This window comes from Peribacillus sp. YIM B13477 (genome assembly GCF_042787955.1).
GTDB classification, from domain to species: Bacteria; Bacillota; Bacilli; order Bacillales; family DSM-1321; genus Peribacillus; species Peribacillus frigoritolerans.
The window spans coordinates 122573-353258 of sequence record NZ_JBHZPD010000003.1; the positions used below are offsets into that span (position 1 = coordinate 122573).

A 230686-nucleotide genomic window follows, 5' to 3' on the forward strand; every position below is an offset into this window, starting at 1 on the left:
GCTATTTACTCGTGAGTTTGAACAGTTTACTCGTGAATTTACGCTATTTACTCGTGAATTTGCGCTATTTACTCGTGAGTTTGAGCAATTTACTCGTGAATTTTGCTGTTTTTCTCGTAAATTTGCATTTACTCGTGAATTTGCGCTATTTACTCGTGAGTTTGAGCAATTTACTCGTGAATTTTGCTGTTTTACTCGTGAATTTGTATTTACTCCTGAGTTTGAGCAGTTTACTCGTGAATTTTGCTGTTTTTCTCGTAAATTTGCATTTACTCCTGAGTTTGGGCAGTTTACTCGTGAATTCCGCGGCTTTACTCGTGAGTTTTGATAATAAAAAAATCTTCCGATTGTATATAATCGGAAGATTGGTTAGCTGCCAGCATCATTACACATATAAGCCTTCGACGTAGACTGAGGTGATGGTTTGAGATATTTCTTCTACTGAACTTTGATGTTCGTTTCGCACGATTTCCCATAGATACATTTCGTTTGTGAAAAACCATCCTCTTGCGACAAGCTCATGGTTTAGTTCAGTTCTTGCCAGTCCATTTTGCTGTGCATAGGCGACGTCCTGCGAGATTCGCTGAATGAACTTCATGCGGATCGCTTTCCATTTATCTGAAATAATGGTTGATATCCCAATGGCCTGTTCGAAGACCTGCATCATGTTGCGTTCAGCTTCTGCCATTTTCAAAAATGCATTAGCTTGTCTGTTGATGATATGTTTTGCTTCGTCTTTTGATTTTGGAAAGAAAGAGGTCTCGGCAATTTCATAGAATTGCTCCATTACATTTTCCATTAATACAATTAACAGATCCTCTTTCCCTTTAAAATGAACATAGGCCGTCCCGTATCCGATGTTTGCTCTTTTGATCATTTGGGAAATAAGCGCAGCTTGATAACCTTCTTCAAGAAATATTTCCTTTGCAGCTTCCAATAGCTTTTGTCGTGTCATGATCGAGCGTAAATGCCGTTTATCCCCTGTTTTGCCATTCTCCATGCTTATTCCTCCCCTTATCTTCTAGGATAAAGGATTTCCATAAAATAAAAAACATTTGTTGGAAAGTTTGTTTTAATGTTTATAATTTTCTGAATTAACTTATTGACACCGTGTCATATTCTTTGGTACGATTCTCCTAGAATTTAAAAAAACTAATATAGGAGGATGATTATGGTTTCTGAATATACATTGGATCACGCAAAACAAATGGATGAGAATGATACGCTTAAAGGTTTTCGGGAAGAGTTTTATTTAAAGCCGGGTTCCATCTATATGGATGGAAACTCATTGGGGCTTCTTTCGAAAAGGGCTGAACGCACACTTCTGGAGTCTTTGGAAGATTGGAAAGAGCATGGGATTGATGGATGGACGCAAGGGAATCACCCATGGTTTTTCATGGCTGAGAAATTGGGCGCGAAGATGTCCCAATTGGTCGGAGCTTCTCCCGAGGAAGTTATTGTAACCGGCTCCACAACTGTAAATCTGCATCAGCTTGTAGCTACTTTTTATAAGCCTCAAGGAATGCGCAGAAAGATTTTGGCTGATGAATTAACCTTCCCGACTGATATTTATGCTCTTCAAAGTCAGCTGCGTACACATGGATACGATCCGGAAACCGATCTCATCCGCGTGAAAAGCCGTGATGGCCGATTTCTTGAAGAAGATGACATCATCGAAGCAATGACCGATGACATCGCTTTGATCATCTTGCCGACGGTCCTGTATCGCAGCGGTCAAATACTGGATATGAAACGATTGACTGATGAAGCTCATAAAAGAGGCATTGTAATCGGATTTGACGGATGTCATTCCATCGGTGCCATCCCGCATTCATTCAGCGAATGGGATGTGGATTTTGCGTATTGGTGCAATTATAAACATTTAAATGGCGGCCCTGGCGGTGTTGGCGGTTTATATGTAAATCGAAAACATTTTGGGACGATGCCTGGATTGGCTGGATGGTTCGGCTCCAAAAAAGATAAACAATTCGATATGGAACATACCTTAACTCCAGCTGAATCAGCAGGAGCGTATCAAATTGGCACGCCGCATGTGTTAAGTTGTGCACCTTTGATTGGGTCTTTGGACATTTTTATAGAAGCTGGAATTGAAAATATTCGTGAAAAATCCCTGAAAATCAATCAATATTTAATGGATTTAGTCGAATTCGAATTGGAAGACATGGGATTTTTCATTGGAACCCCCAGAGAAGACATCCGCCGCGGAGGTCATGTAAGCCTCGAGCATAAAGAAGCTGCACGGATATGCAAGGCATTGAAAGAGAACGGTGTCATTCCCGATTTCCGTGCACCTAACATCATTCGCCTCGCCCCGGTTGCACTCTATACTTCTTATGCGGAAGTTTGGGAAGTTGTACAAATACTCAAGAAAATCATGTCAGAAAAACAATATGAAAAATACAAGAATGAGCGTGAAGTGGTCGCATAACCCGGAGTTCCTCCAGATGGGGCTCATCCCTCAAATGGTTAATTAATTGGGCAGGATAAAATCTTTTTGATAAAAAGGAGATGAACTATGGAGAAAAACAATACTCAATTGAACTTTAAAGATGAGCCAGAAAAAGGATTAAAGCGAGAGCTGAAAACAAGTCAGCTTTCCATGATCGCGATGGGCTGTGCCATCGGGACGGGGCTATTTCTTGGCAGCGGACTTGCGATTCAAGCGGCAGGGCCAAGTGTATTGCTCAGCTATGCTCTTGGGGCGTTCATTGTCTTACTATTGATGGGCTGTTTAGCTGAAATGACGGTTGCCCACCCTACTTCCGGATCTTTTGGGGCCATTGCGGAAAAGTACATGAGTCCAATGGCAGGCTATCTTGTCCGCTATTCCTATTGGATTGGCAATGTTTTGGCTGTTGGGGTTGAAGTAAGTGCAGTCAGCGTATATATGAATTATTGGTTTCCGAACGTGCCGGGAATCGTATGGATATTGTTGTTTGCAGGTGTCTTGATTTATGTAAATGGTACCAGCGTGAATACATTCGCGACATTTGAGTATTGGTTCTCCTTTATTAAAATAAGTGCCATTGTTGGTTTTATCCTACTTGGAGCCTATGTACTGTTCGGTTCATCCGAACAGCCGCATATAGGACCGGAAAACTTCGTGAATGAAGGCGGTTTTTTCCCATTTGGTTTGAAGGGGATGTGGATAGCCGTATTTATTTCTTTATTCAGCTTTCTTGGAACTGAATTGATAGCGGTTACATCAGGGGAGGCAAAAGATCCGGATGCCGCCGTCCCAAAAGCATTAAAAGCGACTGTGTTCCGTTTATCCACTTTCTATGTGCTGACAATCGGCATCATGCTGATGATCGTTCCTTGGAAAACGGCCGGGATCGAGGTAAGCCCATTCGTAAAAGTGATGGAAATCCTGAACATTCCAGGTGCATCCGGGATCATGAACTTTATTATTCTAACGGCTGCCATATCTGCCATGAACGCTCAGCTCTATGCTTCAACACGGATGATGTTTTCATTGGCACGCGGAAAACATGCACCTACTTTTTTAGGAAAGTTAAACAAAAGCGGTGTTCCTACGAAAGCCCTTGCTGTCTCTTCAACGGGGATATTCATCGCTGCAGGCGTTCATGCGTTACTTCCTGGTTCATCCTATGCTTTCATGATGGGGATTTCCATGTTCGGTGCCATGTTCACATGGCTCATGATCTTCATTTCCCATTTGTTTTTCAGGGTGAAATGGGAGAAAACCGGCGGACGCAAATTACCTGTTAGGATGATCGGTTTCCCCTATTTAACGATACTAGGAGCCGTTCTTCTATTCAGTTTGATGATTACATCATGGTTTACGGATTTCAAAATCATGCTTCAATTCGGGATTCCTTGGTTACTTTTTTTAGCTGTTGCTTATTTTATTTCAAAAGGAAGAAATATTAACCATAATGTAATGGAAGAATCTCTGGAAAAGAAGATAGAATAGAATGGCGGAATAAATAGTTTTTTGCGAAAAGTGAGGAGATTGCGGAATGAAAAATGTTGAAAACAATGAACAAACAATAACGGGTCTAGAGAAAGAAATTCAAACCGACTTTCAAAAATCGATGTCTTACGGAGATTACCTCCACCTTGATAAAATTTTAACCAGTCAGCATAGATGCTCCGATCATCATGATGAAATGCTTTTTATCATTATCCATCAAGCGAGTGAGCTATGGATGAAGCTCATTTTACATGAGTTGACAGCAGCAACAGAGTCCATCCGCCAAAACAAGTTGGAACCTTCGTTTAAAATGCTGTCGCGGGTTTCGAGGATTCAGCAGCAATTGATCCAGTCATGGAATGTCCTTTCAACTTTAACACCGGCTGAATACATGGAGTTCAGGGATAAACTGGGACAATCTTCCGGATTTCAATCTTACCAGAATCGTTTGATTGAATTTGCATTAGGAAACAAGAATGTCCATACGCTATCCGTCTATCAGCACCAAACGGATTTATACGAGCAAATGCAGCAGGCCCTTCATGAGCCAAGTATATATGACGCGGCGATCAATGCTCTTGTGGCACGCGGATTACCTATTGATCAAGAAGCCCTCAGCAGGGATTGGTCCCAAAGATATGAACCAAATGCCAGTGTAGAAGAGGCATGGCTGACAGTTTACCGCGATGTTGAGCAATATTGGGACTTATACGAGCTGGGCGAAAAGTTAGTGGACATCGGCCACCAACAGCAATTATGGCGCTTTAATCATATGACCACAGTGGAAAGGATTATTGGTAATAAACAAGGAACGGGCGGATCATCAGGTGTAACGTATTTAAAGAGAGCATTGGATCAACACTTTTTCCCAGAGCTATGGAGTCTAAGAACGAAGCTATAAGATATTCAAGAAACAGCCAGTAGGGACGGAGGTAAATGCATGGGGACATGGATTGATATTTCACAACGTCTGGATGATAACGTTGCAGTCTGGCCTAGAGATACACCTTTCTCTTATAAAGTCAATTGGAGTAAAGAACAGAGCGGATCTGTCAATGTAGGTCAAATCAATATGAGTATCCATACCGGTACCCATATTGATGCACCTTTTCATTTTGATGATGATGGAAAAAGAGTGATTGATTTGGATCTCGACTTATATATGGGAAATGCCCGAGTTATCCATTTACCAAACAAGACAAGCATCGGAGTCGATGAATTATCCCATATAGATCTACAAGCCGTTACCCGTCTGTTAATTCGCACGGATGCATGGAAGGATCGAAGTGTGTTTCCACAAACCATTCCACATATCCAGCCAGAATTAGCGGCATATCTTTCAGAACACGGCGTCCGTCTAATTGGACTTGATTTACCATCAGTAGATCCACTGGATAGTAAAGAGCTGTCTGCCCACCATGAACTTGCCGATCATGGCATTCACATTTTGGAAGGACTTGTATTAGACGGTATCGAACCGGGTAATTATGAGTTGGCAGCCCTCCCTCTTCCTTTGGTCGAAGCAGATGGAAGTCCGGTACGTGCTGTGTTGAAAAAGTCACCCTGACAATATGTTTTCAAAAAACGAGCCAGATCAAAACTGATTTGGCTTGTTTTTTTTGTAATCATTTACTATCAAATTTATCTCCCTAAACCACGTGCATCTATGTTATAATTTTCAGAATTCATCACTAAGAGTGGAGGTCCGAATATGGAAAACTTTTATTTATTCATCATCATGTGCATCCTTCTCATCATCTTACCTGGTCCAGATACAGCAATAGCCACAAGGAACACCGTTACCGTGGGGACTTCGGGAGGTTTTAAAACGATATTCGGCACATGCTGTGCCCTGCTCATTCATACATCTGCTGCCGTTTTCGGACTTTCAGCAATCATTGTGAAATCCGCTTTATTATTTTCCATCTTCAAATATGCCGGTGCCGTTTACTTGGTATATCTAGGCTTCAAGACACTATGGGGATTAAGGAATAAGCAAGTGGCCGCAGCGGCGGAAACGACGGTCAAAAGTAAGTACGAAAACCAGTCATGCTTTAAGCAAGGATTCCTTACCAATCTGCTGAACCCTAAAGTGGCCGTCTTCTTTTTAACGTTTCTGCCTCAGTTCGTGAATCCGGGGAATGATACGTTTTTACCATTCCTTATCATGGGCATGACGTATACCGTTTTAACTGCGTTGTGGTTTGTATTTTATATCTATCTGCTGAACCAAATCAGTGCTTTTATGAAAAAGCCTAGAACCCAAACGATATTCGAGGGGATAACCGGGACGGTCTTGATTGGTTTCGGGATAAAGCTTGCTCTAGAAAAAGCTCATAATTAATGTGAACTGCACCCTAATTGTTAGACAATTGGTGGTGCAGTTTTTAATATATTGGGGTTCTGGTACAGGAGTAGGGATTTAAGTACTTGCTGAGTTATGTTACAATGAAAACCATAATTTGGTTTTTAATACAAGGAGAAAAAAGAACATGACAACCATTGAAGTTAAGAAAACAAAAGATATCGGATTAGGTTCACTTTCTTTCGTGCTATGTTTATTCGGAATATTGTTTACGTTTGAATTTGGCGATAAATCTGGCATTGGAGATCATATTTTACATACTATCGGAATTAGCGCTTGGTCAAATGGAAATTCAGGTATTCATTATACAGTGTTCTATTCGGCTATATTTTTCATCCCCGCCTTTATTATTGGTCATATATATCCCGATAATAGAGGAGCAAAAGCCGGGAAAATCATATCAGGCATCCTATCAGTTCTTATCCTTTCAGCACTAATAACGTTTATTATCTCTTTTGTATAGGCCTGAGTATGAGCCCAATAATACCGAGCTCATACCCCACTTTAGAGTTCAGTCACTCAACATACCCATTCACGAAAAATCCAATCGTTTCGAGCTCGTCCACAGTTAAATCCCGCTTTAATCCTTTAGCCAATTCCTGCTCCATTAAAGCCCGGTTTCCCCGATGTTCGACCACCGCTCTGGCACATTCTTTCATTAGCTTAAGCTCCGCCTCCATCTCCAGTTTCGTACGAGGCTGATCATGATGGGAAAGTATATAGGTTTCGGCATCATAGGCTTCTATTTTCTTAAGAAGCAGCAAAGCCTGTTCAGCCGTATAATTCCATTTTTCCGCGTAAAGATTGGCATACAGGCAGTCTCCCAGAAATAAGGTCTTTTCCTCCTGTATATAAATGATGCAGGAATCATTGGCATGGTCGCCGCCGACATGTTCGATGACACAGGTTATATTGCCAAGATCGATCGTCATCGTTTTTTCAAAGATGATATCGGGCAGGGGAAGGGAAAGCTCTCTATTCGTCCCATGTTCCAATTTGATTGCATCGGCACAAAAGGCAATCTCCGTTCCTTCTTCGACACGTTGGTCAAGGGCCTGATCTTCCCATGAAAGCTGCTGCATATCTTTAATGTTCGTGTATGTTTTTTCCTGACAAATCACCGGAATCCCGATATTCTCCAGTCCGAATACATGGTCCCAATGTGAATGGGTAAGCACGAGGAAATTCCCGCTTATATCATTCCGAAGCAATTCGTCCTCAAAGAGCTGCGCATGCCTGACAGAGTTACCGGCATCGATGATGAGCGTTTTCTTGTTTCCCGTAACGGCGGCAAGGACCGGGCGATCCGTTTCCTGAACTGGCGGCAGGTAGGCAATATGTTTCGATAGGTGCTGTAATGTTTGCATGTTTCTGTTCTCCTTACGATTGTTGTGATTAGCTTGCTCAAGTATAGCAAATTACATATGTATTCATAAGATAATCTCCGCAAAAGGTTAAAAAGACAACAATCACTAAGATTGCTGTCTTTTTAGTCATGTTTCAAATGAACCTATTGAAATATACCGTAATTTTCGAGAGGGCATTTAAAAAGGTGGCCTTAAAAAAGGACTCTTCCCTTTTCCGATCCTCTGGCAGTTGTCTATATTTTTTATTGTCAGCAATGAGTGTACTATTTTTGATTTTTGAATCCATCGCTCCTATCAACTGCGCTGCAAATCTTTCACTATCGATGACCACCATCGATTCTGTATTTAAAAAGGCAGATCGAGAATCCAAATTGTAGGAACCCACTGCACTTAATCGTTGATCATAGACAACCGATTTACCATGCAAAGAATAAGGCTTTGAATATTCATATACCCTTGCCCCCGTCTCAACGACGCTATCCCTAAAAGCCAAGTAACCGGAAAAAGCGATCATGTTCGGGGTTGATGCAGCCGAGTTGGTAAGTATGGTCCAATCAGCATTTGAATCCAATTGCTTCGGTACATATTCCTTCAAGGCATCCGCAGGGACAATATAGGGACTTTGGATGTATACCGATTGATTGGCGTTTGCAGCAATATCCAATAAAGATCTCCACACAATGGGGTATTTGTTGAACCGTTCGATCGGATTATGAATGAAGGACACTTTTTTAGTAGGTGTAGTAGCCTTACCCCAATCGACGACTGGGTTCACGAAATCGGTTTCAGTGCGCAAAGCTTTACTGTATTTTTTCGCTAATGCATCTCTTTCGCGTTTTCCTTTTTCCGTTTGCCTTTTCGACAGGTCCGAAAAAACATCGCTCGTATACGGATGGGTCCATAATTCATCCAAATAGCCCTTCATTTCAACGATTACACTATCTTTCTCCTCTTTAGCATTGAAAATGAGTACATCCCTGTCATAGACAAAATTCCTCGGCGGTTTGCTTGCTAAGTACTTATCGGCAATATTCCTCCCTCCGATGATGCCTAACTTTCCATCTACCGTGATGATCTTGTCATGAAGGCGATTATGCCAGGTCCACGGCTTAAATGGCTTAAAGGTTTCGTAATATCTTAGTTCAATGTTTTCATGTGAAGCCAATGCATAACGGGCACTGCTTAATTGACCTCTGAGTCCATGAGCTATTCCATCCAGAAGGATTCGGACTTTGACACCACGGTCAGCCGCATCGATCAAGGCTCCAAGAAAAAGCTCGGTTGTTTCGCCTTTTCCAAAAGCATAGTAGGCGATATCGATTGAATGCTGGGCTTCCTGGATCATTCGCATTCTGGCGAGTCCCGACTCATAACCGTCTTCGAAAAGCAGGACACGATCCACGGTGGCTTCCTTCTCTCCCATATATTCACTTACCTGTTTAATCGGCCTGTCTTCTTCTTTTTCTGCTTTGGGGAAAAGAACAACAGCCGTCACAACTACATAAAGGAAATATAATAGAAGAACAAGTAAAAATCCTTTGATTGCCGTTTTTACAGTCATTGAGCACTCCCCTCTTAAGCGATATTTATTACTATTCGTAATATGCAAAGACTCTATTCAACATCTGCAGGCTTGATACATTTGACGGGGCAGCGAGCGGTGCTGAGTGGAACCGGGAGGATTTTTTTTCTTTTAAATGTGACAAAGTGGTGAACATGAAAGCAGTTGCATAATATGATATAGAAGGAGGGATTTCATGCTTAAACAACCTGATAGAATAAGTATCTTCAATTATTGTTTTGCATTAGGGGTATCGGAGGTTTTCTTTTTATCCAGCTTTTATCTTTCCATTCTGGACGTTTCATTATTTGCGATCGCTTTGCCATTTTCCGCTTTATTTCTAATGTTCTCCTTGTACCTATTCCTTCGAACGCACAAAGCAGTTAAGACCTTACCCAACCAGGATGAACGAAGAAGGGAAATACATGCATTCTATCATCAATCTTTCGGGATTTTCACGATCATTTTTTTCACTTTACTTTTTGTTGCATTAGCCTTCATTCCCTTGCTCGATAACGGAGGGCATCTCTATCTTCTTTATTGTTTACCGATGGCCTTGCTTTGTATGATTCCTGCGATTGTTTCTTATAAAGGGATGAAATTATTCAAACAGGAAAACGGCAGGAATTTAACGAAAATCTAATTGATTTTACTTTTATTCAAGATTACATCCAGGTTTTTTAGTTGAATGTATAGGGAAAATGAGGATATAATAATAAATATAAAAAAAGACACTGGTTAAACCAGCGTCTCAATGAACAGCAAACTGCATAAAGAGCAGCGGCTTTCTGTGGTAAGTCAGTTGCTACTCGATCATGAAAGTAACCCTTTTCCTACATACATCTGGCCGGATGGTATGGAGGGGGTTACTTTTTTAATGTAACCGCGATTACTGCGACGATTAAAGAGGCAAATGAAATCATTAGCATCAGTCCGTCCATAATAGAAATCACCAGCGACACCCCCTTTCTGAAAAGGAGTGACCGCTGCCCACTATACCAAATTGCTGTCCATTTACTATTATATCTGTATTTACTTGTTATTTATAGCCAAAAATAGATGTATTTAGTCTTCTTGATGCTTTACATAAAAAAAATCCCACTTAAAGTGAGAACCATTTTTAGCATGTATATCCTTTATTGTTCCACTACACGGCCATCTTTATAAATGTGGAACCACCCAATCGTTCCTGTGCCGCCTTGATCGATCCAATCTTTATTAGCTGCTTTAAAGTTGTAATATGATTTTCCGTTGCCATCTTTCAACAATCTGCCATCACCGCTGAATACGATGTTGCTGCCCAGCTTCTTCTTCCCTAACGCGATCGCGTCTTTCTCCGTGAACTGTCTTCTTTCCACCTTATTTTCATCTAAAGCAGCCCATGTCTTCGGTCCGACGATACCATCTGAAGCTAAGTTATGATCCACTTGAAACTCCCTTACCACATTTTGTGTTTGGGTACCGAAAATCCCATCAACACCTACATGATATTTAACATCTTTAAGGCTTTGCTGTAAGTCTCTTACATAACTTGAACGTGAGCCTTTCTTGAGGGTCGGGCGTGTTTCCGCCTTCGTTTCGATTTTCTGGATTTGACTTCCCTTTGATGCCGCTTCGGTATTTGAAGTCCCCGTTCCTAAAGGAGCCAACATCAAAGCAACTGTTGGAATCATGACCAATAATTTTTTCTTCAACACATATAACCTCCATTCAAATGATCACTCCTGCAGGTTTCTGACACTTCCCTTAGAGCCCATTCATTATAACGCAAGGAGTTATTTTATTGGTGTTTTATTACTTTAATTATAAAAAATGGTAAATATGATTCATCGTGTCATTTCCAAAAGCCAGCATATGATGGAAGTCCCGTTTCATGAATAAAAACAAGAGGGGGTTTACCTAGGTGTGCGAGACTCCTGCGGGAAAAGCGCGTGCCTGGAGCGGAAATCACGTTCATATTTTACACTCCCTCAAAAAAACTAGGCAATCTTAATTAATATCGAGTTTGTCTACAGTCTGAAGAATATCACCCCATTCAGTTTGTATACACAAAAGGGGTTCGGAAAACATATCTTTCAACACATGATGATGTTCCCAAACCAACACCTTCAACTCCTCAGGTATAGTTTCTAACTAAACGTTATAACATAGTTGATTGGAGAGGAAGGTGCGAGACTCCTGCGGGCGCAAGCCGAGGAGGCTCCCTGACCGCCCGCGGAAAGCGAGCGCCTGGATCGGAAATCAACGTTCAAATTGTACCGCAAAAAAACTGTAGACAAACTCGATTTTCATCGAGTTTGTCTACAGTCTGAAATCATCCCCTATAGGAGATGTTTTTATTGATTTTCTGGCTGTTGTTGATTCTGCCCTGGCATCCCAGTCCCCATTCCCATCAAGTTGGTGGCAAGCGGCACCATATTTTTCATTTTCCCGCCATTTCCACTCAACATTTGATAAGTGGCTATACCTACTCCGACCGAAGCGACAACTGGTAAAATTTTATCCATGTTTGCTCTCATTTACATCACCTTATTTTTTATATTTTTGTTCATTGCCTGAACTCTTATATCTTGTTCAAAAGAACCCTAAAAATTCAATTAGTTCGTTACCAAAACAATTAGTAATAAAAACATGTTAAATAGGGAAAATTCTTTCAGGAGGGATATTATGCAAGTACTCTTCGAATGAGGTGAATATTCATGCCAATGTTAGATGTGGACGGCATCAGCTTGCATTATTCTGTTAGGGGAAAAGGGGTTCCTATTGTTTTTATCCATCCTCCTGTACTGACCAGTGTGAATTTCGAATACCAATTGGAGAAATTATCCGAAGAATTCAAAGTCATCACTTTTGATATTAGGGGTCATGGAAGAAGTCAGTATTCAAGACAGCCAGTAACTTATCCCCTGATTATAGAAGATATCAAACATCTGTTGGATCATTTGAAAATTAAAAAAGCAATGATATGCGGATACTCGACCGGCGGCTCCATCGTATTGGAATTCTTGCTGAGTTGTGCCGATAGGGCTCTAGGTGGCATTGTAATAGGCGGAATGTCTGAAGTGAAAGATACATCTTTAAAGCAAAAGATTTCTTTAGGCATATCACTTGCCAAGAAGGACGCAGTTCCCATTCTTGCGCTTTCCATCTCATGGAGCAATTCAAATACCATTAAGCTGTTCAACAAAATGTTTAATGAAGCCCTAAAAGGAGATGCCCGTAATATCGAGCAGTATTACCATTATAGTTTACATTATACCTGTACCCATCAGCTTGGGAAAATCAATCTTCCAACTTTACTGATCTATGGCAAACAAGATAAACCAATGTATCGCTATGCACATTTATTGCATGAAAAATTGCCCTATGCGGAATTAAGATTCATTGATCATGTAAAGCATCAAATCCCTACAAAAGCGGCCAATGAATTAAATGAAAGTATTAAGCATTTTATCCATTCACAATCCGATTGATTTTTCCGATTGCAAATTTCAATCTTTTGCGATCTACATATCATAAATTTATGGAGTGAAAAAATTGGGAAGAGATAAAGGTAGACTGATTCATTTATTATTTCTATTGCTAGTCACTGCAGTTTTTATTTGGTCAGTGATTAAGCCTGAAGGATACTTGATATGGACAATGGAAGTCCTTCCTGCCGTAGTGTTTTTGATTTATGTCATGGCCACATATAATAAATTCCGCCTCACTACATTATCCTATTTCGTCATTGCCGTTCTTTCAATTACCATGTTCATCGGTGCCCATTATACGTACACAAAAGTTCCTCTATTTAATTGGATAAAAGATCATTACGATCTAACCCGGAACCACTATGATCGGTTTGGTCATTTTCTAAAAGGTTTACTTGCGATTGTGATTAGGGAAATAGTAATCCGTAAAACTCCCCTAACAAAAGGACCGTGGTTATTTGCTGTCACAGTAAGTTTTGCGCTTGCCATTGGAGCACTCTATGAAATCATCGAATGGATAGCTGCCATCATTTCAAAAGGCAGAAAAGCTTCAAAGGACTTTTTAGGAACACAAGGTGATATTTGGGACGCACAATGGGATATGGCGTTAACCTTGATCGGCTCTATCATCGTATTGTTCACCTTGTCCAAACTTCATGACAAGCTGTTGCGAAAAGTGAACAATTGAAAAAAAAAAGAGTGACCTATATAGATCACTCTTTTTTAATTAGGATTTGATTGTTAATATGATGTTCCATATGTTCGAGATAGTCTTTTATTAGCCACTCCATTGATTTTAGTTGATTATTTCCTATATCACAAAGATTAGATAATCTATCATTTGGTGTATTCGTTATTATATGAATGATTTGCTTATTTAAAGTACAAAAAAGGTTAACGATCTCATCCAATGGTCGCTCTTGGTAATTCTGGACTAATACCCATTGGTCTTGATTATATGATTGTATAACATATGGGTGTTCTTCGTACTGAATCTTGATGAACCTATTCATATTGTTCAATGCAGAATCGCATAGATGTCCTAAAATCTCTTTTTTGGACCATTTGTGTGGCATTGGCCGATGATTTATTTCTTTTTCTGTCATCCGGTTGAACTCTTCAGGTATAAAACCAATCCAATGATTGATTCCATCTATTACATTTTTCAATTTGCACTCCCCCTAAGTTTTACCTAAAGGATTTTTATTCGGCAACCAACCGGATAATACCTCCTTCTTTTGTTGAATATAATCAACATCGTTCAATAACAGAACCAAAAGAAAAAACCGAAATCAACAAAAGGATTTCGGTTCAGACTATAGAGTTTTACGTGCAGATTTTTTCTAACAGACATGCCAGTTGATTTCAGAAATCCGCTCCCTTTCGACTGTCTGCCAAGCGTCTCCGGGGTCTCGGCTAGCCAGTTTTTCGGCAGGAGTGTCGCATATTTCTTCCATCCATTAAGGATGACAGAAAAAAATATGAAGGATCTTGTCTTAAACATGGGTGGAATGTGTCCAGCCTACAGTTTCTTCTTAACAAACGTTCCAGCTGATTTCAGAAATCCGCTCCCTTTCCGCCGACTGCCTGCCAAGCCTCCTCGACGCAAGCGTTTCCGGGGTCTCGGCTAGCCAGTTTTTCGGCAGGAGTGTCGCATATTTCTTCCATCCATTAAGGATGACAGGAAAAAAACATGAAGGATAAACTAGTCTTAAATAGGGTTTGGAATAAGACGAGCCAGCAGTTTTTTCTTTTAAAACTCAAAGTTGATTGGAGCGGGTGTTCGAGACTCCTGCGGGAAAAGCGTGGCAAGGGAGACCCCCCAGGCGCGCCGAGGAGGCTCCCTGACCGCCCGCGGAAAGCGAGTGCCTGAAGTGGAAATCTAAATTTTACACCGCCAAAAAAAACTGTGGACAAATTGATTTCTATCTTTTTAAACAAAGTTAATTGTAAAGGGTGTTCGAGATTTCAGCGGGGAAAGCGTATCCAAGCTGTGACCCCACAGGCGCAAAGAGCTCCGAGGGCGGATCACCCTTGGAAAGCTAGTGACTGGAGGCAACGTTCAAATTTTTTGACCAATCATGATTGTACTTGCTTACTGCCCTTTTTTTCATTGATGGCTTTCTGATCGATTTTTGTATAGATGCGTTCCACTTCGATTTTGTCATGCAACAGAAGCTCGCGGTTTTCTTTTAGCAGTTGAGTATAAGATTTCCTTCTTCTAGACATTTTTTAATTCACCTCTCAATTGATTGAATTCCTTCTGTAAAACTACGATCGGAAGCTCGTATAGTTGTTTATTATATTTTTTAAAAATCCCGAATTTCAGAAGTTCTTGTATAAGTTCTTCTTTTTTTGCTTCTCCCTTTGCACTTGATTGGGTAATCATCAAGGACCCTCCTTAACAAAAATACAGACTTTTGGTATTTGGGGCTGCCTAGCATCCGATCCCACATGGAGAATCTCCACTTTTTCCTATTGCTTCCCCATATAAGGGCATGGTCTGCAAAGTCTTCGCATTTCCTCCATTGTTCGTATGTACTGCTTTCTTGGTGTAGTTTCAATACTCGATCATATACGTCAAATCCAAATCGCTTCATTTTATCCGAAAGGATATCTATCGCGGCGCAGGGCTTCGAATAGGTCAGGTCGCCGGCACCAAAGAATGCAACTTTCACTCCAGCAAAGTCCACTTGGTCAATTTCTTCATAAAACTCGTTTGCTTCATACGGTACATCTTCAAGATTCCATGTATATAAACCTATAAAGGCCAAATCAAAGTCCTTTAAAGCATCAACTTCAACAGTATCCAATCTTTCCATATATACTTCACAGCCGACAGCCTTCATTCTATTCTTTATGTTTATAGCCATTTTCTCGGTATTACCGGATAAACTGACATAACCAATGAATACCTTCATCTATATCACTTCCTAATTGAGAATTAATTTCATTACACACTTCACTATAAATGAAAATGATTCTCATTGTCAATTATTTACCTCCGTAAATTATATTAAACAGTCCTTTTTCATCTTAAAAATAATATAAATGTCCTAAAAATTAAGTGAAAAAACCAAAACGTTTAGGTAAAAAAGCCTATATTTTCATAAAAAATCATGATACACTATGTAATAATTTAACTATATAGGTTTTAGTTATTTTGAGGTTAAATAAAAAGGCTGTTTTCGCATACTTTGTTGCTATTTACCAAGTAGTGCGGTGTGGTTGATTTCCCCTCCAGATGCTCGCTTTCCGCGGGGCGGGCGGTGAGCCTCCTCGGCGTAAACGCCTGTGGGGTCTCACCTGTCCCGCTGCTCCCGCAGGAGTCTCGCACTTCCGCTCCAATCAACCTTAAATAGTTTCGTTTTAAAAACAACAATCTTTATGAAAAGAGCCAATAAAAAACATACTAGGTGGGCTACTAATGGAATGGTTGAAACCTTCTGAAGCTAATAATCAGTTCGAAGACAATACAGACAGTTTTTCAGATTTCAAGATCAGGGAATTTACCCCTAATTCAAATTTCGAAAAAAAATATTCACTATTAACTCAATTCTTTTTACTGTTGGGTTGCCAAGATGAAAGTAGTGTTACTTCGTTATTTGTCGATAGAATTGATAATCAAGTCATCGAAGAAATTATTATGCATTTTGACAACACCAAGATTTTATTAGAAAACGAAGTACCATCAGAAATAATGTTAAATAAGCCGAATCAAGAATCTCTCTCCTTGATCAGGTCGAGTCACATAAATCCAATAATAAAAAATCTATATGGGACAATTAGCAAATCACAATATGAATGGAAACCACAAAAATCATACAAGATAATACCTGAATTTATAGAGAAATACGAAGATATGGAGTTCGATAAGGTGTTAGCTTATTTAAAAAACACATCAAAGGGGCCAATAATCTCGCTCTCCTTATACAATTGGACTTTAAAAGATTGTTTAAAAGATACTTTTGCCATTAGATATTTCACGCATAAGTGTAAAAATGCTTATATATGGGTTGATGATTCTAATATTGTTTCTACAATTCAACTAGAAGTACATTAAAATACCCCTTTTATATTAAACAGTAAAAGAAAAGGTTTTATTGTTTGATAAAAGGGGTTCTTCTGTAAGTATTCTAATCAAGCCCTAGCTTTTTCACAGCAGGCAGAATGTAAGAATCCCATGAAATCAACTTATCGGGCTCCTTCCATGGATCAATTTTCGTAGATTGACTCGGATGCAATTAAATGGCATCCATTCCACTTCTACATCCTTTCCTATCAGATTACGCTTTAATTTTCACTGTCATAATATATTCCCTCACTTTTAATATCAGCTATTCTTGTAACCAAACTAGTTACAAAAAAAGGAGCAACAGTCCTCCATGCCAAGAAAGTTATTTTCAATGACAATAGCAAAAATACGGCGACCATCCATGTTTAGGATAAGCGCCGTTGTTAAATTTCTTTTAAAATCTGAAATCATGATCTATTGACTCATTCCTTCTTCTGTAATTTCCGTAGTAACTTCTGTGGTATATTTCACTTTTGGAAATGTCTGCCTCCATTTTTCCCCCGACCATTGTCCTCTATGCGACCGACGAAATGATTCTCCCATCCCAATCGCATCGACTTTTTCTTTTTGGAGCTCGGCAATTAATTGGTTCACTTCTGTTTGAAAATATTGGCTAATCCGTTTTTCCGATGCATGAATTGGACCCAGATTGACGGATAAGCCATTCACTTGGATATCGAGCTTAACCGTTACCTTCGGATCACTTAAATCTCCATTACTGATGTACCTTACTTTACTTTTCATTGTTCGTGTATAGACCCGTCTACGTTCTGAATCTTTTAAATCCATTTCCACACTAAATAATTCCGCTCTTTTTTCCTTAAGTAATTGGAGGATGTTGCTTTTGTCAATTGTAAGGGTACTTTGCATATTATAGTCCCGAAATAACACATTCCCTTTAAAGGACAATTGTTCGTCCTCTTTAATGAGCAGTGGAAGTGTAGGGTCCGCTGTACCGCTGGATGTTTTATAATCCACCTCCTGAAGAGATATGAAGGTAGCAAATGATTTATTATACCTTGGTGTCATTAAACTCAGGATATATTCGTTAATTTTAGGTTCGTCCACATATTTTCCTGTAATGATATCCACTGCATCCTCTTCTGTAACCGCCATCATCATATTCATGGAAAAATGAGGATTGTACCTGAAGTATTCTGTTAATTCCTTCATACCTTTTTCTTTAGCATACTTCTGGCTGATTAGCCCTACTTGTAGCTGGGAAGGAACGATCGTCTTATCGATTTTCATCGAAAGTTTATTAATGGCACCCGCAATTGTTTCATCCGTGACTTCATACACTTTTATCGATTCTTTGTCTCTTGTAATGACCTGGGGAATCAGTACGGAGACTTTCGTTTCTTTTGTTGATTCCATATAATCAAAGGAGACAATTTGTACCAAGCCATAATCTTCTATAGCTGGCTGCTGAAAATGCGTGCAGCCGGATAATTGTACGAGGACTGTAATCAAGAAGGTGATCCTAAATAAATTTTTCAAGACTTCACCCTCCTTATTACAAGTAAAAGTATTGGGAAAACAACCAGTACAAAATTGAAGTATATTATCCCATCTGCGATTTTCCCTATTGCTTCACCCGAACTTCCAGGCAGAAAAAGAAGGATAAAAACCACCCCTAAAGCAGAAAGCACTTTAGTATTTTCATTTTTTTCATTCCTCGATATTTGATCTAACGCATTCTTCGCAATCCAGGTATAGGCGGCAGCAGTCCCTACAACCAGAAGAAGCCATAAATTGATAAAGACATTATCAATTCTGACGGCAAAGGAAAATTGCACCTCCTGCATGAAGTTAACGATTGGATATTGAATATGCTGTAACTCCCAATCCGTGTAATGTGTGACAGCCGCGATGGTAACAAAGCAATACAAAAATACCACCACCCATAAAGCTATACTGGAATGTTTAAATGCTCTTTCCTGATTGTTAATAAACGGATAAAAGAAAAGGATAAATTCAAAACCAATAAAAGAAAAGTACCCTTTAGGGAATGCAGCCATCAAATCTGAGGCAGTGAAGTTTAGGAGCGGCAGCAGATGTGTGATATCCCCTTTATTAAAACCGGTAATAAGAAAAAGAATGAACCAGATGGATAAAAAGAAAGACAGAATATGATATTGAGCCAGTGAAATAATATTTCCTTTACTGACAAGGGAAAAGGTGACAAAGAGCAGGGCCGTTATTATCCAAAATGTAGGGTTAAATTGAAAAGCCAGTAAGGTCACTATATGTACATACGATTTGATCACGTGAAATATGACAAGAATGGCATAGATAAATATCATGAAATTGATGAAGTTTCCGGCAACTTTTCCTAGTAATAAAGTATTAATTTCAAATAAGTTATGATCGGGATAGTATTTGAGCAACCGGAAAAACAACCATAAGAGGAGTTGTATCACGATCCCATAAACTAGCGGCATGACCCAGCCCCCATAACCCACTTGGCTGACATCGTGAGGAAATGTAAACATTCCAACTCCTGTGATGGTATTGATCATTAAGAAAATAACATGAACTGAATGTAGTTTTTTTAGCTTTTGCATTTCCATCTTTTCACCTATTTGTTCTAGAACTATTTTTTATTAATCCGCGCTCCGGCACTCTCAGTACACCCTTGTTTGAATATCCTCTACCCTTGTTAAAACCAGTGGAAAGTAGTGGCGATCCCAAAGATTTTAATTTAACTAGATGTGATAATAAATAAGCAAAAGCAATCATCTGTCCAAACAGACCGAGCATCCCAGCTAAAAGGATGAATACATATTTAATCACTTGAAAGCCATTTCTCAATAAGACATTGGTAGGCAAGAAAGAGAGAAGCGTTGAAACAGCGACAAGGATAATAATGATATTGCTAAATAAACCAGCTTCCACTGCAGCTGTTCCGATTACAATACCTCCCACTACCCCAATGGTTTGTCCTACTTTAATGGACATACGTGCGGCAGCCTCTCTTAAAATTTCAATAATGATTTCCAAAATCAGCACTTCTAGCATGGGTGAGAAAGGAACCTTTGCCCTGGAAGTAGCGATTAAGCTAAAAAGTTGCGGCGGAAGCATTTCCGGGTGGAACGTTAAAAATGAAACATATGAAGAGGTGATGAAAATCGTCATAAAAAGGCCAAAAAGAGATAAATGGCGAATTAATGTAGCGGTCAATGAACGATTGTATTCATCGTCAGCAGAGTTCACCAATTCCATGAAGGTGATGGGACCGATCAGGGCCTGGGGGGCGCCATCCAGCAATAATACAATCTTCCCTTCCAGTAATGAACTCATCGATGTGTCAACTCTTACCGTGTTAAGCAGTTGTGGAAATGGCGACCAAGGCATCTCTTCAATCATTTGTTGCAAAACGGAAGCTGAAGTTATTCCTTGGATGTTCACCTTATCCAAAGCACGCAGCAAAAAATCGAGATTGTCACGGGATACTTTATTGTCCATATATAAAACGGCATATTGTGTTTGGGTTTCTTCTCCGATATTGCCTATAATAGTTTTTAAGGAAATGTTTTTCACTTTTCTTTTAAGTAAAGATAAATTCGTCTGTAACGATTCATTAAAAGAATCCTGTGGCCCCATGATGGAGGATTCTATCGCAGAGGATTCAATACTGCGCTGGGAGACACTATACGTTTTAAGTTTAATCAGTTCTTCACCATCACTAATAAGTGTGAAGCCTTCCAAAACAGCTTGAACGGCATCACTGACAGAATCAATTGACTCTCCGGATATATAGACGTTCTGCAGTCCCTTCCATTCGTCACCATTATGTAAGTGAAGGGGCCGAATCACCAATTCTTCTAACGTTTTTTGTTCTGTCAGTGAATTCATATAAAATAGGCTTATTGGTTTTTTGTTTATAAGGATTTCTTTTCGTACAATGTCATCATTTCCTTGAAAAGCCTTCATTAAAAGATCCATTTTCACCACAATCGCCACCTCCATATCAGCATAACCATGCGCAAAGCGTTTGATACGGCTTAAACCAAGTGCAAAGAGTGAATCAGCAAACAATCTTTTTTGACCTAAAAAAAAGAGAGCCCGTTTTACTCCGTTAAAAGTAAAAAGGCCCTGATTTTCATCGTTTAATTAATAAAACTTCACAATATCTTCAAAAGGCAAGAACGTTTTTTCTCCTGGTTGTTCATTCGGCTCACCAAATGGCATTTGAGCTATCAACGACCATTTACCTGGAAGATCCCAAGTTTTCATCACTTCTTCATCAATGATCGGATTATAATGCTGTAAAGATGCCCCTATGCCTTCCGCTGTTAAAGTCATCCATATTGCATACTGCAGCATAGCACTTCCTTGATGGGACCAATATGGAAACTGTTCTTTATAGGAGGGGGCTTTTTCTTGCATTTGTTCTATCGTTTCTTGATTTTCAAAGAATAGAATGGTTCCCACTCCATCACGAAATCCTTGCAGTCGTTCCACAGTAGCCGCAAAGCTCTCTTCCGGGACACGGGAACGAAGTGTTTCTTTTACAATATCCCAGAACCTTTCATGCTGGTCATCCATCACCACCACCACTCGTCCGCTTTGCATATTAAATGAAGTCGGTGCATGTAAAGCGATTTTTAACAATTCATTGATTCTTTCCTTCGAAATATTATCGTTCTTTTTCACCTTACGGATGGAACGGCGATTGATGATTGCTTCTTTTACATTAGTTGTAGTTGCTGACATTTTGAGTCCTCCAATTTTATGTTTCATTTCATTTTATTTAATAAAAGGCTTTTAGCAGTTCACCTTGCCATCACATTGCAAGCCATCAAATTCATTCCGTTTATTTTTTGCTTCTTCCTTCTCAATGACTTGCGCTAACCTTTCTTTGCTGGCTAGTCCTTGAATGACTTCATCACCAATAATGAACGTCGGGACAGCCCTGATATCTGCTTCTTCATAAGCATGTTTGAGTGCTTGCTGGTGCACTTCCCGATACTTTCGGGACACTAACGCTTCTCTAAAGGCATCTATAGGAAGCTCAACTTCACCCGCTAATTTTGTCAATACTTCAATATCTTCAATATTTTGTTCCTCTTGAAAAAACGCGGTAAATACTCTGTTGTGGAATTCGTTCCCTTTTCCGTGCTCCTTTGCAAAATGGCAGCCTTCGAATGCCAAATGTGTATATGGATGCGGGGAGACACGGGGTAAACGCATATCAACCCCTAGCTTTTTCGCAACAGGAAGAATGTAAGAATCCCATGAATTCAACTTATCGGGTTCCTTCCAAGGATCAATTTTCGTATATGGACTCGGACGCAATTCAAATGGCATCCATTCCACTTCTACATCCTTTTCCTTCACGATTTCGTCCAAAGGCCCTTTACCTAAAAAACAAAATGGACAAATAAAATCAGAATATGCTTTAATTTTCACTGTCATCATATATTCCCTCACTTTTCAATATCAGCTAAACTTGTAACCAAACTAGTTACAATACAGAGCAAAAAAAATCAATATAATTACATGGCATTCAGTAACTGTACAGTCGATTGCTTCCTGCGATTGTTTACCACCTGCTGTAATCATTTTAGTTACAGGTCAGAGGAAAGTCAACCATTATTTTAAATAAAAAAAGTTTGTAAAGAAAATTTTGCTTTTCTCTACAAACTTTTTTATTAAAACTTCCTTACATCTCGATTTGTTCGTTAACGGGTTCTCTCTTTTTCCTTCTCTGTTTTTTCGATTTTTTATAGTACAGCAATTCGTATATACATGGAATAACGATCAGTGTGAGCAGTGTGGAAACAGCTAGCCCGCCAATGACAACGATAGCCAAGCTTTGTGAAACCAAGCTTCCTGTTTCCGCCTTTTTATATAAAAGCGGCAGCATGGCACAAATCGTTGCTACAGCCGTCATTATGATTGGACGGAATCTTGTGGCTGTCGCTTCGACGATCGCATCACGGATGATCATTTTTTCTTCGTTTTGTTTGACTCGATCCAGAAGCACAATCGCGTTTGTCACAACAATTCCTATTAACATGAGAGCACCCAGCAGTGCTGTAATATCAACTGGAATTCGACTGATAACCAATCCTAATACCGCTCCAATGGCAGCGAATGGCAAGGAAAATAGAATGGCAATCGGTGCTTTGATCGATTTAAAGGTTATAACCATGATTAAAAAGACAATGCCGATCGATATTAACATCGTAAGGAATAAATCGGAAAAATCATCTGTCTGCTGAGCACTGGCTCCGCCGACTAAAATCTCTACATCATCCGGAATACTAAGGCCTTTATTCTCTTTATCTCCAAATATCTCAAGATTTATTTTGCTTGCAATATCGGACAGCTTAGTTGGATCGACCGTTGCCGTTAATTGGAGATATGTTTCTCCATCTTTATGGAACTGCGTTGTTGCGCTCTCTTCGCTCTTTAAAGAAGCAACTTTTGACACTGGGGCTAGACCCCCGTCTGTCATGATCGGAATGCTTTTTAAATCCTCTGGTTTTTTAGGATCCATGATTGGTTCAAGGACGACAGGAGTTTGCTTATCCTGTAAAGTTATATGGCCGATAGGCGTTTTATTAAGCATGATACCCAATTGTTGGCCGATTTGTTCTGTATTGCCTTTAGCCGGATCTACCGTGAATGAATAAATGGTTTTCTTTTCATCCTGGTTCGTTGTAACCTCTTCGATTCCTTTAATATCCTGAATTCTTTCTTTGAGATTATTGGCCGTACGTTCCAAATCTTCTGCATTACTGCCGATCACATCTATCGTAATGTTCGTCTTTGATGCTCCCATCATAAAGGAAGAGGCTTGGGCCGTAAGCTTCGCATCAGGATAGTTTTCTTGTTCCTTTTCCATTTTTTTCAGGATTGCATCTACATTTGCTTTATCCTTTACCAGGATGCCGAAAATCGCTTCTGTAGGTGATGCGACCTCTCCATATTGTGCTGTCTCGGGAGAGTTCCCTAATTGCATGAAAATATTATCCACTTCATTCATACCCTGCATCGTTTCTTCGAGTTCAATCGCTTTTTCCTTTACTTTCTCATAGGGCTGATCATTTGGATAAGTTAATGTCACGGAGACATAGTCTGCTGAAGAATTATCAATCGCCCCTTTTGGCATGGCAAAATATGTACCAATGGAACCGACAAACAACAGCATCGCAACAATCAGGACAACCCATTTATGGTTTAGTGACCAAGTAACCAGCTTCGTAAAACGCTTGGCCGGTCGATGTTTTGGCAGCTCCGTCCTTTTCAGCAATCCTGCGCTCATTAACGGAACAACCGTCAATGCCACAATTAATGAAGCCAGCAAAGAATAAGTGACAGTCAAAGCAAAAGGAAGAAGAAACTCCTGAAGCCCTCCATTCAATAAAGCAACCGGCAAGAAAACGGCAACAGTCGTAAGGGTTGAAGCTGTGATTGCCACTCCCACCTCTTTCGTTGCATCCATCACCAATTCGACTGAAATCTTCTCCTGCTGCATTTTCCGGAAAATGTTTTCAATAACGACAATACTATCGTCCACCAAGCGCCCGATCGCTACAGCGACACCGCCCAGCGTCAAAATATTCAGCGTCACTCCCGACAATGACAGTAAAAATAACGTAAATCCAAGAGATAGCGGTATGGATACGATTGTAATGAATGTAGATCGTACATTCCGTAAAAAGACCATGATTACAATCGTAGCGAATAGCGCACCCAGCAGAACTTCTTTTACCATCGTCTGAACGGACGTCTCCACCATATCAGCTGTAGATAAATAAATGGTCGATTTCTGGTCACTATACTTTTCATTAATTTCTTTTGCTACTTTTTCAACCTCTTTACTGATTGTGACAGCATTTGATTGACTGTCCTTGATAATGCTTAAATCAATGCTTTCCTTTCCATTAAAACGACTGATGAGGTTGCCATCATTCGCTTCTTCAACTTTTGCAATCTCTCCAAGTGCGACATTCGGAGTGACCTTCAGCGCTTCTAATTTTTCAATACTTGTTAAATCACCGATCACCTTGATGTTACTTGCCTTCCCATCAATCACTTTTTCGCCTACGGCCAGAGCTGCATTCTGACCGTTAAGGACGCTCATGACATCTTGAATGGAGACTTTCTTTTTAGCCAATTCTTCATTATCCACTTTGACTGAAAGAATGGATTGCGAAACCCCGAATGTCTGGACATCCGAAACCCCTTTAATATCTTTATACAAAGGCTCCAATTCTTTCTTGGCAAAGTCTATATTTTCAGCTGTTAACCCATCCTTAAAAGTAACTGATACAAATGAAATGGGAATCATTGACGTATTTAACTGTGTAACAGTAGGCTTTGCCATGCTCTGTGGCAATGCTACACTGCCTAATGCTTCCTGAACATCAAGTTTCGCTTGTTTCATATCCGATCCGGCTTCAAAGAATAGATCTACTTTAGAAAAACCATCTCCAGTGGTGGAGTATATGGAACTCTTTCCTTTAACGCCCGTAACTGCCCTTTCAATCGGATCTGTAACTTGTGCTTCCATCGTTTTCGAATCGGTGCCCTGCCCCATTGTGATAATCGTAACTTGTGGATTATCGGCAGATGGTAAAAATTCCATCGGCAGTTTAAAATAACTGACAACTCCTATCATCAAAATAAATATGGTTACCAATGAAACGGCAGCCTTGTTCTTAAACGACCACTTAGTAAAAAACTCCACGCACTAATCACCCCTGAATAAAATTTATAAGAAAATAATTCCATTTCAAATCTTACCATATATTACTAATGTTGGAGTGTTAATTTTTTATTGATTTTTATATTTTTTTATGTCTATCGATGCGGAGAACTTTTTCCACATAAAAAAAGGCTGCACAGCAGCCTCCAGTTTTTAGACAAAAGGGGTTTCTAAATTTCAAAACAAAGTTGATTGGAACGTAAGGTACGAGACTCCTGCGGGAAAAACGTGTCCAGGGGAGACCCCGCAGGCGCAAAGGCGCCGAGGGCGGAACGCCCGCGGAAAGCGAGTGCCTTGAGTGGAAATCAACGTTCAAAATGCACAAACCTAAAAAATGAAGAAACGCGATTATTTATACCCTCTGATAAAAAGCATGACGATAGCCAAAACCATTATCCCGATAAGTAATAACGGGCCTATGCCCGAGCTATACACGAAGTATACCGTGATGTGGCGAAAAATGAGCACCACAAGAAATAGGAATAACAGGAAACACAAAATCATGATCAGAGCGGTGTTTTTATTCCGATACAAGTAACCAGCCCCATTTTAATAGCTTTATTTCCACTAAGGAAAAATTCATGCGAATCCAAGCCCTAACAACAACCTTCCGTTAAGAAACAATATGCAGCCCATGTTTTGTACTATTCTTTATATCAAATTAAAAAAGGCTGCCGCAGCAACCCGATTCTTCGAAAATCCTCTGGACCAAAAACTACATTTCCTGAAGTTCATTGACCGTCACAAACGTATACCCTTCGTTCGTTAACTCTCGTAAGATCCCTTCAATCGCTTGAAGCTCTTTACCCGTATCATCATACATCGGATGCATCAGGATGATCGAACCTGGTTTTATATTTTCCTTCACATACTTCACTTTGTCAGAAGCGGTAGTGTAATAGCTATCTGGTTCCAGATCCCAGGTAATGGTCTCTCTATCATTTTTATTTAAATAATAAGGCAAACCTATGATTTTTTTCCCGTTTGGAGGCCGGACATCAATTTCACCCTCATATCCGGCGTTCTGAATCAATTTATCCGTTTTCTCGATTTCCTCTTTGATATAAGAAGGCGATTTGAACACCATCCGCCTGTGCGAATACGTATGATTCCCAATCTGATGTCCCGCTTCCGCTATTTTCCCAGCTTCCTCCGGGTACTTTTCGATTTCGTTACCGATCAGGAAGAATGTAGCTTTCACATCGTATTTAGCCAACAACGGCAGAATCTCATTTACATTCTTCGATGGGCCATCATCAAAAGTCAAAGCGACCACTTTTTCATTCGTCTCGACATTATCCGTTAATCCACCGAACACCTGATAGGTTCTCGAATTCATTAATTTATACGTACCAAGCAACAGCAGGAAAACAACCAGGATTCCCAAACCAATGAATATCAGTTTCTTTTTCATGCAAATACCTATCTTTCTATAAGTTTTTTAATTCAATGACCTATTATAGCAAATCATTGAACAAAAACACTTATTGCTCTCTCCGACCGAGCCGTCCACACTCACTTTACATGTATCAACTCAAAACGCTCACACACCAGCAGCATATCCTCTTTAAAGGTGTGCCCGATTTTGTCCAGTTCTTCTTTAAAAAATTTCTCATGGGCATCCCACCAGTAAGTATAGGTACGATCTCCTTCCCCTTCTGCAATCGCAAACTCTTCACTCACTTCATTCATGGGCAATACTTCGACTTTCACTGTTTGTATGATGGCTAAGGGCAAATCCTCACTGCTTAAGATAATGCTGTAATCGCCCACGGATGGTAATGGTTCATTTTCCTCTCCGTAAAAAACATGCCCAGAGCATGTAGCCGTTTTTATCCCATCCATCACTAACTGAGCCAAATGATCGGGATCTGCCCCGAATTGCCATGCACTGACTGACTGGGGTTTTTCATCTTTCCCTTGCCAATATTCATTCCAATATAATTCCGCTTTGACATTCACTCTATGATTCTCCATTCTGTTCTGACATAAAGCATATTTGAATGATTATTATTCTTAAAATTTTCGTTCATCTGTCATTTACTATTTTCACTTCTGCATTCATTTAGCTGTTCCCATTCACTTAAATACATACGATTCTTGATTTTTTTTGGATTCACTAGTTTACTAATAAACTCCAAACTGTTTCCGTCAGGATCATTAAAGTGAATTTTAGCGTGGGCATATTCCCCGTGAGGCATCACGAAAGGTTCAACTGGTAAAAATCCAAAAGCCTCTCTTGGCGCATAGCCTCTATCTTCAAGCCATGCGACTGAGCTCTTTAGATCTGCCAATGATACTTGAAAAGCGATATGCCGTAGGGAGGGATGATACTCAACCTCTACTTTTTCCGTTTCCCAAAGCCCCAGCCAACTTTTATCCTTATCAATCCATAGAAAAGCCAGGTTGTCTTCAACCTTATGATCCAACTGCAAACCAAGCCCTTCATAGAATTCAATGGAACGATTCAAATTACTAACCGGTAAATGTGCTTCATATAAACCTCTTATCATTGAATAATCCCCTTTTAATCAGAACTATATCCACCATCCTGATTCAATCCCTTTATCTTATTATTCTGCGTGGCCATTCCATTTCACCCGTTAACAACAAAGTGATGATGATTACCCAAAATATAAAGAATGATGAGGAGAAAACCAATGAGATGATGGAAATCATGTTTTTCTCCGATTTCTTCAAAATTCCCATGACAGAGAGGACGATGCCGGAAACCGTAAGGAAAAATGTGATATAACCACCAGTCAAGTTTCCGATATTTCCTATTCTGATAGGTGTAATAAAAACAGTAAAAAAGCAAATGATTCCAATGATGAATGAAGTAAAACTAATTACACCGTACCTCTTCTGAATACAAGCTTCGTTTTCCATCGAGCTCACCCCTTTCATCAATTTTTAAAGCCTATATACATCTATTAATATCTCACGCATAATTTTAACATATAATGCCAGACGAATTGTTGTGCACAAAAAATCGGGACAAAAGACCGTGAATTAAAGCTTCATTTTCATACCTTCATGAGTGGCTTTGAATCCTAACCGTTCATAAAATCGCAGCGCTTCTTCCCGCTTTTTATCGGTCGTGAGCTGAATGATATGGCAGCCCCGCTTCTTTGCACGGTCAATTGCATATTGAATTAACTTGCTTCCAATCCCTTTCCCCCGTTCTGTGGATGCCGTCCGAACTCCTTCGATCGTAGCTCTCCAGCCGCCTTGATGGGTAATATAAGGTGTGAACGTGATTTGCTGCACCCCAATGATTTCCGCACCAAAGCATGCAACGATCAATTCATTATTTTCATCTGCATCAATGGATTCAAATGCTTTTAGATAGCTTTCAGGAAGCGGATTTTCATATCGCTCCCTCTCCCTCCCCAATGCATCATCCGCGAGCATCCGTACGATTTCACTTAAGTCTTTTGCCGTCGCATTCCTGAATGTGACCATGGTATCCCTCCTCATAATGTACTTCCGTATCACCCTGATGTAAATCATTCCTTCATTAATAACTTCTGCCAATAGTCCGGCGGTCCTCTTTTCTGGAGGAAAAATAATGCAACTGTAAAAATTGGACCATCAAAAAAAGGACCCCCTATAAAAGGAAGTCCTTCAATTCATTCACTATTAGGTAATTGGCGCAGGATTGAACAGTGCCAAATCATTATGCAGGCCCCAATGTTCTGCCCAGGTTTTCTTTTTACCGCTGGCCACTTCCAGAATAAGGTGAAATATTTCCCACCCGACTTCCTCTATGGTTGCTTCACCAGTAGCGATCGTTCCAGCATTTATATCGATCAGATCTTTCCATTGCTCTGTCAATGTATTTCGTGTAGATACTTTGATGACGGAAGCCATTGCGAGATTATAAGGTGTGCCTCTTCCAGTTGAAAAAACTTGAAGGTGCATGCCTGAAGCAAGCTGCAGTGTTCCGCAAACAAAGTCACTAGCTGGTGTAGCTGCAAAAATCAGCCCTTTTTCCGTTGCTTTTTCACCTGGAGCCAAAACGCCTGAAATGGGGCTGCCTCCGGATTTGGCAATGGAGCCTAATGATTTTTCCACTACATTGGCCAACCCGCCCTTTTTGTTTCCAGGCGACGGATTGGCACTTCGATCGGCATCACCCAATGCAAGGTAGTTATCATACCAATCCATTTCCTTTATTAAAGCTCTCCCCACTTCTTCATTCACTGCACGAGGCGTTAATAGATGAATCGCATCCCGTACTTCTGTGACTTCAGAAAATAGAACGGTTGCCCCTGCCCTGACTAACAGATCTGTGGCATATCCTACGGCAGGGTTAGCTGTGACACCAGAGAATGCATCACTTCCACCGCACTGGGTACCGATGACTAATTCGGAAACCGGAAATGTCTCCCGCTGCCGGCGGTTCAACTTGATTAAACGTTCCTCGGCCATTTCCATAATGGATTGGACCATCCCCGCAAATCCCTGCTGATCCTGAAGTGAAATGATATCTGAATCGTCCCCGCTTGGATTTATTCTCATTGGAGACAGTTTTTCACACCCCAATCCAACTACCAAGGCTTCCCCGCCGAAATTCGGGTGTTTCGCAAGGTTCTGTATCGTGCGAATGGGAATGACCGCTTCCGGTGCATTGATAGCGACTCCGCATCCATAGTTGTGATTTATGGCGAAAACATCATCAACATTGGGATACTTCGGAAGTAGCTCTTTTTTTATCCGGTTCACGACGAAATCCAGCACGCCCACTACACATTGAACGCTTGTTGTAATGCCCAATATATTCTTGGTTCCAACACTGCCATCTTCATTGCGGAACCCTTGGAATGTATACCCTTCAAGCGGGGGTAAAGTTTTCGGAATATCATTTGCTACCGGCAATTCCTTTAAATCCGGAGAAGACGGAAGTATCACCAGTGATTCGTCAATCCAACAGCCCTTACTGATTGATTTAGCCGCATAACCGATAACTTCCCCATAGCGTATGATGGCTTCATTCTCGACTATGTCCATTAAAGCCACCTTGTGGCCTTGTGGCACTCTTTCTTTCAATTCAAGCCCACAAGGGAATACGGTTCCTTGATCCAAGCCTCCCGTATTAACAACGATGGCGACATTGTCGATCCCATTCACCTTAATATAAAGCGGTACCTCCGTCAGTTGCGTTTTCGTATCCACTTTACCACTCCTTCATTCTAAAAAAGCAAACAGACATCACTAAACATACACGTGTCGGTAATTTTCAGAAATACTGTTTTTTTCCCTTATTTGACAAACACCGTTTTAATGGAAGTAAAAAACTCTTTTGCGGCTTCTCCTTGTTCCCTGGAGTGGGAGCTGGAGTTTTTCATGCCGCCAAATGGCGCCTGTAATTCAACGCCTGCGCTCTCGGCGTTGACCCTGATCAATCCCGCTTCCATATCATTAACAAATGAAAGCAGATGTTTGATATTGGCTGTGAAAATCGAAGCACTAAGGCCATATTCCACGCTGTTCGCAAGTTGCAGGGCTTCTTCAACTGAATCAGCTTTCAATAAGGCAATAACCGGACCAAAAATCTCTTCCTGTACAATTGTCATATCTGACGTACAATTATCAAAAATCGTCGGTTCTACATAAAAGCCATTTGCCTGAGGGCCTTCTTCAGCACGCTTCCCGCCAATTAGAAGTGCAGCACCTTCTTCCACTCCTTTTTCGATATAGGAAAGAACCGTATTCAATTGACTTTCGCTGGCACATGGTCCCATCCATGTCCCGCTGTCCAATCCATCCCCGATGGAAATGCCTTTCGTTTCTTTCACCAGCAGCTGCTTGAACTCTTCATAAACTTCAGCTGCAACGATGACACGGCTTGTCGCGGTACATTTTTGCCCCGTTGAACGGAACGCACCTGTAATGACTGCTTCTACAGCCAGGTTAAGATCCGCATCCGCTGCAACGATCACCGGGTTTTTCCCGCCCATTTCAAGCTGGTATTTCGCTCCGCGTGCTAACGCCGCTTGTCCAATCCTTTTTCCGACTCCGTTTGAGCCGGTAAAGGTAATCCCGTTTATATCTTCGTGATCGGCGATGCCCTGCCCGATGACACTGCCCGGCCCTGTAACCATATTGACAACACCCGCCGGGAAACCGGCTTCTTCAAAACACTCCATGATTTTCGCACAGGTGATCGCCGTCTCGGTGGCTGGCTTCACCACAATCGTATTCCCATATACGAGGGCAGGAGCCATCTTCCAGATTGGGATGGCGATCGGGAAATTCCAAGGTGTAATGACGCCGACTACACCAAGCGGAACGCGCGTCGTGAACATAAGTGCTGAACTGTCGGTGGATGGAATGACATCCCCCACCTTACGCATCCCTTCTCCTGCATAGTATTTCAGGATCGCAATACCGCGTGCCGTTTCCCCTTTTGTTTCAGCAAATGTCTTGCCCATTTCCCGTGTTGCACATTCTGCGATTTCATCAATCCGCTTTTCAAGAATCTGCGCTGCTTTATATAGATACTCCCCGCGCTCTGAACCAGCTAGTTTGCGCCATTTATCTTTCGCCTTTTTCGCTGCTTCCACTGCCAGGTCCAGGTCTTCCTTGGTGGATTTTTGTACATAACCGACAATTGCCTGTTTATCTGCCGGGTTTAAACTTTTTTCAACTTCATTTGAAATGGAAGCAACCCATTCACCATTAATATAGTTAAGATACGTTTTTGTTTGAACTGTAGTTATCATATATAATCCCCACCCTTATTAGATTGATTGAATTGGTGTTTCTTTTGGAAAACGATCTAAAGCATTCTCTAATATCGTTTGCATTTCTGCATAATGTTCTTTTTCCACCGGAAGAATCGGTAATCTGACTGTTTGCCCAACCGGCATTCCCATAATCTCCATACCTGCTTTAATGAGAGAAACGGCATACCCTTTTCGCTGACGGCGAATGTTGTTGATCGGCATGATGACCTGCTGGTAAATTTCATTGACCGTTTCTTGATCTCCGCTCAAAATGCCATTATAGAACTTTCGTGAGATATGCGGGATGTAATTGGATATCGCCGATGAATAGGAATCAAAGCCAAGTGGAACGTAGGCCGACATGGTAACTTCCGCAAGCGGCATTCCATTCAGCCAGCCGAAACGTTTTCCGAAGGTTTGTGTAAGGAGTCCATTCAACTCCATATTGCCCAGACCGTCTTTGACGCCGACTACCTGCGGGACCTCAGCAAGCGCTTCCAAAGTTGAAAGTGAAAATGCCACATTATCACGCTGATATACGATGGAATTCAAGTCTGTACTCTCTGCGATGGCTTTGAAATAAGCTGACAGACCTGCCTGTTCTCCAGTAACGAGATATGGAGGTAATATTAAATAACCATCTGCCCCTTTATCCGCAGATATTCTGGCAAGTTCGAGGGAAGTTTGAATATTCCCGCCTACCCCTGTGTATACAGGTACTTTTCCAGCGGTGACGGATACGGCTACCTCAACCATCGCTTCATATTCCTCTTTACTTAATGATGGATATTCCGCTGCTGCACATGCCACGAAAATAGCTTCTAGTCCCTCATCTAATAAAAATTGGATATTTTGGGCGAGTGCTTGTTCATCAAGCTTATTACTCGTTGTGAATGGTGCCACGGGAAATCCGAGAATTCCTTTAGGTGCCTTGCGGATCTTATTCATTTTTTATTCCCCCTTGTGTATTATTGTTTTATTGTAAGACAAATACACCATCTGGTCAATCGTATTTTTTTTATTTTCTGAAAAATGAAGCATTACTTTATCCCTCGATAATTCCGCTTCTACTATATACAAAAAAACACGATAATGAAGGAGCTAAAGTGAAAAAACTTTTAAGAAAAAAAGCCATTGACAAACAATTTTATTTGTCTTACCATTGGACAAAACTAAATATTAAGAATTTTCACGAAGGAGGAAACAGTTAACATTGTAAGCGGTATCAATTAGAAAATATAATTAAATACGATTAAGGAAGTGAGTATATGAACGCTGAAGAAAAAGTTTTTCAACCATCTCCTAAACTGCCAAGTGCCCAGAAAAAAACACGCACACGATGGTTCATTGTCTTTATGCTCTTTTTGGTTACAGCCCTGAATTATGCGGATCGTGCGACGCTATCCATTGCGGGTACGGACATGTCTGGTCAGCTTGGTCTCGATTCAGTCATGATGGGCTATGTTTTCTCCGCTTTCGCTTGGTCTTATGTAGCTGGACAAATTCCAGGCGGATGGCTTTTAGACCGTTTTGGCTCGAAAAAAGTTTATTTTTGGAGTATCACGTTATGGTCCACCTTTACGCTTTTACAAGGGTTTCTCGGTTTTTTCGGTTCTGCGGGAACGGCTGTCATGGTATTGTTCGGACTGCGCTTCTTAGTTGGATTGGCGGAAGCCCCTTCCTTTCCGGCCAACAGCCGCATCGTTGCCACCTGGTTCCCAAGCCATGAACGCGGAACCGCGGCTGCCACTTTCAATTCGGCACAGTATTTTGCAACCGTTCTCTTTGCACCGATCATGGGTTACATTACGTATAAATTCGGTTGGGAATACGTCTTCTTCTTTATGGGTGCTTTAGGAATCATCGTTGCTTTCATCTGGCTGAAAACGATTTATGGCCCAAAGGAACATCCTCGCATCAACCAAGCTGAGCTTGAATATATCGAAGCGGGCGGCGCCTTGATCAATATGGATCAAACCAATACAAATAAGGAGGAAAAGAAAGGCGTCAACTGGAATCATATTAAGCAGCTATTATCAAATCGCATGCTGTTAGGTGTTTATCTCGGACAATATTGCATTACGACGTTAACGTACTTTTTCCTGACATGGTTTCCTGTGTACCTAGTACAAGAAAGGGGCATGACCATTCTTGAAGTTGGATTCGTCGCTTCCCTTCCGGCCATTTGTGGATTTTTTGGCGGCATTCTCGGAGGGACATTCTCGGATTTCTTGTTACGGAAGGGATTCTCATTGACTGTCGCCCGAAAAGTGCCAATTGTTGTTGGGATGATTCTATCGATGAGCTTGGTTGCAGCAAACTATGTAGATACGGAATGGGTTGTCATTTTCGTTATGGCCCTTGCGTTTTTCGGTAAAGGATTCGGGGCACTCGGCTGGGCGGTAGTGGCCGATACCTCACCAAAGGAAATGTCAGGTGTCAGCGGCGGGCTTTTCAACACATTCGGAAACATTGCCGGCATTACAACACCGATTATCATCGGATATATCATTGCCACGACAGGGTCGTTTAATGGTGCGCTAGTCTTCGTATGTGCCAATGCTCTTGTCGCGATTTTAAGTTATTTATTCCTAGTTGGTGAAATTAAACGTGTTAAGTTAAAATCATAATCAACTAAATATTCTGATATATGGGGGAAAAAATCATGAACAATCAATTGCTAAAGGATAATGTAAAAATCGGCACACCGGTAATTTCAGAAATGAGCGTCATTCCAGTTGCGGGCCATGACGGCATGCTTTTGAACTTGAGTGGTGCCCATGCTCCTTATTTCACCCGGAACATCGTCATTCTAAAAGACAATGCGGGTAATACGGGTGTAGGTGAAGTTCCTGGAGGCGAAAAAATCCGCCAGACACTCGAAGATGCTAAAGAACTGGTTGTCGGCCAGTCCATCGGGACATACAACAACATTCTAAATGCCATCCGCAAGCAGTTTGCGGACCGGGATGCTGGTGGGCGCGGTCTTCAGACGTTCGATCTTCGTATTGCCATTCATGCCGTAACAGCATTGGAAGCGGCACTTCTTGATTTAGTTGGCCAACATTTAGGTGTTCCAGTCGCAGCCCTTCTCGGCGAAGGACAGCAGCGTGATAAAGTGGAAATGCTGGGCTACTTATTTTATGTAGGTGACCGCAATAAAACAGATCTTGGTTATTTAAGTGAACCGGAAGCTGAAGATGACTGGCTTCGACTCCGTCATGAGGAAGCGCTGACACCCGAATCGATTGTCCGCTTGGCAGAAGCCGCCCACTCTCGCTATGGATTCAATGATTTTAAATTGAAAGGCGGGGTTTTGCGCGGGGAAGAAGAAATCGAAGCGGTGACGGCACTTGCGGAACGCTTCCCTGAAGCCAGGATCACCCTTGACCCAAATGGCGGCTGGCTGCTTGAGGATGCGATTAAACTTTGCCGCGATCAACATCATGTTTTGGCTTATGCGGAAGATCCATGCGGAGCGGAAAATGGTTTTTCCGCCCGGGAAATCATGACGGAATTCAGGCGCGCAACGGGCCTTCCAACCGCTACGAATATGATTGCAACGGACTGGAGGCAAATGGGGCACTCCATTCAACTTCAATCCGTGGACATTCCTCTTGCCGATCCGCATTTTTGGACGATGCAAGGCTCTGTCCGTGTCGCTCAAATGTGTAACGACTGGGGCCTGACTTGGGGATCACACTCGAATAATCATTTTGACATTTCACTTGCCATGTTTACACACGTTGCTGCAGCCGCACCTGGAAAAATCACTGCGATCGATACCCACTGGATTTGGCAGGATGGGCAGCGTTTGACGAAAGAACCTTTTAAAATTGTCGGCGGAATGGTCGATGTCCCTTCCAAACCCGGACTTGGAATTGAAGTGGATATGGAACAAATCGAGAAGGCACATCAGCTTTATAAACAAAAAGGACTTGGTGCCCGTGATGATTCGATGGCTATGCAATACTTGGTTTCCGGATGGAAGTTCAATCCAAAATCACCTTGCCTTGTCAGATGATTTTTTTCCAACAATGCGTGCGTCTCTCTCTTTAGAGCGGCGCATTTTACTTTTTTTGGACATAGGTCTACATGCAAATAAGTGTATTATATTATATAATTAGTCTTACAGTAGGAATACATATAGGATTTAACAGAAAAGGGGTTACACAATGGAAGAATCGTCAAAGAAATTAGGCGTACAATCGGTACATCGCAACACTCTTTCACAACAAGTCGTGGATCAAATTGTGCATCTGCTCGTCACTGGACAAATGAAAGCGGGCGACAAACTGCCTCCTGAAATGGAACTTATGAAAGAACTTGAAGTAAGCCGGCCTGTTTTACGTGAGGCGCTCAGTGCCCTTGATACACTAGGGGTCATTACACGGAAAACGCGTGAAGGTACCTTTTTTAACGATAAAATCGGTACACATCCATTCTCTGTGATGCTTGCGCTGGCTACGGATAATTTACCTGCGATCATCGAAGCGCGAATGGCATTGGAGTTGGGATTAGTTACAATGGCTGCCGAGAAGATCACAGACGAGCAACTGGAGAAACTGCAGGTTACGATTGACACGATTGCCAATAGTGAAGACAACGATTATGGAGAGGCCGATAAAGAATTCCATAAGATCATCGCTTTAAGTGCGAACAATCCCATCATTGAAGGCATGATCGATTCCTTATTGATCACTCATAATAAAATAAATAGCTTGATTCAATTCAGGGAACGGGAACTGACTGTGAAGTATCATAAAGCCATCTATGCTGCACTTGCAGCACATGATCCACATGAAGCATTCAGCCAAATGTACAAGCACCTTGATTACGTCCGTCAGAAAGTCCTTCAATATTCTCACGAACATTAATATATTGTTTGCGAGGTACCGCAAAACAAACAATATATTAATGTTTCTATTTCATAAGGAAAGTGGATTTTTTCAGGGAACCTATTTTGCTTCCGAGATTTCAGAGTTCAACTTATCTTTTAAATCCATTGATAGCATAATTTTTTTTGAGAAAAACTGGATAGTAGCGGAACTATCCAGCCCCCACTCATCCACTTTCGATTGAAATCACCCGATGAAGTCAAAACCTTCCTCATGGAAATTGCTGGCTAACCACAATCCCCCTCCAAATACCCTGCCAAGGCTCCACTCAAAAAAACATGCATCCCCGCTTACTGGCAGGAATGCATGGATTCTTTTTAATTCATGGCTTAATATGCACTCCAACCGGCATCTGCCGTAATGACAGTACCATTAACAAAACTGGAATCGTCTGAAGCAAGGAATAATGCCACTTTAGCGATTTCCTCAGGTTTGCCGTTTCGTGGATTGATCGCCATACCCAGTTGTTGGCGAGAGAAGCCAAACTCATTGATATTCGTCATGCTGGAACCAATATTGGTTTCTACTCCGCCTGGTGCTATAGCATTGCAGCGAATCCCTTTATTGGCATACATGTAGCCCGTGTTTTTCGTGAAACCAACGACTGCATGTTTAGAAGCAGTGTAAGCAGCACCAGCCCGGGCACCGTACAAACCGCCAGCAGAAGCAATATTGATGATGACCCCTTTTTGTTTTTCTAAAAAGATCGGCATCACCTTTCTAGTCGAACGCATGACGCTTGTCGTGTTAATGGCAAAAATCCGATCCCATTTAGAATCTTCAATGTCCCCAGCAGGTTCCATGCCATCCATGATACCCGCGTTATTCACCAAAATATCCACCGTTCCATACGTACTGACCGTGGTATCGATTAAATGTTGAATATCTTCCTCCACCGCTACGTTCGTTTTAATGGCAAAGGCCACTCCGCCATTCGCTTTTATTTCTTCCACCGTATCGTTCGCACCATCAAGATTTAAATCCGATACGACGACTTTAGCTCCTTCTCGAGCATAATCTATGGCAATTTGTTTCCCCATGCCTGATGCTGCTCCTGTCACAACGGCAACTTTGTCTTGTAATTTCATTTGAACTCCCCCATTCATTCTAGTGAAGCGTTACTTATTGTACAGATGTTCATTATCTACCTTCCTTTATAGTATAATTAGTTTCAGTAGGCTTATACAATCAGCAAATGCTGTCCTCAATGTTGAATAATGAACAGAAAGTAGTAACTATGTTTATTAAAAGCACAATAACGAACAAAGGATGAAGAAAATGACTGATAATAATACTGGGATTGATAGAAGGATCAGGAAATCCAAAATGGCTTTGAAAGAATCCCTCATTTCTTTAATGCAAAGTAAGGATTTCAGGGAGATATCGATTACTGATATTGTAGAACTCGCCGACCTTAATCGGGGTACATTTTATAAACACTATCAGTACAAAGAGGAACTGCTTGAAGAGGTCATGGAGGAGGTGATTGCCGATTTGATCATATCTTACCGGGAACCTTATAAGAACGCCGAAACTTTCACCATCAATGAACTAACGGCTTCGGTCATCAAAATATTTGAACATGTTGCCAACCATGCGAACATTTATACCCTCATCCTAAAGTCGAATGCATGGCCTACATTACTGGAACGGATTTGTAATGAGTTGAAGAAACTTCCAGTGGAGGACCTGGAAGATTACCGGCCGAATCCTAAGATCAATAAAGAACTTGCCTCCAGTTACCAAGCATATGCGATATTGGGCATGATCATCGAATGGGTCAACACTGGCTTTAAATATAGCGCTGACTATATGGCTGAACAGCTGCTGGAGATCCTTAATAATAAATCGGTGAATGCCGTCTTTAAAATAAACCCTTTAAAGCAGAAATAAGAGGGCTGCGCAGGCAACCCTCTTATCGTATTAAAGCGCCTGCCCTTTGGAAAGAAACCTTTTTACGACAGACAAGAAAGCTGGTAAATCATCTTCATGGACAAAGTGTCCGGCATCCTCTATCGTCACCAATTCGCAATTCGGGATAAGCTCGGAAACCTCCTGCAATTTGTTTTGGGGAATATGGCTGGCCCCGCCCCCTATAACAAGCGTCGGCATCATAATATCGGTGAGGCGTGCCCACCATTCTGGATCGGGTTCATTAAGCTGCTGCAGAATCGAAGGCACTACCTGCCAATCAAACGGCAGTGGGATAGAAGGCCTGGAAGGAACCTCCATTGGTTTATCCGAGAAAGGAGGCGGCGTATCTTCGACAATCAACCTTTCTATCCTCGAAGGAAAAGTTTGCGAGAAAAGATAGGAAACCGTCCCCCCCATGGAATGCCCCATTAGCGAAAACCTTCCCAAATCAAGCGCATCTGCAAAAAGAAGCAAATCATCACGCATCGATTCAAAAGTATATGTATTCGTTCTCGCACTCCCACCGTGGCCCCGTTGATCTAAAGCTAAAACACGATAACTTTCTCCTAATGCGGCAGCCGCTTCATCCCATGATTCCGAACTTTTTCCCAGTGCATGAAGAACAACAAGCGGTGGTGCAGAAACATCCCCGCACTCCCGATATTGAAACGTGAGTCCATTCAACTCAATTTGATTAACCCTAATTTCCATCTCCGTTCACTCCCATGATCGGATTCACCATTTTGAACCCCGATTTATTAAAAAAACCTCTAAAATACTATGTTGACTATAAGTAAATTATACGTTTTATGCCTTCACCCATTTTTTCATCCTGCATCTGATCATTTCTGCCTTCACACCTCTTATTCCTGCCTTCATCCATTTATTCATCCTTTGGCTTCATTCCGCAGCAGCCTGCATTACATTCCGTTACGGGCCTTAACTTGAAAGGCAGAATAGAAAAAGCCCTATGCTGCCTGAACGATTCAGGTGGCATAGGGCTTTTATTGTTTCATTTAAGCGGTTTGATCTTTTTTCACAGCTGGTTTTTCTTCAGCCGGCCAAGCACGCTTAATGAATAATGCCAGAATCAGCGCCACACCTGCAATGAAGGTAGATACAAAGAAGGAGAAGTTAATTCCATCCAGCATTGCCTGCATCCCGATTTGGGCTTTCATTTGGCCCATCATCTCAGCGGTGGGCTGGCTCGTTAATTTGCTCATCGCTTTCGTCATTAAATCTTCGGCAGTAGAAGCTGCACGGTTAGACATGACCGTAACGAGCAATGCCGTACCGATCGCACCGGAAATTTGGTTCAGTGTGTTATTCATGGCTGTACCGTGCGGGTTCATGCGGGCTGGCAGCGAGTTCAAACCATTTGTCATGATCGGCATCATGGACATTGACATCCCGAAGGAACGAACGGAAAACAGGATTACAATTTCTGTATACGTGGTTTCCATTGATAATTTACTTAGCAGATACGTGGTTACCACGGTGATAAGCAAACCGATTGAAGCAAGGATGCGGGCACCGAACTTATCGAAAAGCTTACCGGTGACCGGTGACATGAGGGCCATTAATAACGCACCTGGAAGCATCAGTAATCCAGAATCGAATGGTGAAATGCCACGTACTGTTTGTGTGTACATCGGAATTAAGATCATCCCCGAGAACATCGCCATGTTCAGTACGATTGAGATCGTTGCGGATAAAGCGAACATCGGGTGCTTGAAGATCTTGAACTCAAGCATTGGTGTTTCCATTTTAAGCTGGCGTGTTATGAAAAGGATCAGGGAGATGGCACCGACAATCAGTGTTCCGTATACCTCAAGGCTATCCCAACCCTTGCCGCCTGCCGAACTGAATCCGTAAAGCAAACCGCCGAAGCCTAAGCTTGAAAGGATGACCGATATTTTATCAATTGAGATATCGACTTTTTCCTTGTGGTCTTTAAGTTTAAAGAAGCCGAAAATAAGCACTAGTAAAGCTAGCGGAGTAATGAAATGGAATAGCATTCTCCAATCATAATGTTCGATGATCCAGCCTGAAAGCGTCGGCCCGATTGCAGGGGCAAACATCATGACCAAACCGAATAGTCCCATTGCCGAGCCCCGTTTTTCAACAGGGAAAGAAGTTAAAAGTACGTTCATTAATAATGGCATCATGATTGCCGAACCTGCAGCCTGAACCATACGTGCGCTCAATAATAGCGGGAATACATGCGCGACACCTGCCACGATCGTCCCGATTGAGAATAGGAGCATGGCTGTCAGGAACAGATTACGCACCGAATATTTTCTTATTAAGAAGGCAGTTGTCGGAATCATGATTCCGTTCACGAGCATGTAGCCCGTTGTCAGCCATTGGACTGTGGATGTCTCGATTCCCAGGTCTATTTGGATTGATGGCAGTGCAATATTTAATAGGGTTGAATTCAGTATCGCTATGAACGCACCGACCATCAGTATGGCCAAAATGCCATACGAACCCTTTTTCTCATTTATTTGTGCAGTACTCACTTTTTATCTATTCCTCCATTCAAACTATTGGTTCATTTAATTAGACGAGCGGTATATTAAAAACTCACAAAATCAATAATATACCCCTAGTTCATTTTTTGCAATAAAAATTTACTGGTTTAAATAAGGGTTTGTGCTGTGATGAAAAATAGAGTACGATTAATTTTATACAAGCAGTATAATGAAAATAAGGTGATATGATGAACAACCGAAGGCAGAATGTCATTGATACGGCTCATAAGCTGTTTATTGACAAAGGCTACCAAGCGACGTCCATTCAGGACATTTTAGACGGCAGCGGTATATCAAAAGGTACATTTTATAATTATTTCCCTTCGAAGGGTGAATTATTTATAGCCATTTTCCGCTCCTTTTATACAAAGATCCGCCATGAACGGGAAAAACTGTTGATTGGTCAAGACTCCGCCGATATTGAAATTTTCATCCGGCAGCTCGAACTGCAATTGATGGTGAACAAGCAAAGCAAATTGCTTATCCTGATCGAAGAAGTCCGTGTTTCCAATGATGAAGAATTAAAGCAATTCATCAATAAGACGCTATTGTTGAGCTTACGCTGGATGTATAACCGTTTTATCGATATCTTCGGTGAAAGTAAAAAACCCTATCTTTTAGATAGCGTCATTATCTTTCATTCGATGATGACCCACATGAATCATTTTAGTTACCGTGCTAATCCCGCCGGTACACCGGACATACAAATTATCCGCTATTGCATGAATCGCATTGTCCACTTAGTCAATGAAGTGGCTGAAAGCGGGGAACAGATCATTGACCCGGAATTAATGGATACGTGGTTTCCAAAATTCACAAACCAGCTTGATGCTTGCCATAATGATTTGCTTCATTCCACCACGGAATTGAAAAAAGCGATAAACAAGGCTATTCCTTGCGATGAAGATCGAAGAAGAGCCATTGAATTGGTCGACTTCATCCAAGATGAGCTGATGCAGTCAGACAAACCGCGAGAATTTCTGATAGATAGTCTGCTGGCCACTCTGAAAACTGAATATGCTTCACAGATCCAAGCATTGGAGACTTTTGAAGAAAGCATCCATTCTTGCTTGAGCCGATGAAGATTGAAGATACGCACCTACCGAAAGCGGCAGGTGTTTTTTTTTATGGCTTCTTGAATTAGCCTGATTTAAAAAAGAGTTGGTTTTATAAAAGCGACCTAAGGAAACACTATCCTTATCATAATAAAGGGAGGTCTATCTACTTGAGTGTGAAAGAGAATGCTTTGTCCATATTGGCTCTGGGCGGAGTGAATGAAATCGGTAAAAACATGTATGTGATTCAATATTCTAACGATATCGTCATTATTGATTGTGGTGCAAAGTTTCCTGATGAAAGTTTATTAGGAGTCGATTTGATCATTCCTGATATTTCCTTTCTTCAGGAGAATAAGGAAAAGATCCGCGCTTTGATTGTGACTCATGGGCATGAAGATCATATCGGCGGTATCCCTTATTTCTTGAAAAAATTGAATGTGCCCATTTATGCCACACGTTTAACACTTGGTTTGATTGAATTGAAGTTAAAAGAACATAACCTTTTGGGTGATACGGAATTAATCCAGATCGATTCGGATTCAAAGCTGGAATTCGGGGAAATGGTTCTGGACTTTTTCAAAACGAATCATAGTATTCCCGATTGTCTCGGAGTCACCATGCATACGCCGGAAGGCACGGTCGTTCATACAGGGGACTTCAAGTTTGACTTGACTCCGATGAATGATCAGTATCCCGATATTCATAAAATGGCCAAAATCGGAAGTGAAGGTGTCCTCGTTCTACTATCGGAAAGCACGAACGCAGAGCGTCCCGGCTCCAGTCCCTCGGAGCATCTGGTTGGCAGCCATATTGAAGAGGCCTTCATGCAGGCAAAACAGAAAGTCATCCTTTCGACATTCGCTTCAAATGTCAATCGTGTTCAACAAGTTGTGAACGCTGCACAGAAGACAAACCGGAAACTGGCCCTGATTGGACGAAGCATGGTGAACATCGTAACCGTTGCCATTGAACGCGGCTATCTCGAGGTTCCTGATGGAATGCTTATCCAACCACAAGAAGTCGATAGTTATGCTCCGGAAAGGGTTGCGGTTTTATGTACAGGAAGTCAAGGAGAGCCGTTTGCCGCCCTTTCCCGCCTTTCCAGTTCGAATTATCGGGATATGAGCATATTGCCTGATGACACAGTGATTCTTGCCTCCACACCAATACCCGGAAATGAACGGGATGTTTCACGCATCATCGACAACCTGTTTCAACTTGGCGCCAAAGTCATTTACGGTTCCGGGACTGTAACGGGCATGCATGTATCCGGACATGCTTATCAGGAAGAGTTAAAGCTCATGCTAACCCTGATGAAACCTAAGTATTTCATCCCGATTCACGGTGAGTATCGGATGCTGCACCAGCATCGATTGTTAGCTGAGTCTGTCGGGGTGGAGAAGGACGACACTTTCATCATCAATAATGGTGATGTGGTGGATATTGAAAACTCCGTTGCCCGTCAAACAAGGAAGGTGGTTGCAGGCAATACCTTTGTCGACGGTGTTGGCGTCGGGGATGTTGGAGAAATCGTTCTGCGGGACCGTAAGCAGCTTTCCGAAGATGGAATGCTCGTCATCGTCATAACACTAAGCAAGACAGAAAGAAAAATAGTATCAGGACCCGATACCATTTCCCGTGGATTTGTATATGTCCAAAATTCCGAGGACCTCCTAAAAAATGTGAATCGTCTTGTCACGAAAACGGTCAACGACTTACAAAGTGAAAAGATATACCGGTGGAACATCATTAAACAAACCATTAAGAAGGAACTGGGGCAATATCTCTTTAATCAAACTAAGAAAAAACCAATGATCCTTCCAATAATCATTGAAATTTAGCGCCAAATTGAAAGGAACTCGACTTTGAATTAGTCGAGTTCCTTTTTTAATCGAGTCCTGATTTACTCGCTTTTGCGGCCATTGCCTTGTTCTTATTCCATACCTTGAATTTCATGAAAACGGCTGCAAGACCGATGATCACGATGAATAAAAGGCTGATGAAAAACCCTGGACGTATCTCTTTTTCAAGCAGTGTTCCACTTACTGCCGCTAAAATTAAAAGCAGTCCGAAAACCGCCGTAATCTTACTCCACATCTTATTTTCCAAGATTTTGAATGAAGAAAGAATGATGAATGCCCAGTTATACAAAAGCAATATACCAGCTGATGTTGTAATGTATTCATAAATCTTTCCTGGCAGGAGCAAGGCAGTGATGATTGATCCTAAAAGACCTAAGGCTCCAAGCCCCAGTGACGGCAGCGGAAGATCTTTGAATTTCTTGATCTTTTGCATGAATAATGCGGGTGCATTCCCATCATTGGATAGCGTTACCAATAAATTGGTTACACCGAATAGTGAAGCGGTCATCGTCGAGAAACCGGCAATGATGATCGCACCATTAAAAACGTGCGGGAAAAATGTCAGGTGATAACTGTCCAATGCCGAAACGAATGGGCTTTCTTTTTCACTGAATGCCCCTAACGAAATCATGGTTACGGCTAATCCCAATGAAACCACATATATAATGGTAAGGACCAAGAGCATGATCGTCCCTGCCTTAGGTGCATCTTCTTTCTTTTTAAGCTGCATCGCCATCAATCCAATGACCTCAATGCCGCCAAACGCATAAAAGGCATAGATAAGGGATGTCCAAAACCCCTTTAACCCTTTTGGGAATAATTCATTGAACGTATTCGGAAATGATGGCGGTTTCGCTCCAGCAAGACCGAACCAGCCGAAAACGGCACATATTGCAATGATGATAAACATTACGATTGCTGCTGTCTTAATTACAGCAAGGATGTTTTCCACCCTGTCGAACCCTTTTGTTCCTAGCAATACCACCACAATTGAAACAATGGCAAAACCGGATGCAAATAGCCAAAGCGGCACTTTCGGGAACCAAAATTGAGATAATAGCGAAAGTGCAGTAAGCTGGCTTCCCATGATCAATATATTGGAGGACCAATAATTCCAGCCACAGCTAAAGCCCGCCCATCGTCCAAATGCTTTATTGGCATAATAACAAAAAGAACCTTCTTGAGGATCGGCAGCCGTCATCTTGGCAAGCAGATTATAAACGATATAGGTACCCAGTGCAGCCAATACAAATGAAAATACAATGGATGGCCCAGTCGTTTTAATCCCTATGGTCGATCCGAGGAAATACCCTGTCCCGATCGTACAGCCTACGCCGACCAATGATAGCTGCCACCATTTCATGTCGCCCTGTTGTTCACCCGAAGCATTGGAATCTTGGATAGCCTTTCCTTTCGCTGAACTGCAATTGGCTTTTGTTGTCATAACATTCCCCCCTTCCATCATTCATAGTGTTGATAATGCCACAATGAATTATGCAAGGAAGAAGTTTTCAAATACCCTATGTAATAACCTGAAGCATTCTCCTTTAAGATAGGATGGCAGAAATGCCTTGATAAGCAAAATAAACCCCAAAGCCGACCAATGATAATCCAGAGATGATTGAAATGGCCATTAAGCTTTTTTCATTTAAAAACCTGCGAAATCCATTCGTTAATGCCGCAACAAAAAAGTCCCAGCAAGTAAGACCAAGAAAGATCATCCCGCTATAAATGAAAAGTTGGGATGTCCCATAACTTGAAGCCGTTTTAGCTAAAACAGATCCATATATCCCCAACCAAAATAAAATGGATAATGGACTGGTCACGGACATGATGAACCCAGTCAAAAAACAGGAAATTAAAGAATCTCTATTCCTGTATTCATTTAATAATATCGTATTAACCCGTAATATACTTTCGATCCCGGAATAAATAAGCACAAACCCGCCAAAAAGCCAAAGAAATATCTGGACGATCGGGATTTCTAAAAACCGCACCATTCCTACATATACTAAAATCATGAACAAGGCATCTGCGATCATCGACCCTGCCCCAACGATCCAGGCGTGCCAAAACCCGTTCTTGATTCCTTTATCGATACGAGCGGAGTTCACCGGGCCGATCGGTGCTGCAAGGGTAAGTCCTAAGAAAAAGTAACTTAGCAGTAAATGTACACTCAAAAAGCATCACTCCTTCGAGCTAGTTCATGACTTGTACATTTTATGTGACAACCCTCTGCCTATAACCACATGCCAAAAAAATTTCCCGATTCATAAAAAAGCCGTGGGAAAGCCCGGCTTTTTGGAGATGTATTGAAGCCGATTAGGCAGCAGCTTCTTTTTTGTCCGAACTAATGAATTTCATAACAATCAATACGATGCCTAAACCGATGATCCCAGAAATGATATAGGTCATATTGATATGATTTTTCATGACAAGGGACATGACCGGAGGGCCTGCCGCAACGCCGATGAACCTTGATGACATGTAGAAGGAGGTTATCGTCCCCCGCTGTTCCTTTTCTATATTTTGAGTGATGATTGCGTCGAGTGTCGGCAATAAAGCACCAATTGCTATGCCTACCAAGCTCGTTATTATCAATAAAAGGACGACCCTGTTTTTAGTAAAACCGACAAATACAAGGCTGATTGAAAGGACAGCTAAACTGATCATGATGATCTTTTTCATGATTGGTAATTCCCCCTTGATTTTTTTCCCTGCAACATAAGAAGATACGCAAAGAAAAAATAGCGGGATCGCTATCACTAAACCTTTTTTGATTCCATGCAAATCATGGATTTTTTCCAGATTATCAGACAAAAAGAAAAGAACACCGAACAAAACCAACATGACAAAGACACCAATGAGGAAAACCGTATATAACCATTTTCCTTCCTTCTTGAATATTTTTTTCGTATCATGCCAGAAATCCTTGAATTTCTTCGGCTCATCCTTCTCCTTTGGTACCTTTATAAAGAAAAAGACCAAAACAATAGATATTAAACTGAAGAATGAAATCGAGAAGAATGGTAAAAACCAGATAAATGCAGCAAACAGGGAACCCAATATTGGACTAAGCACTTTCCCAAACGTATTCGAGGTTTCTATGATTCCCAAACAAGAACTCGTTTTTTCATCATCATCTTTGTATAAATCCCCCACCAAAGGCAAAATGATGGGTGAGGCACCAGACGCCCCAATCCCTTGCAATACCCTCCCAATGATAATCCATGTATAGGGATTTTCCATTTTCCATGACGCATAACCAGCGATCAAACCACCGATAAGGGCTAGGATCAAGCTTGGCAGAATGACCATTTTCCGTCCGAATCGATCTGATAAATAACCTGCAATGGGAATTAAAAAGATGGATGCAACGGAATAGCTTGTTATCACCATACTTGATTGAAATGAAGATATCCCCACCTTTTCCTCGAAAATGGGCAAAACCGGGATAAGCATTGAATTTCCAAGGGTCATAACCAATGGAATCGATGCCATACTGATCAGGCACCACACGCTTACATCTTTATTTTGCTTCTCATGACCTTCCATACTTACACTCCTCATCCATTATAAAAGCAACTTATTGCATAAAAGGTGACCATTTGTGAGACCAATTTGTTTTGCATCATATATTAGATGTCTTAAATTATTATGTTATAGTGCAGAAAGATTTATTCAGTTGCGCTTCTCCCAAAATTACCCCTATTCCCTTTAAAACAAAAAACCATTCTGTTTAAGAATGGTCTATCTTTTTGCTTGTACAAATTTGCACGTTGATTGGAACGTAGGGGCTCGCTCCAATCAACTCTGTTAATAAATTTGGATAGAACTCCATTTGCCTACAGTCTAACCATTCTGTTTAAAAATGGGTTTCCCGCTTTCGTCTTTATAAAAGAATAATATTCCTTTTTTCACATTCCTCTATTATTTGGTCATTCCATACCGAAACCTGAACCTCGCCAATATGTGCTTTCTTCAACAAAAACATGCATAATCTGGATTGACCTATTCCCCCGCCTATTGAATACGGAAGCTTTCCTTCCAATACGGCCTTATGATAATCGAGTGCCTTACGATTTTCATTTTTGGATAATCTTAATTGTTTTAACAATGACTTTTCATCTACTCGAATGCCCATTGAAGAAACCTCAAAAGCACATTCCAAAAGTGGGTTCCATAAAACGATATCTCCATTTAGATCCCAATCATCATAATCCGGTGAACGTCCATCATGCTTTTCCCCCGATTGTAAAGCTCCTCCAATTTTCATAATGAAAATTGCACCATATTTCTTCGCTGCCACGTTCTCTCTTTCCTTCGGAGTAAGATCCGGGTATAAATCCTCCAACTCCTGGGTCGTAATGAAGTCAATGTCCTCTGGTAACACAGGCTTAAGCAGATGATGGAATTCAAACATATAACGTTCGGTCGATTTAATGGCACTATATATTTTTTTCACTTCGGATATTAATGTATCCACGTTACGTTGTTCTTTCGTTATGACTTTCTCCCAGTCCCATTGATCCACAAATAACGAATGTAAATGATCCAGTTTTTCATCACGTCTTATTGCATTCATATTTGTGTAAATGCCTTCATCACAAGCCAAACCATACCTAGAAAGAGTGATTCTTTTCCACTTTGCCAAAGATTGAACCACTTCTATATGTTTATCCTTTATATCCAGAGCATCAAAGGTAAGAATCCTCTCCACACCATTTAAATTGTCATTGATACCATTACCTTCATGTAAAACGAAAGGGGCTGATACTTTAATAAGGTTTAACGCATTTGAAAGTCCTTGTTCAAAATGATCCTTCATTTCATTAATTGCAATATCAGTATGCATGATATCAAGAATTGTTTTATATTTATTCGGCATTGATAATTCAGGCATAATTCTCCTCCAATTCCGCTTTGAATAGCGCATGCATTAAAATAGGCGTCTTTCCATTTGACTAAATTACAGTATGAAGGAGTTTTCTGTGTTGTTACAAAAATACCAGGTCAGACAAGGCGGACCAAACTCAAAAAAATAGGACTAAAAAGGTGGTACAAGTCCAAATGTTTGAATACATTCAAATAAGCGAAGATGTATAAACGATGAGGTGATGAATTGGGTGTTTTTTTCAGCTTTGTATTATTAGGTTTATCACTGGCGGCTCCTATCGGTCCCATAAACGCTGCTCAATTGGACAAAGGAATCAAGAAGGGTTTTTGGCATGCCTGGGTATTTGGCTGGGGTGCCATTTTAGCGGATTTTGTTTTTATAGCCCTCGTCTTTTTCGGTGTCGTCCACTTTTTGGACAACTCCTTCATGAAGACATTTTTATGGCTTTTTGGATTTTTCGTCCTGACCTATACCGGAATCGAAAGTCTGCTAAGTGCAGGCAAGATTGAAGTGAATGCACGAAAAGCGAAAGATTCCCTTTTTTCTTCATTCCTGACAGGATTCATCATGTCCCTTTCGAATCCCTTATCCATATTGTTTTGGCTGGGGATTTACGGATCCATTCTCGCAAACTCCGCTTCCAAATATGATATGGATGATTTACTTTTGTACAGCTCAGGAATCCTTATCGGCCTCTTAACCTGGGATTTCATAATGGCCATCATCGCCAGCACCTTCAGACGCTTTTTATCCAAACCCATTCTAATGGGCATCTCGATCATTTCGGGGATATCCCTTATAGGGATCGGCCTATACTTTGCCATCCAGGCAGCCAAGGTTTTATTTACATAAGAAGTCGAGCATTTACTCGTGAATTCGAATAAATTTTTATATAAAATAAGCCGCCTATTTTATTATCCTTCTTTGTCCATGTCGGACACTTATCCCTCATTGTTCATAGCCTGAAAGGGTAAACACAAAGGGAGGATTTCTTGAATTTTTATAATCACGGCTACTACTCTAGTTCATTCCTGGTGTTGGCTGGGTATGGATTTGCAGATAAAAAGAAACAGCCGATTTATTCGGCTGTCTTTTTTATTCCATTTACTCGTGAGTTTCGGCCTTTTACTCGTGAATTCCTCTCTTTTACTCGTGAGTTCCTCGCTTTTACTCGTGAATTTCGGCCTTTTACTCGTGAATTGCACTTTACTCGTGAGTTTCGCACTTTTACTCGTGAGTTCCGGCCTTTTACTCGTGAGTTTCTCGCTTTTACTCGTGAATTCCGGCCTTTTACTCGTGAGTTCCAATTTAAGCTGCTTTCTTGTTAGATGCTGCGTTCTTTTATTTGCTGGACCATTTTCTTGATGAACGTTTCTATTGTGACATTTTCAACTTCTTGTTCCCCATATTTCCGGACATTTACTTCATTTTCTTTTTCTTCTTTATCTCCAAGGACCAGCATATATGGGATTTTCCCCATCTGTGCTTCCCTGACTTTATACCCCAGCTTTTCATTCCGATCATCGATTTTCACTCTTATGCCTCGATTCTTCAGTGCATTTTGAACCTGTAAACAATAATCGAGATGAACTTGTGAGACTGGGATGATCTGTACTTGCACCGGGGCGAGCCATACCGGAAAAGCACCGGCAAAATGTTCTATGAGGATTCCAAAAAATCGATCGATCGATCCAAAGATGGCACGATGTATGACGACCGGACGGACTTTTTCATTATTTTCAGCGATGTAAGTCAGATCAAATTTGTCGGGCATTTGAAAATCAAGTTGGATTGTTGCACATTGGTGGCTTCGTTTTAATGCATCTTTAATATGAAAATCAATTTTCGGTCCATAAAATGCCCCGTCCCCTTCATTTACTTGATATTGTATCCCGATGCTTTCCAGAACATTTTTCAAAGCTGTTTCAGAAGCTTCCCAAAGGGAATCATCGCCCATTGAATCCTCAGGACGAGTCGAGAGCTCCACGGAATAATCGAATCCGAAAGTGCGATACACCTTATCGATCAGATGAAACACTTGTTTAATTTCACTTTCGATTTGATCCTGCCGAACATAGATGTGGGCATCATCCTGACAAAATGTACGGACACGCAGCATCCCGTTCAATGCACCGCTATATTCATGACGGTGGACTTGACCGAATTCGGCGATCCGGATGGGTAAATCCCTGTAAGAATAAAGACTGTTTTTGAAAATAAGCATATGACCCGGACAGTTCATTGGCTTCATCGCGAATTTTGTTTGATCCACCTCAGTGAAGTACATATTCTCGTGATAATGATCCCAGTGGCCCGATTGTTCCCATAACCGCTGGTTCATCATGAAAGGAGTTCGAACTTCGTCATAATCAGCTTCAGTCTGAAGCTCCCGCGAGAACTTCTCCAATTCATTTCTAACGATTTGTCCTTTCGGTAAATAAAATGGCATTCCAGGGGCTTCCTCTGAAAACATGAATAATTCCAACTGCTTCCCTAATTTACGGTGATCGCGTTTGGCCGCTTCTTCCAGGAATTTAAAATGATCCTGTAAATCCTTATTCTTTCGGAAAGCTACGCCATACACCCTTTGGAGAACTTCATTTTGATTGTCTCCCCGCCAATAGGCACCGGATACACGAGTCAATTTGAATGATTTTACAAATGATGTGGATGGAAGGTGCGGCCCTTTGCAAAGATCGATGAATTCCCCCTGTTGATAGAGCGTTAATTTTTCACCATTGGGGATGTTCTTTGCTATATCCAACTTGAATGACTCCCCTCTCCCCTCGAATAACTTCACAGCTTCTTCATAAGTCACTTCTATCCTTTTAATTTCCAGATTTTCACTTATGATATGTTCCATCTCTTTTTCAATGGCTTGCAGATCTTCTGAGCTCAAAGAGTGGTCTAACTTAAAATCATAGTAAAAACCGTCTTCCACGACTGGTCCCATCCCTAATTCCACATTTTCGTAAATTCTTTTCACAGCCTGTGCCAAAACATGCGCCGATGTATGTCGCAATACTTGTAATCCTTCAACCGAATCGAGAGTCAAGATCGACAGTTCACCATCCTTATTAAGCTTATGACTTAGATCAACCAACTGCTTATCCAGTTTTCCAGCTACTGCCTTTTTCCTTAAACTTGGGCTGATTGAGCTTGCCACACTTTCCACTGTTATCCCTTGCGGATACTCCTTTTGCTGCCCATCCGGGAATTTAACTTTAATCATTTTTTCACCCATCACATAAACACCCCTTTTTAATAATAAAAAAACGCACACATCCCTATGCAAGGGACGAGTGCGTTTACCCGTGGTTCCACCCAATTTCCCATAAGCAAAAAACACTCATGGCTCTGGAGCTTGTAACGCAGCTTAGACGATATCAGTTACTCTTGTTCACCGATATAGCTCAAAGGCGGTAAATCAGTTTCCTAAGCCAGGAAGTTCGCAGCTACCCTTCCCTCTCTGCAGGCCGTAAAAATGATTCATGTCCTTATCATCGCCAGATTTTCATATAGAAAAAAAACGCACACATCCCTATGCAAGGGACGAGTGCGTTTACCCGTGGTTCCACCCAATTTCCCATAAGCAAAAAACACTCATGGCTCTGGAGCTTGTAACGCAGCTTAGACGATATCAGTTACTTTTGTTCACCGATATAGCTCAAAGGCGGTAAATCAGTTTCCTAAGCCAGGAAGTTCGCAGCTGCCCTTCCCTCTCTGCAGACCGTAAAAATGATTCATGTCCTTATCATGGCAATAATTATAATAATAAAAAACGCACCCATCCCTATGTAAGGGACGAGTGCGTTTACCCGTGATTCCACCCAATTTCCCATAAGCAAAAAATACTCATGGCTCTGGAGCTGTAACGCAGCTTAGACGATATCAGTTACTCTTGTTCACCGATATAGCTCAAAGGCGGTAAATCAGTTTCCTAAGCCAGGAAGTTCGCAGCTGTCCTTCCCTCTCTGCAGACCGTAAAAATGATTCATGTCCTTATTAATGCTTCTAAAATTTTATATTGTTATATATATTACAATATATTCCCATAAGTGACAACCTCAATTTTTTTCATTTCATTACTAACACCCAATTGGTATAATTAGTAAAAAAGGAGTTTCTATGAAACGTTTAAGCAATTGGTCAATCTTATTTGCAGTGATTGGTATCCTATCATTTTGCTGTTCCCTTGCTTTTTCAAAAGCGTCCGATCTGCTAATGATTTCAGGATTTGGTGCGTTGCTAATTGGTATGTTATGCAGCTTTGGGGCCATGTATAAAAATGAAAGAGGACTGTCGAAATTTTTGGCTGTGGCTGCATTCTTTCTTTTAAGTTTCATTCTCGTATGGAATGAACCATTTCAAATTGTCAGGCTCTTGACCTGGATGAAAAATTAAATGAAAAAACCCGTTCGCCATGACGGGTTTTTTCATTGATTCATTCCTCATCGGCTATCGTTCGGCTTGAATTCTTTATTCCAAGCCATAGCGTAAGTCCAGTGGTCCAGAGTATTAGCGCGCATCCAAAGCCGAGCAATGATAACGGTGCAAGGATTTGATGCTCCCCAACCATGACGGTGTCTGGCACAAACAGCCATGTGATAAGCGCCAATAAACAGAGAAGCACTCCTGTTGCATAGTAAACCTTGATTTGGAAAAGTGACGCCAAAGGTAAAAAATGAATCCCTACAATAATGGCGATGACCCCCGGTATAAGATCGGTCTGATTGATCAAGTTACAGATGGAAATGGCAATCCCAATCAGCAAACCTTCGGCAATGAAGACCATATTAAACAAAAATCCGATACGCTTAAGACGTCTTGCCCCATCATCTGAAACTTGATTGGACATTTTTTGTGATGCATGTATTAATGAAATGCCAACGATAACCATGATGATTCCCACGAATATGGCTGCGAGTTCCACATAGGGAAACCCCCACCCCTGCAATCCCATTACACCGGTACCCGCCCACAGTGTTCCGAAGACCGCCATGAAAATGACTCCAATTCCAGAACCGCGAAACGCCTCTTTCATCATCAGTTTCCTTTCATCCACAGTATAATCGTACATAGAATAATATTGCCCCACCTCCCCAATTATTCAATTTTAAAAAAATGATTTAAATACCTTATTGCAAAAATTACCATGTTGCGATATTATGGTTATTAATTAGTGATTGATTAATCACTAATTAATTAAAATATGGAGGATACCGATGGCCAGACCCAAAAAAGAGAATCGAAAAGAAGACATTCTGGAAGCTGGTTTGGAGGTTTTTGCAGATAAAGGCTATTACAATACAACGACTGCCTTAATTGCAGAAAAAGCCGGCATCTCCCAGCCTTATGTGTTTAAATTCTTTAAAACTAAAGAGGATTTATTCGTTGCGGCTCTGGACCGGGCATACGAAAGGATCCTTCAAGCTTTTGAAATTGAAGCAGGGCCCGAAGACCTTGTTAACCATATGATCAAGGTATATGAAGAATTGACTGAGTCCAATCCCAATGAAATTGCGCTTCAGGTCATAGGACTTTCAGTGACGGAAGACGCAATAAGAAATTCTACTCGATCAGGGTTAGCGAGCATTAGACATCACACACTTGAAAAATTTCAATCTGCCGGAATTCCGAATGCCGAGGACCAAGTGGCCACCTTCCTGGCGAGAGGGATACTCTGCAATATTTCCCACTTCATCAATATGCCCGAGCTTATGGATGGCGGGGGCAGGTAAGAACCGATTTTCATCGGTTCCTTATTTTGAAAGTTTATTTAGTGATTGATCAATAAATCAAAAGGGGATGTAAGCTATGAAGAAAGCTATTGTGTTAGGAGCAACCGGCGGATCAGGTCAAGTCATTGTGTCAGAATTATTATCAAGGGGCACAGAAGTCATCGCTTTCGGGCGTTCAAGAAGTAAGCTAGAGCAATTAATGAAAGAGCATGATCATTCGCAACACTTATCATACAGAATCGGTGACATCTTTGATTACCAAACAATTGTAGAGGCTGCAAAGGATGCGGAAGTCATTTTCCAATGTGCCAACGTTCCCTATCAAGAGATGGCATCAAAACTCCTTTCACTTGGGGAAAGTGTCATGAAGACAGCCGATATTTTAGGTAAGAAGATTGTCATTGTGGATGGAATATATATCTATGGGCACCAAGTTGCGAAAGGAGATGAAAACCATCCAAAACAGCCGCATACAAAAAAAGGGCAAATCAGGTTTGAATTCGAGAAGCTCATATTCAGCCAAAAATGGAAAAATGCCAAAGCATTGATTGTCAGGCTGCCTGATTATTATGGCGCTACCTCACAGAACTCCTACCTTCAGCCAACCTTGAATGGCCTAGCTGCAAATAAAACGACCGTCTTTATCGGGGATTTAAAAACACCAAGAGAATATGTCTACTTACCGGATGCCGCAAAAATGATTGTGGAAATAGCAGAAAAAGACGACTCCTATGGTGAAAATTGGAACATCCCTGGACCTGGTCTGATTTCCGGAAACGAAATCATCCAAATTGCCCGTCAGGTAACGGGACAGAAAAAGATGGTCTTTCCCCTTACAAAAAACATCATTAAGATACTGGGTTTGTTCAACCCTTTCATGAAAGAAGTAGTGGAAATCATGTATTTAACGAAAGAAGGATTCATCCTGGATGGAGAAAAATATGAAAAACGCATCGGCCCCATCCCTAAAACTCCATACAAAGAAGGAATGGAAGAAACAATGCGAACTTTAATGAGATAATTGTCTCTTTCGGAGATATAACTGGATTTTCGTAGATATATTTCGATTTTCGGAGATATATTCCGTTTTTCGCTGATATATTCCTATTTTCGCAGATATTTCGATTTTCGTAGATATAATTCGATTTCGATACAAATCTTCATAAAAAAACCTGAGTTCCCAAAGGGGAGCTCAGGTTTTTTCCATTGGTATCAAGCCACATCTGATTTATCGAATTGACAATCTTTCAATGCTATTAATTTGGTCTTGTGATAAAACTTATATCCTAACCAGACTGCCAGGAATATCGGTAATCCGATATAGGAGACGGCGACGCCATACCAGTCGATGCTGCCGCTTAGGAATGCTCCATAATTCTGTCCTGCTATGACGAGCATGCACAGGGTGAATGAAAGAATCGGACCGAATGGAAACCATTTTGCTTTATATTTCAATTCGTTTAGGTCACCACCCTGTGCAACATAGGCACGTCTAAAGCGATAATGGCTTATGGCGATTCCAATCCAGGCGATGAAGCCAGTCAGCCCGGATGCATTCAATAGCCATGTAAATACATGGTCCCCGAAAATGGAGGTCAAGAAGGCGAATCCCCCAATTATGGATGTCATAATCAAAGCATTCATCGGGATTCCCCTGCGGTTGACTTTAGCCAGGAATTTGGGAGCTTGTTTATCTTTTGCCATCGACCATAACATCCGCGTTGATGCATATAGCCCCGAGTTCCCTGCGGATAGTAAGGAGGTTAACACAACCGCATTCATGACGGATGCCGCGAATGCCAGTCCTGCCCGTTCAAAGACAAGCGTGAAAGGGCTTACAGAAATGTTTTCGACATCTCCGTTCAACAAACTTGGACTTGTATAAGGTATTAAGAGGCCGAGTATCAGGATGGCCCCGATGTAAAATAAGAGGATGCGCCAAAATACTTGGCGGATCGCATTCGGAACATTTTTTTCGGGTTCTTCACTTTCCCCGGCAGCAATACCAACAAGTTCAGTTCCTTGAAAAGAAAATCCCGCGATTAGAAAGATTGAGATGATTGATAAAAATCCTCCCTTGAATGGTGCCTCATCCATGGTGAAGTTTTCAAATCCGATCACCTTTCCGCCAAAAATCCCCAATATGGTCAATAAACCAATAATGATGAAGCAAATGATGGCAATGACTTTTATTAGTGCAAACCAATATTCAGATTCACCATAGCTTTTAATGGATAGGGCGTTGAGGGTGAAGACGATTCCAAGAAATAAGGCACTCCATATCAGGCTGGGTACATCAGGGAGCCAGAATTTCATGATGATGGCTGCTGCAGCTATTTCCACGGCAAGCGTGACTGCCCAGTTAAACCAATAATTCCAGCCAAGTGCAAAGCCGAATGCGGGATCAACAAAGCGTGTGGCATAGGTGGAAAAGGATCCCGACACAGGCATATACGTCGCCATTTCCCCTAAGCTCGTCATCAGGAAATAAACCATGATCCCAATGCAGGCATAGGCAGCGAGGGCACCGCCGGGCCCTGCGCTCTGGATGGTTGCCCCGCTCGCCAGGAATAATCCGGTTCCTATTGAACCGCCAATGGCAATCATGGTCATATGTCTTGCTTTCAGTTGCCTTTTAACTGTCGGTTCTTGATTATCAATGGGATTCCTTTTAACTGTCGGTTCTTCATTATCAATGAGATTCATGTCCATAAGGTTCCTACCTCATTTTCTTTTAAAGTTAAAAGTTCAAGAATAAAAGAGTTTTTTAACAACCGCTTTGTGAAAGACTTAATCGTTCGCTTCACTTGCTGGGATGCCATCCAGTTCAATTGCCATTTCCTGGTATAGCTTCCCTCTTCCCAGATTGGGTGACCCCATCCTGCTCAGTCTCCATTCCACACCATTGAATTAGAGTGAGCGCAATGATTTCGGCTGTGGAGAACACGTTGTCGAGCAGGATGTATTCATTTGGATAGTGGGCAACCTCGGTTACTCCCGGTCCGAAAACGATTGCTGGCGTTTCACCGACATGTGTCAGCAATCCCCCGTCCGTTCCCCAAGGGGAGGCTTCAATGACCGGGTCCTGTCCGGCAACCTGCCGATATTGATGAACAAGTGCATTCATCAGTTCGTGCTCGACATCAATTGACCCTGGAACCCAGCGTGCCCCGAACCATTCCAATACGGGCGGGTTTTCCTTGAACCATTGGTCCGCTTCCCCGAGCTGAAGCAACCAGGCAGCCATTTCGTCTTTCGCCTGCTCCATCGTTTCTTCCGGCGCAACACCCATCCTTCCTTCGACTTTCACAAGGTCGGGAACGGATGACGGCCAATTACCGCCTTCAATGACACCTAGATTGATTGGAATCGGAATGGGCGTGTTCTGATAAAGCGGATCACTGATACGTGCATTTCGCTTTTCTTCCAAGGCACGAATATGATTGATGACAGTCATGCTTTTTTCAATCGCACTAACGCCTTCATACCTTGTTCCGCCATGGGCTGACCGGCCTTTAACATGGATTCGGAACCACATCGAACCCTGCTGTTTCGGGAAGATTCTCATATTCGTCGGTTCAGGGATCAGGGCGGCATCGGCTTTATATCCTCTCAGGACGGCCGCTAATGTTCCGGCTCCTCCGCTTTCTTCTTCAATCACACTTTGAAAAATGACATCTCCTTTTAATTGGATACCATTTTCCTTCAATGCCTGCATCGCCAGAATCAGCGAAACATTTCCACCCTTCATATCGGTTACGCCGCGTCCAAACATCCTTCCATTCTTAATCGCTCCGCTATATGGGTCGTCGTCCCACTGATCTCGGTCTCCGTCCGGAACCACATCGATATGTCCGTTCAAGATGATGGAACGTCCGCCTCCAGTCCCTTTCATGATACCCACCACATTGGGGCTGTTGGAAAATTCACTGCGCGGTGAATAGAAATAAGAATGCTTTTTCAGCTCGCCGCCGTCAGGTTCCCAACTATCGATCTGCAAACCCATTTCCTTCAGCTTTTGGGCGACGATGGCCTGTGCCCCCGCTTCATTTCCTTGTGTGCTCGGGGCTTGTACCATTTTTTGCAATAGATTCGTTCCTTCTTCCCGATGATCCTTGATCCATTGGTTTATCCGTTTTTGTATATCCGGCACGTTTATCCTCCTTAATTACACATATTCTCATAGATTACTGAAAGTCCCATTCCGCCTGCCATACACAACGTTACCATTCCGTACTTAACTTGTGAACGCAACATTTCATGCATCAGTGTGACTGTCAATTTTACACCTGTTGCTCCTACAGGGTGACCAAGTGCAATTGCCCCCCCATTGACATTGACAATATCCGGATTCAAATCTAACTCCTTGATCACTGCAAGTGCTTGGGCTGCAAAGGCTTCATTAAGTTCAATCAGTCCGATATCCTCTAACGATAGACCTGCTTTTGCCAATGCCTTTCGAGTCGCTGGTACGGGTCCAATCCCCATAACTCCAGGTTCAACTCCTGCACTGGCGAAAGCTTTTATTTTCAAGAGCGGTTTTAATCCCTTTTCTTCTGCTTGCTGCTTGGACATTAAAAGTACAGCTGCAGCCCCATCATTCATAGGGCAGGCATTTCCTGCCGTAATGGTTCCTTCATTTTTGAATACTGCTGGAAGACTGGCTAGTTGATCTAGATGAATGTCCTCGCGTACCCCTTCGTCATGGTTGAAGATTTGAAGTCCTTTTCGATCCTTGATTTTAAGCGAAATAATTTCTCTATTAAAGCGACCCTCTTCTATAGCTTTCCAAGCCTTCTTGTGGCTTTGATAAGCAAATTGATCCTGTTCTTCACGACGGATACCGTATTTTTCAGCCAAGCGCTCGGCAGTGATTCCCATATGATCATTTTCCAAGGAACATATTAATCCATCTGCCAGCAGAGCATCCTCCATCGTTACGTTTCCAAATTTACCGCCCCATCTATTTTTCACGATATAAGGCACATTGCTCATGCTCTCCACTCCGCCGGCAATAATGATGTCTTCTTGACCAGCAGCGATAGTTAAAGCGGCGTTGGTAATGGCCTTTAAACCTGATCCACATGCTTTGATTACAACGTGTCCTGGGACACTGTGTGAGAAACATGCCAGCTGCGACGAAATTCGTGCCGAGTTAAGTCCGCCTCCGTGGACATAGCCGTGTCCGAAAATCACTTCATTGACTTTTTCTTTACCCAAACCGGAATTCTCCATTAAACCTTCCAATACTTGACGGCCCAATTCGGTAGCTTTAACATTCCTGAGTGATTTTCCAAAGGATCCAACTGCAGTTCGCGCCCCTGCAACGATGACAACCTCATTCAAGCTTTTTTCCTCCTCTTACCTATTCAATGGTGTTCACGGCAGCATGGATTTTCAATGTCGCCTCTGTATTCCTTATCACATCATCCACGGTATATGGCGCCATGACTTCCTTAAGCACCAATCCCTCTTCTGTTACTTCCATGACAGCCATATCCGTAATGATTAAATCCACACTCTTTCTTGCCGTCAATGGAAGCGTACATGTCTTCAAGATCTTAGATTCACCCTGCTTATTCACGTGATTCATCAGGACGATCACCTTTTTGGCTTTCTGGGCAAGTTCCATTGCCCCGCCCATACCCGGCACCCGCTTTCCTGGGACGATCCAATTCGCCAAATCCCCTTTTTCACTGACTTCCAGGGCCCCAAGGATGGTGATGTCGATGTATCCTTTCCTGATCATTCCAAATGCCGTTGCACTGTCAAAGTAAGAAGCTCCCAATACAGTGGTGATCGGGAAACCTCCCGCATTACAGAGGGCAGGATCTTCTTTTCCGGGATCAGGACTTGGACCCGTACCGAGAACTCCATTTTCCGCATGGAACAGCACATGGATATTTTGAGGAATATGTTCTGCCACCAAGGTAGGGATGCCGATGCCTAAATTGACGATCAATCCGTCATGGATTTCCTTGGCGGCGCGTTTCGCGATGCGATTTCGTACATCTACTGCCATGCCCATTTCCAATTCACCCCTTTTGTCGGAATCACCATATCTACATAAATGCCTGGTGTGGCAATACATTCCGGATCCAATTCGCCTGCAGGAACGATTTCCTCCACTTCCGCAATCGTGAAGGCCCCTGCCATCGCTACCAGCGGATTGAAATTACATGCTGTCTTGTCGTACACTAAATTCCCAAGTGAATCGGCCTTTTTGGCATGGACGATGCTGACCTCAGCCGTCAAAGCGGTTTCCACCAAATATTCTTTTCCTTCTATTACAATCTTGTCCTTGCCTTCTTCGGCTATCGTACCAATCCCGACATCGACAAAAATCCCGCCTAAGCCTACACCGCCGGCACGAATCCGTTCAGCTAATGTACCCTGCGGTGAAAATTCGACTTGCAGCTTTCCTTCAGTCATGAGCTTGCCGGCATTAGGATTGGATCCGATATGCGAGGCGATCACTTTCTTTGCCATTTCAGCGGTCACAAGCCGGCCAATGCCGATATCAGGGAATCCAGTATCATTGCCAATCAAGGTCAATTCCTTAACGCCCTTGTCAAGGATACCCTGTACAAGCGTCGGAGGAGTCCCCACTCCGCCAAATCCGCCATACATGAGTGTGCATCCATCGGAAATATGCTCCAGCGCTTCTTCCATGGTCACAATTTTGTTTTTCTTCGTAATGACCTGCTTCATACCGTTCCTCCTAAATAGCCTGCATGTCTTCAATTAAACCTTCCGCGTGCAATTCTTGCTGCAACTCATTGAGGGAAGCTTCCAGTATCTTGACTAGGCGATCGATTTCTTCATTCGTAATGATTAATGGCGGAGATAAAATAACCGCATCGCCAGCGATTCCTTCAATCGCACCTGCAGCAGGATAGATTAACAACCCCTTCGCAAAAGCCTTATTGACAAGCCTTGTAGTCAGGCCGATTTGCAAGTCGAATGGAGTTTTTGAAATCCGATCGGAGACAAACTCAAGCCCAAGGAGCAGCCCTTTCCCTCTTACATCACCAATGATGTCGAATTTCTCAGCCAAGCCTTGCAGCTTCTTAAACAGATATTGACCTTTCTTTTCCGCTGCCTGAACCAGGTCATTTCCCTCAATGTAGGAAAGCACTTCCAATGAAACGGCAGCAGATAGAGGGTTTGCACTATATGTGTGTCCAGCCATGATTGATTTCGAGCCTTTTAAAATGGGCTCCATGACACGGTCAGTAACCATTGTGGCTGCCATTGGAGTATAGCCTGCGCTCATTCCTTTACCCAATGCGATGATATCCGGAGTGACTCCCCAGTGTTCCATCGCGAACATTTTTCCTGTCCGTCCGATTCCCGTCATTACCTCATCGGCAATAAAAAGAATGTCATAGTTTTCGCAGATTTCCTTAATCCTTTGATAGTAGCCATCCGGCGGTGTTACAGCACCAGCGGATGCTCCGATTATGGGTTCTGCGATGAAGGCGGCGATATTCTCGGATCCGACCCTTTGAATGGCTGTCTCCAGTTCATTTGCACACTGAAGCTTGCATCCGGAAGTTTCATTATTATAAGGACAGCGATAACAGTATGGAGCCGAAATGCTAGGGAAATCCTCCAATAGCGGCACAAAACGCTTTCTTCTTGGTACATGGCCGGACATCGATAAAGCGCCCATCGTGATCCCGTGATAACTCGTCCACCTGGAGACGATGCGGTTTTTTCTCTCAAACCCTTTTTCTTGCCAATGTTGAATCGCGATCTTCATCGCCGTTTCGGTCGCTTCCGATCCACTATTCACGAAAAATGACCAATTCAAATCCCCTGGAGCCAACTCACTTAGCTTTTTGGCCAATGCCTCTGCGGCTTCACTCGTAAAATGAGACCTATATGCAAAAGAAACTTTGCGGGCCTGCTCCGTCATTGCCTCGACAACATCCAATACGCCATGGCCAATACTTGCCGTGACCGCTCCTGATGATCCATCTATATACTGATTTCCATCTATATCATAAAGATAAATTCCATTCCCATGAGAGATAGTGGGATAGTCATGATCTAAAGTAGGCTTAATCAAATAATTGCGTGTCATGTCATCTCTCCTTTTAACGTTCGTACCCACTGTGCAATATCTATTAATCAATTAAGTTCTTAAAAGGAACCGATCCTAAAAGGCTCATCCTGAATCAGGATGGATTCTGTAGGGCAGCCTTCCATAGCATCTTGCATGTCATCATGCAAGGTTTCAGGAACCTCGGCAATCCCTTGATTATCGTCCAGGATGACGAAAGCGATCCCTTGATCGTCATAGTCATAAATCTCAGGACCTGTTGAACCGCACGCCCCGCACGCAATGCAGGTTTCTTTATCAACCCATGTGTATTTAGCCATAGAAAAATCCTCCTACTTGAGGGATAAATCTTTACCCCAAATATTCATGTCCTCATACTTATCCCAAATATTGCAATTCTTCGTTAATCTGCCGCCATATTCATAACCCAGCTGATGAAAGACGGCGTTCATGCCCATTGACAATGAACGGGCCAATGAATATGAGCAATAAATGTTTTTCCTGAACAATTCTTGTTCCAATGCGGAGATGAGCACCTTCATGAAACCATGCTTTCGATGCTGGGGAATTGTTGCACAGTCCGTTAATTCAGCATTGTGATACATCTCATTCACTTCCGCGGATGCAGCACTTACGATGGTTCCTTCATATTCGATAACACTAAAGATCGTACCTTCCTCCATCACTTTCTTGATATATCGCTCATCATTCATCGGTGTAGGATAGGTTTCAAAGATGGCACCATATAGCTTCGCCAGCTCTTTTGCATCTTCAACCGTAGCAGACCGGAGGATATAATCCTTAGGTATTTGCTGAGATTCAATCAGTCTAGGAATCTGACTGACATCTTGGATGACTCTATCTTCCTTGACCCAAAAGTCGCTTGTTCGCCTTTCATCCGTTAAATAGAAGGCCATGCAATAGGCATCATTCCCTTTGAAATACTTGCTCAATATTCCTTCCAGCATGAATCCCTGACTCAATGCAGCGGATAAATCTTCATTCCTGGCTTTAAGTATCACTTTAGTAAAGCCCTGCTCCTTTGCGATGGCAAGGGCCCGATCGATCGCTTTTTTGATATTTCCCCGATAATCATCCATGCGTAAGCGCTGATTGGCATGATCATGATAGATTTCCATCGTATAACAATCCCCAGTCTCCATTTGGGTGAAAAAAGGCAGCTTTTGAACAGGCATCATGTATCCCCCTTATTTAAAGAATTCGGGAGAAGAGATGCCTAACATCCGCTTCTCCCGGCATTCTATTTCCAATTGAATAATCTTTTGACAGGTGCCTGAAGAAGCTGTTCATACGTAAACTCATCAGGATATTCACTCACATCATATATGGATAAGGCTTCATCCACCTTTTGATTCATTGAATCAGACACATAGATTCCGCATTCAGGACAGTTTATGGCCGGAACTTGAAGGACTTTTATTGAGCGTTTCCCGTCAGGCATGATCCAGTAACAATCCTTCTTTTCACTTTCTTCTACGTTTGGGGTATTGCACCATAAGCAGTCCATCTTCATTCCTCCTTGCCATCAGATTTCACCGAGCCGCTAGCGGCCAACTTTTTTTCTTGGGCCAACCTTAATTTTTCCTTCATTTCATCCCGTTTATCACGGCGATCCTTCAAGGAAGCATGTTCATCAGTGCTTTCATACGCTTTTCTCTTGTCAAGACGACGAAGGCCCTCTGGCACCAAGTTGAATTTCTCATCCGTCATGAGCGCGGAAATCCCGACGGCTTCTTTCCTATCCGCAGTACCATACACTTCATCAAAGTAAGCATCCGCACTGCCGGCAACATAGTTCTTCGGCTCCGGATAGCTAGTGATTACTCCTTCAAAGTTCCGTAAAACGACTTTATCCGGACTTTGCGAAAGAAGGTAATTCGGGGTCAAGGCAATCTTTCCGCCGCCGCCAGGAGCATCCACCACAAAGGTTGGCACTGCATATCCTGATGTATGGCCGCGCAGCGCTTCAATGATTTCCAGTCCTTTTGAAACCGGCGCCCGGAAATGGCCAATCCCTTCAGATAGATCACATTGATAAATGTAATAAGGTCTTACCCTTGCTTTAACACAGTCATGCATAAGCTTTTTCATGATATGGACACTATCGTTGATACCAGCGAGGATGACTGCCTGATTACCAAGCGGCACCCCTGCCATCGAGAGCATATCACATGCTTTTTTCGCTTCATCCGTCAGTTCAAGTGAATGATTGAAATGCGTATTCAACCAAACCGGATGGTACTTTTTCAGAATATTACATAAATTTTCCGTAATCCTCTGCGGGAAAACGACCGGTGCACGTGTGCCGATCCGGATGATTTCCACATGCGGGATGGCGCGTAGGTTACTCAATACGTATTCAAGGATCTTATCATTGATCAACAGGCCGTCACCGCCGGAGATCAGGACGTCCCTCACTTCCGGAGTGTTCCGGATATATTCAATCGCCCCGTCAAGCTGTTTCTTGGGAACACCCATGCCAACCTGACCTGAAAAACGGCGTCGTGTACAATATCTGCAGTACATGGAGCATTGGTTCGTTACAAGGAATAGAACGCGATCCGGATAACGATGCGTCAATCCTGGAACAGGGGAATCCTCATCCTCATGCAGCGGATCCTCCAAATCATATCTAGTCTTGTTCATTTCTGCCGAAAGCGGTACAGACTGTAAACGAATCGGACAGCGAGGGTCATCGGGATTCATCAAAGAAGCATAATAAGGCGTAATGTTCAACGGAATCGTTTGAGTCGAAATCCGGACTCCTTCCTCTTCTTCCGGTGTCAGGTTGACGACCTTTTTCAGATCATCCAGTGATTTAATCGTATTGGTCAATTGCCAGATCCAATCATTCCACTGCTCTTCCGTTACATCCTTCCATAATTCGATATCATTATAATGCCTGCGTCCACCTAGGTATTCTTTATGTTTTACATCCATTCCCATCAAATTCATTAATAATGCCCCCTTTATTATAAGAACTTATCTATATACTCTCGCAAGAATGATGCCAACATTGATAACAAGGAAATCATAAGCAAATGGGGGTAAAACGAGCTTAAAATCGCAAGATATTTTTCATTATGCATAATTTTTTGCAGCCAGATTCTTTGCGCCAAGCAATAAAAAAGAAGGCTCTCTTTACACAAGAGCCCTCCAGTTTGTAGACAAAAGGAGTTCTATCCAAATTTTTAAACATAGTTGATTGGAGCGGGTGTACAGGAATCCTGCGGGAATATCGAGTCCAAGGGAGAGCCCAGCCGGGGGCGGACCGCCCGCGGAAAGCGAGTGCCCCACGTTTCAATCAACGTCCAAATTTGTACAAGCAAAAAAATGTAGACAAATTCGATTTTCATCGAGCTTGTCTACATTCTGAAAGTCTCTTTACATTACATCATGATCAAGAAAGTGACAGCGTTTCCAAAAAACTGAATTCACTTGGTTTCCTTCGACCCTGCCGTATAAACTTTTTCAATGCCGTACTTGTTTAACTTATATTGCAGTCCCTGCCTTTTAATATTGAGGGCTTCTGCCGTTTTGCTGATATTCCCGTTATATTTCTCGAACATATTGATGATCATTTCCCTTTCCATTTCTTCAAGAACGACAGGTAAATCAATCCTGCTTTTCAATGGGGAAGGCTGGCTCTGCGCATTTGCTGCAGCATAATTTCCTGATGGGAAAAGATAAGCAGGAAGATGATGTTCATCAATCATATCTTCCCCAGCGTCCATGACGTTAAAGGTTAACTCGATGGCATGCCCCAATTCACGAATGTTCCCGGGCCATGGATATTGAAGAAGCCGCTGCATCGCCTTTTGACTGATCCCGCGCACTTCCGTAAAAAATGATTTGTTGAATTTTTGAATAAAGTGATTGACGATTTCCGGAATATCCGTTTTACGCTCGGAAAGAGAAGGCATCTGGATCGTTACGACATTGAGGCGAAAAAACAAATCCGAACGAATGATTCCCCGCTCCAACGCCTCTTCCGGAGAAATGTTCATCGCAGCAATGATCTTCACATTAATCTTTTGCTCCTTCGAACCTCCAACACGGCGCACTTCACCTTCCTGAAGCACCCGCAGCAATTTTGCCTGCAGACCGAGGTCGAGGCTATTCAGCTCATCAAGGAAAAGAGTACCGCCATTTGCCTGCTCAAAAATGCCCATGCGATCCATCGCTCCGGTAAAAGCCCCTTTCGTCGTGCCGAACAGCAGCCCCTCCATCAATTCCTTTGGAACGGCCGCACAGTTTTGCGCGATGAAAGGCTGATTTCGCTGAGCACTTACATTATGTATACTTTGCGCGACCAGTTCCTTCCCTGTCCCTGTTGGTCCATAAATCATGACTGGGGAATGTGTACGGGCCGCTTTTTTCGCCAAGGAAATCGCTTGCTTAAAAGCAGGACTATTGCCGATCAAATCACTAAAATGATAGGTCGCCGTCCCTTCAGAAAACTTATTTTTCCTATGCGTCTCGGCCAGCTGGGAACGCAAATCGACAATTTGGTCATACATATTCATGACCTTCGTAATATCCTTTGCGATTTCCACTGCCCCAATAATTTCACCATCCTCATACAAAGGATACGTACTATTGATCGACGTTATTTTTTTCTCCTTTAAATTGACATATGTTTGAATGGACTCAATCGTTTCATTGCCTTTTTCCAAGGCCACATGCAGCGTACTGGATTCATCAGTCAATGAAGGATAAAGCTGAAAAATATTCTCCCCCAGCACCTGCTCCCGATCCAGCCCGTCGATATGCGCCATCATTTCATTGTAAAAAACCGTATCCCCATCTTTATTCACAATATGGACACCCACATTGATCACATTCAATATCCATTCAAATTGAGTGGAAAACTGATTTACTGAAGATTTCATTTCTTCATCTCCGTTCTCTGCCATTTGATAGAATCACCTGTAAATTATAGCATTTAATGGGAAACATTCATCTCTTTATTCTTATTTAAATCAAAATTCAGCACAAAGGCAATAGAATAATAAGGTCAAATAAAGGAATCTCGCATTAAGCCAAGAAAATTATAAGAGAAAATATAAATTTAGGGGTGAGTCGGATTTCGGAAACTAGATTGGAAATTAAACCGTGGGAAGATAATGACCTTCAATTACTATTTCAACTAAATGCCCCAGAAATGATGGAACATCTTGGCGGACCAGAAAGTAATGAACAAATCCTGAAGCGTCATCAGCGGTATCTACAGATTGGTGATAAGGGATGCATGTTTAGCATCACCCCGTTTCCAGAGGCAAAAGCAGCCGGTTCCGTTGGCTACTGGCAAAAAGTGTGGAACGATGAATTTGTGTACGAAATCGGTTGGAGCGTCCTCCCTCCCTTTCAAGGAAAAGGAATCGCATCTCATGCCGTGAAGGCACTGATGGAGAAAATCAAAGCCGAACGAAATTACAAATACATTCACGCATTCCCTTCGGTCACTAATCCTGCATCTAACGCAATTTGCCGCAAGCTCGGCTTCAATCTCATCTCCGAATGTGAATTCGAATACCCGCCAGGGAGCTTTATGAAATGCAATGATTGGTGTCTGGAACTTGAATGAATACTTTAATGGATAGCGGATTTGTGTATAGGAAGGATCATACCGTGGTAAGTCGAATTATGTTGGGTTTAGGTGAATTATTTCCCGGGAAAGTCGAATTATTCTGGGGGTTGGTCAGATTATTCCCGGGGTAGGATGAATTATTCCCTCCCTTAGAATTTCTTGAGTATTTGTCTGAAAGGATAATGAACTGAATAAGAAGCCTTTATATCTTTATGAAGGTCAGGTTGATTCTCTGATTTTAAGTTCTGTAGGCAATTTAATAATGTCGCGCTTTAATTTCAAATCTTCATTTAAATATTTTATCAATTCTATTACAGTGCGTTGTCCTAGTTCCATAATCGGTATATCGATTGTGGTTATGGTAGGGGTTGTTACTTGGCAAATAGATTGATTATCATAACCAACTATGGCTAGGCATTCCGGTATTTTGTAGCCCAACGCAGTTGCCTTTTTAATAATTCCTGCTGCTACCTGGTCATTTCCAGTAAATAAGGCAGTAGGTTTTTCTTTTAATTTTACTATTTCATCACAAATACGGAATCCATCTTCAATACTAAATCCATGTCCAAATATCCAATCGTCATTATGCAGTAAATTATTATCCGCTAACGCTTTTATAAATCCTTCTTTTCTTTGACCCTGAGCCTGACTATAAGAAGTATCGTAACAAAAACCTATTTTCCTATGGCCTTTTTCTATTAAATGATTAACCGCTTTGTAAGTCGCTTCGAATTCGTCATATCCAATAATCGGTATAGAAGCGGAATGATGGTATTCATTACACAGTAAAATCGGGCCGTATTTCAAATAAGGCTTGATTGCATTCCATTCATTTTCTAATGCTCCTAAAATAACCCCATCTACTTCTCTATTCTTTAATTTCCCCATAACATCCAATTCATTTTTCGCATCATAAAAGGTTTGAAAAATGAGAACTTTATAATCATTTTCCAAGGCTGCTAGAGATACTCCTTTAACCAATTGGGCAAAGAATGGATGATCGAAACTTGGGACTGATATTGCAATGGTTTGGGTTTTATTTGTCCTAAAATTCCGGGCTAGTGAACTTGGTGCATAATCAAGCTCTTCCATGACCTTTAAGATTTGTTCCCTCTTTTCTTTCGATACATATGGATGATTATTTAAGACTCTGGATACCGTTGTTTTAGAGACATTACATATCTTGGCTATCTCGCTAATTCTCGTCATTTAATCCCATCCTTGCAATATGTGGTTGACATGTTATCGATTTCAGAAGTTATGATTAAACCGTTCCTAATATATTAACAAAATTTATCTGAGTTGTATTTTTAAAAAGTTATATTTTTAGCGAATGGAGGGATTGTTATGTTTTTGAATAAAAAGGGCGGTTTTCAGTTATTGCCAAATGTCGAGAACCCAAAATACATTGTATTCTGTGATTTCGATGAGACCTATTATCCTCATTACATGAGTCACGAGAGACAGGAAGATGTATATGAGCTTGAAAATTACTTAGAAGCAAAAAGCATGGATCAAGAACTTGTCTTTGGCTGGGTAACCGGGAGTAGTATCGAATCAATATTACATAAAATGGAGCAAGGTGGATTCAGGTTTTTCCCGCATTTTATTGCCAGCGACTTAGGTACCGAAATCACCTATTTATCGGAAAATAACTTTTTGGAAAGTGATCCAGATTGGCATTCGCAGATTAATATCGAAGAATTTAATAACGGGAAAGTCGATGAAATTTATAATATTCTACTTAACGGCAATATACCATTGATTCCTCAAACTCAAATGGGAAGTTCACGCTACAAAAGAAATTATTATTATCAAATACAACAGGAATCCGTCGACAAGAAGAATTTAGCTACCATAAAGATGGTGGCCAAAGAGTATGGGATAGGGGTAAATATCAATCGTTGCAATCCCCTTGCCGGCGATCCTGAAGATAGTTATGATATAGACTTCATTCCATTAGGCACTGGAAAAAATGAGATTGTCCGTTTTATGCTGGACAAATTCGGGCTGAGTCGGGAGCATGCCTTTGCTTTCGGGGATAGCGGCAATGATCTGCTCATGTTAAAAAGTGTTAAACATGGTTACCTTGTTGGGAATGCAACTCAAGAAGCAAAGGAAGCTCATACTAAAATAGCGACAGGTACGTACTCCAAAGGAATATTAAGAACTTTGCAATCCATCATTACTATTTAAGTGGAAATATAAGTAATGAGGAAAAGGTAGTTGATCGCTCTTGCACAGCTTTACTTTCTGCTAACGGCATGGATTTTCCATCAAGCAAACAATTCATTCCATGTTACTTTGCCTGCAAGCTTATCAGCGGAAATCTTGCTTGCTTTCTGGTATTTGAATAATGCCGCCTCGGTATTTTCCCCGAATATTGCATCAAGGGGACCGGGGTCAAACCCTTCCATATATAACGCTGCTTGCAGGATCCATGTGATATTGCAGCTAGCGCCTTTTTTTATTGTGACGGTGGCATTCTTCGTTTTAGGCCCCCATTTTCCATCGACAACAAGCTTTTTATTGAATTGCTTATTCAATTCCGTTTGTAAACCTTTTAAAAGGGCCGATCGGGTTTTGGGACCATAAACGCCATCTACGGCAATAGACGTTTTATATCGGCCATTTATCGTTTTTTGTATGGAAATTATATGCCCATCTCCTTTGCTGGTCTTTGGAGAAGTAATATGAGGTTTTTTTCCTGCTTGTAACTGTGTATGAGATAACCCGCCCGTCATCTCCAAATGAGGATAATCCTTGAATGAACTCCAATCCCCTCCCCAGATAAATCCTAATTCTTTACCTATGGCAGCCACACGCTGCCATTTTGAGTTCACTGTCCATATCGCTTTCTTGCCATCATCACTCACAATGAAGAAATCAATAGCCAGTCCATAATTATGATAGGATTGCCCAGGCTTAGCGTTCGTCACAATCGGTTTAGCTAGATTACTATAGTTTTTTCCTTTGTAGCTGTAAACTCGTCCTTGACCAAAAAGGTTGGCTTGTTCTTCCAAAGAGCGGTAACCTGCACTTATCTGTACAGTGATTCCTTCATTATAAGCACGTTCCACCATTTCCAAGGCTGATGCCTTCACAACAGGATTCATCCCTTTGCCCATCTTTTTCACTGATCGCTCCAATAATGTCCGTAATGCTACTTTCACTGTCATCCCTCCTTTTAAGTTCCCATCAAAGTTTATATAAGCCTTTTTAACGGAAAAGTAGCAGAGTTGGTAAAGTTTGTTCTCATTTAATAGAGAATAGAAGTGATATGTTATTTATCCGCTCCTTTTCTGCCGACTGCCTGCCAAGCCTCCTCGACGGTAAACGGCTGCGGGGCCTCGGCTAACCAGTTTTTCGGCAGAAAAATTAACCTTAAAAAACACCCTGTAAATGTTAGTTTGGTGTCTAACATTTACGGGGCAGTTCAGAGTTGCCTACAGTTTTTTCTTAATAAACGTTACAGCTGATTTCAGAAATCCGCTCCCTTTCCGCCGACTGTCTGCCAAGCCTCCTCGACGCAAGCGTCTCCGGGGTCTCGGCTAGCCAGTTACTCGGCAGGAGTGTCGCATATTTCTTCCATCCTTTAAGGGTTACTGTAAAAAACCTCAAGGATCACCTCGTCTTAAACTTGGTTCAGGTGTGTACAGCCTACTGTTTTTCTTAAATCTCATTTCAGTCGATTCCAGAAATCCGCTCCCTTTCCGCCGACTGTCTGCCAAGCCTCCTCGACGCAAGCTCTCCGGGGTCTCGACTAGCCAGTTTTTCGGCAGGAGTGTCGCATATTTCTTCCATCCATTAAGATTAATGTAAAAAACCTCAAGGATCACCTCGTCTTAAACTTGGTTCAGGTGTGTCCAGCCTACTGTTTTTCTTAAATCTCATTTCAGCTGATTTCAGAAATCCGCTCCCTTTCCGCCGACTGGTCTGCCAAGCCTCCTCGACGCAAGCGTCTCCGGGGTCTCGGCTAGCCAGTTACTCGGCAGGAGTGTCGCATATTTCTTCCATCCTTTAAGGGTTACAGTATAAAAACATGAAGAATAATCTAGTCTTCAACATGTTTCAAGATGAGCCGACTGTGTTTTTTTCTAAAGGCTGTTTTCGTAAATTGTTGTTTTGAATAGCAAGAACATTCGTTCCGCAATGGTATATACTGTAATTTAAGGAAGTGTTTTGTTTGAGACCTAATCTATCAAAAGATATTAGCATTGAAAGTTTCAAAGATTTCTATTGGTTGAAAGAGGAACTGCAAACGTTTTGCAGGGAAAACGTATCGTAATGTTGTAGATGCTTAGTATGAGGAAGAAGAACGAAAAAAGACCCCACATTCAAGAAAAAGATTGCACCTCAATTTAAATACAATCAATTCACTAGTGACTTCTTTGCTGATCCTAAAAATCAAGGTAAAAGTCGTGCAGAATCAAATGAAGCCTGGAATAAGTTGAAGAAACTTCCTGGAAGCAACAAATATGAACCTAATAATGAAATAAGTTTATAAACAAGTAAAAAATATGAAAGATAAAAAATCAAGTTTACTTTTTAAATCTTGGTTCGGGGTGAGCAATCCGATACTCCTTTTACCGAAAAATTGATGGAACCGCCAGACTGTAGACGAATGGAGAGAAGTGCCAGTTTTCCTACAATATTTCCTAAAAAAGAAGTCCAGTTGATTGGAACGGAAGGTACGAGACTCCTGCGGGAAAGCGTGGCCAAGGGAGACCCCACAGGCGCGAAGCGTCGAGGAGGCTCCCGGACCGCCCGCGGAAAGCGAGTGCCTGGAGTGGAAATCCATACACATTCCCTCCTTCAGAAATCCGCTCCCTTTCCGCCGACTGCCTGCCAAGTATTGATAACTGAGGGGAAAAGGCCTGTCGTTCGTTCCTTCATTAATAGAAATGGAATTTCCCCCAAAAAATTAGACGGCTTCCGTTCGCCCGTTTGCGAATGAAAGCCGTCTAATCATGTATTATTTTATTAATCTCTCAACCTTACGCTTTGATTTCAATAGAGGGGCTTATTGTAAAGTCAGCCTCTGTTTTACTTTTCACTTCATCAAGTGTTACGCCATTTTGCAATTCAATCAATTCCATGCCAGCGTCTGTAAATTGAAAAACGGCCAGTTCGGTAATCAGGCAATGGACGACTTTTTCCCCCGTCAATGGCAATGTACAGCTTTTTTTCACTTTGGATTCCCCGTGCTTGTTCACATGGTCCATGATAACGACAATTCGTTTTGCGCCTTGGACGAGGTCCATCGCTCCTCCCATCCCTTTTACCATCTTCCCTGGAATCATCCAGTTTGCCAAGTCCCCATTCTCGGAAACTTCCATCCCGCCTAAAATGGCTAGATCGATGTGGCCGCCGCGAATCATTGCGAATGATTCAGCGCTATCAAAAAATGATGCTCCCGCTTTTGCCGTTACCGTTTCCTTTCCTGCATTGATCAAATCCGGATCAACTTCATCCTTTTGGGGATAAGGCCCGATTCCGAGTAAGCCATTTTCCGATTGAAGCATGACATTAAAGTCATTTGGAATTATGTTGGCAATCAAGGTCGGCATTCCGATCCCTAAATTCACACACATCCCATCTTTGATTTCTTTAACGGCCCGTTCTAAAATTAGTTGTCTAGTCATTCGATACTCCTCCTTTTTATGCGTTAGCAGTTGTAAGTCTTTCAATTCGTTTTTCATAGTCATTTCCTACAAGCACCTTTTGTACATAAACCCCTGAAGTATGAATTTCATCTGGATCGAGCTCCCCTGTGCCCACAAGCTCCTCCACTTCGACAAGCGTGACTTTCCCTGCGGTGGCAACGACAGGGTTAAAATTCCTTGCCGTTTTCCGATATACAAGATTACCGAAATGATCTGCTTTCCAAGCTTTTACAAAGGCAAAATCTCCTACTATTCCTTTTTCCATAATGTATGTGCGGCCATCAAACTCTTTATGTTCTTTACCTTTTGCGACTTCCGTCCCTACTCCTGTAGCTGTATAAAAGGCAGGAATTCCCGCTCCGCCCGCTCTTAAACGCTCGGCCAGCGTTCCTTGGGGAACTAGTTCGACCTCCAGCTCGCCACTTAAAAATTGCTGTTCAAATAATTTATTTTCCCCAACATAAGAAGCGATCATTTTTTTGATTTGTTTATTTTCAAGCAATAGACCCAGACCCCAGTCATCGACACCGCAATTGTTGCTGACAATCGTCAAATCCTTTACACCTTTGTTACGCAAAGCAATGATTAGTTTCTCTGGTATTCCGCTTAATCCGAACCCGCCTACGATAATGGTCGCTCCATCCTCGATTTGTTGAATAGCGCTATCAAAAGATGTTAATAATTTACTCATTTTCCATCATCTCCATTCTTAATACTATTCTATTAAATAAACAGTGATGTTGCAAAAGCTATGATGAACACGGTCACTGTTTTCAAAATCGTAATCGCAAAAATATCCTTGTAAGATTGACGATGTGTCAGTCCAGTAATGGCAAGCAAGGTAATGACGGCACCATTATGCGGCAGCGTATCCATTCCGCCAGATGCCATGGATGCTATTCGATGAAGCATTTCCGGGGTAATTCCGACACTTTGGGCCACCTGCAAATAGTGACTTCCCATCACTTCTAGCGCAATCGAAAGTCCACCTGATGCGGATCCGGTAATCCCTGCCAGCACATTGACGGCAATAGCTTCGGATACGAGCGGATTACCGCTTGCATTGAACACCCAGTTTTGAATGACCGAGAATCCAGGAAGTGTTTTCACCACATTCCCAAAGCCAACTTCAGATGCAGTATTGAATATGGCAAGCAATGATCCCATTGCCGCAGCTGTTAATCCACTAGCCAATTTGACCTTGATGCGTCCAACATTCAAAAGCATCGCTGCAATGATGCCGATTGCCAAAGCAACAATCAAAGACCAGGATGAAGTGACTGTGCTTACATCGGCAATGTTGAAAGTTTCCTTCAACATCGAAGCATCATACCAATGCTTAACCGAAATGGCACTGCGGCTGAAAGCAAAATTAAACGCTACGACAAGGATGAGCGGTACGATGGACAGCCAAAAGTTAGGCAGGTTTTGCTGTTCTGCACTTTCCGGTTCATTGATATGTCCTTCCCCGTAGCCTTCACCATTTGCCACCGCTTGTTTACGGCGACGTTCTAACCAGATCATTCCTCCAGTGAATACCATGATCGCGCCAATAATCCCCATGATTGGAGCTGCATACGTATCTGTTCCGAAATAATTCGTTGGAATGATATTTTGAATCTGAGGTGTTCCAGGAAGGGCATCCATCGTATATGTGAAGGCGCCCAATGCTATCGTTCCCGGCAATAATCTTTTTGGAATGTCTGCTTCTTTAAAAATTGCCGCTGCAAATGGATAAACGGCGAATGCCACTACAAACAATGAAACCCCGCCGTATGTCAGCGCCGAGCACGCCAGCACTACAGCAAGAATAGCCTGCTTCGAGCCTAGTGATTTTACGATGGTCTTGGCAATGGATGCAGCTGCACCGCTCATCTCCATGACCTTTCCAAATACGGCCCCTAATAAAAATATCGGGAAAAACGCTTTTATATAGTTAGCCGCAAACGTCATATATGTCTCTGTATAACTTGGCAGCAAATGTCCGCCGGATAAAATGACCGCCAATAAAGTAACAATCGGCGCTATGATAATGACCGGATAGCCCCGGTAGGCTAAAAAGATTAAAAGTCCCAGCGCCACCACAATGGCTAAAATTTGAATCACCAATTCAATTCCCCCTTTTCTCCCTTGCCCCAAATAATTCGGAAGCCGTTAAATAGAACTAGTAATCTCCTAAATTCCATATTTTTAATTTTTCCGCTTTTACCATCCAAGCCTGCCTTCCCCAAGTCAAGCTGAATGATTCCCCTAAATATTGAGAACGCTTTCAATAATCCCTTTTCATTTTACGTGGAAACACAATATAAAATGACAGATGGGCCATTCACTAAAGTAATTATGCAATTATTGTGCCAACTTAAACACAAGGAAAAATCTCATCTTTTAAAGCTTTTTCAAACAATTCCTTCCCTAAAATCACTTAAAACTGTAAAGGTTTCAGTACACACAAAGATAAACTCCAAAAAAGTGTAAGACTTTTCTTACAACTTTTAAATTCCCTTTCGTTTTATGTACGGATTTCCTAACACACGCAAATATTTGCTAGTAAAAGCTTGGGGAGGGGGATTCAGGCATTCGCTTACATTCGGCGGAAAGGGGGCGGACTTCTGAAAGCATCTTACACGTTTTAAAAATAAAAAAACTGCAGGCAAACTCGATTTCCTTCGAATTTGCCTGCAGTCTGAACCCTTTGGCAAAAGGGTCCTTTCTTCAATCATAAACCATATTTATTCATTTTTTCATACAGTGTTGTTCGGCTCACTCCGAGTCTCTTTGCCGTTTCTGATTTATTGCCGGAAGTCATTTCCAAACAGGAAACGATCGCCGCCCGTTCGGTTTCATCCATTACTTCAGCCAAGGTGCGGATCGAGACGGCTTCTTTATGACCCGTTATTTCTTTAGGGAGATGCTTGGAACGTATCATTTCCCCTTCTTCAACTATATTCATTGCGCGTTCAATGATATTCTCCAACTCGCGAATATTCCCCGGCCATTTATAAAGACGAAGCAGGCGCAATGCTTGATCGCTCATCCCTTTTACGCGTTTCTTCATGAGATTCTGGTACTTTTCAACAAGATGCTTTACCAGTATTTCAATGTCCTCCGGTCGCTCCCTTAAGGAAGGGACATGGATTTGCAGGACCTTCAATCGGTAATACATATCAAGCCGGAACTCTCCTTTCGAGACCATTTCCTCCAGATTACGGTTCGTTGCAGCGATTACCCGTACATCAATCGGAATACTTCCCGTCGAACCGACCCTCTCAATCTCTTTCTCTTGTAAAACACGGAGCAGCTTCACCTGCATATGCAGTGGCAGCTCACCGATTTCATCCAGAAAAATCGTACCGCCTTCAGCTGCTTCGAACTTACCCGCTTTTCCGCCTTTTTTTGCACCAGTGAAAGAACCCTCTTCATAGCCAAATAGCTCTGACTCCAGCAGTTCCGCCGGGATGGCGGCACAGTTCACTTTGACAAACACACCCATGGCCCGTCTGCTGTCATTATGGATGGAATGGGCAAACAGCTCCTTACCTGTTCCGCTTTCACCCAAAATCAATACATTAGAGTCGCTTTTAGCGGCAATTTTGGCCTGACCTTTCACTTCCATGAAAGCGGGGCTTCTTCCCATCAAATGATCAAACGTATATGAGGCCTTATTTCTCTCGCGAAAATCGCCTTTGTACTTTTTCAGCTCTACTTCAAGTGAATTTATCCGCTTGGAAAGCGCGGTGAATTGCCCGACATTCTTAAAAAGAATCTTCCCGACTGCTCCTATTAACTTACCTTGTTTCCTTATCGGGGAACGGGTCGCAATTATATAATTATCCTTAATTTTTTGTAATTCAGCGACCTCTTGCTTGCCAGTTTTGGCGACCACATGCATACGGGTGTTTTCAATGACCTCCGTTACATGTTTCCCTATGGAGCTTTCCTGATCGACCCCAAGAAAATCCGCATAAGCATGGCTCAGCATTTGGACATACCCTTCCGTATCGACCATCACCAAGCCGTCATAGGCAAACTCGATAATATCCTTAAACAGAATTTCTTCATGATTATCGATATTAAGAAAATCGCTTTTATTATTTGTAAATAACAGGAGGTAAATCTGATACTCCTCATCCCCCATTTGAATGATGGCTTTTCTGACAATCCCATTATTCTCATTCAAACGGATCGGAGTATTTACAGCTGGTACAAGGTTTTTTTCTAAAATCAAATGTTTTTGCCGATCAAATTGATTCTCGGCAAAAGCCTCGGATAATACGCGATTGCATAGAACGATTTCTTTTTCGTTTTTCGTTACCAAAACACCAAAAGGCAATTCTTCCAATATCGCTTTCACTAATTCCAATTGAATAGTTTCATTATCGCTGGCCATTCCTCTTCTCCTTAACCCGTCTGAAGTTTCCTCCATTATATCATAGGAAAATGAGGCCAAGTCATTACCGTTCCACAATCAGCGCAGTTCCCTGTCCGCCGCCGATACATAAGGTGGCAAGGCCGGTTTTTGCATCCCGGCGCTTCATTTCATACAATAAAGTCACTAAGATGCGGGCACCGGAAGCGCCTACCGGATGACCCAGGGCAATCGCCCCGCCATTCACATTCACTTTCTCCGGCTTCAGCTCAAGGTCCTTAAGCACGGCGAGTGACTGTGCCGCAAAGGCTTCATTCACTTCCATCAATTCAATATCATCTATTGTCAATCCCGCTTTTGCCAAAGCTTTCCTTGTCGCAGGAACTGGACCATATCCCATGATTTTCGGATCAAGCGCGGCGTTTGCATATGACTTGATTGTCGCTAATGCTTCCAGTCCCAGCTCGTCCGCTTTTTCTTTAGACATCAGGACTAACATCGCACCCCCATCATTGATTCCGGAGGCATTACCTGCCGTAACCGTTCCATCTTCCTTAAATGCAGGACGCAGCTTCGTTAGCTGGTCTATCGTCAGTCCATGACGCGGATGTTCATCTTGTTCCACCAAGATCGTCTTTCCTCTGCGTTTATATTCAACAGGTGCGATTTCCTCTGCAAATCGTCCTTCAAGCTGTGCCTTTTCAGCCTTCATTTGGCTATCTAAAGCAAATTCATCCTGCTTTTCACGGCTGATCCCCCACTGCTCGGCGATATTCTCCGCTGTCACGCCCATATGATATTGATTAAAAACATCCGTTAAGGCGTCATAAGTCATTGAATCGACCGCTTCGGCATTGCCCATTTTCTGTCCAAAACGATAATTCGGAAGTAAATACGGAGCATTGCTCATGCTTTCAATCCCCCCGGCAAGAATCACATCCGCATCACCAAGGGCAATGAATTGCGCTCCCATTATGACCGTACGGAGGCCAGATCCGCAAAGTTTATTAATGGCCATGGCCGGCGTTGTTTCCGGAATCCCTGCATGAATCGCAACCTGACGTGCCACATTTTGCCCTAATCCAGCAGATAGAATATTCCCAACCAATACCTCATCGATCATGTCAGCCGAAATATTTGCCCGCTTAATCGCTTCCTTAGCTGCCACAACTCCCAAGTCAACCGCCGAAACATTGGCAAGACTGCCTCCAAACGCACCAACCGGTGTTCTTGCTGCCCCTACAATCACTACTTCTCTCATAATACTTCCTCCTTCTCCATTTTTAATTTTCCCAGTTTAATAAAATTACGGTCCCTCTCATTGATTTTCTGGGAAACGGTAGATTCTTCATACGTAAAAATGCCTTCTCCCGACTTCGTCCCAAGCTTTCCCTCAGCCACCAAATCACGAATCAAATCAGGCGCTTCCTTACTCTGGTCCAATACCGGTGAAACATTATCGAAAACACGCTGCCATGTATCAAGTCCGCCAAAATCGGCAATCTCGATCGGCCCGGTAAATGCCCAGCGAAAACCTGGTCCAGCCGTTATCGCCGTATCGATATCCCCGGCATCGGCAACGCCTTCTTTTAATAGATAAAAGGCTTCACGCATCAAGGCAGTCTGGAGACGATTGGCAATGAATCCTGCTATTTCTTTTTTCAAGAGAATCGGAGACTTGCCGATTTTACGCATTAAATCCATGGTTGTCTTGACGATTTCCGGCTTCGTTTCGTCATGCTGAACAATTTCAACCAATGGAACCAAATGGCCAGGATTAAAGAAATGCGTGATGACCATTCGGTCCGCAAACGAGGCCTTCTCCATCAATTGGGAAATCGGAAAGGTCGATGTATTTGAAGCAACAATTGCATCCGGTTTGATTATTTCCTCCAGTTGCTCATATAGATTTAATTTCAGCTCGATGACTTCCGGAATTGCCTCAATGATAAAATCAGCATCCCTTATTGCCCCTTCCAAGTCCACGCTGTATGTAATATTCGCTAAAGCACCTTGCTTTTCCCGATCAGTCAATGCCCCTTCTTCCATGAGCAGCGATAGATTCTCAGAAATTCGATTTTGGGCATGGTTTAGCAGCTCTTCCTTTATATCGTTAATGGTGACATAATACCCGCTAACTGCAAAAGACTGAGCGATCCCACTACCCATTACACCTGAACCGATAATGGCTATTTTTTTAATCATCCAGCTTCCCCTTTCCGTTTCAATTACCTTTATTTACTCACCTTTTTATATATGCAATATCCATGCCAATGATAAGGGGAAATAAAATTCTTTTTTTATCTTGAAAATCATGATAGACTCTTACTCATTAACCTAAACCATATTTTTCTACCCTTCCCTTTATATATTTACTCTACGGAATACTTCCCTGTTCACGACATAAAATGACAGACTTGGACCATTACATTTTTTATTGGAGGAATGTAATATGGTTAAAGATAAAGTGGCGATAATTACCGGATCTGCTAGAGGAATCGGCTTTGAGATCGGAAAGATATTTGCTGAAAATGGAGCAAAGGTCGTTTTGTCCGACCTTGATCAAAACACAGTTGAAAAAGCTGCTCTGGACCTAAGGAACAACGGCTTGGAGGTTATCGGCTTAAAAGCTGACGTAACAAGTGAAGAGGATATTATCCAACTAATCAAACAAGCTAAAGACAAATATGGGCGAATCGATATTTTCATCAATAACGCCGGCCTTCAGCATGTTGCACCAATTGAAGAGTTTCCAACTGAAAAATTCGAACTGATGATCAAAATCATGCTGACCGCGCCATTCATTTCAATTAAGAACGTTTTGCCAATCATGAAAGAACAAGGCTTCGGCAGAATCATCAACATCTCTTCCATTAACGGCCTGATTGGATTCGCCAACAAAGCCGCTTACAATAGTGCCAAACACGGTGTAATCGGCTTGACGAAAGTCGCTGCCCTGGAAAGCGCCTCTTTTGGCATAACCGTCAATGCCCTTTGCCCAGGATACGTAGACACGCCTCTCGTCCGCGGTCAATTGGAGGACCTGGCAAAAACAAGACAGGTACCGTTAGAAAGCGTTTTGGAAGAGGTCATCTATCCACTTGTCCCACAAAACCGCTTACTCGATGTAAGTGAAATTGCCGACTACGCCATTTTCCTTGCAAGCGACAAAGCTCGGGGCATCACAGGCCAGGCAGTCGTATTAGATGGCGGATATACCGCTCAATAAAATGCATGTTAAAAACCCCGAATAAATGGCACCAAAAAGTGCTATGTATTCGGGGTTTTCTGTATGGGAATGTGGGAAAATTTGGTGACGAAAAGATATCCCCCATGTTAAAGTAATATAGGGATACCTCCCATTTTACAACTATTAAAAGGAGGCCGCGTCATGATTATTAAGTGGGTTAGACTGCGATAATGAAAAGCGCAGGCCAATCATCATGCTCCGGAAAGTATATATTGATCTGCGCCGTCGTAACGGCTATTGGATAATATTTAATACGGAGGTAAAAAACATGAGTGAACAGATACTGAAAATTAATAAAGTCGATATATGTACTGAAAGTTTTGGAAACCCTAAGGACCCTGCCGTGCTTTTGATCATGGGAGCGATGTCTTCATTAGATTGGTGGGATGATGATTTCTGTCTCCGCCTTGCCGATTCGGGGAGATTTGTGATTCGCTACGACCATCGGGATCTGGGACGGTCTACCGTTTATGAACCCGGTACCTCCAACTATACAATAACGGATTTGGCTGACGATGCCGCGGGTGTCCTGGACGCTTATTCCATAGAACGTGCTTCTATCGTTGGGATGTCCCTTGGCGGTATGATCGGACAGATTCTTGCCTTAAGATATCCGGAACGTGTAAATACGCTTACGCTAATTGCATCAAGCGTGTTCGGGACTGTAATGGAAAAACTGCCTCCAATGGATCAGAGCATATTGGATCATCATGCAAAAAGTGCTTCCATTGATTGGTCAAATCGGGAGACGGTCATCGCTTATCTTGCGGATGGATGGAAAACTTTAGCCGGTTCCAAACCCTATGAGCAGGAAAGAATGCATAAACTGGCAAAAAGAGAAGCAGACCGTGCCAAGCAGCTACCGAGCAGATTCAATCATGCCATGCTTGCTGGAGGAGATGAATATTTCGATCGAATGGGTGAGATTTCCGTACCTGTCCTCATCATCCACGGCACAGAAGACCCAGCCTTGCCATACGAGCACGGACTTGCTCTTGCGAAAGCCATCCCTCAAGCTGAATTAGTGACTCTTGATGGATCAGGGCATGAAATTCATAGTGACGACTGGGATATGATTATCGAATCAGTCATAAAGCTTACTTCGCGATAATTAAAATAAGTTTGCATAAAGGAAGCCGACCAATAAAGGTCGGCTTTTCTTTATACATTTGTTAGCAGAAACCGCCATATCCTTGAACGGGATAACAGCAATCGTTACCTCTATCTCCGCCGAAACAAGCAGCTCCAACGATGATTAAGAGGATAAACAATACGACTATAAAAGCGAAACCGCCACCAAATCCACCAACATCGTTACCGCAACCGCAATTTGAATCATGACCGCAATTTGACAATAGAAACATCTCCTTATTTGTTTTAGGAGGAAAAAATTAAATGGGTTAATTCAACTTATGTTCTAAATAGGATAATGACACAAAAATCACCAAAAACTTTTTTCAACCACCCGCACGACCTAAAATCAACAGTTTATCAGCGCCTATTTTTACCGTTTGGAGATTTCATACAGCTCCGCCTGACACCTTATTTACTCATTGAAATTAATGATTGTTTGCGACATCCAATTCCCACTAATTCAAGCTTATTGTACAATGAAGGTAAAAAGGTCCAAGGTATTTATGATAAAAGGAAATTCTTATATTCTTGTTTTTTCCATGGCTGTTCTGTTGACAATCATACTTGTTTCAACTACTCCAATAATAATTAAAACGTTACTCGCTTTTATAACGATTGCGTTCGCATTTCCTGTCATTAGGAAGCTTCTGTTTAAAGACAAATTCAGAAAAATTAAAGTGGCCTTCTACTCATCAGTGACCTTTACAATTGGTTTATTTCTAGTCTCGTTTTTTGAAGAACCGATGTTTCTTTATCTTTCCGGTTATATGCTCCATAATCTTTTTTGCACTAAATGAAATCACTAAGTTATATTCGGCTTCTTATTGACCTAACCAGAAAACAAAAAAATGAAAAAAAGGATAAAAAGAAATTACTCTCTTTTATCCTTTTCAAGCAGCTCAATTATTCTATCAAGTTTTTGTTCTATGTTATTGGGTTTGTTTGACCTTGCAAGAAGAGAACGAACAAAAAAGTAAACCGCAAAGATCATACCAAGCAACAAAATAAACATAATAAGTTGATATACTAAATCACCGATATTGAAATCCAAAGAACCCACTCCTTTCCTTTTTCGGATTAACTATCCCTTATATCTACTGGTCAGGACATAGAGTCGACAAAAACTATTATTATAGTTTTTTAGATATCACTTTTATTTCTTTATATATTTGTGTAAGTACTATTAGGATATGTATAGGGATACCGACTGCAAGTCCCACCAATGGCGAATAAGGCGAAGCGAAGGTAAAGAGCGATACAAGTGTAATAGTTATATATATTGATATAATTAACGTCGTCAAAATGGCTTCCCCTTTTTTGGATAACTATTGCATACGTGCACAGTCCGATAATACCTCGGCTGTCTTCCTTCCCTGGCACTTTAGTATTCAAAAGAAATAACAATATATGTAATAATTCCCCCTCTATAAACCTCATAAATTTAAAAACGAAATTTCAAACGCCTTAAAAGAGCCTAGGACTACTTTGTTCACTTTTTGTAAAATCGAGCAAAGAAGTCCTTTTTGGGTTTATCTGTATTTTCGCTGGCATCACTTTTCAATGTTTAGCTTTTTGCTTCCCTTATATTCGTCCATTTCATTACCCGCGTTCCATACTTCCTCTAATGCAAAATGATAAGTGTAAGCCCGATAAATATTTACGACTTGTCCGGAAATATAAGCAACCTGTCCAAGCAATTACCTTATTTTATTAATACTATATTTTGTAACTACAACGAAAATGCTTTTGGCAGTGCTTTAGTACGGTTCGATACTACACTCCATTTCATTTTCGAAAATAAAAATAGTTACAAGAAAGGATTGAGATTTTATGGGTAATTTCAGTAAAAAAAATCCAATGCAAAGCAACTGGGGGTCCGCCTGTTCCGACAGTGACTGGGGTATGGGTAATGATTCAAGATTTGGTCATGACTCAAGATTTGATCATGATTCAAAATTCAAAAAATCATGTAAAGTTTGTAAGTCTCACGACGCTTCTGCTTGCAATTGCAACTTTAAAGCTCCAGCTCGCCAACTCGCTGCACCATTAAACAGCGACTGTGTCCTAGTTAATTCAGTTGTAGGCTCAAAAGCGATACAAAAGGTTGCCGAAGCAACATTTCCTTTTACCGCTTTTACTCCTGCAATTCCAGCAGGGTCCACTATTGTTTCAGTGTCTGTTGTACCGAATCTAGCTGGTGTTACACGTAACACGAGAATCCTTAGGGACAAAGTCGTTAACATCGGGCTTATTCCTGTAACTATTACGGTAACATTTTTGGCACCAGGAGCAGCCACTCCTGCAACAGCCGTACTAACAGCGAGTTTACCATTCCAAGAGCATACAGATTTTCCAGGTGCATGCCCTGAGGATATGGTAGTAGAACCCCCATTAACAATAGAAGGGATCTTTGCTCAACCAGGCGTTCCAGTCATCGGCACCACGGGACTTGTTACTGCTGATGCCATTTTAGTCAAGATTGTACTACGCACTACAATTACAGTTACTCGACAAGTTATTGTGGATTCACATGGCGGTATTTGCGATGTAAATGAACGTCGTTGTGAAACTACAACTACTCCAACAACTGATACTCTTCCTGCTCCGTAAATGACGGTGTTGAACAGTTTTTAATCTTGACTAGCAAAGCCCTCTCTAAATAGAGAAGGCTTTGCCTTTATCCATATTTTAAAAGATAGAAAGGAGTGACATTTCTATGTCTTATCACGAGGATTGTTGTAAGCAGAAACACTACGATAATGAGCATCACGATCATTGTTGGAAACAGGAAAAATGCTGCGATCATGAGCATCACGATCATTGTTGGAAGCAGGAAAAATGCTCCGATCATGAACATCACGATCATTATTGGAAGCAGAAAAAATGTTGCGACAATGAACATCACGATCATTGTTGGAAGCAGGAAAAATGCTGCAATAATGAGCATCATGATTGCTGTAAGAAGAAAAAACGCTGCGATGAAGAGCATTATGATTGTTGTAAGAAGAAAAAACGCTGCGATAATGAGTATTGCGATTGTAAGAAGAAAAAACGCTGCGATGATGAGCATTGCGATTGTAAGAAGAAAAAACGCTGTGATGATGAGCATTGCGATTGTAAGAAGAAAAAACGCTGCGATGATGAGCATTGCGATTGTAAGAAGAAAAAACGCTGCGATGATGAGCATTGCGATTGTAAGAAGAAAAAACGCTGCGATAATGAGCATTGCGATTGTAAGAAGAAAAAACGCTGCGATAATGAGCATTGCGATTGTAAGAAGAAAAAACGCTGCGATAATGAGCATTACGATTGTAAGAAGAAAAAACGCTGCGATAATGAGCATCATGATTGTAAGAAGAAAAAACGCTGCGATAATGAGCATTACGATCATTGTTGTAAGCAGAATAAATGCCATGTTGACTTTGGGTGTCATATGTCATGGGATTGGTAGTTTGTTAAATGAAAAGTACTTTGATACCTTAATTATCAAAGTGCTTTTTTTTGTTCCCAAAAGATGAGTCATGTCAACCTCACATGTTTTGAGTACTCATCCTGTTGCCCTTTATCACATTTCCGAAACAAATACATCCCCATCGTCAGTCTCATTTTGCGCCACCTTGGAAAATATGATTTATGATTCGCTTGCTGCTTCAACCATCCTGCCCGTTCATCTTCAAGAGAATCAACTATATCCTTTATAAGATTTATTTTTGAAAAAAAGTAATAATTTTACACATTAACTCTGGAACATTTGTTCTGTTTGTGTTATTCTTATAAAAACAAAAGAAAAGATCTAATCGCAGCAAACGATTTGATCCGTAATTATAATTAACGGTCGGTTGTATCCGCGGGCCTAACACGGTTGTACCGCTGAGCCGAGCCATTCGCTAATCTTTAGGGTGCCGGTTATAAAGACAGCTCCGAACTTCAGCTAAGCACCCATTAGTTCTATAAAGCATTTATAACACTTGTCCATCTTCATCATCTGGGAATCATTTCATTATTCATCAACTCCTTCATTCTTAATCAGTGAATTAGTTCCTCCTGGTACTAGGGGAAAATAAAAAGGCTGCCGCAGCAACCCATGATAGCAGAGTATAGTCTTAAACAAGGTTATTACCTATTCTCGGCAATCTTTTTCAGTGCCTTTGCACGAGAAACGATAAATGCTCTCATATACTTCTCTAAAAACAACTTATCAGCTAATACTCCAATTGGACCGAACGGTGACTTATATTGAAATGTATCCATCATTATAGTTCCGCCTGGTTCTTCTTTAAACTGATGTGTGTGTACGAAGGAATGGAAGGCACCCTTCACCATAATATCTACAAACTTATTTGGTTTTTCCATTAGTATCACTTTGGCTTTCAGCCTTTGTTTAATACCAAAGTGAATGGCTTCCCAAGTAACAGCATCTCCCTCCTCTAATAGCCCTTCTGTCACACCATCAACAGCCATTTCCTTAGTGTTAGCTGTCGTTTTGGTATGGATATCCACACTTCTCGCTAGGTCAAAACATAATTCAACTGGGGCTTTAATAAATTGTTGATACTCAATAACAGGCATTTTCCAATCTCCTTATATTAGCACTTTCTATCCACCATTATAGCTCGTTAAAGCAAATTATACCTAGCTCTTATTCCCTTATCCTTCCCTGTTTGCTCCATAAGAAAAAGCTGCCCTAAGACAGCTCTTCCGATAAATTCTTCGCCTGGTAAACTTACTTTTTCATAACGGGGATCCATATTTCACTTCTAAATGTTGGTGAGGTTATGTCTTTATTTTCGTTCCAAAGGATTTCCGGCCCTTCTCTTTGTTCATAGTTTGAGGATGGAAACCATTCTGAATAAATGCGTCCCCAAACATTTTGCAGTGTTTCAGGAAAGGGGCCGACTGCTTCGAATACCGCCCATGTAGACGCATCGACATTCAGCTGTGTTAAGTTATCTGGACATTCCCTCGTTGTAGCTGCGCCGATATAGTGATCAAGCTCCCCTTTTTCCTCCAACCGGCCTTCGGAAAAGTTCGCGGATGCACTAAGCAGCCCTAATGGCTCGACATTCGATAGGTTTTTAAGTTCATTTATCGTTTTCTCGTCTAAACTTTTCCACATAGATGCAATCTCTGGATTGACCCCGTTAAAAATGATTGGAACCCTTTTTTTAATTCCAATTATGTGAAATGCCGCTTTTTCTTCAATTCGATAGTTCATTTCACTGCCTCCTTTAATGGATAATTGGAAGGACATCGGTGGATAGGCTTTAAGTGAATGGCCATTACTTCTCGCTTCTGATGGCGTGATACCATGCAAATGCTGAAACGCCCTTGCAAACGAGTCTGGTGAACTGTACCCGTACTTTATCGCAATATCAATGACCTTTATGTTGCTATTTTTAAGCTCAAACGCTGCAAGTGTAAGTCGTCTTCGGCGGATATACTCGGATAGTGAAATACCGGCAAGGAAGGAAAACATCCTTTTAAAATGATATTCCGAGCAATAAGCGAGCCTTGCAACTTCTTTAAAGTCAATTTCGTTCGTAAGATTTTCTTCAATGAATTTAATGGCACCATTCATATTTTTGAGCGAATCCATTCAATGACCTCCCTTATATCAACAGAATAGCAGGAGTTGAAATGAAACATCCGACATTCTGTGCACGATTATGCAGGGTCTAATCCCTTTGTGTTAAAAGTACTTATTGTTGAAATGGGGTTTTACCGACTTTTTGCATAAATAGCTCTGGTTTATCAATCTGTATAAAACCAAATTTTTCATATAATGAATGTGCATCATTCGTGGCTAACATGAACCTGCGAACCTTTTTTAGTTCGGAATGATCGGTGATAACGTCCATTAACCATTTTGATAATCCTAATTTACGATAGTCAGGTAATATAAACACATCGCAAAGATACGCATGGGTTGCTAAATCGGTTATTACCCTTGCAAACCCAACTTGATCACAACCTTCATTTCCTATTTCACCCTTATAAACCCCAAAACATAAGGTCGTATTTTCAATTGACTTTATTACTGTTTCCTTAGTTATTCCCTTTGACCAGTAAGCTTCATGATTCAAAAATTCATGTATTACATCTACATCTAAATACTTTTTATTAGTAGAAATCGAAAATCCTTCACTATTCATTTTACCACCCCGTACTTTCTTAATTTTCTGTAATTATATCAACTGATTTTATCTTGAACTATCCTGCGTTATCGAAATATTTAAAAACTGCCATACAAATAACTCAGCCACCAGTTCGTTAAGTAAGGGATTCTTGGAAGAATTAATTTCAACTAGTATATCTAAGTAAATCGGAACAAATATTAAACATGTTGCAAATTCAAAGGAGGTGGCTAAAATGAACGCACAACGAGCAGAAGAAATTGCTTCTTCACCAAATATGGTTAATGTAACCTATAATGAGGAAAGTATCTACATTGAGCACGTGGATGAACAAAATGGAACAGCTACAATCCATCCCCTTGATGATCCAAATAAAAAACAAAGTGTTTCTGTAACCAGCCTGCAAGAACAGTAATTTCCTCGATTCATTAATAAACCTCCACTTCCGGGTGGTGGTTTATTGTTCGATTAAGTGCAAGCACCACCTCTTGTATAGCATGTATCCATCCAGAAGCATAACAAAAAAAGCCAACATCAATTGTTGACTTGTATCCCTATACAGTTGACAGCCTGCACTTTCAAAAACGAATTTTGATGGGCTAATTAAATTTTTTAGGATTACTTATATATTTCATTTTCTATTATAATCACTTTTTCCCCATTCGCTGCTTTTCCTATTTGTTTCGTATTTTCAACCAAGCGAAAAATATTATCACAGCATTGTTTGGTGCCTATAATTAATAATGGCACACCTATGAAATCAATTTTTAATACTCTGGATAAATACCCCCCTATAGACATGGCAATCGGGACAGTTGGGGATGTATTGGAGAATACTATTTTTTCGTTAAAATGAAATTTCTCTTCCAGTAGTAAAGTCAATTCTTTTAATGCCGGAACAACGAGTTTCTCTCTTTTATGTCCCATTGTATAAACGGAGTTGCCATCTTCATCGATCCCGCGAAAAATCAGCTTTCCAAATTCTTTTTTCGTTAATTTATTAAAATATTTTACATTTAATATTTCTTCCGAAGTTAGTTTTCTTTCCGATTGAGGTAATTGTTTTAAATGATAGGCGGCAGCCAAAGACGTGGTATGTGTACCCCCATAATCATTATAGATATATATCATGAGATCATCCCTAATAGTTTTTTTAATACTATTATGGTCATATACTCCATTTCCAATTCAGTTACCATTGTGCTGTCCGATTTTGTCCTCGGATCATCAATAAAAATAAAAGAGTACCCCTATCAGTCATGAATGATAAGGGCACACTTTTATTTTTTATAATCTGGGGTATGTATAGTAACAGGCTCTAAAACCCTCCCAAACCTAGAGATGGGACAGAAAATTTTATTAGATTATCATTGATTGTTTCTTGTTTAATCGGAGCAGGCAATACTGTGTTCCTAACATCAGCGACCGTCTTAAGGTCAAAGGATTTAATTGCTTCCCCTTCCTGGTTCATGATTGAAAGTATTCCATCATTACTCGTTTTAAGATTAGGTTGATCACTGATTAAATGAGTATAGTATAAGTCTTCGTTCAGCGTGTAGGAATTAGAGTAGTCCGCTGAATAAAGTTTGCTTTTTTTATCAATTTTGCCTGATTTAAAGTTTTCAAAGCCATAGTTGAATAAAAGCTTGGTATCAGAGTAGGCAATTTTGTCTGAAGGAGCTTTTAGAGTGACAGCAATCAAGTCCTGTTCCCCTCTAGTGGCAGTAGAAATCAGGGTGTAGCCGGATTGACTTACGAAACCGGTTTTCCCGCCGGTTATTCCCTTATAGGGGAGTTCGCCTTTTAACATTTTATGATGGGTAATCAGAGTTGTGTCCCATGTTTCCACTTCCCATGGTAACTCCTTCTTCCCAAAATACTCACGGAATGTTTCATTTTTCATTGCATATTGGGTAATTTTCGCAAGGTCACTTGCCGTAGTTACATGGTCTTTGTCAAACAATCCATGGGGGTTCGTAAAATGAGTATCGGTGACGTTTACTTCTTTTCTTAAAAACTCATTCAAATCTTCCATGAACAATTTTTCACTGCCAGACATGTGCTCGGCAATTGCGATGGCTGCATCATTTCCGGAATTGATTAGCATGCCTGCAATTAATTCGGAAAGCTCTATTTCCTCCCCAGGTTCAATAAATACCGAAGACCCGTCTGCCTTCGCCGCTTTTTTGCTAACTGTCACCAGTTCGTTCTTATCCCCGTGTTCTATAGCATATATCGCCGTTGCAACTTTCGTTAGACTGGCTGGATACATACGTTTATCCATGTTTTTTTCGTATAATACTTTTCCACTTTTCGCGTCAATAATGATCCCGGCTTCACTATTGAGAGGTAAGTCAGATTCTGCACTTACCTTCGTAGAGGCGAAAGGGATTAAAGCCAAAATGAAGATGATGAAAAACTTTTTCATATGCCGCTCCTTTGATGATAGTTAAATCTTATATAGTCATAATAAAATAAATCTGGACGTTTAGAGTTGATTTATTGAAAGTGAAATACAAAAGTAATTACCCCTTAATAATTTTGGAAACATTTCGGGTAATCACCTTCATTTTCTTTCCTGGAATAACTTTAAAAGGGTTGTAACCCTTTTAGTGGAGCCTCCATTTAATACCCATTAAACGGATTTTTTAGCAGCTCACTAAATACCTGGAAATTTCTTTTCATGAAAAAACCCTTCAAACGGAAGGGCTCTGGCTGTAGAGAAACTCTAAGAAAAGCAGCTTGACTGCATTTTTTTTATTTAAAAAACGTTCCAGTTGATTTCAGAAATCCGCTCCCTTTCCGCCGACTGCCTGCCAAGCCTCCTCGACGCAAGCGTCTCCGGGGTCTCGGCTAGCCAGTTTTTCGGCAGGAGTGTCGCATATTTCTTCCATCCATTAAGTGTTGCAATGGCCCAAAATTCCGGCATCCCTGTCAATCGAGGAATTATCGTGAATGATTATATGGAGACAAAGATCCCGAATATGATTACAGGAAAAAAACATGAAGGATAACCTTGTCTTAAATAGGGTTTGGAATAAGACGAGCCAGCAGTTTTTTCTTTTAAAACACAAAGTTGATTGGAACGGAAGGTACGAGACTCCTGCGGGAAAAGCGTGGCAAGGGAGACCCCGCAGGCGCGCCGAGGAGGCTCCCTGACCGCCCGCGGAAAGCGAGTACCTGGAGTGGAAATGGACGTTCCATGTTTTATGAACCCTTATAAAAACTGAAGACAAAAAGGGGCTTATCTAAATTTCAAAACAGAGTTGATTGGAACGGAAGGTGCGAGACTCCTGCGGGAAAAGCGCGTCGAGGGGAGACCCCACAGGCGCAAAGCGACGAGGAGGCTCCCCGACCGCCCGCGGAAAGCGAGTACCTGGAGTGGAAATGGACGTTCCATGTTTTATGAACCCTTATAAAAACTGAAGACAAAAAGGGGCTTATCTAAATTTCAAAACAGAGTTGATTGGAACGGAAGGTGCGAGACTCCTGCGGGAAAAGCGCGTCGAGGGGAGACCCCACAGGCGCAAAGCGACGAGGAGGCTCCCCGACCGCCCGCGGAAAGCGAGTACCTGGAGTGGAAATGGACGTTCCATGTTTTACAAACCTAAATGAAAATTGAGCAAACTTGTTTTCATCGAGTTTGTCTACAGTGTTAGAATTCTGTTATGTTTTCATTTTCATTCCTATTAACGCACATTCCACTTTTACTATCGGTTTTCTTGATAATATAAATATTATGGTTACAGGTATGACTAATAAAACATAGTATTGGCCACTTTCTTTGATCCAATCATAAATAAATGAGTTGTAAACATATTCCAGGAAAAACATATGAAAAAGATAAATACCTAATGTAATGGATCCTATTTCAGTAAAAAACGTTTGTTTTTTAGGAACTATACATAAAAAACAGTAAGTTGCTGCTCCCATAATTAAATATACGAGTAACTTATATATAAAACCGAGGGCAATGGAGCCTTCCATTAATTCCTGATAACCTAAGCGGCCATAAAACCATTCCCTCCAACTCATTTCCCCATAGAAATAAATACCGATAAAGATTAACCCTAGTACAGCCCAGCCGATCATGGCATTACTTTTCTTTTTAACCCATTCAAAATGATTTTTTTCTAAAAAATGACCAATTAAAAAGAAAGGAAAGAAAAAGAAGGTTCTCGATAAACTTAACCATTCATTCACTTCACCAATGTAACCGATTATTAGAGAGACAATGATTGAAAGGGCGATTCCATATTTCCTGGAGGAAAATATAAACAATAATATATTCCAGCAGAATAAGCTTATTAAGAACCATAAAGCCCATCTTGGAGTCAATATTGTGAAGTCTATTGGTTCATCAAATACCTTCCGATAATAGAAGGTATATATCACCTGGAATATTACATAGGGAATTAATATTTTCTTAATGAGCCCCCAGAGGTCCTTTTTACTTTTTATCTTTCTGGAAAAATAACCGGATACTAAAATAAAAGCTGGCATATGGAATGAAAAGATGAACAGATAAATAGTTAAAATCCATTGGTTTTCTTCCACCATTCTAGCTAATGTGTGCCCCAAAACAACTAGTACGATTAAGACAGCTTTCGCATTGTCAAAATACGGATCACGTTTCATGAAATCTTACCCCCTATAAAGAAACTGCCAGTTATATTTTCTAATCCTCATTTATGGTTTGAATGAAAAAGCCGGCGTTCCTTTACTATAGGATTGCCGGCTTGGAACTTCATTGGAGTATCTACCATATCACAGCTTGTTTACAGTTTAGTTAATGGAAAATAACAGTTTGATAACAGTCAAAAAACTGCCTATATCATGGGTCCACCCGCTTATTCGCTTACGTACTCCTTAGTGACTTGACGGAACGACAATCCCTTCATCATCAAAACTCCAGGCAGTTCCAGACGTTTTCGCCTTTTCAAAACGGGTAGTGTATTATATAAGCATGAGTTTGATAACGTCTCTCTATAGGAGGAATGTTCATGAATCCGGTCATTTTGTTTGATGGTGAATGCAACTTTTGCGATTCGAGTGTCCAGTTCATTATCAAGCGGGATCCGCAGGGGCTTTTTCATTACGCTTCGCTTCAAAGTGAGGCAGGACAAGAGTTGCTGAAGAAGTATGATGTTCCTGCAGATATAGATAGCATGGTGCTGATCGAAAAGGATAAAGCCTACTATAAATCGTCTGCAGCCTTGAGGATTTGCCGCCGCTTACAAGGGGCATGGAAATTGCTTTATGGTTTCATCATCGTCCCAAGCTTCATCCGGAACTTCGTTTATGATTTCATTGCCAGGAACCGTTATAAATGGTTCGGAAAGAAAGAAGAAAGCTGTATGCTGCCGTCGCCAAGTGTTCGAAAGCGGTTTTTATAAGAAAATGTAGTGGTTGGATTGCCATTGGTCCTCAACAAAAAAAAGGACGATAAGCGCTCTTGGCTTTTCGTCTTTTCATTGTGTGAATGTGGAGTATCTCCATAAATGATTGGCCGTAGGGTGCGCCATCATTTCGAGCCCTTTGTTTTCCGCAAGGTGCAGCGCTTCCCAGTTTTGGTCGTCTGCCTCCTTTAGGTAGACCTCGTGATGCGGGGCCTGATCATGATAGCCGGCGATATTGATTTCACCATTTCGGTAAAAGGTCCCGATCACTTTATAATCCACGGCAGGTGAAATGATGATCGGATTGCCTACAGAGTGTGTCAGCTGGATTGTCGTTTTCTCATGATTGGATAATACGCGCTTCACTATAACACCTTCATCCGAGGCCACTCCCTCCTCAAGGAAATCCCCCTCATGGTTGTAAGCCTCACTTTTCCCGACCGCTTTGGAAAATTCAATCTCGGCTTCCCTTTCCTTTTCGTGAATGAACACATCGACCCTGGTCCGGAAACGTGATGATTCAGGATCAAACCCGCGGTTGTCTCCTTTAAAATAGGGAACCTTTGAGGCCAGATTGGGGTTTTTCAGCCACTCTTCCGGTAAAAAAGTGGAATAGCGCAGCTGCCAATTTCTTTTCCTTTTACCATCCACATCGTTTTCAACTGACTGCAAAAGCTGTTTTACAGGTCCTATTTTTTTAGTATTCGTTATTTCCTCGATCGCCGCCTTTGCTTGGGATGAACCTTTTTTTACGGCTCCGACAATACTCGCTACAAGGGATTTCACGGCAAAGGACTCCTGCTCCGAGCGCGGAAGGGGCCGCTTCGCTTTAATGGTATATGTGTATTCCTGATCTTCACTAATACTCCGATCGTTGAAGGAACATCCGCTCACTTTCCCAATATCCACGCCGTTTCGATAAATCGTATATTCTTTTATTCCCTTGATGGGCTCCCATTCCAGGCTGGCTTGGCCTTTTGCGACAATTGTCGTGAATACCAAATTCAAAAGGATATTATCCTCTTTTTTATTTTCGGCAGTCGTTGATGTCTGTATTTTCATCCTGTTCACTGCCTGTTCTTTTTCATTCAAGCTATCTATCGTGTACGTATAGATGGTTCCTGGAGCCAGGTCCCGATCTGCCATCTTCGGCTCCGAGCCGCTGTAAATCAGCTCTCGCCCCCTGAATACCCGATAGTAACCACCTTCATCAGGCCAAATAAGCTTGATGGAATCCTCTTTCCGTTCAATTTTGCACATCAATGAAGCCGTTTTGAATACCGCTTGATGCTTCCTCTTATTGGAAACCAGATAAGCAATTCCCGCAAGACCAAGAGCAATCAATGAATGCCGTGCAGTAAATGTAACTCCGCCTACTTTTAAACGGGGAAATGAATAATGGGCAATCAACTTCTTCATCACCTCTTCTTTTCTAGGTGTTATTCTTTACCCACTTTAATCCCTGAGCACACTTTGCGATGTGCTGTGCTGGCATAAAAAAACCGAGGGAATGTTTACTCCCTCGGTCATTTATAAGTTTCACTGGATTATATTTTAACGGCGGCTTTTTTCCCCGCCTTTGCGTCCTGCTTCTTCACGGCTCATTTTTCCATCATCGGAATCATCACGTTGATTGCCCCGTGCCTCTCCGCCTTTTTCACCGATTTCCTGATAGAATTCCTTGCCATGACTTTCGGAAGTGGCTTCTCCGCCTTTTTTACCAATCTCTTGATAGAATTCCTTATCATGATTTTCGGAAGTGGCCTCTCCGCCTTTTTGGCCAATCTCTTGATAGAATTCCTTATCATGATTTTCGGAAGTGGCCTCTCCGCCTTTTTGGCCAATCTCTTGATAGAATTCCTTATCATGATTTTCGGAGGTTGCTTCTCCGCCTTTTTGGCCAATCTCTTGATAGAATTCCTTATCATGATTTTCGGAAGTGGCCTCTCCGCCTTTTTGGCCAATCTCTTGATAGAATTCCTTATCATGATTTTTCGCTGTTGTTTCTCCACCTTTACGTCCTGCTTCTTCACGACTCATTTTCTCATTGTTGTTAGCCATTAAAAATTCCTCCTTATTATTTGGATTTTCCATGTACTAGCTACATATGTCATGTACCCGCTTGAACAGCCATAAAACTAGATTCAGCTATAAACTTCAGATCGTTTTTTTAGCGGCGGCTTTTTTTCCCGCCATTAAGTCCTGCTTTTTCCTGCCCATTTTTCAATCATCGGAATCACGTTGATCGGCTCTAGCCTCTCCGCCTTTTTTGCCGATTTCCTGATAGAATTCCTTATCATGATTTTCGGAAGTGGCCTCTCCGCCTTTTTGACCAATCTCTTGGAAAAATTCCTTATCATGATTTTTTGCTGTAGCTTCCCCGCCTTTGCGGCCAGCTTCTTCCCTGCTCATTTTTTCATTGTTGTTAGCCATTAAAACTCCTCCTTATTATTTGGATTTTTGATGAACTAGCTACAGTTTTATGTATACCCGATAGTTTTGATATAAAACTAGAATCTATTAAAACTTTTCCATTTTAAAAGGAAAAGCCTCATGGATGCTATCACCCACGAGGCTCCCCGCTTATCCTTAACCTGACTTCGGAATCCCTTCTCGCAGGCGTTCTGGCAGCTCCACAAGGGTTTCATTCAAAGTATCCAATTTCGTTTCAATCCTATGAAGCAAATAAAGGGTAACAATGATCGGGAACCCAATATCACTGACAAACGGCAGGATTTGATCCACTTTTTCCACCTCTCTTCCAGGGTGACCAACAAGACCCGTTCTTAGATGAGTTCCACTTCCTCGACATTCCGCTCGACAAGGCGTGCCGCTTTCAAATCGACGAAATCCCCTGAAGATGTAACGAACACGTTCCCCTCAATGATTTTTTCCATTGCCAGTTTAATCGTATTCACTTCGACCGGCTCCTTCGGATTATCAACGGAAATCGTCGCTGACTTGCCTTCCTCCGTAACGAAAATCAATTCCAGTACTTTAGCCATTTCAAATCACCTCCCCCGCTTCCGGCATCTTTCCAAATACCGTTTAGCCAATCAATGAATACATATCGACCCTGGTCACTTCACCCATTGGATAATTCTGCACACTTGTGATTGCAACAGCCGTCGAAAACAACTGATCCGCCGTCGCCTCGACCTTGATGTTCGAAAAGGTCCTCCGCTTGAAAACGAGAGCCCCTTTTTCATTTAACCCCGTCTCAAAATCGATCCGCAACGTACTTGAAACTGGAATCTGCTTTGCCATGCCACTCACCCCCTTTCACACTCTATATAAACTTTTACAGAAAGAAAGTAGCATGATCTTGAAATTTTGCAGGGAAACGCCAAAAAGGCTCCCCATCATTTGGGCAGCACTAAAATCAGGAAATCCTTTTAATTATCTACTGGCATCATCCATTGTCTTCTTCTCTCACTAATAAATCCTTCTCAATCATGAGCGGTTTTTCTACAAAATTAATTCTTCTCATTATTTGTTGTATGACTCTCGGAAAGAAGTAAGCTCCAAAGAAAGCACAAGTAAAAGCCTGTGACCAAGTTTTTAACCATGCAGATAAGAATTGATGATCATACCCCCTATTTATTGAGACTAATATGAATGAAATAAAAAAGGACATACAAAAAGCCATTAAACATGCATAAATAATATTTCTGTATTTAACGTTAATCTTCATTACTTTTCTGCTTCAACTCCATGAATTAATTTTAGATTCCAACTATATATTATTTCTTCCATTTACATTAGTAAAACCAATTTTTATAATAGTTCTATTAGAATTACTAATGCAAAGGGGTCAGTGCGGTTGAATTCGTATTATGCTTTTATCAAAACAATAGAAACAGGCAGTTTTACAAAAGCGGCTGAAGAACTTGGCTATACGCAGTCCGCCATTAGCCAGATGGTCCATTCATTAGAGGAAGAGCTTTCCACCACTCTTATCTTACGTTCTCGAAAGGGTATTACACTGACACCAGATGGCGAGGAATTTTTGCCATATATCAGGAAGATTTGCAATTCACATAGGGAACTGACTGAAAAGCATAAAGAGATGGAGGGACTTCAAAGCGGCCTTATTCGAATTGGCACCTTTTCCAGTGTTACATGTCATTGGATACCAGGATTGATCAAGGATTTTAAGGAACTTTATCCAACTGTACATTTCGAATTACATCAAGGAAATTATACGGAAATCTCAAACTGGATTAAAGAAGGCAGCGTAGACTTTGGCTTTGTGAATTCAAATGTTTCGGATTTAACTACGATTCCCTTGCAAAAAGATGAGATGGTGGCTGTGATGCCAGTAGATCATCCTTTAACATCATCCACAGAAGTCTCCTTGGAGGAATTGCTAAAAGATCCTTATATTCTGTTGGATGAGGGAGTGATACATGAACCATTAATGATTTTTAAACAGTACGATTTTGAACCTGATACACAATACCGGGTATATGACCCTTATGCGATTATGTCCATGATTGAACAAGGGCTTGGCATTTCGATTTTACCGAAACTTCTCTTACATAAATGTCCCTATAATATTGTAACGAATAGCATCTCTCCTTCTATTATCCGAACCATTACTTTGGCGTATAAGGATAAAAGGGTATTGCCAATAGCCAGCAGGTATTTTATTGACTTCATCATTGAAAGGTATAAGGAAATCTAATGTTTTTGCTTTTATCTTATTTTCCCTTTACATTCATTTTTTATAACCGGCATTCCTGATGCGTAGTTAAATTGCAGCTGCCTTTAAATGGCATGTCATGTTCGGCTTTTCTGGGAAATAATAATCTCGAAAGGAAGTGGATGTTGATGTCATTAGAATGGTTTGACAGAGTAAGCGGGGAATTGCAGGATCATCTTAAATCAATTTGTGAGAAATACGATCGCAATGGCAGTATGATCGTGGAGCGCGGGTCTAAGCATCCACGCATCGAGTTTTATACAGAGCTGGAAGACGATGAGCGGGATTATTTTTCCTCGCTGTTTTTTGATCCGTATAATGAAGAATTTTATATGGAATCGTTCGATCCGGATTTAGGGCAGATCAGCAAGGTCATCCTTTCGGATATTGAAGATATCATCGATGCTGTCCATGAGAGCTTCCATAACTATTTGGAAGAAGATGAGGATGATGATGATTACGATTATGCATATGAAATGGATATGGATGATGATTTGTATGATCCTGACGGCGAAAATTCCGATATATACGAAATCGATGTAGATTGGGAAACGCCTGAAGTGACTGCCTATATCCAGGATAATGAAGTGGAGGTCACCTACCAGTTCGGTATCGTTCAGGAGACGGGTGACGGTGTGCTGAAACGGATCAATCGGATTCGGACAGCGGATGATGACCTGATAAAGGATGAAACGAATTTCATTTTCAGCAAGGAAGAAGCAAGCACAATCATCGCCATGATAGCCAGTCATATGGATTCACTTAGTGAAATGGAATAAAACCAACAAAACCTTGTCCATGATCATCATGGACAAGGTTTCATCATATAATGATCAGTTCATATACCTCTGATAATTGCGTGACCCGTTCCGAATCACTCGCTTCCTTTGCATGCTTGATTTCCTGAGGAAGAATATGGTTAAGGAGACTGGCTTCTTTACCGGATAGCTTATTGACGAGTTCTTCTTCCGAATGAAAGTGTCCGCTTTTGATTTTATTATATATTTCCTGCGCTTCAGGATATTGGTCCGTATAGTTAGACAATATCTCACGTAAGTAACCAATCGTACGATCCATCAAACCATCCCTCTCGAATGTTAGATTTTTGCTTACATGCTATACCTTCCCCCATTTTTTGATGATAAATTCCTGAAAAAAAAGATATCCAAGTCAATGGATACCCAATTAGTCTTCCTCCCAAAACAAATCATCCAATGTACGGGATAATGCTTTACAAATCCCGACACATAAACTTAATGAGGGATTATACTTTCCGGATTCAATCAATCCTATCGTTTGCCTGGATACGCCGACAATCTTGGCCAGTTCTTCTTGTGACAAGTCCTTTTCTACTCTCGCAAGCTTCAGTTTTATATTTTTCAAGGGATAGCACCTACTATTTCTTATTATCTTAGCTATTTTTCATTCCGATTTTCTTCGCCAGCAAGTATATACCGCCAAAAAACAGAAGTAAAATCGGCAAATAGATCATGACGGATACAAACGATACCAATACAAAATACCATACACCCTGGGAACTGCCATCGGCATAGGATACAGCACTATTCACGCCCATGAATATAGCGATGATAAGTGCTAAAGCAACCGTCCCAAGAACCGTCTTCTTGCTCATCGGTGTTTTGCTGTTGCGGTCATGCATCTCCACCTCATCCCAGAATACACCTAAGAAAATCGAACGAGCTAAGTAATACAGCCCCCCTCCAACAAGGATCGCGAATTCCAGATATAACTCCCCGCTGCCTGCACCATATTTATATAGTTTGAAAAGTGCACTCGCCAGGCAAATGACCAAGATGACATAATACATTTCTTTATAAATTTTATTTCTTACATTCTCAATCCGCTCATCCGTGGTCTTTTTCGTTCGTTTAAATAGATTCATCTTTAATCGACCTCCATTTAATTCCATCGCTTATTCTTATTATATGATTCACTTTACTTTTTGCAACATATATATTACATTTTATAAATTATAAATTGCAATATGTATAAAAAAAGGTACCCACACATCAAGTATGGATACCTATTAATGGCTTTACTCGTGAATTCTAAGCATTTACTCGTGAGTTTTTGGGTTTTACTCGTGAATTTCAACGTTTTACTCGTGAATTCATCATTTTACAAGTATATATCATCATGCTTAACAATTACTCTTCATTAAGATGATAGCAAAGTTGGACAACGCCAGAGGAAAAGCTTTTTGTATCAACCAGTCTTAGATTCAATCTCTCATTCATGTCAATAAATAAGGGTTTTCCTTCCCCTAAAACAACAGGGTGAACAGATAACCTAAATTCATCAACCAGCCCAAATTTTATAAAAGATGTAATAAGACTTGCCCCGCCATACAGCCAGATGTCTTTACCGGGCTTTTTCTTTAATTTATTTACTTCTTCAACAATATCTTCATTTATGATCGTTACATTATTTTCAGTGCTTTTTTTCGTTTTAGAAAACATGAATTTTTGTTTGCCATGAACGATATTCCACATTTCTTTTTCAGTATCGGATACCTCATTTTCTGGCGTATATTGCCCCCATAAATCATAGCTTTTTCTTCCATAAAAAATAGTATCAATTTGATTCAAGAAATCAATGAACCCCATTTCAGAGTCCATAATGCACCAGTCGATTTCTCCTTTCGGCCCTTCAATAAATCCATCTAATGTAACTGCTAAATCTAAAATAATTCTTCTTGGTCTTTCATTAATGGTCATTCTTTAATCTCCTTTTGCCGTTTATCAGCAAAGCCAAAGGTTTCGCGGCTTTATCCGAATGAACGTACTCTTATTACCTCAGGGAATCCCCATGAATAATCACTGCTTTTCAACATTTCATCAGAAGTTACTTCAGTTACGTTAGTTTTATCTTACAGCTTCCATCATAGTATTAAAAGATTGTATCAAAAACTAAGGAGACTTGCGATGAAAGCAATGGTATGCACGAAATACGGTTCACCCGATGTACTGGAACTCAAAGAGGTAGTAAAGCCAACCCCAAAGGACAACGAAATACTGGTAAAGGTTCACGCGGCAACAGTGGCTTCTGGGGACGTAAGAGTCCGGAGTTTCAATAGCCCTTTCTTATTATGGCTGCCGATGCGAATGTTCCTGGGCCTTAGAAAACCGCGAAAACCGATACTCGGAGTGGAGTTATCCGGGGAGATAGAAGACACGGGGAGGAATGTGACAAAATTCAAAAAAAGCGACCAGATTTTTGCCATGACTGGAATGAATTTCGGGGCCCATGCCGAATACACATGCTTACCTGAAGACGGCCCAATCGCAATGAAACCTGCCAATATGACCTATGAAGAAGCTGCCGCCGTTTCTTTTGGTGGAACGACAGCTCTGCATTTTTTCAGAAAAGCCAATATCCAAGCCGGACAAAAAGTCCTCATCTATGGCGCATCCGGTTCGGTGGGCACTTCCGCGGTACAGCTGGCCAAATACTTTGGAACAGAAGTTACCGGAGTATGCAGTGCCGCTAATTTTGAATTGGTGAAATCATTGGGAGCCGATAAAGTAATTGATTATACGGAAGAGGATTTTTCGGAAAGACAAGAGCGATATGATATCATCTTTGATGCAGTCGGGAAAAGTTCGAAAGCCACATGCAAAAAAGCACTGACCCTGAACGGGCGTTACGTGTCCGTAGAAGGACAGGGAATAGCAAAGGAACGTACGGAAGATTTACTATTTCTCAAAGAGCTAATCGAAACTGGAGAATTAAAATCGGTCATTGATAAACGCTACCCGCTGGAACAGATTCCCGAAGCTCATAAATACGTAGAGCTAGGACATAAAAAGGGAAATGTCGTGATAACTTTGGTTGATCATGATAGCCCCTGACAAAATCCATAGTCTTTTTATAAATAAAGCGTTCAGTTGATTTCAGAAATCCGTCCCTTTCCGCCGACTGTCTGCCAAGCCTCCTCGACGCAAGCGTCTGTGGGGTGTCGGCCCGCCAGTTATTCGGCAGGAGTGTCGCAAATTTCTTCATTCCAATAAGGATTACTGAAAAAAACTTAAAGGATAAACTAGTCTAAACATAATTGAGACTAGCCTACAGTTTTTTCAAGAAAACATTACAGTTGATTTCAGAGATCCGCTCCCTTTCCGCCGACTGTCTGCCAAGCCTCCTCGGCGCATGCGCCTGTGGGGTCTTGGCCAGCCAGTTATTCGGCTGGAGTGTCGCAAATCTCTTCCATCCTTTAAGGGATTACAGAAAAAAACTTAAAGGATAATCTAGTCATAAACATAATTCGGGATGAGACTAGCCTACAGTTTTTCCAAGAAAACATTTCAAATTATTGCAGAAACCCGTTCCCTTTCCACCGACTGTCTGCCAAGCTCATCAAAGCATGCGCCTGTGGGGTCTTGGCTAACCGTTATTCGGCAGGTTTACCTTTAAAATTTTGGTTCTGGGCGAGAGCAATTCGGAACTCCTTTTACCGGAAAGTTGATGGACCGCCAGACCCTACAATATTTCTTAAATAAGAAGTTCCAGTGATTGGAACGGAAGGTACGAGACTCCTGCGGGAAAAGCCCGTCTAGGGGAGACCCCGCAGGCGCAAGCCGAGGAGGCTCCGCGACCGCCCGCGGAAAGCGAGTGCCTAGAGTGGATACACTGACTCAAAAAACTGTAGACAAAAAAGATTTCTATCTTTTAAAACAAAGTTGATTGGAACGGAAGGCGCGAGACTCCTGCGGGAAAAGCGTGGCCAATGGAGACCCCGCAGGCGAGAGCCGAGGAGGCTTCAGGACCGCCCGCGGAAAGCGAGTGCCTGGAGTGGAAATCAACGTTTTAACGGACCACTCCCCATAAATCACGAACATTAAATAATACTTTTTATTTATCGTTCACCTTTTCGATTGATTATCTTTCATTTGTTTGTTATATTAGCAAAGTAATAATCATACATATCATTACTCGTATATGCTCGGAAATATGGTCTGAGCGTTTCTACCTGGTTCCCAGTTAAAGAACTAGACTACGAGTTAAAGTATTCGGCCGCCCGCTTTTTGAGCAGCTAATGATTTAGCAATCGCTTCATTTTTGCTTGATTATCTATACTTTGACTATCGTAGGTCTAGAAGGCAGCATTCATTCTGCCGTTCTGGACCTTTTTCTTTGACCACAACTGCGAGTGTTTCAAACAATTGGATAATTTGTTTTTAAGGAGAGAAAAAACATGTTAAAAAAGTACACTCTATTAGGAATCATTACTTTACTTTTCGTGTCGGTGATTGCAGCTTGCAGTTCCACTTCCAAAAATGAAACGGTCGAAAAAAAGACTCAAAGACCGATCATGATTCAAGGTCCAATGCCAATCGAAGCTGAAAATTTCGCTAAAAAGCTAGAAAATGTTAAAGAAGAAAAATCAGGGGATTTTGTATTTTACATTGGAACTTTAGACAATTATCCTGTAATCGTGGCAAAAACAGGTAAAGGGATGGAAAATACGGCTGCCGCTACAGCATTGGCCATTGAAAGATATAACCCTATTGCCATCATCAATCAAGGGACATCAGGCGGACATGATCCAGGCTTAAACGTTTTTGATATTGTTTTAGGAGAGAGAACGGTAAACCTAGGTTCATTAAAAACGGCCGATAAAGCTGAAAACGAAGGAATCGATCCAACCGTTTGGAAACCAATGGACCTAATGGCTTCTGAAGGAAGTGCAGGAGAAGATCCTAACGCTGAAAAACCACGCTTCTACGAAGGAGATAAGGATTTACTCGCAGCTGCTCATGCAGTTAAAGATACTTACACAAAAGGTAAGGTTGTCGATGGTACTATCGGTTCTGCAGACGTTTGGAATAATGAAGTGGATCGGATTAAATGGTTCCATACGAAATATGGTACATCTGTTGAAGAAATGGAAGGAGCTTCGGCAGCACAAATCGCCAAAGCTTACGATGTGCCTTTCTTAGGTATACGAGTGCTATCCAATAATAAAGTGAATGGCGGTAAATATAACCCTAATACAGCAGCAGCCAATCAAGAATATGTGTATGAAGTGGTCAAAAAATATATCTCTTCGATGCCAAGCAAATAAGATCGGGCCGGAGCATATAAGAATTAGAATCTTCTTGGTCAACTATCCCTATAATGAAAAAAAGAAGAGCACATAATATGTGCTCTTCTTTTTTTCGCGGGTGCCCTAATTAGCTGACTATTGATTCTTCCTCTTTGCAAAAGGTTAAGCTGAGGCTATTCAACGTGTAAAGTCTAGCGGTGAAAATGAATAAATCGCTGTAGTTATTTTCAACGTACTCTTCAATGATTGCCATCCCTTTTCTTAATCTATCAACTAATAAGTGCGTATAGTTTTCATCCCAGGTAAACCGGTTGATCCGTTTAAGTTCATCGGCCAATACTTGAAACTTAAACTCCTCAACAAGAAGCTTCAATTGATACAATTTATCTTTATTTAAACAAAAGCAATTGTTTTCATTTTCATGATTTTCCCGGACGAATGTAATGAAACCTTTTAAATTATCGGCTAACATATTCGCTATTTGCATCTCGAAGTTCATTTCCAACAGCTCCTCAATGTCTAAAATCTATATGAAGAGTGTATGATTTGAAATGATATTTTAACACCAACAATTCTTTTTCGAGATAGATTCCTTGTACATTTCCTTCTATGATAGAATTCACAAAAAAAATTGCCCCCCTTCCTTCCAAGGGGACAATCTTACATCGAATCCAGAACTAAAGAGATAAGCAGGCCCGCAGCGGTGAATATGCCCGTGATCGGCCCTCCGTCTTCATATGCTTCAGGCATCATCGTTGAGGCGATCATGGCGATGATTCCCCCTCCCGCAAAGGCTGCCATCGCTGCCAGGACATAGTCCGGGGCATGATCGAGGAATAGATAGCCCGACATCGAGGAAAGTGCCGAAATGATCAGGACGAAAAGCCACAGCAGCATGATTTTCTTCTTGGAGTAATCACTTTTGAGCAGACCTGTTGTACTTGAGAGCCCCTCCGGAATATTACTGATGAAGATGGCAATGACCAATAGCCAGCTTACCGAGCCGCCGCTTATTAAGCTTGCGCCAATCATGATCGACTCCGGTATGGCATCCATCACCGTCCCGATGAAAATGGCTAGGCCCGCTTCCTTCGAAGAGCTATTATTGGACCGTTTCCTTTTATCCGCACCTTTTTTGGAAATAAGAAAATCCAAGGCAGTAAACACGGCGGCCCCTGCTATGAATCCGATCCCCGTCGCCCAAATCCCTCCATCACTCACCGAATCAGCTAGCAGCTCATATGCCGCGGCACCAATCAATACACCCGTACCAAAGGCCATAATATAGCCAATGATGTTTTTCTTGATCGGAATGAGGATGGCGGCAAGTGCGCCAAGCAGGACGGCAGAACCCGATACCCCTCCCCAAAAGACCGCATTCCACATAGAATTCCCCCATTTCCTTTTTATAGGATAGTGTACCCGGGTTGATGTTGGGATAAACAAGGGACGCTTTTTGCTATTCCAGCAAAAAAAAGCAGGTATATTCGCTGCCTGGTTTTTGGGTATAGAATAGTAGAGTACTTATGAGTATCCTGCCCTTCGCTGCCTTATATGACTGATATTTGCGGTTTTCCTTCTTCTCTTTCACTAACCTTTTCGATTTTATCGACAAACATTTGAAAAACCTTTCTCTTTTCTTCCAGCTCTTTTATCGACTCTTTCAATTCGTTCAATTTTTGTTCAAAAGGTTTATGATAGAGCTCGCGGATGTTTCGAATAATTTCATCATTTATAGTGGATTGTACAACTTGTTTGGTAATATTGAATTTATAGGAATAAACCTGAAGGTCACGCTTAACTTCTTCATACTCTTTTTCTATTCCATTTAACACATCACTAATTTCTTCATTCCATTCGATTAAAGCCTTTTTCACATGTTCCTCCACCCTTATTCCCCCTCTTTAACTAACAAAAAATCTTCTCCATAAAAACTTATTTTATCAAAAGTTCATTTCGGTTTCTTTTCGGCTTGGTTACTTAACATATTAGTTTCATTAAAAACAGATAACAGCGAGTTACGAAACACTTTTAAAAATTCACATAGAATGTAACGTGACCACTATAACCTATGGAGGTGTTCAGACTGATTCATACAGTTAAACCAGGTGAAACACTGACACAGATATCCAGGGACTACCGGAAACCGCTATCGGCAATCATCGCTGCTAACCCGACAATAAATCCAAACGTCATTTATCCTGGTCAACCCATTATGATCCCTGGTTTTCCCCCTCCTGATACCATTCCATTTCAGATCGATGTGTCCGTTAACAATCGTAAGCTAAGGCTGCTAAAAAATGGAGTATTGCAAAAGCAATATCCAATCGCCGTTGGAAGAATGCTGTTCGGTACACCGGTAGGAAAATTCATCATCATTAATAAAGCCCCCAACCCCGGAGGCCCATTCGGTACGATGTGGATGAGTCTATCCAAGGAGCACTACGGCATTCATGGAACGAACGATCCCAGCTCAATTGGTAAAGCCGTCTCAAAAGGCTGTATTCGCATGCATAATCGGGACGTGGAGGAATTATCAAGGATTGTTCCAATTGGGACACCGGTTTCGATCCATCCTTAATGTGTCTAGGGGAAACCTGGACACTTTTTTCATTCAAAAAAAGGCAGGGATCTCCCCCTGCCAGTACATGAGTATATATCAATCAATTCATATTGATCGGCCAATAATAAAACACCAGTGTAACCATGATGATCATGACGCCGCTGATCATTAAATAGGCTGGGTATCTGCGGGTGATGTTCATTTCTTTTTGCTCGTCTATTTCAATCGGGGTTTGAAGGATATTTGCATGAAACTCCTTTTCTTCGATGGTGATCGTTCCATACTTGGAGCCAATTATGAGTGCGCCTATGCTTAAAATTAAACCAATGATGACTGGATTCAAGTAAACGGGAAGGCTGATTCCGAACATGCCGAGGCATTCTCCGAGAATGACGCCAACGAAGCCGAATACGATGCTCCAAAATGCGCCTTCTTTCGTTACCTTCTTTGAAAATACGCTTGATATGGCAATCGGTCCCCATGATGCCGCAAATAGTGTAGCCGCAAAGTAGCCGATCCACATGACGGCAGGCGGCTGGAACAATCCAATCATTAAGATGATCAAGCTGATCACAACCATGGAAATGCGGCTGGCCCGTAATAGATGATGATCGGTGTATTCCTTTTTCCGCGATTGTTCCATGATATCCCGTGTAATGCTGCTTCCTATAATCTGAAGGAAGCTCGAACAGGATGATAATGCGGCAGCCATGATGCCGCTGACGATGATGACTCCAAGCCATGTAGGGACAATATTCATCGCTGCCCAAATGAATACCTTTTCCGTCGGGGCGATATCCGCTTTAATGGTGGTGATTGTCGATATGCTGATATGGAGAAACAAATAGACGGTCAAAATGGATATCGTTGCCCAAACGCCGGCCCGGATGGCTACGTGTTCATTTTTTGCCATTAAATATCGACTGCTTTGCCATGGACTCACGGCGATGACAATGCCCCAGACCAAGCCCATGATGACGGCCCAGGCCAATGCTTCCCAAGGAGTGCCCATCGTTGCGGCAGGTCCGGTAATGCCATGCCAGCTTAATAAATCAGGCCGTTCAGCCAGGTTTGCCGCTTTCGTAACGGCATCAGGGAACCCGCCTGCGGATTTGATGATATAAGGAAAACTAAGATACGTTGCGATCGAGAATAAAAAGAACATCACCGTATCATTGACCATGACCCCCTTCGCTCCTGAGAGAATGGTGAAGGATGAATACACGACCCACATGATCACCAGGGCCATTGGATAGGAAACACCAGAAACCTCGGCCAATAAAACCGCTGCCCCTTGAGTAACGGCAACCAAGTATGCAGCGATTCCAAGAATCGTCGTGATCGCAGCCGCCAGCCTTACCTTCTTAGAATGAAAGCGATTACCAAAAAATTCAGGAACGGTCAATGATTTGCTTCTTCTTAAATATCTGCCAAACAGGAACACTCCGAATATATAGCCGCTTGCATTAAAAATCACGAGGATAAGCAGCAGGATCGGATACCCTTCATAGGAAAATCCCGCTTCTCCCATGAATGATACGGTACTTAGGAAAGAGGCAACTAGCGTACCCGTTATCATCAATGTGTTTCCGCTTCGTCCAGAAACATAGTATTCCTCTGAGCTTTTCACTTTCCTGAATAAAAAGATGCCAATCGAGACGTAAACACAAAAGGAAATAATGATACCAAGGAGAAAGGCCACTTACATCCCCACCTTTTCAATCGGATCTTTTGCTTTTATTTCTTCTTGATTTCTTTTCATTCTTACTAGGAAAACCTTCGTGATCCACCCCATGACAATTAAGGAACCCCCATAGCTTAAAGAGAAAATCAGCTCACCCATTTCTTGACCCCCTTATCAAAATAGAAATAATCAATCATTAAATATGCAATATCCATACCAACTTTTTGAATATTCAGATTTTAATAGAGGTTAATTTATTATTAATCGTCATGATAGCTAAATTGGTATTTGCCCAGTTTGCGCATGATCGTCGTTTGGCTGACCCCCAGGGCCTTGGCCATTTTTCTGGTTGATTTATAGGTGGAAAGGGCCTGGGATAATAATTGCTTTTCCGTTTCCTCTAACGCTTTTTTCAAGGGAATGATTCCTGTTAAATTGACCAGTGCCGTATCTTTGTAGGTTAAATCGGAAGGCAAATCCTCTATCGTTACGATAGGCTTCCTGGCCGTCACGACGATTTGTTCAATTACATTTTCCAACTCCCGAACATTGCCCGGGTAATCCTGCAGCTGCAGAATTAACTTGGAATGATCATCGATCGTGATGGATTGACCGTACTTTTCATTGAATTTCTTCAGAAAATAATCGGTTAATAATAAGATATCTTCCTTCCTCTCACGCAGCTGCGGTATTTCCATGGGGACGACATGCAGCCGATAATATAGATCTTCGCGGAACTGATTATTCTTGATCATTTGCTTCAAGTCTTTATTCGTGGCGGAGATGATGCGGATATTCACCTTTTTCTCCTTCGTTCCTCCCACCTTCATGAATGTTCGATCCTGGACCAAATGCAGGATTTTCACTTGAATGTCGAGCGGCATTTCCCCGATTTCATCAAGAAACAATGTGCCGCCATCAGCACTTTCAACAAGCCCCTTTTTCCCGTGCTTATTAGCTCCCGTAAATGCGCCGCTTTCGTAGCCAAACAGCTCGGACTCAATTAAAGCCGATGGTATCGCGCCGCAATTCACTTGAATGAAATTCTTATCCTTTCTGCTGCTGAGATCGTGAATGACCCTTGCTAAAACCCCTTTTCCGACTCCGGTTTCTCCATGGATGAAGATCGATGAATCCATCGGGGCGACTTTTTCAGCTAACTCAAAAACCTTTACCATCTTATCCGAATTTGTAATGAAGTTATTGAACGAAACGGTTCTCGAATTCTCATGCTGGGCCCGCTGGTTCCTAAGGTTCACTCTATTCAATTGACTCTTCATCTCAACCAATTCGGTGATATCCCTGGAGTTCGAAACGATTCTATATAAGTTCCCCTCCTCATCAAAAATCGGCTTCGCTGTGCTGAATACCGTCAATCCATGCGGATAGGTCTGCTCCGCCGAATGGATCGCTTTCGTTTTCATCGTTTTTAATGTAACCGAATTGACGATCAGTCCCTTTTCAACTAACTCATTAATGTTCTTATTAATAAAGGCCTCCGGCGGCAGCCCTGTAAGCTTCTTGCATGCCTCACTCACGAATAACGTGTCCCCGTTCGCATCCGTCACGAAAATTTCATCATAGCTGGAATGCAGGATTTGCGTGAGCTCCTTTACCTTCTTTCTTGTCACCTCCAGCTCTTTCTGCAGTGATTCATTTAGACTGATTAAACTCTTCATCTTCTTTTTAAGCAGCATTTCCCTGACTTCGGAAATCGGATGGCAGCTATATTGGTTATCGCCATGTTGAATCACAAAATCATAGATGCTCATATCCTCTTCACTTAGCTTATCTAAATCATCAACGACGACAAACGATGAATTAAGATAAGCCGTGATTTCCTGATTATCGCCATCGCTATCCAATTTCTTCAAAAAGAAACCTTCATCCAATATGCCGAGGATTTCCAAGTGATTTTTCATGACAATAAATGGTGAGGAATTAATTTTCAATAATGCTTTCACATCCAAAATAGAAATATCGGAAAATACAATTAGTGATTCCTTTTTTACTTCCATCACATCACCCCATATTTTGATTTCGAACCGATTTTGTTACACTTTTTGATACGAAAAGAAATAAGTATCATTTTCATAAGCGACGAATGTCTCTAAATCAACAAAATTCAGAACTGAACCTTTTATGAATCACCACTTTCCAAAAAAGGTTCAGTTATCTATATATAAAATACTATACTCATGAGCCATACCCTCTTTATCCAAGTAAAAAAACGAATATGAAACCCCACTCCCCCGGAACGGCATGGTTATTGCATATTGAACCTGTATAGGGATAGGTAGGGGCGAATGGCTGCCCTCTATTCTCTCATTCTATCTAACATTAGGGAGTGTTCATGTACATGGCTCAATTCAAGAATCTGTTTACCCAATTAACGATCGGTTCTACTGAATTAAAAAACCGGATCTTAAGTACAGCACATCAAACAAATCATGTCACGGACGGAATTCCCACTTCGGATATGGTCGCCTATCATGAAGCCCGTGCTAAAGGCGGCGTCGGATTGATCATCCTTGAAGCGGCATCGGTACATCCATCCGGCATGCTTACATCCAAAACGATTGCCGGATATGACCAAAGAATTGTCGATGCCTACAAAGAGCTTTCCGAAACGCTCCATAAGTATGGAACGAAGGTTTTCTCGCAGCTATTCCATGGCGGAAGGGAAGTCGTATCGAGCGACTATCGAAATGCGGCATGGGCGCCATCGGCCGTTCCCAGCTTGCGCTTCGGTGTGATGCCAAAACCAATGAGCTTAGAGGATATTGAAGGAGTGATTGAAGGGTTCGCCCATTCAGCACAGCTGGCAAAGGAAGGCGGACTTGATGGAGTCGAAATTTGCTGTTCACACGGATATCTTCCTGCCCAGTTTTGGTCACAGCATACAAATAAACGCACCGATCACTATGGCGGGTCATTTGAAAATCGGATGCGATTCATCGTGTCAATATTGGAGAAGGTATGGGACAGAGTCGGGGAAGACTTTACCGTCGGTATTCGCATGAGTTCAGATGAACTGACGATGGACGGGACAACAATGAAGGATTCCGTGCAAATCGTCGAATATCTCGCTGAGAAAGTCCGTTTGGATTTCATCAATGTCACAGCCGGAGATTCAAGTACCTTTGAGGGATCAACACATATCGTGCCGCCATCACCGATAAAGCACGCATACCTTTCACCACATGGATTCAAAATCAGGATGGCAGGAGCCGTACCGGTCTTTGTCGGCAATCGAATTGTCGACCCCGTTGAAGCGGAACAGATCGTATCCACCGGAAAAGCCGATGTCGTCGGAATGACCAGGGCCTTAATCGTCGACCCAGACATGCCCAACAAGGCAAAAGATGGCGACCTGCAGGCAATCGATGCATGCATCGGCTGTTTACAAGCCTGTATCGGTCACTATCATAAAGGACTGCCGATTGGCTGTGTCCAAAACCCGACAACAGGTAAAGAAGCATGGATCTTACCAGAATTAAAGAAAACGAGAAACAAACAGAATGTCCTCGTCATCGGCGCCGGCCCCGGCGGATTACAAGCAGCCATAACCGCGGATTCACTAGGTCATTCCGTTACACTGATCGATCAAAGCAAATCAATCGGCGGCCTGCTTCGCACCATGCGCAAAGCACCGATGCGTCATGAACTCGCAGAATCGATGCTCGATAACTACTCCAGGAAACTAATGAGAAGCAATATAAATGTGCAATTAGGCAAAACAGCCACCGCCCAAGAAATATCCGAATCAAAACCGGACGCCATCATCTGTGCAACCGGCTCACGGCCCTATACACCAGCCATCGAAGGAATGGATGACCCACGGATCATCATGAGTGATGACCTATTCAGCTCAACTAAAAAAGTCGGGGACAACGTACTCGTATTCGACTTTGGCGGAGACTGGCCCGGCATGGAAGCAGCCATCTACCTAGCCGAAAAAGGCCACCAAGTCACACTCATATCATCACGCCTGCACATCGGCGAAACCGTTCACCAATACCTCAGGAACGAATACCTAAAAAAACTATACAACCTAAACGTCACACTCCTACCCCATTACGACATCGGGGCAATCAAAGAAAATCACGTCATCATCCGGAACCTATTCACCCAACAAAAACAAGAACTAACCAACTGGGACTCCATCGTCCTCTCCCTTGGCCGCATACCCAACACAGAACTATTCGAAGAAATGAAAGGCCATGCGCCCATCGTGAAACAGATTGGAGATTGCCTTGGTCCGCGGACAATTGAGGAAGCTACGCATGAGGGGATGATGAGTGTGTTAGGTTTATAAAAAGAGAAGAGACATCCGGGTGGGGGATGTCTCTTTTTGGGGATGGATTCTTTTATTTAGCCTTCCGCTCAAAGTGATAATGAAGTCTATATTCACAAATATCCTTGGTCATATTAAACAAAACCCTCTGGTCTTCTGGTTTGACATCAAAGTTCAGCTGGAAAATATCATCTTCGTAAGAAATTAACCCTTTAGAGCTTCCACTCCACTTAGACATAGGCATAGTCGCAATTAACCTACTAACTCCATCTTTATCGTAATGCCATAGCTTTTTAGATGATTTATCAGCAAAGTCGATTTGTTTTCGATACTCTGTTTCTGTTAAGTAGTTATGAAAGAATGGTGCTGCTTCCTCAGAGGTGATTGGCTTGAACCAACTATACTCTCCACGCTCTAGCATCGCTAGCAGAACGACCATTTTATAGCTCTTCGCCATACCTGTTTTCTCTACTTCCACTAGCCATTGTTCATATCGATGAAAGATTTCTGATTCATTTTCTGAAAACTCTTTAGCATATTCCAAGAATCCATAATATGAAGAGAATTCCTGACGATACTGCGGGGAATCAGAGGCACCTTTTAGATGTAATTCTAAATAGGAAGGCCTTCTTCCTATTTCCTGCTTTAATACGAGATAATCATTTACTAATTTATCTCGTCTAGGTTGCTTCTTTTTCACCATTTCCTTTAAGAGATTAATAACCTGGATATCTAATTCTATCTCACATAATTCAGGAACAACCGGCTCAATGGTTTTCGTCTTCTGCTTGCTCAAATCCGTATCAAGCAAACTTAATTTAACATCTGCATTTCGATAATTACCAATCAAATCTATAATAACGCAATGATCCTTGGAGTCATGTAGCCTCAGGCCTCTGCCAATCTGCTGGGTAAAGACCGTTAACGATTCTGTTGGCCTAACAAATAAAAGCGTATCAACAGCTGGGATATCAACTCCCTCATTGAATAGATTAACCGTAAAAATAATATCGAGGGCTCCAGCTGTAAGCTGACTTATTGCATCATCTCTATTTATATCTCTTTGTTTTGAATGCAGACTAATTGCTCTATAGCCCTTTTGATTAAAAAAGGCAGAAAGAAACTCTGCTTGCTTAATGGATGAACAGAAACTTATTGTACGAGTCTTCCTTTTGTCCTTCCATGCATTCAATACCTTTTCAGCCATCTCATCACGTAATTGAAGCTGTAGTAACTCCTTTTCATCATATCGATTTCCGAGCCAAGTAATCTGACTATAATCTGTATCATCATACACACCAAAATATTTAAAAGGCGCTAACCAGTTCCGTTGAATTGCCTCAAGGAAATCCATCCGGAATGCTACGTTTCCACCGCAGATAGCATATACATCCTTGTTATCATTCCGATCCGGTGTGGCCGTGACTCCAAGCAAAAATTTCGGTTTGAAGAAATCCAGTACTCGTTGATAAGATTCAGCCGCTGCATGATGAAACTCATCGACTATAATCAAGTCAAATTCTTCAGGATCAAAAACTTGAAGATGCCGCTGCATGCTTAACGTGTAAATCGATGCAAAAATGGTATGTCCATGCCTTTCTTTCACCTTGCCATTATAAATAGAAAAGCTCTCTTCTGGCATAACCGTTTGGAATGACTTCTTAGCCTGATATAGAATTTCTTCAAGATGTGCAATAAACAGCACCCGTTTGAAATTGCGCGCAAAGAACCCGGCTAAATATGTCTTTCCTAATCCAGTGGCCATCACGACTAACGCCTTATCATAATCTTCTTCCATTGTTTTATTTAATTCCTCTAATGCCTCAATTTGTGCAAAGCGAGGATAAATTTCCCCATATGATGCAGATGATTCATGAATTATCTCCGTTGTTGGAATAGACTCATCAACTTCACTTGGAAGCATTAAATCCATTTCCTCTGTCTCTGTCCACTTTTGAGGAAGATTTGGATTAGTTATATGAAACTTCTCATAGCTTTCTTCATAATTCTTCAACGTTTCTTGATTTAAAGAAATCGTATGGTCACTATAAAACGTTTCTAAAAATAGATGCAGACCTTGAGAAAATACTTCTTCATCATCACTAACAGAAAGACTCCATTCCACTCCATTACTTAAAGCCGAACGTGAAAGATTAGACGATCCAACAAACAGGCTATCTTGGTTCTCCTTTTGAAATAGATAAGCTTTAGGATGAAAGGACACCCCGTTACTCTTCCATAATCTGACCTCAATCCTTGAATCAATCTCTAATAATATCCTTAATGCTTCTGGCTGGGTCACAAACAAATAATCGCCAGTACACACTTTAATTTCCGCTCCACGTGCAGCAGCTGCATTTAATGCTTCTCTCAAGTATTGAACACCAGATTTCATCACAAAAGAGGTCAAAATACAAATAGAAGAAGCAGAATCAATCTGCTTCAATAGGTGTGTCCCTAATTGACTGGTAATTAATTGGACCTTACTCATCTTCAACCTCAATCAGATAAATCTTTTCCTTAAATCCTCCTCGTTTGTCTGCTTTGATCTTCCTTACTTTCTCCACTTCCTCCATAGAAGCCCCATGATACTCAGCCAGGGCATGAAGGATTTCTAACACATCTGCCAACTCTTCAATCGCATCCTCTTTACTTTCAGTCTCTACATATTCCTGTAACTCTTCAAAGCTCTTCTTTTTCAATTCTTCTATGTATTCTTTCTCATCTAGAACTCTTGTTGTAAATTTCTTTCCTGTAGCTTCAATCACTTCAGGAATCCGATCACGAACTAATTTATTGTGGACTGGCATAAATGGGCCTCCTTCAAAGTTTTTATAACAATTATATCACTTACCTAAATTTTGTATTTATCACAAACCTCACTTAATCATGATATTATTTAATCATAGCAAACCTATAGGAGGATAACATGAAAAAGCAAGTTAAAGTAGTTGCAGCCATTATTGAAAATGAAAAAGATGAAATACTATGTGCGTTACGCTCTCCAGATATGAGCATCCCGAACATGTGGGAATTCCCAGGTGGAAAAGTAGAAAAGGGAGAAGATATTTTTACTGCTTTAAAAAGAGAGATTGATGAGGAATTACAATGCAAGGTTGAAACAGAGGCTTCAATCTTTAATGATAATACGCATGAATATGAAACCTTCATCATTAACCTACTGTCTATAAAATGTAGAATCATTGGAGGTACCCCAACAGCCAATGAGCATTCTAAACTTATATGGTTAAAGCGCGAGAATCTAAGTTCTCTAAAATGGGCTCCTGCTGACATTCCAGCTGTGGAACAATTGATAAATGAAAAAAATAGTCTTCTCAAATGAGAAGACTATACTCTTTTAGTGAACTCCGTATATAAACTAGCCGGAACTTCATTCTCTAATTCCATTGTAACGGTAATTGGCTTTTCCCCTTCATATTCCACCGTGTTACCCTTCCCGATATAAATATACGGTTCTGTCTTTCCGTCTATTTCTTTATACTTTCTAATAAATAAATGTAAATGTATCCCTCTATCCTGATTGAATACAATATTCTTTCCTCTCTCAGAACTTGGGGCAGTACTATTTGGAGTCTGCCATTGAAAAATGCGTTCGCTTATAAATTCATCGTGGTAATTAATGCTCTCTTTAATATCTTCTTCCTTGTGCAAATCAATAAATAAGAAATAGTCATTTCCATTTGAAAGTAGACCAGAACCCCTAAAGGCACTGTGGCTTTTGCGATAATTTGAGAGTAATGCAGCATCAGCCATTTGATACTGTTCATATAGCTTCAAATGTGGCACACCATAGTAGTCTTCTTTAAATTCCTTTTCATATCTAAAGATTCCATAAATGATCAGATCTTCGATATACGTTCTATATTCTTCATTCTGTAGAACCTTTTGATAAGAAGTTGTCTTAGTTAAATGACCATTTTCAAGAGCAAATAACTTAAAGTTCCTCTTTTTCTGACCAGGATCATAAAAATCCTGATTTAGACACTGCAAGGCATGCAATACGCTATCTTCATCTACCTCTTTAACCAACTTCAATATCTCACGTTTTGCGGTTTCTAAAGAGATATCATCATGGTCCAATAGATATTTAGCAATAGCAAATTCATACACTCGCTTTAAAGGTAATTTGCTCGATAATTCCCTTAATACTCCTTCAAAATCTTCGTCTAGTAATAGCCTTTTCAAGGAATCCTCTTTTTCTACTTTTGCTACAAATTGCAAATATGTTTTTTCGCGATTAATAAACTTAATCGGATCTGGAGCTCCATCAAATTTCATATAATCCATTAATAATAAAGGAATTTTACCTTGATTCATTTTCTTAAACTCAAAGTACTCTTCCTTCAAATACTTCAAAGAATTAAAGTTTTCCTTATCAATCTGCGCTAATATCCGTTCTTCAGAAATTTTATCCATTTGAATATGCGTACACCCTGGAATATTTGCAAAGCCAGTTGCAATAGCAACCTTTAAGCTTTCTTTATCATAATAACGGCTTCCATTTAATGCGATGGCAATTAAGAACGTTTTACTATGATTCCCAATGAAATCAAGTACAGTTAGGAAAGTCTTGTCTTTATGCTTACGAAGTCCTCTTCCCAGCTGTTGAATAAAAACAATCGGAGAATTAGTAGGTCTTAACATTAGTACGGTATTTACTGAAGGAATATCAACACCCTCATTAAAAATATCAACCGTGAAAATAAATTCTAAATCATCATGGTCATCTTCTAACTTATTTATATAATACGATCTCTGCTCGACTGAGTCATTTCCAGATAAACAGATACTTTGAATACCCCTACTATTGAATTCTTGTGCCATATATTGTGCATGTTCAACGGTTACGCAAAACCCTAGGCCTTTTCTTTTTTCACCGTCATGGCCATAGAAATTCATATTCTTAATAATAAAGTCGACTCTCTCGTTAACCTTTAATCTCTTCGTGATCTCCGCTACATCGTCAATATCTACATCACTTAAATCAATTCCCTCAATATCGGTAATACCAAAATAATGAAAGGGAATAACCAGTTCATCCTCTAAAGCCTCATGTAAACGAACTTCTAATGCCACATTATTATCGAATAGGTCAAAGACATTTTGTTGATCGCTTCTCTCTGGAGTAGCTGTCATCCCTAATGTGAACTGTGGGTCGAAATATTCTAACACTGCTTGATAGCTTGGGCTTGTTACATGGTGAGCCTCGTCAAAAATAATATAATCAAATTTGTCTCGTTTAAATTCCTCGTAGCATTTAGACAAAGTTTGTATGGTAGAAAAAATATAATCGGCATTTTTTTGCTTTTGATTCCCAGTCAGTAATCCAAATGTCAGTTTTTCATTAGGAAGGAGCTTTTCAAATGTCTCTTTTGCTTTTTTTAATATTTCTTCTCTATGTACAATGAACAACAATCTTTTAGGCTTGAATCCCTTTACGTCAAAAGCAGACATATACGTTTTACCCGTCCCTGTTGCTGCTATAACTAAGGCCTTCTTTTCCCCAAACGATCTAATTCTTTCAAGGTTTTCAACCGCACATTTTTGCATGTTATTAGGAATGATATATTCAGAGCTTTCATAAATAAATTGCTGAGTATTCGTATAGCCCTTTAATTTACTCAAAAACTCTTCATACTTACTAATAAAATTGTCATCCGCTACGACACTACTATTCCATAAGCCATCATATTCCTTTAAAACATCTTTCAGAAATTGAGCATCCTCTTTAGCAATAATCTCAACGTTCCACTCAATATTACTCTTAAGGGCACTTTGAGTAATATTAGAAGAACCAATAATCACCTTATAGCTATCCTCAAATTCGAAAATATACGCTTTCGTATGAAAACCAATCGCCTTATCTGTTTCAAAAATCTTCAAATGAATATTACTAAACTCATTTATTTTCTTTAAAGCCTTCGCTTCAGTAAAATTAAGATAAGTAGAAGTAATAATCTTCCCCTTTACTCCCCTTTTTTCCGCGTTCTTGAAAGTATCCAACAACAGCTGAAGACCACTATAATTAATAAAGGCCACGCTGAAATAAAACTTTTCACACTCATTAATAGAAGAAATTAATTCATTTAATAAATTACCCTTGTCTGAATTGACAATTAGCTTTTTCTCGATGCTCATGATTCGCTCCTGACTGTGGTTATATATAAGAGGATTTTTTAGATCTAAATTAAATATTCAATAACTCGTTGAACAATAATACATTATTCGGGCTTTTTTCTAAAATCGAAGGTTTCCCTTCAACTAGTGTCTGGATAGTGTATCATAAACATGTTTTATTAAGGATATTCTTTTATATTTTACACATTTGGAAGATTGAAAAGTTTCTTCTATAACTATATTAACAAAAACCATGATTTTTAAGGCAAATTTAAAAAAGGTGATTTCACCTCTTTTTTTGGTTTTTTATCAAACTCTTATCAAAACTAACAATCAAAAACGGTGTGTTTTTACTGTTAATAATAAACGTTATACAAACTAGAAAATTTGTGCAATAAAAAAGAACCTTTAAAGTTGCGCGGGTACTGAATACTGTAAAAGGTAGGGGAATGTTCAAAACCATAGCAGGGGTTTCTACTGTAAGATGACCTAGGTCGTTAAAAACCACTTATAACTTTCTAGTAATTCCACCCCTAACTCATTTTGGAAAACATTGATTTGACTTACATCTATTCCACCTAAAGTCATCTGATTCCTATGTTCATTAATAAAATTTGTTAATACACCTTTATTCATTCAGTAATCTCCTTCAAACAATAGTTGGTGTTTAGATTGTAAGGCAAAAGATTAGGTATTGAGACTAATTCTTTTGCCTTCGTAACGCCTTTTACTGCTGCCGCTATTATTGTGACCACCCCAGTCTTCGTTACGGCTTCTGCGCCTTTTGTTTCTACTACTTTCGTGACGACTGTTCCAAGGGCATAAGTTACCCAATGAGACCGCGAATAGGCATCACCATTTACCATATCCCGTTCATAAAATAAGATATTCCCATTAAAATATATTTATAGGTTTTTATCGGATGCACGATTGAATTTGCCACTCCTTCAACCGTTTCCCTAGGGTCTGTGACAAAATCCCAAACCTCCGTAACAAATACATTATAAAGGCCTAGGCCAATTCCCTTTGCAATGTCTGCCGTTTGTTTGGATGCTTCTAGCTACATAACATATTGCTGCTGGGTATGCTCTAAGTTTTTACACCCGATCTGCTTGGCGATTTGAGGAACTCATCTGGTCACATACATGATCAAGTTGTGCCTTTAATTCTTTTAATCCGTCGATTCTCCGCTTCCGCTAGTTGATATCCATTTTTTTGGACTCCGAATGAAGCGATTTTGACTAACAAAGATTACTCATTTTGCAGGCTGCTTCTTCTTCATTTTTGTTTCCAGTAACTCTACCGGTTTTATGTTCCTTTTTTGACTCATAATTTTTCCTCCAATAGAAAAAACCCTCATTCTGTATATAGAATGAGGTTTTTTTCTGAACATATGTTCATAGCTATAATATATATTTTCATATTTATTTTTTACGATTCTATTTACCCAAGATGGCTTCATTTTAATCAATTAATAGCTAAAATACTTTTTACCCAAATCAGTTAAAGTTGTGAATCGAGTTACCGCTCTACCACTTATAGTTTTTTGGGCTTCCGAATAATCACTCGAGTCATAAAGGTCTGTTACTTTAGTTAATATATAATCTGTAGGAATATCCATATTAATGATTTTATCTAGATTTTCTGCTATACCGATTGCAATAATTTCAAAGCTAGATAGCATTACTTGCCCTTTAAATCTTTGCTCTTCATTATAGTATTTTTTAAATGCAGATTCTCCAAGAGCATTATTAAGAAGTTCAAATGTTTTATCAAAAATCTCTTTCTCCTTAATTAGATCAAGACTATTTTCACTGCAAATGTCTCTCATTTTTTTAGTTAGCACTTCATGTATATCATCTGTAAATGAATACTCATCTTTTTTGATATGCCTATAAACAACAAAGCGTAAAACATATTCTAAATTATTTTGTTCGTTTTTTGCTTTTTGACTAATTGGTAAACATGACATAAAGTCAGGATTCATTGATAAATTTCTAAGCCAAACATAGAATTCTCTATTAATCATAATTGCTAAGCAATTTCTAACTTCCTGATGTGTTAATTTACTACCACCAGTATTTAATCTATCAAATATATCATATTTTGCCTTAGGATTACTTTCGTTTCCTACAACAATTACTTTTAATTTCGAGTTTAAAAATCTGTTTGCAATACCAATTCCTTGTTGAAATGAGAAGCGATGTTTATGTGGAGGATGCTCATTATCCCATACTTTTCCTTCTAGGCTTGGTAGTTTTTCTGTACCTACCAATATACTCGGAGGTATTATTTTCTCTTCATCATCTCTTAGTACACCCAAAAACTCAAAGATTGTTGATAACCTTTGTACACCATCAATTACATCCCATGCAGTTCGTTCATCTTCAGCAACAAAGAGAGGAGGTATAGGGATACCTAACAAAATTGATTCAATCAATTTTGTTTTTTGAGTCATTGACCATCTAAATAGCCTTTGAAACTCCGGATGGATGTCTATTACTTTTCGGTTTGAATACATATTCAGAAGTTCTGAAATAGTAATATCCAATGTTTCAGTTTTCATTTCCTTTCTTTCTTCAGTAATCTGATCTTCCAATTCTTTTATAGTTCCGTAATTGTTCACATCACTGGAAATAATATCAAAAATGAGTTGTTCCTGATTTTCCATTTTCATATCATCCTCTCAAAAAAATAAGTCATCATTATTTTAATTTCTGATAATAATTGGTTCTAAGATGCTTCCTACTTTATAACGAATTTTTTTCATTTTCCTCATTTACTTCTTTAGAAATTAGATCTGCATCAACTTCTGAATATTCCGATAATTACCAATTTTCATTGGTGGTAATCTTTTTTACCCTTTATCCAATCGCTAACTGATTGTGGAGAGACCTTAACGTAATTTACAACTTCCTTAAAACCATTTTTTTAACTTTATTAATACTTCTAAACCAATCACCATTTCTTCTCCTTACCTGATTTGATGATAATAAGTTAACAAGACTGATTCAATTATCAAATTAATAAAATTATTCAATTTATCCAAATTATTCAAACTGCAAAGTCTAATTTATAACGACTGATTCAATAAGTCAATTTTTTTTTGGGAAAATAATAAAATAATTCAAAAGCCACCTAAATACAATATGTATCTAGATGGCTTTTTTAAAATTATAATTATCAATAATTTTGTCAATTTCTTCTTGTGGAGGTAATTCATTAAACAACCTACCTATTTGGATCAAGTCTTCTTTATAGGGGTATTTTATTGCTTTTAAATCTGCAACATTAACCTGGGTGCTGCCACTAAAAGTTCTGAAGTAGAAGTCTACCAATGATGAATTAAGATATAAACATAAACCTTTTGCTAAATTCAAATCATCAATTCCACCATGCGCTATATGGTAATAATTTATTTTATTGTCGAATCCAACCTTTTGATCTGAATACTGCTTATTGTTAAAAACAGCAGCTACAATCCTTTTTCTCTCTTCTTTCGTAGTCATTCTTTTAACTAAGACATATATTCCGGAAGGTCTTAATCTTTTATAATTTTTATCATCTTCAACAATGAGACCTGGTTTTTCACTTTCAATAGGCCACTCTATTTTTCCCTGTCTAAAATTCTCTTGATAAATCATTGGAAATGACCATAGATTATATTCAAACCTGAGGCTTTCTGGATTTTCTCTAAAATCAACTATAGGTCCCGTTGAAACACTAATTCCCAACTTTGATAATGTGCAAGGTAGTGAATGCATTTGATCTACAATCATTTTATCTGGAGTATGGATAATACGAATTATTTTCTTAGAGTCTAATGGAAATATTACATTATCAAAACGTTTATGTGTTCTTTTAGTCTCGGTAAAATCATCTTTTAAAGACTCTGTTATAAGAATAGTGTCATTTAACTTCTGTACTTTTTTCTGTAAGGATAAAATAATAGTTTCTTGTAAAACTTCATCATAAAATAAATCTTTTCTCGATTTAAAAATATGAATTCGATCTATTTTTGTTTGTGTAATTAAATCTTCTCTAAACGACTTAAAGTAGGTCCCACTGCAGAAACTTCTAGGCAATATAACTACTAATTGTCCTTTAGATTTTAATAATCTATACGATATAGCTAAAAAAGCAGCATAATAGTTTGGAACATCTATTCCACATTCCATTAGAATTCTCTTATGATTAGATTCACTATTTAACTTACGATATGGTGGATTTAAAATAATATAGTCAAATAAATCATTACATTCATTCACCTTATTCAATCCAGCAATGATAAAATCTTCATATCGTGTTGTGAAATTTAAAGTAATTCCATTATCTCCGCATAACTTTTGGAGCTCGAACAAATTCTTATTTAACTTTTCAGAAAGCGTCTCATCAATTTCAAAAAGTTCTAAATTAATCACTTTAGGCTTTCTTTTCCAATCGCAAACCATAGCAATAAAAGCTGCGGAAAGATTGCCTGTACCACAACCTGGATCTAAAATATTGATTTCATTTTTTCTAACTTCTTTAAACATAGAACTCATAAAACTTGCAATGCTGATTGGTGTAAAATACTGCTCATTTTGCTCCTTTTGCTGAATTCTAGTTTCATCAGAAGTTGCCTCAATGGAACATTTATTTATTTTTTCTAGTAAATCTTCAATCATTAGAAACAACCTCCATCAGTAACATTATATATTATTTAATAACTGCTTTGAATAAAAAATAATTCCTCTTTAATACAAAAAGGATTGAACAAATACCTTCTTTTGTTCAATCCTTTATTCATCGGCTTCAAGTACCCTGTTTTAAAAAGTAAAAAGTGTAAAAATTACATCTAAAAAGGATGAATTTTCATATCTTATAGGAATTTAAAACATTATAATTTACTGACATTGTTAAGTTTTTTTTCTAAACAAATGTAATTATTCTTCCCTCTCCTCAAGCTCTTCTACTTCAATTGCTTCATTTGTAATTCCAAAAAGAGCTATAATTTTATCAATAAGATTATTAAATTCACTACCTTTTGTTTCTAAAATTGCACACTTAATTTCCCTTTTCAACCTTGCAGACTTTACTTCTGGTCCTACACTAAGTTTAGCAACAACCTTGCTAAATACCGACTTACCATCCATATAGTCATGCCAATTATTTTCCCAACTTTCTCCCTCATAAAACTCCTGCATCTGGTCAAAAAGATTCAAAAGCTCTTGTTTTATATCTAAAAACTCCTGTTTATTGTATAATTCATCAATATACTTATTATAAAGTGTTTTATTCTCTACCTTTATATCCTTATGGTTTATTAACTTTTTCACCTTTTCCATTTTATGGTGAAGATGATGATTTAAATATTTCTTTCTTGTATATTTTAGTTGTTCGGTCGCAACTTCATAAATTTCATTTTTTATTTCATCCTCAGTTAGGGGCAAATAACTGTCACTTTGATGTTGCTTAAGGACATCCGCAATAATTATTGGTTATAAAAAATAATTTTCTAATTCATGCTTATCCATTACTATAAAATGATTTTCAAAATATTCTCCATGTCTATTTTTTATAGATTCAATCTCATGTACACTTCTAGTGTCTCTATCTATTAAAAACACAAACATTGGGTCCTTTAAAAATGTGCTTACTTTTTTGATACCTTCAAAAGTCTTAATTATCTCAGAACAACTATCTAAAGCTCTAACTTTTATATTATATCGGTCTAATTTACTTTCAAGTACTTTTATATCAGTATCGCCTTCAACAAATAGTATTTTGTCATTAACATAGCTAATTCCTAATTTCCGAAGTGTTTGCTCACAAGAAGCATAATCAATCGGCGTAAGTGTTTCACCTAATACAAAGTTTGTCCCTTTGGAAAAGTTATGGTAGATTAACCCTTTCGAATGTGTTAGCAAGAATACCTGATTTAAACGGAATTTATCATAACCTTTATCAAGTTCACTCACAATTGTCGTGAGGGATTTCTGGCCAATATTTAATTCACTAATAAATTTTTTGAAATCATCAGAGTAAGTAATGTCATGTAATAAAGTAGAAAGTTTACAAGCAACTTCCTCATGTAAATGATTTTCTGGCTCATCAATAATTAGAATCCCCATATTTTTTATATAATTAATAAATAGTAATGTATACCATATTAGTTTTTCTCCAGAGCTAAACTGCCTCATGTCATATTGTTTCGTTCTTAAAGATTTATTATTTTTTGCACTAAATATAAACTGATTTTCCCTTTTAGAGCCTGATAAATTTGTAAAGGACAAATCAGGCATTAAAGTTGCAAATAACATTTTAGTTACATGATAATATAAATCTTTTCTTGGAGATGGTCCTTTTCGAGTAACAGGAATTATTTTTTCATGTAAATAATCATTTACTAGAATTTCATATAAATTTTCAAAAATACTAGTAGGGTCTAAAACAAACTTAACAATAGGAGAAATAATCTTATCTTGCTTTAACTTTATATCATCAAATGTAACGTCTTTTTCAATAATATGCTTATTTGAACTAATAAAAGCAATAATATTCTTGGGACTTTTCAGATTCCAAAATGAACTTAGAACAGCTTCTTCCTCGTCAGTAATCTCTATTGCCCAATAAACCTGTTCATTTTCAATCTTTTTTGCCTTTAATATAACTTTAACTTCGATAACTTCGTCCTGAACTTCTATTGCTGAAGCAGCCTCTTGCTGATCATCGCTAATTTCTTGAGCTCCAGTAATCGAATTATCTTTTTCCATTTCTTGGTCTATCTTATCGAACTGAAAGACAACTTCAATATACGCTTTATCATCAATCATAAACTGAAACAGTTCTTTTCCTACTTCAGTATATAAATCTCTACCCTCGTAAGGAATTTCTTCTGTTAAAATTTTCTGTACAAAATATGCTTTCTGTAACTCTATTAAAGCTTCAAAAATAGTAGACTTCCCAGCACCATTCTTTCCACTTATTGTGTTAATATTTTGTCCTGCCATAAAGTCAAAAACAACTCGATTGTTATATTTCTTTATTTTATGTAGTGTTACTTCTTTTATTTTCAATTGCCAAGACTCCTAATTATTATTTCTAATTATTACTTTAATTAGAAAAATAGTAAATTCCCACCAATATTTATAAATTTCTTTATTTTTACATTTTTAGGTAAATAGAATATAATCCCAATTCCTAGTCGGTATTGCTTAAGTTCCTAATTTTATTTCTTATAATTAAAACTCACTTTCTTCACACTATAGTACGTTTCATCTTGACTAATTTAAGGTAAAAAACCTCATTTACTTATGATACAGCTCTCCGTGGTGTTATCTAAGTGAGGCTTTTTCTTTTTATGGAACTGGAAATATTATTCTCCAATTTATATCTGGATTGTATAAATCATAGTCTTCATCATCAGGACACCAAGCTCCAAAGTAGTCCTCCACCATTCCCTCGGTCATTGTATAATATATACTAGCTGGAAATGGCTGTTTCCTTATAATATAATCGATTCTATGCCAATCTTCAGAATCTGTTATACCTTTATAACTATAAGTGTGTTCTAAATAATTTATATCTACTCTGTTCCATTCCTCATAGTTATCCATACATTTCTTAAAAGAGTACTTTTGTATTTGCTCGCTGGTTAACTGAGCTAATTCACAGAGTGTACTACATATCTTAATAATCTCGTCTAGATTGTATTCACTAACAATATCTAGCCCTGTTGATGGAAATTTATAAGAAAATAATTCTCTCGAATCTTTTAACTCATTTAAAATATTGTCTACTTTTAATGCATAATTTATATCCAAGTGATTTAAGTAGTCTTTTGTAAGATTAATCATCTTAGAGTGACTCATATTTAAAAAATCACTATTTTCCTTCCATTCATTATATGGATTTACATACAAAAGAGCGCGACAACATGTAATCAATGAGTAATAATACAGGTATGGTACTGTCATTTTAAGATTCTTTTCAATTGCATACTCTAAAGATGTCAACATTACTGTTGCTGATAAAATCATTTTGGAACTTAAATAATTTCGTGTAATCCATTCTGAATTAAGCTTTATAGTCATTGAGTTATTTATATTCTTATGGTGTCTATTGTAAATCCAATTTTTAAATGTTTCCAATTGTTTTTCTGAAAAGAAATCATATATATACTTGTAGTTGAAATCATCATCAATCATATTTCTTACAACAAACTGCATAATTTCCTCCCTAGTACTCCTAACAAACTATTTTGACTATGACAAGGTTAATCTTTTTATATTATTCTTTGTTCTAAAATACTTCTTAAGATATATTCCTGGCTAAATGATTCATAAGTTTTAAGTAACTTAGTCATTTCTCTATTAAATTCACCGTAAGAAGATGTTAAGTATGCAGAATTTAATTCGAAAACAACTACCATAGATCTACGCCAATTCCCTTTGCAATGTCTAAAGGATTCTATTTGTAGGAGTATTGCTGGTGGGTCGACTGCAAAGTGGATAGTCCCTTTGATCTTCGAAAGGCACTATCCACTTCTTCTTATTTAAGAATATTTCTTACTTTATAACAAATGAGCTAAATAACTATTACCTTCAGCTTTTACCAATCTTCTTCATCTTCATCCCAGTTTTCTTTTGCCTCTTCAAGGCTTTCGATCAAATAATCTAGGAAATTATCAGCTACCTTTCGACCATAGCCTTCTTGATTATCCCACATAATAACTGGGCATTCACCATTCTTCATTTTATTAGTATCGAGGCAATAGGCAAATTCATCAACGTTTTCTATAACAACTATCCCATCAATTAATTTATAATACTTCTGATAATCTTTAGTGGCATCTACTACTGCTGGACCATTTAAACCATAACCAATTATTTCTACACCAAAAATACCACCATAACCATAGTTTCTTAAAAACCATTTGTAGCTATCCGGAAGTAGGACTTGTAGTTTAATTTCAGTTTCTTTAACTTTTTCATCGCTTACTCCACCTGTAAAATAAGCATCTTGACGATTTTCCATAATAAATTCTTGTAACTCAGAATACTTCAACTTATTCACCTTCTAGTCTTGAGTTTCGTATTGCTTACCTCTCCACTTCCAATACTTTCTATGGAATGCTTTATATTGACTTTCAAGCTCAGGAATATTTCTAAAACTTTCTCCATTATTTTTCAATCCATGTATTACTTTACTATATTGTTTATGTAAACTCTCTGGTATCTCTAACATAGTGCCAGGTTCTTCTTGAATTAAATGATGTAAATTAATTTTAGTTCCATCATTTGCATACGGAGCACGACCACTCTTCATTCTTTGCAAATTGGTTTCATTTGTTATCGGATCTAATTTATTTATATCTAAATCCTTGATCTGATACACTCTTCGGTCTATATCTTTTATCTTACCTTTAGCTTTAACTTTCCCTTGTACTTCAACAGCATTATATTTTTCATTATTCAACCAAGGTAGTGATATATTGTTACCTGTAAATGGTTTTCTTGTTGGATCTGAGACTTTTTGAGCCTTAGAAATTAACTGATCCTTCAACCCAACACCATTAACCACATTATAAGGTACTCCACCTGCCAACGACAGTTGGTTTTTTGGATTGTATGGCAAAAGGTTAGGGATAGTGGCCAGTTCTTTTGCTTTCGTAACACCTTTTACTGCAGCCGCTTTTGTAGTGGCTACCCCAGTTTTCGTTATGGATCCTGCGCCTTTTGTTCCTACTACTGATGTGACGACTGTTCCGAGGGCATAGGATACCCAGTGAGCCCGCGAATAGGCATCGCCATTTACCATATCCCGTTCATATGAGTCGGAGATGGATTTGGATATATATTTATAGGTTTGAATCGGGTGCATGATTGAATTTGCCACGCCTTCAACCGTTTCGCCAGGGTCTGTGACAAAGTCCCAAACTCCTGTCACAAAGTCTTTACCTACATCATAAAGGCCTACGCCGATTCCTTTTGCAATGTCTGCGGTTTGCTTAGCCGCTTCTAGCTGCATGACATATTGCTGCTGGGTGGGCGCTAAGTTTTCGTACCCGATCTGCTTGGCGATTTTGAGGAACTCATCTGGATCTGTTACATGGTCGAGTTGTGCCTTCAAGTCTTTGATCCGGCGATTCTCTGCTTCCTCTTTCTTAACCTTCAGGTATTCCGCGGTCTCTTTTTTCCTGACTTCCAGGTTTTTATAGGCTTCACTATTTTTATAAGCTGTTGCATTAAAATAGAGCGGGGATACTACTCCTCCCCTTGTACTGGATACTTTCAATTGCTCCATGAGTGCCGTCACTGCCGCTTGGTCCGCTTCGGATTTGGCATATTCAGTCGTCCACCTATGATCGATTTCGTTTACTTTGTCTATCGTTTGGGTCCGTTTTGTTTCAGCTTTCTCGATATTTTCAAAGAACGCATCATCGGAAAAAGGATCTAACTGAATGATATCATCAATTCCAGCCAATATTTTTTTCAGATCATTTTTCTGGGCTGTGACCATTTCCTTGGAATTTCGAGTCGCATTTGTCAGCTCTTCCTCTAAAAAAGGGACCGTAACCACGGTTTCACTAAGGTTCGCTTCGATTGTATCTCCTTGAATTCCGCTTAAAAAGGCAACATGCCGATTGATTAGACGCAGCCAAGAATCCACGACATCGATCTGTGCTTTGTAAAACCCTTTAATGGCCTCTGCTCCTTGCCCCTGCAGCTCATCATCCAAATGAACGATACTCTCAAATCCTTTTTTTAATTCCGTGAGCTGTTCCTTTAGATCTTTATATTGTCCGACACGCGTTTGCATGGCAGAAACTAGTGTTTGAGATTCGTAAATCATCGACATAATGGAAAGTCCTTTCAACTTCTTTTCTTATTCATTTCTATGTAATATTTTTATTCACTGTAAAATTATGGACTAAATATATTTTAGAAGAGTTTCTATATTTATTCAAGAAATGAAGGGACTTTTTATTAAACGGATTTATAGTATAAAGAAGGTAGGATAATAGAATATTTCTTTATGCTTTGTAATTTTCCAGGAGCCACAAAATTTGCAAAGTTAAACTAATACGTAAATAAGGGCTATTCCTGTTGAAGGAATAGCCCTTTCTTTGTATCAAAATCAAAATGCCGGTATGGCCGTTTCACTATATTTCTCTTCTAAAAATTTGCGTACCTCCGGGCTTGTCATGGCCTTGGCCAACTTTTGGACTGGCTCGGAATCCACGTTATCCTTGCGTGCCACTAATGTAATCGCAAAGTCATTTTCAACACCTTCTGTGAGAAGGGCGTCATTTTTTGGTGTCAAACCAAGCGGTGCAGCGTAAGCAGGTGTTATCACGATCGCATCTGCTTCATCATACGTTCTCGCTAGCATTAATAAATCGACTTCTTTAAACTTATAGTTTTTAGGGTTCTCAGTGATATCAGACATTGTATAGTATGGACCCTTTTTTTCCTTTAAAGTGATCACTTTATGCTGTGCCAGCAAGGCCAATGAGCGATCGATATTCGACACATCATTTGCAATGGCAATAACGGCACCCTCTGGCAATTTATCCATTGAATCGTATTCTTTGGAATACACACCATAATTGGCAAAATAAATGGGTTTCACTGGTACTAGCTCGGCATTTTTGTTTCGATTGAATTCCTCCATATATGGAACGTGTTGGAAGAAGTTCACATCCACTTCTTTTGCCGCTAGTGCGGTGTTAGGCTGCACATTATCACTTAATACGACCATTTCCAGGTTAATGCCCTCCTCTGCCAGCTTTGGTTTAACAAGCTCAAGGATTTCCGTCATTGGGGGAATGAGTGAGGCCACTTTCAATGTTACCTCTTCCTTCTCCTGATTCTGCGCATTTTCTTTCTCTTTTACTTCATTCGTCTTTCCACATCCTACTAAAAACAACATAATTGCTGCCATAAGAAAGAGTATTTTTTTCATGATGTTTCCCTCCATTATTTATCTTTTATCAATCATTCTGGCTACTGCCGTTCCAATAAATTGGATAAGCTGTACTAGAATAATCATAATGATAATCATATAAATCATTAGCTCTGTTTTAAACTGCTGGTAGCCATACCTGATGGCAAAGTCGCCAATACCGCCGCCTCCGACCACTCCCATGATCGTTGAATAGGAAATAAAGCTGATAATCGATGTTGTTAGTCCGAGGACTAGCCCTGAACGAGCCTCCACGTAAAGAAATTTAAATATGACATCCTTAATGGAAGCCCCCATCGAAATGGCTGCCTCGATCACACCCTTTGGCACGTCCAATAAAGATTGCTCGACCAATCGCGAATAATGGGCAATGGCGATGATCGCTAATGGAACGCAAGCAGCTGCTGTACCAATGGCTGTGCCGATTATGAGCCTTGTAAACGGGATTAAAAAAACAACCAATAATAAAAACGGGAATGAACGGATAATATTCACAAGTAAATTTAAAATCGAGAAAGTCCACGGATTTTCAAGCAAATGACCCTTCCTAGAAAGAAATAGCAAGGTCCCGACAGGCAATCCAATCAAAATCGCAGCTAAAATGGACACACCCACCATGGTAATGGTTTCTCCAATTGACTGCCAAATTTCTGCCTTATATTGAACTAAAATCTCAGGCATGGCCCAGCCCACCATTCTCTGCTAATTGTTCGATAAAGTATTCTGGACGATTATCCTTTTTTTGAATCCCGGTTGGTTCGATTATGACCGTGTCATAAATCTCCCCCTCTGCCATGATCGATACACGATTGCATATACTTTTAATGACATCCAGCTCATGACTAACGATGACTATCGTCACACCGAAGCGTTTGTTGATGTTTTCTAGCACGTCTAATATTTCAGCGGTTGTATTTGGATCAAGGGAAGAGGTCGGTTCATCACATAACAACACTTGCGGGTTATTTGCCAATGCCCTTGCAATGGCAACACGCTGCTTTTGTCCCCCGCTTAATTGTGCAGGATATCTCTCCATCTCACCCTCCAATCCGACAAATTGAAGACACTCTGCAACACGGCTCCGACGTTCCTTCTTTGGATAATTTGCCAGCTCTAAAGAGGCTGCAACATTGTCATAAACCGTTTTATTTGCCACAAGATTAAAATGCTGAAAGATCATGCCAATCGACTTCCGTGCCCCTCGAAGTGCTTTATTGTTCAATGTTGTCAAGCTTTGGCCGTTTACCTCCACTTCGCCCGCATCTGGGGTCTCCAACAAATTCATTAGCCGCAGCAACGTTGATTTCCCTGCTCCGCTTGCTCCGATTATTCCATGAATTTCACCTTTAGGTATTGTTAAAGTAACAGACTTAATAGCCTGAAATTGTGAAAAATTTTTACTCACTTGATCCAGGTTAATCATAAAATCCCACTTTCTATTTGTTGAAAGGTAAGCATAGCGCTCCACATTAATAGTTTCATCAAAGAAACACAGCTGATAAATCATTTTATCAACTAATGAGGACCTAATGCAAAGACACAAATTAACAGTTAAAGACTTCCAAACCTATTAAGCTCCCTCTTTCCATTGTTGCCATTCTTAGTTATGAGTGTTATTTCATTATCATCATCCTTTATTTCTATTAATCGGATTATTCCTTTCAAAATAACAAAGAAAACCGCCCTTTGAATAGGCGGTTAATTGAACTATCGTTTCCCGTTAGTGGCAATGAATCCCGAAGCATCGTTTCCTAATCTTTCTCTATTATAACAAGTGAATAAACTGCTCCACCGCCACCTGCACCTGACATAGCACTCTGAGAGACAACCTTCCATCCCTCTTGCAAAAGTTGATTTAAATCACTTAAGTTATTCTTCTTTTCGGTAAGATAATAAACTACGATTGCCTTTTGCATAATACAGCTCCCTCCAGAACTCAATATATCCTATATAAAATTTCATGATTTTACCGAAGCCGTTCGTCGAAGCTTACTGTTTGTTACATTTACAGTAAACAGACAAGAGGCGACAACAGATTTTTCTTATTCGACATTGTGTTCTCATATTCCTTGCTGTTTAACATCTATCCTTTTGTACGACATGTTTCGTTAACTGGATATACTTTTATTCCACAACACGGTGACGTTATTTCGAAGACACCACCAAAAACCGGACAATTTGATCCGAGAAGTTAAACCAGTAATGGGCTTTTCTAGCATCGAACATGAACGACTGCTGTTCATGGAGTTCCATTCTTTTTCCCTCTATTTCCACTGTTAACTTCCCTTCGATAATGAATAAGAATTCATGTCCGCTATGAGAAAAGGCGCTTCCTTTATTTTCTCCTGGCTTTAAGGTGACAAGAATAGGCGAAAAAACAGCATCACGAATGCCGCTGGATAAATTCTGATAGTGAAATTGTTCATGATTATAATCTGAATTTTCTTGGGAACGTTCCTCAGAAAAAAAGAAACTTGGGCTGACATCCAATGTATCAGCGATTTTTTTTAATGACTCTAATGTGACGCTTGATTTACCCCGTTCTACTTGTGATAAAAAGCTGATCGAAACGCCTGTTTGTTCAGCAAGGCTCTTTAATGTTAGTTTTCGCTCTTTCCTCAATGATTTCATTTTTTCCCCGATTGAATCAAAAGGCATGGAGATGCCCCCTTTTTTTTACATAGTATCTAGCTTCATTATACAGTACAAATTTTGATGAATGTTCCGTCATTAATAAAATAATTGACAGAAAATTATAAATTATTTACAATAAAGGAAATAATAAATTGAAGTGACACTTCAATTTTAATGGGGTGACTCAAGATGGAGAAGAAACAAATGCGGCGAATTTTAATTGCGAGTTTAGTCGGAAGTTCAATTGAGTGGTTTGACTATTTTTTATATGGGACCGTTTCAGCTCTCGTGTTTAACCAGCTATTCTTCGTGAATGAGGATCCGACAATAGGGCTGTTGCTTTCCTATGCATCCTTTGCGTTAGCATTCTTCATCCGTCCCTTTGGCGGAGTGATTTTCAGCCATATTGGCGATCGTATCGGGAGAAAGAAAACCCTTGTTTTAACACTTAGTTTAATGGGGGTCGCAACCTTTGGGATGGGGCTTCTTCCTTCGTATCAAGCCGTTGGGATTTGGGCGCCGATTTTATTAATCACTCTGCGCTTAGTACAAGGTCTGGGAATTGGCGGTGAATGGGGAGGCGCGCTTTTATTGGCCGTTGAATATGCTCCCGCTGAGAAACGGGGCTTGTTCGGAGCCATTCCTCAGATGGGTGTTACGATAGGAATGCTGCTTGGAACCGTTGCCCTATCCATTATGACACTGCTACCTGAAAACGCATTCATGACTTGGGGATGGCGAATACCATTCATTTTTAGTGCTCTGCTAGTATTTTTTGGCCTATGGATTCGTAAAGGAATTGATGAAACACCGTCTTTCAAAAAAGTGAAGGAATCGGGAGAAGTTCCAAAGCTGCCGATTGTGGAAACTCTTAAGCATTATTGGCGTGAAGTGCTTATCGCCGTCGGAGCCAAAGTGGTAGAAACAGCTCCATTTTATATTTTCAGCACGTTTGTCGTATCATATGCTACTGCAAATCTCGGTTTCTCCAGGACAGCTACATTAACTGCAGTCATGATTGCGACAATTATAACGACGATTTTAATACCTATCATGGGGAATTTATCTGATAAGATTGGCCGCAAAAAGCTGTTTATTGGCGGAACGATCGGGATGGCACTGTTTGCATTCCCATACTTCTGGCTGCTGCAGCAAAAATCGGTACTGCTATTAATCGTTGCAACAGTGATAGGTTTAGGAGTTATTTGGGCTCCCATCACAGCAGTTCTTGGTACGATGTTCTCGGAAATTTTCGATGCAAAGATCCGTTATACCGGCATCACGCTTGGATATCAAATCGGAGCAGCTCTGGCAGGAGGAACAGCGCCGCTAGTTGCAACGGCTTTACTTGATAGATTTAATAACTCCTATGTTCCTGTCGCCCTTTATATTATTTTTGCATCTGTCCTGTCACTAGCAGCGATTTGGGCAGTTAAGGATCGCAGCAATCAGAAATTAGACGAAACACATAATACTAGTGCCATGTAATCCATGGATTTTTCACTTCAAGGAGGACAATTGAATGTTGGTAATAAGCGAGAAGGAAATTCAACAATCATATGGAATGAATAACGCAATAGCGGATATAAAGGCCGTATTGCGTGCACATGGTGCTCAACAAATAGATAACCCTCATCGCACAGTTCTTGCTTTCCCTCAACACGAGGCATCGGCCCTTTACATGCCAAGCGCTGATTTATCAGAAGAAGTTTCGGCAGTCAAAGTCGTTACGATTTTTCCAAAGAATCCTTCAAGGGGGATGGCAACCACACAAGGAGTCATCTTGCTATCAGATGCAGAAAATGGCGAACACCTAGCATTGTTGAATGCCTCCTATTTAACACGTCTCAGAACAGGGGCATTGAGCGGCATTGCCACAGACCTTCTTGCTCGTAAAGACGCAAGGGTTCTCACGATCATCGGAACAGGAGCTATGGGATTTGAACAAGCAATTGGTGTGTTAGCCGTAAGGGACATTGAGCGTATTTTATTAGTAAATCGCACACAAGAGAAAGCGCAGAAATTCGGTGAAAAGCTGCAGGCTTTCGGAGTAACCGTTCCTTTTGAAGTTTGCGAGGATGTTTCAGCAGCTGTTCGTCAAGCAGATATCATTTGCTGCGCAACCCGCTCGAGCGAGCCAGTATTTAATGGACTCCATTTAAAGCCGGGCACACACATTAACGGGGTCGGGTCTTACTTACCGGATATGAAAGAAGTGGATAATACCACGGTTTCACGGGCGGCTAAAATTATCGTCGACGATTTGGCGGGCGTGAAGGCTGAAGCAGGAGAACTCATTTCTGCAGCCAATCAGGGAAATTGGTCGTTTAATGATATACACGGGGAGCTTTATGAACTTGTCATGCGGACCAAAACAGGCAGGGAAAATGAAGAGGAAATTACCTTCTTTAAATCAGTCGGTGCCGCTTACTTTGACCTCGCTGTGGCAAAAGGCGTTTATCGCCAATCGAAGAACGGAACAGCGGGATGGAGATTGAGGTATAGAGAAGCCCATACATTTTGCTAACGCTGAATGTAATAACAACCCGAAACAAGCGACGTTCAAGCTTGCAGTAACATTTCATCTTTAAATAAAGAGACCCTTCTTTCGGAAGGGCTTTTTGAATAATCCATATCTTTCACAAGCGATCAAGCCTTTATCACGGTCGCTTTTTTTATTGGCATCATATAGTGCCATGTGGCTTGTATTTCAGTTTGAATCCACCTTGAAAAAAGATGGATTATTTTTGATTTGTGTTGCTGTGTCGACTTAGTTTTCACGCAGATTTGATTGGAGCAGGTGTGCGAGACACCTGCGGGAAATACGCGTCCAAGGGAGAACCCACAGGCGCAAAGCGCCGAGGGCGGACCGCCCGCGAAAGCGAGTGCCTGCAGTGGAAATCTAATTTTCACATACCTTAAAAGACTGTAGACAAAAGGGGTTCTATCAAAAGTTTAAAACAAGTTGATTGGAGCGGGTGTACGAGACTCCTGCGGGAATACGCGTCCAAGGGAGACCCCGCAGGCGCAAAGCGCCGAGGGCGGACCGCCCGCGGAAAGCGAGTGCCTGCAGTGGAATGAAACGATAAAGCACACCCTCCAACATGGACAAGTTGTATTCCCTCTATAGAAGATTGACTTAATTCATTCTGATACACTTGTTTCTGCTTCAGCTACCTTTTTGACACGGTCTAAAAATTCCACGACCACTTTATCGGTGGCAAATACTAAAAGTAATTTCAAAAACCACTTTAATGGTCGACTGGTGACTGTATATGTAAAGGAAGTTCTATTGTCATTGATTTTATTTAGTTCGTATAAAGCTGTAATATCAAACATTTTTGCAAGTATGAAGCCTACTTTTAGCTTTTTCTCATTAGTTTCATTCAAATATTCCAATGTTTCTATATCATACTCTTCTGTTCGTTTTCCTTCTCGATATTTTTGGCGATATACGCTTCCAACCACTTCTTCCGTTATTTTAACTGGCTTTTGTTCAACGACTTGAGGCATGATTTTTTGCAAATTTTCTACAGAACCATCAAGAAACTTCCATACCTGTTCAATTGGGGCATTTATTTCTATTTCTTTTGTCCATTTTTTCAATAAAATCACCTCTAGTTATAATATATTTAATTTATAACAAAAAACCAAATATTAACAACCCAGGCTCAATGCGGAGGGAGTAAATTTTGGTAACAGAGGTTTGTTATTCAATGGGGAATGTGTGATGAATCAAGCGATTTCCTTTTTTGAGTTAAGAAAGGCTTAAGGATTCGACTTCACCTTAAGCCCTTTCTTGCCCTATTTTAAAAACCCATCGATATATATTTTTCTTCTAAATATTCTTCAAGGCCTTGATGGCCGCCTTCCCTTCCCATGCCGCTTTCTTTCATGCCGCCAAATGGGGCTTGTGCAACGGTAGGAATGGCGTCGTTGTACCCAATGATGCCGAACTCCAGAGCTTCGGATACCCTGACTCCCCTGCTTATATTCTGTGTGTAAAAATAAGCGGCCAGCCCGTACTCTGTATTGTTGGCAAGTTCGATCACCTCTTCTTCTGTATCAAACGGGATGATTGGTGCGACCGGTCCAAATGTTTCCTGGTATGTGATGAGCATATCCTTGTTCACTCCACCCAGTACGGTCGGTTCATAGAATAATCCATCAGCCAATTCCCCTTCAACTCTTTGTCCGCCACAAAGAAGTCTGGCACCTTTTTCCAAGGCATCTTGTACATGTTCCTCTACCTTTTCCAGGCCATCACTGCTGACAAGCGGCCCGACTTCAACGGTTGGATCGATGCTATTTCCGACTTTTAGAGCTTTTACTTTTTCAACAAAAAGTAAAGAGAATTCATCGATGACAGAACGGTGGACATAAATTCGATTTGCGCATACGCACGTTTGTCCGGTGTTCCTGAATTTGCTTGCAACGGCACCAGCTGCTGCGGCTTCCAAATCAGCATCCTCAAAAACGATGAAGGGCGCGTGTCCTCCAAGCTCTAGGGAAAGTCTCTTGAGCTGCGGTGCTGACTTGGTAACCAGCAATTTGCCTACTTCAGTAGATCCGGTAAAAGATATTTTCCTTACTACCGGGTTTTCAAAAATTTCATCCGAGATGGGTCCGGCACTCCCTGTCACGATACTGACCACTCCGGCAGGCACTCCCGCCATTTCTACCAATTTACCAAACGCTAACGCACTAATAGGAGATTGTTTTGCAGGTTTGACAATGACTGTACATCCAGCGGCCATGGCAGGTCCTACTTTCCGCGTCATCATAGCTAACGGGAAATTCCAAGGGGTAATGGAAGCAACCACTCCAATCGGCTGGCGAATCACCGATAGCCTTTTATTTGCGGCAGAAGCAGGGATCGTTTCCCCATAAATCCGGCGGCCCTCTTCAGCAAACCATTCCAGGTAGCTTGCAGCAAAATCCACTTCACCCCGGGCTTCCGTAAAGGGCTTGCCCATTTCCATACTCATGATTTCTGCTAATTCATCTTTATATTCATGCATAAGGTCATGCAATTTTTTTAGATATTTACTGCGTTCCTGTGCTGTCAGTTTTGACCAGATTTTAAACGCTTCCTCAGCAGCTGTTATTGCCGCATTCGTTTCTTGGCGTCCTCCATTTGGAATCCTTGCCACAACTTTCCCTGTTGATGGATTTGTTACTGGTAAAGTTTCTCCGTTTTGTGCTGCAGTCCATTTACCGTTTACATACATTTTCAGTTCAGTTAAATTGACCAATCCACTAGTTTTCAGCATGAATATGTCTCCTTTTTTCGTTGTATTTGCAAAGCGCTTCATTATATACACAAAAAGATTATAGCCCTGAAACTTTAGATCCCCCGTCTATGTCCGTGTTAATCGAAATCCTTTCATTTTTAAGAACGAATGTATACCCCACAGCAGCAATAAGGCAAATGACTACAGGTATGATCAGGGCTATATTGAAATTATTGAACTTCGCTATTAAGACCCCTGTTGCTACAGGAGCAATCCAGCCAGCGATATTCCCCACGAAGTTTTGCAGCCCTGCAAGCTTTCCTTCCGCACCCTTTGGAGCTACATCCGAAACAGTGGCCCAGAGAATGCCCGCAGCCAATCCTTCACCGCCGATTGCTATTGAGATATACGTAAGTGCCATTATGGCACTGTCTGTATAGATAGTCGGTATTATGGCTAATGGAAAAAGCATGCCGATGGTTAAAACAGTTTTTCTTGCTTTGATGGAATTCCAGCCTCTTTTTATCAAGAAATCCGACAACACTCCTCCTAGGATATTTCCCAGAAAGGACATGATCCAAGGTAGCATCGTGAAAAACCCGGCTTTTAAAAGAGTCATTTGCCTTTCGACTACAAGATAAGTGGGAAGCCAGGTCATCATTAAATACGTAAGATAGTTATGGGCAAACAAGCCATATAACATAGGGTAAACACTTCTGAATTTGAAAAATTTAAATGGCGAGATGTTTAGTGTCGTCGCTTTTTCAGTTTGAGTTTGCTCTTCTTTGATATAGGCTACTTCGGCCTCGTTTGCAATCTTGCTTTGCTCCGGATGGTTTTTGAAAAAGAATAACCAGAATGCCAGCCATACAAAACCGATGGATCCAATTACCACAAAGGATGCTTGCCATCCCCAAGCCTGGATGATCCATGCTAAAATGGGTGTCGTTATGCCAATCCCGATAGCTGTACCAGAATTAAAAATCCCGTTTGCAATGCCCCGTTCGTGTGACGGCAGCCAGTCCGAAATAACGCGAGTATTGGTTGGAAACGCTGGAGCCTCTCCGATTCCCATTAAAACGCGGATACCGATCAGTCCGCCAAGCGAACGTCCCATTCCAGTAAACACCGTACAGAGAGACCACCAAACGATGGCAATCGAATAGGTTAAGCGTGCCCCCAATTTATCAACGATTACCCCGACCGGGATCTGCATTAAGGCATACGACCAAAAGAATGCTGACCCCAATATCCCGAATTCTACTGCCGAAAGCGAAAGATCCTTCATCATCGAGGGTCCTGCAATGCCCAGAATTGCCCTATCCATATAATTGATTGTTGTTGCGACGAAAAGGAGTACCACTACAAGCCATCTTCCATTGGTCTTTTTCATACGTCACCTCATTAGATAATTATATTCAGGTAGAAAAAATGCTGCGGGAAATCCATATGTCCGAAAAAAGTTAAAAAGGGGAAACTGATTCGAATGAAATTCCAGGTGATTTTCATATTGAATGGTTTTTATACATTCACGATGGCCGTTTCTGATTTTTTTGCACTGCTTGCATTTCGATTACTATTATTAAATCCTTCAAAGTCACCCTCATAAGCCTTCTCTATAATCAGTTGGATATCCGATGCCTTCGTCAGCCTTGGATTAACGACCACGTTACCGCTTCGCATGGAATCTTCCACTAATTTCGGCAAAACGTCCAATGAGACTCCAAGATCTTTAATATTAAGAGGAATATTCATGCTCCGATTCATTCCGATGATGGTATCGATTGCTTTTTCGGCTGCTTGTGCATTGGATAAACCGCTTACATCCCTTCCTAAAGCTATTGCAATTTCTCTATACTGATCCTCACACGCCGGCAGGTTGAATCTCATGACGAATGGCAATAATGCTGCATTTGCAATGCCATGCGGGATATTAAAGACTCCTCCAAATGTATGGGAAATGGCGTGTACATTACCCAGGCGGGATTGTGAAAAGGCTGCACCAGCTAACAGGGAGGCTACAAGCATGTTTTCCCTGCTTTCCATGTCCGTTCCCACAAAGTACGATCGTGTTAAATTTTCACCGATCATCTTAATGGCCTGCATCGCGAAAGCCTTGCTGACAGGGTTGGCAGATTTGGAGGTGTAAGATTCAATTGCATGAGTCAGAGCATCCATACCAGTAGCTGCAGTAATCTCTTGAGGCAAATTTAATGTAAGGGCAGGGTCTAATATAGCTAGCTTTGGAAACAGAAGTGAACTAAGTACACCTAATTTAAAAGAAGTGTCCTTATTCGTTACCACTGTCGAATTAGTAGCTTCACTGCCAGTTCCAGCCGTAGTCGGGATTGCTATGATCGGGAGCGGATGATTGGATATCTTACCAACTCCTTCATAATCCAGGATATGGCCGGGATTAGTAGCCATTGCCGCGATGCCCTTGGCTGTGTCAATGCTGCTTCCTCCGCCTACAGCCAGAACCGCCTCCATCTTTTGTTGCTTAAGATACACTGTCCCCTGTTGGATTGTTTGAGCCGATGGATTAGGCTCTACCTCATCATAAATCTCAAAATAAAGGTTTGCCGAAGCAAGGGATTTTTCAATGCCTTGTAAGAGACCGGCTCCTCTAACCCCTTTATCTGTTACGATCAGCACACTCGATACACCTAATTCCTTAATTAGTTCCCCTGTTTTTCCAGATATTCCGTTACCGCATTCCACCCGTGTCGGCATACTATATGTAAAAGGCATAAGAGACATTTTCATCTTCCTCTCCATTTATATTCTATTAGATGGTGAAATCGTTTCCGTCCCGGTCTGCAGATCCATCATGAATGGTTATGATGCTTAACCTTCAATGGATACCATTCCTTTTAAAAGCAATCTATAAAGCATTTCTAAGCAATTCTTCTAAACTGTGCTGCGTTGGCACTCTTGGGTTATTCCGTATCAGGCGATCGATTTGGAGGGTCTTCTCAGCAATTTCGGGAATATCCTCTTCTTTGATCCCGATCTCCCTTAGCTTTGTAGGCAGTCCAATTTCCCCAAGCAGGGTAAGCACAGCTTTTGAAGCAGTCAAAGCAGCTTCCTTATCGGAGAGGCCATCCGAGTTCACATTAAATGCCTGGGAAATCCTCACCATTTTTTCTGTTTCTACAGCTGCATTATATTCCATGACATATGGAAGCAAGAGCCCGGTCACCTCTCCATGTGGTGACTTTACTAGCCCTCCGATTGGGTAAGCCAATGCATGGGCTGTTGCTGTACCTGCATTTGAAAAGGACATACCAGCAAGCAGGCTGCCCATTAGCATATTGGAACGGGCCTCGAGATTGCTCCCTTGCTGGACCGCAAGCGGCAGGTTTTTTGCAATCAATTCAATAGCTCTGTAGGCGAGTGCATCGCTTATGGGGATTGAACCTTGGAATAAAATGTTTCCTTCTGCCTGGATATATGCAGAAGGTTTGGCTGTGTATGCCTCTATCGCATGTGATAAAGCATCAATTCCGGAACAAGCTGTTACATAAGCGGGAAGCCCTAACGTTAATTCTGGATCAAGCAGAGCAACGGTTGGTCTTAAGTAGTTATCCGAGATACCAACTTTCAGGTTATTTTCCACATCGGTCAATACCGCTACTGATGTCACTTCTGAACCGGTTCCAGCAGTCGTCGGAATCGCTACTAGAGGAGCGATTGGTCCAGGAACCTGGTTTTCCCCGCCATAATAGTCCAGGGGATGTCCGCCATGGGCGACTAACAAAGCGACAATCTTCGCCATATCAATGCTGCTTCCTCCGCCAAGGCCAATTACTGCATCAATATCCATTTGAGATTTAGCAAACTTATAACAGTCCATCGCCGAATCAACTGGCGGCTCCGGTACGACCTGGTCATAGATAACTGTTTCGTAATTTGCTTGCTCCAACAACGATGAAATTCTGTCCACGATACCAGCGTTTTTAATCCCTGGGTCAGTAACAAGCAAAATGTTTTTCGCCTTTAACCTTTGCAGGATTGAATCCAATTGCCCGATCGCCCCGTTTCCAAATACGATTCTTTCAGTAGAATAAAAATCCCATGTGTTTCTCATATCCCTTACCTCCCAAGTCTAAAGATTGATGACGACAAGTTTTTCGTCTGTCATCTCTTGCACAGCATAATGCGGTCCTTCTTTGCCAATTCCGCTGTCCTTCACGCCCCCATACGGCATGATGTCGGCACGGTATGTAGAAACATCATTGATGATCACACCGCCAAAATGAAGTTCCTGTGTTGCCCGCATGGCTAAAGTGATATCGGATGTAAATAAACCAACTTGTAAGCCGAACTTCGTATCATTGGCCTGACGGAAAGCCTCCTCTATGTTATCGAAAGGAATGATGCTGATCACCGGCGCGAACACTTCCTGGCAGACTACCTTCATTTCCGGTTTCACATCTATTAATATAGTAGGTTCTAGAATCGAATCCCGCCTTTTCCCTCCATAAACCACTTTGGCACCTAGACGCTCAGCCTCCTGAATCCATTCTTCCGCACGCCTTGCTTCCTTCTCGGAAATCATAGGACCAATATCCGTGGAGGAATCTTCCGGATTACCAACCTTCAAGCCCTGTGCCACCTTGACTGCCTTTTCTACAAACACATCGCAGATATCTCTATGAACGTAGATGCGTTGCACAGAGATGCAGGCTTGCCCTGCATTCACATACCCTCGCGTGACACTGAGCTCAACTGCTCTGTCTAAATCAGGGACATCCTTGTGAATGATATTTGGGGAGTTATTTCCTAATTCCAAAGTAACCTTACGAATTCCCGTACTGCTCTTAATGTGTCGGCCTATGCCGGGACTCCCTGTAAAAGTGAACATCGCAATTCGTTCATCCTCCAAAAGGTATTGACCTGTTTCCTGCCCAAACCCGTTAACCACATTAAGGAAACCTGCGGGCAATCCAGCTTCGGAAAAGATTTCTGCTATCTTGCATGCAATGAGCGGCGTCATTTCAGCCGGCTTCAACACGATTGTATTACCCGCTGCCAACGCAGGAGCCACCTTGTGAATGGTGAGATTGAACGGGAAGTTAAACGGGGTGATCGCACCGATAACTCCAACAGGAACCCTGATGGTGAAAGCCATCTTATTGTCGTTTCCAGACTGCCCCAAAGGAACGCCTGTACCGGCAATCCGTTTTGCTTCTTCCGCTGAAGCTATCATCGTTTGGATTCCTCTATCGATTTCCCCTCTGGCATCCTTCAATACTTTACCGACTTCCTGTACCAGAGTCATCGCCAGTTCTTCTTTTCTCTCTTTAGAGATATCCGCTGCACGCATTAGAATCTCGTAGCGTTGATTGGAATCTAGCTTTCTCGTATTAAAGGTTTCCAATGCATTGGTCACCGCTTCAGATACAATTTCGCGGGATGCCCTGCCAATCCGGGCGATTTCTTCTTTGTTATATTTGTTCATAACAGCGATTGTATGTTGATCGGATATCCATTGCCCATTTATGAAATGGCCATAAAATGCATTTTTTCTACTTAGCGATGTGCTCATTGAAGATTCCTCCTTTGAAAAATAACGATCACATTTTTTCACTTCACAGTTATTTCTGCTAATAGATGGACAAATCCAATCAGGAAAAGCTTAATATAAAGCACTTTCGTTCCAAACTTGATTTTGTCTGCCTATCAATGCTCTTTAGAAAACTGTTTATCTTATAGAATACTATTCCAAAAATCATATGTAATCGTTTCCAAGAATATATCACATAATATACAATTATGTAAATATACAAAATCAAAAGATTCAGTCTATTATTCAAAAACGTTGTCAATACAGCATTTTTAACAATAGATAATATATTTATATAAAATATTTCATGATTATTTCAAAAATATTATATATAATCCCTCCATTTTATATCAAATATCATATATAATTATTAGTAAGGAGGATATATTTTTGCTGCTTTTCAGCAGATTATGCGGTCTCCTTCCAAACTGTCTATTCTTGATATCAATATGGATTCACTTTATCTTATTGATAGGGGCTGCTTCAGTTATAATTTAAGTTGTTACAACACTTTTTCTCATAGAATTTTTTCAAAGTTAGGGGCATTTCGATGATAAAGGAAAAAGAACGCGGAGAGACAACGGAATATGTATACAATTTATTAAAGGAAAAGATTTTTGAATGGGATTTATCGCCGGGTCAAAAAATCAATATCAGCCATTTAACCCGGCAAATCAACATTAGCGCCATACCTCTCAGAGAAGCATTGTCTCGTCTTAACTCCGAGAACTTAGTCATTTTGGAACCGAATAAGGGGTATCGTGTCAGTGACATATTAGATGCGGAAAATATGGCGAAAATGTTAGAGGCCCGGATATTACTGGAGACGCATGCGGTCCGGAATATGATTCGCTTAAATAATGTAAGCGTGACGGAAGAAATGGCCGCGCTTACAGATGAAATGTTTTCCACAAACACAGGTGCTTCCAACAAAAAAATACTCGATTTCACTCATTTAGACCAACAATTTCACCATGCCATCATGAAAGCTGGAGGAAACTCGTTTTTATACGAAGCGTATAAGGGCTTGCACTGCCATCTTCATATAGGCCGGTTTTATCACGTCAAAGGGGAGGTCGACCAAAAAGACGCACCATCGGAACATATGGAAATCATTGATGCTATCCGGACAAGGGATGTATATAGAGCCGAGATTGCGATCTCCAGCCATATACAGGATTCCATAGATCGTTTATTGGAGAGGACAAAGAGATAACACCCACTTGGAAGCCATCGAGTATAAACTGCTTCTGATATCAGTAACGGATTTGATCACATTTCATTTTCAGGAGGCGGTATGGTTGAAAATCCCAAAGGAAACTTTAAAAGACTTGATCAAGACTAAACTGCACAAGGCAGGCCTTAAAAAAGAGCACGCTGACATCGTCGCTGATGTGCTTGTCTTTGCAGATGCAAGGGGAATTCATTCACATGGGGCCATCCGGGTTGAATATTATTCCGAGAGAATTGCCAAAGGCGGTATCAACACAAACCCTAATTTTACATTCGAGAAAACGGGACCAAGTGCAGGCGTGTATCATGGTGATAACGGCCCTGGTCATGTTGCAGCCAAACTAGCGATGGATGAAGCGATTGTGATTGCAAAAGAAACAGGCGTAGCATTCGTTGGGGTAAAAAGAATTTCCCACAGCGGGGCTCTTTCCTACTTTGTCCAACAAGCAGCAAAAGAAGGTTTGATTGGAATTTCAGTATGCCAAGCCGATCCGATGGCAGTCCCGTTTGGCGGCTCGGAACCCTATTACGGAACTAACCCAATCGCATTCGCCGCGCCGTCAAAAGATAACGAAATGATCACTTTTGATATGGCTACCACAGTAAAGGCATGGGGAAAAATCCTTGATGCACGTTCAAAAAACGAATCAATTCCGGACAACTGGGCAGTGGATCAACATGGTGAACCTACAATGGATCCTTTTCAGGTCAATGGATTATTGCCGATTGCCGGCGCAAAAGGATTCGGGCTGGCGATGATGGTCGACATTTTATCCGGCATTTTATTGGGACTACCCTTCGGGAACCAGGTCTCTACCTTGTATAGTGACCTTTCCCAAGGCCGTAACCTTGGGCAGCTGCATATTGTCATACATCCGGGATTCTTCACAAACTCCGAAATATTCAAGCAAAACATTTCCCAGACAATGACTGATTTAAGCGGGATGAAGCCAGCACCTGGATTCGATCAGGTTACATATCCCGGTCAAAGGAGTGCTTCAAGGGAAAAAGAAAGTAAACAAAACGGGATCGAAATTGTCGATGAGATATATCACTATCTTACTTCTAACGTCATTCACAGTGATAAATACGGGAACAAAGATCCTTTCGCAAGTAAATGACCGAAAATTTAAACTTCATTGATACGTCTAAACTATTTAATTACCATTGTCCATTTTCACTCATTTAAGCTCAATTCGCACTTTCAGTTTTGCTTTCAGCAAAGCTGAAAGGCATTCCACGATGTAAGAGAAAAAACGGGAGTGCATTAAAGCCATTCTATGCTAACCCTTTCTTTCATGAAGTTTAAATTCCTTTGCGAGCAAAGAAATGACTTTCTTTCGATTTTCGACTCCTGATACATTAGGTATAATCATTATTTCATCTGTTTCGAAAGCTTCTGCTATCTTTTCAATTTCTTCTTTTACTTGCTTAGGCGTTCCAACAATCATTCGTTTGCGATTTTGTCTTACTTTATGTTCTTCAATCGAACTAAAACCGCGGCTTTTTGCTGTCTGAATGGATGGATAATATGGCGGTTGGTTATTCGACTCTACAAAGAGTAACCATAAATCAAATGCTTTCGCTAAATCTTCAGCTTTCTCTTCAGTTTCTTCAACAATAGCAAATAATGAAATGATCGTTGTAGGTCGTTGCAGAAAAGCAGAAGGCGTAAATTTACTTCGATATCCTTTTACAGTATGTATCCCTTTTGTCCCTGGTTTTGCAAAATGGGCAAATACGTATCCTGTCCCTAGAGTTGCAGCAACTTCAGCCCCTTTTTCACCAGTTCCCAACATCCACATTTCTGGTTTAGTAGGTATTCTTGGTGTCGCAATCAGTGACTGAAAACGATGTTCATCCACTGTATTGTCTGTAAAATATTTTTTTAGATCAACTACTTGTTGATCATATGATTGCTTCTTACTCTTCCCATCATTTAATGCTTGATTTACAATTCGATAACTCGGTGACCTTCCAATCCCTATATCTATTCGATTTGGATGGAGAGCTTCCATCATCCGAAAGTTTTCAGCCACTTTATAACTGCTGTAATGCGGCAGCATTACCCCACCAGATCCGATTCGTATTTCTTTTGTTGAAGATGCTAAATGCATCATAAGCAGTTCAGGGCTGCTATTGGCCACGGAATCAACAAAGTGATGCTCGGATACCCAAAACCGTTTAAACCGAGAGATTCTGCGCACTTTGCCAATTCCGTAGTTTGCCACAAAGCCTCATGGGCATTCGATCCCTCGTCAATTGGAGAATAATCCAGTACACTCAAAGAAATCATATTCGAACTCCTTTATTTGATTTTGTTTATTATTATAATGAAGTTGCGGCCGCCTTTACATTAGGGGATAGCATGCTTACTGAGTTTTTTATCTATTTCTTCATGATGTCAATTACGTATCCATGTTATTTTTGCATTAATCTATATGTAGTTGTTATTTGTTCACCCTGTTCGTCGCATAAGAAAAGAGCTGATCGTCGTCACAGCTCTTTATAGAATTATCGCCAGTTTAATTCATTAAAATATCAACATTCAAGCATGTTGATATTCAATATTTATAATAACCTTTTTATCCTCAATTATTTCCTTCTTTGTTTTAAACAAAATCACATTATCTACTTCATCCACCCCTATATAACAATCTAACGACAAACTTTATTAATAAATTCATTTTTCTTATAAAGGCGTACTTAATGATCACTTATTTTAAATTTAAATGTCGTTCTGTAAATAAATTACTTATTAAGATTCTCTTTTTTGGTGTTATTCTTGTATAATAAACCAAACGGTTACTTTTTCAGGAGAATCCTATGAATTTTATTTATATCAATCAAAACATATTAGATAATCTTTTTTATATCTTAGTAAGTATTTTGATTTATTACATTTTATTAGATCATGGCAAAAGGTTAAGTCAGTATGTCAGGACCCTTATTACTGCATGCATGAGCATTCCTATTATTTTATGTATGAAGTTTCCTATTTATATCGATGAATATTGTGTCCATGATCTCAGGCAAATCCCTTTTATTATAGGAACCCTTTATGGTGGTTGGCCTGTAGGGTCTGCCCTGTTAGTCATCATATTATCTTTTAGGTTTGCTTTTTATGGCTTTAATTTACTTACGTTAATTGTATATATCGTAATTTTTATTATAACGGCTCTATTTTCTTCCAAATTCAAAAATTTCAATCGAAAAAATAAGCTTAATAGCTCGATATTATTAATTTTGTGTCTTGGAATACTAACGAGCTTCATTTCACTCGCTATGTCTGATCATTTTCGAATAACGGAGGCGTATGTATTTTACTTTATCATCCTCCCTCCTTTCATCATTGGTTTAGCTGTTTATATCATGGAAATTTTAAAGGATGCCATTATAATCCGGACACAAATGATAAGGCTTGAAAAAATGGAGGTAGTCAGTCAGCTTGCAGCCAGCATTTCACATGAAGTTAGAAATCCTTTAACGGTTGTGAAAGGATTTGTTCAACTGCTAAAGGCTCCTGATCTGACTCAGGAAGTAAGAGAACAATATATACAACATGTAGTTAGAGAGCTTAATAGTGCAGAATCCATTATCAGTGAATACTTAGCATTTGCAAAACCTGCAATCGAAAAAGTGGAAAATATTTTAATTAACCGTGAAATAGGATATGTAATTGAAATGATCAAACCATTGGCTAACATGAATTTAGTTACTATATCTAATCAGTTGGCTCCAGGCATCACCCGGGGGAATATTCAGCATTTCAAGCAATGCTTCCTAAACCTCATCAAGAATGGTATAGAGGCAATGCCAAACGGCGGGGAACTTAATATTGTTTCTTATGTAAATAATTTCGATATCATTATCGAAATCAGTGACAATGGAGTGGGAATGAACAAGGAACAAATAAATCGTTTTGGTGAGCCTTATTACAGTTCCAAAGAAAAAGGGACTGGGTTGGGATCTATGGTGGCAGTCAAGACCATCCAAACGATGAATGGTACACTTCATTTAACTAGCGCTTTGAATAAGGGAACAACGATTTCAATAACACTTCCCGTTTATCAAGAAGATCATCCTGGAAAATAATAAAAAAGTCCGCCGTAAATGGCGGACTTTTAGTTTGTAGACAAATATGGTTTTTATTTAAATTTAAAACCAAAGTTGATTGGAACGGAAGGTGCGAGACTCCTGCGGGAGAAACGTGTCCAAGGGAGACCCCGCAGGCGCAAAGGAGCCGAGGAGGCTCCCGGACCGCCCGCGGAAAGCGAGTACCTGGAGTGGAAATCGACGGTCAAATTGTACAAACCTTTATAAAACTGTAGACAAACTTGATTTTCAATAGAGTGCTGTTACATTTATTTTTTCTCGTCAAGGCATTGATAAACCGCCATCATGTCTCGTTTGTTCAATTCACGTATCCGGGCGAAAATGGGGATATCGGCCACGGCCTCGGTACGTTCACCTTCGGCCACGACATCCTTCACTTTCCCTGTCAGCCAGGTCTGGACGTCGATGCTTTCGACGATTTCTTTGCGACCTTCATCATCGATGCCACTGGCATGACAGCTCACACAAGGGATTGTTAATTTATACACACCGTCATGGATGTTGTCTTCTGAAATGACTTTCTTGCCATTACAGAATGGGCATTTATGACTTGCTTTAATTTTATTGATTTGGGTAACGATTTTTTTGTAGCCGAATGCTTCATAGACATAGGTTAGTTTTTTGTATTTGCCATTGGTGAAATATTTATCAATAATGGTTTCTCTTGTTTCGTTAATATTGGCAAAGTCACAGATGGTGATCTGATTTTTGCTGCTGATTGCTTCGATATTGCCTTTAATGCTGTCCCAGAATGGTTGGGTATTTTGTAAAACCACTTCATAGCCGACAAAGCTTGCTAGTTCGAGTTCGAGCATTTTCAACGCCGCTTTTGTTTCACGTGGAAGGAATGAGACATCATCAATGAGTGCGATATCGCCGCCCACAATCGCTTTTAGTTTTTCCAGTTGCGGCAGCTTACCTACAATTTTGATGACTTGATCGATTGGCTGTTGGATGATCTCGCGAATGTCCGCATCACCAAACATCAGCTTTTTATGATGTTTGAGAACCGTTCCTTGACAGACTGGACAGTCGATCATCTCTTTTGTTTCTTTCATCTGCTCTTTAATGATTGATTTCGATACGAAGATATAGCGCCCAATGATGAAATTGAACCCTTCCCAAATTCGCGATGCCTTGCCTGCTTTATCGTAAAAGGACTTTTCCCAATACCCATATAAGAAGGTATGTTTTTCGGCATCTGTCATCTCATTATAGCTTTTACTAATGTCGTGACCTAGTTCATTCTTGATCTCATCAAACAGGAATTGCAGTTTGGAATGCTGATAATATTTTAATACTTCCATCACGTCCGGATGTAATAAACCATCCCAGAATGGCACGTTTTTGTCTTGTATGACTACATCGAAATCGAATTTTTCAATGACCCGGCGTCCCGAACAGCTTGGACAATGATTTTCTGCAGAATAGAAATCGAAGCTTCTTGTATCCTTATTGGTCGGATGTGCAGCCACTATATGGTTGATCATTCCGCCCAATTCATAAAGAAACGTATATTGGCTGTACAAGTGCCGTTCAAGATCAATGGCGATCACAGGTGCAATCGTGTCGGACTCATACTCCCCATAAATCACGCGAGCGATTGGTGATAAGCTTTTTAAAATGCCGCCCTTATAGACGTTCTCTGCGTTTTTGAAATAGTCCAGATGATTTTCCTGTAAATAATCGATACCAGTTTTTGACCGGAGCGTCGAAGAGATATGCAATGGCTCCACCCGTTCGTCACTGTTTTTGTGACTGTAATAATCATCATGACTGACAACGTCAAGATGCTGGACAGGCGTTAGCTGTCTTTTGCCAAAATCCACGATATAATCCGAGCTTTCCAGCATATAGGCATTATGTTCAATCATGATGATGGAGACGGATTCATCCTCCAGAATGACCCTGACACTGTCAATGAATTGGTTTAAAATATTTTGCGATAACCCTTTTGAAGGCTCGTCAAAAATGAACAGCGTGTGTGGGTTTCTTGTCTTTGCAAACAGCTCGGAAACTAAGTGGACACATTGAAATTCACCAGTCGATAATGTTTGTGTTTTTCTTTCTAACGTTAAATAACCAAGCCCAAGTTTGATCAATAAGCTCAAACGTTTATGTGCGATGTCTTCAGATGGCAATTCTTCGATGATATCTTCGATCGAACGCTGAAAAATATCATCAATTTCATCACTGTATTTGGTTAGCTTCTTTTTAATATCAAGAAACGTCGCAACGGTCGACCGGCTGGTGATCGATTTATTTCGGTCCTGCCCGACCATGACCAACTTATCCTTTGGATACCGCTTCTGAAAATCTTTGGAGATGCATTCATTGACTAGTGTAGATTTACCGCAGCCGGACTCACCCGTAAAGGTAACGAGTCTATTCTTGGGAATCCGGATTTCTTCCATTTGAATATTACGGCAGTAGAGATCCTGAAATTGATAGGATTCCGTTGGCGCTGCTTCATTACGCTTCCAGCTGATTGGTTTGGGCCGCGGTGATTCCTCAACGATTTTCCCGCCATATTTTCCGCTGCCGGGTCCAAAGAACAATTGGTCATCCGTGCTATCCAACACCGTGTCGGAGTGATCAATGAGCCAAATTTGATTTTTATAACCTAATTGCTTAATCTGCTCCAAAATTTTCAAAAGGGTTTGATGATCAAGACCGACGGAGATTTCATCGATGATGATCACGGTATTTTCACTTGTTGCCATGAATTCGGCCAAATAAAGCCTGGTTAATTCCCCTCCCGACACTGTTCCCATAATACGGTTCAAGCCTAAATAACCAATATTCATATTGATTATATTTTGGAGAATATGCTGTTTGGCTTCACTTATATGTAAGGTCTCTGCGAGTGAAAGGATCGTCTCGATGCTTAAGTTGTTGATATCGGATATAGTATGCGGGCGGTCTAATAATTCAATGGTATATTGCTCGACTTCTTGATTGTAGCGCTTCCCCTCACACTTTGGACATTCGACGTTTTTCGTCGTACCGCGTCCTTTACAAGTGGGGCACCAGCCTAAGGCATTATTAAATGAAAAAACTTCAGGAGAAAGATTGAATTTTTCTGCAAGACAAACACGTATCTCTTTAAACACACCAGTATGTGTGCCAATGGTCGAACGGGGATTAGCTGAAATGGATGATTTGCCGAGAAAAAGGACCAGAGGCATTTCCTCCATCTTGATGGCACTGAAGTTGGTTTCCATAATATTAGGGAATAAATACTGATATTCAGACTTCGGCAATAAGGAAACGAGACGCTTCTTGGATTCTTCGCCAATGGTTTGACAAAAAGTCGTCTTCCCGGAACCTGATAAACCAGCAATTCCTAATGATTGGTCGTCTGGCAGTGATGAATCCAAATGGCTTATATTGTTCGCTATTAATCGATTTATTTTCATTTGTAACTCCTCTCATTTATTTAAGTTCAGTCTTTCATATTAGCACAGCAGTATATGTATTTGGTATTTTTTTAACGGTAACCCCATCCTTTTATTCTTTCACATCCCGCTGCTTCAAAAACGTATGATTCATCGACAAAAAACGAGGAGTAAGGATTGGATTTTTTCCATAACCAAACCAATATGATGATTAAAGCCTTCTAGATTATAAAAGCCCCTCTCGACTAAGAGAAGGGCTTTCCTTATAAAGTATGACCGCATTTTTATCCAATACGTTTATTTTGTATTGGACTTTTTTGCCTTGTTTTCAAGATCGCTTTTAGGCTCGGTGGAGAATTCCACATCTTTTCCATGTCCCTGCGGGTTAACACTTGGTGCGATGCGACCTCTTCCTGTCTTTTTACTCATTTCCTTCACCTCCAAGTATATGATGTTGGACGGATCTACTTTACATTACGGGTGTAATTAAATGTGTCTTTGTTCTGAGGAACATCAGGATCTTTTTTCCCGGCAGGCTGTACTGCTCTTCCTGTATTTCCGCTATAGCCTTCTTCCATGGGCCCTGGATAATGATAATGACCATCATTAACTGATTGAGTTGTTGCTTCACCAGCAGCATGATTTGCTCCCGTTTCCGCGCCATCAATTCTTACGGATTTGTTTTCTTTATCGTTAGTCAATCCATCTCCTCCTTTTCTAAAGATTTTCTTTTATAGTATTTCGATAAAAGAGCAATATAATTAAAGGAGAAAAAAGGAAGCACTAATAATGACTCCATTCTTTGTTAGTTCGAGGTCAGAAGTAAACTCTCCGTTGCACCGTTTTTCAAGAAGGGACTGGGTTCGCCAACCGTATAAATTTGCAAGTCATGCATAGCCCTGGTACATGCGGTGTAGAACAATCTACGCAGGCTCTCATCACTGTATGTTTGCATGGATGCATCATAAATGATGACTGCATCGAATTCGATGCCTTTGGCCAAATAAGCCGGTATAACAACTACACCCTGTTCATATTCATCTGTGCCTTTCTGTACGAGTTTAATTTCACCGTGGGCATTAAGGGCATCGTATGCGGCGGCACTTTCGGCAGCAGATTTACAGATTATTGCGATTGTATTGTACTCACGGCTTTGAAAGTCTTTGACTTTAGACATGACCTTGCGGTGCAATTCATCACGGCTGGACACTTGAGTGAGTACCGGCTTCTCGCCTTCACGATTGAATGCCTTAATTCGGTGGCCTTCTGGAATTAGTTCACGTGTGAATTCTATAATCTGCTTTGTGGATCTGTAGCTTTGATCCAAGGTAATGCTCTCGGTTTCACTTATCCCGTATAAACTGGTAAGAGTCTGGAAATCCACCCGTTCGCTGGCATGAGCGAATATTGCCTGGTTGAAGTCACCGAGTACGGTCATCCTGGCAGAAGGAAACAATCGTTTCAAAAACTCGAATTGAAATGGAGAATAATCCTGTGCTTCGTCTACAAGCACATATTTTATAGAAGTATTCGACTGGAATCCTTGAATTAACTCCTTCAGCAGCAAAAATGGAGTCGCGTCTTCATAATACAGTTTACCTTCGTCCAGCATTTTTTGGGTTGATAAGCAAATTTCCCTTTCGGCAGGTGTTTCACCCTCATTCCACAGTTCGATCCGTATTTGTTCGTCAAAAAGTTGCTTGTATATGCCCTTAATATTTATAAAATGAAGTGCTTTTATCCGCTTGCGTAACGTCTTCAATTTCTTTCGAACAATCATACGCGCAAGCATTTTATTTTCCATCTCATAATCGTCAAAGGAATCTTCATCATGGCCGCGTTTTTTCTCTAAATGGGTGTATACCTTTTGGTAGTCTTCTTTGCTAAGATACTCGATTTCCTCCTCGACCCAAGGTTGTTTTAACTCAAACTTTTCCCTTTCATCAAGTAGCTCACATAACCACTCTTTCAGCTTTTCAATCCTATTGTGAAATCTTAATGTGGTGTCTGTGTTATAAAATCTTTCCGAGATTTGTTTGGCGGAGACGAGCGTTTCCCCTCGGAACTTTACCCCTCTAAAGATCATTCCAGATTGCTCCAGTGATTGTCTGTAGGTCTTGATGATTTCAAAGAAGCGAATGGATGCCTTAAATTGGATACTTGCTGTCCTGGTGCTATAGGAAGGATCCTCCGCTCCAGTCAGCAAATATTCCAGTTGCTCATAAGGATCCTCAACTTGAAACGAGTCAGTCAGACGATGATCCAGATATTCCTGGAATGTTACCTGCTGCATATTCTCTTCGCCAAGTTCGGGTAACACATTGGATACGTAGTTATTAAACATGGAGTTAGGAGAGAATAAAATGATTTGATCGGCTTTCAGCCTTTCTCGATTCTTATAGAGCAAGTAAGCGATCCGTTGAAGGGCAGCCGATGTCTTCCCGCTGCCAGCAGCACCTTGAACAATGAGCAAACGTCCGCGATCGTTCCGGATGATCCTATTTTGCTCACGTTGAATGGTGGACACGATACTGTGCATATGCTTATCCGTTCCCTTGCCCAGTACCTGCTGCAGGATCTCATCCCCAATGGTGAGACTCGTATCGAACATTGATTCGATAACGCCGCCCTTGATGGTGTATTGCCACTTGTTCTCCAGCATTCCCCGAATTACGCCTCCGGGAGTGGAGTATTCTACAGGACCGGGAGGATAGTCATAATAAACACTCGAAACCGGGGCCCTCCAATCGTAGATAATGAAGTTTTCTCCTGTTGCATCAGTAAGAGTGGACGTCCCAATATAAATTTGTTCCGTAAGGGGAGACCCTTCTTCAGTGATATCAATCCGGCCGAAATAAGGCACTCCCTGCATGCGGCGCAGTGTTGACAGCCTCTTGAAGGCATATCTATGTGCGCCTTCGCTTTGTGACAAGTCTTGAGCCTGCTGCCTCAAGCCAATGATGGTCTCAAGGTAATCATCGAAAGTATCGATATTAACCTTGAGGTCATCCCAAAAGTGTTTACGGATATTAACAACTTCTTTTTTACGCTTTGAAGTTTCTCCTTCAATTTTGCTGATTTGTTTCGTGATGGTTTCTATCACCTCATTCAAACGTTCTTGCTCCTGCCGAATTTCATTGTTCATAACGGTCACTCCTTTAAAAAATGAGAAATTAGGGGTTGACTAGAGGTGAGTTTTACCTTATACTTATAGTAAGGGGTAAACTGTTTTTGTATATATCTAAATGTGTTTCTATACTAATTTATCATAAATTCCGAATGATATCAATGTATTTTGCACAACAGTTGCCATAATGAATCGTCATTTTAAACTTTAATTTAACAGAAAGCCAGTAACCAGTTGAGCAATAGCTTGGCTGGTTATTTTTATGTACATATTTGAAAGCCTCATTGCATCGCTAGTTCTTTTTTCTATAGAATTGAAACAAAGTCATATAAGAATACGGAGAAAATAGCGATAAAGACAAATCCCATATAAACGGATTTGCCTTTATGCTTCTTCCAACGAAAAACAAGAAAATGTTTTTGTGAATTTTCAATCTATTCCGCTTGTGTTACCGGTTTATTATTTCATCATCTGCCTTGCTTCCATAAACAGCACTTGGATAAATTTTTTCATATTATTGCGGCTCTGACTGCTTACTTTTTTGCTTTTGTCTTCTAGCTCCAGCATTTTTTTTCGGACTTCCGAGAAATCAAAAAATGTGGATGAATAGGCTTCGAATTTTGGATTCATATAATCCGTCAATCCTAATGAAGCGATATGGATGAGTGCCTGGTTAAGAGCGCGACGGACACGCTGCTCGGAAGCTTTCATTTCTTTCTGGATTTCGGCTTCTTTCGCTTGATCTCCCAGCTTTTCAGCAGCAATCCCAGCAAAAATCTCCTTTAAATATGGAAACGAGTAGGCAGGACCGAGTCTATGCTTTTCATTTTGGAGGAATCCTAAAATGTTTAATAAATCCTCGCTTCCCCCTTCGCCAATCATACCTAAATCAGAAATTAAGGACCGTCCGGCTTCCATGATATTTTTTGTATGAAAGGTTTTAGAAGACTTCGGGCGGTCCGTAAACACGTTCAACGACTTTTGGATGCCCTGGATCGATTGATCCACCAGTATTCGCTCGTTCACTTTGTTTAATATGCATGAAATTTCAACTTGGTTCAGCGGTTTTGTAATGTAGTATTCCGCTCCTAATCTATACGCCTCACCAATCATTTCTTTCGTTTCCACTTGCGATATCATCACAAATCTTCCTTGAAATCCATCAGCAAGAGACCTGATTGTTTCAATTCCATCCCTTAATGGCATGAGCAAATCAATTAAGACAACGTCTGCTTTTTTTAAAAACAACAAGCCATTATTCACTAAAGCTCCGTCTTCTGCTTCTCCCACCACTTTGCCTAAATCTTCGTCTTCAATTATCTCTGTCAACATTCCCCGAATGGCAGGATCGTCATCTATAATGAAATAATTCATCTCGTTAGCCCTTTCTCCATAATAGCATCAATCGGAATTCCTACGATGAATACGGTTTCTTTATAGGTATCCATTAGCCTGATATGTCCTCCAAATTTTTCAACTGTTTGTTTCACATACGATAAGCCAATTCCCGTCGAAGGGTTTCCCGCCGCATCGAATTTCTTTGTATAACCTGCTGTAAAAATGATTTCCTTCTGCTTTGGCGCAATGCCGGGGCCATTATCACAGATGCAAAACTCCACGAATTGATCTTTCCTTTTCACATGCAGTGATACGTATCCTTCTTCTTCAATGGCTTCCACTGCATTGGCCAATAAATTATTTATTAATGATAATACCATATATACATGATAGGGGGGATGGTCATCATCTATATGCAAGGTAAATGTAATAACTTTGCGAAGGGACTCTGCATATCGTCTATTGGACACGATCATGATGTTACCAAGGTCTTCGATCTTCATATATTCCTGCAGGTTTTTGGATGACATAAGTTTCGACAGCCCCGCATAAATCCGCTGGTTATCTTTTTTGATCTCATGCACGAGACCGGCAATCTGCAACGCAGTTTGCGCATCGCTTCCATTAGTCCCCCTTGTTTTTATCCGACGGTAAAAGTCATAACAAGTGCGGGTGATTTCTTCCGCATTCTGCATCGTTTTCTTCAGTTGAACCGATTCCTCATACAAACTTGAAATGAAAAGCAGCATTTGTTCCTTTTGGATGCGTTGCTCCGCTTCTGCGGATTTCGCTTCTCTTAGCTTTAATATATTAAAAAAGCCGAGAACGAAAAAGCTTCGAATAAAGGCGATTAAAACAAGTTGGTCAATGGCTAACAAGGGTGTGCCCTGATTCGCCAGGATGGATCGGATCGTCATCTCCGATACACTTGCAAAAAGCTCGATCAATACCCCTAAAAGCCCGATCATAAACGGCTGATCGTGCCGTTCGTTCAATTTCATTTTATGAAAGGCCAACGCGTAAATGAAGTAGTAGAAAAAGGCGGGAACATGAAGATAGATCGCATCCTCAACGGATATGTCCCGTATCCCGACAGCCAGTGAAAAACGCAAAAAAAACACACTCACTCCCGTCACTATGCCTGCAATAATCGGGTGGATGCTCCTCCCCCATAGTAAAAACAAGAAGAAGACGGGGGTTCCCAAACTGACTCTGAATGTATCATTGAAGGGGTAAAACTTGAATTCGCCCGCAAGAGGCACCGCAATCATAATCAATAGTAATATCCTTATACTCTTTTTCAATACGGTCCCTCCCCAGTCACTATATTAAAAACATAACACATGAAAAGGTAAAAAAGTGAGAAGGGTTTTGATTGAAATTATTATTTTTTCTGGTCCTTGTACGTATCCGTAGGATTCAGTAGGTTCCAGTAGGATGATCATGAGCTTGAAATAATCTAAAAATTGAAAGCGCTAACAACAGAGCGACTAAGAAGTTCAAACCTAGGTATTTCTTGTGCTGAACTGTTTGATAGATCGTAATTTCCGATTTTGATGAAATGGCAGATGTGGTTGATGAATAACAAAAGTCTGGGGAATTGATATAAAAGCCCTCCTTTATGGGAGGGCTTTTTGTTTTGCGGGATGAGTAAAAAATAATAATCCAAACAAAAAAATGGATAGCCCCAATTAAGGCTATCCAGCTTAATTTATAAAAGATCACTTCACCTTTACGCCAGCTTTAATCAACGTAGGCGGAGTTTCGCCCTGTAATCCGGCGACAAGGTTTGTTGCGGCCAGCATCGCCATTTTCAGGCGGGTTTCATATGTTGCGGAACCGATATGAGGCAGAGTGACGACATTCTTCATGGAAAGCAGCGGGTTGTCTTCCTGGACGGGCTCCTGTACAAAGACATCCAGTCCTGCCGCGTGAATTTCTCCTTTTTTTAGCGCATCGATCAGGGCTTCTTCATCCACTGTTTTCCCTCTTGAACAATTGATGAAGATGGCGGACTCTTTCATGAGCTTGAATTCTTTTTCCCCCATCATCTTTTCGGTTTGAGGAGTCAGCGGTGTCATCAAGCAGACAAAATCAGATTGCTTTAACAGATCTTCCAGGGAACAGTATGTAGCTCCATACTTTTGTTCCGCGTCTTCGTTTCTGGATCTATTGTGATATAAGATGTTCATATCGAACCCAAAACGGGCCCTTTTTGAAACGGCAGATCCGATTCCGCCCATCCCGATAATGCCTAATACTTTATGGTGGACGTCCAACCCAAACGATTTTTCTCCTATATTCGATGTCCATTGCCCTGACTTTACCATTTGATCCAACTCAGGCATTCTTCTCGCTGTGGAGAGCATCAAACCCATGATCGTATCGGCGACTGTCTCGTTCAATACCTCGGGAGTGTTCGTAGCCATGATTCCTCGATTGGACAACTCGGTTACATCCAAATTGTCGTAACCAACCGATGAATTACAGACGATTTTTAATTGCGGTGCTTGATCCAGTAAAGTTTTATCCACTTTTAATCCTGAGCCTAATATACCTTGTGCGTTCTTCAGCTCCTGAAGAAATTCAGGATAGTTTTGTGAATCAAGACCCTCAAAATAAACGACATCACAAGTCTCTTGAATATAATCCAACACCTTTTGATCCACTTTCTTATAAACGATTACTTTCGGTTTCATCATTGATACCTCACTTCCAATAAAGTAGGACCCCATCGGGTTCAAATGCTGACATAACCTTTTTGTTTTACGCCTCTATCTATAATCTACCATTATTTTAAAAAAAGGTAGTAGCTAATTGAACGGCGGACCAAATCGCTAAAACGGAAGCTAACGTTAGAATAATATTTTCGAACCAATTGTTTTTATATTTTCCCATCAAGCTTTTTTTATTTGAAAGCACGAGCATGCCAATTGCGATTACCGGAAAGCCGATTATATTTATTGCATTTACGCCAATTGTCAATGCAATGAAACCTGGCATGCCGGGAATGGACCAAATAAGCGGCGTAACTAATACAAATATCATAATCCATTTAAACATTGGATCTTTTTCATATTTACCATTGTACTTTTCGCGTCGGTTTTTATTTATTACGTAAAAGGCATCTACTATCAATCTTGGAAAACCAGTTGATTTCCCTACTATACTCGCGAACAATACGCCAAATACCCCAAGATAAAAAATGTACCAGCCAAATTGTCCTAACGACATTTGTAATGCCATTGCCAAGTCATCAATCGTTTCCACATGAATTCCATTCGGTTTTAAAATTTCTGCCCCAACCACCCAAATGGCTAAATTAATCACAATGCAAACTCCGATGGCAAACAGTAAGTCATTTCTTTGAACCTTGACATGACTCGGCTTCGTCCAGCCCTTTTCCTTCATGAAATATGGATGTACAAAGTTCGAAATCGATCCTGCCACTGCACCGATAATTGAAATCGCCACCAATAATGCTCCATGAACGCCAGTATCACTTGGAATGCTAAAACCAACTGTTCCTTTAATGATTTGCCCCACATCCGGTGTAGCTTGAATGGCCAGGAACAAGAAGGCAATGGTCAATAATGCCAAAAGCACTTTCATTACACTTTCAATTCTATTATAAATATTCCTGCCAATAAGCATAAACACTAATCCTACAACTACCATTGATGCTAAGAATGGCTGATTGACATGGAAGAGTGTCGATAATACCTCTCCCGCTCCCTTAATCATATAGGCATTAAACAGATGGCCCATGATTAATGCATAACCAAACATGAAATAACCGAAAAATGGGTGGATACGTCCATAGCCTTCAAGAATGGTTAAACCCTCTGTGTTACAAAGCTGGAACCGTGCAATAACATTAACGATAAGAAAACGAAGAATTAATGACAGAGCTAAAATCCACATTAAACTATATCCATAATCTGCACCGGCAACAGAAGAAGTCACCAGATCCCCGGCGCCAAGCCACGTTAACACGGCAAGAATTCCTGGACCATAAGCGGTTTTAAACTTCGTGAAGAAATTTGTTTTCTTACTTTCGACCTCCGGAGCAATCACAGTGGATTCAGCAAGATTTGATTGATTTTTCAAGTTATTCACTCCATTCCAAAGAGTATGTATTCGCTTTCATTTTTTCTAAAGCAATAATACTTAGATAACTCTAGACATTCAGATATTGAAATTATGACAGAACTTTACGTCATTTCCGGAATTGACATAAAGTTAACGCGCAGTATGTTGTCATGCTTCATGTTGAAGTGAATTAGATCTTAAGAAAGTTCTCCTTCCATTTGATTGAATCTTTCGACTATTTACATTGAAATTGTAAGACAAATTAAAATGTAAGTCAATCATAATATTTAGAAGTTTTTTAAAAAAACATAAAAAAGAACATTCGTACTTGTTGATCATTCAAGAGAAATTGGCGTTGCTGCAAATAAATAAAGGATAGATTAATGCCATCAGCGGATAATATAAGCGAAGGAGTGAAATATATGCCACAAGATAATAACAATGATCCAAATAATACTGCCGGGAACCTTGATGCTCGCAGAGACCCTAATAATGATAGTTTGAACCCTGGGTATCAAAGAGAAGAACGCCCTATGCCTAATGGTAATATCCCAACAACAGAGGGTGTCGCAAATGTTAAAGAACGTTTTCCTTCGGACCATGAAAGACTTATGAGCAGAATCAATCTTGGGGATGCACTTATAAATCGGGAAAATACACATTTTGGACGGTTTGAAAGATAACCCACGAGAAAAAAGCTAAAAACCTGTGTAGGCTTTAGCTTCCGTTTTTTTAGTTTTGTACAAAAATGAACGGTCCTCTTCAGGCACTTGCTTTCCGCAGGAGTCTCTCAACCCGCTCCAATCAATAAGGAACACGTTTTACCTACAAAAATTCAAAGAGACCTTCCTATAAAAAGTCTCTTTGAATAATCCTTACTTTTCACAAGCGATAAAGTCTTTGTCGCGATCGCTTTTTTTATTGGCATCATAAAGCGCCTTTGAAACGTGAGGCTTGTATTTCGTTTTTCCTCCTTTATTTTTAACGGAAGAAGTACGGGCTACGCCTCCTTTGTAGTCTTTATTCAATGCTGGACAGTTTTTATAAGTCTTCACTTTTGTTTTGGCACTGGCAACGTCATTTGCGCCAAACGAGAGACCTAAAACTAGTCCAAAAGATAGTAAAATAGCAAATATTCGTTTCGAAATACGCACTCCATTTCCTAAACATTAACTTTTTACTAATCATAATGTATCATTCCATTTTTTACAATAACTATTTTTCTTGATTTAAATAATACCCGCTCTCACTTAATCCACTCCTAAGAAAAGACCGCCAATTCAGCGGTCCCATAGATTATATTATTCCTTTCCTTTCACCCTGTAATGGACCTCCCCAGGTTCTTTGCAAAAGGTGATTCCGCTTCCCGGTTCGTAATAAAAGGTCTTTTTACCCAATGAGCGTTCATGGAAGGTCGTATGCAGATAGGCTGCTTGATCCCTTTTGAAGGCGAGTTGATTTTTGCTTAAGTTTACTGGTAAGCAATGACCGTAGTTTGTGTGGACCAGTGTTTCCTTTTCGTTCATTTCCTCTAAGTCACGAATGTGGATGTAGGAAAACCAGACTCCTCCTCTTTTCCGGAATGAGCGGGAGGAGAACCAGACCATCCCCAGTTGGGCGTTTATGCAGACGGGCAGTCTGTATTTACCGCCCAGTACGGATTTGGCTGCTGCTAGTCCGCCATCCAGATCCAATCCAAAGTGGTTTAACGTGTTATTCAGGATTTCCTGGCGCGGTTGCCTAACATGGAAAGTGCTGTCTCCCTCCACTACCGTAGTCATCTCGACACCATTGGCGTCGTATCGCTCCATCATTCCTACCGTTTTCATATTCAATAAATAGTTTTTTCGTATCATCATTCCATTCACTCCCCATTTCACTATTCCTTTTTATGGAGTATACTGGACATAGAGGCAGGTATACTCCTGCTCGCAAGCCCTTAGGTGATTGTCTGACCGGACGTCCTCACCTAGGGGTTTTTCACTTTTTCATTTCACATTTCCCCTCACCTCCTCAACAACTATATAGCCAGCGTACTAGCTCTTCGATATTGTTTTTATCTTTGCTTAGGTGAAATAATGGCGGCTGCCCTTTGTATGTTCCTTTAAACTCTTTCCAAATGGGATTATCAGGGCTCCAGTCCACTTCTTTCAATTTTGACATTCTCGCGGCAATCAGCTGTTGTCTTTGTTCGATTGGCTGGTTTTCCATTTTGTCATTGACATAAAGGGCAACGGCAATGAAAAGCGGGTAACTGGCAAGCATGCATTTTGTGTAATCACCCATCTGTCCTGCCGGGTATATGTCGAATAGTTCATTAAGATAGAGATGAATGAGTGTGATGTATTCACTGTTCGAAAGCGGACTTTGTGATACTTTCTCTTCGATGTTTACGTGTGCCTTCCCAGTCATGAAGATGCCGATGATCTGCCTCAATTGCGATAGCGATAAGAGGTTTTTATTGGCTGGACGATTGATGGAACGCTTTTCAAGTTCGACACCGGCTGATTTTAGCGATTGATGGGTATGGAGCACCTGATTGGTAATGACGTTGAGGTTGTTTCGCGAGTCGAATGATATCCGTTTGGAAAGGGCCACTTTCTTGCCTTTTAGATTGAGATCCAGGTAGAGCTGGGATTCTTCCGCTCTCGTTAGCCCTTCAAATACTTGGATCGCAATCGAGCTGTCCTTCATGAGTGAATCCAGTTCGTATGCTAGTTTCACCTTTTCTTCACCTTTCTTTAACGCTTTAAGGATACTGTCCTCCAATTGCGCGAAAGCCGCTATTCGTTGTGTTCCGTCGATGATCGAAAGTTCGATAGAATCTCCATTAGGGGCTGCTCCTTCCCTGCTGCTGGCAACAAGCGGCGGCAGGTAGATATTTTTCGTTAACGCATTGTCCAAAAGATAGTTTTTGATCGATCGGACCCGCAGCTGGTTGATTTCCCTCGTGGCGATCTGACCGTTGCGATACATATGGACCAGCTCGATGATGGAGCAGGAAACCATCGTCCTTCTTTTCCGGTCCAATTCACCTAGAATCATGCAGCCATCCTCCTTCTTGTTCTATTTTTCGTTTGAACGCGAGAGCCGTTTTCTGGATGGCGTTTGTAGTCGAATGGTTTTTGACTCTTTTTTTCAAGGGGTCGTAAATGTGTGAATAAAGGGTATCATCATGCTTCCAAGTACAGGCTTCCTTCAAATGGAGCATATGATTTATTGCTTCTTCATAGGGGATTTCATGATGTTTACGGAGTTGGTGGATCGTTTGGGCAAGAGCTATTTGAATGCCGGAATACCCTGATGTGAATGTAGTCCGGTCTGTCATCTTCTTCGGAAAGATTTCCAGCCATGACTCGAAAAACGCGGTCGCGGTGTTGATGATTTCGGCTTTGGTCATATCACCATAATTGGCTTTACCCGTTTTCGCGGTGACGTTTCCTTCAAATAAAGCAATAAGGCAGCGCCTCATGATCGTCAGCGTAGTCAGCGCCGTACATCTCACGGTGATCCTCGAAAGGGTGGCCTCTATCTCCATCTTACTTTCTAATATCCTGGCAATGTTCCGTGTTAGTTCTGCATATTCATCGCGCTGGTCATACTTCATCACCAAGCCGTTATGCGGCTCTTTTCGCTTCGTATTAATATCATTGAATAGCTGTCTTTCTTCATGCGTTTCCAGATTTAAATAGATTTGAATCGTGACCGGATAGGTTTTCAACTTATCAATTTGGTTTTGGAGCTTTGCCGCTTCGGGAAAGTTTCCGATTTCTTCTTCCGTTTCCTTCCGTGCCCTTAGGTGACTGATGGCTGAAATGAGGGCGTAAGTCCTATGCTGACCGTCAAGTATGTATATTTTACTTCCTGGTGGCAGTTCCCCGCCCACGGGCACTTCTTGGATCGCTCCCCTGCTCGAGAAGATGAATGGGGAAAAGTAAAAGTCCCCTTCCGATACAGAATCGATGATGAACTCCCTGATTTCAGTCCTTCGATTGAGATCAAGCTTTCTTTGAACCGCCTCATCGACTTCGAATATCGCCTCCAATGTCGAGAATTGAATCTGCGAGATTAATATTCTTTTCCCGAATTGGGTAAGGCTGTTTCCGGCTATCGTCACTTTCATTTCTTGATATGTCATTCACTTCACCTCTCTGCGACCATTATCCTATTTTATGCTTTTTTTGTAAAACCGCTCTTGTATTACCTCTTTCAAAATTGGTTCCCTTTTGTGACTGCTTTACCTGTTTGATTGGCTAACTCTTTACAAAATCTCATCAAAGGGCTATACTCTTTAATTTCCGTTTCAAATTTGCTACTGCAGATTTCTATTTTGTGTCCATTTAGAGAACAAACAGCCAAAATCCAGATAAAAGTGAAACGAAATGACATTTTTGTGAAGTTTTACGACTCGTCAAAAAAAGTCTATCAGAATGATAGACTTTTTTGACGTAGTTATTCTGCCAGCTTTATTTCAATTGCTAAATTCCGTAAATAATCCAATAAGGGCCGGACTTCCTCTGGAGCTGTTGTGTCTGTGAATGAGAAAGACTGCTTCTTCTTTTCATCGGCTATATCCAGCTGGTATGAAAACGAGTCGAACCCTTGCGTTTTTACCATTTTACTTTGGGCAGCATTATGAAGGTCAGCATGTTTCATTAAGTTCTGCAATTCCTCATACTTCTCTTTCGGCAATTCATCCGTATCTATCCCGAAATTCAAGTCGAGGTTGGCAAATCCCCCTATGCAGCTAAATTTGATATGCATGGTAGATGAAGCCTCCTATTCATGGATTATTTCTACTCAGGCAGTCCAACCGCTTTAAAAGCATTTTCAATTGTCTTGATGGCTGTTTTCGTAACATCGCCGCTATCAACAAGTTTTTGCGCTGCCTTGATGACGATTTGCACGAATTGATTGAAATTCGCCGTCGCAAATAAATTCTGCATCGCATTGAACCAAATCAAGGCCGCTTTGTCCGTTCCAATTTCCATGGATACTAGGTAAAAGGCCTTGTTTGGTATGCCGCTATTGATATGGACACCATGATTATCACGTTCTCCCTTATAGAAGTTCTTCATATGATCAGGCTGAATATCCTTACCCATTAACTTATTGTCAAATGCCGTACCTGGTGCCTTCATCGAACGGAGTGCCTGCCCTTTCAGTGTCGGTCCCATTATATCAGCACCGATCAGCCAATCGGCATCTCCTGCAGTTTGCTTTAAGTGAAATTGTTTTATGGCAACTCCAAACACATCTGAAAGATGTTCGTTCAATGCCCCGGACTGACCTTCATACTCCAATCCACTTGTGAACTGCGTAACCCCATGTGTCAATTCATGTCCAATTACATCGAGTGAATTGGCAAAATTGCTAAAGATGACCCCATCGCCGTCACCAAATACCATTTCATCTCCGTCCCAATAAGCATTCGTGAACTTATTGCCATAATGAACGTTCAGAATGAGATCAAGACCTTGGTTATCAATTGAATTACGGTGCAAAACATCCTTGAAATAATCACGCACAACTCCGCTATAATCATATGCAGCGTTAACAATGGGATCTGCACTTGATCGGTCTCCTTCTTTCCTAGCCTCATTCTCCCGGAGTTTCGTTCCTCCCTTGCAATCGTAAACATGACGGGCAGATTCACCTTGACGTTCAGATCCTGCATCCGTCAGTGCGACAACACCGTCAATATCGTATTCTTTCAATATTCTGCGCCTGCGCATTTGACGGCTTTTCGCTAAACTGATCCGTGCTTCCTCCACTTCATTTTGTGCCAAATTCTCAAGAATATAGTTAGGTACGATGAAACACTGACACTTCAATTTGGAACAACCTTTTTTATGCATATGCGTCACTCCTTCATGTTTTTTTACGATCTATTATCATATCGTTTATCAAACCGCTCTCATGCTCAATAGCTGTTTATCTGATCCGTTCACATTTGCTGCTCATCCTATCTTCAACACATTTCTATAGACTACTTTCGCCGCAAGTACCTCATTTCCCTCCATTCCTTCCTCTGATCCGTTCAATCCTTTTTTCCGGCAACTGGTAACTCATCATGCAATTTCAGGCAGGGGATGTAAGAGTTCACCTTTCTTTATTAAATTATTCTGCTCGTGCTGCATATACTGCTTTAAACAAGGAATCTTCCTCGGAACATAAACGACCTTTAAGGGAGGGCATAGCATCGGTAACTTCACAGGGAACTGCTTCGGTTAGCTTTCCATTCCCATCTGTATGGGGTATCCACTCTTCAATAGCTGGCAGAACGATAATTTGGGGCACATTTTCCATTCATTCCATTATAGATAATAGGGTGGTTGGTACGGTTAATTTTTGCGGCAGACCCATTCCGATTAATGGATTTTGGAATGAAAACACCAAACAAATCGCATTTGATTCACCTTATGCCACATTCTCTGGCAACTTAACCATAATCGATGATCAACAGAGCAGAATTCGGCATTTCATTCTTCAAGGACGTTTTCTTATGAAACCTCCCTCTCTGCAAGCAGGTGAGTCTGGATCGTGGATTGCCACTACAGATATAGCTCTGAATCAATTTCCTGTTAGCAATGCGTATACCGGGCAATTGCCTCCTGTTGGAGCTTTTTTAACATCTTATTTCCTTCATCAGCACCAGAATTTTTTGGGAAGAACAATATAGGGTCATCCTTTTTTTGTAGACAGGGTGTTTAAGATAGGGAATCGTCTCTGGATTAGGGGCGATTCTTTTACTTAGATTCGCTGAAGTGAACGTAGGCAAGGAGGCATACAAGTGATCCCATTATTCAGGTTCGCAGCACGTTGCTTCCCTGCGTTCAGTTGATCGCATTGCTTCCCCGTTTTGGTACCGTTTTGCCTATATATGAGATGGTTATTTTGGCTGATAACTTATAAATCCGTTAACTTAAAATGAGTACAGATGGAATATAGATTGACAGCATTTTATCTGTACTTCATACTATTGTATTAATAGAAGTGACAGAATATTTGGTTAATTAGGAGGGTGAAGCTATGAAATTAGCAGATGTTCTAGCAGAAAAGGGTTTTCAAGTGGCTCAAGTATTAATATTTGAGGATAACTGGGGGTATGACATGTGACTAAGCACAGAATCCTTTTAAGCATTCCCATTTTGCTATATGGAATGTACATATTTGTTGTCATTCAAAGTGATAAAGATGTTCCACTTTATTTGCATCTCCTATTCGCAATCTACTTGATGTTTTTTGTACATTATGAAGATAACACAGAAGGAAAGCATGACGGATTTTGAGAATTTCGATGCTAAGCAATCCGTGATGGAAGACATTTTGACTTCAACTGAAAGTATCAAGCTGCCCGCAGGCTGAGTCCGTTGTAATCCCTAGGTTGTTAACACATGAGCCAGTTTAGTATGACCACCCCAATATTTATTCCAAAATCATTAATAAAGCCTAAAAAAGCCTCAACTCACTAAAGGAATTGAGGCTTTCACTATTTATCAGCTTTATTTTGGTTCCAATTAGATGATACGAGTTGTAACGATGCCTTCGATTTGTTTGATTTGATCTTCCAAGGCAGGAATGATATCGCCGTTTACTTCACCATCAATGTCGATGATCGTATATGCATATCCCCCACGGCTTCTGTTAACCATGTCAGCGATGTTCAAATTAAAGCTTGATACAGCCAGCGTGATTTGCCCAACCATGTTCGGAACGTTTTCGTGGAAAGTTGCCACACGACGGTTTCCTGTAAAAGGAAGGGAAGTATTCGGGAAATTCACAGAGTTCTTGATGTTCCCTGTTTCTAAAAAGTTCTTCAACTGACGAGCTGCCATGATGGCGCAGTTTTCCTCTGATTCTAGCGTAGAGGCACCAAGATGCGGAATTGGAACGACATTTTTCATTTTCAACACGTTTTCATTCGGGAAGTCAGTAATGAACTTGCCTACTTTTCCGCTTTCAAGTGCAGCTTGCATATCATTTTCATTCACTAGCTCGCCGCGTGAGAAATTCAAGATATGTACGCCCGGCTTCATGATGCTGAATGTTTCTTGGTTAAACATTCCTTTTGTGTCGTCAGTTAATGGAACGTGTACTGTAATATAATCAGATTCTGCAAACAATTCTTCAATTGTCATGGCGCGCTGTACATTGCGGGATAAGTTCCAAGCTGTATCAACAGAGATGAACGGGTCAAAGCCAATGACATCCATGTCCAAATCAAGCGCGTCATTCGCTACAAGTGCACCGATTGCTCCTAAACCGATTACGCCAAGAGTTTTTCCCTTGATTTCTTTACCAACGAATTGTTTCTTTCCTGCTTCGACAAGCTTCGGAATTTGTTCCCCTTCGCCTTCAAGCGTCTTTGTCCAAGCCACACCGGCAAAAAGGTTACGAGATGAAGCCATTAATGTCGTCAGCACCATTTCTTTTACAGCGTTTGCGTTAGCCCCAGGTGTATTGAAAACGACAATTCCTTGCTCAGTGCATTTGTCGACCGGAATATTATTGACGCCAGCCCCTGCCCTTGCGATTGCTTTTAACTGATCGCCGAATTCCATAGTATGCATATTAAAGCTGCGAAGAACGATCGCATCAGGGTTTTCACTATCATTGTCGACTTTAAAATCGCCTTTATTGAAAACATTCAGCCCGCTTTCGGCAATATTATTTAACGCTTTGATCGTTTTGACTTTTTCTAAAAGTATTGTGCTCATTTTGTTAGCTCCTCTTTTGATTATGATGTTTTTGAAATTTCAAAATATTGACTTTAAACCTTTACTATCTGTTAATATACAGAAAGAGGCAAGGGATAAAATCCCTTACCTCTGCCCAGGCGAACGGCTACGACACTATGTGTTCCCTCACGGTTATCCGTGTTTCGCCAGTTGCACATAGTCTTTTTCATTTATTTTATTCTATCAAACTATTCAGCAATCTTCAATACCATTTTAAAGGTTTATCTCTTTTTTTGCAGAAGCCATAACTCAATAGAAATATCGACGAAACTTGCAGTTTTATCTCCGAAAATGGGAATATATCGTCGAAAACTATCTTTTTATTATAACTCTAAATAGTAATAAGACTAAAAACAGGAAGGAAATGATCATGAACGGAATGGTCGTTGTAAACAGGGTGACCCATCCGCTTGCCTCATTGTATGGTGTAAACTCCATTTTTTTATATCATGTTCCTCTGCAGCATTATTCATTCTATCTAGCGAAGTTTCACTATTTGGGACAGACACGACAAAGTATTGATCCTTTTCATACCCTGCCAGCCGACCGCTTATTTCAATCACACTTTTTCGCTGCTCCACCTCTATAAATGTCACTTTTCCATCCGCTAAATTTGTAAAAAATTCATCGTCAGTTAATTTCTCAGTCGGTTCTTCGTCATTATTAAAAACCAGCAAAACCCCCAAGATAACCAAGAAGCTTTTTAAATAAAATATTTTACTACGGAAAATCTGTTTCAGTTGCTAATTGGATAATATTAGTAAAAAATAAGAAGTGTAGCAAACTTAAAAAAGGAGGAACCACTATGCTAATAAGAGAGGCGACGTTGGCTGATGCGGAAGGGATAGCGAAAGTCCATGTGGATTGCTGGCGGACCACTTATAAAGATATAATGCCGAGTGAATTTTTAGATGAACTTTCTTATGAGAAAAGGAAAGACATATGGATAAAGAATATAACTAGTAATGGAAATCATGTTTATGTCGCAGAAAATAACGAAGGAAAAATAGTAGGATTTATATGCGGAGGGAAAAGGGAGACGAATCAAGTTGAGGATTCGGGCGATTTAACTGCGATATATATCCTCGAAAATTCACAAAGAATGGGAATAGGTAAGAAACTCATCAAAGAATTATTCTTTAAATTCGAAGAACTGGGATTCAAGACAATTTTCGTAGAGGTGCTTGAAGATAATAAATCTCGATACTTCTATGAGGCATTTGGTGCTGAATTGCTTAAAACCGAAAAAATCAAAATTGCTGGTGCTGAATTGAACCTATTGGTTTATGAGTGGAAAGACATTAGCCCCGTATTGTTATGAATGAAATTCAGCTAAGATTGCTAAAAAAGGCACAGTCCTTCGTGAAGGATTGTGCCTTGCTTTTTATTCTTGATTAAATCCGCTTTCGTCCATGTAAAATACTTCCCAAGAATGCCCGTCGATATCCAGAAAACTCCAACCGTACATGAAACCATGATCAATGGCTTCATTGAAAGGCTTTCCGCCAACATCCAGTGCCCTATTCACGATCTCATCGACTTCTTCCTTGCTTTTAACGGACAGGGCGACGATGGTTTCCGTACTCGCTGCAGAATCAGGGATTTCCTTCTTGGTAAACGTTTTAAAGTATTCTTCCACCAACAACATGACATATATGGACTCACTTATAACCATGCATGTCGCATTTTCATTGGTCATTTGCTCGTTAAACTCAAAACCGACCTTAGTGAAAAATTCTACTGAGGCATCCAAATCTTTAACAGGCAAGTTTACAAAAATCTTTTCTGCTTGAATTCCCATCCAATTCACCCTCGCTTGATTTTATTTGTTCACTCACCTACTATTCGCTGCAATTTTCGATTTTCCTGCTTACAGCCTAAAAGGAGAGATCAGCATGGAACCTTTCTTTTCATTTCAAATAAACACTCATGATCTCCGTATCGTTAATAGTTGCTTGGGTATTATTTGTTTTTTCCAGTTTTTCAACCAGCTCGCCATTCGTGACAACGATCGGAGTAACGATACTTGGAGCGTTGGATTTTAGAAAATCGATATCAAATGTCACAAGCTTGTCTCCTGCTTTTACCCTTTGCCCTTCTGCGACATGGACTTCAAATCCCTCGCCTTTAAGGCTAACTGTTTCCAATCCAATATGAATCAACAATTCTATGCCATTCTTTGTACGGAGGCCTAGAGCATGTTTAGTATGAAAAACCTGGATCACTTCTGCATCGATTGGAGATACGACCAACCCTTCCTCAGGAAGAATCGCTATTCCGTCCCCCATCATTTTCCCGGAAAACACCGGATCCGGAACATCTTCTATTTTTATTACTTGTCCGTTTATAGGAGCAAGCAGTTGTTCCACACTTTCTTTTTTACTGAATAATTTTTTGAACATATTATTTCCACCTTTCTCTCTCGGTCCTTAAATCCTGGCAGCTCATACTCTCATATATTAAGCATTTTGTGAATTCTGATAATAATCGATGTTATTTTTTCTTTTGAGATTTGCCTACTGCTTTTTTCTTTTTGTTCGCTTCCACTCTAAATATAACCATCTCGGTTATTAATTCATAAGGAATTGGCTTGTTTAGTGGAAACTGAACGGCCCCTTTTGAACATTTATATTCAGATAAGGCAGATTCAAACGCAGAGATCGCGCTTGGAGTTGGATAGAATCCTATATGTTTTTTATAGGCAGCGAAATGTACTAGATTTCCATATAAAACAAAGGTAGGCATTTGATAACTTATCTTCTCTTCTGCATCCGGTGCTGCATCCTTTATGACTTTTCTTAACGTTTTTAATATCTCCTGAACTCCCTCGGGAAATTGTATGATATATTCATCAATTGAATGAAATGTATTGGTTCCCACCATCATTTCCCCTTTCAGAACCCCAAACTACAATACTCTTATTATAACATTCTCCACCCGCTAACCCCCGGATTGAACCCTTTTGTATTTCGCTAGCCTATTTTTTTAAAAACTCTTCCATTCTATTCATTACACCTTCCAGCACGATGATCGTCCTTGAAGTATCGAAAGGTTCAATATCCAACGAATGATTTGCATGCGGGATTTTATTCATGCTTATGTTCGGTTTATTTTCAATCGCTTGAATTTTATCTGGAATATAATGATGATCTTTTTCACCAATAACTATATGTGCTGAATGATTGCAGCTCAATACCCCATCAAAAATCGAATCGAACTTCAATAGCGGCGTCAGCAAAATCATTTTGGCATTCGTAAACCGCTCACTTTTCATGATTCCGTTGATGATGGGGATGGTGCCAAGTGATTTGCCTAGAAACACAGTTCCTTGATATTCATGATTTTGAAGCACTTCCGTAATGACGGGATTGATATCATTAACGATCACTTTTGTGATATCCACCAATGGATGCTTGAATATATCCTGGTCGTAGGCGTAATGAATATGCACGACATCATACTGATTTTGAAGCATGATCATCGTCGAATAATAGAATAGCGGCTTCTCATACGTGTACCCCGCACCCGAAAACATAAAACAAACGGCCGGACTTCCGGTTTCAATATGTGTGTATGTAATTTCTTTTTCATTACTATTTATTTTTCTTTGGTTAACCTCCATGATAGATTCCTCCCATTCCATCGTTTGCTCTATATATTCATTAGCTACCCGCTGCATTCCTCCTTGATCGATACTATCTAGATGGAATCCAAGAATAGGGTTTCGTTTTTCATCAGGAATAGGTATACTTTAGCTACCAACCTATTTTATGGAAATTATTTGATGATCGATCAATCCATGCCTTAAAGGAGAGTGTGTAATGAAAATCAAAACGTTATGTTTCATTCTTGTCCTGCTAGTCACTGGTTCCATGGGCACGATTCATGCAAGTGCTAACGATCAAAAGGTGAAAGAACTGGATATCAGGGATTCCTTCGATGGTGCGGAAGGCACGATGGTACTCCAAAACTTAAAAAATGATAAGGTATTTATCTATAATAATCAGAGAAGTAAAGTTCGCTACACACCAGAATCGACATTCAAAGTGGCGAATGCATTAATCGGTTTACAGACAAAAGCGGTGAGCGATGAATATGAAGTGAAGCGCTGGGATGGCGTAATCAGGGAATTTGAAGATTGGAACAGAGATCATACGCTTGCTTCAGCCATGAGGCATTCCGTGATTTGGTATTATCAAGCAATGGCCCGCGATATCGGGGCGGAAAACATGCAGCAGTATGTGAACCTGCTCGATTACGGCAATCGTGATATCTCCGGCGGAATCGATCAGTTCTGGCTGGACAGCAGCATAAAGATTTCTGCCCGGGAACAAGTCCAATTCATGGAAAACCTTGTAGAGGAAAAGCTGCCTATCGATAAGCAGCATATGAGAACCGTAAAGAGAATCATGATCAATGAAGAAGCGGACTCATATGTCCTCCATGGAAAAACTGGTACACGCCTTTCTGATATGGGATTGGGCTGGTATGTGGGGTACATCGAAACGGACAAAGGAAAATGGGCCTTCGCAACGAACATGGACGGCAGCGGAAGCAAAGCCAAAACGATTACGCTTGGAGCCCTGAAAGAGTTGGATATCATAGAAGAATAAACGTTCACGCATGCTCTTAATTAGGGCATGCGTTTTGTATTGTCTTAAAGAAATCTGATAAACCGTGGGTAATAGGCGGCACAGACTTTAAAATCAAAGAAAAAGGACATCCGCCAAAAGCAGATGCCTTTTTCTTCTTGACGGGAGTCAAGTTAACCCTATCTCCCGTTTTCTGCTTTGTTTTAATAACGCAGGCTTTTGAACTTGCTGTGAGAGTGCGGTACATTCAGCAAATGAAAACTGTTTACACCCTTTACAACGGTTCTCATCCAGTTTGGATAAAGCTTTATTGATGGCATCACCCGTACTGGAAAAGAACTGTTCCTCACCTACCAGTTCAATAAATCCGGTTTTTCTCAGCACTTCTTTAGGTTCCTGTTGAATTCCTGAAATCAGCACTTGTAGGTTATGAAACTTGAATTGCTTCACGATGTCGGTTAGCAGTGCTTCCCCCGATGTATCGATAAATGACACATTGCTCATTCTTAATAGGAGGACTTTTGGTTTTGATCGCATTATTTCCTCGATTTCTTCTTGCAGCCTTTCGATTGTGCCAAAGAATAAAGGTCCTTCTATCGTATAAATGTTAATCTGCGGGCAGCTTGAACCTTGTTGCACCATTTCTGGTTTAACTAGTTTATCAGCTGGATCTGGTAATACCTTTGATAATTTCAATGTACTGCTCATCAGTTTAACGAACGATAGAATGGCTAATAGTAACCCGATCCCGACGCCTGTTGTCAGGTCAATCACTACGGTTAACACGAAGGTAACGAGCAATACGACCGAGTCCATGGTTTTGGCTTTTAAAATATGCGAAAATTCTTTGCGTTCGCTCATGTTCCATGCGACAAACATAAGAATCGGGGCCATGCTGGCCAAAGGAATGGCAGAAGCATAAGGCGCCAAACTGACTAACACCAGCAATACCACCAACCCATGAATCACGCCTGATATGGGGGAGACTGCACCGTTTTTAATATTCGTCGCAGTACGGGCGATGGCACCTGTAGCCGGAATGCCTCCAAATAAAGGCGTAATCATATTGGTCAATCCTTGTCCCATCAGCTCTTTATTGCTGTTATGTTTACTATTGGTCATGCCGTCTGCCACTACAGCGGATAAGAGTGATTCAATACCTCCAAGCATGGCGATGACCAAGGCAGCCGGAAGGAGTTCAATCACCAGACCACCAGTGATATGGGGAAACTGAAAATGGGGCAATGTATTAGGAATGGCGCCATATGCCGATCCTATGGTCGCTACCTGACCTGGAAAGAATAAGCTGGCGACAAGAGTTGATACAATCAATCCCAGCAATGCTCCAGGGATTTTCGGTAAATATTTTGGAGTTAATATGACGAGAGTCAGACTTATGCTAGCTACCAGTACACTATAGATATTCACTGTATTGAAGTTCACTAAGATTTCTTTCATATTTAAAAGAAAGACCTCTTCTTTTTTTAAGTTACTGAGTCCAAAGAAATTGGCAATCTGCCCCGAGAAGATGATCACGGCAATTCCAGCTGTAAAGCCGATGGTAACTGGACGCGGAATAAACTTGATGAATCTTCCCAGTTTGAAGACACCTAAAAGAAAAATCATGATACCTGCCAGGAAACCGGCGATTAACAGTTTTTCATATCCGAACTGCATGACCACCCCTAACAAGACCGGGACAAAGGCTCCAGTCGGGCCTGCAATTTGATATTTCGATCCGCCAAAAAGGGAGACCATGATTCCTGCAATAATCGATGTGTACAGTCCGTATTCCGGCCTTACTCCAGAAGCAATGGCAAAAGCCATCGCTAAAGGAATCGCTACTATCCCAACTACCACCCCGGCAACCAGGTCTTTCTGAAAATGGCCTAAGTTATATCCTTCAAACCTGCTAGAACCCTTCATTTTATCGCTCCTTCTTTTATTGAATATGCATTTCTTCCTTGCTGACAATATTGCTATATCCATCTATGATTCGATCCAGTTTACCCGTTTCGGGATGGATGACCATACCGTGGACGGCAATGGAATCCGGTAATAATGGATGGTTTTTGATCAAATGGACACTATTCCTTACACTCTCCTCAACGCATTGAAAGCCTGTCAGCCACTTTGATAAATCAATACCAGAGTTTGTAAGGAGATCAATTTGCTCCTGGCTGATTTTCTTCTCCTTTGCGGCATCAAGCAGTGAAGAGGATTGAAGCCCCACCATACCGCATCCGTGATGTCCGATCACACACACTTCCTCCACTTTCAGCTCATAAATGGCGACAAGGATACTGCGCATAATGCTGCCAAATGGATGAGAAACAATGGCTCCGGCGTTTTTAATGATTTTCGCATCTCCATTTCTTAACCCCATCGCCTTTGGAAGCAATTCCAACAGCCGGGTATCCATGCACGTTATGATGACGATCTTTTTATCTGGATACTTTGTCGTTTGAAACCTTTCATATTTGTTTTGATCGACAAACGTCTTGTTGTAATCCAGAATGCTAGAAATAACTGACATTACTGATTCCCCTTTCTCTTTGCAAAACTTTGTTAAGGTGTAGAAATATGATGGAGTGTTTTATGTACAATAATCCAGATGCCTTTCATCCACTCGCTTCTTTGGCTCTGTTTTATCATTTGGTGCTTTATTCCATGTTAGAGATAGTTAATTAGAGTTAAATGATAGAAGGATTAGAAATTGGTGAGAATTATTACAGTTCCTTCTCTTTTTTTTTGCATTTTCCTTACTCACCAAAGCCAAAAAGGGTGATGCATATTAGACAGCTAATAGCATCACCCTTTTTTTGCTTTATTCAATTTACGTCTTGATAAGTAAACCCTTATGAGCCACTATTTTATTCAGGGCCATCATTATCGTTCTCTTCGTCATCTTCCCATGTGATTGTTTTTACTTCCTGCGTGTAGCCGTCCACTTGAACGACTGCGTCTCGATCGTCCTCCAATTCAACTTCGACCAAATAATAAGGTGTCTGATCTAGAGGTTGATAAAATTCTGTATCGTCACCTGTTCCTTTTACATGTTTTTCGGCAATCGCAATTGCTTCGCTTTCTGTAATGATACTATCTGCCACCAGTGTCGAGTCAATTATAGCTCCTGTATATGGATCGAGTATCAAGGTGATTTTTTCGTTATTCTTATTTACCACTGCTTTATAAAAGGAGTTGTCTTTCTCCTGTACAAAATCAATTTGTTCCAGGTCACCTTGTGAGGAAATACGCGTCTTTATTTCGTTTTGGGTCAGTTGCTTTTGAGGTATTTTTTCCGTAGTCGCTTCAGCTGTATGACCTATTGTTTCTTTTTTTATAGAACGGACTTCCCCGCTTTTCGCATCCATCCTAATTTGATAGACCCCGGTTTCAAGCTGCATTTCAATCTGATATTCTTCACCTTCACTTTTCGTTGTCTTCATAATGGTTCCAGGAAATTTATCCTTTGCTGTCTGGTTCACTTCTTCTTTCGTCAAACTTTCCGCGGATAATGATGGAGCCCACCATTGAAATCCGACGAAAGATAGCAGACCAAAAACGAGAGTCGATCCGGCTGTTATCAGCACTTTTCTATTCTTCATCGTATCCCCCATCCAACATCATTCTGGCTTAATTAAATAAAAGAGTAACGATCGTTCCCCTGCCTTCGAGACTGTCCATTTCAATCCGCACATCTATTGCATCAGCAATTTCCTTTGCCACGGAAAGCCCCAATCCTGATCCGCCTTGCTTTCTGTTTCTAGCTTTATCTACACGATAAAAACGATCGAACACTTTTGGCAATTCAGCCTTTGGAATTCCATCCCCTCTGTCTTCGATGCGGATATATGCTTCATTACCTGTTTGTCCTATGTAGACGGAGATTAGCTCGTCACTATACTTTCTGGCATTGTCTAAAAAAATAAACAAAAGCTGTTTTAACTTTTGAACATCCGTTACTGCTTCAATTGCATCGCCACTATAAATCTCCACTGTCCGATTGTACGCATTCTTATATACTTTCGCTAACTCTGCCATGATATCGGACAGATTGACGTTTTCCTTCTCTATATTCCATTTTTCCTGATGCTTTGCAAGCAGGAGCATTTGCTCAGTCATCTCTCTCATTCTAATGGCTTCAGAATGAATGGCCTCTATGGATTCATCAAACAAATCAGGACGCTCCAACCCTTTTCTTTTCAAAAGGCTTGCATAGCTTTCGATGACAGTTAGCGGTGTTTTTAATTCATGTGAAGCATTCGATACGAATTGCTCCTGTTTTTCGAAGTTAGCCTGCAGTAAATCGATCATGTGATTAAATGTTTTTCCCATTTCCACAAGCTCATCCTTTGATTTTTCTTCTAGGCTAAGCCGCTTAAATTGGCCGCTAGTTTGAATTTCCTTCATCGTATCGATCATCGATCGAATCGGACGGGCGATGAAGTTACTAAGAATAGTGCTTGATATCAGAACAGGTATCATGGCAATGATGGTTACTGCGATTAATACGATGCGCAGAACAGCGAGCATTTCTTCGGTTGCTGACATGCTTTTGGTGATTTGAAGATTAACTACACTTCCATCCCCCCAAACGATCGGGTTTGAAACGAATACATACTTTTTCTGCTGATAAGTGATGATCTCGCTCTTCTCACCGGGGTAAAAGCTGCTATTTCGATTGCTTAATTGTTTTTCAGAATTGGATGTAACAGCTGTTCCTTTTCGTTGACCTTCGATTACGATACCAATCATGCCATCTATAGGCAGATAGGCTCGAAGTAAATCATTTGGAGATATATTATTAACATTTTCACTAACATCAAAGGCAATTTTCCCTGTCTCCGCTTTCGCACGATTCATTTCATTCACCATCATCAGATTACTGAAAACAAAATAAATGGAAACATTCATCAAAAGCAGCAGGAAAATGAATAACACCGCTGTATATAAGTTTATTTTCTTGCGAAGTCTCATTTTGCTTCCTTCATGACGTAGCCAACGCCTCTTACGGTATGAATGAGCGGCGTTTCAAAGCCATGTTCGAGCTTTTTGCGAACATAACGGATATACACATCCACCACGTTTGTTTCTCCCTGGAAATCATACCCCCAAACCGCTCCCAGAATTTGATCACGGCTTAGCACCTGACGCTTATTCTTCAGTAAATATAGAAGTAAATCATACTCCTTTGGCGTTAGTTCAATATGGCTATCACCTCTAATGACTTCGCGTGTTTTGACATTCACTTTTAAATCGGCAGTATTTAGCCATCCACCGATTTCAGCTTCCATTGAAGGTGCTGCAGGCCGCATTCTTAAAACCGCACGAATTCGGGCAAGCAATTCCTCAATTTGGAAAGGTTTGGTGATATAGTCATTCGCGCCGAGATCAAGACCGGAAACTTTATCTTCAACCGAGCCTTTTGCCGTTAACAGGATGACAGGAGTGATATTATTCTTCGTTCGAATTTTCCGAAGCAGCTCGATCCCGCTTATACCCGGAAGCATCACATCCAATAAGATCAAATCCCACTTTCTTGATTGATATGCCTCAAGGGCCTCCTTGCCGTCCATTGCCTTTCCGACTTGATAGCCTTCGATTTCAAGCTCCAATTCAAGCAGCCTTAAGATCTTTTCTTCGTCTTCCACGATCAGTACTGATTCTTTATTCATTTGGAAGACCTCCTTTTGTGTGGGACTCTCCCCATTAATTGTCATTCATTTTCAATTTAAATCGATTGGATTATCGGTAAGTATGCCTGTTCGTTCAATAAGAAAAAGGCTGCCTCAGCAACCTTCCCTGTTTTGAAGTAAAGGATTTGTCAGTTGAAAAGGTCAGGTTATTAAAGAAACCATTCACCTTGAGCAATTTTCACTACTTTACCTCCAACATGAACGTCGATTTCCCCATTATCATCACCTGCTTTTAAAAACAATAAAGAAGGTCTTTCGATTTCGTATCCTTGTTCTACGCGAATGTCTATTTCACTTCTTTCAAAATACCCGTATTTAACTAAGTAAGCAGCTAAACATCCATTAGAACTGCCAGTGGCTGCATCTTCGGGGATACCATAATAGTCCGCAAAGTCGCGAACATTCAAATCATTTTTCGAATCATATGTTTCTGGAGAAAAAACCATAATGGCTTTTGCATCCATATGTTCAATTAACTCAAAATATTTTTCTCTATTTATCTTTACTTTTTTAACGGCTTCCAATGATTTTAATGGGACAACAAGCACTGGAAGTCCCGTCGAAACTTCTTGAATGGGGAATCTATCATCTATGTTTTCTTTATGTATATTTAAAACTTCAGAAATTTTATCTGTATCTAAAATCCGGCCAAAAGTTGGTTGATTTTGTTTCATCCATAGAAGCTCTTCTTGATTATTGAATGATACTGTTATCTGTCCACCTTTAAAGTTTAAAATAATGTTATCCAATGGTGCTTCTAATACTTCGTTTTGAATGATATAAGCAGTTCCTATAGTCGGATGTCCAGCAAATGGAACCTCTTCATTAGGTGTAAATATCCGGACATCATAACCGCCATCATTTTTTGAATCAGACAAGATAAAGGTAGTTTCGGAAAAATTAATTTCTTTGGCTATCTGTTGCATTTCTTTATCCGGAATATTCCCAGCGTTTTTAAAAACCGCGAGTTGGTTTCCTGTATATTTTCCATTTGAAAACACATCAACAATAGAATAATTAATCCTCTCCATCAGACTCCCCCTCGTTTACTTTTTAGTTATTTTAACGAATGTCCCAATTATTGCATGTAAATTTTAAAAATTAAAGTCGCTATTTGCCCAGTTAACTCCAAAAAAAAAAGAGCTGCCAGAACAACTCTCATGTTAAAAGCCCTATTTACTTTGTACCTTATTTCAATCTGTTCCTGTCAAAATGATTTTTTTTGGATTTATATTTAGGTTCGATAAACTCCCACCAACTAAAAATAATTGGCGACTTCAAAGGATATGGAGTCCATACTTTTCATTAGCAGAACTTATCCCAATAATTGAATTTTAATCCTTTTTTTCGCGGGTCCTTTTTGTTGAATTTTCATAATAGAAAAGTCTTTAATTTCATTCGTGTTGCCGACGTGGGTTCCCCCGCATGCTTGCTCATCAATATCATTTATTTGAACGATTCGAATTTCGTTAAGAGAAGCTGGAAGTAAATTAATGACCGTTTTAATAACCCCTTCTTTTTGCTCTGCTTCAGCTCTGCTAATTGTTTTCGTGTAAACATTATGGGGTTGTGCCAGTATCTTCTTTATCGATTGTTCCAATTGATCGAATGGTATTTCTTCCATTATTTCAGGAGAGAAAGACAGCTCTAATCTCGCATGCTCTTTTTCAATTTGACTACTTGTAGCTAAAGCATTGTAATGTTGATAAAAATAACCTGAAATGACATGCAATAATGTGTGATACTGCATATTCTGAAACCGCCAAGACCAGTCAATCTGCATTTCTACTGTTTGATTTATGTCCTGTATTGGACGTTCTAGTTCATGAATAATTTCACCATCGACTTTTTTTACTGTTAATATTTTATAAGTTTCATCACCTTGTTTTATGATTCCCCGGTCACAGGGCTGCCCACCGCCGCCTGGATAAAAAATGGTTTGATCGAACACCACAAATCGGTCTTGTATTGAAACAATATTTGCCGAACATTCTTTTAGATAACTATTCTCTAAATATAACTCTATCGTGGCCATTTTTTTGTTTCCTTGATATCCTCTACAAGCATGTCAACATGTTCTTTTTTCGTAGCCCAACTGGTACAAAATCTCACAGCACTGTGTGTAGTATCGACTTTTTCCCAGAAGGAGAATGAATACTTTTTGCCTAATTCCAAAATCACATCTTCCGGCAAGATGGGAAACTGCTGATTTGATGTGGAATCATATCGTAATGAAAATCCATTTTCAACAAATGCTTCTCGAATCATCATTGACATTTCCACGGCATGTTTAGAAATTTCATAGTATAAGCCATCTTCAAATAAGGTTTCAAACTGGATCCCCAAAAGTCTCCCTTTAGCCAGCATTCCTCCCTTTTGCTTGATGAAATAGCGGAAATCCTTTTTCAGGGCATCATTCATAATGACTGCCGCTTCACCAAACATTGCACCAACTTTCGTTCCCCCTATATAAAACACATCACATAGCCTTGCAACATCCGCCAAGGTTAAATCGCTGTCCTGCGAAGCCAAGCCATACCCTAATCTAGCGCCATCCAATACCAATGGCAAACCGCATTCCCGGCAAACATTACTTAATGCTTCCAATTCGGCTTTACTATAAGTCGTTCCATTTTCTGTAGGGTTAGAAATGTAAACCAAGCCTGGCTGTACCATATGCTCATGGGTAACATCATTCCAGTGAGCATCATATAATTCTTTCACTTGTTCAGGTTGAATTTTTCCATCATCACTCGGCAAAGTAAGCACTTTATGACCAGTGGCTTCAATTGCTCCTGTTTCATGTACCGCGATATGCCCGGTAATTGCAGCAATCGCACCTTGATGCGGCCGCAAAATTGAAGCGATAATAGTTGTATTCGTTTGTGTTCCTCCCACTAAAAAGTGTATATCCGCATTCGCGGCATCACACTCTTTTCGAATGTAAGCTCTCGCTTTTTCACAGTGTTCATCCACTCCATATCCGGGTGTTTGTTCTTCATTTGTTTCTATTAATCGGTTCAGAATTCGCTTATGAGCACCTTCTGTATAATCATTTTCAAAACGTATCATCCTATAATCTCCCCAAACCATCCAATTTCTTCTGAATGAACATCATAGAAGCATGGATTTCTTTTATTTCATTTTGTGATAATCCTTTGAATAATCTCACTAATTGTTCATCAGATCTTTCATTAAGCTGATTAAAAAGAGTCATCCCTTCAGGAGTCAACCGAATCAGAATCGTTCTGTTATCCAAGGTCGAGTTTTCCTTCATAACCAGTCCATCTTTTCTTAACTTGTTAATTATTCTGCTCATATAGCTGCGATCAATTTCCAGTTTATCAACTAAATTGTTTGCTATACACTGCTCCATCAAACCAATTTCTAAAATTACCCGTGCCTCAGTGAAAGAATATCCGGTATCCAATATATGCTTATCCAACAAACCAAGTATATTTGTATAAAATCGATTGAATTGCCGGATATCAGCCATGGTATTTTTATTTATATTCATGATTCACTTCCTTTTAGTGGACTTTATCCACTAATACTTTATTCTGATTAGTGGACTTTGTCAACGTTTTTCATAAATCTTTGAATGATCAATCGATACCGCTAGTTTAACCAATTTCAAAAAATTCACTTTTAGGTTGATTGTTTCTTTTCGAGGAAGTTACAATACTTTAGTTAGAAACACTTGTGAAATTTTCCACTTAAACTACCCTCCCTCCATTGTTGAAGAAGAAAATCCATTGACCCATAACTTTTATCTATAAAATTAGAGAATATCTAACACGGGATAAGTTAAGGTGCATAAAATAGGATTGTGATATTTATCTATATTTTTGAAAGGATGTAATATTGTGTATCCTTCTTACACTAACCCACACCATCTCAAACAAGAAACATTGTCACAGGTTGGCCCTTGGGTACAGTATGGTTTAAACGAAGCTCAAAAAACATCTGTCCCTCATGCAATGATGGAAATTGCAGCTATTGCATATCTGATGGGTAAAGGATATGATCCAAGGATGGCGCATCAAATAGTCGAATCATGGGAAGTTAATGAAATGTTTTAACTGCTGTAGCTTTTAAATAAAGATTAATCAAAATGTCCTCTTTAACCCCATATTAGCGTAAATAAAGAAAATCCATTTTGAAAAAGGATTGTTCAAAATGGATTTTCTTGTGATTCATTATTCAGTTGATTACACTGTTTTAAGGTCCACAAAAAAAATCAGGCACCTGTAATGGATACCTTTAAATAGTCGAGCTATCTAGTGTTTCGTTTACTTCATAGAAGTTTTTAAGATCTAGTTTAATACTGCCAGCAGGGATAAAAGCTGAAAGTCTAAAAACACCCGAAAATGGGTCTTATTTTAAACGATAAATTTTACTCGGTCTTCCTCGAGAAGAATAAGATTCCTCACCAATGATTTCTGCTAAGTTATAGTTGGATGGCACGTTGAGCGTTTATTTCTGCTGAGTGAAGTGTTTGCCCATATCCAATACATACATGACTTCAAGTATCATTCACCCCACATTTAGTGTGTATTGGTTCATCAACAAAGAAAAAGGCTGTCTAAGCAACCTCCTTCATTGAAATTACCCTTAATTTTGCAAAACCAATCTTAACATCTTACATGCTTGCGTTTAAAACCAAGCCTTCCTCTACCGACTTCTTTTTGAATACTTTCGTATGCATTTAGAAAACTGGTTTTTTTCTTGTCCCGTTTGACTTCTACGATCCCTATTGCCTTTGCGGTCTCGACTGCCTTTTCATGGAGCGGCAAATAGGAAATCCCCACGGTGGATAGAAAATTATTCATGGCGGATTTCGTTCGTACTGGCGATTCGTAAATCGTATGTTTCACAAGGTCCAGCATATCGGAAATTTTGCTTTCTGAAAATTCAACGTCTAATCGATTCCCCAATAGCCAACAGTAGCAACTCCAGCCCGCTGACATTCTCAGCTCTTCACCGCTTGCAATCCATTTATCGGATACTTCTTGTGCAATATCTGACTCCGATAAAGTTACAGCCACTACATAATCGGACAGCATATAAAAATATGCAGCATCCATCCAGCGATCATAATCAGACTGAGTCATGGCTTTTGGGTCTGCAATGATGCCTGCAAAGTACATGGCATCATAGTTGCCTGTCGAATAAAGCTCTTCAGCTAAATCCTGATTTATTTTTATTTTCCTTACAATTGGTTTCATGGCGCCTGTCGCCACGCCAAAAAGCGGCTCATGCGCACCATTGGATATGTACATTTTTTTAGTTCGTTCTTTACCTAGGTCTTCAAGCTCCTGCATGACCATTTCTACATTCATCGTTAAGCACATCCTTCTATTTGGAGTTTCCCCCCAATATTTTGCCCATCAAATATATATCCCCATTATCCTATAACAGACTGCCATTTGTCAGCACCGTTAAGCACCTGAGTGTTACGCAGGGTTCCACTTGTAAACTTTATAATTCTCGATGTTTTGTTGAACTATCCTGCCTCGATAGTTCCATAAGGGGTCTTGTAGCACCCCATCAAGTTAAAATTTCTTTACGCCTCAAAACGAAAAAAGCTATCTTCAGCAGCATATAGCTTAATTTTTCGTTTTGGGTATAATCCTTTTACTAAGCTTGATGGCGATAGGCGGTACCCAGAAAACAGATGAATTTGTCTGAAGACCCCCTAAAATTTTGGTTTAAAATAGTAATAATGTAATATAAATCTATTTTTCTTGTATGATAAAGTAGAATAGTAGGAAAATGAATCGAAGGGTGGTATTACTTGATGGTAAATGTAAAAAAAATGTCGTTTGTTATTTTTATTTGTTTCATGTTTCTTATACCCAATTCAATCTTTGCTCAAGAAGTTTTACACAATGGAAGTCAAGGACAAGCAGTTTATGACTTACAAGAAAATTTAAAGGAAGCGGGTTACTTTAACAGGCAACCAACAGGGTATTATGGTTCAATTACTGATCATGCGGTGAAACAACTTCAACTAGATTCTGGAATATTGCCAGATGGAGTTTTTGGATACCAAACACAACAAAAATTAAATAGTATTGAAATGATGGCCAGGGTTGTTCATGGAGAAGCTCGAGGAGAAACTTATGAAGGAAAAGTAGCTGTCGCTGCAGTAATTTTGAACCGAATGTCAGCGTCAGGTTTTCCTAAAAATACTTACGATGTTATTTTCCAGACAAATGCTTTTACAGCTGTACATGATGGCCAATATTATTTGACCCCAAATAGCCATTCTTATCGAGCTGTTATTGATGCATTACAAGGTTGGGATCCTACTCATGGTTCTGTTTATTATTATAATCCGATGTCGGCAACAGATGAATGGATTTTCACAAGGGAAACAGTCATTAGAATAGGTAACCACTTATTTGCAAAGTAAAACTAATCTACATACATATTGAGGAATGATATTTATAGTTTCGAATTATTAATATCCCATTATCTATGTCGTGGAGTATAGTTGAAAGGTCGGGCAGTATTTGCCCGACCTTTTTGGCGGTACCCCTGAAGAAAAATTTTGCCTTAAAGACAGCTCCGATCTTCAGCTAACGTACCCGTTAGCCATCCATGAATCGCAAAGAACCTATATTGATGATAGTACTATATAAGAAAAGCGAAACTTCTTCCAGAAACGCGCCCTATTCTGGAAGAAGTTTTTTATGTTAATTTCTCCTCAAACCTCAAACATCTTTTGGTTGCGTCAACTTCATCGTTTCACTGTTCCAGCCACTACGTTTGTTGAACTATCCTGCCCCTTTTATTCCATAAGAACTGATCGACATAGCTCTTTATAGAACCGAATTAACAAGGTTTTTACTAAAAATGCAAAGCCATGGACTTTACATCCCCCCACTTATAGGGGCTTTTTCATGGGTACCGATCAGGTATTGTCGGAATACATCATTAAAATATCCTACATCAATAATTGCTTTTTCTCCTTTATAAGGACATTGGATATGCGTCAGCTGAAGTGATTCATTTATGATGACCAAGTCTATTGCGTCTAATTCTTTTTTGCAGCACGAACATTTCACAGCTAGTAATTTTTCTTTTTCCATTAAAGAAGCCCCCTTTTATAAATAGGTATTCTTTATGTCTAGTTGCTAATCCTACCTGTTCACACAACCGTCAAAAATTCCTTTTTCCATTAAGTATTCAGTTGGTTCATCATAGCTTGTTTAACTAACCTGCCGCGATAGTCCCATAAGGAAAAGCTGCCTTAAAGACGCTCTAAACTTCAGCTAACGCACCCATTATTAGCAAAAAAACCACCATTCGGCGCTCTGGTTCTCAACTTATGTACCTGTTTGTTGAATAAACTTTTATAATCCATTAACCTGGAATACCATCCTCATTAAAGCAAACGATACCTCCCTTCTTTACCAAATTTATATATATATTTTTTTTTATTATTGAAATATCCTCCTTCTTTAGAACCATGAGAAAAAGAGCTGCCGAAGCAACTCCTTTATTTGAAGGTTCAAAACGCTCTTTTTTCCGTACCGTTTCGATCAATTGTCTTAATTTTTTTAATGAAATAATAATGTTTGTAGAGGGCGAGTACGACCAATAAGATTTTCACCAATAGGATGTCCACATAAAATACAGAAATCACGATGAAGAAATCGGCAATTAAATTGATTCTTATTTTCTCTCTTCGGGTCATGCCTTTTTTTTGCAGGAATGCTTCAACGTATTTTTCATATAATGAGGTGCTCTTGAACCAGTTTTCAATCGACTTGGAGCTTTTAGCAAAGCAAAAGGCAGCAAATAAGTAAAACGGACCGCCTGGCAGAACTGGTAACACAGTCCCTGCGATACCAATCAAAAGAGATATGGCCCCAAGAAGAAAGAATAGGATACTTTTTACTTTTTTTATTGTCATCACCTTTTTATTTATATTCTATCTCCTTATAACGTAAAGAGGAAGCTTAATTGATTCAATTCATTGATTAGTATCTTCCCTTTTTGTTCTTGAACTAACCTGTCCTTTCGTTATTAACAGGATCTCTTATCAATTCGCAACATTTTTTAGCATCGCAATCATTGTGATTCACATCGCAGCCTTATATTCATTCATAGAGCATGGTAACGACACCAGCATATTCCGGCAAATTTTCTTTGGAAATATCCAATGTCTTAACTTCTGTTGTTCGCTTTCCGGAAATCTGAAGAAACTTATCTACCTTTGAAAACATCAAGCCAACAACCGACAATGACTTTGTTCTATAATGCATGGGAATCGTAATAGTAGATTTCAATTGACGCATTACTTGAGTGGCTTCTAGGGCATTAATCGTGACTGTACCTCCTACAGGAATGATGAGAACATCCACTTTTCCAATTTCATTTATTTGTTCTTCTGATAATAGATGCCCTAAATCTCCGCAGTGACAGATGGTCAGATCGTCCATTTGGAAACGATATAAAATATTGGGGCCTCTCTTCTCGCCATTTACCTTGTCGTGAAATGTCTTAAATCCTCTAATTCTTACATCTTCGCGGATGTATTCCTTCGGCTCATTCACAAGCAAGTAATCACCTGTTGCAGCTTGAATTTTATTGTGATCGAAATGATTATGGGTAACGGCGACTATATCTGGTTCAACGCTTGGCATACGGTAACGGATGAAGCGATAATATGGATCAATAAGAATCCTGGTTCCTCTTTCGGATGTTAGTAAAAAGGCAGAATGTCCAAACCATTTTATTTTCATACTAAAATTCTCCTTACTATGCAATTGATTTGAAATCAAGCAACTTTTAAGGAACCTTGGACTACAGTTAAAAATATATTCCATTTATTATAATTCCACTATTCCTGTAATAGTCCTTCTACACCAATCTATCCCTTTTGTTCCATAAAAAAAGAGATGCCTTATAGACACCCCTTTTCTTACAGAGACAACTATCCCAGGTAAGTTTCTCATTAGTTATACAATCCTCTCTAACAAATCCCCCACTTTTTCTGCCATGGCACGAGGTGGATAAGGCATTCCATTCTTTAACCACCATTCCACTACCCCTACGTAAGCATTTGCAACAAATTGAACAATTACATCTTCATTTTGATCGGAATTTTTCCCTTTTGTTATGTCCACATCTTTCTTGAACTCTTCGATATTGAACTTAAGGAACTGACTGCGAAAATATGGAGCTCCTTCACTCGCTAACATCGTCGAAAAGAATAAATAATTGCTCTTAAAATATTCCATACAGTGTACAGTCGATTCTATATAATCCATTTCAGCTGCCGATTCACAAAAATTACTCATGTTGTTTATATGTTCTTCCATGATTTTATCTAATAGATCAAATTTATCTAAGTAATGCAGATAGATGGTTCCTCGATTAACATTTGCTCTGTCTGCAATATGCTGAATGGTAATGTCATCAAAACTTTTTTCGGACATCAGTTCAATGAGAGCCTTTTTAATGGCTTCTTGGCTTTTGGTTATTCTTCTGTCTACTTTCGGCATTGTTTGGTCACCAAACTTTCCTAAAAATAATCAACAATTTTTATTGATTTGTTGAGTAATCAACGAATTGCGTTCATTTAACCATTGAGAGCATCCTGTTTCTATTTAATAATTATAAACAGATGTTGATTAATCAATCAATGAGGATTTCTTTTTGAACGAGGGCAATGTACACCATGATAGTCACAAAAGAATTTTTTTCAAAAAAATTAAGAAAGGGTGTTGTTTTAAAAATGAATAAAAGAACGATTATCAGGCGTGTACTCACAATGATAGCACTGGGCTTACTTTTATCCGTGACCATCATTGCACCCAAGGCCGGCGTTGGCGCTGCATACACGCCAGACATGACGAATGGGGCAGACAACTTTTACAAAAGCAACAAGGTAACCATGAAGAAGGTTACGTTTAAAAACCAATACAACATGAATGTCGCAGGGAACCTTTTCATACCCAAAGGTTTGAAGAAGAACACCAAAAATCCCGCAATCATTGTCGGGCATCCTATGGGCGCAGTAAAAGAACAAAGTGCGAATTTGTATGCCGCTAAAATGGCTGAACGGGGATTTGTTACTTTGTCCTTGGATTTGTCTTTCTGGGGAGAGAGTGAGGGTCAGCCCCGCAACGCAGTTTCGCCGGATATCTATGCCGAGGATTTCAGTGCTGCGGTGGATTTCCTAGGCACTCGGCCTTTTGTTGACAAAGATCGGATTGGTGTTCTCGGGATTTGCGGCAGCGGGAGCTTTGTCATCAGCGCAGCCAAGATCGACCCGCGTATGAAAGCCATTGCGACAGTCAGTATGTACGACATGGGTGCCGCCAACCGTAACGGGCTTAAACACTCGCAGACTCTTGAGCAGAGAAAGAAGATTCTCGAAGAGGCAGCGGAGCAACGCTATGTGGAGTTCACAGGCGGTAAAACCAAATACACCAGCGGGACAGTACATGAACTGAATGAAAACTCAACGGCGATTGAACGTGAGTTTTATGACTTCTACCGCACTCCAAGAGGTGAATTCACTCCCAAGGGCACATCGCCGGAACGGACGACACACCCTACTCTGACCAGTAACGTCAAATTCATGAATTTTTACCCGTTCGAAGACATAGAGACGATTTCCCCTCGTCCGATGCTTTTCATCACGGGTGAAAACGCTCATTCCAGAGAGTTCAGCGAAGACGCCTACAAGCTGGCGGCCGAACCGAAGGAACTCTACATTGTTCCGGGCGCAGGTCATGTGGATCTGTACGACCGGGTGAATTTAATCCCCTTTGATAAGCTCGAGTCCTTCTTCAAAGAAAATCTGAAGAAGAAATAAGGCCTGTATGAATCGCAGCGAGCTTTGCGTGCAATGTTACTTTGAGTGAAACCACTGTGTGAGTCCTGCAAATCTTGTCGGGACTCACACTTTTTTGTCTGAATTCCATACGTAATGCATGGAATTCAGCTATTTTTTATATGGCCTTTGGATATGTCTTATTAAACTAGGGGAAATTGAATCGGGAGTAGATATCAACAGTGATTTTACCGTTACAATTTAAAAAGTTGACCTAATTGATAAATGTAAGATGACTCCTATCGCTACTAGAAAATGACACTTTCCTGAAAGAAGGAAATCTATTTTATGACTAAACCAAATAACTTACTTATCTTTATATTAACCATCGGTGTTTTCGGAATCATCAATACTGAAATGGGGGTAATTGGCATCTTGCCTTCCATTGCCGATCACTTTCATGTCAGCATCTCAAAAGCAGGATTGCTTGTGAGTCTTTTTGCACTTGCTGTAGCTGTATCCGGTCCGACTTTGCCGTTATTATTTGCGGGTATGAACCGGAAGAAGGTCATGCTGCTTGTGCTAGGTGTTTTCGTTTTGGGGAACATCGTATCCATATTTACAACTAACTTTACCCTTGCATTAGTTGCCCGTATAGTTCCAGCCTTTTTTCATCCGATTTACTGTTCATTGGCTTTTACCGTAGCGGCCGACTCCGTCAGCAAGGAGGAAGCCCCAAAAGCTGTTTCTAAAGTTTTTATCGGAGTATCCGCTGGAATGGTAGTCGGTGTACCCATCGTAAGTTTTATTGCTAATGCCGTTTCGATTGAAATGGCGATGGCATTCTTTGCGATTGTTAATGCGATTGTATTTCTTGCTACATTGGTTTTTGTACCATCCATGCCTGTTGAGGAAAAACTTTCTTACGGAGCGCAATTATCCGTATTAAAAAAATCAATTACATGGCTATCCATTGTGGCTGTCATTCTATTGAACTCAGCCGTATTTGGAGTTTATAGCTATCTTACTGAGTATCTGAAAACTGTTACGAATATGTCTTCGAACACAATCAGTTTAATGTTACTCATTTACGGTGGTGCCAATATTATTGGAAACATCGCGGCAGGGAAGCTGCTTACTAAAAATGCGAACAAATCTGTAGTGATTTTCCCTTTTGCATTGGGAGCAGTTTACATCATATTATTCTTATTTGGACAGTTCACCATTCCTATGGCTATCCTTACATTAATTTGGGGGATTTTAGCTGGTATAGGGGGTAATATCAATCAATACTGGATCATGTCTTCAGCCCCCGAATCTCCTGATTTCGCTAATGGACTATTTTTAACAGCGGTTAACTTGGGAACGACAATCGGTGCTGCAGCAGGTGGATTATTCATATCAGAGCTGGGGACACAATACGTGGTATTCGTGGGTTTACTATCATTGTTATTAAGTTCAGTAATGATTTTCCTAAGAAACTACAAGTTTACTCCTACACAACAACTTTCCTGAGTATGAAAAGGCTAGGCATGCCCACTGCCTAGCCTTTTCAGCGATTCAGAATAACCGATCCATTTCAGGATTGCTGGAAAGAGGATTGATTAATGTTTCAATAACTTATGAAGAAATGCATGTAACTACCCTGCCCTAAAATGCCATAAGAAAAAGCTGCCTTAAAGACAGCTCTGCTCGTAAACTATTAGTGCTTAATTTTGTTCATCAAGTTCTATAAAATAATGATCTTTTCGGTATGACACTGCCTCTATGGCTGGATCAGGTTTTGCTCATGCAGAACCTCTATCCGATAAAATCCTGTCCGATGGTTTCGTTTGACTTCCGTTGCACGGGCCACTAAACCTGCCCCTTCCAATTCCATTGATATCAGTAATTGTGACGTGAGTTGGCTGTGCTGATCATTATCTCTTTAAAAAACCAATTGAATCAGCATCATGTAGACAATCGTTCCCCCCGCTATCGAGAGGAGCATCATTTTCTTCCAAACGTGAAGCAGGGCAACTACCGCCACCCCAATGAATTCAGGAATGCCATGACTACCGGATTGCAGGCTTACATCCTTTAAACAATAAATGATTAAAAGCCCAATTACTGCGGATGGCAGCATTTTACCGAGATACTGTACATACTTCGGTGTGGGTTTACCTGATGGGAAAACGATGAAGGGAAGAAATCTTGTAAGCATTGTGCCTAAAACAACCATCGCAATTGTAATGATTTGCTGCGTTAAAGTCATTGTCATATGGTTCTCACCTCAACTTTCTCTAACGGCTTTCTAAGTAAGGTAAGTAGCCCCAAAATGGCAAACATGGCAGGGATAATGAAATTGCTTCCGCCAAAAATAATAAGGCAGACAGCTGACAGGCCAAGCCCAGCGAGAGCACTATGATGGTTTTTCTCTTTCATCCATTGTTCAATGAAAATCACGACAAAGAGAGCCGTCATAACAAAATCGAGTCCTTCTGTATTGAATTTGACAAAAGAGCCAAAAATGCCGCCAATCGCTGCTCCTATCACCCAATAGCAATGATTGAGCATTGTCACGAAAAACATGAACCAGCCCTTATCCACATCCTTCGGTACATCAACAGTACAATTGATGGAAAAAGACTCATCGCAAAGTCCAAAAATCAGATACAGCTTTTTCTTACCGGTCCCCCTATATTTATCAAGCATGGATATGCCATAAAACAAATGCCGTGCATTCACCATTAAGGTTAGAAAAAGGGCGTTAATCGGATTGAACGCGACAAGCAATAAATTGGCTGCAATAAACTCCATCGAGCCTGCAAATATCGTTAGACTCATCAATATCGGGTAAATCGCGCTGAACCCTAATGAATTCATAAAGATCCCATAAGCGATGCCTAAAAATAAAAAGCCTGCCAAAATGGGCACTGTGTACGGAAAAGCCGCACGAAATGCTGGTATCAGTTGAGTTCGTTTTTTCATATAAATCACATCCTGATGGCTAAATTTATTTAAACTTAACATACAAAATCCGTACAAAAAACAAGTTAATTGTATGGATTACAATTAAAATAAAATTCCCCCATTTTATCAAAATGAGGGAGTCTGATAGGCTAATCACCTTATATTCTTTTAGAGCCGACCGTTTCAGCATTAGAATTCCATACAAAAAATGATATGATTGTATGGAATAAGACTAGGAGAGGTGAAGTATGCCAGTAAATTCGTTTGACAATTATCCAATGTCCTGGAAACCTGATAAGAATGCATTAAAGCGTCCTTTTTATAAATCTCTCGCATCATTACTTGAACAAGATATAATAAATGGTTTTTTAGCACCTGGAACCAAGTTGCCCCCTCAACGAGAATTGGCAGATTTTCTTGACTTAAACTTCACCACGATTACCCGATCCTACAAATTATGCGAGGTAAAGGGATTGATATATGCCGTTACGGGAAGCGGAACCTTTGTGGCTCCCAATGCCACTCGTTCCATAACCATTTCCGCGGATAAAACGGCAAACAGCATCGATCTTGGTTTTGTGGCATCTTTTGAACAAACCAATGATATCGTTTCAGAAACTTTACAAAAAACCGTCAACAAAAGTTATTTGGAGCAGCTGCTGAATTACAACGATCCGACTGGGATTCCACATCAAAAAACAGCAGCTCTAAACTGGATGGAATCTTTCGGCATTCACGCGGATCAAGAGCATATAGCAATCGTTTCCGGTGCCCAAAATGCATTGGCTGTTGCCCTCGCTGCTTTGTTTGAGCCTGGTAATAGAATTGCAACCGACTTATATACCTATTCAAACTTTATCGAGCTGGCAAAGATGTTTCATATTAAGTTAGTGCCCATTCACGGAGACCAGTTTGGAATGCTGCCAGATGAACTTGAAAAGCAATGTTGTCAAACAAATATTGACGGGATATTTCTGATGCCCTCCTGCAACAATCCGACCACAATCATGATGTCGGATATTCGAAAGCAAGAATTGGCAGCGGTCATCCGAAAGCATCGTTTAATTTTGATTGAGGATGATATTCATGCATTCCTGACGGCAGGCATTATCCCCGACTACCGGCAGCCGATGTTCCATTTGCTTCCGGAACAGAGCGTTTATATTTGCGGCACCTCTAAGTCCATATGTTCCGGATTAAGAGTTGCCTATATGGTTTATGGAGAAACAATACGCGAGAAAATTTCCCAGGCCATTTTCAACATAAATGTAAAGACCTCTTCTTTTGATGCAGAGGTCATCACAGAGCTAATCCTATCAGGAAAGGCTCATGAAATTGTTTCTCATAAGAAACGGCTTGCACAGACTGCAAATGATATTTATTCGGAATATTTCCCCTTAAGAAAGGATGTCGGACATCCTCTCAGTCTATATCGCTGGCTTCCAATTAAAGGGCATAACGATGCGTTACAGATGGAAACCAATTTGAAAAGGCGCGGCATTCGGGTTTTTCATTCCAATCGTTTTCAAAGCGGGCAAACCACCCCTGATATGTATTTGCGTATTGCACTTTCTTCCACAAACTCATTCGATGAGTTAAAAATAGGATTAGAAATATTAAAGCAGTATCTAGGCTGATTTAAGTCTAGTAAAAAAAACATTCTAGTTGATTGGATCGGAAGGTTCGAGACTCCTGCGAGAAAATCGAGTATTAAGGAGATCCCCAGGCGCAAAAATGCCGAGGGCGAGCCACCCGCCGAAAGCGAATGCCTAGAGTGGAAATAAATGTTCAAGTTTTGACAACTTGATTATTATCGAGTTAGTCTGCAAATCTCCGGAATGGTCTCACCCCGGACCATATAAATGAAGACCCGTTTATCCTTATGAGAAATTTGCGACACTCCTGCCGAATAACTGGCTAGCCGAGATCCACAGCCGCTTGCGGTGAGGAGGCTTGGCAGACAGTCGGCGGAAAGGGAGCGGATTTCTGAAATCAACTCCGAACGTTTTTTACTAAAGTAATATTATTCTGATGAAATTCGCCTTTAAGGATTCAAGTTTCAAAAAGGGTACGATATTAGAGATTGAGTAAGGTTGTTTCAAGATCTATGCATTTGACCATTTTTGTATGTGAATGTATAGTTTCCTTCTTTTTTCAATAAAACCGGCAAGTACTGTGAAACCATCTCAGCAATTCCGAGATTAAGCGGATGAAGTATCCATTCAATGGATTTCCAATCAAGAATGCCTTCCCGCGTTTTTTTCGGTGTTTCATAAATTAAATCCTTATCCGCCATATACAAATATACATATATTCCATCCAATTCACCTTCTGGAGTCTCCCAGGTTACGGTTCCTTTAGAAAAAAAGGACTCTACCCCTATCCCCGTTTCCTCAAATACCTCACGCTGTGCACCAATATCAGGTGTTTCACCTTTCTCGATTTTTCCCCCCACCCCATTCCAGACACCCATAATTGGAGCTTTCTCCCGATTAAGCATAAGAAGTTCATTATTCCTCTTTACAAAACAAACAGTATACTTAACCATTTTAAAAAGAACCCCTTTATCGTTAGTTCTTGCCACATCATGGCTAAGCTGGTTAATCAGAGTAAAGCAAAAAATACTTAACACATATATAGTAAGAAGGAGCTTGACCAAACATCCCTCACTTCCACTGCCTCCAAAGTATTAACACATTCTCAAATTCTAACAATGAATATAGAATCCGTAACGCTCTCCGTCATCACTCGAGGATTGAGCGATATATTCGAAAGTTTGAGCGATTTACTCGTGAGTTTTGCTGTTTTACTCGTGAGTTTCCGCTATTTACTCGTGAATTTAGCTGTTTTACTCGTGAGTTTCCGCTATTTACTCGTGAATTTAGCTGTTTTACTCGTGAATTCGGGCTTTACTCGTGATTTTCGCTGTTTTACTCGTGAGTTTCCGCGATTTACTCGTGAATTTAGCTGTTTTACTCGTGAATTCGAGCTTTACTCGTGAGTTTCCGCTATTTACTCGTGAATTTGCACTATTTACTCGTGAGTTTTGCTGTTTACTCGTGAATTTGCACTATTTACTCGTGAGTTTTGCTGTTTTACTCGTGAATTCGGGCTTTACTCGTGAGTTTCCGCTATTTACTCGTGAATTTGCACTATTTACTCGTGAGTTTTGCTGTTTTACCGTGAATTCGAGCTTTACTCGTGAGTTTCACTGTTTTACTCGTGAGTTTCGCTGTTTTACTCGTGAGTTTCCGCGATTTACTCGTGAATTCGAGTGATTTACTCGTGAGTTTCCGCGATTTACTCGTGAGTTTTGCTGTTTTACTCGTGAGTTTCCGCTATTTACTCGTGAGTTTTGCTGTTTTACTCGTGAATTCGAGTTTTACTCGTGAGTTTCCGCTATTTACTCGTGAGTTCGTATTTTCATAAGGAAAGCAGCGATTCCTTTAAGGATCGCTGCTCTTCTTATTTATGCTCCTGCCCAAACATCTTTCGCATATCTGCCATTCTCCTCTAATGATTGCAGCCATTCTGTGGCTTCTTCTCTTTGTGTTTGATAGATATGCATATAGCTGTCAATTATGGTTCGTTCAACATCTGGCGCCATTTTGCTTCCGTCTCCGCAGATGTATAGGTGTCCTCCTTCTTCTTTTAATAAAGGAAGGATGTCTTGGGCGTTTTCCGCCAATCGGTTCTGGACATATGTTTTTTCTTGACCGGGACATCTGGAGTAAGCGGTGTGCAGTGTTACAAGGCCCTCTTGTTCGGCTTGGACGAGTTCTTCTTGATAGAGGAAATCGTGTTCCGGATTACGGCATCCAAAGTAGAGGTGGGCCGTCCCTAGCGTTTCACCTTTTTCTTTTAAAGCGCGACGTGATTGTATGAATCCCCTGAATGGTGCAATGCCTGTTCCAGGGCCGATCATGATGATTGGTTTTCCTGTTTGCTTTGGCAGCTGGAAGTTGGATTGCGGCGTATTGATAAAGCAGGCTATTTTGTCTCCTTGGGAGCGTTCTGCCAAATAATTCGATGCAATTCCTTTGTATTTCCCGTTGCCGCTCAAAGCTTCTCCACGGACGACGCTTACGGTGATGCTTGCTTCTCCTTCTTTGTGGAGTGGTGAGCTTGAGATGGAGTAGTATCTTGCTTTTAAAGGTGGCAGTAAAGCCAGGAAACGTTCAAACGGGATTTCACATGCAAGATACTTTTCGATTAGGTCAAGCATGGTTATGCGCTTGTTCAGGATTTCTTGTTTATAGGTATTATCCAATAGAAGATCTTCAAGTTCTTTTACATGTGGAGGACATACCGTATGAGTGGCAAGCGCCCGTATTTGAGACCGGGTGGCGGGTTCTTGGAACTCCACATGGTTTGATAGTAACTCTTCCAGTTTTACCGGTTTTCCTGTAGGAAGATGGGCAGCTTTTCCGGAATCCCCAGTCAGATTCACGTAATCTTGGCCATTTAGGTTAAATCGACCGAGCACTCGCTCGACAAGTTCCGCTGGATTTTGCGGAAGCACCCCGAGATGATCGCCTTCCTGATAATGTATTCCCTCTGGGAGCGTTAATTCTATATGCCGTGTACTTCTTCCGCTATCTTCATGCTGTAATTCAGTATTCCTTTTTACAATGGATGTAAACGCATGATGGGTGCGGGCAAGCGGTGTGCCGCTCACATCACTTACGAAGTTCATCGTAATCGAGCTGACTTCCCGATCATTCTCATTGACTTCAATGTTCAGGGCTTCGGCAAGATTCGGCCAAAGGGCTTCTGTCCATTTCTCGTAATCCCCTTCAAAGTCATCGCTTGCATCCCCATAGCCTGTTTCTGTCAGCCGCACTGCACCTTTTTGTTCCAGCCGCTCATCAATGAGGTTTGGAATGCGTTGGTACGTATTGGCCCAATTGCGGTCCCCGCAGCCGAAGACCGCATAGTGAACACCATCCAATGTGTCACCATGGCTTTCCTTCAGCCATGAAACGAAGTCACCTGCATTATCAGGGGGATTTCCATTATAGGATGCCGTGACTATGAGAACAGCTCCCTCTTTTGGAAGCCGATCGGTGTAATCATTTAAAGGGGCAACTTCGGCATGGAAGCCTTGCCGCTTCCCTGTTTCGGCAAGGTCGCGAGCAATCCCTTCCGCTGTTCCCATGTTTGATCCAAACAGGACGAGTAATGGTGTTCCATGTACTGATTCGGTTGGAGATACCGCGGCACCTTTTTCCGGAGACTTTGGTTCTGAAGAAGCAACGGTAAACGACATCGCCGGCTTCCTCGGTGAAACGCGCATGGTCAATCCGTCCGGTTTAAGAGTCAATGTTTCTTTGACTTCCAATTTATATTCTTCATGATCGATCAGGTCAAAGTGCTGTAAAACCATGCCAAGCACCAGTGTCGCTTCATGAAGGGCAAACTGCTGTCCGATACAGGCGCGCTGCCCGTTTCCAAACGGTTTATACGCATGATAAGGGATGGAATCCAAATCCTCGAACCGCTCAGGAATGAACGATTCAACGTCATCACCCCAAACGGATGGATCACGGTGAAGCTCGGGAATGAGCAGCGAGAACACATCATCTTTCTTCACATTGTATTTTCCGTCCAGCATGGTATCTTCTTTTGCATATACGGAAAACGACGGAGCTGTCGGCCACAGACGAAGCGTTTCATTCAGTACCATCCGGACATATTTCAGCTTTTTCACTTGTTTGTAATCAGGAACATCATCACCCAGCACTTCATCGACTTCTTGCTGCGCTTTTTTTAACTTGTCTCTGTTATTCATGAGGAAATAGATGGCGAACGATAGGAGACCGCTCGTCGTTTCATGCCCAGCTATTAAAAAGGTAATGATTTGGAAACGAATATTTTCATCATCCAGTGATGCGCCCGTTTCAGGATCGACTCCTTTCAACATATGGGAAAGAAGGTCATCTTCTCCGTGATCGCCATTTTGTTTTCGTTCGGCAATCAATTCATCCACTAGAGAGAACATATATTGAATGTCTTCCCTGAATTGTTTTTTAGATTTGATCATCAGTTTATCTTGGATGCCAAGCCGCTGCGTTTGGCTCATCGCTTCATCCAGCGCACGCACCATACTGTTGACAAATGGATGGGTGGTCTCCCGATAAAAACTGTTAAAGCGGTAATTGAACCCGCATAGTCCAATCGTATCCAAGGTCAATCGTGTCATATCTTCAGGAACATCTATCTCATCAGCTGGATTCAGGCGAGCCCATTTTTGAATGAGTTGGGTAGCAAGATCCACCATTTTAGCATGATAGCCCTTCATTGCCTGCTGGCTAAAGCTGGGCAGCAGGATGTTATGTGCCTTTTTCCAATTCGGTTCCTTCGTTTCACTTGTGAAGAGACCATCACCGCCAAACGCCCTCACTTTCTGAAGGGCTGGACCGACTTTCTTATCAAATCTAGTTTCATCACATATTTCTTTAGCGAGGGCAGCACTGGAGACGAATGTAGTGATTCGCCCCGGAAATTGAAACTGAAAAATCGGCCCAAGTTCTCGTGCCAGCTTCATGAAAGACTGAAGCGGCTTATCCTTATCAATGATAGGCAGGCTGCCTAGGGGGCCATATGTCTTTGGCTGTGGAAACTGAGTTGTATTTTCCATTTTATTAGCACCTCTTTACGATAGTTAAATTGCGGAATGAACGTTCATTCCGTTTATATTGAAAGTGTCTCAAACATGCAATCGCACTGCATCCCAAAAGCTTTCTTCCACATCTGCCAAAAGTTTTGGGTCAGGTTCTAACTCCCCGATGCGTACAAGTCGCTCAAGCTCAAGAAAAGCTCCGTAAATGATGGCAATCAAAGCTGAAGAAGGAAGCTCCTTAATTTCTTTTTTCTCTTTTCCTGAATCAAAGAAGTTTTTGAATATATTCAATAGCCCTTTAAAGCTGGCATGACTATCTTCATTTAAAAAATGGGCCCCACTATGGATTTTAATGAAATAAAGAGCTTGGTCCTGCTCGGTTGTAAAGTGAACCATCGTTTTAAAAATATGGTGAAACTGCGTGCGAATTGAATCATCATGAGGAAATCCATTCTTGACCGTTTCAGTGAAAATATCCAAGTACTCTTGAAAGATCTTGTTGCCCAGCACTTCCTTATTCTCGAAATAACGATAAATGGTACCCGCTCCAACTCCTGCCGATGCAGCAATCATCGGAATCGTCGTCGCATCATATCCCCGTTCTGCGAAAAGCACTAAAGCGCTTTTTACTATACTGTCTCGTTTATTTGCTGCCGTGATCATAATGATCCCCCCTTTTTCCAAAAGATGCGGAATGAACGTTCATTCCTTTAATCCAAGTGTATACCCAATAAAATCCAATCTCAATCGCGCATACTACCCATATTTTGTGAATTCTTTTTTAATGGAGGGGGATAAAAGGCTGAAAGTATTTCTTTTTAAGGAATAAAATGGGATGATGAACTATCGTTTGCCCCATAAGAATAAGAGCTGATAGTCACAGCTCTTCCACTGGTTTACTGAAATTATGTAGGTAAACTTTTTGTTCACACGAGAAAAAACTTATGCTTGATTATAGCGTTCAGATAGTTTCTTTTTATGGGCATTGAACACTTCCTCCAAGGGGATATTGTATTTGTTCGCGATCACAATCAAGTTTCCTAACACATCTCCCAACTCTTCGGTTAGCTCCTGTATGTTCTCTTCAAACGAACCAATAATTTCATCAGGTCTATCCCTTCCGATCTCAAGGGAGCGAATGGCTCGTGCAACCTCTCCAGTTTCTTCTGCCAAAAAGCCAATGCGAATGAAAATGTCCAATTCTGACCATCCCCGTGCTTCATAATAATCTTTTACCCATTGTTGAAATTCAGTGACGTCCATATCCATCCACCCTTCCTTTTTTATCATTCAAGTTTAACAAATCCCCTATAATTTTGTATGATAAGAAAGCAAGATTACTAAATGGGAGATGTGATATTTTGAAAAGTCTAGCTGTATTTTGTGGATCAAGCAAAGGTGCATCTGCTGTCTATGTAGAAGAGGCTAAAAAACTGGGTGCGGAACTGGCAAAACGTAAGATTACCCTAGTTTATGGAGGATCAAGTGTAGGAATCATGGGTGCAGTTGCAGATTCCGTCTTGGAAGCAGGCGGAAATGTAATTGGCGTAATGCCGGATTTCCTGAAAAAAAAGGAAATAGCACATAAGAACTTAACCGAGCTGATCGTCGTGGAGTCCATGCATGAAAGAAAAGCAAAAATGGCTGAGCTTGCAGATGGGTTCATGGCTTTGCCAGGCGGGCCTGGAACATTGGAAGAATTCTTTGAGATTTTCACTTGGGCTCAGCTTGGTCTTCATCAAAAACCTTGCGGACTCTTAAATATCAATCACTATTATGATCCCTTGGTCGCTTTATTCAACCATATGGCCGACGAACAGTTCCTTCATGAAAAATTCCGTTCCATGGCGCTGGTAGATGTTGAACCTAATGGACTTCTTGATCAATTCATTACATATGAACCGCCAACCGTAAAAACTTTCATTACCGAGAAACAAACCTGATCATTAAAAAGCAGCCGGCCAAGATCAATAATGATCTTGGCCGGCTGTGATAAACTGCAGGTTAGGTAAATATCCGGTTTAAATAATCTCCATGCCCTTTGATAAGTTGCACTTCATGTTCGGATGAAATCCAGAAGAAATGAAATGTCAGCCCCGCTTCATCTCCTCCACCCGTCGGCTGATGGTCCCATTCATCAGGAACATTCGATACACTTATTTGATAAAAATATCTATTATGTATGGCACCATCGACGTTCTCCCAAAAATCTTCTGTTATTAATTTCTCCACATGAAAATTTTCCAGACCTGTTTCTTCTTTCATTTCCCTAATGACTGCTTGGTAAGCATCTTCCTGAGGCTTCACCGTTCCCTTGGGTATCTGTATACCGGCTTCCTTAATGGGATGTTGAAAAACCAATACCTGTGTTTCTCCATTATTGATTCTTGTCACATACCCGTAAGCTTTTTTTACCGGTATCATCATCAATCACCAAAAGCAAAAATGAGCTCTGTCTCGCATACAGTTTCCCCCTCGACAGTGGCCCTTCCTGTTCCTTTACCGATAGGACCTTTCAAGCGAGTAATCTCCACTTCTAAACGTAATTGGTCCCCTGGTTTTACTTGCCTTTTAAAACGGCATCCATCAATCCCGGCCAAAAGCCCGATCCGCCCTTTATTTTCTTTTTTTGTAAGCATGACAACAGCACTTACCTGTGCTAATGCCTCTACGATCAACACACCTGGCATCACTGGGTAATCGGGAAAGTGACCAGAAAAAAACTCTTCATTTGCCGTGACGTTTTTAATGGCCACCGCCCTCTTTCCTTCTTCCAGTTCCAAAACTCTATCAACTAAAAGAAATGGATAGCGATGCCTGATAATGTCTTTGATTTCTTGGATATCAATCAATATTAAGTCCCCCATTGCGATGGATTGCTTTCACTTAATTTTACCATCAGGATCATCATATGGATATTTTTTGTATTATAACAACCCTGTTTCCGCTTACAAATCCTTTGATTTTTTTTCCTTCGATTTAGTTAACGGGGATAGAACCATTTGTTCATACCTCTCATATCCCCCTAATAATTTATGAATCACGCTTATTTTAGGAACAATAAGGTATACCGCCAATCCTGAAATGGTGCTCAGTATTGCTCCTGCCAGCACATCCGCCGGAAAGTGGACACCTACCCAAATACGGGAAATGCCAACAAGGAAAGCCAGCATGATCCATAATAACCACCAACCTCTTTTGAAAAGCCAAAACGATACACAAAACGAGAAAAACAAGATCGTATGGTCGCTTGGAAATGAATTATCCACTGCTTTTTCAATTAACTGATTAACATTGGCCAATTCGGCAAATGGCTGATTATTCGAATGTAATCTCCCTGCCATTTTTCCCATCATTTCAGCTATTACAAAGGTAATCATCCCACAAACAACCATCATCCTACTCTGTTCATTTCGAGTGAACCATATTAAGATGACTGCCAAAGCTAATAAAAATACCATGTACTCGGCAATGAAAATGGCAGAAGGGTTTAAATAATCGTACTGTTTCCCTATGTCATTGATCATTCTGAATACATTGGTATTCACCTCAAAAAAGTCCATTTCATACCCAACCTTCCTCTTTTTCTTACATATTAAAGAGAAAGGAAATATATCGCCATCGTTCTTCCTAACAGTTTAAGCTGCCGACTTACAATTTTGTCACGCGGTTGTTTTGCTATTTCAAGTGTTAACTTATCTTCAGGAGTGCTGAAGCTTACTTGTTAACAGCACCACAATCAGATAAACGTGTGAAAAAGGGCGTGATACGATCTTATAACATTAATGTAGAGTTTAAAGATATAACTAATAGCTCAATTTTTATTCTTTTAAAGGTTTTATTAAAGTTGAGTAGAATTATAAATTGGGATAAATAAACAAAATTGAGGTGATATCTTGCAGATATTATTAATTCGGCATGGTGAGTCAGAAGACGATTTTCTAGAAGAAAATTACAAAGGAACTACTGACTTACCACTAACTGTTAAGGGAGTTAAACAAGTAGAAAAAATGTGCAGACGTGTTTCCGAAGAGTTTCCTCCAGAACTTATATGGTCAAGCACCTTGCTTCGTGCTAGTAAAACTGCCGAAACTTTATCAAATACTATCAAATGTCCAGTCACACTTCTGGAAGATTTACGAGAGATGCAGGATAAGGAGAATAATATAGATTTTAGATTACGAGCTCAAAATGTACTCGCTTATATTAGAGAGAACAGTGCTAATTATAAACGAATCGCCATTATATCCCATGGAGGGATGATTACTAAAATAATTGAAAGCTTTCTTCAATTACCACCCGCTATTAATGATGTGTGGTTCAATTCTGATAATACAGGAATACATCTTCTTGAGTATACTGATCATCCATACAAACTTATAAGATTTTCAAATAGTACTACGCATTTGGAATAGCTAACGATAAGGGCTGTCTTAAACAACCTTTTCTTTATGTATTATAATGGGGAAAAGGCTGACACGTATTAAAAAAAATGGGCGTTTCTGTGCAGCTGTTGAATATGGAGTCTACTCAATGATTAAAAAAGGTTTTTTATCGATATTCGTGAATTCTTAGGTAAGGTTCAACGAAAGGTGGAAAAGTTGAAATCAATAAATTCTCCTATTTTCCCTAAAGTTAACAATGTTTTCATTCATGTTAAAGATTTAAAAAAATCAGTTGGATGGTATTGTAATATTCTTGGCATTCCTCATAATGGTGATTCTGTAGAATCGCTGGTTTACAATATTCCTATAACATATGAAACTGGATTAACGTTAGATGACCATACCATTAAATCCTGATTTTAGATTCGAACCATCCAACAATGTATTGTTAAATTTCTACGTAAAGGATATAGACCAAGCCTATAAATTCATTAAGGGTAATAACATACGTATTGTTAAAGAAATAGAGCGTATTGGAGACTTTGCTTATTTTAACTTTCAAGATCCTGATGGTAATGTACTTATGATTTGTAATAGTTAAGGATGAAAAGAATTGGTTGGCTTTTATCTATCTAGTTTTTAATTTTTACACAGTTTGAGGAGGTTATACATGCTGAACATACAGAAAAAGTCCGATACTGTCATCATTGTCATTCACGAAATATATGGCCTGAATCAACATATGCAGGGTTATTGTGAGTTATTATCAAATCAAGGTTTTGATGTGATCTGTCCGGATTTGTTAGGACGTGGGATGCCATTTGATTATTCCCAAGAGGATGCTGCTTATCGGCATTTTATGGAGAACGTAGGTTTCACAGGTGCTTTGTATAAGATAAAGGATATATTATCGGATATAAAAGATGAATACCAAAAGATTTTCATTCTTGGATTCAGTGCAGGGGCAACTGTAGCTTGGCTGTGCACTGAGGAAGAGTATGTCGATGGAATTGTTGGTTACTACGGTTCGCGTATTAGGAATTATGCAGAATTGGCGCCACGATGCCCTGCACTGCTATTTTTCCCGCTAGAAGAGCCATCATTTAATGTCGACGAGTTAATTTCAGCTTTAGAAAGTAAGGATGTCGAAGTTCATAAATTCATGGGGGGACACGGATTCAGCGACCCTTACCATTCAAAATATCATGCTGAATCAGCACAAGCAGCCGTTAGCAAAATGATGAAATTTTTTATGGTGAATTAAGGTTCCACATTCACCCTACTGCCGTTTTGTATGGACCCAATGTATAGAACCCGCATCACTATGGGGGTGACAGTCATTTTGAACCTTTTTATATTCTGTTTCCAATTCTTTCAAGGTTAACTTCATAAGCTGTTCCACCGTTTTATTTACAGTATGGATCATAAGTTTATGGATTAATTCCTTCCGCCTTTCTTCCAAGCCCTTCCCCATTTCACCCTCTCCTTCTATTCTCATAGAATATGAAATGTTTCCTTAGACAGGGGGAATGATCGTCGGATTCCTTCTCCTCAATTTTACTTATTTTAATATATTCATTCTCTAAATCGGTTAAGGTCAATTCAAATAGATGGATGTCATTCTTTTTGTAAACTCCCTTGTTAATCAACTTGTTGATCAGGAAGTTCCTTTTTTTCTCAATGGCTTTACGCAATAATATCCCCATGATAAATCCTCCTTTTTAATACGTATTGACTTGCCCATTCACAAAAAACCGGAGACACCTCTTTACATGAAAGAAAAGTCTCCGGTTTTCCGGTCAATTAACCCATAATTCCTATTTAATTACTCGGTATTATTATAATACTAACTACATGCTTCGTAGTCAACTACTTTTTCCCGCATCTTATTTATTTTTGCTTCGCTTCATGAAATGCCGCTTTCACTTGATCCAACAGGTCTTTATCCGAAAGCAATTTATACCCTGTAAGTGCTAGAGCTTTTGCTCCGGTCAGGATGGCTTTGTCTCCAGCAGGAGATTTGGCACAGTCGCGGAATTCATTCGTATGGGCAATCAACTCATCATGTCCAATTTTTATATAAGGATGTGCTGTCGGCACTGCATGGCTTACATTACCTGCATCCGTCGAGCCAAAGCCACTCTCTTTTCGAGGAGCCACCGCTTCCCCTAATTGAGTCAGTTCTTCTTTTAGCAGTTCATCCAGAACTGGATTGATGACAAAATCGAGTACTTCATTTTGGAAACGTTCCACTTTAACCGTGCTTCCAGTGGCAAGTGCTGCACCTTCAGCAACTGCACGTATTTTATTGGATACTTCTTGGCAAAGTTTCCATGTTGTTGCTCTAATGTAAAATCTGGCAGAAGCATTTTCAGGAATGATGTTAGGCGCTTCCCCGCCATTGGTGATGATTCCGTGAATTTTGACCTCGGCCGGGAGCTGCTGACGCAAAGCATTAATGCCATTGAACAGCTGAATCACACCGTCAAGTGCATTCACTCCTTCTTCAGGTGCAGCTGCTGCATGTGCTGACTTCCCGTAAAAATGAAAATCAAGGGGGTCGACAGCCAAAAACGGACTTGTTACACCGGTTTTCCCGGCAGGATGGATAAGGATGGCCGCATCCACCCCATCAAATAGACCGTGCTTCACAAAGCTTCCTTTTGCACTTCCATTCGGCCCGCCCTCTTCAGCCGGTGTTCCGAAAACGATCACCTCTCCGCCCGTTTCCTCCAGCACTTGAGCCAGGGAAATGCCTGCCGCAACGCTCGTTGTCCCGATAATATTATGGCCGCAAGCATGGCCTAAACCCGGCAATGCATCATACTCGGCTAAAAAGGCAATTGTGGGTCCTTTCTTTGAAGAGGTTTTTTTGGCGATGAATCCTGTTTCATGTCCGGCTATATTGCGGGTCACTTCAAATCCTTCATTTTGAAGTATTCCGGTTAATGTATCCGAAGCGAAGAACTCTTGATTCCCAATTTCAGGTTTGGCATGTATGGCTTGACTCGTTTCGATATATAGTTCGGAATGAAGGTCGATATGATCTTCAATGATTTGCTTATGCTGCTTCAGCGCCAATTCTCTCGCCATGCTCTTATCTCCCCTTTTTCTTGAATACATCCATTACTTTTCATTAGCTGGTTTTGTCCAAGCATCCTGGTAATTCACTAATTCATCTACAGAAACATAGGCAGGAATGGTGTTTCCTTTAAACGTTTTTTTAATGAACGCTTCCACTTCTTTCGATTGATAAAGCTCCACTAATTTTTGTAGCTCAGGACGATCGGCATTACCCTTTTTAACCGCAATGATATTAATATATGGTTTTGCGGTTTTACTTTCATGGAATAAAGAATCTTTTAATGTAAGGCCTGCTTCGACGGCAAAATTATTATTGATGGCTGAAGCATCGGCATCATCCAATAGACGCGGTGTATTGCCGGCAGCAACAGGCTGGATTTTCAAGTTTTTCGGATTTTCCTTAATGATTTCCAATGATCCCGATCCATTGAATTCTTCTTTCAATGTAATCAATCCAGCTTCCTGAAGCAGGAGCAGTGCACGGCCAAAGTTTGTTGCTTCATTCGGAACGGCAATCGTAGCGCCATCCGGAAGATCTTCGAGACTTTTATGTTTTTTCGAATAAAGGCCCATAGGTGCAATGACAGTCGACCCGATGGCCTCCAATTTCAGATTTTGATCTTGAACGAACTCATCGAAATAGGCGACCGTTTGGAATGAATTGGCATCAATTTCACCTTCGCTTAACGCAAGGTTCGGTTGGATATAGTCATTGAAAGTGACCAGTTCGATATTAAGCCCTTCCTCTTTCGCTATGTCGACAATGTATTCCCATGTTCTCGTATCCCCGCTGCTGACACCGACTTTCACAGTTTTCACATCGTTCGAACTCCCTGATGCACCCTCATCGTTCCCGCATGCTGCAGCCACGATGGCCAATGCCATTACCATGATCGTTAATAAGATTTTTTTCATTTTTCCTGCCTCCTGTTATTTTTATCTTCTTCTGATTTTTCTTGAAACAAAATTCCCGGTGGATTGCAATAATTGAACGATGATCACGAGCGCCGCTACTGTGACGATCATCGTCATCGTATCGAACCTTTGATAACCGTAAGCCAAGGCTAAATCCCCGACTCCGCCTGCACCGACGGCACCTGCCATCGCCGTAGATCCAACAAGCCCGATTGTCGCTGTTGTAAATGTAAGGATCAACGAGCTAAGTCCTTCAGGAATCAAAAAGCGGTAAATGATTTGCCATGTCGTCGCCCCCATCGCCTGAGCCGCCTCGATAATCCCTTTGTCCACTTCCAACAGAGAGTTTTCCACAAGCCGGGCAATATAAGGAGCCGCGTAAAAGATTAGCGGAACAATGGCCGCATTCATTCCGATCGCACTTCCGACAATCATTCTGGTAAGCGGAATAACTGCTACAAGCAAGATGATGAAAGGAACGGACCGCAATATATTGATGATCGGGTTCAATACATTAAAAATCCATTTATTCTCCAGGATGTGACCCTTTCTTGTAATGACAAGCAGGATACCGAGCGGAAGCCCGATCAATCCGGAAAACACCAATGAGATGGCTACCATATAAAGTGTGTCACCGAAAGCTGTCAACAGCTGCTCTGCCGTTATTTCCATTCCCCAAAGCGTATTACCCATTTATCTGCACCTCCTGGACGAGAATCCCCTCATCTTTAATATATTGATAAGCCTTATCCACCTCATTTTTGCTCCCCGTCACTTCGATGATCAAATTCCCGAAAGGCGTTTCCTGGATTTCAGAAATATTGGCTGATAAGACACTTAAATGAACATCATACTTCTTCGAGATGGTTGAAAGTAAAGGAGTACCCGAAGTAGTTCCAATAAAATTAATTTTCCAAATAATCGGGATATGGGACCCTATGCTTTTTAAGAAACTTTGTGGAATTTCGTCATGTATGACCGTTCTCACGAAGTTTTTTGCAATATCCGTTTGCGGCTTGGCAAAAACTTCGAAAACCGAACCTTGTTCAACGACGCAGCCGCCCTCCATGACCGCTACCTTATTGCAAATTTCCCGAATGACAGACATCTCATGAGTGATTAGCAGAATGGTAATATTGTATTCTTCATTAATTTTTTTTAAGAGCTGCAGAACTGCACTCGTTGTTTGTGGATCCAATGCCGAAGTAGCTTCATCACACAATAAGATCGATGGATTTGTAGCCAATGCCCTCGCAATGCCGATCCGCTGCTTTTGCCCGCCGGATAATTGATCCGGATAACTCTTTGCTTTGCTCGATAAGCCAACGAACTCCAACAGCTCGCCTACCCGGTTTTTGATTTCTTTAGCCGGAGTTCCCGATAAAACCAGCGGCATGGCAATATTATCAAAAACAGTCTTTGAGTTTAGCAAGTTGAAATGCTGAAAGATCATCCCGATTTTTTTCTTTTCTGCCCGTAATTCCTTCGGGCTTAATTTGGTCAAATCCTTGCCCCCAACAACCACCGAACCATCTGAAGGATGTTCAAGCAAATTGACCAATCTGATCAACGTACTCTTTCCGGCCCCGCTATAACCGACTACCCCGAATATATCCCCCTTTTCCACTGTCAAATCAATGCCCTTCAAAGCCTCGACAGTCTGTTTCTTTGTTTGATAAATCTTTTTAACACCTTGAAACTCAATCATCCAATCTCCCCCCATGCTGTTTATTTATACGAATTCCTTATCCAGAGAGAAGAGCTTTGCAACGCTTCATAATGATAGGGTTAAAATTCAGGAGTGAAACTGCAAAATTCACGAGTAATTACGTGAAACTCACGAGTAAGTCTGCGAAATTCACGAGTAAATCCACCAAACTCACGATTATTGCGCGAAACTCACGAGTAATTGCACCCATTCTCAAAATAACCATATACATTTTGAATAAACAAAAGAGGCCTCTTCCGTCATCAGACAGAAGAGGCCTCTTTTAGACATAAAAAAGAGTAAACTCTTAAATTAATTATCTAAGAAAAGCTCCTTCTTATCTTTCAAACTTTCGTCCGTTGGAATTAGCACAGTATTTTTACAAAAGTAAAAACCCGCTGCCGAGGTATCATAGGGCCAAGTCCCTCCACATCTCTTGATAAGAATTAACGTTGTATTTAATTATGTCCTTCACTATATATTCTATTTTCTCTAAAGTCAACCATATTTTTTATCGCTATAAATAGTTTCATAATATAGTGAATTGATACTTTTTTATTATATCAATATATTTTATTTTCCTACTTTTATAATGATTTACCCATTCTCCATACAGGGTATTTTTCATTTTCTTCCCTTATCTTCACCATGCCTGAATTCGTATATAAAGAAATCGCCCTTTGATTATCCGGAGAAACCCTTAAGTGATATTCGGATACATTAAATTGCCTGAAAAAGTTTTCTGCGTAGCGAACCAATTCCTTGCCAAGGCCTTTACTGCGGTATTCGGGAATAAGGTAAAATAGATTCACATAGCCAATTTCAGTTCCTTCGTACTCCCGAATTTGAAGTTCCATTTGTCCAATCGGTTCTTGGTCCTTTTCAATGATCACCTGTCCATCAGGAAATTTGCGGACCCTTTCTTCCATTCGTTGCAGATATGCATGTTCATCTCCAAAACCAGCATCAGTTCCAAAACTTACAATAAAGGAATCTTTCCGGAATTTAATGATAGTATCTTTATCTTTGTCCGTATCAATGGTACGAAAGATCAACTTCATCCACCCCTATCATTTTAGTGAAATAGTTTTCAAGCAGGGAAAACTTTCTTTTTCATAAATAAAAGGCTTAAAGGGGCCCTTTTGTTTTTGTGCCTTGATGAAAAAACATCTGCCATCTTCCATTCGCACATTTCCAGATTGAACTTCTTAAGGTATGTTCCAGCTTATCTTCATCAAAAATCCGGTATGTAGTTAACACGGTATCATCAGACAATGGATGCATCTCAAATTGACTTAGGGTCATGTTCACCGCTCCGGCACCCTCTTGCCCCATAAAATCGCTTTTTGTCCATATGTTACCCGAACTGCCGAACTCAAAGAAATCATCTTTCAATAATGATGAAAGCACTTCTGGAGATGTACGAACTTCAGATTTTAACAATTTCTCCTCCAGCTGATACAAATGCTCTTTTAATAATGAAGATTCCCTGTCCATTCATCTTGCCCTCCTTTTTCAACCATTTCCCTCGAAACAACGAAATTGGAAAAATCGTGAATAATTAATACGTAGATTTTCAGTAATTCATGAACCATGCGATTTAAGTTTTTTATCCAGCTGCTTGCCGATTAGCAGTTGGCTCATATGCGGTCAGCGGCATTTTTTCGTTTTTAACCGTTTTTGCCGTCCCTATTTTCTTATTAATATTTTTAACTTGCTTACTTTGTTTATATATTTCAAAGAAACTGGACTCACGACGGATTTCTAAGTGCTAAGAACAATTTTATCATTTCCCGCCAGAAGACTCCCTCTTCAAGCGTGTGAAGGGCGAGAGCCCAACGGTAAGGGGGAGATGAATGGCGGTTGGCCTAAACCAAAGTATCCTTTTGACAAACGTACGTTCTCTGGTTGATAATAACAATAAGGGGGTGAAACCAATGGTCGTAAACAAAGCTTATAAATTTCGAATCTATCCAACGAAAGAACAATTAGTTCTCATCAATAAAACATTTGGCTGCTCTCGTTTTGTCTATAACTTCTTTTTAGGCAAACAAAATGAGAAAGATGCTTACTGGTATATCTGTGAAGAAATGAAGCAGAACGGCCAATTACCTTTTAATAAATGGAAAGGATCTTTTGTGAATAAATACGCAACAATCAAAGAACTTCCAGCTTTAAAGAAAGAATATTCTTTCCTGAAAGAAGTAGACAGTATTGCCTTACAGAAATCGGTGGAAAATTTAGCAGATTCCTATAGTCGATATTATAAAAAGCAAAACAAGTCTCCACGCTTCAAATCAAAAAAGAATCCGGTCCAGTCCTACACGACTAAACATACGAATGGAAATATCGGAATGATTGGAAACCAAATCAAATTGCCCAAACTCGGTTTAGTTCGTTTTGCTAAAAGCCGCGAAGTCGAAGGGCGAATCATCAATGCCACAATCAGGCGGAACCCTTCAGGTAAATACTTCATTTCCGTTTTAGCCGAAACCGATGTACAAGTACATCCTAAAACGAATCGTTCGTGCGGTGTAGATGTTGGTTTGAAGAACTTTGCAATTCTTTCAGATGGTACGGTCTATCAAAACCCAAAATTCTTCCGGACGGTCGAAAAAAAATTGGCCAAAGCACAACGGATTCTTTCAAGGCGACAAGAAATAGCTTTGAATCGAAATAACCCATTGTCTGAAGCTAAAAACTATCAAAAACAAAAACGAAAAGTGGCCATCCTACACGAAAAAATTTCAAATGCCCGAATGGATTACTTACATAAAGTCTCTACCGAAATCATCAAAAACCACGATGTTATTGGAATGGAAGACTTGCAAGTGTCCAATATGATGAAAGATCACAAACTAGCTAAAGCGATTAGTGAAGTATCTTGGTACCAATTCAAAAAAATGTTGGAATACAAAGCAAGATGGTATGGTAAACAAATCGTGACCGTATCAAAAACGTTTGCTTCTAGCCAATTGTGTTCTAGCTGCGGGTACCAAAATAAAGACGTTAAACATCTGAAACTTCGTGAATGGGATTGTCCTTCTTGTTTTACTCACCACGATCGAGATATTAACGCAGGACTTAATCTAATGAACGAAGCCATAAGGCTTCTAACCGTCGGAACGACGGGGTTAGCCTAATTAAAAATTGGCCTATAGGCTAATGTTCTTAGGAATCCCCCACTTCAATCAGACCATAAGGTCGATTAGTGGCGGGTAGTTCAATCCACAATACTAGCGGTAATTCCTTTTTGACTGCCATCCGATGCGAACTATTCCTTACTAAAACATAATAATAAGTTCCTCAAAATGAATCATCGAGTCCATAAAAAAAAGGAGCTGCTAATGGCAGCTCCTTTCTTCTGTGCATCCGGTTGTTTTCCCATCAGTGTTATCGTGATAGGGTTCCTTGCAGACGATTGGTTTCGGCGATTACTTTTTCTTCATCGATCGTTAAGCAGCGGCCATCTTTCACTACCACTTTTCCATCAATGTATACATCACATACGTCATTTCCGCGTGCTGCATAAAGCAGGTGCGAATAGGCTTCACTCAGTGGCTGCAGGTGTTCTTTGTTATATGGGTAAATGGTGATGAAATCCGCCTTTTTACCAGCTTCCAGTGATCCTGTGTGACCCATGCCTATCGCTTCGGCGCCCATTCTTGTGGCCATGGCGAGTGCTGTTTGGGCAGGGAATTTTGTGGCATCCTTATACATTCCTTTTTGCAGTAATGCGGCTGTCCTCATTTCTTCGAACATATCGAAGTTGTTATTGGAGGCGACGCCATCTGTTGCCACTCCCACTTTAATGCCTGCATCAAGAAGGCTGACGACATCGGCTATCCCAGATCCGAGCTTCAGGTTACTGATTGGATTATGGGCAACGCGAACATCATGCTGTTTTAAGATCGCCCGTTCTTCATCATTAAGGACCACACCATGTGCCATGACGGTGGGCTGATCGAACAGGCCTAGACGGCGGAGGTGCTCGACAGGTCGGGATCCGTAACGTTTTTCGATGTCGAGGATTTCAAAGTCCGTTTCCGATACGTGGATGTGCACCATCAAATCATTCTCTTTTGCAATTCGTGCACTTTCCATGATCGCTTCAGGCGTGCAGGCATATGGGCTATGCGGTGCGACCATGGTAGTCAGACGGCCATCGGCAAATGCTTTATAGTTTTTTGAAAACTGCTCAGCCCCCATGAGGTTCGCTTTTTGGTCTTTTTCGGTACCCAAGCTGAAGATCGTATAGGAAAAGGCTCCGCGCATTCCTGTTTCGCCTATCGTCTCCATGACGGCACCCGCATCTATTCCATTAGGATTGAACATATCCGAAAATGTCGTTGTTCCTGATTTCATCATTTCCATAATGCCTAGCTGTGAGCTTACAGAGGCGATTTCCGTTGTAAACTGGCTTTCGATTGGCCATATTTTCGTTTCAAGCCATGGCTTCAGCAGCATATCGTCCCCGATACCGCGTAAAAGGGTCATTACAATATGCGAATGGGCATTCACAAGGCCTGGCATGATCCATTTCCCGCCAAGGTTGACCACATGATCTGCATCTGCCAATTGCTGTTCATCATGCTGGCCGATGTAGGATATGGTATGATCTTGTACAATCATCATGCCGTTTTCGATGATTTGGTTTTCCTTGTCCATCGTAAAAAATGTAGCATTCACATATATTGTTTTCATAAGTATTTCCTCCAAAGTCGTATCAGTATCAACATGTCCTATTCCGCATTCTAAACTAGCACCTTACAGGTAATCAAGTAATTCCATATTATCAGGGGCCATTTCACTTTACCTTAGGAACCTATTGGAAGAGCACCAAGATAAATGCTTCAATTAAGTGGTTATCCTTTGTGAAATCAGCTGCTTAAAAATATCTTCCCTTTATTGCTCGTGACAATAATCGCTTCTTGAACATCTTGAAGGCTGTAGTGGGAATCGGGCATCATGAACTTCAACTTTTCATCAGCAATGAACCCCATCAAAAGGTTAAATGTTTCCTGCCAAGTTCGAACGGAAGCCTGCTGATTCCAATGCCGAAGATGAAACATTTTAACATCCACTTTTGTCCTTCGTGAAATTTCCGCCCAATTCACAGACTGTCCTGATAAAAGGCCAATCGTCAATAAGATGCCATTAGGCCGTACGCAAAAAGCCAGTTCTGAACCATAGATGCCGCCCACTGAATCTATGGCCGCTTTCGCACCGCGCCCATTCGTCAGTTCCATCACTGTATCCTGCAATGATGCTCGGGATGTATCGATCACATATGAAGCACCAAGTTTAAGCAGTTCTTCCGTATACTTATCGTTTCTCGTTACAGCAATCAGCTTAAATCCAAGAATCTTGGATAACTGGGCGAGTATACGGCCAATGGAAGATCCGCAAGCATTTACGAGTAATACATCATCCGGTTTCAAAGTTAATACTTCTGTACAGATTAGCCATGCGGTTACCGGGTTTATATATAACTGCGCTGCTATATGGTCTTCAATCGAATCCGGAATGACGATGGCCAGCTCCGCTGATGTTTTAACAAAATCCTGCCAGGTCCCTTCACCGCGCAAGGGCAGAACACGCTTGCCTATCAGCTCTTTCGAAACTGCTGGACCCACTTCTTCAACAATGCCGACCCCTTCATAACCAGGTATGGAAGGCAAGGCGATTCTGTGGGAATAGGCACCGCGAATGGGCAGCAAGTCAGACGGATTAATGGGACGTGTGATCATCCGAACGAGGACTTCCCCCTCGAAAGGTCTTTGAATACATTTATTTTCAACCTTTAAAACCTTTTGCGGATCTCCAAACTCATAGAATTTAATACATTTGGCTTCCAAAATAGTAGTCTCCTTTAATATATAAGTCTTTCCATTTTAACATTTTACCTCTTGATCTGAAATATCTTGGCAACTCCTAACCAACATTCGTAAATAAGAAAAAAAAGCCAACAATGAATATGTTGACTTAATCATTTCGGTACCGACCGGCGCTAGTTTTCTAATCCTGAGATAAACCAATGGGAATGCATAGAGGCGTTTGATCAACAGGGTTTTCAATAATGCAGCATTCCAGTCTGAAAACGTCCTTGATCATCTCTTTTGTGAATACCGTTTCAGGCGGTCCCTCTTTATAGATTTTTCCCTGCTTGATGCTAATCAGATGATCGGCATACTGTGCCGCTTGATTCAAATCATGCAGAACCATGACAATCGTGCGTCCATACGTTTCGTTTAAATCGCGCAGTAATTCCAATATTTCAATTTGGTGCGCTAAATCCAGATAGGTTGTCGGTTCATCTAACAGTAAAAGGTCTGTTTCTTGTACCAAGGCCATCGAAATCCATGCTCTTTGCCTTTGTCCTCCAGATAATGCATCCAATGTCCGATCAGCGAACTCCGTCATTTTTGTTGCTGATAAGGCACGGTCGACAATCCTATGATCTTCTGGGGTTTGTCTGGAAAATATGCCTTTGTGCGGATGCCTGCCATAATAGCAAAGTTCTTTAACGGTTATATCTTCCGGAGCTTCCGGAGCTTGGGGTAGGATGGCCAATTTCTTGGCCACTTCTTTGGAAGATTGCTGTTGAATGTCCTTTCCATCTAGATAGATCGTGCCTTGCTGCGGCATCAATAATCTAGCTAGAGACCGCAGAATCGTAGATTTGCCACAACCATTGGAACCAATGATTATACTGATCTTACCTTCAGGAATTTCCAAATCGATATTATCAATGATTTGAGTTGCCCCATAAGAGAGCGAAAGATGCTCTGCTGATAATGTTGTCATGATATTCAGCCTTCCTTATGTTATTTTTCTTTCACGGCGCAATAGATATAAAAAATATGGTACACCAATCACCGCAGTGATAATTCCGGCGGGGATTTCTATTGGAGGGAATAATCCTCTTCCCAGGCTATCGGCAACAAGTAGAAAGATCGAACCAAAAAGAGCTGAAGCGGGAAGTAAAACCTTGAATTTTGACCCTACCACTCTCCTTGCAATATGGGGGGCGATCAAACCAATGAACCCGATGGAACCAACCGCAGCTACACAGACTCCGATCAATATGACAGAAACGCTTAACAATATATAACGCAGTAATTTTGACCTTTCACCGAGACCTGTAGCTATATCGTCTCCAAGGCTCAGTACATCCATTTTAGAAGTTAATGCAATCAATACCGGTACAAGCACAAGACATGGAAGCAAAATGAATACTTGATCCCATCCTCTTCCCCATAGACTGCCAGTCAACCACAGCAGTGTCGTGTTTACATCATCCGGGAACTTGACCATGAAATACTCTATGCCAGCTTGACATATGGCCCCTAAAGCGATTCCGACCAAAGCTATCGTATTTGGTTGTGCTCCTTTTTTATAAACAAATATCATCAAAATGGCCGCCATGACCGCCGCTCCGATAAATGCTGAAAGAGGCAGTATGATAATGGGCGATTGCGGAAATAAAACAATGACGATAACTGCTGCCAATCCGGCCCCTTTTGTTACCCCAATCACATCTGGAGAAGCCAGCGGATTTCGAAGGACTCCTTGCAGAATGGCTCCGGCCGTTGCCAATCCGGCCCCCACTATCACGGCAATCAGAATGCGCGGTATGCGATAGTTGTGCAGAATGAATGTCTGGCTTTGCATGCCATTTCCAAGGAAATTTTGGAGAATTTCTAAAGGTGAAATATAAATGGCCCCTAAGCCCAGGCTCACCATTGCTAAAATCAGCACGGTAACCGTCAGTAACAGGATAATAGCATAAGGGGGCAAAGTTGATTTCAACCCAAATGTCCGTTTTAGTTTCATTGCTTAATATTCCTCCCTCTCTTCGCTAAATAAAGGAAGAATGGCGCACCGATCATAGCGGTTACGATGCCTACCGGCGACTCAAAAGGATAAGCGATGAAACGTGCGAGAATATCTGCGTACACTAAGAGTAAAGCGCCGAATAATGCAGAAAAAGGGATGATCCTTCGATAATCCCCGCCCACCAGTCTCCTGACGATATGAGGAATGATCAATCCCACAAATCCCACTGGGCCTGCGACGGCAACCGAAGATCCTGCCAAAATGATCACCAATATTCCTGCTAAAATACGGATTCGGTACACCCGCTGCCCAAGTCCCTGCGCCATATTTTCTCCTAAGACAAGGATGGAAACAGATCGAGAGAACATGGCAGCAACAAGCAGTCCGAAAAGAGACCAAGGAAGAATCATGTTCACGTGCGCCCATGTTTTCCCATTAATTGACCCTACTAACCAATAGAGCACATCTTTCGCTTGTTCATTAAAGATGATCATGCCTTGCGTTAAAGAAGATAAAAAAAAGTGAACAGCCATTCCAGCCAATGCCAGCTTCACTTGGGTCATTCCTCCTCCCGAAGCAAAAGAATAGACTGCCATCCCTCCCATTGCTGCACCAATGAATGCAACGCAAACTAGAGACACGGAAGAAAGGTTAGGAAAGAAAACAAAAGCTGACACAATAAAAAATGAGGCACCGGCATTAACACCAAATACTTGTGGAGAAGCTAATGAATTCCGGGTAATGGCCTGCATAAGAGCACCCGCTACCGCTAAATTAGCACCGACCAACGCTCCAACTAAAGCCCGTGGCAATCGAAGAGTCCTTATAATAGTCTGTTCCTTGGACGAGTCGGCCTCAAAAAAGGACTTCAAAACCATTGATGCATCAATATCGGACGCTCCCACAGAAATACTCGTCAGGATGCCTAAAATTAACAAAACGATCCCAGCTATAGCCGTACATAATACTTTCAGTTTACTTCTACCTACAGTTTCCATTTTCTATACAACACACTTCCTGACAAAATTTAAACCTAATGGAAAGCGAAGTAAGAATGGGATCTCTTACTTCGCTTTTGTTCGTCTATTCTTCTCCAAGCATTTTTAAAGTGTCTTTAGCAATGGCCTCTGCTGATAAAACACCGCGGTATCTCGTCCATAAGTCTCGATCAACACTATACACTTGTCCGTTTTTTACAGCCTTCAAGTCTTTCCAAAGAGGATTGTCTTTCCACTCATCAGTAAGTAACTTACCCTCATTGTTCGCTAAAAGCAGCACATCCGGATCGATCTCGACAAGCTGCTCCAGATTCATCTCGGCATGTGGCAGTTCCTGCTGAATGGCATTTTTCAATCCCATGCGCTCAAGCAATTCTCCATCATAAGAAGATGAAGTATGGGCTTGGAATGAAGTATCTCGTACAACTGCTGGTAAAACCGTCATATTTGAATCAACAGTAAGCTTTGATTTAAGTTCCTTAATCGTTTTTTCATGCTCGCTCAATCTTTTTTCTGCAGCATCTTCCTTGTTTACTGCCTTTGCAATCGTTTTAAATGAATCCAGATTTTCTTGATAGGTAGATTCCCGACTTTTTAAAACGATGGTAGGAGCAATCTGCTGTAAATCTTTATAAATCCCTTTATGCCGCTCAGCATCCGCAATGATTAAATCTGGCTGTAAAGAACTGATCACCTCTAAATTAGGCTGCTCGCGTGTTCCTACAGAAGTATAATCCATCTCTTGCCCTACAAGTTTTGTAATCATCTCTTTTTTATTGTCATCCGAAATCCCGATAGGTTTTATCCCTAGAGCATTTAAAGAATCAACGAAAGACAGCTCAAGCGTAACTATTTTTTTCGGAGTATCTTTCATTTCCGTTTCTCCCATTTCATGCTTAATCGTCCTTATTTCTTCATTACTTGTTTTGGCAGAAGTCTTCTCTGCCTCTGTTGTTTTTTGAGAATTATTACATCCTGATAACATCACCATAATAGCAAGTAACAGGATGAATGCTCCTCCCCCAAACGTTCTTACTTTTCTAAATTCCCTCATATTTTGCACCCTTCCCGTCATCTATACCTTCTTCACGAGTTAATCATAATTGAAAATGATTATCATTATCCTGCTGTTATGATAAAGTCATAGAATGATACCGTCAATATTAATGAAATTTTGTGAATAAAAATCATTATGGCCATTAAGACAATCTGCATGCATTTTATTGATAACGTGAAGTAAACATGCCATCATAGTCTTAAACTACCGTGGTTTACCATTTAACAAAATAATGAACTAATATTGCAGATTGTGGACTTCGACGAAAATCAAGTTTGTTTCAGTTTTTATGAGGGTTTATAAAACCTCGAACGTCGATTGGAACGTAGGGCACTCGCTTTCCGCGGGCGGTCAGGGAGCCTCCTCGGCTTGCGCCTGCGGGGTCTCCCTTAGACACGCTTTCCCGCAGGAGTCTCGTACCTTCCACTCCAATCGACTTTGTCCTTAAATTAAGATAAAACCCATACCTAAGGAGTTGAAGTTGTTAATATGGGTTCCGACCACCTTTCCAAGTATGGCTTTTACAATGAGACCGTCGATTGGAACGTAGGGCACTCGCTTTCCGCGGGCGGTCCGCGAGCCTCCTCGGCATGCGCCTGCGGGGTCTCCCCTTGACGCGCTTTTCCCGCAGGAGTCTCGCACACCCGCTCCAATTATTACTTTCAGGTAAAACATTTTTTGTGTACAAAACCAAATATTAATTTGACGCTCAGCTTAAATGACAGATAGTTGTTTTATAAATGATCCGACTCAAACTAAAAAAGAGCAAACCCGTTAAGGGTCTGCTCTTTCCTGTTTCAAAAATCATTTTCTATTAATCAGCATCTCTTCAAGAGGAAATTCTTCATTGGAAGCTTCTTTTTTTGAGCGTTTTATGGAGGTTTTGATAAGAATGGTTGAAGCAATTGATAATGCCCCCATGATCAGGTAACCTGTGGATCTTGAAAACACTTCAATCAAGATGCCAATTAGGACGGGTCCCAAAAACATTCCAGCCGAATATAAACTTTGGAACAGGCCCATTCTCGTAGATTGTTTAATCTCCGGGATATTTTCAACAGCCCAGGAAGTGACGACCGTAAAGATCAGCCCGTAACCGAAACCTTGGAATGCCTGCAATAGGAAAAGCATCGTTAAATTTTCAGCATAAGGAATCAATATGATGATGACCCCTTGTAATACCGCTCCCAAAATCGCCGTATTCATTAAACCGATTTTTTTATAAAAAAGGGCTCCGCATAATCCTGCGGCTAAGCCATATATGATCAGGTGTGTGTTTGCCAGCATGCCAATCAATAGCGGATTTGCTCCAAGGTCGGTAGCAACTAAAGGTGTGAACGTATCCCTTGTTCCAATGGTGACCATCAAAGCAATCGTTGCCAAAACGGAAATGACCCAGATTTTTTTATCGGTGATTTGCTCGACAAGTATTTTCTTATCGTATTTTACTTTTACCCCTTTAATACTTAGGTCTTTTGTGAAAAATGTTAATACGAGTGCAAGTATGGCGGCGGCCACCGCTACTAAAAAGCTATACCGATACCCATAATTATTGGCCACTACTGCACCGATGGTTGTCCCTAGTATGGAGCCAACCGGCGATGCAACACCCAATATCGCCACTGCTTTTGCAGCTTCCTTCACACCAAAATAAGAGGCGAACATAACATTGTAAATAACCCAGGTGGAACCTGTTAAACCGTCCGAAATTTTCCCAAGGTACAATGTGGTTGCATTCGGTATGAAAAAGGCTAGCGTCCACATTACAATGGTTATCAGCAACCCGATTTGGATAAACAATCTTCGTTTATGCAGCATATCCGAAAATACGCCTATCGGAAGTCGTGTCAATAAGGCCACAATTCCTGAAATGCCGATGATACTGCCTATAATAACTGAATCGAACCCAAGATCTTTAGCATAAGAGGAGATAAATGGATCAAATGCGGTAATGGTGACAAAGAACAACAAGCTAATGATAAAGAATAAGATGGTTTCTTTCCGATTATTAATTTTATTCGTTTTGTCCATATATTCCACCCTTTCATTCCCCTCCCTTTCGTCCCACTGGACAGAAAGGCGATGCTATTAGTATTTACACATATTCTCATATATCATCATAAACATACCCAAAACTAAATTAGGCGCATTGTCATATAACAGTATCCCCATTCCTAACTTTCTTCAAGGATACACTATCAAATCAGTGTTTGATGGCGAGGATTGATTTCATCTATGATACTTTGCAGCCTTAGAATATCCTCATCCAATTGTTGACTGATCTTTATAACCTCTGGATGAGCGGTTCCTTTATTCTTCGTCAATACATACATATCCTGGCGGTGCCCATCTATCAAATTACTTAATTCTAATACTGTCTTTAAGATCATTGATCTTGTATCCTTTCCTATTAAAACAAGAATCATTAAGGGTAGTTCTGTGGTAAATTCAAATATCGAAATATTTTTTATATAGCGTGATAATATATACGAGTTTCATAATAAGTTGGGAGAACTAGCAAATAATAAATGTACCATTACTACTTACTCCCAGTTTTTCAACTTACCAATAGAAGAACAAGCAATCGGTCCTGGAGCCAAAACCATTTAATCATTGCATTTTAAGATGCCTCTCAGAGTAAAAACTTGTCAAGGCATATTGCTCATAAGCATACCCAGCACGAAATAAGAGGTCTTCTCTATTGTGATTGGCGATTAACTGCAATCCGAGAGGAACTCCAGGTTCTGTAAGCCCAAAAGGGATCGATAACGCCGGATGCCCTGTAATGTTAAAAAGACTGGTGTAACGAATCATACAATCCCCGAGAGATTCATTTTGTCCCCCAATGGTGACTTCTTCTGTCTGTACGTCAGCTGTGGCAATAGGCATCGCTGGGGTAATCATTACATCAACGTCCAAAAAGATTTCTGACACCCTACGAGTCCATTCCGCCCTTTTTTGCAAAGCATTTAAATAGTCATAGGCCGAAATAAGGCGACTTTTTTCAAATGTTTTTTGCGCGCCTTCACTGTAAAGATGAATAGCCGACTTAATACGTTCTTTGTGAACAACCCCCACTTCTGACGTCCCAAGTGTCGTTGCAATACTTACTACATCCATTAAAAAAGAAGTATCAACATCTACTATAGCAGCTCCTAAATCGATCATATGCTGTACAGCTTTTTCATACATTTTCTTGACTTCGCCATCCATATTTTCATTGAAATAATGTGTCGGCAGGCCGATTCTCATTCCTGACAGTCCATTCAACCCTGTCGTTGTGTAAGGGATGCCTGTAAGGGTTTGCATGATTATCGCCGTATCCTCAATGTTACCAGCAATCGGTCCTGCATGATCAAGAGTCCACGATAATGGGGTCATACCCTCCATGCTAACTAAGTTATAGGTAGGTTTTAAGCCCACGACACCACAACAAGCTGCTGGTACACGAATTGATCCGGCAGTATCTGTACCGATGGAACCTAAGCAGAGGTTTGCTGCAACAGCAGCAGCTGAACCACCACTGGATCCACCTGCAGTCTTATTCTTATTCCACGGGTTTATGACATCACCAAAAATAGGATTCTGAGAGGTTATGCCAAATGCATATTCGTACATATTATTTTTCCCAAGAAAAATACTGCCCTCCCGTTCTAACATTGTGACGACTTCAGCATTTTCAGCCGGGATTCGCTTTTCATCAATTATTGAGCCGCTAGTTGTTAAGATACCTTCAGTATCAATAGAATCTTTATACGAAATTGGTACCCCTAACAAACCTCCTCTTACTTCTCCTGAATTAATCATCATTTCCGCCTTTTTTGCCTGATAAAATGCCTTTTCCTCTGTTACGGTAATGTAAGAATGCATTTTTGGATTTAATTTTTTTATTCTTTCCATATACCATTTAGTGATTTCAGTAGGGGAAAACAGTTTATTTTTATACCCTTCCATCAGTTCTTTTATCGTTAAAATCAATTTGCATGACCCCTCTATCTGTGCTTTATAATCAATAGGCCGAATAGTTCTATTAACTAACCTGATCCCTCATGTTTGGAAAGCTTTCATTTGCTTTCGTTCTAATAAAAAGTTTTATCAATATACCTGAAATAGCCGAAAGGATTCCTATTATTATAAAGCTAAAACTCCTTGAGAATGCCTCTGTCAATATCCCCATCAAAACCGGACCAAAAAACATTCCAAACGAAAACACGCTTTGAAAAAACCCCATCCTCGTGGATTGCTTATGTTCTGGAGTATCCATAATACTTAATGACATTAAAACAGTAAAATTCAATGCAAATGCGATACCGGAAAGCGCTTGCAAACAAAAGAGCAATGGTAAGTTTGGTGCAAATGGTGTCAAAATAGCAACAACGCATTGTAAAAATGCTCCTGCAATAGCTGTGTTCACTAAGCCCAACTTTTTATAAAAAAATCCTCCACATAATGCAGCAGCAATCCCTCCTGCAATTAAAAACGTATTCGATAGCCAACTCAGAGCAATCGCATCTGCCCCTAAATCTCTTGCCACAAGAGGTGTAAATGTAACTCTCATTCCAAAAGAAGCCATCAGTGTTATGATTGCTAGCAGAGATAAAATCCATAAGTTTTTATCGGTAATTTGTTCCTTAACGATTCTTTTTATATCATCTTTTTCCCTTTTCACTGTAACTTTTTTCTCTTTCAAAAAGAACGTTAAAACAAAGGCGATAGAAGCAGCAAAAACGGCAACAAGAAAAGAATATGAATATCCGTAACTGTTTGCGACAATTCCACCTATTACCGAACCCACTAAAGCTCCAATGTAATCTGCCAAAGTTAAAAAAGCAACGGCTTTTGCAGAATTATGGACACCGAAATAAGAGGCAAACATTACAGTATATAGAACCCATGTAGCCCCCGTTATACCATCCAAAAATTTCGCGAGATATAAGGTAGTGGCGTTTGGTTCTATAAAAGCGATTATCCAACCAATGATTGTAATTAAAAGCCCAACTTGAATGATCAATCTTCTTTTGTTCAGCATATCCGAGAATACGCCAAGCGGGAAACGGAAGAACATGGATGCTAGCCCCGTCACTCCCATCACACTGCCTATCACTGCAGGTGAGATCCCTAAATCTTTGGCGTATGATGAAATAAATGGATCAAAGGCTGAAATGCTAATAAAGAAGAGAACGGTTATGATGAAAAATAATATAATATTTAACCGAAATTGGACTTTGTTCATTAGGTCACCTCATTGTTATTTTTCACTTAACTCTTGCCAAAAAAGGAGCAGTTGAATCAGCTCGAAAATTCGTGATACCTGAAGACCTTTATCGAATGCCCTTAAGTAAACCCCTGAGATGCCACAACCAAAATATCCAACAAAGAGTAAATATTAAGGAATAAATTTATTACCGTCCTTTGGGCTGTGATATAAAATTACGAGGCAGGGTAAAACGAGGATATTATCCTCTAATACACTTTTTATAAATTCTAATTGTATTAGCGTATAAAGTCCTCGCTTTGACCTCAGTAACCTACACTTCACTTAAGTTAAATAGACTAAAGGAATTCAATTTTTTACAATATCATAGGCATTCATTTGCTTTTCACTAAATCAATAGAATAATATTCTACGGCCGACTGTAGACAAAATCGATGAAAACGAGTTTATCTACATTTTTTTGAACGTTGATCTCTTCCCCAGGCGCGCGCTTTTCCGGCAGGAGTCTCGCACACCCGCTCCAATCAACTTTTTTTTAACTTTTAGATAGAACCCCTTTATCTTCAGTCTCCTAATTTTTATATGCTCAACATCATGTCAACCTTACTGTGGCCGATAATTTATGGCCTTCCAAGCCTTCGATTTCGGATTGATCTTCCGCATGGGATGCCAGGAATTGAATGCCTTGACCTGTGATTTCCTGATGTGTCATGACCTTCACATAGCTTCCTGCCCAAAGTCCCCCTGTATATCTTGCTGCCTTTTGAGTCGGCAATGTATGGTTCGTTCCAGAGACTTTGTCAGAGAAGACGACGGAACTGCCTTCATCAAGGAATAGTGATCCATAATTAGTTAGCTTATCCATCAATTCACGGCTATTTTTGATATGCAAATGCAGATGTTCAATGGCATAATCATTGCAAATATCCAGTCCTTCTTGTAATGAATCTGCATAAATGATTTCCCCTCTTTTTTCCCATGATTCGTGTGCAGGGGAAGATGGTGAGAAGGTTTTCAAAAAGCCTTCGATTGCTTTTTCTGTTTCTTCGGCAACCGTTCTGGACGTTGTGACAAGAATGGCCCGTGCGTACGGATCGTGTTCGGCCTGGGCAAGTAAATCGGCCGCTATTTTCTGAGGTGAAGCCGAATCATCAGCAAAAACCATCACTTCACTTGGCCCGGCAATAAGGTCTATGCCCACTTTACCGAACACTTGACGTTTTGCTTCTGCTACAAACCGGTTTCCTGGTCCAGCGATGATATCCACTTCCGGGATGGATTCGGTTCCATATGCCATGGCGGCGATGGCCTGCGCCCCGCCAATTGCAAAAATGTCTGTAGCACCGGAGCGGATCAAGCCATATAAAACGGCCGGATGGATACCGCCTTCATAATTGGCCGGGCTTGCTGCAACGATTCTTTTTGCTCCTGCTACCTTTGCCGGTGCAACGACCATGGGTCCTGATGACAATAACGGGAATCTCCCCCCTGGAACATAAGCCCCCACCTTTTCGATCGGTACGATTCTATGCCCCATCTTAATACCCTCGCCAAAATCCTTTTCGAATGGAGTGAGGCAGCTCAACTGTGCTTTAGCAAAATCGGATACTCTTTCCACGACTCGATCGATCAGCACCTTTACCTCTTCTGGAAGAGTCCTGATACAATGTTCAATTTCCTCTTCACTAACCCGGACCGGACGATCGGAATCACCGAATTTTTTTTCATATTCCCGTACGGCATCATCCCCGCCTGCTTTTACATGTTCAATAATCGACTTCACCGTTTGTTCCACGTCATGTGAAGAGGTCTGTTCAACTACGTCCGCTTTTTTCATATATTCCATCCTATTTTCCCCCTAATCGTTGTTTAGTGAAGAGACGGCTGCAGCACAGCCGTCAACTGGCAATCATGATACGCCGGTAAAATTCCCATCATCCATTGTGGATTCACCATCTTGTTGTGATTCGTTTTCATCAGGCAAATAGATTTGACGCAACACTTCCATTCCATCAAACAATAGCCATTCCTCCGAAATTTTTTCATTACGGATTTTATAGTGGCTGATGCCGGCAATATCAATGGCTTTTCCGCTAGGGGCTCCGAAGTATCCCGTTCCTTCGTGCACTCCTTGTATTCTCCAGCGAACCGCTACATCCCAATCACTGTCAGAGCCGCGCCTATTGCAAGTCACCCTCTCAAGAATCACCTTCCCATTCGGTATGGAGGCAAAGAGGCTCATGAACATTCCTTGAATTTCACTTACTCCGATTACATCCTTGTTGCAGACATAATGAACGACTGCATTTTCCTCATAATATTCCCGAACAAAGTTAAATGAGCGCCGAGCCCAAATTCGATTGAATACAAGCTGCATGAACTCCCCTATCTCGAACTCATCAGAGGATGGTGTGAATAGTTTTGGAGGTAGCCCCGTTTCTGCTGTCTCTTTAAATCCAAACTGTATAGCAGGAGCAAGCTTCTGCGTACTTTTGGCCATTTTTTTAGCAAACTCGACCGGATCCAAGCCAAGTTGCAGGACCAGATGATATGTATCCATCACAAGCCATTCTTCGTAAATCTTATTATTTAAGATCATACAATCAGCGCTTGTTCTGAACATCACTTTCTTTCCTGTGGCAGGACCGTATAAACTATCTCCAAGGTTCGTTGCAACAGAACGGCCCCGGTGTGAAGTGAAAAATCCTGCTTCATCATCCCCTGACCAGATTACACTCCACCCAAGCCCTTTCCGATCCGGAAAAGCATGCAGTGTTTGCAGTGTACCTGAGATGACTTCGTTAACCCCATGGCTATTGATCAGCCCTTTATGAACGGATATGCTTGTGCTATACGTATCGTAAATAAGTCCAATGTCTTTCTCTTTCCAGATTTGCCGTGTGATTTTCACAATATAATCAACGATGTTGTTGTATTCCGGGTCAAAGCCGTTCATTCTCTGTTTCTTTTGATTCGTTTCTTCTATATTAATGTAATCATAATCATCTTTTGTATCGAGCATATTAACGTCTTCAGCATCCGCATAGAAGATGAAGTTCGGTGTTTTCTTGACCGGTTGGCTTGCATTCATTGTTGTTTTTTCTTCTTTTGGAGCTACTTGCACTGAACCTGTCTTTTTTTCTGCCATTATTACCA

The 230686-nt window shown here is 40.7% G+C and carries 225 protein-coding genes, 2 pseudogenes, 3 riboswitches and 3 other annotated features; of the genes and pseudogenes, 62 read left to right on the forward strand and 165 right to left on the reverse strand.

Annotated features, from left to right (window positions below; all coding sequences use genetic code 11):
• The coding region (locus tag ACFX4H_RS12310; RefSeq protein ID WP_377435412.1) for a hypothetical protein at nt 1-328 on the forward strand (328 nt) is incomplete at its 5' end.
• 57 nt (nt 329-385) lie between these two features.
• On the opposite strand, the gene ACFX4H_RS12315 is transcribed toward ACFX4H_RS12310, so the two are convergent.
• Nucleotides 386-1000: a TetR/AcrR family transcriptional regulator gene (locus tag ACFX4H_RS12315; RefSeq protein WP_377435413.1), complete on the reverse strand. Its 615-nt coding sequence runs from the start codon at nt 998-1000 to the stop codon at nt 386-388.
• 171 nt (nt 1001-1171) lie between these two features.
• Between ACFX4H_RS12315 and kynU the strand changes: the two genes are divergently transcribed.
• The 6 genes from kynU (at nt 1172) to ACFX4H_RS12345 (ending at nt 6786) form a co-directional block, all read left to right on the forward strand.
• Entirely contained in the window at nt 1172-2449 is a 1278-nt protein-coding gene (gene kynU / locus ACFX4H_RS12320) for a kynureninase (protein WP_377435414.1), read from the forward strand.
• 87 nt (nt 2450-2536) lie between these two features.
• The gene (locus tag ACFX4H_RS12325) at nt 2537-3958 is read left to right on the forward strand and encodes an amino acid permease (protein WP_377435416.1); all 1422 of its coding nucleotides are present in this window, start codon (nt 2537-2539) and stop codon (nt 3956-3958) included.
• Between the two features lie 46 nt (nt 3959-4004).
• Nucleotides 4005-4859, forward strand: coding sequence for a tryptophan 2,3-dioxygenase (gene kynA, locus ACFX4H_RS12330; protein ID WP_034309592.1), 855 nt, complete (start codon nt 4005-4007; stop codon nt 4857-4859).
• 39 nt (nt 4860-4898) lie between these two features.
• Complete coding sequence (gene kynB / locus ACFX4H_RS12335) at nt 4899-5525, forward strand: arylformamidase (RefSeq protein WP_377435418.1); 627 nt, start codon at nt 4899-4901, stop codon at nt 5523-5525.
• A gap of 144 nt (nt 5526-5669) precedes the next feature.
• Nucleotides 5670-6302, forward strand: coding sequence for a LysE family translocator (locus tag ACFX4H_RS12340; RefSeq protein WP_063590308.1), 633 nt, complete (start codon nt 5670-5672; stop codon nt 6300-6302).
• 148 nt (nt 6303-6450) lie between these two features.
• Nucleotides 6451-6786: a hypothetical protein gene (locus tag ACFX4H_RS12345; RefSeq protein ID WP_249597293.1), complete on the forward strand. Its 336-nt coding sequence runs from the start codon at nt 6451-6453 to the stop codon at nt 6784-6786.
• A gap of 52 nt (nt 6787-6838) precedes the next feature.
• Here the strand turns inward: ACFX4H_RS12345 and ACFX4H_RS12350 are convergent, their stop codons facing one another.
• Both ACFX4H_RS12350 and ACFX4H_RS12355 read right to left on the reverse strand, forming a co-directional pair.
• Nucleotides 6839-7690 carry an MBL fold metallo-hydrolase gene (locus ACFX4H_RS12350; RefSeq protein WP_377435420.1) on the reverse strand — a complete coding sequence of 284 codons (852 nt, stop codon included), beginning with the start codon at nt 7688-7690 and terminating at the stop codon, nt 6839-6841.
• A 133-nt stretch (nt 7691-7823) separates the two neighbouring features.
• Nucleotides 7824-9251, reverse strand: coding sequence for a phospholipase D-like domain-containing protein (locus tag ACFX4H_RS12355; protein ID WP_377435422.1), 1428 nt, complete (start codon nt 9249-9251; stop codon nt 7824-7826).
• A gap of 196 nt (nt 9252-9447) precedes the next feature.
• Between ACFX4H_RS12355 and ACFX4H_RS12360 the strand changes: the two genes are divergently transcribed.
• Entirely contained in the window at nt 9448-9894 is a 447-nt protein-coding gene (locus tag ACFX4H_RS12360) for a hypothetical protein (RefSeq protein ID WP_063590304.1), read from the forward strand.
• A 493-nt stretch (nt 9895-10387) separates the two neighbouring features.
• On the opposite strand, the gene ACFX4H_RS12365 is transcribed toward ACFX4H_RS12360, so the two are convergent.
• Both ACFX4H_RS12365 and ACFX4H_RS12370 read right to left on the reverse strand, forming a co-directional pair.
• Nucleotides 10388-10948 carry a peptidoglycan-binding domain-containing protein gene (locus ACFX4H_RS12365; RefSeq protein ID WP_063590303.1) on the reverse strand — a complete coding sequence of 187 codons (561 nt, stop codon included), beginning with the start codon at nt 10946-10948 and terminating at the stop codon, nt 10388-10390.
• Nucleotides 10949-11587: 639 nt separating this feature from the next.
• Entirely contained in the window at nt 11588-11758 is a 171-nt protein-coding gene (locus tag ACFX4H_RS12370) for a hypothetical protein (RefSeq protein WP_225989034.1), read from the reverse strand.
• A 192-nt stretch (nt 11759-11950) separates the two neighbouring features.
• Between ACFX4H_RS12370 and ACFX4H_RS12375 the strand changes: the two genes are divergently transcribed.
• Nucleotides 11951-12724: an alpha/beta fold hydrolase gene (locus tag ACFX4H_RS12375; protein ID WP_328138742.1), complete on the forward strand. Its 774-nt coding sequence runs from the start codon at nt 11951-11953 to the stop codon at nt 12722-12724.
• Nucleotides 12725-12779: 55 nt separating this feature from the next.
• Nucleotides 12780-13412 carry a DUF2238 domain-containing protein gene (locus ACFX4H_RS12380; RefSeq protein WP_376708013.1) on the forward strand — a complete coding sequence of 211 codons (633 nt, stop codon included), beginning with the start codon at nt 12780-12782 and terminating at the stop codon, nt 13410-13412.
• 25 nt (nt 13413-13437) lie between these two features.
• Here the strand turns inward: ACFX4H_RS12380 and ACFX4H_RS12385 are convergent, their stop codons facing one another.
• The 4 genes from ACFX4H_RS12385 to ACFX4H_RS12400 all read right to left on the reverse strand — a co-directional run bounded on the left by ACFX4H_RS12385 (nt 13438) and on the right by ACFX4H_RS12400 (nt 15645).
• The gene (locus ACFX4H_RS12385) at nt 13438-13893 is read right to left on the reverse strand and encodes a DinB family protein (RefSeq protein WP_241635119.1); all 456 of its coding nucleotides are present in this window, start codon (nt 13891-13893) and stop codon (nt 13438-13440) included.
• A gap of 910 nt (nt 13894-14803) precedes the next feature.
• Complete coding sequence (locus ACFX4H_RS12390; RefSeq protein ID WP_095679135.1) at nt 14804-14953, reverse strand: FbpB family small basic protein; 150 nt, start codon at nt 14951-14953, stop codon at nt 14804-14806.
• Nucleotides 14946-15113 (reverse strand): Fur-regulated basic protein FbpA, encoded by a 168-nt coding sequence (locus tag ACFX4H_RS12395; protein WP_084737527.1) that lies wholly within the window; start codon nt 15111-15113, stop codon nt 14946-14948. Before ACFX4H_RS12395 ends, ACFX4H_RS12390 begins: the two co-directional genes overlap by 8 nt.
• Nucleotides 15034-15645 (reverse strand): flavodoxin domain-containing protein, encoded by a 612-nt coding sequence (locus ACFX4H_RS12400; protein ID WP_328138739.1) that lies wholly within the window; start codon nt 15643-15645, stop codon nt 15034-15036. Before ACFX4H_RS12400 ends, ACFX4H_RS12395 begins: the two co-directional genes overlap by 80 nt.
• A gap of 506 nt (nt 15646-16151) precedes the next feature.
• Between ACFX4H_RS12400 and ACFX4H_RS12405 the strand changes: the two genes are divergently transcribed.
• The gene (locus tag ACFX4H_RS12405) at nt 16152-16787 is read left to right on the forward strand and encodes a hypothetical protein (protein ID WP_377435425.1); all 636 of its coding nucleotides are present in this window, start codon (nt 16152-16154) and stop codon (nt 16785-16787) included.
• Between the two features lie 76 nt (nt 16788-16863).
• Here ACFX4H_RS12405 and ACFX4H_RS26840 read toward each other — a convergent pair.
• The 15 genes and pseudogenes from ACFX4H_RS26840 to kdgD form a co-directional block, all read right to left on the reverse strand.
• Nucleotides 16864-17000, reverse strand: a pseudogene (locus ACFX4H_RS26840) (DsbA family oxidoreductase); the annotation flags it as partial.
• A gap of 213 nt (nt 17001-17213) precedes the next feature.
• The gene (locus ACFX4H_RS12410) at nt 17214-18299 is read right to left on the reverse strand and encodes a Ger(x)C family spore germination protein (RefSeq protein WP_328138733.1); all 1086 of its coding nucleotides are present in this window, start codon (nt 18297-18299) and stop codon (nt 17214-17216) included.
• A complete protein-coding gene (locus tag ACFX4H_RS12415) occupies nt 18296-19366 on the reverse strand; it encodes a GerAB/ArcD/ProY family transporter (protein ID WP_328138732.1) in 1071 nt (356 codons plus the stop codon). Before ACFX4H_RS12415 ends, ACFX4H_RS12410 begins: the two co-directional genes overlap by 4 nt.
• Before the next feature lie 10 nt (nt 19367-19376).
• Nucleotides 19377-20840 (reverse strand): spore germination protein, encoded by a 1464-nt coding sequence (locus ACFX4H_RS12420; RefSeq protein ID WP_328138731.1) that lies wholly within the window; start codon nt 20838-20840, stop codon nt 19377-19379.
• 75 nt (nt 20841-20915) lie between these two features.
• Complete coding sequence (locus ACFX4H_RS12425) at nt 20916-21518, reverse strand: nitroreductase family protein (protein ID WP_145504495.1); 603 nt, start codon at nt 21516-21518, stop codon at nt 20916-20918.
• A gap of 51 nt (nt 21519-21569) precedes the next feature.
• Nucleotides 21570-22220, reverse strand: a complete 651-nt coding sequence (locus ACFX4H_RS12430) for a DsbA family oxidoreductase (protein ID WP_323602907.1) — start codon at nt 22218-22220, stop codon at nt 21570-21572.
• A 247-nt stretch (nt 22221-22467) separates the two neighbouring features.
• Complete coding sequence (locus ACFX4H_RS12435) at nt 22468-25503, reverse strand: efflux RND transporter permease subunit (protein ID WP_377435428.1); 3036 nt, start codon at nt 25501-25503, stop codon at nt 22468-22470.
• A gap of 733 nt (nt 25504-26236) precedes the next feature.
• On the reverse strand, nt 26237-26935 hold the full coding sequence (locus ACFX4H_RS12440) for a polysaccharide deacetylase family protein (protein ID WP_063590294.1): 699 nt from the start codon (nt 26933-26935) through the stop codon (nt 26237-26239).
• A 101-nt stretch (nt 26936-27036) separates the two neighbouring features.
• On the reverse strand, nt 27037-27498 hold the full coding sequence (locus tag ACFX4H_RS12445; RefSeq protein ID WP_063590293.1) for an ASCH domain-containing protein: 462 nt from the start codon (nt 27496-27498) through the stop codon (nt 27037-27039).
• Between the two features lie 59 nt (nt 27499-27557).
• Entirely contained in the window at nt 27558-28034 is a 477-nt protein-coding gene (locus tag ACFX4H_RS12450; RefSeq protein ID WP_034309643.1) for a VOC family protein, read from the reverse strand.
• A 52-nt stretch (nt 28035-28086) separates the two neighbouring features.
• Nucleotides 28087-28410 (reverse strand): hypothetical protein, encoded by a 324-nt coding sequence (locus ACFX4H_RS12455; RefSeq protein ID WP_063590292.1) that lies wholly within the window; start codon nt 28408-28410, stop codon nt 28087-28089.
• Between the two features lie 123 nt (nt 28411-28533).
• Nucleotides 28534-28986, reverse strand: a complete 453-nt coding sequence (locus tag ACFX4H_RS12460; RefSeq protein WP_283866311.1) for a GNAT family N-acetyltransferase — start codon at nt 28984-28986, stop codon at nt 28534-28536.
• A gap of 177 nt (nt 28987-29163) precedes the next feature.
• Nucleotides 29164-30699, reverse strand: a complete 1536-nt coding sequence (gene garD / locus ACFX4H_RS12465; protein ID WP_239858789.1) for a galactarate dehydratase — start codon at nt 30697-30699, stop codon at nt 29164-29166.
• An 86-nt stretch (nt 30700-30785) separates the two neighbouring features.
• Nucleotides 30786-32249, reverse strand: a complete 1464-nt coding sequence (gucD, locus tag ACFX4H_RS12470; RefSeq protein WP_053536105.1) for an alpha-ketoglutaric semialdehyde dehydrogenase GucD — start codon at nt 32247-32249, stop codon at nt 30786-30788.
• A gap of 18 nt (nt 32250-32267) precedes the next feature.
• Complete coding sequence (gene kdgD, locus ACFX4H_RS12475; RefSeq protein WP_034309652.1) at nt 32268-33200, reverse strand: 5-dehydro-4-deoxyglucarate dehydratase; 933 nt, start codon at nt 33198-33200, stop codon at nt 32268-32270.
• Nucleotides 33201-33520: 320 nt separating this feature from the next.
• Between kdgD and ACFX4H_RS12480 the strand changes: the two genes are divergently transcribed.
• From ACFX4H_RS12480 to ACFX4H_RS12490, 3 genes are all read left to right on the forward strand, one after another.
• The gene (locus ACFX4H_RS12480; protein ID WP_052137332.1) at nt 33521-34882 is read left to right on the forward strand and encodes an MFS transporter; all 1362 of its coding nucleotides are present in this window, start codon (nt 33521-33523) and stop codon (nt 34880-34882) included.
• Between the two features lie 35 nt (nt 34883-34917).
• Nucleotides 34918-36276: a glucarate dehydratase gene (gene gudD / locus ACFX4H_RS12485; RefSeq protein ID WP_034309655.1), complete on the forward strand. Its 1359-nt coding sequence runs from the start codon at nt 34918-34920 to the stop codon at nt 36274-36276.
• A 151-nt stretch (nt 36277-36427) separates the two neighbouring features.
• Nucleotides 36428-37129, forward strand: coding sequence for a FadR/GntR family transcriptional regulator (locus ACFX4H_RS12490; protein WP_034309657.1), 702 nt, complete (start codon nt 36428-36430; stop codon nt 37127-37129).
• A gap of 350 nt (nt 37130-37479) precedes the next feature.
• Here ACFX4H_RS12490 and ACFX4H_RS12495 read toward each other — a convergent pair whose 3' ends face one another.
• A complete protein-coding gene (locus ACFX4H_RS12495) occupies nt 37480-38238 on the reverse strand; it encodes an SDR family oxidoreductase (RefSeq protein WP_034309660.1) in 759 nt (252 codons plus the stop codon).
• A gap of 190 nt (nt 38239-38428) precedes the next feature.
• Between ACFX4H_RS12495 and ACFX4H_RS12500 the strand changes: the two genes are divergently transcribed.
• Nucleotides 38429-39043 carry a TetR/AcrR family transcriptional regulator gene (locus ACFX4H_RS12500; RefSeq protein ID WP_034309663.1) on the forward strand — a complete coding sequence of 205 codons (615 nt, stop codon included), beginning with the start codon at nt 38429-38431 and terminating at the stop codon, nt 39041-39043.
• Between the two features lie 30 nt (nt 39044-39073).
• Here the strand turns inward: ACFX4H_RS12500 and ACFX4H_RS12505 are convergent, their stop codons facing one another.
• Both ACFX4H_RS12505 and ACFX4H_RS12510 read right to left on the reverse strand, forming a co-directional pair.
• Nucleotides 39074-39775 carry an alpha/beta fold hydrolase gene (locus ACFX4H_RS12505; protein ID WP_283867975.1) on the reverse strand — a complete coding sequence of 234 codons (702 nt, stop codon included), beginning with the start codon at nt 39773-39775 and terminating at the stop codon, nt 39074-39076.
• Nucleotides 39776-40080: 305 nt separating this feature from the next.
• Nucleotides 40081-41529 (reverse strand): DHA2 family efflux MFS transporter permease subunit, encoded by a 1449-nt coding sequence (locus tag ACFX4H_RS12510; protein ID WP_377435639.1) that lies wholly within the window; start codon nt 41527-41529, stop codon nt 40081-40083.
• Nucleotides 41530-41783: 254 nt separating this feature from the next.
• Here ACFX4H_RS12510 and ACFX4H_RS12515 point away from each other — a divergent pair, with 254 nt between their 5' ends.
• Nucleotides 41784-42680 carry a TetR/AcrR family transcriptional regulator gene (locus ACFX4H_RS12515; protein ID WP_377435429.1) on the forward strand — a complete coding sequence of 299 codons (897 nt, stop codon included), beginning with the start codon at nt 41784-41786 and terminating at the stop codon, nt 42678-42680.
• A gap of 143 nt (nt 42681-42823) precedes the next feature.
• Entirely contained in the window at nt 42824-44497 is a 1674-nt protein-coding gene (locus tag ACFX4H_RS12520) for a ribonuclease J (protein WP_377435430.1), read from the forward strand.
• 46 nt (nt 44498-44543) lie between these two features.
• Here the strand turns inward: ACFX4H_RS12520 and ACFX4H_RS12525 are convergent, their stop codons facing one another.
• From ACFX4H_RS12525 to asnA, 4 genes are all read right to left on the reverse strand, one after another.
• Nucleotides 44544-45962, reverse strand: a complete 1419-nt coding sequence (locus ACFX4H_RS12525) for an amino acid permease (RefSeq protein ID WP_249597268.1) — start codon at nt 45960-45962, stop codon at nt 44544-44546.
• A 103-nt stretch (nt 45963-46065) separates the two neighbouring features.
• Nucleotides 46066-46698, reverse strand: a complete 633-nt coding sequence (locus ACFX4H_RS12530) for a LysE family transporter (RefSeq protein WP_063590282.1) — start codon at nt 46696-46698, stop codon at nt 46066-46068.
• A gap of 142 nt (nt 46699-46840) precedes the next feature.
• Nucleotides 46841-48073, reverse strand: a complete 1233-nt coding sequence (locus tag ACFX4H_RS12535; protein ID WP_241635164.1) for an MFS transporter — start codon at nt 48071-48073, stop codon at nt 46841-46843.
• A gap of 337 nt (nt 48074-48410) precedes the next feature.
• The gene (gene asnA, locus ACFX4H_RS12540; RefSeq protein WP_483878267.1) at nt 48411-49406 is read right to left on the reverse strand and encodes an aspartate--ammonia ligase; all 996 of its coding nucleotides are present in this window, start codon (nt 49404-49406) and stop codon (nt 48411-48413) included.
• Nucleotides 49407-49640: 234 nt separating this feature from the next.
• Here asnA and ACFX4H_RS12545 point away from each other — a divergent pair, with 234 nt between their 5' ends.
• Together ACFX4H_RS12545 and ACFX4H_RS12550 are read left to right on the forward strand one after the other, a co-directional pair.
• Nucleotides 49641-50267: a LysE family transporter gene (locus tag ACFX4H_RS12545; protein WP_048689402.1), complete on the forward strand. Its 627-nt coding sequence runs from the start codon at nt 49641-49643 to the stop codon at nt 50265-50267.
• 140 nt (nt 50268-50407) lie between these two features.
• A complete protein-coding gene (locus ACFX4H_RS12550) occupies nt 50408-50743 on the forward strand; it encodes a hypothetical protein (protein WP_377435432.1) in 336 nt (111 codons plus the stop codon).
• Here the strand turns inward: ACFX4H_RS12550 and thrS are convergent.
• Nucleotides 50740-52647 carry a threonine--tRNA ligase gene (gene thrS / locus ACFX4H_RS12555; protein ID WP_377435640.1) on the reverse strand — a complete coding sequence of 636 codons (1908 nt, stop codon included), beginning with the start codon at nt 52645-52647 and terminating at the stop codon, nt 50740-50742. The genes ACFX4H_RS12550 and thrS overlap by 4 nt on opposite strands.
• A gap of 59 nt (nt 52648-52706) precedes the next feature.
• Nucleotides 52707-52928, reverse strand: a binding site (T-box leader).
• Between the two features lie 32 nt (nt 52929-52960).
• Nucleotides 52961-53182 (reverse strand) — a binding site (T-box leader).
• Between the two features lie 30 nt (nt 53183-53212).
• Nucleotides 53213-53433, reverse strand: a binding site (T-box leader).
• Between the two features lie 110 nt (nt 53434-53543).
• On the opposite strand from thrS, the gene ACFX4H_RS12560 reads away from it, so the two are divergent.
• Nucleotides 53544-53819 (forward strand): hypothetical protein, encoded by a 276-nt coding sequence (locus tag ACFX4H_RS12560; RefSeq protein ID WP_249597263.1) that lies wholly within the window; start codon nt 53544-53546, stop codon nt 53817-53819.
• 40 nt (nt 53820-53859) lie between these two features.
• Here ACFX4H_RS12560 and ACFX4H_RS12565 read toward each other — a convergent pair whose 3' ends face one another.
• Nucleotides 53860-54495: a DUF7010 family protein gene (locus ACFX4H_RS12565; protein WP_249597262.1), complete on the reverse strand. Its 636-nt coding sequence runs from the start codon at nt 54493-54495 to the stop codon at nt 53860-53862.
• 145 nt (nt 54496-54640) lie between these two features.
• Here ACFX4H_RS12565 and ACFX4H_RS12570 point away from each other — a divergent pair, with 145 nt between their 5' ends.
• The gene (locus ACFX4H_RS12570; RefSeq protein ID WP_377435434.1) at nt 54641-55156 is read left to right on the forward strand and encodes a TetR/AcrR family transcriptional regulator; all 516 of its coding nucleotides are present in this window, start codon (nt 54641-54643) and stop codon (nt 55154-55156) included.
• Between the two features lie 76 nt (nt 55157-55232).
• Nucleotides 55233-56177 carry an SDR family oxidoreductase gene (locus ACFX4H_RS12575; protein WP_377435436.1) on the forward strand — a complete coding sequence of 315 codons (945 nt, stop codon included), beginning with the start codon at nt 55233-55235 and terminating at the stop codon, nt 56175-56177.
• A 191-nt stretch (nt 56178-56368) separates the two neighbouring features.
• Here the strand turns inward: ACFX4H_RS12575 and ACFX4H_RS12580 are convergent, their stop codons facing one another.
• The 11 genes from ACFX4H_RS12580 to ACFX4H_RS12630 all read right to left on the reverse strand — a co-directional run bounded on the left by ACFX4H_RS12580 (nt 56369) and on the right by ACFX4H_RS12630 (nt 68161).
• Complete coding sequence (locus ACFX4H_RS12580; protein WP_283780592.1) at nt 56369-57862, reverse strand: amino acid permease; 1494 nt, start codon at nt 57860-57862, stop codon at nt 56369-56371.
• 121 nt (nt 57863-57983) lie between these two features.
• Nucleotides 57984-59309 (reverse strand): peptidase, encoded by a 1326-nt coding sequence (locus ACFX4H_RS12585; protein WP_377435438.1) that lies wholly within the window; start codon nt 59307-59309, stop codon nt 57984-57986.
• Nucleotides 59310-59320: 11 nt separating this feature from the next.
• Nucleotides 59321-60502 (reverse strand): thiolase family protein, encoded by a 1182-nt coding sequence (locus ACFX4H_RS12590; protein WP_377435440.1) that lies wholly within the window; start codon nt 60500-60502, stop codon nt 59321-59323.
• A gap of 19 nt (nt 60503-60521) precedes the next feature.
• A complete protein-coding gene (locus ACFX4H_RS12595) occupies nt 60522-61184 on the reverse strand; it encodes a 3-oxoacid CoA-transferase subunit B (RefSeq protein WP_249597257.1) in 663 nt (220 codons plus the stop codon).
• On the reverse strand, nt 61169-61867 hold the full coding sequence (locus ACFX4H_RS12600) for a CoA transferase subunit A (RefSeq protein ID WP_377435442.1): 699 nt from the start codon (nt 61865-61867) through the stop codon (nt 61169-61171). Before ACFX4H_RS12600 ends, ACFX4H_RS12595 begins: the two co-directional genes overlap by 16 nt.
• A 10-nt stretch (nt 61868-61877) precedes the next feature.
• Entirely contained in the window at nt 61878-63245 is a 1368-nt protein-coding gene (locus ACFX4H_RS12605; RefSeq protein ID WP_377435444.1) for an aspartate aminotransferase family protein, read from the reverse strand.
• Between the two features lie 59 nt (nt 63246-63304).
• Nucleotides 63305-63544, reverse strand: coding sequence for a ferredoxin (locus tag ACFX4H_RS12610; protein ID WP_249597255.1), 240 nt, complete (start codon nt 63542-63544; stop codon nt 63305-63307).
• Nucleotides 63545-63556: 12 nt separating this feature from the next.
• A complete protein-coding gene (ablB, locus tag ACFX4H_RS12615) occupies nt 63557-64423 on the reverse strand; it encodes a putative beta-lysine N-acetyltransferase (protein ID WP_377435446.1) in 867 nt (288 codons plus the stop codon).
• A 62-nt stretch (nt 64424-64485) separates the two neighbouring features.
• Entirely contained in the window at nt 64486-64752 is a 267-nt protein-coding gene (locus tag ACFX4H_RS12620) for a YokU family protein (protein WP_034309704.1), read from the reverse strand.
• A 2-nt stretch (nt 64753-64754) separates the two neighbouring features.
• Nucleotides 64755-66185: a lysine 2,3-aminomutase gene (gene kamA / locus ACFX4H_RS12625; RefSeq protein WP_052137407.1), complete on the reverse strand. Its 1431-nt coding sequence runs from the start codon at nt 66183-66185 to the stop codon at nt 64755-64757.
• Between the two features lie 494 nt (nt 66186-66679).
• Nucleotides 66680-68161, reverse strand: coding sequence for a sigma-54 interaction domain-containing protein (locus ACFX4H_RS12630; protein ID WP_244889646.1), 1482 nt, complete (start codon nt 68159-68161; stop codon nt 66680-66682).
• Between the two features lie 185 nt (nt 68162-68346).
• Between ACFX4H_RS12630 and ACFX4H_RS12635 the strand changes: the two genes are divergently transcribed.
• On the forward strand, nt 68347-68832 hold the full coding sequence (locus ACFX4H_RS12635) for a GNAT family N-acetyltransferase (RefSeq protein WP_249597254.1): 486 nt from the start codon (nt 68347-68349) through the stop codon (nt 68830-68832).
• A gap of 222 nt (nt 68833-69054) precedes the next feature.
• On the opposite strand, the gene ACFX4H_RS12640 is transcribed toward ACFX4H_RS12635, so the two are convergent.
• The gene (locus ACFX4H_RS12640; RefSeq protein ID WP_063590269.1) at nt 69055-70044 is read right to left on the reverse strand and encodes a LacI family DNA-binding transcriptional regulator; all 990 of its coding nucleotides are present in this window, start codon (nt 70042-70044) and stop codon (nt 69055-69057) included.
• Nucleotides 70045-70182: 138 nt separating this feature from the next.
• Here ACFX4H_RS12640 and ACFX4H_RS12645 point away from each other — a divergent pair, with 138 nt between their 5' ends.
• Complete coding sequence (locus ACFX4H_RS12645; protein WP_377435448.1) at nt 70183-71031, forward strand: HAD-IIB family hydrolase; 849 nt, start codon at nt 70183-70185, stop codon at nt 71029-71031.
• An 80-nt stretch (nt 71032-71111) separates the two neighbouring features.
• Here ACFX4H_RS12645 and ACFX4H_RS12650 read toward each other — a convergent pair whose 3' ends face one another.
• Both ACFX4H_RS12650 and ACFX4H_RS12655 read right to left on the reverse strand, forming a co-directional pair.
• Nucleotides 71112-72014: a M15 family metallopeptidase gene (locus ACFX4H_RS12650; RefSeq protein WP_377435449.1), complete on the reverse strand. Its 903-nt coding sequence runs from the start codon at nt 72012-72014 to the stop codon at nt 71112-71114.
• 280 nt (nt 72015-72294) lie between these two features.
• On the reverse strand, nt 72295-72456 hold the full coding sequence (locus ACFX4H_RS12655) for a hypothetical protein (protein WP_377435451.1): 162 nt from the start codon (nt 72454-72456) through the stop codon (nt 72295-72297).
• A gap of 565 nt (nt 72457-73021) precedes the next feature.
• Between ACFX4H_RS12655 and ACFX4H_RS12660 the strand changes: the two are divergent.
• Nucleotides 73022-73342: pseudogene (locus tag ACFX4H_RS12660) on the forward strand (hypothetical protein).
• Between the two features lie 490 nt (nt 73343-73832).
• Here the strand turns inward: ACFX4H_RS12660 and ACFX4H_RS12665 are convergent.
• The 6 genes from ACFX4H_RS12665 to ACFX4H_RS12690 all read right to left on the reverse strand — a co-directional run bounded on the left by ACFX4H_RS12665 (nt 73833) and on the right by ACFX4H_RS12690 (nt 81072).
• A complete protein-coding gene (locus ACFX4H_RS12665; protein ID WP_377435452.1) occupies nt 73833-74480 on the reverse strand; it encodes a 3-oxoacid CoA-transferase subunit B in 648 nt (215 codons plus the stop codon).
• 16 nt (nt 74481-74496) lie between these two features.
• The gene (locus ACFX4H_RS12670) at nt 74497-75192 is read right to left on the reverse strand and encodes a CoA transferase subunit A (RefSeq protein ID WP_034309718.1); all 696 of its coding nucleotides are present in this window, start codon (nt 75190-75192) and stop codon (nt 74497-74499) included.
• 32 nt (nt 75193-75224) lie between these two features.
• Nucleotides 75225-76610, reverse strand: a complete 1386-nt coding sequence (locus ACFX4H_RS12675) for a GntP family permease (protein ID WP_034309720.1) — start codon at nt 76608-76610, stop codon at nt 75225-75227.
• Between the two features lie 607 nt (nt 76611-77217).
• Nucleotides 77218-78888 carry a sigma-54 interaction domain-containing protein gene (locus tag ACFX4H_RS12680; RefSeq protein ID WP_377435454.1) on the reverse strand — a complete coding sequence of 557 codons (1671 nt, stop codon included), beginning with the start codon at nt 78886-78888 and terminating at the stop codon, nt 77218-77220.
• A 64-nt stretch (nt 78889-78952) separates the two neighbouring features.
• A complete protein-coding gene (locus ACFX4H_RS12685; protein WP_328136758.1) occupies nt 78953-80128 on the reverse strand; it encodes an acetyl-CoA C-acetyltransferase in 1176 nt (391 codons plus the stop codon).
• Nucleotides 80125-81072 carry a 3-hydroxyacyl-CoA dehydrogenase family protein gene (locus tag ACFX4H_RS12690; RefSeq protein WP_377435456.1) on the reverse strand — a complete coding sequence of 316 codons (948 nt, stop codon included), beginning with the start codon at nt 81070-81072 and terminating at the stop codon, nt 80125-80127. The genes ACFX4H_RS12685 and ACFX4H_RS12690 overlap by 4 nt, the downstream gene beginning before the upstream one ends.
• Nucleotides 81073-81319: 247 nt before the next feature.
• Here ACFX4H_RS12690 and ACFX4H_RS12695 point away from each other — a divergent pair, with 247 nt between their 5' ends.
• Together ACFX4H_RS12695 and mleCBF are read left to right on the forward strand one after the other, a co-directional pair.
• Nucleotides 81320-82096, forward strand: a complete 777-nt coding sequence (locus ACFX4H_RS12695) for a 3-hydroxybutyrate dehydrogenase (protein ID WP_034309729.1) — start codon at nt 81320-81322, stop codon at nt 82094-82096.
• A gap of 289 nt (nt 82097-82385) precedes the next feature.
• The gene (gene mleCBF / locus ACFX4H_RS12700; protein ID WP_249597246.1) at nt 82386-83228 is read left to right on the forward strand and encodes a CBF family alpha/beta fold macrolide esterase; all 843 of its coding nucleotides are present in this window, start codon (nt 82386-82388) and stop codon (nt 83226-83228) included.
• Nucleotides 83229-83289: 61 nt separating this feature from the next.
• Here mleCBF and ACFX4H_RS12705 read toward each other — a convergent pair whose 3' ends face one another.
• Together ACFX4H_RS12705 and ACFX4H_RS12710 are read right to left on the reverse strand one after the other, a co-directional pair.
• A complete protein-coding gene (locus ACFX4H_RS12705; protein ID WP_264639326.1) occupies nt 83290-83472 on the reverse strand; it encodes a YjcZ family sporulation protein in 183 nt (60 codons plus the stop codon).
• Between the two features lie 650 nt (nt 83473-84122).
• Nucleotides 84123-84311, reverse strand: a complete 189-nt coding sequence (locus ACFX4H_RS12710; protein WP_377435457.1) for a DUF4083 domain-containing protein — start codon at nt 84309-84311, stop codon at nt 84123-84125.
• 849 nt (nt 84312-85160) lie between these two features.
• Here ACFX4H_RS12710 and ACFX4H_RS12715 point away from each other — a divergent pair.
• From ACFX4H_RS12715 to ACFX4H_RS12725, 3 genes are all read left to right on the forward strand, one after another.
• Nucleotides 85161-85301 (forward strand): hypothetical protein, encoded by a 141-nt coding sequence (locus ACFX4H_RS12715; RefSeq protein WP_377435459.1) that lies wholly within the window; start codon nt 85161-85163, stop codon nt 85299-85301.
• A 122-nt stretch (nt 85302-85423) separates the two neighbouring features.
• Nucleotides 85424-85861 (forward strand): hypothetical protein, encoded by a 438-nt coding sequence (locus ACFX4H_RS12720; protein WP_377435461.1) that lies wholly within the window; start codon nt 85424-85426, stop codon nt 85859-85861.
• A 95-nt stretch (nt 85862-85956) separates the two neighbouring features.
• Nucleotides 85957-86769, forward strand: a complete 813-nt coding sequence (locus ACFX4H_RS12725) for a hypothetical protein (protein WP_377435462.1) — start codon at nt 85957-85959, stop codon at nt 86767-86769.
• 598 nt (nt 86770-87367) lie between these two features.
• Here ACFX4H_RS12725 and ACFX4H_RS12730 read toward each other — a convergent pair.
• The 3 genes from ACFX4H_RS12730 to ACFX4H_RS12740 form a co-directional block, all read right to left on the reverse strand.
• The gene (locus tag ACFX4H_RS12730) at nt 87368-87820 is read right to left on the reverse strand and encodes an SRPBCC family protein (RefSeq protein WP_034309744.1); all 453 of its coding nucleotides are present in this window, start codon (nt 87818-87820) and stop codon (nt 87368-87370) included.
• A 154-nt stretch (nt 87821-87974) separates the two neighbouring features.
• Nucleotides 87975-88847, reverse strand: a complete 873-nt coding sequence (locus tag ACFX4H_RS12735; protein ID WP_249597239.1) for an AraC family transcriptional regulator — start codon at nt 88845-88847, stop codon at nt 87975-87977.
• A gap of 103 nt (nt 88848-88950) precedes the next feature.
• On the reverse strand, nt 88951-89403 hold the full coding sequence (locus tag ACFX4H_RS12740) for a GNAT family N-acetyltransferase (RefSeq protein ID WP_323603635.1): 453 nt from the start codon (nt 89401-89403) through the stop codon (nt 88951-88953).
• A gap of 217 nt (nt 89404-89620) precedes the next feature.
• Here ACFX4H_RS12740 and ACFX4H_RS12745 point away from each other — a divergent pair, with 217 nt between their 5' ends.
• Complete coding sequence (locus ACFX4H_RS12745; protein ID WP_034309749.1) at nt 89621-89800, forward strand: small acid-soluble spore protein H; 180 nt, start codon at nt 89621-89623, stop codon at nt 89798-89800.
• A gap of 203 nt (nt 89801-90003) precedes the next feature.
• Here ACFX4H_RS12745 and ACFX4H_RS12750 read toward each other — a convergent pair whose 3' ends face one another.
• From ACFX4H_RS12750 to ACFX4H_RS12765, 4 genes are all read right to left on the reverse strand, one after another.
• Nucleotides 90004-90516, reverse strand: coding sequence for a DUF3189 family protein (locus tag ACFX4H_RS12750; protein ID WP_377435464.1), 513 nt, complete (start codon nt 90514-90516; stop codon nt 90004-90006).
• A gap of 187 nt (nt 90517-90703) precedes the next feature.
• A complete protein-coding gene (locus ACFX4H_RS12755; RefSeq protein ID WP_249597237.1) occupies nt 90704-91813 on the reverse strand; it encodes a D-alanyl-D-alanine carboxypeptidase family protein in 1110 nt (369 codons plus the stop codon).
• 333 nt (nt 91814-92146) lie between these two features.
• A complete protein-coding gene (locus ACFX4H_RS12760; protein WP_377435465.1) occupies nt 92147-92314 on the reverse strand; it encodes a hypothetical protein in 168 nt (55 codons plus the stop codon).
• A gap of 737 nt (nt 92315-93051) precedes the next feature.
• A complete protein-coding gene (locus tag ACFX4H_RS12765; RefSeq protein WP_377435466.1) occupies nt 93052-94023 on the reverse strand; it encodes an acyltransferase family protein in 972 nt (323 codons plus the stop codon).
• 365 nt (nt 94024-94388) lie between these two features.
• On the opposite strand from ACFX4H_RS12765, the gene ACFX4H_RS12770 reads away from it, so the two are divergent.
• Complete coding sequence (locus tag ACFX4H_RS12770) at nt 94389-94781, forward strand: thiol-disulfide oxidoreductase DCC family protein (protein ID WP_053536152.1); 393 nt, start codon at nt 94389-94391, stop codon at nt 94779-94781.
• Nucleotides 94782-94856: 75 nt separating this feature from the next.
• On the opposite strand, the gene ACFX4H_RS12775 is transcribed toward ACFX4H_RS12770, so the two are convergent.
• The 7 genes from ACFX4H_RS12775 to ACFX4H_RS12805 all read right to left on the reverse strand — a co-directional run bounded on the left by ACFX4H_RS12775 (nt 94857) and on the right by ACFX4H_RS12805 (nt 98478).
• On the reverse strand, nt 94857-96203 hold the full coding sequence (locus ACFX4H_RS12775; RefSeq protein WP_377435468.1) for a DUF3238 domain-containing protein: 1347 nt from the start codon (nt 96201-96203) through the stop codon (nt 94857-94859).
• 135 nt (nt 96204-96338) lie between these two features.
• On the reverse strand, nt 96339-96845 hold the full coding sequence (locus ACFX4H_RS12780) for a KGG domain-containing protein (protein WP_377435469.1): 507 nt from the start codon (nt 96843-96845) through the stop codon (nt 96339-96341).
• 162 nt (nt 96846-97007) lie between these two features.
• Nucleotides 97008-97217: a KGG domain-containing protein gene (locus ACFX4H_RS12785; RefSeq protein WP_034309762.1), complete on the reverse strand. Its 210-nt coding sequence runs from the start codon at nt 97215-97217 to the stop codon at nt 97008-97010.
• Nucleotides 97218-97373: 156 nt separating this feature from the next.
• A complete protein-coding gene (locus ACFX4H_RS12790) occupies nt 97374-97529 on the reverse strand; it encodes a YvrJ family protein (protein WP_034309764.1) in 156 nt (51 codons plus the stop codon).
• A 41-nt stretch (nt 97530-97570) separates the two neighbouring features.
• Nucleotides 97571-97789, reverse strand: a complete 219-nt coding sequence (locus ACFX4H_RS12795; protein WP_063590248.1) for a DUF2922 domain-containing protein — start codon at nt 97787-97789, stop codon at nt 97571-97573.
• A gap of 43 nt (nt 97790-97832) precedes the next feature.
• Nucleotides 97833-98051 carry a DUF1659 domain-containing protein gene (locus tag ACFX4H_RS12800; RefSeq protein WP_053536156.1) on the reverse strand — a complete coding sequence of 73 codons (219 nt, stop codon included), beginning with the start codon at nt 98049-98051 and terminating at the stop codon, nt 97833-97835.
• Between the two features lie 145 nt (nt 98052-98196).
• On the reverse strand, nt 98197-98478 hold the full coding sequence (locus ACFX4H_RS12805; RefSeq protein ID WP_057276945.1) for a DUF2798 domain-containing protein: 282 nt from the start codon (nt 98476-98478) through the stop codon (nt 98197-98199).
• 129 nt (nt 98479-98607) lie between these two features.
• On the opposite strand from ACFX4H_RS12805, the gene ACFX4H_RS12810 reads away from it, so the two are divergent.
• Both ACFX4H_RS12810 and ACFX4H_RS12815 read left to right on the forward strand, forming a co-directional pair.
• Entirely contained in the window at nt 98608-99471 is an 864-nt protein-coding gene (locus tag ACFX4H_RS12810; RefSeq protein ID WP_377435471.1) for a LysR family transcriptional regulator, read from the forward strand.
• A gap of 146 nt (nt 99472-99617) precedes the next feature.
• A complete protein-coding gene (locus ACFX4H_RS12815) occupies nt 99618-100268 on the forward strand; it encodes a hypothetical protein (protein ID WP_377435473.1) in 651 nt (216 codons plus the stop codon).
• 43 nt (nt 100269-100311) lie between these two features.
• Here the strand turns inward: ACFX4H_RS12815 and ACFX4H_RS12820 are convergent, their stop codons facing one another.
• From ACFX4H_RS12820 to ACFX4H_RS12835, 4 genes are all read right to left on the reverse strand, one after another.
• Nucleotides 100312-100566, reverse strand: a complete 255-nt coding sequence (locus ACFX4H_RS12820) for a sigma-G-dependent sporulation-specific acid-soluble spore protein CsgA (protein WP_034309781.1) — start codon at nt 100564-100566, stop codon at nt 100312-100314.
• A 108-nt stretch (nt 100567-100674) separates the two neighbouring features.
• Nucleotides 100675-100872 (reverse strand): helix-turn-helix transcriptional regulator, encoded by a 198-nt coding sequence (locus ACFX4H_RS12825; protein WP_034309784.1) that lies wholly within the window; start codon nt 100870-100872, stop codon nt 100675-100677.
• Between the two features lie 28 nt (nt 100873-100900).
• On the reverse strand, nt 100901-101392 hold the full coding sequence (locus ACFX4H_RS12830) for a DUF6773 family protein (RefSeq protein WP_241635223.1): 492 nt from the start codon (nt 101390-101392) through the stop codon (nt 100901-100903).
• A gap of 265 nt (nt 101393-101657) precedes the next feature.
• Nucleotides 101658-102227, reverse strand: coding sequence for a dihydrofolate reductase family protein (locus ACFX4H_RS12835; protein WP_377435474.1), 570 nt, complete (start codon nt 102225-102227; stop codon nt 101658-101660).
• Nucleotides 102228-102434: 207 nt separating this feature from the next.
• On the opposite strand from ACFX4H_RS12835, the gene ACFX4H_RS12840 reads away from it, so the two are divergent.
• Nucleotides 102435-103361, forward strand: a complete 927-nt coding sequence (locus ACFX4H_RS12840; RefSeq protein ID WP_377435475.1) for an NAD(P)-dependent alcohol dehydrogenase — start codon at nt 102435-102437, stop codon at nt 103359-103361.
• 1061 nt (nt 103362-104422) lie between these two features.
• A riboswitch (purine riboswitch) is annotated at nt 104423-104526 on the forward strand.
• Between the two features lie 178 nt (nt 104527-104704).
• A complete protein-coding gene (locus ACFX4H_RS12845; RefSeq protein WP_323603644.1) occupies nt 104705-105574 on the forward strand; it encodes a 5'-methylthioadenosine/S-adenosylhomocysteine nucleosidase in 870 nt (289 codons plus the stop codon).
• A 109-nt stretch (nt 105575-105683) separates the two neighbouring features.
• Here ACFX4H_RS12845 and ACFX4H_RS12850 read toward each other — a convergent pair whose 3' ends face one another.
• From ACFX4H_RS12850 to ACFX4H_RS12860, 3 genes are all read right to left on the reverse strand, one after another.
• Nucleotides 105684-106055, reverse strand: coding sequence for a hypothetical protein (locus tag ACFX4H_RS12850; RefSeq protein WP_377435477.1), 372 nt, complete (start codon nt 106053-106055; stop codon nt 105684-105686).
• Nucleotides 106056-106216: 161 nt separating this feature from the next.
• On the reverse strand, nt 106217-106942 hold the full coding sequence (locus tag ACFX4H_RS12855) for a ZIP family metal transporter (RefSeq protein ID WP_377435478.1): 726 nt from the start codon (nt 106940-106942) through the stop codon (nt 106217-106219).
• Nucleotides 106943-107106: 164 nt separating this feature from the next.
• Nucleotides 107107-107445, reverse strand: a complete 339-nt coding sequence (locus ACFX4H_RS12860; protein ID WP_034309801.1) for a hypothetical protein — start codon at nt 107443-107445, stop codon at nt 107107-107109.
• Between the two features lie 197 nt (nt 107446-107642).
• Here ACFX4H_RS12860 and ACFX4H_RS12865 point away from each other — a divergent pair, with 197 nt between their 5' ends.
• Entirely contained in the window at nt 107643-108137 is a 495-nt protein-coding gene (locus ACFX4H_RS12865) for a L,D-transpeptidase family protein (RefSeq protein ID WP_377435641.1), read from the forward strand.
• Between the two features lie 82 nt (nt 108138-108219).
• Here the strand turns inward: ACFX4H_RS12865 and ACFX4H_RS12870 are convergent, their stop codons facing one another.
• The 3 genes from ACFX4H_RS12870 to ACFX4H_RS12880 all read right to left on the reverse strand — a co-directional run bounded on the left by ACFX4H_RS12870 (nt 108220) and on the right by ACFX4H_RS12880 (nt 111821).
• Complete coding sequence (locus tag ACFX4H_RS12870) at nt 108220-109821, reverse strand: sodium:solute symporter family protein (RefSeq protein ID WP_377435480.1); 1602 nt, start codon at nt 109819-109821, stop codon at nt 108220-108222.
• Nucleotides 109822-109962 carry a hypothetical protein gene (locus tag ACFX4H_RS12875; RefSeq protein ID WP_153246165.1) on the reverse strand — a complete coding sequence of 47 codons (141 nt, stop codon included), beginning with the start codon at nt 109960-109962 and terminating at the stop codon, nt 109822-109824. It lies immediately after the preceding gene.
• A gap of 101 nt (nt 109963-110063) precedes the next feature.
• Nucleotides 110064-111821 carry a sigma-54 interaction domain-containing protein gene (locus ACFX4H_RS12880; protein WP_377435481.1) on the reverse strand — a complete coding sequence of 586 codons (1758 nt, stop codon included), beginning with the start codon at nt 111819-111821 and terminating at the stop codon, nt 110064-110066.
• 341 nt (nt 111822-112162) lie between these two features.
• Here ACFX4H_RS12880 and ACFX4H_RS12885 point away from each other — a divergent pair, with 341 nt between their 5' ends.
• The gene (locus tag ACFX4H_RS12885; protein ID WP_377435483.1) at nt 112163-114121 is read left to right on the forward strand and encodes an oxidoreductase; all 1959 of its coding nucleotides are present in this window, start codon (nt 112163-112165) and stop codon (nt 114119-114121) included.
• Between the two features lie 52 nt (nt 114122-114173).
• Here the strand turns inward: ACFX4H_RS12885 and ACFX4H_RS12890 are convergent, their stop codons facing one another.
• Both ACFX4H_RS12890 and ACFX4H_RS12895 read right to left on the reverse strand, forming a co-directional pair.
• Nucleotides 114174-116591: a DEAD/DEAH box helicase family protein gene (locus tag ACFX4H_RS12890; protein WP_377435485.1), complete on the reverse strand. Its 2418-nt coding sequence runs from the start codon at nt 116589-116591 to the stop codon at nt 114174-114176.
• Nucleotides 116584-116910 (reverse strand): phosphoribosyl-ATP pyrophosphohydrolase, encoded by a 327-nt coding sequence (locus ACFX4H_RS12895; protein ID WP_377435486.1) that lies wholly within the window; start codon nt 116908-116910, stop codon nt 116584-116586. The genes ACFX4H_RS12890 and ACFX4H_RS12895 overlap by 8 nt, the downstream gene beginning before the upstream one ends.
• 119 nt (nt 116911-117029) lie before the next feature.
• Here ACFX4H_RS12895 and ACFX4H_RS12900 point away from each other — a divergent pair, with 119 nt between their 5' ends.
• A complete protein-coding gene (locus tag ACFX4H_RS12900; protein WP_377435488.1) occupies nt 117030-117443 on the forward strand; it encodes a (deoxy)nucleoside triphosphate pyrophosphohydrolase in 414 nt (137 codons plus the stop codon).
• 5 nt (nt 117444-117448) lie between these two features.
• On the opposite strand, the gene ACFX4H_RS12905 is transcribed toward ACFX4H_RS12900, so the two are convergent.
• From ACFX4H_RS12905 to ACFX4H_RS12970, 14 genes are all read right to left on the reverse strand, one after another.
• The gene (locus tag ACFX4H_RS12905; RefSeq protein WP_377435490.1) at nt 117449-120259 is read right to left on the reverse strand and encodes a DEAD/DEAH box helicase; all 2811 of its coding nucleotides are present in this window, start codon (nt 120257-120259) and stop codon (nt 117449-117451) included.
• Between the two features lie 468 nt (nt 120260-120727).
• Nucleotides 120728-120874: an SMI1/KNR4 family protein gene (locus ACFX4H_RS12910; protein WP_377435491.1), complete on the reverse strand. Its 147-nt coding sequence runs from the start codon at nt 120872-120874 to the stop codon at nt 120728-120730.
• Between the two features lie 835 nt (nt 120875-121709).
• A complete protein-coding gene (locus ACFX4H_RS12915; RefSeq protein WP_377435493.1) occupies nt 121710-122909 on the reverse strand; it encodes a GmrSD restriction endonuclease domain-containing protein in 1200 nt (399 codons plus the stop codon).
• A 484-nt stretch (nt 122910-123393) separates the two neighbouring features.
• A complete protein-coding gene (locus ACFX4H_RS12920; RefSeq protein ID WP_377435494.1) occupies nt 123394-124905 on the reverse strand; it encodes an Eco57I restriction-modification methylase domain-containing protein in 1512 nt (503 codons plus the stop codon).
• A 258-nt stretch (nt 124906-125163) separates the two neighbouring features.
• On the reverse strand, nt 125164-125670 hold the full coding sequence (locus ACFX4H_RS12925; protein ID WP_377435495.1) for a hypothetical protein: 507 nt from the start codon (nt 125668-125670) through the stop codon (nt 125164-125166).
• 48 nt (nt 125671-125718) lie between these two features.
• Complete coding sequence (locus ACFX4H_RS12930) at nt 125719-127296, reverse strand: AAA family ATPase (protein WP_377435496.1); 1578 nt, start codon at nt 127294-127296, stop codon at nt 125719-125721.
• A 282-nt stretch (nt 127297-127578) separates the two neighbouring features.
• Nucleotides 127579-128448 (reverse strand): hypothetical protein, encoded by an 870-nt coding sequence (locus ACFX4H_RS12935; protein ID WP_377435498.1) that lies wholly within the window; start codon nt 128446-128448, stop codon nt 127579-127581.
• A gap of 382 nt (nt 128449-128830) precedes the next feature.
• The gene (locus ACFX4H_RS12940) at nt 128831-129286 is read right to left on the reverse strand and encodes an SMI1/KNR4 family protein (RefSeq protein ID WP_377435500.1); all 456 of its coding nucleotides are present in this window, start codon (nt 129284-129286) and stop codon (nt 128831-128833) included.
• 12 nt (nt 129287-129298) lie between these two features.
• Nucleotides 129299-131080, reverse strand: coding sequence for a T7SS effector LXG polymorphic toxin (locus ACFX4H_RS12945; RefSeq protein WP_377435502.1), 1782 nt, complete (start codon nt 131078-131080; stop codon nt 129299-129301).
• A 279-nt stretch (nt 131081-131359) separates the two neighbouring features.
• Complete coding sequence (locus ACFX4H_RS12950) at nt 131360-132187, reverse strand: MetQ/NlpA family ABC transporter substrate-binding protein (protein WP_063594653.1); 828 nt, start codon at nt 132185-132187, stop codon at nt 131360-131362.
• Between the two features lie 18 nt (nt 132188-132205).
• Nucleotides 132206-132868, reverse strand: coding sequence for a methionine ABC transporter permease (locus ACFX4H_RS12955; RefSeq protein ID WP_377435505.1), 663 nt, complete (start codon nt 132866-132868; stop codon nt 132206-132208).
• Complete coding sequence (locus ACFX4H_RS12960; RefSeq protein WP_063590210.1) at nt 132861-133610, reverse strand: methionine ABC transporter ATP-binding protein; 750 nt, start codon at nt 133608-133610, stop codon at nt 132861-132863. The genes ACFX4H_RS12955 and ACFX4H_RS12960 overlap by 8 nt, the downstream gene beginning before the upstream one ends.
• Before the next feature lie 328 nt (nt 133611-133938).
• Entirely contained in the window at nt 133939-134103 is a 165-nt protein-coding gene (locus ACFX4H_RS12965) for a hypothetical protein (RefSeq protein ID WP_153246167.1), read from the reverse strand.
• Nucleotides 134104-134332: 229 nt separating this feature from the next.
• Complete coding sequence (locus ACFX4H_RS12970; RefSeq protein WP_377435507.1) at nt 134333-134845, reverse strand: helix-turn-helix domain-containing protein; 513 nt, start codon at nt 134843-134845, stop codon at nt 134333-134335.
• 165 nt (nt 134846-135010) lie between these two features.
• On the opposite strand from ACFX4H_RS12970, the gene ACFX4H_RS12975 reads away from it, so the two are divergent.
• On the forward strand, nt 135011-136309 hold the full coding sequence (locus ACFX4H_RS12975; protein WP_377435510.1) for an MFS transporter: 1299 nt from the start codon (nt 135011-135013) through the stop codon (nt 136307-136309).
• A 34-nt stretch (nt 136310-136343) separates the two neighbouring features.
• Entirely contained in the window at nt 136344-137348 is a 1005-nt protein-coding gene (locus ACFX4H_RS12980; protein ID WP_377435512.1) for an ornithine cyclodeaminase family protein, read from the forward strand.
• Nucleotides 137349-137965: 617 nt separating this feature from the next.
• On the opposite strand, the gene ACFX4H_RS12985 is transcribed toward ACFX4H_RS12980, so the two are convergent.
• From ACFX4H_RS12985 to ACFX4H_RS13010, 6 genes are all read right to left on the reverse strand, one after another.
• Nucleotides 137966-138436, reverse strand: a complete 471-nt coding sequence (locus ACFX4H_RS12985) for an SRPBCC family protein (protein WP_377435514.1) — start codon at nt 138434-138436, stop codon at nt 137966-137968.
• Between the two features lie 194 nt (nt 138437-138630).
• Nucleotides 138631-140094, reverse strand: coding sequence for an NAD-dependent succinate-semialdehyde dehydrogenase (locus tag ACFX4H_RS12990; RefSeq protein ID WP_377435516.1), 1464 nt, complete (start codon nt 140092-140094; stop codon nt 138631-138633).
• Nucleotides 140095-140152: 58 nt separating this feature from the next.
• Entirely contained in the window at nt 140153-141448 is a 1296-nt protein-coding gene (locus ACFX4H_RS12995; protein WP_377435518.1) for an MFS transporter, read from the reverse strand.
• Nucleotides 141449-141576: 128 nt separating this feature from the next.
• The gene (locus ACFX4H_RS13000) at nt 141577-142821 is read right to left on the reverse strand and encodes an iron-containing alcohol dehydrogenase (protein ID WP_377435520.1); all 1245 of its coding nucleotides are present in this window, start codon (nt 142819-142821) and stop codon (nt 141577-141579) included.
• Nucleotides 142822-142939: 118 nt separating this feature from the next.
• Complete coding sequence (locus tag ACFX4H_RS13005) at nt 142940-144145, reverse strand: hydroxyacid-oxoacid transhydrogenase (RefSeq protein WP_377435522.1); 1206 nt, start codon at nt 144143-144145, stop codon at nt 142940-142942.
• Between the two features lie 18 nt (nt 144146-144163).
• Entirely contained in the window at nt 144164-145606 is a 1443-nt protein-coding gene (locus ACFX4H_RS13010) for an aldehyde dehydrogenase family protein (protein ID WP_323603490.1), read from the reverse strand.
• Between the two features lie 568 nt (nt 145607-146174).
• On the opposite strand from ACFX4H_RS13010, the gene ACFX4H_RS13015 reads away from it, so the two are divergent.
• Nucleotides 146175-146840 (forward strand): GntR family transcriptional regulator, encoded by a 666-nt coding sequence (locus ACFX4H_RS13015; RefSeq protein WP_249597205.1) that lies wholly within the window; start codon nt 146175-146177, stop codon nt 146838-146840.
• Nucleotides 146841-146925: 85 nt separating this feature from the next.
• Nucleotides 146926-147978: an ureidoglycolate dehydrogenase gene (gene allD, locus ACFX4H_RS13020; protein ID WP_377435525.1), complete on the forward strand. Its 1053-nt coding sequence runs from the start codon at nt 146926-146928 to the stop codon at nt 147976-147978.
• Between the two features lie 162 nt (nt 147979-148140).
• On the opposite strand, the gene ACFX4H_RS13025 is transcribed toward allD, so the two are convergent.
• A complete protein-coding gene (locus tag ACFX4H_RS13025; protein WP_377435526.1) occupies nt 148141-149088 on the reverse strand; it encodes an LLM class flavin-dependent oxidoreductase in 948 nt (315 codons plus the stop codon).
• Between the two features lie 595 nt (nt 149089-149683).
• Here ACFX4H_RS13025 and ACFX4H_RS13030 point away from each other — a divergent pair.
• On the forward strand, nt 149684-150952 hold the full coding sequence (locus ACFX4H_RS13030) for an ATP-binding protein (RefSeq protein ID WP_377435528.1): 1269 nt from the start codon (nt 149684-149686) through the stop codon (nt 150950-150952).
• Nucleotides 150953-151221: 269 nt separating this feature from the next.
• Here the strand turns inward: ACFX4H_RS13030 and ACFX4H_RS13035 are convergent, their stop codons facing one another.
• The 8 genes from ACFX4H_RS13035 to ACFX4H_RS13070 form a co-directional block, all read right to left on the reverse strand.
• Nucleotides 151222-154392: an ATP-binding cassette domain-containing protein gene (locus tag ACFX4H_RS13035; protein ID WP_377435529.1), complete on the reverse strand. Its 3171-nt coding sequence runs from the start codon at nt 154390-154392 to the stop codon at nt 151222-151224.
• A 276-nt stretch (nt 154393-154668) separates the two neighbouring features.
• The gene (gene sspL / locus ACFX4H_RS13040) at nt 154669-154800 is read right to left on the reverse strand and encodes a small, acid-soluble spore protein L (protein WP_034304091.1); all 132 of its coding nucleotides are present in this window, start codon (nt 154798-154800) and stop codon (nt 154669-154671) included.
• A gap of 35 nt (nt 154801-154835) precedes the next feature.
• Entirely contained in the window at nt 154836-155072 is a 237-nt protein-coding gene (locus tag ACFX4H_RS13045; RefSeq protein WP_134784169.1) for a hypothetical protein, read from the reverse strand.
• A gap of 104 nt (nt 155073-155176) precedes the next feature.
• The gene (gene helD, locus ACFX4H_RS13050) at nt 155177-157516 is read right to left on the reverse strand and encodes an RNA polymerase recycling motor HelD (RefSeq protein WP_377435530.1); all 2340 of its coding nucleotides are present in this window, start codon (nt 157514-157516) and stop codon (nt 155177-155179) included.
• Between the two features lie 441 nt (nt 157517-157957).
• On the reverse strand, nt 157958-158872 hold the full coding sequence (locus ACFX4H_RS13055; RefSeq protein ID WP_377435532.1) for a response regulator: 915 nt from the start codon (nt 158870-158872) through the stop codon (nt 157958-157960).
• The gene (locus tag ACFX4H_RS13060; RefSeq protein ID WP_377435534.1) at nt 158869-160140 is read right to left on the reverse strand and encodes an ATP-binding protein; all 1272 of its coding nucleotides are present in this window, start codon (nt 160138-160140) and stop codon (nt 158869-158871) included. Before ACFX4H_RS13060 ends, ACFX4H_RS13055 begins: the two co-directional genes overlap by 4 nt.
• Nucleotides 160141-160557: 417 nt before the next feature.
• Nucleotides 160558-161535 (reverse strand): 2-hydroxyacid dehydrogenase, encoded by a 978-nt coding sequence (locus ACFX4H_RS13065; RefSeq protein WP_377435642.1) that lies wholly within the window; start codon nt 161533-161535, stop codon nt 160558-160560.
• A gap of 97 nt (nt 161536-161632) precedes the next feature.
• On the reverse strand, nt 161633-162946 hold the full coding sequence (locus tag ACFX4H_RS13070; RefSeq protein WP_053536195.1) for an Nramp family divalent metal transporter: 1314 nt from the start codon (nt 162944-162946) through the stop codon (nt 161633-161635).
• A gap of 404 nt (nt 162947-163350) precedes the next feature.
• On the opposite strand from ACFX4H_RS13070, the gene ACFX4H_RS13075 reads away from it, so the two are divergent.
• Nucleotides 163351-163611 carry a hypothetical protein gene (locus ACFX4H_RS13075; RefSeq protein ID WP_063590195.1) on the forward strand — a complete coding sequence of 87 codons (261 nt, stop codon included), beginning with the start codon at nt 163351-163353 and terminating at the stop codon, nt 163609-163611.
• Nucleotides 163612-163803: 192 nt separating this feature from the next.
• On the opposite strand, the gene ACFX4H_RS13080 is transcribed toward ACFX4H_RS13075, so the two are convergent.
• The 6 genes from ACFX4H_RS13080 to ACFX4H_RS13105 all read right to left on the reverse strand — a co-directional run bounded on the left by ACFX4H_RS13080 (nt 163804) and on the right by ACFX4H_RS13105 (nt 168786).
• A complete protein-coding gene (locus ACFX4H_RS13080; RefSeq protein WP_377435643.1) occupies nt 163804-164076 on the reverse strand; it encodes an excalibur calcium-binding domain-containing protein in 273 nt (90 codons plus the stop codon).
• A 153-nt stretch (nt 164077-164229) separates the two neighbouring features.
• Nucleotides 164230-164787, reverse strand: a complete 558-nt coding sequence (locus ACFX4H_RS13085; protein ID WP_377435537.1) for a competence protein ComK — start codon at nt 164785-164787, stop codon at nt 164230-164232.
• 154 nt (nt 164788-164941) lie between these two features.
• Nucleotides 164942-165973: a DNA sulfur modification protein DndB gene (locus tag ACFX4H_RS13090; RefSeq protein WP_377435539.1), complete on the reverse strand. Its 1032-nt coding sequence runs from the start codon at nt 165971-165973 to the stop codon at nt 164942-164944.
• A complete protein-coding gene (locus tag ACFX4H_RS13095; protein ID WP_377435541.1) occupies nt 165960-167066 on the reverse strand; it encodes a DNA sulfur modification protein DndB in 1107 nt (368 codons plus the stop codon). Before ACFX4H_RS13095 ends, ACFX4H_RS13090 begins: the two co-directional genes overlap by 14 nt.
• Nucleotides 167067-167380: 314 nt before the next feature.
• The gene (locus ACFX4H_RS13100; protein WP_063590190.1) at nt 167381-167692 is read right to left on the reverse strand and encodes a protealysin inhibitor emfourin; all 312 of its coding nucleotides are present in this window, start codon (nt 167690-167692) and stop codon (nt 167381-167383) included.
• Between the two features lie 32 nt (nt 167693-167724).
• Nucleotides 167725-168786 (reverse strand): M4 family metallopeptidase, encoded by a 1062-nt coding sequence (locus ACFX4H_RS13105; RefSeq protein ID WP_328131157.1) that lies wholly within the window; start codon nt 168784-168786, stop codon nt 167725-167727.
• A 215-nt stretch (nt 168787-169001) separates the two neighbouring features.
• On the opposite strand from ACFX4H_RS13105, the gene ACFX4H_RS13110 reads away from it, so the two are divergent.
• Both ACFX4H_RS13110 and ACFX4H_RS13115 read left to right on the forward strand, forming a co-directional pair.
• A complete protein-coding gene (locus ACFX4H_RS13110) occupies nt 169002-169610 on the forward strand; it encodes a hypothetical protein (protein WP_377435543.1) in 609 nt (202 codons plus the stop codon).
• Between the two features lie 433 nt (nt 169611-170043).
• The gene (locus tag ACFX4H_RS13115) at nt 170044-170220 is read left to right on the forward strand and encodes a hypothetical protein (protein ID WP_156404343.1); all 177 of its coding nucleotides are present in this window, start codon (nt 170044-170046) and stop codon (nt 170218-170220) included.
• A 228-nt stretch (nt 170221-170448) separates the two neighbouring features.
• Here the strand turns inward: ACFX4H_RS13115 and ACFX4H_RS13120 are convergent, their stop codons facing one another.
• Nucleotides 170449-171648: a phosphoglycerate dehydrogenase gene (locus ACFX4H_RS13120; protein WP_034304108.1), complete on the reverse strand. Its 1200-nt coding sequence runs from the start codon at nt 171646-171648 to the stop codon at nt 170449-170451.
• 106 nt (nt 171649-171754) lie between these two features.
• A riboswitch (ZMP/ZTP riboswitch) is annotated at nt 171755-171833 on the reverse strand.
• A gap of 204 nt (nt 171834-172037) precedes the next feature.
• On the reverse strand, nt 172038-172409 hold the full coding sequence (locus ACFX4H_RS13125; protein WP_377435644.1) for an ATP-dependent metallopeptidase FtsH/Yme1/Tma family protein: 372 nt from the start codon (nt 172407-172409) through the stop codon (nt 172038-172040).
• Nucleotides 172410-172474: 65 nt separating this feature from the next.
• On the opposite strand from ACFX4H_RS13125, the gene ACFX4H_RS13130 reads away from it, so the two are divergent.
• On the forward strand, nt 172475-172990 hold the full coding sequence (locus tag ACFX4H_RS13130) for a GNAT family N-acetyltransferase (protein ID WP_249597188.1): 516 nt from the start codon (nt 172475-172477) through the stop codon (nt 172988-172990).
• Nucleotides 172991-173053: 63 nt separating this feature from the next.
• Here ACFX4H_RS13130 and ACFX4H_RS13135 read toward each other — a convergent pair whose 3' ends face one another.
• The 4 genes from ACFX4H_RS13135 to ACFX4H_RS13150 form a co-directional block, all read right to left on the reverse strand.
• Nucleotides 173054-173470: a VOC family protein gene (locus ACFX4H_RS13135; protein WP_098187495.1), complete on the reverse strand. Its 417-nt coding sequence runs from the start codon at nt 173468-173470 to the stop codon at nt 173054-173056.
• Nucleotides 173471-173579: 109 nt separating this feature from the next.
• Nucleotides 173580-174071 (reverse strand): PTS sugar transporter subunit IIA, encoded by a 492-nt coding sequence (locus tag ACFX4H_RS13140; RefSeq protein WP_249597187.1) that lies wholly within the window; start codon nt 174069-174071, stop codon nt 173580-173582.
• A gap of 91 nt (nt 174072-174162) precedes the next feature.
• On the reverse strand, nt 174163-174552 hold the full coding sequence (locus ACFX4H_RS13145; RefSeq protein WP_377435645.1) for an iron chaperone: 390 nt from the start codon (nt 174550-174552) through the stop codon (nt 174163-174165).
• 94 nt (nt 174553-174646) lie between these two features.
• Nucleotides 174647-175291 (reverse strand): alpha/beta hydrolase, encoded by a 645-nt coding sequence (locus ACFX4H_RS13150; protein WP_377435545.1) that lies wholly within the window; start codon nt 175289-175291, stop codon nt 174647-174649.
• Between the two features lie 199 nt (nt 175292-175490).
• Here ACFX4H_RS13150 and blaOXA point away from each other — a divergent pair, with 199 nt between their 5' ends.
• Nucleotides 175491-176282: a class D beta-lactamase gene (gene blaOXA / locus ACFX4H_RS13155; RefSeq protein ID WP_377435547.1), complete on the forward strand. Its 792-nt coding sequence runs from the start codon at nt 175491-175493 to the stop codon at nt 176280-176282.
• Nucleotides 176283-176429: 147 nt separating this feature from the next.
• Here blaOXA and ACFX4H_RS13160 read toward each other — a convergent pair whose 3' ends face one another.
• The 9 genes from ACFX4H_RS13160 to ACFX4H_RS13200 form a co-directional block, all read right to left on the reverse strand.
• Nucleotides 176430-178187 carry a SulP family inorganic anion transporter gene (locus tag ACFX4H_RS13160; protein ID WP_377435548.1) on the reverse strand — a complete coding sequence of 586 codons (1758 nt, stop codon included), beginning with the start codon at nt 178185-178187 and terminating at the stop codon, nt 176430-176432.
• A gap of 16 nt (nt 178188-178203) precedes the next feature.
• Nucleotides 178204-178797 (reverse strand): beta-class carbonic anhydrase, encoded by a 594-nt coding sequence (locus ACFX4H_RS13165; RefSeq protein WP_034304115.1) that lies wholly within the window; start codon nt 178795-178797, stop codon nt 178204-178206.
• A gap of 337 nt (nt 178798-179134) precedes the next feature.
• Complete coding sequence (locus tag ACFX4H_RS13170; RefSeq protein WP_377435549.1) at nt 179135-179869, reverse strand: PepSY domain-containing protein; 735 nt, start codon at nt 179867-179869, stop codon at nt 179135-179137.
• Between the two features lie 28 nt (nt 179870-179897).
• Complete coding sequence (locus ACFX4H_RS13175; RefSeq protein ID WP_377435551.1) at nt 179898-181241, reverse strand: sensor histidine kinase; 1344 nt, start codon at nt 181239-181241, stop codon at nt 179898-179900.
• A complete protein-coding gene (locus tag ACFX4H_RS13180; protein ID WP_034304119.1) occupies nt 181238-181939 on the reverse strand; it encodes a response regulator transcription factor in 702 nt (233 codons plus the stop codon). The genes ACFX4H_RS13175 and ACFX4H_RS13180 overlap by 4 nt, the downstream gene beginning before the upstream one ends.
• A gap of 170 nt (nt 181940-182109) precedes the next feature.
• On the reverse strand, nt 182110-182991 hold the full coding sequence (locus ACFX4H_RS13185) for a PhzF family phenazine biosynthesis protein (RefSeq protein WP_095393371.1): 882 nt from the start codon (nt 182989-182991) through the stop codon (nt 182110-182112).
• A 284-nt stretch (nt 182992-183275) separates the two neighbouring features.
• On the reverse strand, nt 183276-183995 hold the full coding sequence (locus ACFX4H_RS13190) for an alanyl-tRNA editing protein (RefSeq protein WP_249597180.1): 720 nt from the start codon (nt 183993-183995) through the stop codon (nt 183276-183278).
• The gene (locus ACFX4H_RS13195) at nt 183983-185032 is read right to left on the reverse strand and encodes a threonine aldolase family protein (RefSeq protein ID WP_241635330.1); all 1050 of its coding nucleotides are present in this window, start codon (nt 185030-185032) and stop codon (nt 183983-183985) included. The genes ACFX4H_RS13190 and ACFX4H_RS13195 overlap by 13 nt, the downstream gene beginning before the upstream one ends.
• Nucleotide 185033: 1 nt before the next feature.
• Nucleotides 185034-185477, reverse strand: a complete 444-nt coding sequence (locus tag ACFX4H_RS13200) for a MarR family winged helix-turn-helix transcriptional regulator (protein ID WP_221408449.1) — start codon at nt 185475-185477, stop codon at nt 185034-185036.
• A gap of 349 nt (nt 185478-185826) precedes the next feature.
• On the opposite strand from ACFX4H_RS13200, the gene ACFX4H_RS13205 reads away from it, so the two are divergent.
• On the forward strand, nt 185827-186042 hold the full coding sequence (locus tag ACFX4H_RS13205) for a hypothetical protein (protein ID WP_054399744.1): 216 nt from the start codon (nt 185827-185829) through the stop codon (nt 186040-186042).
• A 552-nt stretch (nt 186043-186594) separates the two neighbouring features.
• Here the strand turns inward: ACFX4H_RS13205 and ACFX4H_RS13210 are convergent.
• Nucleotides 186595-187302, reverse strand: coding sequence for a DNA alkylation repair protein (locus tag ACFX4H_RS13210; protein WP_377435554.1), 708 nt, complete (start codon nt 187300-187302; stop codon nt 186595-186597).
• Between the two features lie 458 nt (nt 187303-187760).
• Here ACFX4H_RS13210 and ACFX4H_RS13215 point away from each other — a divergent pair, with 458 nt between their 5' ends.
• Nucleotides 187761-188378, forward strand: coding sequence for a cell wall hydrolase (locus tag ACFX4H_RS13215; protein ID WP_249597177.1), 618 nt, complete (start codon nt 187761-187763; stop codon nt 188376-188378).
• A 460-nt stretch (nt 188379-188838) separates the two neighbouring features.
• On the opposite strand, the gene ACFX4H_RS13220 is transcribed toward ACFX4H_RS13215, so the two are convergent.
• The 4 genes from ACFX4H_RS13220 to ACFX4H_RS13235 form a co-directional block, all read right to left on the reverse strand.
• Nucleotides 188839-189057, reverse strand: a complete 219-nt coding sequence (locus ACFX4H_RS13220; RefSeq protein WP_034304131.1) for a hypothetical protein — start codon at nt 189055-189057, stop codon at nt 188839-188841.
• 422 nt (nt 189058-189479) lie between these two features.
• Nucleotides 189480-189884 carry a YbaN family protein gene (locus ACFX4H_RS13225; RefSeq protein WP_048687144.1) on the reverse strand — a complete coding sequence of 135 codons (405 nt, stop codon included), beginning with the start codon at nt 189882-189884 and terminating at the stop codon, nt 189480-189482.
• 187 nt (nt 189885-190071) lie between these two features.
• Entirely contained in the window at nt 190072-190716 is a 645-nt protein-coding gene (locus ACFX4H_RS13230; RefSeq protein WP_283866400.1) for an MBL fold metallo-hydrolase, read from the reverse strand.
• A gap of 216 nt (nt 190717-190932) precedes the next feature.
• Nucleotides 190933-191478 (reverse strand): TetR/AcrR family transcriptional regulator, encoded by a 546-nt coding sequence (locus tag ACFX4H_RS13235; protein WP_034304135.1) that lies wholly within the window; start codon nt 191476-191478, stop codon nt 190933-190935.
• A gap of 233 nt (nt 191479-191711) precedes the next feature.
• Between ACFX4H_RS13235 and ACFX4H_RS13240 the strand changes: the two genes are divergently transcribed.
• A complete protein-coding gene (locus tag ACFX4H_RS13240) occupies nt 191712-192797 on the forward strand; it encodes an alpha/beta hydrolase (protein ID WP_377435646.1) in 1086 nt (361 codons plus the stop codon).
• A gap of 306 nt (nt 192798-193103) precedes the next feature.
• Nucleotides 193104-194270, forward strand: a complete 1167-nt coding sequence (locus ACFX4H_RS13245) for an MFS transporter (protein WP_377435557.1) — start codon at nt 193104-193106, stop codon at nt 194268-194270.
• A gap of 412 nt (nt 194271-194682) precedes the next feature.
• On the opposite strand, the gene ACFX4H_RS13250 is transcribed toward ACFX4H_RS13245, so the two are convergent.
• Both ACFX4H_RS13250 and azlC read right to left on the reverse strand, forming a co-directional pair.
• Nucleotides 194683-195015: a branched-chain amino acid transporter permease gene (locus tag ACFX4H_RS13250; RefSeq protein WP_034304141.1), complete on the reverse strand. Its 333-nt coding sequence runs from the start codon at nt 195013-195015 to the stop codon at nt 194683-194685.
• Nucleotides 195012-195767 carry an azaleucine resistance protein AzlC gene (gene azlC / locus ACFX4H_RS13255; RefSeq protein ID WP_262871365.1) on the reverse strand — a complete coding sequence of 252 codons (756 nt, stop codon included), beginning with the start codon at nt 195765-195767 and terminating at the stop codon, nt 195012-195014. The genes ACFX4H_RS13250 and azlC overlap by 4 nt, the downstream gene beginning before the upstream one ends.
• 188 nt (nt 195768-195955) lie before the next feature.
• Here azlC and ACFX4H_RS13260 point away from each other — a divergent pair, with 188 nt between their 5' ends.
• Nucleotides 195956-197344 (forward strand): aminotransferase-like domain-containing protein, encoded by a 1389-nt coding sequence (locus ACFX4H_RS13260; protein ID WP_377435559.1) that lies wholly within the window; start codon nt 195956-195958, stop codon nt 197342-197344.
• Nucleotides 197345-197805: 461 nt separating this feature from the next.
• Here ACFX4H_RS13260 and ACFX4H_RS13265 read toward each other — a convergent pair whose 3' ends face one another.
• A complete protein-coding gene (locus ACFX4H_RS13265; protein ID WP_377435561.1) occupies nt 197806-198255 on the reverse strand; it encodes an NUDIX hydrolase in 450 nt (149 codons plus the stop codon).
• A 367-nt stretch (nt 198256-198622) separates the two neighbouring features.
• Here ACFX4H_RS13265 and ACFX4H_RS13270 point away from each other — a divergent pair, with 367 nt between their 5' ends.
• Complete coding sequence (locus tag ACFX4H_RS13270) at nt 198623-198985, forward strand: hypothetical protein (RefSeq protein ID WP_377435563.1); 363 nt, start codon at nt 198623-198625, stop codon at nt 198983-198985.
• A gap of 7 nt (nt 198986-198992) precedes the next feature.
• Nucleotides 198993-199136, forward strand: a complete 144-nt coding sequence (locus ACFX4H_RS13275) for a hypothetical protein (RefSeq protein ID WP_377435565.1) — start codon at nt 198993-198995, stop codon at nt 199134-199136.
• Between the two features lie 40 nt (nt 199137-199176).
• On the opposite strand, the gene ACFX4H_RS13280 is transcribed toward ACFX4H_RS13275, so the two are convergent.
• The 3 genes from ACFX4H_RS13280 to ACFX4H_RS13290 form a co-directional block, all read right to left on the reverse strand.
• Nucleotides 199177-202347: a bifunctional cytochrome P450/NADPH--P450 reductase gene (locus tag ACFX4H_RS13280; RefSeq protein ID WP_377435567.1), complete on the reverse strand. Its 3171-nt coding sequence runs from the start codon at nt 202345-202347 to the stop codon at nt 199177-199179.
• 69 nt (nt 202348-202416) lie between these two features.
• Nucleotides 202417-202992 (reverse strand): TetR/AcrR family transcriptional regulator, encoded by a 576-nt coding sequence (locus ACFX4H_RS13285; RefSeq protein ID WP_323602827.1) that lies wholly within the window; start codon nt 202990-202992, stop codon nt 202417-202419.
• Nucleotides 202993-203271: 279 nt separating this feature from the next.
• Nucleotides 203272-203592, reverse strand: a complete 321-nt coding sequence (locus tag ACFX4H_RS13290) for a MazG nucleotide pyrophosphohydrolase domain-containing protein (RefSeq protein ID WP_063592467.1) — start codon at nt 203590-203592, stop codon at nt 203272-203274.
• Nucleotides 203593-203690: 98 nt separating this feature from the next.
• Between ACFX4H_RS13290 and ACFX4H_RS13295 the strand changes: the two genes are divergently transcribed.
• On the forward strand, nt 203691-204272 hold the full coding sequence (locus tag ACFX4H_RS13295) for an LOG family protein (RefSeq protein ID WP_063590166.1): 582 nt from the start codon (nt 203691-203693) through the stop codon (nt 204270-204272).
• 61 nt (nt 204273-204333) lie between these two features.
• Here the strand turns inward: ACFX4H_RS13295 and ACFX4H_RS13300 are convergent, their stop codons facing one another.
• The 3 genes from ACFX4H_RS13300 to ACFX4H_RS13310 form a co-directional block, all read right to left on the reverse strand.
• A complete protein-coding gene (locus tag ACFX4H_RS13300; protein WP_377435569.1) occupies nt 204334-204756 on the reverse strand; it encodes an NUDIX hydrolase in 423 nt (140 codons plus the stop codon).
• Nucleotides 204756-205181: a 3-hydroxyacyl-ACP dehydratase FabZ gene (gene fabZ, locus ACFX4H_RS13305; protein WP_034304158.1), complete on the reverse strand. Its 426-nt coding sequence runs from the start codon at nt 205179-205181 to the stop codon at nt 204756-204758. Before fabZ ends, ACFX4H_RS13300 begins: the two co-directional genes overlap by 1 nt.
• 96 nt (nt 205182-205277) lie before the next feature.
• Nucleotides 205278-205892, reverse strand: coding sequence for an undecaprenyl-diphosphatase (locus ACFX4H_RS13310; RefSeq protein ID WP_249597163.1), 615 nt, complete (start codon nt 205890-205892; stop codon nt 205278-205280).
• Between the two features lie 333 nt (nt 205893-206225).
• Between ACFX4H_RS13310 and ACFX4H_RS13315 the strand changes: the two genes are divergently transcribed.
• The 4 genes from ACFX4H_RS13315 to ACFX4H_RS13330 all read left to right on the forward strand — a co-directional run bounded on the left by ACFX4H_RS13315 (nt 206226) and on the right by ACFX4H_RS13330 (nt 207978).
• On the forward strand, nt 206226-206744 hold the full coding sequence (locus tag ACFX4H_RS13315; RefSeq protein ID WP_241635371.1) for a histidine phosphatase family protein: 519 nt from the start codon (nt 206226-206228) through the stop codon (nt 206742-206744).
• Between the two features lie 186 nt (nt 206745-206930).
• Complete coding sequence (locus ACFX4H_RS13320) at nt 206931-207131, forward strand: hypothetical protein (RefSeq protein WP_377435571.1); 201 nt, start codon at nt 206931-206933, stop codon at nt 207129-207131.
• Entirely contained in the window at nt 207109-207315 is a 207-nt protein-coding gene (locus ACFX4H_RS13325; protein ID WP_323602822.1) for a VOC family protein, read from the forward strand. Before ACFX4H_RS13320 ends, ACFX4H_RS13325 begins: the two co-directional genes overlap by 23 nt.
• Nucleotides 207316-207384: 69 nt before the next feature.
• Nucleotides 207385-207978 carry a dienelactone hydrolase family protein gene (locus ACFX4H_RS13330; protein WP_377435572.1) on the forward strand — a complete coding sequence of 198 codons (594 nt, stop codon included), beginning with the start codon at nt 207385-207387 and terminating at the stop codon, nt 207976-207978.
• A gap of 15 nt (nt 207979-207993) precedes the next feature.
• On the opposite strand, the gene ACFX4H_RS13335 is transcribed toward ACFX4H_RS13330, so the two are convergent.
• The 8 genes from ACFX4H_RS13335 to ACFX4H_RS13370 form a co-directional block, all read right to left on the reverse strand.
• A complete protein-coding gene (locus ACFX4H_RS13335) occupies nt 207994-208188 on the reverse strand; it encodes a Fur-regulated basic protein FbpA (protein WP_377435574.1) in 195 nt (64 codons plus the stop codon).
• Nucleotide 208189: 1 nt separating this feature from the next.
• Entirely contained in the window at nt 208190-208420 is a 231-nt protein-coding gene (locus ACFX4H_RS13340) for a Fur-regulated basic protein FbpA (RefSeq protein WP_063590161.1), read from the reverse strand.
• A 184-nt stretch (nt 208421-208604) separates the two neighbouring features.
• The gene (locus tag ACFX4H_RS13345; RefSeq protein WP_377435575.1) at nt 208605-209807 is read right to left on the reverse strand and encodes a M20 family metallopeptidase; all 1203 of its coding nucleotides are present in this window, start codon (nt 209805-209807) and stop codon (nt 208605-208607) included.
• A 33-nt stretch (nt 209808-209840) separates the two neighbouring features.
• Complete coding sequence (locus ACFX4H_RS13350) at nt 209841-210713, reverse strand: MetQ/NlpA family ABC transporter substrate-binding protein (RefSeq protein WP_377435577.1); 873 nt, start codon at nt 210711-210713, stop codon at nt 209841-209843.
• Nucleotides 210714-210734: 21 nt separating this feature from the next.
• Entirely contained in the window at nt 210735-211385 is a 651-nt protein-coding gene (locus ACFX4H_RS13355) for a methionine ABC transporter permease (RefSeq protein ID WP_054400625.1), read from the reverse strand.
• Between the two features lie 13 nt (nt 211386-211398).
• A complete protein-coding gene (locus ACFX4H_RS13360) occupies nt 211399-212421 on the reverse strand; it encodes a methionine ABC transporter ATP-binding protein (RefSeq protein ID WP_377435578.1) in 1023 nt (340 codons plus the stop codon).
• A gap of 334 nt (nt 212422-212755) precedes the next feature.
• A riboswitch (SAM riboswitch) is annotated at nt 212756-212867 on the reverse strand.
• A 141-nt stretch (nt 212868-213008) separates the two neighbouring features.
• Nucleotides 213009-213482 (reverse strand): GNAT family N-acetyltransferase, encoded by a 474-nt coding sequence (locus ACFX4H_RS13365; protein WP_377435580.1) that lies wholly within the window; start codon nt 213480-213482, stop codon nt 213009-213011.
• 67 nt (nt 213483-213549) lie between these two features.
• On the reverse strand, nt 213550-213918 hold the full coding sequence (locus ACFX4H_RS13370) for a nuclear transport factor 2 family protein (protein ID WP_377435582.1): 369 nt from the start codon (nt 213916-213918) through the stop codon (nt 213550-213552).
• Nucleotides 213919-214358: 440 nt separating this feature from the next.
• Here ACFX4H_RS13370 and tnpB point away from each other — a divergent pair, with 440 nt between their 5' ends.
• A complete protein-coding gene (gene tnpB / locus ACFX4H_RS13375; protein WP_377435584.1) occupies nt 214359-215564 on the forward strand; it encodes an IS200/IS605 family element RNA-guided endonuclease TnpB in 1206 nt (401 codons plus the stop codon).
• Between the two features lie 250 nt (nt 215565-215814).
• Here tnpB and ACFX4H_RS13380 read toward each other — a convergent pair whose 3' ends face one another.
• From ACFX4H_RS13380 to ACFX4H_RS13435, 12 genes are all read right to left on the reverse strand, one after another.
• Nucleotides 215815-217125: an amidohydrolase family protein gene (locus tag ACFX4H_RS13380; protein WP_278089611.1), complete on the reverse strand. Its 1311-nt coding sequence runs from the start codon at nt 217123-217125 to the stop codon at nt 215815-215817.
• A 176-nt stretch (nt 217126-217301) separates the two neighbouring features.
• Nucleotides 217302-218279 carry a zinc-dependent alcohol dehydrogenase family protein gene (locus tag ACFX4H_RS13385; RefSeq protein WP_377435586.1) on the reverse strand — a complete coding sequence of 326 codons (978 nt, stop codon included), beginning with the start codon at nt 218277-218279 and terminating at the stop codon, nt 217302-217304.
• Nucleotides 218280-218439: 160 nt separating this feature from the next.
• Nucleotides 218440-219228 (reverse strand): ABC transporter ATP-binding protein, encoded by a 789-nt coding sequence (locus ACFX4H_RS13390; protein ID WP_377435588.1) that lies wholly within the window; start codon nt 219226-219228, stop codon nt 218440-218442.
• A 15-nt stretch (nt 219229-219243) separates the two neighbouring features.
• The gene (locus tag ACFX4H_RS13395; RefSeq protein ID WP_377435589.1) at nt 219244-220257 is read right to left on the reverse strand and encodes a FecCD family ABC transporter permease; all 1014 of its coding nucleotides are present in this window, start codon (nt 220255-220257) and stop codon (nt 219244-219246) included.
• Complete coding sequence (locus tag ACFX4H_RS13400; protein ID WP_098187069.1) at nt 220254-221258, reverse strand: FecCD family ABC transporter permease; 1005 nt, start codon at nt 221256-221258, stop codon at nt 220254-220256. The genes ACFX4H_RS13395 and ACFX4H_RS13400 overlap by 4 nt, the downstream gene beginning before the upstream one ends.
• 85 nt (nt 221259-221343) lie before the next feature.
• Nucleotides 221344-222312 (reverse strand): ABC transporter substrate-binding protein, encoded by a 969-nt coding sequence (locus ACFX4H_RS13405; RefSeq protein ID WP_377435590.1) that lies wholly within the window; start codon nt 222310-222312, stop codon nt 221344-221346.
• Between the two features lie 807 nt (nt 222313-223119).
• Nucleotides 223120-224346 (reverse strand): MFS transporter, encoded by a 1227-nt coding sequence (locus ACFX4H_RS13410; protein ID WP_202312110.1) that lies wholly within the window; start codon nt 224344-224346, stop codon nt 223120-223122.
• Nucleotides 224347-224513: 167 nt separating this feature from the next.
• Complete coding sequence (locus tag ACFX4H_RS13415; RefSeq protein ID WP_377435591.1) at nt 224514-224705, reverse strand: Spo0E family sporulation regulatory protein-aspartic acid phosphatase; 192 nt, start codon at nt 224703-224705, stop codon at nt 224514-224516.
• A 220-nt stretch (nt 224706-224925) separates the two neighbouring features.
• Nucleotides 224926-226293: an amidase gene (locus ACFX4H_RS13420; protein WP_377435592.1), complete on the reverse strand. Its 1368-nt coding sequence runs from the start codon at nt 226291-226293 to the stop codon at nt 224926-224928.
• A 52-nt stretch (nt 226294-226345) separates the two neighbouring features.
• A complete protein-coding gene (locus ACFX4H_RS13425) occupies nt 226346-227548 on the reverse strand; it encodes an MFS transporter (RefSeq protein WP_377435593.1) in 1203 nt (400 codons plus the stop codon).
• Between the two features lie 574 nt (nt 227549-228122).
• Nucleotides 228123-229376 carry a histidinol dehydrogenase gene (hisD, locus tag ACFX4H_RS13430; RefSeq protein WP_377435594.1) on the reverse strand — a complete coding sequence of 418 codons (1254 nt, stop codon included), beginning with the start codon at nt 229374-229376 and terminating at the stop codon, nt 228123-228125.
• A gap of 63 nt (nt 229377-229439) precedes the next feature.
• Nucleotides 229440-230678, reverse strand: a complete 1239-nt coding sequence (locus ACFX4H_RS13435) for an ester cyclase (protein ID WP_053536252.1) — start codon at nt 230676-230678, stop codon at nt 229440-229442.
• Nucleotides 230679-230686 lie beyond the last annotated feature (8 nt).

Bases quoted from the DNA above. Each gene is read 5' to 3' on its own strand.
- ACFX4H_RS12975 (WP_377435510.1), top strand. From the start codon at position 135,011: ATGGAGAAGAAACAAATGCGGCGAATTTTAATTGCGAGTTTAGTCGGA.
- ACFX4H_RS12490 (WP_034309657.1), top strand. From the start codon at position 36,428: ATGGAAGAATCGTCAAAGAAATTAGGCGTACAATCGGTACATCGCAAC.
- ACFX4H_RS12560 (WP_249597263.1), top strand. From the start codon at position 53,544: ATGAAACGTTTAAGCAATTGGTCAATCTTATTTGCAGTGATTGGTATC.
- ACFX4H_RS12450 (WP_034309643.1), bottom strand. From the start codon at position 28,034: ATGATAAGAGGTTTATATGAAGCACATTTACCGGTTAGTAATTTGAAT.
- ACFX4H_RS12430 (WP_323602907.1), bottom strand. From the start codon at position 22,220: ATGACAGTGAAAATTAAAGCATATTCTGATTTTATTTGTCCATTTTGT.
- ACFX4H_RS13120 (WP_034304108.1), bottom strand. From the start codon at position 171,648: ATGAGCACAATACTTTTAGAAAAAGTCAAAACGATCAAAGCGTTAAAT.
- ACFX4H_RS12645 (WP_377435448.1), top strand. From the start codon at position 70,183: ATGTTTTTGAATAAAAAGGGCGGTTTTCAGTTATTGCCAAATGTCGAG.
- ACFX4H_RS12400 (WP_328138739.1), bottom strand. From the start codon at position 15,645: ATGAAGGTATTCATTGGTTATGTCAGTTTATCCGGTAATACCGAGAAA.
- ACFX4H_RS13415 (WP_377435591.1), bottom strand. From the start codon at position 224,705: ATGATCTTAAAGACAGTATTAGAATTAAGTAATTTGATAGATGGGCAC.
- ACFX4H_RS12735 (WP_249597239.1), bottom strand. From the start codon at position 88,847: ATGGATTCGCTCAAAAATATGAATGGTGCCATTAAATTCATTGAAGAA.
- ACFX4H_RS13135 (WP_098187495.1), bottom strand. From the start codon at position 173,470: ATGGGAATTCAAGCAGAAAAGATTTTTGTAAACTTGCCTGTTAAAGAT.
- ACFX4H_RS13380 (WP_278089611.1), bottom strand. From the start codon at position 217,125: ATGAAAACAATATATGTGAATGCTACATTTTTTACGATGGACAAGGAA.
- ACFX4H_RS13150 (WP_377435545.1), bottom strand. From the start codon at position 175,291: ATGGAGGTTAACCAAAGAAAAATAAATAGTAATGAAAAAGAAATTACA.
- ACFX4H_RS13290 (WP_063592467.1), bottom strand. From the start codon at position 203,592: ATGGACGTCACTGAATTTCAACAATGGGTAAAAGATTATTATGAAGCA.
- ACFX4H_RS12785 (WP_034309762.1), bottom strand. From the start codon at position 97,217: ATGGCTAACAACAATGAAAAAATGAGCAGGGAAGAAGCTGGCCGCAAA.
- ACFX4H_RS12960 (WP_063590210.1), bottom strand. From the start codon at position 133,610: ATGATTAACCTGGATCAAGTGAGTAAAAATTTTTCACAATTTCAGGCT.
- ACFX4H_RS13085 (WP_377435537.1), bottom strand. From the start codon at position 164,787: ATGATGATACGAAAAAACTATTTATTGAATATGAAAACGGTAGGAATG.
- ACFX4H_RS13190 (WP_249597180.1), bottom strand. From the start codon at position 183,995: ATGGCCACGATAGAGTTATATTTAGAGAATAGTTATCTAAAAGAATGT.
- ACFX4H_RS13325 (WP_323602822.1), top strand. From the start codon at position 207,109: ATGACCATACCATTAAATCCTGATTTTAGATTCGAACCATCCAACAAT.
- ACFX4H_RS12715 (WP_377435459.1), top strand. From the start codon at position 85,161: ATGATTCAAGATTTGGTCATGACTCAAGATTTGATCATGATTCAAAAT.
- ACFX4H_RS12565 (WP_249597262.1), bottom strand. From the start codon at position 54,495: ATGTACGATTATACTGTGGATGAAAGGAAACTGATGATGAAAGAGGCG.
- ACFX4H_RS12460 (WP_283866311.1), bottom strand. From the start codon at position 28,986: ATGGTCACATTCAGGAATGCGACGGCAAAAGACTTAAGTGAAATCGTA.
- ACFX4H_RS12340 (WP_063590308.1), top strand. From the start codon at position 5,670: ATGGAAAACTTTTATTTATTCATCATCATGTGCATCCTTCTCATCATC.
- ACFX4H_RS13355 (WP_054400625.1), bottom strand. From the start codon at position 211,385: ATGGAAATAACGGCAGAGCAGCTGTTGACAGCTTTCGGTGACACACTT.
- ACFX4H_RS12955 (WP_377435505.1), bottom strand. From the start codon at position 132,868: ATGCCTGAGATTTTAGTTCAATATAAGGCAGAAATTTGGCAGTCAATT.
- hisD (WP_377435594.1), bottom strand. From the start codon at position 229,376: ATGGAATATATGAAAAAAGCGGACGTAGTTGAACAGACCTCTTCACAT.
- ACFX4H_RS12345 (WP_249597293.1), top strand. From the start codon at position 6,451: ATGACAACCATTGAAGTTAAGAAAACAAAAGATATCGGATTAGGTTCA.
- ACFX4H_RS12515 (WP_377435429.1), top strand. From the start codon at position 41,784: ATGATGAACAACCGAAGGCAGAATGTCATTGATACGGCTCATAAGCTG.
- tnpB (WP_377435584.1), top strand. From the start codon at position 214,359: ATGGTCGTAAACAAAGCTTATAAATTTCGAATCTATCCAACGAAAGAA.
- ACFX4H_RS12855 (WP_377435478.1), bottom strand. From the start codon at position 106,942: ATGTGGAATGCGGTCTTTTGGGGAGGGGTATCGGGTTCTGCCGTCCTG.
- ACFX4H_RS13265 (WP_377435561.1), bottom strand. From the start codon at position 198,255: ATGGTTAAGTATACTGTTTGTTTTGTAAAGAGGAATAATGAACTTCTT.
- ACFX4H_RS13350 (WP_377435577.1), bottom strand. From the start codon at position 210,713: ATGAAAAAAATCTTATTAACGATCATGGTAATGGCATTGGCCATCGTG.
- ACFX4H_RS12875 (WP_153246165.1), bottom strand. From the start codon at position 109,962: ATGGGTGAGCTGATTTTCTCTTTAAGCTATGGGGGTTCCTTAATTGTC.
- kynU (WP_377435414.1), top strand. From the start codon at position 1,172: ATGGTTTCTGAATATACATTGGATCACGCAAAACAAATGGATGAGAAT.
- ACFX4H_RS12945 (WP_377435502.1), bottom strand. From the start codon at position 131,080: ATGTCGATGATTTACGAATCTCAAACACTAGTTTCTGCCATGCAAACG.
- ACFX4H_RS12650 (WP_377435449.1), bottom strand. From the start codon at position 72,014: ATGACAGTGAAAGTAGCATTACGGACATTATTGGAGCGATCAGTGAAA.
- ACFX4H_RS12805 (WP_057276945.1), bottom strand. From the start codon at position 98,478: ATGAAGATTAACGTTAAATACAGAAATATTATTTATGCATGTTTAATG.
- ACFX4H_RS13335 (WP_377435574.1), bottom strand. From the start codon at position 208,188: ATGGGGAAGGGCTTGGAAGAAAGGCGGAAGGAATTAATCCATAAACTT.
- ACFX4H_RS12685 (WP_328136758.1), bottom strand. From the start codon at position 80,128: ATGAGAGAAGTAGTGATTGTAGGGGCAGCAAGAACACCGGTTGGTGCG.
- ACFX4H_RS12510 (WP_377435639.1), bottom strand. From the start codon at position 41,529: ATGGTCGGTGCGTTCATAGCGATACTGAATTCAACCCTATTAAATATT.
- ACFX4H_RS12745 (WP_034309749.1), top strand. From the start codon at position 89,621: ATGAACGCACAACGAGCAGAAGAAATTGCTTCTTCACCAAATATGGTT.
- ACFX4H_RS13065 (WP_377435642.1), bottom strand. From the start codon at position 161,535: ATGAAACCGAAAGTAATCGTTTATAAGAAAGTGGATCAAAAGGTGTTG.
- ACFX4H_RS12415 (WP_328138732.1), bottom strand. From the start codon at position 19,366: ATGCAAAAGCTAAAAAAACTACATTCAGTTCATGTTATTTTCTTAATG.
- ACFX4H_RS13035 (WP_377435529.1), bottom strand. From the start codon at position 154,392: ATGAAAATAAATCGATTAATAGCGAACAATATAAGCCATTTGGATTCA.
- ACFX4H_RS12505 (WP_283867975.1), bottom strand. From the start codon at position 39,775: ATGGAAATTAGGGTTAATCAAATTGAGTTGAATGGACTCACGTTTCAA.
- ACFX4H_RS13130 (WP_249597188.1), top strand. From the start codon at position 172,475: ATGCTAATAAGAGAGGCGACGTTGGCTGATGCGGAAGGGATAGCGAAA.
- ACFX4H_RS12695 (WP_034309729.1), top strand. From the start codon at position 81,320: ATGGTTAAAGATAAAGTGGCGATAATTACCGGATCTGCTAGAGGAATC.
- ACFX4H_RS12995 (WP_377435518.1), bottom strand. From the start codon at position 141,448: ATGAAAAAGACCAATGGAAGATGGCTTGTAGTGGTACTCCTTTTCGTC.
- ACFX4H_RS13110 (WP_377435543.1), top strand. From the start codon at position 169,002: ATGCAATTTCAGGCAGGGGATGTAAGAGTTCACCTTTCTTTATTAAAT.
- ablB (WP_377435446.1), bottom strand. From the start codon at position 64,423: ATGATGCCTGTTCAAAAGCTGCCTTTTTTCACCCAAATGGAGACTGGG.
- ACFX4H_RS12570 (WP_377435434.1), top strand. From the start codon at position 54,641: ATGGCCAGACCCAAAAAAGAGAATCGAAAAGAAGACATTCTGGAAGCT.
- ACFX4H_RS13075 (WP_063590195.1), top strand. From the start codon at position 163,351: ATGCCACAAGATAATAACAATGATCCAAATAATACTGCCGGGAACCTT.
- ACFX4H_RS13215 (WP_249597177.1), top strand. From the start codon at position 187,761: ATGGTAAATGTAAAAAAAATGTCGTTTGTTATTTTTATTTGTTTCATG.
- ACFX4H_RS12375 (WP_328138742.1), top strand. From the start codon at position 11,951: ATGCCAATGTTAGATGTGGACGGCATCAGCTTGCATTATTCTGTTAGG.
- ACFX4H_RS12770 (WP_053536152.1), top strand. From the start codon at position 94,389: ATGAATCCGGTCATTTTGTTTGATGGTGAATGCAACTTTTGCGATTCG.
- ACFX4H_RS13140 (WP_249597187.1), bottom strand. From the start codon at position 174,071: ATGTTCAAAAAATTATTCAGTAAAAAAGAAAGTGTGGAACAACTGCTT.
- ACFX4H_RS13090 (WP_377435539.1), bottom strand. From the start codon at position 165,973: ATGATTCTAGGTGAATTGGACCGGAAAAGAAGGACGATGGTTTCCTGC.
- ACFX4H_RS13095 (WP_377435541.1), bottom strand. From the start codon at position 167,066: ATGACATATCAAGAAATGAAAGTGACGATAGCCGGAAACAGCCTTACC.
- ACFX4H_RS12730 (WP_034309744.1), bottom strand. From the start codon at position 87,820: ATGCCTGTTATTGAGTATCAACAATTTATTAAAGCCCCAGTTGAATTA.
- ACFX4H_RS13285 (WP_323602827.1), bottom strand. From the start codon at position 202,992: ATGATCACGGCAGCAAATAAACGAGACAGTATAGTAAAAAGCGCTTTA.
- ACFX4H_RS12760 (WP_377435465.1), bottom strand. From the start codon at position 92,314: ATGCCGGAATTTTGGGCCATTGCAACACTTAATGGATGGAAGAAATAT.
- ACFX4H_RS12765 (WP_377435466.1), bottom strand. From the start codon at position 94,023: ATGAAACGTGATCCGTATTTTGACAATGCGAAAGCTGTCTTAATCGTA.
- ACFX4H_RS12980 (WP_377435512.1), top strand. From the start codon at position 136,344: ATGTTGGTAATAAGCGAGAAGGAAATTCAACAATCATATGGAATGAAT.
- kamA (WP_052137407.1), bottom strand. From the start codon at position 66,185: ATGGATGTAAAACATAAAGAATACCTAGGTGGACGCAGGCATTATAAT.
- kynB (WP_377435418.1), top strand. From the start codon at position 4,899: ATGGGGACATGGATTGATATTTCACAACGTCTGGATGATAACGTTGCA.
- ACFX4H_RS13210 (WP_377435554.1), bottom strand. From the start codon at position 187,302: ATGAATGTAGAAATGGTCATGCAGGAGCTTGAAGACCTAGGTAAAGAA.
- ACFX4H_RS13260 (WP_377435559.1), top strand. From the start codon at position 195,956: ATGCCAGTAAATTCGTTTGACAATTATCCAATGTCCTGGAAACCTGAT.
- ACFX4H_RS13390 (WP_377435588.1), bottom strand. From the start codon at position 219,228: ATGACAACATTATCAGCAGAGCATCTTTCGCTCTCTTATGGGGCAACT.
- ACFX4H_RS13195 (WP_241635330.1), bottom strand. From the start codon at position 185,032: ATGATACGTTTTGAAAATGATTATACAGAAGGTGCTCATAAGCGAATT.
- ACFX4H_RS12390 (WP_095679135.1), bottom strand. From the start codon at position 14,953: ATGTCTAGAAGAAGGAAATCTTATACTCAACTGCTAAAAGAAAACCGC.
- ACFX4H_RS12820 (WP_034309781.1), bottom strand. From the start codon at position 100,566: ATGGATCGTACGATTGGTTACTTACGTGAGATATTGTCTAACTATACG.
- ACFX4H_RS12425 (WP_145504495.1), bottom strand. From the start codon at position 21,518: ATGTCAGCAACTACAACTAATGTAAAAGAAGCAATCATCAATCGCCGT.
- gudD (WP_034309655.1), top strand. From the start codon at position 34,918: ATGAACAATCAATTGCTAAAGGATAATGTAAAAATCGGCACACCGGTA.
- ACFX4H_RS13405 (WP_377435590.1), bottom strand. From the start codon at position 222,312: ATGAGGGAATTTAGAAAAGTAAGAACGTTTGGGGGAGGAGCATTCATC.
- ACFX4H_RS12900 (WP_377435488.1), top strand. From the start codon at position 117,030: ATGAAAAAGCAAGTTAAAGTAGTTGCAGCCATTATTGAAAATGAAAAA.
- ACFX4H_RS13400 (WP_098187069.1), bottom strand. From the start codon at position 221,258: ATGGAAACTGTAGGTAGAAGTAAACTGAAAGTATTATGTACGGCTATA.
- ACFX4H_RS12605 (WP_377435444.1), bottom strand. From the start codon at position 63,245: ATGACACGCAATTATTTGATTAAGCCTACTTTAGATCATGACTATCCC.
- ACFX4H_RS12935 (WP_377435498.1), bottom strand. From the start codon at position 128,448: ATGCAGTTTGTTGTAAGAAATATGATTGATGATGATTTCAACTACAAG.
- ACFX4H_RS13200 (WP_221408449.1), bottom strand. From the start codon at position 185,477: ATGAATATAAATAAAAATACCATGGCTGATATCCGGCAATTCAATCGA.
- ACFX4H_RS12355 (WP_377435422.1), bottom strand. From the start codon at position 9,251: ATGACTGTAAAAACGGCAATCAAAGGATTTTTACTTGTTCTTCTATTA.
- ACFX4H_RS13410 (WP_202312110.1), bottom strand. From the start codon at position 224,346: ATGGACAAAACGAATAAAATTAATAATCGGAAAGAAACCATCTTATTC.
- ACFX4H_RS12990 (WP_377435516.1), bottom strand. From the start codon at position 140,094: ATGCTGAAAACTAGTGGATTGGTCAATTTAACTGAACTGAAAATGTAT.
- ACFX4H_RS13180 (WP_034304119.1), bottom strand. From the start codon at position 181,939: ATGAATAAAGAATCAGTACTGATCGTGGAAGACGAAGAAAAGATCTTA.
- ACFX4H_RS13340 (WP_063590161.1), bottom strand. From the start codon at position 208,420: ATGGGGATATTATTGCGTAAAGCCATTGAGAAAAAAAGGAACTTCCTG.
- helD (WP_377435530.1), bottom strand. From the start codon at position 157,516: ATGAACAATGAAATTCGGCAGGAGCAAGAACGTTTGAATGAGGTGATA.
- ACFX4H_RS12480 (WP_052137332.1), top strand. From the start codon at position 33,521: ATGAACGCTGAAGAAAAAGTTTTTCAACCATCTCCTAAACTGCCAAGT.
- ACFX4H_RS12815 (WP_377435473.1), top strand. From the start codon at position 99,618: ATGTCATTAGAATGGTTTGACAGAGTAAGCGGGGAATTGCAGGATCAT.
- ACFX4H_RS12595 (WP_249597257.1), bottom strand. From the start codon at position 61,184: ATGGGCATGGCAGTAGATGTACGAAATCGCATCGCGAAACGCGCCGCC.
- ACFX4H_RS13220 (WP_034304131.1), bottom strand. From the start codon at position 189,057: ATGGAAAAAGAAAAATTACTAGCTGTGAAATGTTCGTGCTGCAAAAAA.
- ACFX4H_RS12575 (WP_377435436.1), top strand. From the start codon at position 55,233: ATGAAGAAAGCTATTGTGTTAGGAGCAACCGGCGGATCAGGTCAAGTC.
- ACFX4H_RS12885 (WP_377435483.1), top strand. From the start codon at position 112,163: ATGGCTCAATTCAAGAATCTGTTTACCCAATTAACGATCGGTTCTACT.
- ACFX4H_RS13030 (WP_377435528.1), top strand. From the start codon at position 149,684: ATGAATTTTATTTATATCAATCAAAACATATTAGATAATCTTTTTTAT.
- ACFX4H_RS13345 (WP_377435575.1), bottom strand. From the start codon at position 209,807: ATGGCGAGAGAATTGGCGCTGAAGCAGCATAAGCAAATCATTGAAGAT.
- ACFX4H_RS13240 (WP_377435646.1), top strand. From the start codon at position 191,712: ATGAATAAAAGAACGATTATCAGGCGTGTACTCACAATGATAGCACTG.
- ACFX4H_RS13230 (WP_283866400.1), bottom strand. From the start codon at position 190,716: ATGAAAATAAAATGGTTTGGACATTCTGCCTTTTTACTAACATCCGAA.
- ACFX4H_RS12315 (WP_377435413.1), bottom strand. From the start codon at position 1,000: ATGGAGAATGGCAAAACAGGGGATAAACGGCATTTACGCTCGATCATG.
- ACFX4H_RS12525 (WP_249597268.1), bottom strand. From the start codon at position 45,962: ATGACAACAAAAGCCAATTGCAGTTCAGCGAAAGGAAAGGCTATCCAA.
- mleCBF (WP_249597246.1), top strand. From the start codon at position 82,386: ATGAGTGAACAGATACTGAAAATTAATAAAGTCGATATATGTACTGAA.
- ACFX4H_RS12750 (WP_377435464.1), bottom strand. From the start codon at position 90,516: ATGATATATATCTATAATGATTATGGGGGTACACATACCACGTCTTTG.
- ACFX4H_RS12670 (WP_034309718.1), bottom strand. From the start codon at position 75,192: ATGAGTAAATTATTAACATCTTTTGATAGCGCTATTCAACAAATCGAG.
- ACFX4H_RS12740 (WP_323603635.1), bottom strand. From the start codon at position 89,403: ATGAATAGTGAAGGATTTTCGATTTCTACTAATAAAAAGTATTTAGAT.
- ACFX4H_RS12370 (WP_225989034.1), bottom strand. From the start codon at position 11,758: ATGGATAAAATTTTACCAGTTGTCGCTTCGGTCGGAGTAGGTATAGCC.
- ACFX4H_RS12600 (WP_377435442.1), bottom strand. From the start codon at position 61,867: ATGAAGCAGGTCATTACGAAGAAAAACAAAATTGTGACCATGGAAGAA.
- ACFX4H_RS13365 (WP_377435580.1), bottom strand. From the start codon at position 213,482: ATGAAGTTGATCTTTCGTACCATTGATACGGACAAAGATAAAGATACT.
- ACFX4H_RS13360 (WP_377435578.1), bottom strand. From the start codon at position 212,421: ATGATTGAGTTTCAAGGTGTTAAAAAGATTTATCAAACAAAGAAACAG.
- ACFX4H_RS13395 (WP_377435589.1), bottom strand. From the start codon at position 220,257: ATGAAACTAAAACGGACATTTGGGTTGAAATCAACTTTGCCCCCTTAT.
- ACFX4H_RS12395 (WP_084737527.1), bottom strand. From the start codon at position 15,113: ATGATTACCCAATCAAGTGCAAAGGGAGAAGCAAAAAAAGAAGAACTT.
- ACFX4H_RS12780 (WP_377435469.1), bottom strand. From the start codon at position 96,845: ATGGCTAACAACAATGAGAAAATGAGTCGTGAAGAAGCAGGACGTAAA.
- ACFX4H_RS12970 (WP_377435507.1), bottom strand. From the start codon at position 134,845: ATGCCTTTTGATTCAATCGGGGAAAAAATGAAATCATTGAGGAAAGAG.
- ACFX4H_RS12830 (WP_241635223.1), bottom strand. From the start codon at position 101,392: ATGAATCTATTTAAACGAACGAAAAAGACCACGGATGAGCGGATTGAG.
- ACFX4H_RS12455 (WP_063590292.1), bottom strand. From the start codon at position 28,410: ATGGAAAACGAAGCTTGTATTCAGAAGAGGTACGGTGTAATTAGTTTT.
- ACFX4H_RS13245 (WP_377435557.1), top strand. From the start codon at position 193,104: ATGACTAAACCAAATAACTTACTTATCTTTATATTAACCATCGGTGTT.
- ACFX4H_RS12500 (WP_034309663.1), top strand. From the start codon at position 38,429: ATGACTGATAATAATACTGGGATTGATAGAAGGATCAGGAAATCCAAA.
- ACFX4H_RS13000 (WP_377435520.1), bottom strand. From the start codon at position 142,821: ATGAAAATGTCTCTTATGCCTTTTACATATAGTATGCCGACACGGGTG.
- ACFX4H_RS13015 (WP_249597205.1), top strand. From the start codon at position 146,175: ATGATAAAGGAAAAAGAACGCGGAGAGACAACGGAATATGTATACAAT.
- ACFX4H_RS13145 (WP_377435645.1), bottom strand. From the start codon at position 174,552: ATGGTGGGAACCAATACATTTCATTCAATTGATGAATATATCATACAA.
- ACFX4H_RS12350 (WP_377435420.1), bottom strand. From the start codon at position 7,690: ATGCAAACATTACAGCACCTATCGAAACATATTGCCTACCTGCCGCCA.
- ACFX4H_RS12880 (WP_377435481.1), bottom strand. From the start codon at position 111,821: ATGGAAGTAAAAAAGGAATCACTAATTGTATTTTCCGATATTTCTATT.
- ACFX4H_RS12850 (WP_377435477.1), bottom strand. From the start codon at position 106,055: ATGAACTTCGAGATGCAAATAGCGAATATGTTAGCCGATAATTTAAAA.
- ACFX4H_RS12325 (WP_377435416.1), top strand. From the start codon at position 2,537: ATGGAGAAAAACAATACTCAATTGAACTTTAAAGATGAGCCAGAAAAA.
- ACFX4H_RS13370 (WP_377435582.1), bottom strand. From the start codon at position 213,918: ATGGACAGGGAATCTTCATTATTAAAAGAGCATTTGTATCAGCTGGAG.
- ACFX4H_RS12775 (WP_377435468.1), bottom strand. From the start codon at position 96,203: ATGAAGAAGTTGATTGCCCATTATTCATTTCCCCGTTTAAAAGTAGGC.
- ACFX4H_RS12680 (WP_377435454.1), bottom strand. From the start codon at position 78,888: ATGGCCAGCGATAATGAAACTATTCAATTGGAATTAGTGAAAGCGATA.
- ACFX4H_RS12835 (WP_377435474.1), bottom strand. From the start codon at position 102,227: ATGACCATTAATGAAAGACCAAGAAGAATTATTTTAGATTTAGCAGTT.
- ACFX4H_RS12910 (WP_377435491.1), bottom strand. From the start codon at position 120,874: ATGAATAAAGGTGTATTAACAAATTTTATTAATGAACATAGGAATCAG.
- ACFX4H_RS12795 (WP_063590248.1), bottom strand. From the start codon at position 97,789: ATGGCTAAAGTACTGGAATTGATTTTCGTTACGGAGGAAGGCAAGTCA.
- ACFX4H_RS12610 (WP_249597255.1), bottom strand. From the start codon at position 63,544: ATGGCTAAATACACATGGGTTGATAAAGAAACCTGCATTGCGTGCGGG.
- ACFX4H_RS12755 (WP_249597237.1), bottom strand. From the start codon at position 91,813: ATGAAAAAGTTTTTCATCATCTTCATTTTGGCTTTAATCCCTTTCGCC.
- ACFX4H_RS12890 (WP_377435485.1), bottom strand. From the start codon at position 116,591: ATGAGTAAGGTCCAATTAATTACCAGTCAATTAGGGACACACCTATTG.
- ACFX4H_RS12965 (WP_153246167.1), bottom strand. From the start codon at position 134,103: ATGCAAAAGGCAATCGTAGTTTATTATCTTACCGAAAAGAAGAATAAC.
- ACFX4H_RS12920 (WP_377435494.1), bottom strand. From the start codon at position 124,905: ATGATTGAAGATTTACTAGAAAAAATAAATAAATGTTCCATTGAGGCA.
- blaOXA (WP_377435547.1), top strand. From the start codon at position 175,491: ATGAAAATCAAAACGTTATGTTTCATTCTTGTCCTGCTAGTCACTGGT.
- kynA (WP_034309592.1), top strand. From the start codon at position 4,005: ATGAAAAATGTTGAAAACAATGAACAAACAATAACGGGTCTAGAGAAA.
- ACFX4H_RS12640 (WP_063590269.1), bottom strand. From the start codon at position 70,044: ATGACGAGAATTAGCGAGATAGCCAAGATATGTAATGTCTCTAAAACA.
- ACFX4H_RS12360 (WP_063590304.1), top strand. From the start codon at position 9,448: ATGCTTAAACAACCTGATAGAATAAGTATCTTCAATTATTGTTTTGCA.
- ACFX4H_RS12895 (WP_377435486.1), bottom strand. From the start codon at position 116,910: ATGCCAGTCCACAATAAATTAGTTCGTGATCGGATTCCTGAAGTGATT.
- ACFX4H_RS12535 (WP_241635164.1), bottom strand. From the start codon at position 48,073: ATGGAAGGTCATGAGAAGCAAAATAAAGATGTAAGCGTGTGGTGCCTG.
- ACFX4H_RS12845 (WP_323603644.1), top strand. From the start codon at position 104,705: ATGTTAAAAAAGTACACTCTATTAGGAATCATTACTTTACTTTTCGTG.
- ACFX4H_RS12800 (WP_053536156.1), bottom strand. From the start codon at position 98,051: ATGGCAAAGCAGATTCCAGTTTCAAGTACGTTGCGGATCGATTTTGAG.
- ACFX4H_RS13435 (WP_053536252.1), bottom strand. From the start codon at position 230,678: ATGGCAGAAAAAAAGACAGGTTCAGTGCAAGTAGCTCCAAAAGAAGAA.
- ACFX4H_RS12445 (WP_063590293.1), bottom strand. From the start codon at position 27,498: ATGGAGAATCATAGAGTGAATGTCAAAGCGGAATTATATTGGAATGAA.
- ACFX4H_RS13175 (WP_377435551.1), bottom strand. From the start codon at position 181,241: ATGAGACTTCGCAAGAAAATAAACTTATATACAGCGGTGTTATTCATT.
- ACFX4H_RS13160 (WP_377435548.1), bottom strand. From the start codon at position 178,187: ATGAAGGGTTCTAGCAGGTTTGAAGGATATAACTTAGGCCATTTTCAG.
- ACFX4H_RS13010 (WP_323603490.1), bottom strand. From the start codon at position 145,606: ATGAGCACATCGCTAAGTAGAAAAAATGCATTTTATGGCCATTTCATA.
- ACFX4H_RS12905 (WP_377435490.1), bottom strand. From the start codon at position 120,259: ATGAGCATCGAGAAAAAGCTAATTGTCAATTCAGACAAGGGTAATTTA.
- ACFX4H_RS13250 (WP_034304141.1), bottom strand. From the start codon at position 195,015: ATGACAATGACTTTAACGCAGCAAATCATTACAATTGCGATGGTTGTT.
- ACFX4H_RS13330 (WP_377435572.1), top strand. From the start codon at position 207,385: ATGCTGAACATACAGAAAAAGTCCGATACTGTCATCATTGTCATTCAC.
- ACFX4H_RS13170 (WP_377435549.1), bottom strand. From the start codon at position 179,869: ATGAAGAATAGAAAAGTGCTGATAACAGCCGGATCGACTCTCGTTTTT.
- ACFX4H_RS12630 (WP_244889646.1), bottom strand. From the start codon at position 68,161: ATGGCAGAGAACGGAGATGAAGAAATGAAATCTTCAGTAAATCAGTTT.
- ACFX4H_RS12915 (WP_377435493.1), bottom strand. From the start codon at position 122,909: ATGGAAAATCAGGAACAACTCATTTTTGATATTATTTCCAGTGATGTG.
- ACFX4H_RS12840 (WP_377435475.1), top strand. From the start codon at position 102,435: ATGAAAGCAATGGTATGCACGAAATACGGTTCACCCGATGTACTGGAA.
- ACFX4H_RS13005 (WP_377435522.1), bottom strand. From the start codon at position 144,145: ATGAGAAACACATGGGATTTTTATTCTACTGAAAGAATCGTATTTGGA.
- ACFX4H_RS13225 (WP_048687144.1), bottom strand. From the start codon at position 189,884: ATGACAATAAAAAAAGTAAAAAGTATCCTATTCTTTCTTCTTGGGGCC.
- ACFX4H_RS13310 (WP_249597163.1), bottom strand. From the start codon at position 205,892: ATGGACTTTTTTGAGGTGAATACCAATGTATTCAGAATGATCAATGAC.
- ACFX4H_RS13235 (WP_034304135.1), bottom strand. From the start codon at position 191,478: ATGCCGAAAGTAGACAGAAGAATAACCAAAAGCCAAGAAGCCATTAAA.
- ACFX4H_RS12580 (WP_283780592.1), bottom strand. From the start codon at position 57,862: ATGAATCTCATTGATAATGAAGAACCGACAGTTAAAAGGAATCCCATT.
- ACFX4H_RS12950 (WP_063594653.1), bottom strand. From the start codon at position 132,187: ATGAAAAAAATACTCTTTCTTATGGCAGCAATTATGTTGTTTTTAGTA.
- sspL (WP_034304091.1), bottom strand. From the start codon at position 154,800: ATGAGTAAAAAGACAGGAAGAGGTCGCATCGCACCAAGTGTTAACCCG.
- ACFX4H_RS13280 (WP_377435567.1), bottom strand. From the start codon at position 202,347: ATGGAAAATACAACTCAGTTTCCACAGCCAAAGACATATGGCCCCCTA.
- ACFX4H_RS12495 (WP_034309660.1), bottom strand. From the start codon at position 38,238: ATGAAATTACAAGACAAAGTTGCCGTTGTGACAGGAGCAGCATCAGGC.
- ACFX4H_RS13100 (WP_063590190.1), bottom strand. From the start codon at position 167,692: ATGCATATCAAATTTAGCTGCATAGGGGGATTTGCCAACCTCGACTTG.
- ACFX4H_RS12405 (WP_377435425.1), top strand. From the start codon at position 16,152: ATGGAATGGTTGAAACCTTCTGAAGCTAATAATCAGTTCGAAGACAAT.
- gucD (WP_053536105.1), bottom strand. From the start codon at position 32,249: ATGATAACTACAGTTCAAACAAAAACGTATCTTAACTATATTAATGGT.
- ACFX4H_RS13425 (WP_377435593.1), bottom strand. From the start codon at position 227,548: ATGAACAAAGTCCAATTTCGGTTAAATATTATATTATTTTTCATCATA.
- ACFX4H_RS13300 (WP_377435569.1), bottom strand. From the start codon at position 204,756: ATGATGATACCGGTAAAAAAAGCTTACGGGTATGTGACAAGAATCAAT.
- ACFX4H_RS12620 (WP_034309704.1), bottom strand. From the start codon at position 64,752: ATGGACTGCTTATGGTGCAATACCCCAAACGTAGAAGAAAGTGAAAAG.
- ACFX4H_RS12665 (WP_377435452.1), bottom strand. From the start codon at position 74,480: ATGACTAGACAACTAATTTTAGAACGGGCCGTTAAAGAAATCAAAGAT.
- ACFX4H_RS13165 (WP_034304115.1), bottom strand. From the start codon at position 178,797: ATGTCAGTTATTTCTAGCATTCTGGATTACAACAAGACGTTTGTCGAT.
- azlC (WP_262871365.1), bottom strand. From the start codon at position 195,767: ATGTTAAGTTTAAATAAATTTAGCCATCAGGATGTGATTTATATGAAA.
- thrS (WP_377435640.1), bottom strand. From the start codon at position 52,647: ATGATTAAAGTTAAATTCCCGGATGGGCAGCAAAAGGAGTATCCGCAA.
- ACFX4H_RS13105 (WP_328131157.1), bottom strand. From the start codon at position 168,786: ATGCATAAAAAAGGTTGTTCCAAATTGAAGTGTCAGTGTTTCATCGTA.
- ACFX4H_RS13185 (WP_095393371.1), bottom strand. From the start codon at position 182,991: ATGGAGAGGATTAATTATTCTATTGTTGATGTGTTTTCAAATGGAAAA.
- ACFX4H_RS12690 (WP_377435456.1), bottom strand. From the start codon at position 81,072: ATGATTAAAAAAATAGCCATTATCGGTTCAGGTGTAATGGGTAGTGGG.
- ACFX4H_RS12440 (WP_063590294.1), bottom strand. From the start codon at position 26,935: ATGAAAAAGAAACTGATATTCATTGGTTTGGGAATCCTGGTTGTTTTC.
- kdgD (WP_034309652.1), bottom strand. From the start codon at position 33,200: ATGAATAAGATCCGCAAGGCACCTAAAGGAATTCTCGGATTTCCCGTG.
- asnA (WP_483878267.1), bottom strand. From the start codon at position 49,406: ATGCCGAATAAATATAAAACAATTCTTGATATCATGCATACTGATATT.
- ACFX4H_RS13055 (WP_377435532.1), bottom strand. From the start codon at position 158,872: ATGAATTATTTCATTATAGATGACGATCCTGCCATTCGGGGAATGTTG.